This window comes from Mesorhizobium sp. YL-MeA3-2017 (assembly GCF_030814575.1).
Classification (GTDB): Bacteria; Pseudomonadota; Alphaproteobacteria; order Rhizobiales; family Rhizobiaceae; genus Mesorhizobium; species Mesorhizobium terrae.
Genome location: NZ_JAUSVH010000001.1, coordinates 1,195,971 through 1,421,518 on the forward strand (window position 1 = coordinate 1,195,971; position 225,548 = coordinate 1,421,518).

216 protein-coding genes and 1 tRNA gene (2 of these 217 cut by a window edge) are annotated in these 225,548 nt (G+C 63.6%); 96 read left to right on the plus strand and 121 right to left on the minus strand.

Annotated features, from left to right (window positions below):
- The 8 genes from QFZ88_RS05605 to QFZ88_RS05640 form a co-directional block, all read right to left on the minus strand.
- Positions 1-493, minus strand: partial view of an MFS transporter gene (locus QFZ88_RS05605; RefSeq protein ID WP_024923532.1) — the beginning only. It extends 743 nt beyond the left edge of the window; only the first 493 of its 1,236 coding nucleotides appear in the window; the start codon lies at positions 491-493; its stop codon lies beyond the left edge, outside the window.
- A gap of 110 nt (positions 494-603) precedes the next feature.
- Positions 604-2,163, minus strand: coding sequence for an alkaline phosphatase family protein (locus tag QFZ88_RS05610; protein WP_024923533.1), 1,560 nt, complete (start codon positions 2,161-2,163; stop codon positions 604-606).
- A gap of 27 nt (positions 2,164-2,190) precedes the next feature.
- Entirely contained in the window at positions 2,191-2,955 is a 765-nt protein-coding gene (locus QFZ88_RS05615; protein WP_024923534.1) for a FadR/GntR family transcriptional regulator, read from the minus strand.
- Positions 2,956-3,063: 108 nt separating this feature from the next.
- Entirely contained in the window at positions 3,064-4,011 is a 948-nt protein-coding gene (locus tag QFZ88_RS05620; RefSeq protein WP_024923535.1) for a carbohydrate kinase family protein, read from the minus strand.
- Positions 4,001-5,032 carry an SIS domain-containing protein gene (locus QFZ88_RS05625; protein WP_024923536.1) on the minus strand — a complete coding sequence of 344 codons (1,032 nt, stop codon included), beginning with the start codon at positions 5,030-5,032 and terminating at the stop codon, positions 4,001-4,003. Before QFZ88_RS05625 ends, QFZ88_RS05620 begins: the two co-directional genes overlap by 11 nt.
- A 2-nt stretch (positions 5,033-5,034) precedes the next feature.
- Positions 5,035-5,850 carry a carbohydrate ABC transporter permease gene (locus QFZ88_RS05630; protein ID WP_179654224.1) on the minus strand — a complete coding sequence of 272 codons (816 nt, stop codon included), beginning with the start codon at positions 5,848-5,850 and terminating at the stop codon, positions 5,035-5,037.
- A gap of 23 nt (positions 5,851-5,873) precedes the next feature.
- Positions 5,874-6,761 (minus strand): carbohydrate ABC transporter permease, encoded by an 888-nt coding sequence (locus QFZ88_RS05635; RefSeq protein ID WP_024923538.1) that lies wholly within the window; start codon positions 6,759-6,761, stop codon positions 5,874-5,876.
- Between the two features lie 27 nt (positions 6,762-6,788).
- Entirely contained in the window at positions 6,789-8,036 is a 1,248-nt protein-coding gene (locus QFZ88_RS05640) for an extracellular solute-binding protein (protein ID WP_024923539.1), read from the minus strand.
- A gap of 141 nt (positions 8,037-8,177) precedes the next feature.
- Here QFZ88_RS05640 and QFZ88_RS05645 point away from each other — a divergent pair, with 141 nt between their 5' ends.
- Positions 8,178-9,374 (plus strand): ROK family transcriptional regulator, encoded by a 1,197-nt coding sequence (locus QFZ88_RS05645; protein WP_024923540.1) that lies wholly within the window; start codon positions 8,178-8,180, stop codon positions 9,372-9,374.
- A 143-nt stretch (positions 9,375-9,517) separates the two neighbouring features.
- Here QFZ88_RS05645 and QFZ88_RS05650 read toward each other — a convergent pair whose 3' ends face one another.
- The 14 genes from QFZ88_RS05650 to QFZ88_RS05715 form a co-directional block, all read right to left on the minus strand.
- Positions 9,518-11,542 (minus strand): beta-N-acetylhexosaminidase, encoded by a 2,025-nt coding sequence (locus QFZ88_RS05650; protein ID WP_024923541.1) that lies wholly within the window; start codon positions 11,540-11,542, stop codon positions 9,518-9,520.
- Between the two features lie 136 nt (positions 11,543-11,678).
- Positions 11,679-12,164, minus strand: a complete 486-nt coding sequence (locus QFZ88_RS05655) for a GNAT family N-acetyltransferase (protein WP_024923542.1) — start codon at positions 12,162-12,164, stop codon at positions 11,679-11,681.
- Between the two features lie 19 nt (positions 12,165-12,183).
- On the minus strand, positions 12,184-13,125 hold the full coding sequence (locus tag QFZ88_RS05660) for an ABC transporter ATP-binding protein (RefSeq protein ID WP_024923543.1): 942 nt from the start codon (positions 13,123-13,125) through the stop codon (positions 12,184-12,186).
- On the minus strand, positions 13,122-13,925 hold the full coding sequence (locus QFZ88_RS05665; protein WP_024923544.1) for an ABC transporter ATP-binding protein: 804 nt from the start codon (positions 13,923-13,925) through the stop codon (positions 13,122-13,124). The genes QFZ88_RS05660 and QFZ88_RS05665 overlap by 4 nt, the downstream gene beginning before the upstream one ends.
- On the minus strand, positions 13,922-14,824 hold the full coding sequence (locus QFZ88_RS05670) for an ABC transporter permease (RefSeq protein ID WP_024923545.1): 903 nt from the start codon (positions 14,822-14,824) through the stop codon (positions 13,922-13,924). The genes QFZ88_RS05665 and QFZ88_RS05670 overlap by 4 nt, the downstream gene beginning before the upstream one ends.
- The gene (locus QFZ88_RS05675) at positions 14,821-15,804 is read right to left on the minus strand and encodes an ABC transporter permease (RefSeq protein ID WP_024923546.1); all 984 of its coding nucleotides are present in this window, start codon (positions 15,802-15,804) and stop codon (positions 14,821-14,823) included. The genes QFZ88_RS05670 and QFZ88_RS05675 overlap by 4 nt, the downstream gene beginning before the upstream one ends.
- Before the next feature lie 31 nt (positions 15,805-15,835).
- The gene (locus tag QFZ88_RS05680) at positions 15,836-17,542 is read right to left on the minus strand and encodes an ABC transporter substrate-binding protein (RefSeq protein ID WP_024923547.1); all 1,707 of its coding nucleotides are present in this window, start codon (positions 17,540-17,542) and stop codon (positions 15,836-15,838) included.
- Between the two features lie 446 nt (positions 17,543-17,988).
- Positions 17,989-18,798, minus strand: a complete 810-nt coding sequence (locus QFZ88_RS05685; protein WP_024923548.1) for a SapC family protein — start codon at positions 18,796-18,798, stop codon at positions 17,989-17,991.
- A 181-nt stretch (positions 18,799-18,979) separates the two neighbouring features.
- Positions 18,980-20,596, minus strand: a complete 1,617-nt coding sequence (locus QFZ88_RS05690; protein ID WP_024923549.1) for an FGGY-family carbohydrate kinase — start codon at positions 20,594-20,596, stop codon at positions 18,980-18,982.
- Positions 20,597-20,666: 70 nt separating this feature from the next.
- Complete coding sequence (locus tag QFZ88_RS05695) at positions 20,667-21,395, minus strand: SDR family oxidoreductase (protein ID WP_024923550.1); 729 nt, start codon at positions 21,393-21,395, stop codon at positions 20,667-20,669.
- A gap of 37 nt (positions 21,396-21,432) precedes the next feature.
- Positions 21,433-22,692 carry a sugar ABC transporter permease gene (locus QFZ88_RS05700; protein ID WP_024923551.1) on the minus strand — a complete coding sequence of 420 codons (1,260 nt, stop codon included), beginning with the start codon at positions 22,690-22,692 and terminating at the stop codon, positions 21,433-21,435.
- The gene (locus QFZ88_RS05705) at positions 22,689-23,510 is read right to left on the minus strand and encodes an ATP-binding cassette domain-containing protein (protein WP_024923552.1); all 822 of its coding nucleotides are present in this window, start codon (positions 23,508-23,510) and stop codon (positions 22,689-22,691) included. Before QFZ88_RS05705 ends, QFZ88_RS05700 begins: the two co-directional genes overlap by 4 nt.
- Positions 23,511-23,596: 86 nt before the next feature.
- Positions 23,597-24,661 carry a sugar ABC transporter substrate-binding protein gene (locus QFZ88_RS05710; RefSeq protein WP_024923553.1) on the minus strand — a complete coding sequence of 355 codons (1,065 nt, stop codon included), beginning with the start codon at positions 24,659-24,661 and terminating at the stop codon, positions 23,597-23,599.
- Positions 24,662-24,877: 216 nt separating this feature from the next.
- A complete protein-coding gene (locus QFZ88_RS05715) occupies positions 24,878-25,762 on the minus strand; it encodes an AraC family transcriptional regulator (RefSeq protein WP_024923554.1) in 885 nt (294 codons plus the stop codon).
- 607 nt (positions 25,763-26,369) lie between these two features.
- Here QFZ88_RS05715 and pobA point away from each other — a divergent pair.
- Positions 26,370-27,542, plus strand: a complete 1,173-nt coding sequence (pobA, locus tag QFZ88_RS05720) for a 4-hydroxybenzoate 3-monooxygenase (protein ID WP_024923555.1) — start codon at positions 26,370-26,372, stop codon at positions 27,540-27,542.
- A gap of 33 nt (positions 27,543-27,575) precedes the next feature.
- Here pobA and QFZ88_RS05725 read toward each other — a convergent pair whose 3' ends face one another.
- The 3 genes from QFZ88_RS05725 to pcaQ all read right to left on the minus strand — a co-directional run bounded on the left by QFZ88_RS05725 (position 27,576) and on the right by pcaQ (position 30,851).
- Positions 27,576-28,097 carry a GNAT family N-acetyltransferase gene (locus QFZ88_RS05725; protein WP_024927237.1) on the minus strand — a complete coding sequence of 174 codons (522 nt, stop codon included), beginning with the start codon at positions 28,095-28,097 and terminating at the stop codon, positions 27,576-27,578.
- A 62-nt stretch (positions 28,098-28,159) separates the two neighbouring features.
- Positions 28,160-29,755, minus strand: a complete 1,596-nt coding sequence (locus QFZ88_RS05730; protein ID WP_024923557.1) for an ABC-F family ATP-binding cassette domain-containing protein — start codon at positions 29,753-29,755, stop codon at positions 28,160-28,162.
- Positions 29,756-29,930: 175 nt separating this feature from the next.
- A complete protein-coding gene (gene pcaQ, locus QFZ88_RS05735; RefSeq protein ID WP_024923558.1) occupies positions 29,931-30,851 on the minus strand; it encodes a pca operon transcription factor PcaQ in 921 nt (306 codons plus the stop codon).
- A gap of 92 nt (positions 30,852-30,943) precedes the next feature.
- On the opposite strand from pcaQ, the gene pcaD reads away from it, so the two are divergent.
- The 12 genes from pcaD to QFZ88_RS05795 all read left to right on the plus strand — a co-directional run bounded on the left by pcaD (position 30,944) and on the right by QFZ88_RS05795 (position 43,363).
- The gene (pcaD, locus tag QFZ88_RS05740; protein WP_024923559.1) at positions 30,944-31,744 is read left to right on the plus strand and encodes a 3-oxoadipate enol-lactonase; all 801 of its coding nucleotides are present in this window, start codon (positions 30,944-30,946) and stop codon (positions 31,742-31,744) included.
- A 1-nt stretch (position 31,745) separates the two neighbouring features.
- On the plus strand, positions 31,746-32,150 hold the full coding sequence (pcaC, locus tag QFZ88_RS05745; RefSeq protein ID WP_024923560.1) for a 4-carboxymuconolactone decarboxylase: 405 nt from the start codon (positions 31,746-31,748) through the stop codon (positions 32,148-32,150).
- A 2-nt stretch (positions 32,151-32,152) separates the two neighbouring features.
- On the plus strand, positions 32,153-32,902 hold the full coding sequence (pcaH, locus tag QFZ88_RS05750) for a protocatechuate 3,4-dioxygenase subunit beta (RefSeq protein WP_024923561.1): 750 nt from the start codon (positions 32,153-32,155) through the stop codon (positions 32,900-32,902).
- A 61-nt stretch (positions 32,903-32,963) separates the two neighbouring features.
- Positions 32,964-33,581, plus strand: a complete 618-nt coding sequence (pcaG, locus tag QFZ88_RS05755; RefSeq protein ID WP_024923562.1) for a protocatechuate 3,4-dioxygenase subunit alpha — start codon at positions 32,964-32,966, stop codon at positions 33,579-33,581.
- Between the two features lie 10 nt (positions 33,582-33,591).
- A complete protein-coding gene (locus QFZ88_RS05760) occupies positions 33,592-34,650 on the plus strand; it encodes a 3-carboxy-cis,cis-muconate cycloisomerase (RefSeq protein ID WP_024923563.1) in 1,059 nt (352 codons plus the stop codon).
- A 100-nt stretch (positions 34,651-34,750) separates the two neighbouring features.
- Entirely contained in the window at positions 34,751-35,923 is a 1,173-nt protein-coding gene (locus QFZ88_RS05765) for an ABC transporter substrate-binding protein (RefSeq protein ID WP_024923564.1), read from the plus strand.
- Between the two features lie 126 nt (positions 35,924-36,049).
- The gene (locus tag QFZ88_RS05770; protein WP_024923565.1) at positions 36,050-36,913 is read left to right on the plus strand and encodes a branched-chain amino acid ABC transporter permease; all 864 of its coding nucleotides are present in this window, start codon (positions 36,050-36,052) and stop codon (positions 36,911-36,913) included.
- Positions 36,913-37,917 (plus strand): branched-chain amino acid ABC transporter permease, encoded by a 1,005-nt coding sequence (locus QFZ88_RS05775; protein ID WP_024923566.1) that lies wholly within the window; start codon positions 36,913-36,915, stop codon positions 37,915-37,917. Before QFZ88_RS05770 ends, QFZ88_RS05775 begins: the two co-directional genes overlap by 1 nt.
- On the plus strand, positions 37,914-38,678 hold the full coding sequence (locus tag QFZ88_RS05780; RefSeq protein ID WP_024923567.1) for an ABC transporter ATP-binding protein: 765 nt from the start codon (positions 37,914-37,916) through the stop codon (positions 38,676-38,678). Before QFZ88_RS05775 ends, QFZ88_RS05780 begins: the two co-directional genes overlap by 4 nt.
- A complete protein-coding gene (locus tag QFZ88_RS05785) occupies positions 38,659-39,375 on the plus strand; it encodes an ABC transporter ATP-binding protein (RefSeq protein WP_024923568.1) in 717 nt (238 codons plus the stop codon). The genes QFZ88_RS05780 and QFZ88_RS05785 overlap by 20 nt, the downstream gene beginning before the upstream one ends.
- A 60-nt stretch (positions 39,376-39,435) precedes the next feature.
- The gene (locus tag QFZ88_RS05790) at positions 39,436-41,190 is read left to right on the plus strand and encodes an amidohydrolase (protein ID WP_024923569.1); all 1,755 of its coding nucleotides are present in this window, start codon (positions 39,436-39,438) and stop codon (positions 41,188-41,190) included.
- Between the two features lie 262 nt (positions 41,191-41,452).
- Entirely contained in the window at positions 41,453-43,363 is a 1,911-nt protein-coding gene (locus QFZ88_RS05795; RefSeq protein WP_024923570.1) for a GGDEF domain-containing protein, read from the plus strand.
- 160 nt (positions 43,364-43,523) lie between these two features.
- On the opposite strand, the gene QFZ88_RS05800 is transcribed toward QFZ88_RS05795, so the two are convergent.
- The 4 genes from QFZ88_RS05800 to QFZ88_RS05815 all read right to left on the minus strand — a co-directional run bounded on the left by QFZ88_RS05800 (position 43,524) and on the right by QFZ88_RS05815 (position 46,990).
- Positions 43,524-44,789 carry an ABC transporter substrate-binding protein gene (locus tag QFZ88_RS05800; protein ID WP_024923571.1) on the minus strand — a complete coding sequence of 422 codons (1,266 nt, stop codon included), beginning with the start codon at positions 44,787-44,789 and terminating at the stop codon, positions 43,524-43,526.
- Between the two features lie 81 nt (positions 44,790-44,870).
- A complete protein-coding gene (locus QFZ88_RS05805) occupies positions 44,871-45,920 on the minus strand; it encodes an aldo/keto reductase (RefSeq protein ID WP_024923572.1) in 1,050 nt (349 codons plus the stop codon).
- Between the two features lie 10 nt (positions 45,921-45,930).
- The gene (locus QFZ88_RS05810; protein ID WP_024923573.1) at positions 45,931-46,281 is read right to left on the minus strand and encodes a TIGR04076 family protein; all 351 of its coding nucleotides are present in this window, start codon (positions 46,279-46,281) and stop codon (positions 45,931-45,933) included.
- Positions 46,274-46,990, minus strand: a complete 717-nt coding sequence (locus QFZ88_RS05815) for a GntR family transcriptional regulator (protein WP_024923574.1) — start codon at positions 46,988-46,990, stop codon at positions 46,274-46,276. Before QFZ88_RS05815 ends, QFZ88_RS05810 begins: the two co-directional genes overlap by 8 nt.
- 170 nt (positions 46,991-47,160) lie before the next feature.
- On the opposite strand from QFZ88_RS05815, the gene QFZ88_RS05820 reads away from it, so the two are divergent.
- The 5 genes from QFZ88_RS05820 to QFZ88_RS05840 are packed head-to-tail and all read left to right on the plus strand — an operon-like array spanning position 47,161 to position 52,101.
- Positions 47,161-47,976: an ABC transporter ATP-binding protein gene (locus tag QFZ88_RS05820; protein ID WP_024923575.1), complete on the plus strand. Its 816-nt coding sequence runs from the start codon at positions 47,161-47,163 to the stop codon at positions 47,974-47,976.
- A complete protein-coding gene (locus tag QFZ88_RS05825; protein ID WP_024923576.1) occupies positions 47,973-48,728 on the plus strand; it encodes an ABC transporter ATP-binding protein in 756 nt (251 codons plus the stop codon). Before QFZ88_RS05820 ends, QFZ88_RS05825 begins: the two co-directional genes overlap by 4 nt.
- Positions 48,725-49,636: a branched-chain amino acid ABC transporter permease gene (locus tag QFZ88_RS05830; RefSeq protein WP_024923577.1), complete on the plus strand. Its 912-nt coding sequence runs from the start codon at positions 48,725-48,727 to the stop codon at positions 49,634-49,636. The genes QFZ88_RS05825 and QFZ88_RS05830 overlap by 4 nt, the downstream gene beginning before the upstream one ends.
- The gene (locus QFZ88_RS05835) at positions 49,633-50,631 is read left to right on the plus strand and encodes a branched-chain amino acid ABC transporter permease (protein WP_024923578.1); all 999 of its coding nucleotides are present in this window, start codon (positions 49,633-49,635) and stop codon (positions 50,629-50,631) included. Before QFZ88_RS05830 ends, QFZ88_RS05835 begins: the two co-directional genes overlap by 4 nt.
- Positions 50,632-50,643: 12 nt before the next feature.
- Entirely contained in the window at positions 50,644-52,101 is a 1,458-nt protein-coding gene (locus tag QFZ88_RS05840) for an aldo/keto reductase (RefSeq protein ID WP_024923579.1), read from the plus strand.
- Between the two features lie 59 nt (positions 52,102-52,160).
- Here the strand turns inward: QFZ88_RS05840 and QFZ88_RS05845 are convergent, their stop codons facing one another.
- The 15 genes from QFZ88_RS05845 to QFZ88_RS05915 form a co-directional block, all read right to left on the minus strand.
- The gene (locus QFZ88_RS05845) at positions 52,161-52,958 is read right to left on the minus strand and encodes an ABC transporter ATP-binding protein (protein WP_024923580.1); all 798 of its coding nucleotides are present in this window, start codon (positions 52,956-52,958) and stop codon (positions 52,161-52,163) included.
- Positions 52,955-53,908: an ABC transporter ATP-binding protein gene (locus QFZ88_RS05850; RefSeq protein WP_024923581.1), complete on the minus strand. Its 954-nt coding sequence runs from the start codon at positions 53,906-53,908 to the stop codon at positions 52,955-52,957. Before QFZ88_RS05850 ends, QFZ88_RS05845 begins: the two co-directional genes overlap by 4 nt.
- Positions 53,895-54,734 carry an ABC transporter permease gene (locus QFZ88_RS05855; protein WP_024923582.1) on the minus strand — a complete coding sequence of 280 codons (840 nt, stop codon included), beginning with the start codon at positions 54,732-54,734 and terminating at the stop codon, positions 53,895-53,897. The genes QFZ88_RS05850 and QFZ88_RS05855 overlap by 14 nt, the downstream gene beginning before the upstream one ends.
- Positions 54,731-55,753, minus strand: coding sequence for an ABC transporter permease (locus QFZ88_RS05860; protein WP_024923583.1), 1,023 nt, complete (start codon positions 55,751-55,753; stop codon positions 54,731-54,733). Before QFZ88_RS05860 ends, QFZ88_RS05855 begins: the two co-directional genes overlap by 4 nt.
- Positions 55,754-55,769: 16 nt before the next feature.
- Entirely contained in the window at positions 55,770-57,335 is a 1,566-nt protein-coding gene (locus QFZ88_RS05865) for an ABC transporter substrate-binding protein (protein WP_024923584.1), read from the minus strand.
- Between the two features lie 33 nt (positions 57,336-57,368).
- Entirely contained in the window at positions 57,369-58,490 is a 1,122-nt protein-coding gene (locus tag QFZ88_RS05870; protein WP_024923585.1) for a DUF917 domain-containing protein, read from the minus strand.
- A complete protein-coding gene (locus QFZ88_RS05875) occupies positions 58,487-60,031 on the minus strand; it encodes a hydantoinase/oxoprolinase N-terminal domain-containing protein (protein ID WP_206078110.1) in 1,545 nt (514 codons plus the stop codon). The genes QFZ88_RS05870 and QFZ88_RS05875 overlap by 4 nt, the downstream gene beginning before the upstream one ends.
- A gap of 2 nt (positions 60,032-60,033) precedes the next feature.
- Positions 60,034-60,537 (minus strand): Lrp/AsnC family transcriptional regulator, encoded by a 504-nt coding sequence (locus QFZ88_RS05880; RefSeq protein WP_161773045.1) that lies wholly within the window; start codon positions 60,535-60,537, stop codon positions 60,034-60,036.
- A gap of 580 nt (positions 60,538-61,117) precedes the next feature.
- Positions 61,118-62,737 carry a dihydroxyacetone kinase subunit DhaK gene (locus QFZ88_RS05885; protein WP_024923588.1) on the minus strand — a complete coding sequence of 540 codons (1,620 nt, stop codon included), beginning with the start codon at positions 62,735-62,737 and terminating at the stop codon, positions 61,118-61,120.
- A 31-nt stretch (positions 62,738-62,768) separates the two neighbouring features.
- Positions 62,769-63,764: an ABC transporter ATP-binding protein gene (locus QFZ88_RS05890; RefSeq protein WP_024923589.1), complete on the minus strand. Its 996-nt coding sequence runs from the start codon at positions 63,762-63,764 to the stop codon at positions 62,769-62,771.
- A complete protein-coding gene (locus QFZ88_RS05895) occupies positions 63,757-64,854 on the minus strand; it encodes an ABC transporter ATP-binding protein (RefSeq protein ID WP_024923590.1) in 1,098 nt (365 codons plus the stop codon). Before QFZ88_RS05895 ends, QFZ88_RS05890 begins: the two co-directional genes overlap by 8 nt.
- A gap of 4 nt (positions 64,855-64,858) precedes the next feature.
- Positions 64,859-65,047 (minus strand): hypothetical protein, encoded by a 189-nt coding sequence (locus tag QFZ88_RS05900; RefSeq protein WP_024923591.1) that lies wholly within the window; start codon positions 65,045-65,047, stop codon positions 64,859-64,861.
- A complete protein-coding gene (locus QFZ88_RS05905; RefSeq protein ID WP_024923592.1) occupies positions 65,044-65,985 on the minus strand; it encodes a carbohydrate ABC transporter permease in 942 nt (313 codons plus the stop codon). The genes QFZ88_RS05900 and QFZ88_RS05905 overlap by 4 nt, the downstream gene beginning before the upstream one ends.
- The gene (locus tag QFZ88_RS05910; protein WP_024923593.1) at positions 65,982-66,929 is read right to left on the minus strand and encodes a carbohydrate ABC transporter permease; all 948 of its coding nucleotides are present in this window, start codon (positions 66,927-66,929) and stop codon (positions 65,982-65,984) included. Before QFZ88_RS05910 ends, QFZ88_RS05905 begins: the two co-directional genes overlap by 4 nt.
- Before the next feature lie 105 nt (positions 66,930-67,034).
- Positions 67,035-68,369 (minus strand): ABC transporter substrate-binding protein, encoded by a 1,335-nt coding sequence (locus QFZ88_RS05915; protein ID WP_024923594.1) that lies wholly within the window; start codon positions 68,367-68,369, stop codon positions 67,035-67,037.
- Positions 68,370-68,640: 271 nt separating this feature from the next.
- On the opposite strand from QFZ88_RS05915, the gene QFZ88_RS05920 reads away from it, so the two are divergent.
- A complete protein-coding gene (locus QFZ88_RS05920) occupies positions 68,641-69,672 on the plus strand; it encodes a LacI family DNA-binding transcriptional regulator (protein ID WP_024923595.1) in 1,032 nt (343 codons plus the stop codon).
- Positions 69,673-70,951: 1,279 nt separating this feature from the next.
- Here QFZ88_RS05920 and QFZ88_RS05925 read toward each other — a convergent pair.
- From QFZ88_RS05925 to QFZ88_RS05945, 5 genes are all read right to left on the minus strand, one after another.
- Positions 70,952-72,766 carry a DEAD/DEAH box helicase gene (locus QFZ88_RS05925; protein WP_024923596.1) on the minus strand — a complete coding sequence of 605 codons (1,815 nt, stop codon included), beginning with the start codon at positions 72,764-72,766 and terminating at the stop codon, positions 70,952-70,954.
- Positions 72,767-73,279: 513 nt separating this feature from the next.
- Positions 73,280-75,931, minus strand: a complete 2,652-nt coding sequence (locus QFZ88_RS05930) for an FtsX-like permease family protein (RefSeq protein ID WP_024923597.1) — start codon at positions 75,929-75,931, stop codon at positions 73,280-73,282.
- The gene (locus tag QFZ88_RS05935) at positions 75,931-76,611 is read right to left on the minus strand and encodes an ABC transporter ATP-binding protein (RefSeq protein ID WP_024923598.1); all 681 of its coding nucleotides are present in this window, start codon (positions 76,609-76,611) and stop codon (positions 75,931-75,933) included. Before QFZ88_RS05935 ends, QFZ88_RS05930 begins: the two co-directional genes overlap by 1 nt.
- Entirely contained in the window at positions 76,604-77,266 is a 663-nt protein-coding gene (locus QFZ88_RS05940; protein WP_024923599.1) for an ABC transporter ATP-binding protein, read from the minus strand. Before QFZ88_RS05940 ends, QFZ88_RS05935 begins: the two co-directional genes overlap by 8 nt.
- A 1-nt stretch (position 77,267) precedes the next feature.
- The gene (locus QFZ88_RS05945) at positions 77,268-77,798 is read right to left on the minus strand and encodes a hypothetical protein (protein WP_244431121.1); all 531 of its coding nucleotides are present in this window, start codon (positions 77,796-77,798) and stop codon (positions 77,268-77,270) included.
- Between the two features lie 306 nt (positions 77,799-78,104).
- Here QFZ88_RS05945 and QFZ88_RS05950 point away from each other — a divergent pair, with 306 nt between their 5' ends.
- The gene (locus QFZ88_RS05950; protein ID WP_024923601.1) at positions 78,105-79,067 is read left to right on the plus strand and encodes a hypothetical protein; all 963 of its coding nucleotides are present in this window, start codon (positions 78,105-78,107) and stop codon (positions 79,065-79,067) included.
- 27 nt (positions 79,068-79,094) lie between these two features.
- Here the strand turns inward: QFZ88_RS05950 and QFZ88_RS05955 are convergent, their stop codons facing one another.
- The gene (locus tag QFZ88_RS05955; RefSeq protein WP_024923602.1) at positions 79,095-80,219 is read right to left on the minus strand and encodes an aminotransferase class I/II-fold pyridoxal phosphate-dependent enzyme; all 1,125 of its coding nucleotides are present in this window, start codon (positions 80,217-80,219) and stop codon (positions 79,095-79,097) included.
- A 224-nt stretch (positions 80,220-80,443) separates the two neighbouring features.
- Between QFZ88_RS05955 and QFZ88_RS05960 the strand changes: the two genes are divergently transcribed.
- The 6 genes from QFZ88_RS05960 to QFZ88_RS05985 all read left to right on the plus strand — a co-directional run bounded on the left by QFZ88_RS05960 (position 80,444) and on the right by QFZ88_RS05985 (position 87,042).
- Complete coding sequence (locus QFZ88_RS05960) at positions 80,444-81,880, plus strand: aldehyde dehydrogenase family protein (RefSeq protein ID WP_024923603.1); 1,437 nt, start codon at positions 80,444-80,446, stop codon at positions 81,878-81,880.
- Positions 81,881-82,045: 165 nt separating this feature from the next.
- Positions 82,046-82,516, plus strand: coding sequence for a cupin domain-containing protein (locus tag QFZ88_RS05965; RefSeq protein WP_036254283.1), 471 nt, complete (start codon positions 82,046-82,048; stop codon positions 82,514-82,516).
- 10 nt (positions 82,517-82,526) lie between these two features.
- A complete protein-coding gene (gene argH / locus QFZ88_RS05970; RefSeq protein ID WP_024923605.1) occupies positions 82,527-84,047 on the plus strand; it encodes an argininosuccinate lyase in 1,521 nt (506 codons plus the stop codon).
- Between the two features lie 112 nt (positions 84,048-84,159).
- A complete protein-coding gene (locus tag QFZ88_RS05975) occupies positions 84,160-84,459 on the plus strand; it encodes a (2Fe-2S)-binding protein (protein WP_024923606.1) in 300 nt (99 codons plus the stop codon).
- A gap of 2 nt (positions 84,460-84,461) precedes the next feature.
- Complete coding sequence (locus tag QFZ88_RS05980) at positions 84,462-85,895, plus strand: NAD(P)/FAD-dependent oxidoreductase (RefSeq protein ID WP_065997781.1); 1,434 nt, start codon at positions 84,462-84,464, stop codon at positions 85,893-85,895.
- Positions 85,879-87,042: an NAD(P)/FAD-dependent oxidoreductase gene (locus QFZ88_RS05985; RefSeq protein ID WP_024923608.1), complete on the plus strand. Its 1,164-nt coding sequence runs from the start codon at positions 85,879-85,881 to the stop codon at positions 87,040-87,042. The genes QFZ88_RS05980 and QFZ88_RS05985 overlap by 17 nt, the downstream gene beginning before the upstream one ends.
- Before the next feature lie 27 nt (positions 87,043-87,069).
- Here QFZ88_RS05985 and QFZ88_RS05990 read toward each other — a convergent pair whose 3' ends face one another.
- Complete coding sequence (locus QFZ88_RS05990; RefSeq protein WP_024923609.1) at positions 87,070-87,615, minus strand: Lrp/AsnC family transcriptional regulator; 546 nt, start codon at positions 87,613-87,615, stop codon at positions 87,070-87,072.
- Between the two features lie 123 nt (positions 87,616-87,738).
- Between QFZ88_RS05990 and QFZ88_RS05995 the strand changes: the two genes are divergently transcribed.
- The 5 genes from QFZ88_RS05995 to QFZ88_RS06015 all read left to right on the plus strand — a co-directional run bounded on the left by QFZ88_RS05995 (position 87,739) and on the right by QFZ88_RS06015 (position 92,017).
- Complete coding sequence (locus tag QFZ88_RS05995) at positions 87,739-88,641, plus strand: LysR family transcriptional regulator (protein ID WP_024923610.1); 903 nt, start codon at positions 87,739-87,741, stop codon at positions 88,639-88,641.
- A gap of 179 nt (positions 88,642-88,820) precedes the next feature.
- Positions 88,821-89,675, plus strand: a complete 855-nt coding sequence (locus QFZ88_RS06000; RefSeq protein ID WP_051504758.1) for a transporter substrate-binding domain-containing protein — start codon at positions 88,821-88,823, stop codon at positions 89,673-89,675.
- A complete protein-coding gene (locus tag QFZ88_RS06005; RefSeq protein WP_024923612.1) occupies positions 89,672-90,391 on the plus strand; it encodes an ABC transporter permease in 720 nt (239 codons plus the stop codon). Before QFZ88_RS06000 ends, QFZ88_RS06005 begins: the two co-directional genes overlap by 4 nt.
- Positions 90,388-91,083 carry an ABC transporter permease gene (locus QFZ88_RS06010; protein WP_024923613.1) on the plus strand — a complete coding sequence of 232 codons (696 nt, stop codon included), beginning with the start codon at positions 90,388-90,390 and terminating at the stop codon, positions 91,081-91,083. Before QFZ88_RS06005 ends, QFZ88_RS06010 begins: the two co-directional genes overlap by 4 nt.
- A 145-nt stretch (positions 91,084-91,228) precedes the next feature.
- Positions 91,229-92,017: an ABC transporter ATP-binding protein gene (locus QFZ88_RS06015; RefSeq protein ID WP_024923614.1), complete on the plus strand. Its 789-nt coding sequence runs from the start codon at positions 91,229-91,231 to the stop codon at positions 92,015-92,017.
- Between the two features lie 248 nt (positions 92,018-92,265).
- Here QFZ88_RS06015 and QFZ88_RS06020 read toward each other — a convergent pair whose 3' ends face one another.
- From QFZ88_RS06020 to QFZ88_RS06030, 3 genes are all read right to left on the minus strand, one after another.
- Positions 92,266-92,682, minus strand: a complete 417-nt coding sequence (locus QFZ88_RS06020) for a curlin (protein WP_024923615.1) — start codon at positions 92,680-92,682, stop codon at positions 92,266-92,268.
- Positions 92,683-92,889: 207 nt separating this feature from the next.
- Positions 92,890-93,294 carry a curli-like amyloid fiber formation chaperone CsgH gene (gene csgH / locus QFZ88_RS06025; protein WP_024923616.1) on the minus strand — a complete coding sequence of 135 codons (405 nt, stop codon included), beginning with the start codon at positions 93,292-93,294 and terminating at the stop codon, positions 92,890-92,892.
- A 58-nt stretch (positions 93,295-93,352) separates the two neighbouring features.
- On the minus strand, positions 93,353-93,790 hold the full coding sequence (locus QFZ88_RS06030) for a curlin (RefSeq protein ID WP_024923617.1): 438 nt from the start codon (positions 93,788-93,790) through the stop codon (positions 93,353-93,355).
- Between the two features lie 332 nt (positions 93,791-94,122).
- Here QFZ88_RS06030 and QFZ88_RS06035 point away from each other — a divergent pair, with 332 nt between their 5' ends.
- The 5 genes from QFZ88_RS06035 (at position 94,123) to nadC (ending at position 99,344) form a co-directional block, all read left to right on the plus strand.
- Positions 94,123-94,350 (plus strand): hypothetical protein, encoded by a 228-nt coding sequence (locus QFZ88_RS06035; protein ID WP_024923618.1) that lies wholly within the window; start codon positions 94,123-94,125, stop codon positions 94,348-94,350.
- 607 nt (positions 94,351-94,957) lie between these two features.
- Positions 94,958-95,893, plus strand: a complete 936-nt coding sequence (locus QFZ88_RS06040; protein ID WP_024923619.1) for an NUDIX hydrolase — start codon at positions 94,958-94,960, stop codon at positions 95,891-95,893.
- Positions 95,894-95,976: 83 nt separating this feature from the next.
- Positions 95,977-96,951, plus strand: a complete 975-nt coding sequence (nadA, locus tag QFZ88_RS06045; RefSeq protein WP_024923620.1) for a quinolinate synthase NadA — start codon at positions 95,977-95,979, stop codon at positions 96,949-96,951.
- Positions 96,948-98,489: an L-aspartate oxidase gene (locus QFZ88_RS06050; RefSeq protein WP_024923621.1), complete on the plus strand. Its 1,542-nt coding sequence runs from the start codon at positions 96,948-96,950 to the stop codon at positions 98,487-98,489. The genes nadA and QFZ88_RS06050 overlap by 4 nt, the downstream gene beginning before the upstream one ends.
- A gap of 3 nt (positions 98,490-98,492) precedes the next feature.
- Positions 98,493-99,344 carry a carboxylating nicotinate-nucleotide diphosphorylase gene (gene nadC / locus QFZ88_RS06055; protein WP_024923622.1) on the plus strand — a complete coding sequence of 284 codons (852 nt, stop codon included), beginning with the start codon at positions 98,493-98,495 and terminating at the stop codon, positions 99,342-99,344.
- Positions 99,345-99,562: 218 nt separating this feature from the next.
- Here the strand turns inward: nadC and recQ are convergent, their stop codons facing one another.
- Complete coding sequence (recQ, locus tag QFZ88_RS06060) at positions 99,563-101,356, minus strand: DNA helicase RecQ (protein ID WP_024923623.1); 1,794 nt, start codon at positions 101,354-101,356, stop codon at positions 99,563-99,565.
- A gap of 891 nt (positions 101,357-102,247) precedes the next feature.
- The gene (locus QFZ88_RS06065; RefSeq protein WP_024923624.1) at positions 102,248-103,195 is read right to left on the minus strand and encodes a LysR family transcriptional regulator; all 948 of its coding nucleotides are present in this window, start codon (positions 103,193-103,195) and stop codon (positions 102,248-102,250) included.
- 146 nt (positions 103,196-103,341) lie between these two features.
- Between QFZ88_RS06065 and ytfQ the strand changes: the two genes are divergently transcribed.
- The 5 genes from ytfQ (at position 103,342) to araD (ending at position 109,661) form a co-directional block, all read left to right on the plus strand.
- The gene (ytfQ, locus tag QFZ88_RS06070) at positions 103,342-104,295 is read left to right on the plus strand and encodes a galactofuranose ABC transporter, galactofuranose-binding protein YtfQ (RefSeq protein ID WP_024923625.1); all 954 of its coding nucleotides are present in this window, start codon (positions 103,342-103,344) and stop codon (positions 104,293-104,295) included.
- 113 nt (positions 104,296-104,408) lie between these two features.
- Positions 104,409-105,926 (plus strand): sugar ABC transporter ATP-binding protein, encoded by a 1,518-nt coding sequence (locus QFZ88_RS06075; RefSeq protein ID WP_024923626.1) that lies wholly within the window; start codon positions 104,409-104,411, stop codon positions 105,924-105,926.
- Positions 105,923-106,921 (plus strand): ABC transporter permease, encoded by a 999-nt coding sequence (locus QFZ88_RS06080; RefSeq protein ID WP_024923627.1) that lies wholly within the window; start codon positions 105,923-105,925, stop codon positions 106,919-106,921. The genes QFZ88_RS06075 and QFZ88_RS06080 overlap by 4 nt, the downstream gene beginning before the upstream one ends.
- Positions 106,921-107,898, plus strand: coding sequence for a galactofuranose ABC transporter, permease protein YjfF (yjfF, locus tag QFZ88_RS06085; protein WP_024923628.1), 978 nt, complete (start codon positions 106,921-106,923; stop codon positions 107,896-107,898). The genes QFZ88_RS06080 and yjfF overlap by 1 nt, the downstream gene beginning before the upstream one ends.
- Positions 107,895-109,661: an L-arabinonate dehydratase gene (araD, locus tag QFZ88_RS06090; RefSeq protein WP_024923629.1), complete on the plus strand. Its 1,767-nt coding sequence runs from the start codon at positions 107,895-107,897 to the stop codon at positions 109,659-109,661. The genes yjfF and araD overlap by 4 nt, the downstream gene beginning before the upstream one ends.
- Before the next feature lie 125 nt (positions 109,662-109,786).
- On the opposite strand, the gene QFZ88_RS06095 is transcribed toward araD, so the two are convergent.
- The 7 genes from QFZ88_RS06095 to QFZ88_RS06125 all read right to left on the minus strand — a co-directional run bounded on the left by QFZ88_RS06095 (position 109,787) and on the right by QFZ88_RS06125 (position 120,244).
- Positions 109,787-112,447, minus strand: coding sequence for a nitrate reductase (locus QFZ88_RS06095; RefSeq protein ID WP_024923630.1), 2,661 nt, complete (start codon positions 112,445-112,447; stop codon positions 109,787-109,789).
- 8 nt (positions 112,448-112,455) lie between these two features.
- Complete coding sequence (gene nirD / locus QFZ88_RS06100) at positions 112,456-112,785, minus strand: nitrite reductase small subunit NirD (RefSeq protein WP_024923631.1); 330 nt, start codon at positions 112,783-112,785, stop codon at positions 112,456-112,458.
- Positions 112,786-112,790: 5 nt separating this feature from the next.
- Entirely contained in the window at positions 112,791-115,241 is a 2,451-nt protein-coding gene (gene nirB / locus QFZ88_RS06105; RefSeq protein ID WP_024923632.1) for a nitrite reductase large subunit NirB, read from the minus strand.
- A 19-nt stretch (positions 115,242-115,260) separates the two neighbouring features.
- Complete coding sequence (locus QFZ88_RS06110; protein WP_024923633.1) at positions 115,261-116,556, minus strand: MFS transporter; 1,296 nt, start codon at positions 116,554-116,556, stop codon at positions 115,261-115,263.
- 334 nt (positions 116,557-116,890) lie between these two features.
- A complete protein-coding gene (locus QFZ88_RS06115; RefSeq protein ID WP_024923634.1) occupies positions 116,891-118,129 on the minus strand; it encodes a CmpA/NrtA family ABC transporter substrate-binding protein in 1,239 nt (412 codons plus the stop codon).
- Positions 118,126-118,728: an ANTAR domain-containing response regulator gene (locus tag QFZ88_RS06120; RefSeq protein ID WP_024923635.1), complete on the minus strand. Its 603-nt coding sequence runs from the start codon at positions 118,726-118,728 to the stop codon at positions 118,126-118,128. The genes QFZ88_RS06115 and QFZ88_RS06120 overlap by 4 nt, the downstream gene beginning before the upstream one ends.
- Positions 118,729-119,179: 451 nt before the next feature.
- Positions 119,180-120,244: a GlxA family transcriptional regulator gene (locus QFZ88_RS06125; protein WP_024923636.1), complete on the minus strand. Its 1,065-nt coding sequence runs from the start codon at positions 120,242-120,244 to the stop codon at positions 119,180-119,182.
- Between the two features lie 171 nt (positions 120,245-120,415).
- On the opposite strand from QFZ88_RS06125, the gene QFZ88_RS06130 reads away from it, so the two are divergent.
- The 6 genes from QFZ88_RS06130 (at position 120,416) to QFZ88_RS06155 (ending at position 125,954) form a co-directional block, all read left to right on the plus strand.
- Positions 120,416-121,297, plus strand: coding sequence for an ABC transporter substrate-binding protein (locus tag QFZ88_RS06130; protein WP_024923637.1), 882 nt, complete (start codon positions 120,416-120,418; stop codon positions 121,295-121,297).
- A gap of 127 nt (positions 121,298-121,424) precedes the next feature.
- Positions 121,425-122,177: an amino acid ABC transporter ATP-binding protein gene (locus tag QFZ88_RS06135; protein WP_024923638.1), complete on the plus strand. Its 753-nt coding sequence runs from the start codon at positions 121,425-121,427 to the stop codon at positions 122,175-122,177.
- 11 nt (positions 122,178-122,188) lie between these two features.
- Entirely contained in the window at positions 122,189-122,848 is a 660-nt protein-coding gene (locus QFZ88_RS06140; protein ID WP_024923639.1) for an amino acid ABC transporter permease, read from the plus strand.
- Entirely contained in the window at positions 122,845-123,504 is a 660-nt protein-coding gene (locus QFZ88_RS06145) for an amino acid ABC transporter permease (RefSeq protein ID WP_024923640.1), read from the plus strand. The genes QFZ88_RS06140 and QFZ88_RS06145 overlap by 4 nt, the downstream gene beginning before the upstream one ends.
- 22 nt (positions 123,505-123,526) lie before the next feature.
- On the plus strand, positions 123,527-124,741 hold the full coding sequence (locus QFZ88_RS06150; RefSeq protein WP_024923641.1) for an Atu1372/SO_1960 family protein: 1,215 nt from the start codon (positions 123,527-123,529) through the stop codon (positions 124,739-124,741).
- A gap of 4 nt (positions 124,742-124,745) precedes the next feature.
- Positions 124,746-125,954 (plus strand): FAD-dependent oxidoreductase, encoded by a 1,209-nt coding sequence (locus QFZ88_RS06155; protein WP_024923642.1) that lies wholly within the window; start codon positions 124,746-124,748, stop codon positions 125,952-125,954.
- Between the two features lie 391 nt (positions 125,955-126,345).
- Here the strand turns inward: QFZ88_RS06155 and QFZ88_RS06160 are convergent.
- A tRNA-Ile gene (locus tag QFZ88_RS06160) sits at positions 126,346-126,421 on the minus strand.
- A gap of 132 nt (positions 126,422-126,553) precedes the next feature.
- Between QFZ88_RS06160 and QFZ88_RS06165 the strand changes: the two genes are divergently transcribed.
- Positions 126,554-127,270 carry an SIMPL domain-containing protein gene (locus tag QFZ88_RS06165; RefSeq protein ID WP_024923643.1) on the plus strand — a complete coding sequence of 239 codons (717 nt, stop codon included), beginning with the start codon at positions 126,554-126,556 and terminating at the stop codon, positions 127,268-127,270.
- Between the two features lie 122 nt (positions 127,271-127,392).
- Here QFZ88_RS06165 and QFZ88_RS06170 read toward each other — a convergent pair whose 3' ends face one another.
- Positions 127,393-127,782: a hypothetical protein gene (locus QFZ88_RS06170; protein WP_024923644.1), complete on the minus strand. Its 390-nt coding sequence runs from the start codon at positions 127,780-127,782 to the stop codon at positions 127,393-127,395.
- A 206-nt stretch (positions 127,783-127,988) separates the two neighbouring features.
- Positions 127,989-128,438 (minus strand): YcgN family cysteine cluster protein, encoded by a 450-nt coding sequence (locus QFZ88_RS06175; RefSeq protein ID WP_024923645.1) that lies wholly within the window; start codon positions 128,436-128,438, stop codon positions 127,989-127,991.
- Between the two features lie 164 nt (positions 128,439-128,602).
- On the opposite strand from QFZ88_RS06175, the gene QFZ88_RS06180 reads away from it, so the two are divergent.
- Together QFZ88_RS06180 and QFZ88_RS06185 are read left to right on the plus strand one after the other, a co-directional pair.
- A complete protein-coding gene (locus QFZ88_RS06180) occupies positions 128,603-130,924 on the plus strand; it encodes an OmpA family protein (protein ID WP_024923646.1) in 2,322 nt (773 codons plus the stop codon).
- A 269-nt stretch (positions 130,925-131,193) separates the two neighbouring features.
- Positions 131,194-131,718 (plus strand): TIGR00645 family protein, encoded by a 525-nt coding sequence (locus QFZ88_RS06185; protein WP_024923647.1) that lies wholly within the window; start codon positions 131,194-131,196, stop codon positions 131,716-131,718.
- A 27-nt stretch (positions 131,719-131,745) separates the two neighbouring features.
- Here QFZ88_RS06185 and QFZ88_RS06190 read toward each other — a convergent pair whose 3' ends face one another.
- The gene (locus tag QFZ88_RS06190; protein WP_024923648.1) at positions 131,746-132,612 is read right to left on the minus strand and encodes an SDR family oxidoreductase; all 867 of its coding nucleotides are present in this window, start codon (positions 132,610-132,612) and stop codon (positions 131,746-131,748) included.
- A 166-nt stretch (positions 132,613-132,778) separates the two neighbouring features.
- Here QFZ88_RS06190 and QFZ88_RS06195 point away from each other — a divergent pair, with 166 nt between their 5' ends.
- Entirely contained in the window at positions 132,779-133,042 is a 264-nt protein-coding gene (locus QFZ88_RS06195) for a type II toxin-antitoxin system VapB family antitoxin (protein WP_024923649.1), read from the plus strand.
- On the plus strand, positions 133,039-133,428 hold the full coding sequence (locus QFZ88_RS06200; RefSeq protein WP_024923650.1) for a type II toxin-antitoxin system VapC family toxin: 390 nt from the start codon (positions 133,039-133,041) through the stop codon (positions 133,426-133,428). Before QFZ88_RS06195 ends, QFZ88_RS06200 begins: the two co-directional genes overlap by 4 nt.
- Positions 133,429-133,482: 54 nt before the next feature.
- Here the strand turns inward: QFZ88_RS06200 and QFZ88_RS06205 are convergent, their stop codons facing one another.
- Positions 133,483-134,082 (minus strand): response regulator transcription factor, encoded by a 600-nt coding sequence (locus QFZ88_RS06205; RefSeq protein WP_051504759.1) that lies wholly within the window; start codon positions 134,080-134,082, stop codon positions 133,483-133,485.
- A 153-nt stretch (positions 134,083-134,235) separates the two neighbouring features.
- Positions 134,236-135,105: a S1C family serine protease gene (locus QFZ88_RS06210; protein WP_024923651.1), complete on the minus strand. Its 870-nt coding sequence runs from the start codon at positions 135,103-135,105 to the stop codon at positions 134,236-134,238.
- 167 nt (positions 135,106-135,272) lie between these two features.
- On the opposite strand from QFZ88_RS06210, the gene QFZ88_RS06215 reads away from it, so the two are divergent.
- Complete coding sequence (locus QFZ88_RS06215) at positions 135,273-136,226, plus strand: S1C family serine protease (protein ID WP_024923652.1); 954 nt, start codon at positions 135,273-135,275, stop codon at positions 136,224-136,226.
- Between the two features lies 1 nt (position 136,227).
- Here QFZ88_RS06215 and QFZ88_RS06220 read toward each other — a convergent pair whose 3' ends face one another.
- Together QFZ88_RS06220 and QFZ88_RS06225 are read right to left on the minus strand one after the other, a co-directional pair.
- A complete protein-coding gene (locus QFZ88_RS06220) occupies positions 136,228-137,139 on the minus strand; it encodes an arginase family protein (protein WP_024927316.1) in 912 nt (303 codons plus the stop codon).
- A 113-nt stretch (positions 137,140-137,252) separates the two neighbouring features.
- A complete protein-coding gene (locus QFZ88_RS06225) occupies positions 137,253-137,678 on the minus strand; it encodes a VOC family protein (RefSeq protein WP_024923654.1) in 426 nt (141 codons plus the stop codon).
- 68 nt (positions 137,679-137,746) lie between these two features.
- On the opposite strand from QFZ88_RS06225, the gene QFZ88_RS06230 reads away from it, so the two are divergent.
- A complete protein-coding gene (locus QFZ88_RS06230) occupies positions 137,747-138,352 on the plus strand; it encodes a TetR/AcrR family transcriptional regulator (protein ID WP_024923655.1) in 606 nt (201 codons plus the stop codon).
- Here QFZ88_RS06230 and QFZ88_RS06235 read toward each other — a convergent pair.
- The gene (locus tag QFZ88_RS06235; RefSeq protein WP_024923656.1) at positions 138,292-139,299 is read right to left on the minus strand and encodes a LysR family transcriptional regulator; all 1,008 of its coding nucleotides are present in this window, start codon (positions 139,297-139,299) and stop codon (positions 138,292-138,294) included. The two genes, QFZ88_RS06230 and QFZ88_RS06235, sit on opposite strands and share 61 nt — an antisense overlap.
- A gap of 120 nt (positions 139,300-139,419) precedes the next feature.
- Here QFZ88_RS06235 and QFZ88_RS06240 point away from each other — a divergent pair, with 120 nt between their 5' ends.
- A complete protein-coding gene (locus QFZ88_RS06240; protein WP_024923657.1) occupies positions 139,420-140,067 on the plus strand; it encodes an FMN-dependent NADH-azoreductase in 648 nt (215 codons plus the stop codon).
- A 218-nt stretch (positions 140,068-140,285) separates the two neighbouring features.
- Here QFZ88_RS06240 and QFZ88_RS06245 read toward each other — a convergent pair whose 3' ends face one another.
- The 4 genes from QFZ88_RS06245 to QFZ88_RS06260 form a co-directional block, all read right to left on the minus strand.
- A complete protein-coding gene (locus QFZ88_RS06245; protein ID WP_024923658.1) occupies positions 140,286-140,582 on the minus strand; it encodes an HlyU family transcriptional regulator in 297 nt (98 codons plus the stop codon).
- Between the two features lie 149 nt (positions 140,583-140,731).
- Complete coding sequence (locus QFZ88_RS06250) at positions 140,732-141,385, minus strand: PadR family transcriptional regulator (protein WP_024923659.1); 654 nt, start codon at positions 141,383-141,385, stop codon at positions 140,732-140,734.
- Positions 141,386-141,567: 182 nt separating this feature from the next.
- Positions 141,568-142,179 carry a LysE family translocator gene (locus tag QFZ88_RS06255; RefSeq protein WP_024923660.1) on the minus strand — a complete coding sequence of 204 codons (612 nt, stop codon included), beginning with the start codon at positions 142,177-142,179 and terminating at the stop codon, positions 141,568-141,570.
- A gap of 19 nt (positions 142,180-142,198) precedes the next feature.
- Positions 142,199-143,083: a helix-turn-helix transcriptional regulator gene (locus QFZ88_RS06260; protein WP_024923661.1), complete on the minus strand. Its 885-nt coding sequence runs from the start codon at positions 143,081-143,083 to the stop codon at positions 142,199-142,201.
- A gap of 152 nt (positions 143,084-143,235) precedes the next feature.
- On the opposite strand from QFZ88_RS06260, the gene QFZ88_RS06265 reads away from it, so the two are divergent.
- The 3 genes from QFZ88_RS06265 to QFZ88_RS06275 all read left to right on the plus strand — a co-directional run bounded on the left by QFZ88_RS06265 (position 143,236) and on the right by QFZ88_RS06275 (position 147,390).
- On the plus strand, positions 143,236-144,069 hold the full coding sequence (locus QFZ88_RS06265) for an N-acyl homoserine lactonase family protein (protein ID WP_024923662.1): 834 nt from the start codon (positions 143,236-143,238) through the stop codon (positions 144,067-144,069).
- Between the two features lie 227 nt (positions 144,070-144,296).
- Positions 144,297-145,046, plus strand: coding sequence for a DUF930 domain-containing protein (locus QFZ88_RS06270; RefSeq protein ID WP_051504760.1), 750 nt, complete (start codon positions 144,297-144,299; stop codon positions 145,044-145,046).
- Positions 145,047-145,215: 169 nt separating this feature from the next.
- Positions 145,216-147,390 (plus strand): inverse autotransporter beta-barrel domain-containing protein, encoded by a 2,175-nt coding sequence (locus tag QFZ88_RS06275; protein ID WP_024923664.1) that lies wholly within the window; start codon positions 145,216-145,218, stop codon positions 147,388-147,390.
- Between the two features lie 147 nt (positions 147,391-147,537).
- Here the strand turns inward: QFZ88_RS06275 and QFZ88_RS06280 are convergent, their stop codons facing one another.
- From QFZ88_RS06280 to QFZ88_RS06295, 4 genes are all read right to left on the minus strand, one after another.
- Entirely contained in the window at positions 147,538-147,798 is a 261-nt protein-coding gene (locus tag QFZ88_RS06280) for a DUF333 domain-containing protein (RefSeq protein WP_024923665.1), read from the minus strand.
- A gap of 80 nt (positions 147,799-147,878) precedes the next feature.
- Positions 147,879-149,903, minus strand: coding sequence for an RNA polymerase sigma factor RpoD (gene rpoD, locus QFZ88_RS06285; RefSeq protein ID WP_024923666.1), 2,025 nt, complete (start codon positions 149,901-149,903; stop codon positions 147,879-147,881).
- A gap of 307 nt (positions 149,904-150,210) precedes the next feature.
- Positions 150,211-152,154: a DNA primase gene (gene dnaG / locus QFZ88_RS06290; protein ID WP_024923667.1), complete on the minus strand. Its 1,944-nt coding sequence runs from the start codon at positions 152,152-152,154 to the stop codon at positions 150,211-150,213.
- Between the two features lie 154 nt (positions 152,155-152,308).
- The gene (locus QFZ88_RS06295; RefSeq protein WP_024923668.1) at positions 152,309-152,719 is read right to left on the minus strand and encodes an RcnB family protein; all 411 of its coding nucleotides are present in this window, start codon (positions 152,717-152,719) and stop codon (positions 152,309-152,311) included.
- A gap of 393 nt (positions 152,720-153,112) precedes the next feature.
- Between QFZ88_RS06295 and QFZ88_RS06300 the strand changes: the two genes are divergently transcribed.
- The 3 genes from QFZ88_RS06300 to QFZ88_RS06310 all read left to right on the plus strand — a co-directional run bounded on the left by QFZ88_RS06300 (position 153,113) and on the right by QFZ88_RS06310 (position 156,366).
- Complete coding sequence (locus tag QFZ88_RS06300) at positions 153,113-154,777, plus strand: Na/Pi cotransporter family protein (RefSeq protein ID WP_024923669.1); 1,665 nt, start codon at positions 153,113-153,115, stop codon at positions 154,775-154,777.
- Positions 154,778-154,840: 63 nt separating this feature from the next.
- The gene (locus QFZ88_RS06305) at positions 154,841-155,068 is read left to right on the plus strand and encodes a DUF2061 domain-containing protein (protein WP_024923670.1); all 228 of its coding nucleotides are present in this window, start codon (positions 154,841-154,843) and stop codon (positions 155,066-155,068) included.
- A gap of 110 nt (positions 155,069-155,178) precedes the next feature.
- Positions 155,179-156,366, plus strand: coding sequence for an MFS transporter (locus tag QFZ88_RS06310; protein ID WP_024923671.1), 1,188 nt, complete (start codon positions 155,179-155,181; stop codon positions 156,364-156,366).
- A 22-nt stretch (positions 156,367-156,388) separates the two neighbouring features.
- On the opposite strand, the gene QFZ88_RS06315 is transcribed toward QFZ88_RS06310, so the two are convergent.
- On the minus strand, positions 156,389-157,087 hold the full coding sequence (locus tag QFZ88_RS06315) for a methyltransferase family protein (RefSeq protein WP_244431122.1): 699 nt from the start codon (positions 157,085-157,087) through the stop codon (positions 156,389-156,391).
- Between the two features lie 232 nt (positions 157,088-157,319).
- On the opposite strand from QFZ88_RS06315, the gene QFZ88_RS06320 reads away from it, so the two are divergent.
- The 3 genes from QFZ88_RS06320 (at position 157,320) to QFZ88_RS06330 (ending at position 160,339) form a co-directional block, all read left to right on the plus strand.
- Complete coding sequence (locus tag QFZ88_RS06320; RefSeq protein ID WP_036254285.1) at positions 157,320-157,784, plus strand: GbsR/MarR family transcriptional regulator; 465 nt, start codon at positions 157,320-157,322, stop codon at positions 157,782-157,784.
- 348 nt (positions 157,785-158,132) lie between these two features.
- Positions 158,133-159,185 (plus strand): GNAT family N-acetyltransferase, encoded by a 1,053-nt coding sequence (locus QFZ88_RS06325; RefSeq protein ID WP_024923674.1) that lies wholly within the window; start codon positions 158,133-158,135, stop codon positions 159,183-159,185.
- Between the two features lie 149 nt (positions 159,186-159,334).
- Positions 159,335-160,339, plus strand: coding sequence for a polysaccharide deacetylase family protein (locus QFZ88_RS06330; protein ID WP_024923675.1), 1,005 nt, complete (start codon positions 159,335-159,337; stop codon positions 160,337-160,339).
- Positions 160,340-160,346: 7 nt separating this feature from the next.
- Here the strand turns inward: QFZ88_RS06330 and QFZ88_RS06335 are convergent, their stop codons facing one another.
- From QFZ88_RS06335 to QFZ88_RS06345, 3 genes are all read right to left on the minus strand, one after another.
- Positions 160,347-161,585, minus strand: a complete 1,239-nt coding sequence (locus QFZ88_RS06335; protein WP_024923676.1) for an RNA polymerase sigma factor — start codon at positions 161,583-161,585, stop codon at positions 160,347-160,349.
- 7 nt (positions 161,586-161,592) lie between these two features.
- On the minus strand, positions 161,593-161,967 hold the full coding sequence (locus QFZ88_RS06340; protein WP_024923677.1) for a YciI family protein: 375 nt from the start codon (positions 161,965-161,967) through the stop codon (positions 161,593-161,595).
- A 119-nt stretch (positions 161,968-162,086) separates the two neighbouring features.
- The gene (locus QFZ88_RS06345) at positions 162,087-162,536 is read right to left on the minus strand and encodes a GatB/YqeY domain-containing protein (protein WP_024923678.1); all 450 of its coding nucleotides are present in this window, start codon (positions 162,534-162,536) and stop codon (positions 162,087-162,089) included.
- Positions 162,537-162,778: 242 nt separating this feature from the next.
- Here QFZ88_RS06345 and carA point away from each other — a divergent pair, with 242 nt between their 5' ends.
- Positions 162,779-163,978 (plus strand): glutamine-hydrolyzing carbamoyl-phosphate synthase small subunit, encoded by a 1,200-nt coding sequence (carA, locus tag QFZ88_RS06350; protein WP_024923679.1) that lies wholly within the window; start codon positions 162,779-162,781, stop codon positions 163,976-163,978.
- Positions 163,979-164,073: 95 nt separating this feature from the next.
- Here carA and QFZ88_RS06355 read toward each other — a convergent pair whose 3' ends face one another.
- The 7 genes from QFZ88_RS06355 to QFZ88_RS06385 all read right to left on the minus strand — a co-directional run bounded on the left by QFZ88_RS06355 (position 164,074) and on the right by QFZ88_RS06385 (position 170,438).
- On the minus strand, positions 164,074-164,928 hold the full coding sequence (locus QFZ88_RS06355) for an alpha/beta fold hydrolase (protein ID WP_024923680.1): 855 nt from the start codon (positions 164,926-164,928) through the stop codon (positions 164,074-164,076).
- Between the two features lie 138 nt (positions 164,929-165,066).
- A complete protein-coding gene (locus tag QFZ88_RS06360; RefSeq protein WP_024923681.1) occupies positions 165,067-165,552 on the minus strand; it encodes an SRPBCC family protein in 486 nt (161 codons plus the stop codon).
- Between the two features lie 28 nt (positions 165,553-165,580).
- Entirely contained in the window at positions 165,581-165,925 is a 345-nt protein-coding gene (locus QFZ88_RS06365; RefSeq protein WP_024923682.1) for an ArsR/SmtB family transcription factor, read from the minus strand.
- A 173-nt stretch (positions 165,926-166,098) separates the two neighbouring features.
- Complete coding sequence (locus QFZ88_RS06370) at positions 166,099-167,367, minus strand: TCR/Tet family MFS transporter (protein ID WP_024923683.1); 1,269 nt, start codon at positions 167,365-167,367, stop codon at positions 166,099-166,101.
- Between the two features lie 156 nt (positions 167,368-167,523).
- Positions 167,524-168,441 carry an aldo/keto reductase gene (locus tag QFZ88_RS06375; protein WP_024923684.1) on the minus strand — a complete coding sequence of 306 codons (918 nt, stop codon included), beginning with the start codon at positions 168,439-168,441 and terminating at the stop codon, positions 167,524-167,526.
- A 12-nt stretch (positions 168,442-168,453) separates the two neighbouring features.
- The gene (locus tag QFZ88_RS06380; protein WP_024923685.1) at positions 168,454-169,389 is read right to left on the minus strand and encodes a neutral zinc metallopeptidase; all 936 of its coding nucleotides are present in this window, start codon (positions 169,387-169,389) and stop codon (positions 168,454-168,456) included.
- Positions 169,390-169,589: 200 nt separating this feature from the next.
- Complete coding sequence (locus QFZ88_RS06385) at positions 169,590-170,438, minus strand: helix-turn-helix transcriptional regulator (protein WP_024923686.1); 849 nt, start codon at positions 170,436-170,438, stop codon at positions 169,590-169,592.
- A 138-nt stretch (positions 170,439-170,576) separates the two neighbouring features.
- On the opposite strand from QFZ88_RS06385, the gene QFZ88_RS06390 reads away from it, so the two are divergent.
- Positions 170,577-171,467, plus strand: a complete 891-nt coding sequence (locus tag QFZ88_RS06390; RefSeq protein WP_024923687.1) for an SDR family oxidoreductase — start codon at positions 170,577-170,579, stop codon at positions 171,465-171,467.
- Between the two features lie 32 nt (positions 171,468-171,499).
- Here the strand turns inward: QFZ88_RS06390 and mntR are convergent, their stop codons facing one another.
- Entirely contained in the window at positions 171,500-171,955 is a 456-nt protein-coding gene (gene mntR / locus QFZ88_RS06395; protein WP_024923688.1) for a manganese-binding transcriptional regulator MntR, read from the minus strand.
- Positions 171,956-172,282: 327 nt separating this feature from the next.
- Here mntR and QFZ88_RS06400 point away from each other — a divergent pair, with 327 nt between their 5' ends.
- Positions 172,283-173,593, plus strand: a complete 1,311-nt coding sequence (locus QFZ88_RS06400; RefSeq protein WP_244431138.1) for an Nramp family divalent metal transporter — start codon at positions 172,283-172,285, stop codon at positions 173,591-173,593.
- An 86-nt stretch (positions 173,594-173,679) separates the two neighbouring features.
- Positions 173,680-174,528 carry a protein-L-isoaspartate O-methyltransferase family protein gene (locus tag QFZ88_RS06405; RefSeq protein WP_024923690.1) on the plus strand — a complete coding sequence of 283 codons (849 nt, stop codon included), beginning with the start codon at positions 173,680-173,682 and terminating at the stop codon, positions 174,526-174,528.
- A gap of 7 nt (positions 174,529-174,535) precedes the next feature.
- Here the strand turns inward: QFZ88_RS06405 and QFZ88_RS06410 are convergent, their stop codons facing one another.
- Positions 174,536-175,711 carry an MFS transporter gene (locus tag QFZ88_RS06410; protein WP_024923691.1) on the minus strand — a complete coding sequence of 392 codons (1,176 nt, stop codon included), beginning with the start codon at positions 175,709-175,711 and terminating at the stop codon, positions 174,536-174,538.
- Between the two features lie 167 nt (positions 175,712-175,878).
- Here QFZ88_RS06410 and QFZ88_RS06415 point away from each other — a divergent pair, with 167 nt between their 5' ends.
- Positions 175,879-176,226: an ArsR/SmtB family transcription factor gene (locus QFZ88_RS06415; RefSeq protein ID WP_024923692.1), complete on the plus strand. Its 348-nt coding sequence runs from the start codon at positions 175,879-175,881 to the stop codon at positions 176,224-176,226.
- Between the two features lie 421 nt (positions 176,227-176,647).
- Here the strand turns inward: QFZ88_RS06415 and QFZ88_RS06420 are convergent, their stop codons facing one another.
- Positions 176,648-176,911 carry a hypothetical protein gene (locus QFZ88_RS06420; protein ID WP_024923693.1) on the minus strand — a complete coding sequence of 88 codons (264 nt, stop codon included), beginning with the start codon at positions 176,909-176,911 and terminating at the stop codon, positions 176,648-176,650.
- Between the two features lie 1,252 nt (positions 176,912-178,163).
- Positions 178,164-178,592: a hypothetical protein gene (locus QFZ88_RS06425; protein WP_137901925.1), complete on the minus strand. Its 429-nt coding sequence runs from the start codon at positions 178,590-178,592 to the stop codon at positions 178,164-178,166.
- Positions 178,593-179,032: 440 nt separating this feature from the next.
- On the opposite strand from QFZ88_RS06425, the gene QFZ88_RS06430 reads away from it, so the two are divergent.
- Complete coding sequence (locus QFZ88_RS06430) at positions 179,033-179,209, plus strand: hypothetical protein (protein WP_161773048.1); 177 nt, start codon at positions 179,033-179,035, stop codon at positions 179,207-179,209.
- 24 nt (positions 179,210-179,233) lie between these two features.
- Here QFZ88_RS06430 and QFZ88_RS06435 read toward each other — a convergent pair whose 3' ends face one another.
- From QFZ88_RS06435 to QFZ88_RS06450, 4 genes are all read right to left on the minus strand, one after another.
- Positions 179,234-179,719 carry a GlcG/HbpS family heme-binding protein gene (locus tag QFZ88_RS06435; protein ID WP_024923695.1) on the minus strand — a complete coding sequence of 162 codons (486 nt, stop codon included), beginning with the start codon at positions 179,717-179,719 and terminating at the stop codon, positions 179,234-179,236.
- A 343-nt stretch (positions 179,720-180,062) separates the two neighbouring features.
- Positions 180,063-180,194: a hypothetical protein gene (locus QFZ88_RS06440; protein WP_275040842.1), complete on the minus strand. Its 132-nt coding sequence runs from the start codon at positions 180,192-180,194 to the stop codon at positions 180,063-180,065.
- 126 nt (positions 180,195-180,320) lie between these two features.
- Entirely contained in the window at positions 180,321-180,710 is a 390-nt protein-coding gene (locus QFZ88_RS06445) for a hypothetical protein (RefSeq protein ID WP_024923697.1), read from the minus strand.
- Positions 180,711-180,857: 147 nt separating this feature from the next.
- A complete protein-coding gene (locus QFZ88_RS06450) occupies positions 180,858-181,964 on the minus strand; it encodes an OmpA family protein (protein ID WP_024923698.1) in 1,107 nt (368 codons plus the stop codon).
- Between the two features lie 161 nt (positions 181,965-182,125).
- Between QFZ88_RS06450 and QFZ88_RS06455 the strand changes: the two genes are divergently transcribed.
- The 3 genes from QFZ88_RS06455 (at position 182,126) to QFZ88_RS06465 (ending at position 183,982) form a co-directional block, all read left to right on the plus strand.
- Positions 182,126-182,770: a hypothetical protein gene (locus QFZ88_RS06455; protein ID WP_024927821.1), complete on the plus strand. Its 645-nt coding sequence runs from the start codon at positions 182,126-182,128 to the stop codon at positions 182,768-182,770.
- A 59-nt stretch (positions 182,771-182,829) separates the two neighbouring features.
- Positions 182,830-183,468: a hypothetical protein gene (locus tag QFZ88_RS06460; RefSeq protein ID WP_024923700.1), complete on the plus strand. Its 639-nt coding sequence runs from the start codon at positions 182,830-182,832 to the stop codon at positions 183,466-183,468.
- Between the two features lie 181 nt (positions 183,469-183,649).
- A complete protein-coding gene (locus QFZ88_RS06465; protein ID WP_024923701.1) occupies positions 183,650-183,982 on the plus strand; it encodes a hypothetical protein in 333 nt (110 codons plus the stop codon).
- Positions 183,983-184,035: 53 nt separating this feature from the next.
- On the opposite strand, the gene QFZ88_RS06470 is transcribed toward QFZ88_RS06465, so the two are convergent.
- Together QFZ88_RS06470 and QFZ88_RS06475 are read right to left on the minus strand one after the other, a co-directional pair.
- Entirely contained in the window at positions 184,036-185,028 is a 993-nt protein-coding gene (locus QFZ88_RS06470; RefSeq protein ID WP_024923702.1) for a phosphatase PAP2 family protein, read from the minus strand.
- Between the two features lie 142 nt (positions 185,029-185,170).
- Positions 185,171-185,767 (minus strand): TetR/AcrR family transcriptional regulator, encoded by a 597-nt coding sequence (locus tag QFZ88_RS06475; protein ID WP_036254288.1) that lies wholly within the window; start codon positions 185,765-185,767, stop codon positions 185,171-185,173.
- 117 nt (positions 185,768-185,884) lie between these two features.
- On the opposite strand from QFZ88_RS06475, the gene QFZ88_RS06480 reads away from it, so the two are divergent.
- A complete protein-coding gene (locus QFZ88_RS06480) occupies positions 185,885-186,895 on the plus strand; it encodes an NADP-dependent oxidoreductase (protein ID WP_024923704.1) in 1,011 nt (336 codons plus the stop codon).
- Between the two features lie 150 nt (positions 186,896-187,045).
- Positions 187,046-188,374, plus strand: coding sequence for a glucoamylase family protein (locus QFZ88_RS06485; protein WP_024923705.1), 1,329 nt, complete (start codon positions 187,046-187,048; stop codon positions 188,372-188,374).
- Positions 188,375-188,512: 138 nt separating this feature from the next.
- Here the strand turns inward: QFZ88_RS06485 and QFZ88_RS06490 are convergent, their stop codons facing one another.
- A complete protein-coding gene (locus tag QFZ88_RS06490) occupies positions 188,513-189,466 on the minus strand; it encodes a helix-turn-helix transcriptional regulator (protein ID WP_244431124.1) in 954 nt (317 codons plus the stop codon).
- Positions 189,467-189,643: 177 nt separating this feature from the next.
- Between QFZ88_RS06490 and QFZ88_RS06495 the strand changes: the two genes are divergently transcribed.
- The 3 genes from QFZ88_RS06495 to QFZ88_RS06505 are packed head-to-tail and all read left to right on the plus strand — an operon-like array spanning position 189,644 to position 190,679.
- Positions 189,644-189,796 (plus strand): hypothetical protein, encoded by a 153-nt coding sequence (locus QFZ88_RS06495; protein WP_162835300.1) that lies wholly within the window; start codon positions 189,644-189,646, stop codon positions 189,794-189,796.
- Complete coding sequence (locus QFZ88_RS06500) at positions 189,793-190,146, plus strand: hypothetical protein (RefSeq protein WP_024923707.1); 354 nt, start codon at positions 189,793-189,795, stop codon at positions 190,144-190,146. Before QFZ88_RS06495 ends, QFZ88_RS06500 begins: the two co-directional genes overlap by 4 nt.
- Positions 190,140-190,679 carry a hypothetical protein gene (locus QFZ88_RS06505; protein WP_024923708.1) on the plus strand — a complete coding sequence of 180 codons (540 nt, stop codon included), beginning with the start codon at positions 190,140-190,142 and terminating at the stop codon, positions 190,677-190,679. The genes QFZ88_RS06500 and QFZ88_RS06505 overlap by 7 nt, the downstream gene beginning before the upstream one ends.
- Positions 190,680-190,912: 233 nt before the next feature.
- On the opposite strand, the gene QFZ88_RS06510 is transcribed toward QFZ88_RS06505, so the two are convergent.
- Complete coding sequence (locus QFZ88_RS06510) at positions 190,913-191,269, minus strand: cupin domain-containing protein (protein ID WP_024923709.1); 357 nt, start codon at positions 191,267-191,269, stop codon at positions 190,913-190,915.
- A 245-nt stretch (positions 191,270-191,514) separates the two neighbouring features.
- Complete coding sequence (locus tag QFZ88_RS06515) at positions 191,515-191,745, minus strand: hypothetical protein (protein WP_161773049.1); 231 nt, start codon at positions 191,743-191,745, stop codon at positions 191,515-191,517.
- Between the two features lie 448 nt (positions 191,746-192,193).
- On the opposite strand from QFZ88_RS06515, the gene QFZ88_RS06520 reads away from it, so the two are divergent.
- Complete coding sequence (locus QFZ88_RS06520) at positions 192,194-193,213, plus strand: hypothetical protein (protein WP_051504761.1); 1,020 nt, start codon at positions 192,194-192,196, stop codon at positions 193,211-193,213.
- A gap of 704 nt (positions 193,214-193,917) precedes the next feature.
- Here the strand turns inward: QFZ88_RS06520 and QFZ88_RS06525 are convergent.
- Complete coding sequence (locus QFZ88_RS06525) at positions 193,918-194,079, minus strand: hypothetical protein (protein WP_161773050.1); 162 nt, start codon at positions 194,077-194,079, stop codon at positions 193,918-193,920.
- A gap of 237 nt (positions 194,080-194,316) precedes the next feature.
- Between QFZ88_RS06525 and carB the strand changes: the two genes are divergently transcribed.
- Positions 194,317-197,805 carry a carbamoyl-phosphate synthase large subunit gene (gene carB / locus QFZ88_RS06530; RefSeq protein WP_024923713.1) on the plus strand — a complete coding sequence of 1,163 codons (3,489 nt, stop codon included), beginning with the start codon at positions 194,317-194,319 and terminating at the stop codon, positions 197,803-197,805.
- Positions 197,806-198,332: 527 nt separating this feature from the next.
- Positions 198,333-199,898 carry an antiviral reverse transcriptase Drt5 gene (gene drt5, locus QFZ88_RS06535; protein ID WP_161773051.1) on the plus strand — a complete coding sequence of 522 codons (1,566 nt, stop codon included), beginning with the start codon at positions 198,333-198,335 and terminating at the stop codon, positions 199,896-199,898.
- Between the two features lie 176 nt (positions 199,899-200,074).
- Here the strand turns inward: drt5 and QFZ88_RS06540 are convergent, their stop codons facing one another.
- Positions 200,075-200,530, minus strand: a complete 456-nt coding sequence (locus tag QFZ88_RS06540; protein WP_024923715.1) for a GFA family protein — start codon at positions 200,528-200,530, stop codon at positions 200,075-200,077.
- Positions 200,531-201,265: 735 nt separating this feature from the next.
- Between QFZ88_RS06540 and QFZ88_RS06545 the strand changes: the two genes are divergently transcribed.
- A complete protein-coding gene (locus tag QFZ88_RS06545) occupies positions 201,266-201,601 on the plus strand; it encodes a hypothetical protein (protein WP_024927233.1) in 336 nt (111 codons plus the stop codon).
- 354 nt (positions 201,602-201,955) lie between these two features.
- Here QFZ88_RS06545 and QFZ88_RS06550 read toward each other — a convergent pair whose 3' ends face one another.
- Both QFZ88_RS06550 and QFZ88_RS06555 read right to left on the minus strand, forming a co-directional pair.
- Positions 201,956-202,447: a GNAT family N-acetyltransferase gene (locus tag QFZ88_RS06550; protein ID WP_024925347.1), complete on the minus strand. Its 492-nt coding sequence runs from the start codon at positions 202,445-202,447 to the stop codon at positions 201,956-201,958.
- Between the two features lie 34 nt (positions 202,448-202,481).
- Positions 202,482-203,585 (minus strand): lytic transglycosylase domain-containing protein, encoded by a 1,104-nt coding sequence (locus tag QFZ88_RS06555; RefSeq protein ID WP_036255226.1) that lies wholly within the window; start codon positions 203,583-203,585, stop codon positions 202,482-202,484.
- Between the two features lie 185 nt (positions 203,586-203,770).
- Here QFZ88_RS06555 and QFZ88_RS06560 point away from each other — a divergent pair, with 185 nt between their 5' ends.
- On the plus strand, positions 203,771-204,364 hold the full coding sequence (locus QFZ88_RS06560) for a methylated-DNA--[protein]-cysteine S-methyltransferase (RefSeq protein WP_051504783.1): 594 nt from the start codon (positions 203,771-203,773) through the stop codon (positions 204,362-204,364).
- A gap of 47 nt (positions 204,365-204,411) precedes the next feature.
- Here the strand turns inward: QFZ88_RS06560 and QFZ88_RS06565 are convergent, their stop codons facing one another.
- Positions 204,412-204,744: a hypothetical protein gene (locus tag QFZ88_RS06565; RefSeq protein WP_036255237.1), complete on the minus strand. Its 333-nt coding sequence runs from the start codon at positions 204,742-204,744 to the stop codon at positions 204,412-204,414.
- Between the two features lie 271 nt (positions 204,745-205,015).
- Here QFZ88_RS06565 and QFZ88_RS06570 point away from each other — a divergent pair, with 271 nt between their 5' ends.
- The gene (locus QFZ88_RS06570; protein ID WP_024925349.1) at positions 205,016-205,225 is read left to right on the plus strand and encodes a cold-shock protein; all 210 of its coding nucleotides are present in this window, start codon (positions 205,016-205,018) and stop codon (positions 205,223-205,225) included.
- 228 nt (positions 205,226-205,453) lie between these two features.
- On the opposite strand, the gene QFZ88_RS06575 is transcribed toward QFZ88_RS06570, so the two are convergent.
- The 3 genes from QFZ88_RS06575 to QFZ88_RS06585 form a co-directional block, all read right to left on the minus strand.
- Entirely contained in the window at positions 205,454-206,080 is a 627-nt protein-coding gene (locus tag QFZ88_RS06575) for a glutathione S-transferase family protein (RefSeq protein WP_024925350.1), read from the minus strand.
- 46 nt (positions 206,081-206,126) lie between these two features.
- Positions 206,127-206,738, minus strand: a complete 612-nt coding sequence (locus QFZ88_RS06580) for a glutathione S-transferase family protein (RefSeq protein WP_024925351.1) — start codon at positions 206,736-206,738, stop codon at positions 206,127-206,129.
- A 183-nt stretch (positions 206,739-206,921) separates the two neighbouring features.
- Positions 206,922-207,821, minus strand: a complete 900-nt coding sequence (locus QFZ88_RS06585) for an EAL domain-containing protein (protein WP_024925352.1) — start codon at positions 207,819-207,821, stop codon at positions 206,922-206,924.
- 182 nt (positions 207,822-208,003) lie between these two features.
- Between QFZ88_RS06585 and QFZ88_RS06590 the strand changes: the two genes are divergently transcribed.
- Entirely contained in the window at positions 208,004-209,206 is a 1,203-nt protein-coding gene (locus QFZ88_RS06590) for a pyridoxal phosphate-dependent aminotransferase (protein ID WP_024925353.1), read from the plus strand.
- A gap of 82 nt (positions 209,207-209,288) precedes the next feature.
- Here the strand turns inward: QFZ88_RS06590 and QFZ88_RS06595 are convergent, their stop codons facing one another.
- Complete coding sequence (locus QFZ88_RS06595) at positions 209,289-209,684, minus strand: (R)-mandelonitrile lyase (protein WP_024925354.1); 396 nt, start codon at positions 209,682-209,684, stop codon at positions 209,289-209,291.
- Positions 209,685-209,871: 187 nt separating this feature from the next.
- Here QFZ88_RS06595 and QFZ88_RS06600 point away from each other — a divergent pair, with 187 nt between their 5' ends.
- On the plus strand, positions 209,872-211,923 hold the full coding sequence (locus QFZ88_RS06600) for an elongation factor G (RefSeq protein WP_024925355.1): 2,052 nt from the start codon (positions 209,872-209,874) through the stop codon (positions 211,921-211,923).
- Between the two features lie 827 nt (positions 211,924-212,750).
- Positions 212,751-213,254, plus strand: a complete 504-nt coding sequence (locus tag QFZ88_RS06605; RefSeq protein WP_024925356.1) for a methyltransferase family protein — start codon at positions 212,751-212,753, stop codon at positions 213,252-213,254.
- 49 nt (positions 213,255-213,303) lie between these two features.
- On the opposite strand, the gene QFZ88_RS06610 is transcribed toward QFZ88_RS06605, so the two are convergent.
- Positions 213,304-214,200: a LysR family transcriptional regulator gene (locus tag QFZ88_RS06610; RefSeq protein WP_024925357.1), complete on the minus strand. Its 897-nt coding sequence runs from the start codon at positions 214,198-214,200 to the stop codon at positions 213,304-213,306.
- Positions 214,201-214,255: 55 nt separating this feature from the next.
- The gene (gene trxB, locus QFZ88_RS06615; RefSeq protein WP_024925358.1) at positions 214,256-215,230 is read right to left on the minus strand and encodes a thioredoxin-disulfide reductase; all 975 of its coding nucleotides are present in this window, start codon (positions 215,228-215,230) and stop codon (positions 214,256-214,258) included.
- A 258-nt stretch (positions 215,231-215,488) separates the two neighbouring features.
- On the opposite strand from trxB, the gene QFZ88_RS06620 reads away from it, so the two are divergent.
- Together QFZ88_RS06620 and QFZ88_RS06625 are read left to right on the plus strand one after the other, a co-directional pair.
- The gene (locus tag QFZ88_RS06620; RefSeq protein ID WP_024925359.1) at positions 215,489-215,977 is read left to right on the plus strand and encodes an Lrp/AsnC family transcriptional regulator; all 489 of its coding nucleotides are present in this window, start codon (positions 215,489-215,491) and stop codon (positions 215,975-215,977) included.
- Between the two features lie 51 nt (positions 215,978-216,028).
- Positions 216,029-216,844, plus strand: a complete 816-nt coding sequence (locus tag QFZ88_RS06625) for a glycosyltransferase family 2 protein (RefSeq protein WP_024925360.1) — start codon at positions 216,029-216,031, stop codon at positions 216,842-216,844.
- On the opposite strand, the gene QFZ88_RS06630 is transcribed toward QFZ88_RS06625, so the two are convergent.
- Genes QFZ88_RS06630 through rfaE1 form a run of 3 tightly spaced genes read right to left on the minus strand, consistent with a single transcriptional unit; the run spans position 216,828 to position 219,503 of the window.
- Entirely contained in the window at positions 216,828-217,427 is a 600-nt protein-coding gene (locus QFZ88_RS06630; protein WP_024925361.1) for a D-glycero-alpha-D-manno-heptose-1,7-bisphosphate 7-phosphatase, read from the minus strand. The genes QFZ88_RS06625 and QFZ88_RS06630 overlap by 17 nt on opposite strands.
- Positions 217,424-218,008, minus strand: a complete 585-nt coding sequence (locus QFZ88_RS06635; protein ID WP_024925362.1) for a D-sedoheptulose-7-phosphate isomerase — start codon at positions 218,006-218,008, stop codon at positions 217,424-217,426. Before QFZ88_RS06635 ends, QFZ88_RS06630 begins: the two co-directional genes overlap by 4 nt.
- A 7-nt stretch (positions 218,009-218,015) precedes the next feature.
- Positions 218,016-219,503 carry a D-glycero-beta-D-manno-heptose-7-phosphate kinase gene (gene rfaE1 / locus QFZ88_RS06640; protein WP_024925363.1) on the minus strand — a complete coding sequence of 496 codons (1,488 nt, stop codon included), beginning with the start codon at positions 219,501-219,503 and terminating at the stop codon, positions 218,016-218,018.
- On the opposite strand from rfaE1, the gene QFZ88_RS06645 reads away from it, so the two are divergent.
- The 4 genes from QFZ88_RS06645 to waaC are packed head-to-tail and all read left to right on the plus strand — an operon-like array spanning position 219,502 to position 222,534.
- Positions 219,502-219,639, plus strand: coding sequence for a hypothetical protein (locus tag QFZ88_RS06645; RefSeq protein ID WP_161773052.1), 138 nt, complete (start codon positions 219,502-219,504; stop codon positions 219,637-219,639). The genes rfaE1 and QFZ88_RS06645 overlap by 2 nt on opposite strands.
- Complete coding sequence (rfaD, locus tag QFZ88_RS06650) at positions 219,639-220,586, plus strand: ADP-glyceromanno-heptose 6-epimerase (protein WP_024925364.1); 948 nt, start codon at positions 219,639-219,641, stop codon at positions 220,584-220,586. Before QFZ88_RS06645 ends, rfaD begins: the two co-directional genes overlap by 1 nt.
- On the plus strand, positions 220,559-221,566 hold the full coding sequence (gene waaF / locus QFZ88_RS06655; protein WP_024925365.1) for a lipopolysaccharide heptosyltransferase II: 1,008 nt from the start codon (positions 220,559-220,561) through the stop codon (positions 221,564-221,566). The genes rfaD and waaF overlap by 28 nt, the downstream gene beginning before the upstream one ends.
- Positions 221,563-222,534 (plus strand): lipopolysaccharide heptosyltransferase I, encoded by a 972-nt coding sequence (gene waaC / locus QFZ88_RS06660; RefSeq protein ID WP_024925366.1) that lies wholly within the window; start codon positions 221,563-221,565, stop codon positions 222,532-222,534. Before waaF ends, waaC begins: the two co-directional genes overlap by 4 nt.
- Positions 222,535-222,588: 54 nt before the next feature.
- Here the strand turns inward: waaC and greA are convergent, their stop codons facing one another.
- The 3 genes from greA to QFZ88_RS06675 form a co-directional block, all read right to left on the minus strand.
- On the minus strand, positions 222,589-223,062 hold the full coding sequence (gene greA / locus QFZ88_RS06665; RefSeq protein WP_024925367.1) for a transcription elongation factor GreA: 474 nt from the start codon (positions 223,060-223,062) through the stop codon (positions 222,589-222,591).
- A gap of 273 nt (positions 223,063-223,335) precedes the next feature.
- Positions 223,336-223,920: a tetratricopeptide repeat protein gene (locus tag QFZ88_RS06670; protein WP_024925368.1), complete on the minus strand. Its 585-nt coding sequence runs from the start codon at positions 223,918-223,920 to the stop codon at positions 223,336-223,338.
- An 85-nt stretch (positions 223,921-224,005) separates the two neighbouring features.
- A complete protein-coding gene (locus QFZ88_RS06675; RefSeq protein WP_024925369.1) occupies positions 224,006-224,356 on the minus strand; it encodes a DMT family protein in 351 nt (116 codons plus the stop codon).
- A gap of 498 nt (positions 224,357-224,854) precedes the next feature.
- Here QFZ88_RS06675 and QFZ88_RS06680 point away from each other — a divergent pair, with 498 nt between their 5' ends.
- Positions 224,855-225,400: an extensin family protein gene (locus QFZ88_RS06680; protein ID WP_244431126.1), complete on the plus strand. Its 546-nt coding sequence runs from the start codon at positions 224,855-224,857 to the stop codon at positions 225,398-225,400.
- Positions 225,401-225,529: 129 nt separating this feature from the next.
- Positions 225,530-225,548: the 5' portion of an extensin family protein gene (locus tag QFZ88_RS06685; protein ID WP_024925371.1), read on the plus strand. Its footprint extends 794 nt past the window's final position; only the first 19 of its 813 coding nucleotides appear in the window; the start codon lies at positions 225,530-225,532; the stop codon falls past the right edge of the window.

Sequence of the window (225,548 nt, forward strand, 5' to 3'; positions counted from 1 at the left end):
CCACCGGCCACAGGGCGCCCGCCAGATAGTTGCCGCAGGCGGCAAAGGCGACGGCCACGCCACGGCGCCGGTTGAACCAATGCGAGATGTCTGCAACCAGCGGACCGAAGATCGCCGCCGTGCCGAAGCCGACGAGGATGCCCTGCGCCAGCGTGAATTGCAGGATCGAGCCGGCAAAGGATGCCAGCACCATGCCGGCGCCAAGGGTCAGCGCCGACAAGAGCGCCGGCAGCCAGTAACCCATGCGGTCGACGGCCCGGCCGACCAGCACGTTGCCGGCGGCAAAACCGATCATTGTCGCCGTATAGGGCAACGAAGCATCGGCACGGTCGACGCCGAATTCGGCCTGCACCGCTGGCAACACCACCACCACCGCCCACATGCCGACCGCGCCGATCGTGCCAAGCGCCACCGAGATGGCGAGGCGTATCCAAGCCTTGCGGCCATCGATGACGGAGGCCGCGTCCACCGGCCGGACGGGATGCTGGTTCATGTCTGGGCCCGGGCTCCTTGCGGTAGGCTCGGAACTCATGCGCCTTTCCGCACTCGCCCGGCAGCACCAATCTGGCCCAAGAAATGATACCAGATATCGGGCAACGCACTTCAAGGAAGGGAAACGACACCGCCCTCGGTCAGCACCATGTTGGTCAGCGTGCGCTCGGCATGGGTCAGCCGCCAGTCGAGCATCTTCTGTGCATAGCGCAGAACGATCGGCGCCATTTCGGGTCGGTCGGCCAGGTTCGTCATCTCATGCGGGTCTTGAGCCAGATCGAACAGCAGTGGCGGTAGGGCCGCGAAATGCACATACTTGTAGTGCCGGTCGCGCACCACCGCATAGCTGCACTGGTCGGAGGCGATGCCGAGTGCCATTTCCACCTTCTGCGTCGCCACGGTGCGGAAGTCGTGCTCGAAGAACACGGCGTCGCGCCAATCGGTTGGCGTGGCGCCATGCAACAGCGGCATCAGCGAACGGCCGTCGCAGGCCCGCGGCTTTTCGAGCCCCAGCCAATCGAGGATGGTCGGCATGATGTCAACGGCCTCGGTCAGCGCATCTACGGTCGATCCACGGCCCGCATCGGCCTCGGCACGAGGGTCGCGGATCACCAGCGGCAGGTGGAAGGCGCCGTCGAAATAGATCTCCTTGCCCCAGGCATGGTGCTCGCCCAGCATCTCCGCATGGTCGCTGGTGACGATGATCAGCGTGCGGTCATATTCGCCGGTCCGTTTCAGATGCGCGACGATGCGGCCGATATGGTGGTCGACCTCGGCGATGAGCCCGTAATAGGTCGCTCGCATCTGGCGGATTTCCAATTCCTCCGCAGAGACCGGATCAAGCGGGCTGTGCTCGTCATAAAGGCCGGGTTCGCTCAGCCTGTCGAGCTCATAGGCAAGCAGCGGATGCTGGCGCTTTTCCTGCGTTAGGCTTGCCGCCCGCGCAGGCAGCGTCACGTCGGCGGGATCGACAATTCGATTGTAGGGTTCCGGCGCGATCAACGGTGGATGCGGCCGGTAGAAGACCAGATGCGCGAACCACGGTTTTTCGTCGCGCACCGCCAGCCATTCCAGGAAACGGTCAGCAAGATAGGCCGTCTCGCTCTGTTCGGCCGGGAAGATGGTGGGGATGTAACGAAAGCCGCGATCCGCCGGCTTCTCGAAGTCCGGTCGCGGCCGGAAAACATCGCCGCGGCCGTGCGGCAGCCGGTAGCCGCGCGCCACGAGATCAGCCACCCACGGTGCCATGTCGTCGGGCAGATGCAGCGGTGTCACGAAACCCGGCATCACGCCCTTGTCGTAGCCGGTCAGCGCCGGATCGTTGGGGTGGCGCCCGCGCGGATCGAGGCTGGTGTCGGTATAGCCGAACAGGGCCGGCTCGTAGCCCGCCTTGCGCGCCTCCAGCGCGATGTTGCTGTGCCGCGCATCGAGCGGCGTGCCGTTGCGGCCGGAGCGGTGGTTCATCAGATAAAGGCCGGTCAGGAGGCTGGTGCGCGACGGCCCGCACGGCGTGCACTGGCCGAAATGCTGGCGAAACAATACGCCGTCGGCGGCGAGCGCATCGAGGTTCGGCGTGCGCACATTAGGATGGCCTAGCGCCGACAGGCAGTCGCCACGCCACTGGTCGGCGCAAATGAAGAGCACGTTCGGGCGCTGCGGCTTCGTCGTCATTCTAGGTCGAGTCTGTCCGTTGGAAGGTCATTCGGGCTCGCGGCCCACCACCTTGTCGGTGTTGGCGAGCAGCTTGCGCACTGCGGCGCGCGCGGCATCCGGCCGCTGCAGACGGATGTTCTTCTCGACCAGTTCGTGCAGTTTCTGCGCGGTCTCGAGGTCGTCCCCCTCTCGCGTCACATGCACGAACAGGTGGTCGAAGGCCTGTTCGATCAGCACTCCGAGCGGCACCAGCAGATCGTTGCCGGAAGCGCGCAGGATGGCGAGATGGAAGCGCGTGTCGGCGCGCGTGCGCTCTTCCAGCGTTATTGCATCCTTCATATCGCGGCATGCGCGGCTGATCTCCTCCATCTGCGCGTCGGTACGGCGCATGGCGGCAAAGGCGCTCGCCTCCGGTTCGATCAGGTGGCGGAATTCCTGCACCGTACGCAGGAAGGGGCCACGGTTGGGCGAAGTGGCGTACCAGCCAAGCACATCGCGGTCGAGCAGGTTCCAGCGCTCGCGCGGCTCGACCCGGCTGCCGACCTTCGGCCGCGAGGCAAGCAGGCTCTTGGCCATCAGCATCTTGATGGCTTCGCGAACCGCCGAACGACTGACATTGAACGTCTCGGCCCACTTCGCCTCATTGGGTAGGATGGTGCCGGGCGGATAGTCACCGCGCACGATCCTGAGGCCGATTTCGTGCGCGACGGAAGCGTGCACGCTCGAGCCGGCACGGCGCGCGGTGGCGCCGTCGATGGGCTCGATATTTATAGTACCAGTGTCTTCTATTTTCCGCCTAGCCGCTCGCATGCTTCCCCTTGTCGGCGCCGGCCCGAACCATGACCACACGCATCGACCAAGAAGTCCGGGCTTGGCCACCATGTCAAGGCGCCAGCCATGGGAAGCATGGACCGCAGCCTAGCTCAGCGCGACTTCCAGCGAGACGTATCGGCGCGGCGAGGATGCGATCGCCGCCGAGGCCACAGCAACGCCGGCGCGCAACGCGTCTTCCAGCGGCACTCCGTCCAGCAAGGCGCCAAGATAGCCGGCATTGAACGTGTCGCCCGCGCCGGTGGTGTCCACCACCGCAACAGCCGGTGCCGGCACATGCACGAGCGCACCGTCGCGCCAGGCCGATGCGCCCTCGCCGCCACGCTTGATGACGACGATGGCACCGGGCTTGGCATGGTCGGCAAGCCAGCAGGCCGCGGCCTCCACCGTCTTCTCGCCCGACAGCGACAGGCTCTCGATCTCGTTGAGCAGCACATGGTCGCAATGGGCGAGGCAGGCCATGGTGTGCGCCTTGATCGTATCCGTCCAGCCATCCGAAGGCCAGCCAGTGTCGAGTGCCACCTCGAAACCGCGCGCCGAAACGGCTGCCAGCATCGTGTCGAAGGCATCGATCAGGTCGAGATAGAGGAAGGAACCGGTCAGCAGAGCGATGTCACCGGGACGCGCTCTTTCCGGCAGCATCGCCAGCATGCTCTGCGGGGTCTGAACCGCGAGATTGCCGGCCGTTGTCAGGAAGGACCGCTCGCCGCCGGGATGTTCGACGCCGACCGACAAGGCCGTCGGCGTCGCTACCCTGGGCCAGGCGCTGGCGGCATCGCCGAAGGTCTCGACCAGCCATTCGCCGAACATGTCGCTGCCGACATTGCAGACGATATGGTGCGGCACGCCCAGCGCCTTGAGCGCCAGGCCGGTATTGCCGGCCGGGCCGCCGGCGCGCAACTCGGAATGGTCAACGAAGGTTTCCGTGCCGGGACGCGGCCATGGCGTCACCGGCCCCATGATCAGATCGACCATCACGCCGCCAATGACGTGGATGGACGGTCGTTGCGATGGCTGCGGGCGTTCATGCTTCATGGTCTATTCCGGTAATTTTCGTCGAGCGCACCGGCTCGCCGACGCCGGTCACCTTCCGGCCGGCTATGGCAATGATGAGTTTTTGCAGGGCCGGCAGCATGGCGGCCACCGCGCCGAGCCCTTCTCGGGGCGGAAACGAAACAGTCACCGCACCGTCGATCGTAGCCTCGCCGCTGCAATCGAAGATGACCGGCGGGCTGCCTGCGCCGGCTGCCGCCTTTGCCAGCGTCACCGTCCCCGCGCTCAGCGAACCCGGACCGCGCAGCAACAGCACGCCGAGTTCGGGAGCCAATGCTTCCAGCGGACCGTGGCGGAACTGGCCGAACTCGAAACCGAAGGCCGGAATGCGCGCGAGTTCCATCAGGATCAGGCCGCTCGCCTCGGCAAGGCCGCGCAGTTCGCCGCGCCCGGCGATGATGATCGACGTCTTCGACGCCAAGGCCGCGAGCGCGGCATCGACATCGGGCAGTGGTGGTGTCGCAAGCATCGCGGCGAGGTCTTCTTCGCCCACCCCGTGCACAGCGAGCGCCGCGGCATGCAGGGCGAGCGTGACGGTAAGGCTCCGCGTCGCCGCGAAAGCCACTTCCTGCCCGCCGGCGCCAATGAGGCAAGGCAGCGTGCGGCCGAGCGTGCTTTGCGGGGCAAGCGTCATGCCGAACAGGTCACTGTTGTGCGGCAGCCGGTCGAGCAGCTGCAGGATTTCGCCGGATTCGCCCGACTGCGACACCAGCACCAGCGTGCGCGGCCGCACCGGCAAATCCTGCTGTAGAATGTCGCCGGCTGTTTCAGCGCGGCAGTCGACACCCGCCTTGCGCCATGCCGGCTCGACGATGCGATTGACGTAGTGCGAAGCCCCCATGCCGACCAGCACCAGACTGCCGGTACGGGCAATGCTGGCCGCCAGTTCGGCGGCGACAACCGCATTTCCCGTCAGCGAGGCGAGTGCGTCCGCGCCCTGCCTTGCCATCTCGGCCTGCAAACGCGCCAGGCCGATCCCCTCGCCCATTGTCCCCCTCGTCATGGTCAGCCTTTCACGCTGCCGGCGGACAGGCCGGAAAGCAGCGATTTCTGCCGGAAGAAGCCGATCAGCACCGGCGGCAGAGCCGCCAGAAGACCGACCGCCGAGATCAGCCCGTAGTCTGTGGCGCGGCCGGCCGCGAAGTCGGCGATCGCCACCGGCAGGGTCTTGGCGCGGGTGTCGCTGGTATAGAGCAGCGCGTAGAAGAACTCGTCCCAGGCCAGGAGCAGCGCGAAAAGTGCCGCCGCGCCCGTCGAGGCGGCCGCCACCGGCAAGGTGATGTAGCGCAGGATCTGGAACAGGCTGGCGCCATCGATCGAGGCAGCCTGTTCGATCTCCACCGGCACGCCGTCGAAGCCCGACTTCATCAGCCAGGTCACGAAGGGCAGCAGGATCGTGCAATAGACGATGATCAGCGAGGTGACGTTGTTGAGCAGGCCGAGCGTGGAAAACACCTTGTAGAGCGGCAGGATCAGCGCAACCGGCGGCATCATGTAGGTGACGATCACCGCATAAAGCAGCGGCATGCGGCCGGGAAAGCGCGAGAAGGAATAGGCGGCCGGTATGCCGGCAGCGAGCGCGATCACTGTGGCGCTGACCGCCACGACGATGGAATTGCGCAATGCCGACAGGAAGGCCAGGCCGGCCGAGCCCTCTTCCAGCGAGAACAGCCGCGCATAACGCGAGAAGTCCGGCTCGGCGGGTATCCAGCGCAGCGGGATGGTGGTGAGGTCGTTGGCGTTCGAGATGCTCATGATGAACAGCCATGCGACCGGGGCCAATACAGACACCACGAAGGCCGCGACGGCGACATAGATCATGACCGTGGCAAAGAGGCTGCGTCTCACGAGCGTTTCTCCCGCCTGATCAGCATGACGACATAGACTGCAATCATCATCGCGCTCATCGTCGTCACGGTCAGCGCGTAGGCGGCGCCGCTGCCGGCGCGCAGATAGGTGAAGGATTCCTGGTAGACGAAGAACGACACCGTCTTGGTGGAATCGGCCGGCCCGCCGCGCGTCATCACATAGAAGATGTCGAACACCTTGAAGGCCTCGATGGCGCGCAGCACCATCGCCACCGTCAGCGAACCCATGATGCCGGGAATGGTGATCTTCCAGAACCGGATCCAGGCATTGGCGCCATCCATAATGGCGGCCTCGTAGAGATCCTTCGGCACTGTCTGCAAACCGGCCAGCGCGATCAGCGCGATCAGCGGATAGTTCTTCCAGACGTCGGCGAGGATGACCATGTTCATCGCCATCGACGGGTCGCCGAGCCACGACCTGTAGGCATCGAGCAGGCCGACCTGGGTGAGTAGCGCGTTGAGGCTGCCATATTCGGGGTTGTAGATCAGCCGCCACATCACCGCGTTGACGATGGTGGGCAGAGCCCAGGGCAGGATGAGCAGCGCCCGCACATAGGCCCGCCCCCTGAATTCCTGGTTGAGCAGCAGCGCGACCAGCACGCCGAGCACAACTTCGGCCGAGACCGAGAACACGGTGAAATAGGCGGTGTGGCCGACGGCGGCGCGGAAATCGGCATCGTCGAGGATATAGGCGAAGTTCTCGAACCCGACCCACTGCCACACATAGCCCTGGCCGGTGAGGCTGGCGTCGGTGAACGCCAGCCACAATGTATTGAGGAGCGGGAAGGCCGTCACCAGCACCATGATCGCGATCATGGGCGTGAGCAGAAGCCAAGCCGTCCGGTCCTGTTGTGCTTGGGCCATGACGGCTGCGCTCCTTGGGGACGGTGCTTAACGCAGCCGTCCGGCAGCCTTGGTCGCCGCCTTCAAGGCATCGTCCGTCGGAGCCTGGCCGAGCAGCACCTGCTGGATATTCTTCTGCAGGATCGACGACAGCTCGGGATAGGACGGCGTCGTCGGCCGGGCGAACATGACGTCGAGCGACACCTTGGCGGCGTCGATCAGCTTCTCCTGCCCCTTGGTCACGGCCGCATCCTCATAGGACGACTTCCAGATCGGCAAGCTGAGCTTGGCGTATTTGTTCTGCGTCGCCTGCGAGGTCATGAAGGTGATGAACTTCCAGGCTTCGTCGGCGTGCTTGGAACCGGCCGAGATGCCAAGGCCCATCGAGCCGTTGACGGCCGAGGCCGCGGCCTTGCCCTTGAAGCCGGGAGCCGGGACGATGCCGACCTTGCCGGCAACCTTGCTCTCCTTGGGGTCATTGGCCATGTTGTACATGTAGGTCCAGTTGAGCGCGAACGCCGCCTCGCCGGCCGAGAACACCTTGCGCACGTCCTCTTCCAGATATTCGCGCGAGTTCGGATTGGTGATGCCGTCGTCCAGCGTCTTCTTCATGTAGCTGACCGCCTCGACCGAACCACCGGTGTCGAAGTTCAGCTTACCGTCTTTGATGAAGGAACCCTTGGCGCCGCCAACCATCGATGTGTAGTCGCAGATCAGCGCTTCGGCCTGGCTCCAGCTCCACACGACCGGATATTTGGCGATGCCCTTGTCCTTGATGATCTTGGCCTGCTCAGCCAGCTCCTCGAAGGTCTTCGGCGGGGCCGCGATACCGGCCTGCTTCAGCATGTCTTCATTGTAGAAGAGATATTTGGTGTCGAGGATCCAGGGCATGCCCCAGGTCTTGCCGTCATAATTCACCGTGGTCCACGCGCCGTCGAAGATCTTGTCCTTGTCGGCGGCCTGCACGCGGCTGGTGACATCCATCAGGAAGCCCTTGGTGGCGAACTCGGCCGGCCAGATCACGTCGAACAGAACGACATCGTAGCCCGAAGCGCCGGCGCCCTGGGCGGCGACGATCTTGTCGTGCAGCGCCTCGTAAGGCACGAATTCCAGATTGACCTTCGTGCCTGGATTGGCGTCCTCGAAGGCCTTGGCCATCGCCTTGGTGTCGTCTTCGCTGTAGGCCGCCTGCTTCATGAAGATGGCATTCAGCGTCACATCGGCGGCGGACGCCGGCAGCGACTGGTGCACCATGAGCGCCAGCCCGCAGGCCGCGCCCTTGAAAAACCTGTTCATGGTATTCCTCCCGATTTGCTGACTGACCCACGCATTGCGCCCAGGCAGCCCGGCGGGAATACACCATGTCGAATTAATTAAATCAAGTTGATTGGCTTATAATTTTGACCATAATCGGCGGAAGTCGCGTAGAGACTTTTCATGACCCTCAAAAGACCCGTCGCCGGTACCAATCTCGAGCAAGCCAAATCCCACAATCGCCGCGTCGTGATCGAGGCGATCAGGACCAACGGCGCGTTGTCGCGCGCGCAGATCGCGCGGCTTACCGCTTTGAGTTCGCAGACCATTTCCAATATCGTCGACGAGCTCGAACGCGCCGGCCTGCTACGCGCCGAAGCCACGCAGAAAGGTGCACGCGGGCAACCGGCTGTGCCCTATTCCATCGACCCCAATGGCGGCTATTCGATCGGCTTGCAGCTCGACCATCAGCTTGCAGTTGGCGTCGTCACCGACCTGTCCGGCACGGTGCGCGCCAGGCTGGAACGCGGCGTCGACCGGCCGATCCCGACCGAAGCAATGCCGCTGCTGGCATCGATGACCGAAGAACTCGCCCACGCCTTCCGCTCGCGCCTGCTCGGCATCGGCATGGCGATGCCCGGTCCCTTCGACGTCGAGGGCATGACCTCGGTCGGGCCTACCGCCCTGCCCGGCTGGCAGGGTTTCCCGGTGGCCGCCGAACTGGAGCGGCTGACCGGCATGCCGGTGACCTTCGAGAACGACGCCACCGCCGCCGCGATCGGCGAACGCCTCTACGGCGTAGCGAGGAACCTCAACAGCTTCGTCTATCTGTTTATCGGCACCGGGCTCGGCGCCGGACTGTTCCTTGATGGCCATCTCTACAAAGGCAGCCGCCACAATGCCGGTGAGATCGGCCACATGATCGTGCAGCCGGACGGGCTTGGCTGCTTCTGCGGCAAGCGCGGCTGCCTGGAGCGCTATGTGTCGTTGCGTGCGGCCTATGATTGCCTGGAACTGCCGGACCCCGACCACGCATCACCCGACCAGCTGGAACAACTCCTGGCCGCTGGCGACGAACGTCTTCTCGCCTGGGTCGACCAGGCGGCCGGTCCGCTGCGACAGGCGATCGACGTGCTCGAACTGGCCTTCGATCCGGAGACGGTGGTGCTTGGCGGCTTCATGCCGCTGTCGGTCATCGAGCTTCTGGCCAGCCGGCTCGAGCCATTGCACCTGTCGGTCTCGTCCTCGCTCGCGCGCAGCGTGCCGCGCGTGATGGTGGGCGCCACCGGCAAGGACACGCCGGTACTCGGCGCCGCCGCGCTGCCGATCTTTTCGGAGACCAACCCGCAATTCGACGTGCTGCAGAAGCCGTTCGGGTAAGCGGCGATCCACTTGGCGGACGAAAAGCCAGGTACCCGGCTTTTCGGGTTTCGAGCAGTGTAAATCCCAGCCGCCAGTAAGGCCGGAAGTTCACCGCGCTGGGATCGCGCCCCGTTTCCTCAACTGATAGTGGCGCCGCGCCCCTACCCTACCGCGGCAATGCCATAAAGGATGGGCATCAAGCCAGCCAGCGCCTTGAAACGTTCCCAGGATTTGCGCTCCGGCTTGGTCCAGCCGGTTTCGGCCAATGCCGAGATGCGTGGGAACACGAGACGATCGAACACGCCGCGGTCAGACATCGGTTCTGACCAGATACAGCACTGCACGCCGAGGAAGTGTTTCTTCTGCTCGTCCGTCCATCCCTTGACTGGATCGAACTCGTAGAGCGTCTGCGGTTCCGACCAGCCGGCCCAGGCCGCGCCCGGTTCCGACCAAGCCGGGCTGTTGGCCATGTCGAGATAATAGACCTGGCCCGGGCAGACGACGATGTCGTAGCCTCGACCGGCAAGCGCCGCCGACACCTCAACCGAGCGCCAGCCGTTCAGGAAACTTTTCTCTTTCTCGATGACATCGCCATGCGCAGCTTCTTCCCAGCCACCGGTTATGCAGCCTCGCGAAGCCAGGAATCTCTGGATACGGGCGAGAAACTGCGCTTGCAGCACCGCCGCACCCGAGCCGTCGATATCGTCGGCGCCGTGATGATTGGTGATGACGTTGAGACGTCTGGCATGGGCGGCAGCAGCCTCCGGGCCGGCCAGTTCCGTGAGCCTCGCCAGCGCCTCCGGCGAGCCCGACCAGGCGCCAATCGGCACCTCGTCGGCGCCGACATGGATGCGCTTGAACGGAAACAGTTCGATCACCTCGTCCAGGACGGTTTCCAGCACCTGGTAGGTTTCTTCACGCGCCGGGTTGAGGCAATTGTTGGGGAACCCTTGCACGGACTGGTAGAAGCCATGTTCGGCGGGATCGCGCAGTTCGGGGATCGCCTGCAGCATCGCATAGCAATGGCCGGGGACGTCGATTTCCGGGATCACCTCGATGCCGAGACGTCCGGCCTGCGCGACGACGGCGCGGACCGAGGCCTTGTTGTAATAACCGCCGGTGCGCGCCGGACCGGAGCCGAGCAAGGGTGGCAGTGGCAGGCCGTGGCCTCGCCAGGCGCCGATGCGGGTCAGATCCGGATATGCATCAATCTCGATACGCCAGGCCTCGTCGTCGGACAGGTGCCAGTGGAATCGGTTGAGCTTGTTCCAGGCCATGATCTTGAGGAAGCGGCTGATCTCGGCCGTGCCGTAGAAATGCCGGGCCACGTCGAGATGCGTGCCGCGCCAGCCGAGCGCCGGCTCATCCCTGATCTCACCTTCGGCCGGAAACAAGAAGGTTTCGGGATGGTGGCGCGCGCCGCGCAGCATCTGGCCAAGGGTGATCAACCCATAGAGCAGGCCGTTGCGCGCCCTCCCCGACACCACCACGCGGTCAGCGGCAAAGCGGATGGAATAGGCCTCGGGGCCGAAATCGTCGGCAAGCGACAACGACACCGGCAGGCCGCCCTCTGCCTCCGGGCGCACGATGCCTTCGACCGAGAACAAGCCGTCCACCAGTTCGCCGAAGGTTGCCGCGGCGGCTTCGGCCTCGGCACCTTTGGCCTTGAGCGCGAAGCCCATCGGGACTGGCGCCCGGCCGGATATCGAAACGTTGTTCGGCCATGGCACGATGGCAACTGGGACCGGCGCCACCGTCGGCACGGGATAAATCTCGGCGCCGCGCTTCAGCGGCGCGTTGTCGCCCTTGGCCTGAGTCGGAGCCACCGCCACTGGCAGCGTCGTGCCGTCAGCCAGCGCAACATAGGCAGTGTTGGCGCCGTCCGTCCAATGGCGCAGCGGATAGGAAAGCCCGCGAGCCGTCACGGTCCACGATGCATTGGGCTCCAGCACGAAACTCGCCGGCGGCGACAATTCGGAATGGTTGGACAGGCGCGCGGTCAGGCTGCCGCCCTCGACCACCGCGGCGGGATCGATGCGCGCTGGGCCACTGACGCACAGCTTGAAGCCTTGCATCGGCTTGGAAGACAGATTGGTCAGCGTCAGCGAATAGGCGAGGCTTTCACCGTCTGTTGCAGGCGTCCAGTTGGTTTTGAGGCGCAAGGCGGATTTCGGCTGAATGGTCATGGCGCACTTTCAATCGGCAAGCGTTGCGTGGGAGGTTTCGGCGTTGGTGCTTCCCTTGCCGGCCGGACCCTTCCCATGGAGGAAGGTGGAAGCTTCCGGCTTCGCGTCCCGCCCGTCGCTTTGACGAGCTGGCGCATTATTCATCAGATGGCGGCGACTTCAACAGGCCCGCATAGACGCCGGGCTCGGAGTTGGGGATCATCGTGGCACCCACCGTGCGCTCGTAAAATTCCGACGGACCGACATCGCCGATGATGGCATAGCCGTAGCCCATGGTGCGAAGATCGAACAGCGAGGCGAGCAGCAGCGCGTGGCCGATGCCAAGGCCCCGGGCCTCCTCGTCTACACCGGTCGGCCCGAAGAAACCACGCGCAATCGCCTCGTGGCAGGAAAAGCCGACCAGCTTTTCGGCGCGGGTGGCAAGGAAACAGGTCGGCGGCTGCCGCGACATGGCGATCGCCGTTTCGCTCGACCACCACGGATGAAATTTCCGCCGCACCCACCCAGTGACCAGCTCGAGCTCCGGCGCCAGCGCGCGCCGGATCGTCACGCCGGCCTTCTCCAGGCGCTTGTCGAGCGAAGGCTCCGGCTTGAGGGTGCTCAGATTGACGAGATAGTCCATGCTTTGTTGCCGTTTCGGTTCATGAAGCGTCGGGGACGCGGATGAAATGGTTGGGACCGATCTGCTCGATCTTATCCGACGCCGGCCGGCTGATGCGACGCACCTCCTCGGCATGACCAAGGAAACGCGCGCTGTCGCCGGGAACGAAGGGCCGGTCGGGATCGGGCACCGCCGAGAGCAGAAGCTTTGTGTAGGGATGCCGCGCATCGCGGATGACGGTTTCCGTGCCGCCCCATTCCACCATCTGGCCGGCGAACATGACGATCACCTCCTCCGCGACATGCGCCGCGGTGGCAATGTCGTGGGTAATGTAGAGCAGCGCAAGCCGCCGCTCGCGTTTGATGCGGGATAACAGTTCCAGGATACCCAGCCGGATCGACACGTCGAGCATCGAGGTCGGCTCGTCGGCCACCAACACGCCCGGCCGCACTGCGAGCGCGCGGGCGATGTTGACGCGCTGACGCTGGCCGCCGGAAAGCTCGTGCGGAAACTTGCGCGCCGTCAGCATGGGGTCGAGGCCGACCGAGGCAAGCAGCTCGGCGACGCGCAGCACCTCATCCGCCTTGCCTTTCGCGTGCCCGTGCAGTTTCAGCGGCCGGGCCAGATGGTGCTGGATGGAAAAGACCGGGTTCAGCGAAGCGAACGGGTCCTGGAACACCATCTGCACAGCGCGGCGATAGGCAGCCTCGCCAGCCTTGTCGCCGGGATGGGTGACGTCGCGTCCGCGGAAATGCATGGTGCCGGCGGTCGGCTCATCCATGCGGGCGATGATGCGCGCACAAGTGGTCTTGCCGCAGCCGGATTCGCCGACCAGCGCCAAGGCCTTGCCGGCCTTCAGCGACAGCGAGATGCCGCGCAGCGCCTGCACCGCGCCGAAATGGCGTGTGACGCCATCGAGGCGCACCACCGGTTCGGTCAGCGCCTCCGCGCCTTCGACGTCGACTGTCGGTTGCGCGTTCATGCGGCGGCTCCGTGGCCGGGCAATTGCGGGATCGCGCCCCACAGCCTGCGCGTATAGTCGTGCACGGGTGCGCGGCTCACCTGGCGCACGTCGCCGACCTCGACCAGCTCGCCCTTCAGCATGACGCCGATACGGTGGCAGAGCTGTGCCATCAGATGCAGATCGTGGGTGATGAACAGCACCGAAAAGCCGTGGCTGCGCTGCAGGTCGATCACCTGCTCCAGGATCTCGCGCTGCACCACCACGTCGAGCGCCGTCGTCGGCTCGTCCATGATGATGAGTTCAGGCTGCAGTGCCAGGCAGATCGCGATGACGATGCGCTGCCGCATGCCGCCGGAGAACTGATAGGGATAATTGTCGAGCCGGGCCGCTGGAATGCCGACCAGCTTGAACATCTCCTCGGCGCGCGCCCGAGATTGTGCCTTGCTGGCACCGGTGTGGCGCGAAAGCACGTCGTGGAACTGCGCCTCGATCCGCATCAGCGGGTTGAGCGAATTCATCGCGCTCTGAAAGACCATGCCGATGCGCCGCCAGCGCACTTTCTGCAGCGCCGCCTCGGGCAGCCTCAAAAGGTCCTCTCCGTCAAGCAGCACCTCGCCGCCCGCCACCCAGGCCGGCGGCTTCGACAGGCGCGTGATCGCATAGGCAATCGTGCTCTTACCGCAACCGGACTCGCCGGCAAGCCCGAAAAGTTCGCCGCGACCGATATCGAAGGACACGTTCTTGACCGCGCGAAAGGCGCCGTCGTCGGTAAGATAGCCGACCGAAAGGTCGCGTATCTGCAAAAGGGGCGCGTTCACCGGGCGGCCTCCAGTTCGCGCGCCCGCAGCCGAGTGAGCCGCAGCCAGCGGCTGAGCGCGGGGCCGGAGCGAAGCTGCGGGTTGGCGATCTCGTCGAAGGTGAAATTGAGCAGCGCAAGGCCAAGTCCGACCAGCGCGATGCCGACCGCCGGCGCGCCGATATCCCACCAGGCGCCGATGATGATCGCCGAGGAATTCTGCGCGTTGTAGAGCATGGTGCCCCAGGTGACGTTGAGCGGGTCGCCGAAGCCGAGATATTCAAGTGTCGTCTGCGCAACGATGGCGTAGATGATCGAGCCAACGATGTTGATGCCGATCAGCGGCACCAGATTGGGCAATATCTCCACGAAGATGATGCGCCATGGCGGCTCGCCGACCATGTGCGCGGCGACCACGAACTCGCGGTTCTTGAGCGCCAGTGTCTGCGACCTTGTCATGCGCGCGCCCCACGGCCACGAGGTCAGGGCGATGATCGCCATGATCGCCAACGGCCCGACGGTTCCGGCGAAGGAAGCGAGCAGGATGAGCAGCGGTATGTTGGGAATGACCAGCACCGCGTTGGTGATCAGGTCCAGCGTCGCGTCGGTGCGGCCGCCGAAATAGCCGGCGACAAGCCCTATCGCCGTGCCGAGCGCGGTGATCGCGAGACCGGTCACGAAGCCGACAGCCAGTGACGGACGCGCGCCCCAGACGAACTGCGAATAGACGTCCCGGCCCATCTTGGTGGTGCCGAAATAATGCTCCACCGTCGGCGCCTGGTGCGAGCGGCCGACGCGCGCGGCCGGATCGCCGGGCGCGATGAGCGGCGCAAACAGCGCCATCAGGCAGAGCGTCGCGACGATTACAAGACCGGCGACCGCCTTCTTCTGGCGCCAGAACAGCCTGAAGTTCGAGCTCATACCTGCCCCTCTCTCAGTCGCGGATCGATCACGCCGTACAGGATGTCGACCAGGAGATTGGCGCCGAGCGTGGCCATGGTCATCAGGAGCAGCTGCCCTTGGATAACTGGGTAGTCACGTGCCACACTGGCGGTGAACAAGGTGAGCCCGAGGCCCGGATAGTTGAAGACGATTTCCGTGACGATCGAGCCGCCGAACACCGCGCCCAGCATCAGCGCCAGATTGGTCATCACCGGCAGCATGGCGTTGCGCGCCGCATAGCCGAACATTACCGCCGTATCGCTCAAGCCCTTGGCGCGGCCCATGGTGACGTAGTCCTCGCCCAGCACCGAGATCATTGAGGAGCGCATCGTCGTCTGGAATTCGCCGATGAGATAGGGCGAGAGCGTCAGAACGGGCATGATCGCGTGCCAGAACACCGAACCGAAGAAAGTGAAATTGATGCCAGGATCAAGACTGGGGTCGTAGGCGTAACCGACTGGGAACCAGCGCAGCGTCACGCCGAAGATGAACAGTGTGGCCAGCGCGATGATGACCGGGGGCACCGCGATCATCACCACGGAAAAGGGCGAGACGAACGCGTCGAAGCGTCCGCCTCGCCTCCAGGCTGCCCCCGCGCCGAGGGAGACACCGACGCAGAGGGAAAAGGCGATCGCCGTCACCACCAGGAAGGCGGTCCAGCCGGCCGAGCGGCCGAGTACTTCGGTGACGGTCTGCGGATAATATTTGACCGAAACGCCAAGATCGAAGGTCGCCAGACCTTTCAGGTAATCGACGAATTGCAACCACATCGGCTGCTCGACCGCGCCGAAGCGTGCCTTGATCGCTTCGATGGCGGCAGGAGTGGCGCGCGGCCCAAGCTGCGCGATCATCCCGTCGACAGGGCTCCCCGGCATCAGCCGGGGAAGCGTGAAATTGACCACGATGGCGAACAGGAAAGCGGCCAGATAGACCCCAAGCCGTCGAAGAGGTATCCGCATTGCCGCTCTCCCCTCGTCTCGCTCCCTTCGCTTATTGCACCGGCTTCAGGCGCAGCAGATGAATCAGCCGCAACCGGTTGTTGTCATGGTCTTCGGGGTTCATCGCCGGCTCGTCCTTGGTCACCCAGCCGGTGAAACGCTTGGTCGAGTATTGGTACCAGGTCGGGCCATTGAACACCGGCACCACCGGAAAGTCGGTGGCGACGATCGTCTGCACCTCGTTGAACAGCTTCTTGCGCTCTTCGTCGGAGGTCGCCTTGCGATAGGCGTCGAACACCTTGTCCAGTTCTGGGTTGGAGTAACGCGACGGCGCGCTGGTGATGCGGCCGGCGAAAGCCGTCGACAGCGACTGGTAGTAGCCGCGGAACGGTGTCGGGCCGTCGGCGCGCGAATTCATGACCGCATCGAGGGTGCCGTCGATAATCTGCTTCTGCCACTGCTCGTATTCCGGCGTCGCCACGGAGGCGTTCACGCCGATCTTGCGCAGGCCCTCGGTGGCGATCTGCACGGCATCGATCCAGTCGGTCCAGCCGTTTGGCACGGCGATGGAGAAGGCGATCGGCTTGCCGCTCGGCGTGGTGCGGAAACCGTCGGCCCCCTTCTTGTAGCCGGCGTCGTCAAGGAGCTTGTTGGCCTTGTCGACGTCATAGGCCATCCACACATCCTTCTCGCCCTCGGCGGCCTTGTTGCGCCAGGACTCGAAGCGCGGCGGCAGGCCCGACGCATGCAGGTTCACCACCGGATAGCCGAAGCCGGCGATGTCGACCATCGAGGTGCGGTCCATGGCCAGCGAGAACGCATGGCGGAACTTGATGTCCGCGAAGGCCTCGGCGTTGCCGGGATTGGTCGTCTTGAAATTCATCTGAAAGGCGACGGTCTCGGCCGGCGGCTGCCAATAGCCGTTGTTCTTCGGATCGAGCGCCACATAAGTCTTGTCGATCTGGGGCAGGAACGAACCGATCCAGTCCATCGAGCCTTCCGGCAGCAACGCCAGCATCTGGTCGTTGCCGGAAATCTGCGGTAGCTTCAGGCAGTCAACCTTGAGCGACGTGGCGTCCCAGTAATTGGGGTTGCGGCACTGTTCGTAGACCTGCGGCGTGAAGCGGCGGATTTCGGTCATCGGGCCCGAACCGACCGGCTTCTCGTTCTTGAAGGCGAGCAGGTCCTTAACGTCCTTCCAGATGTGCTCGGGCACCACCGGGAAATCGGCGAGCGATTCCGGGAAATGGGTGTCGACGGCCTTGAGGTTGATCTTGACCTTCGTCGGCGATGGCGTCTCCACAGAAGCGACCGTCTCACCGACGCCGACCGTGTCGACGGCCGGGTTCTTCAACATCATGTCGAGGGTGAATTTCATGTCGGCCGAGGTCAGCGGCTTGCCGTCCGACCATTTGACGCCGTCGCGTAGCGTGTAGGTAATCGACTTCAGGTCGTCGGAGAATTTGTAGCCTGTAGCCAGCCGGTAGATCGGCTTACCGCTGTCATAGTCGTTGAAGATGACCAGTGGCTCGTAGATGAAATCCATCGTGCTCTGGCGACGTCCGCCGAGATCGAAGGGATTGAAGTTCTGTACCCAGCTCGTCTGCTCCTCGATGTGCATGGAGAGGACGGCTTCCGCGGAGGCGGGTGCAGGTCCGACGGTCAATCCGGCGGCAATCGAGAGTGCGGCGAAGGCCGCGCTGGCAAACAGACCCCGCCGCGATACAGCGGGGCGCAAAGAAGACGGATTCGTTCTGATGGCACGCATAGTTCGGTTCCCCTGGGTTGGAATTGACCCTTCCGCTCTTGTTGGCGGATAAGATAAATCAATTTGATTTAAGGGTATGAGCGAACCATGGCTGCGTCAACTGGTCACAATCAATAAATGGCGCAAAAATCCTTGACCCACAAGGGGTTGCGGGTTTTTGTGGGCGCGCCCATTCGCGCACTGGTGTGGATTTTTGGCGTCAAAATCCCAGCGTCCAGAATGGCTTGACGCTGCTCTCTGGCAGGTTCCTTCACCTTGGCGAAGCGAGTTTTACGCACGCGTTTTGCCCGCGGTGGCTGTGGATAGCCATGCCGCTGCAGCCATGATTTTCCGGTGGCGCACCCCGCTGGAACAAGTCAGCGGCCGATGCGGCATCGTCATCCAGTCCCGTCTCGACGGGCGCCGACGATGCAAAATTTTGCGTCTTGTTCGGCCTGTCAGCCCTGGCCGTTTGCCTTGTGCAGCCCGGCCTGGTGGATCAGCGAGCTCCAGCTATTGGTCGACGCGAGGTGGCAATAGACCAGCGTCAGCGCACCGGATCGCCTGAGGTCGAGGAATGCTTCGTCGCTCAGCTTGTTGAAGGCATCCTCGTCGATCACCTGGAAATCGGTGAGGTTGAGGATTTCGCCGGTCTCCAGTGTCACGGTACTGCGCCGCTCGACGAACAGCCCATGCGCGGCAATTCCGTCGACCATGGTGCGGGTGGCGTTGAAGTCGATCTGGTACTGATTGCAGAAGGCGAGCGCTTGCTTGGTCGCTTCCGCCGCCTCGGTGCCGGCAAAAAGCGGCGCGACCTTGTCGCCCCGTGCCGTCGCTTCGGCCTGTTCGACCACCCGGTCGCTGGCGCGGTCGACACAAAGTGCGAGGCGGTCACTACCCTGGCCGCCATCGTCGGCGAGGATGAAGGGATAGCGCCGTACATAGGCCGGAATGTAGTGCGGTTTCGCCCACTGGCCGTCCTTGCCGACAAACAGGTTCTCACCTTGCCTCAGGCCGGTGATGACGAGGGGGGCGTGAGCCGGTCCAACAAAGACGATCGGATAGGAGCGCATCGCCGCCGGCAGTTCGGCCGTCACGACGGGCAGCGCATGCGCGGCACGGGTGAAAGAGAAATCGTTTCGCGCGGCAAGGCCGAGGGAACCGTGGCGGCCTGGGTTCATCGCCTCCGGCTGCGCATAGAAGAGCGGCAACCCGCCGGCGCCCTCGGTCGCTGCGTTCTTTGCCGTACCGCCATTGCCTGCAGTCATGTCTCGTTCCCCCTAGCCGACGTCTGTCGAGGACGCGACACGATCATCACGCGCGTTCCAGTCCGGTTGCGTCATACGCCAGAGGTCGGGAAAAAGTCCATCGGTTGCCCGGCACTAGGGCAACCACCCCAAAAATGATCAACGGTCCGGTCCCTGCCTCTTCCTGTGAAGCGGAAGCCCCCTACGCGTCGTCGCGGATCGCTCGCCCAGCCTTCTGGAGAAGTTCAAACGCCTGGAACCGTTTGGCGTGCCAGCCGGCGTGGGCGGCATTCGGCGGGTAGGTTTCCCCAAGTTCCGACATCGCCGCCATCGCCCCAGCCACATCCGCGAATTGGCCGGCGGCGACTGCGCCGAGAATGGCCGAGCCCAACAGCACCGGTTCCGGCGAGGTCGAGGCAGCGACCGTCAACCCGGTCGTGTCGGCCAAAAGCTGCCGCACCAGCGGGCTCTGGCCGGCGCCGCCGCTGACCACGATGGTGTCGGTCGCCACACCCTTGTCGGCAAGCACGCCGACGATCTGGCGTGCGCCGTAGCCGAGGCCGCAGACCCCGGCAAGATAGAGGCCGACCAGCCCTTCCAGGCCGTCGTCCATGCCGATGCCGGCGATCAGGCCAAGCGCCTCGGGATCGGCGAAGGGCGCGCGGTTGCCAAGGAATTCCGGTACGACGTGCAGCTTGCCGACAAGGCCGGGAACCGCTTCCATACCGCCGCGCTTGCCTGCCTCATCCGCCAGCCACTGGCCGAGGCTGGCACCGGCCTCACCAGCCCTGGCCGCGGCCTCCGCCGAGGCGGGATGCATGCGCACCAGATGATCGATGGCCGCGCCGGCAGCCGACTGGCCGCCTTCGTTCAACCACAGGCCCGGCACCATGGCCGAAAAATACGGGCCCCACACACCGTCGACGAAAGCCGGTTCGGTGGTGGTCGACATGGTGCAGGCCGAGGTGCCGAACACATAGGCCATGCGCGACGACACGGTGCCGGCACCGCCGCGCGCGCCGACCGTGCCGATGCCGCCGGCGTGGGCGTCGATCAGGCCGGCAGCCACCGGCGTGCCTTCGACGAGCCCAAGATCGCGCGCCGCCTCGGCAGTCAGTCCCGCGCCGAGCGGTGTACCAGCCGACACCACTTCGGTCCCAATGCGCCGGAATGCTTCGTCGGCCAAAGCGCCAAGCCCGACCGTGCGGAAATAGTGTTCGTCCCAGCGCTGTTCATGCGCCAGATAGGTCCATTTGCAGGTGACGGTACAAACCGAGCGGGCCAGGCTGCCGGTCGACTTCCAGGTCAGGAAATCGGTCAGGTCCAGGAACTGCCAGGCGCGGCCAAAGGTCTCCGGCTTATGCTCGGCCAACCACAAGAGCTTCGGCGTCTCCATCTCCGGTGAGATGGCGCCGCCGACATAGTTCAGCACCGCCTCGCCTGTCCGGTTGATGCGGGCGGCCTGTTCGGTCGCGCGGTGGTCCATCCACACGATGATGTTGCGCTCGGCCTCGTCGGTCGGCCCGACGGGAAGTGGCAGTCCCCCCTCGCCCAGCACCACCAGCGAACAGGTGGCGTCATAACCGATGCCCGTGATCGACGCCGCTTCCACGCCGGCCTTTGCCACCGCCTCGCGCACGCTGGCGGCGACGGCGCGCCAGATGTCGTTGCTGGACTGTTCGACGATATCGCCCGCCTCGCGGTAGAGGGCGATGTCGCGCTTGGCCGAAGCGAGCATCGTTCCCTTGGCGTCGAACACCCCGGCGCGCGCGCTGCCGGTACCGACATCGATGCCGAGAAAATGCTTCGCTAAGGTCATTCGATCACCCTTGAAACGAAAGAATTGGAAAGTGCCGCCGGCACCGTTTGCCGCGCCGGCGGCTATTCTGTCAGAGATCGTTGCTCTGCGGCAGGATCACCAGATCGCGGATGGTGATGTTGCGCGGACGGGTCAACATGAACATCACCGCCTCGGCCACCTCCACCGGCTGCATCAACCCACCGGCGGCCAGTTCCTCGTCGAGCTTTTCCTTCGGCCAATCGCTGATCAGCGCCGTCACCACCGGGCCGGGCGCCACCGCGCCGACCCGCAGCCCATGCTTGGCCACCTGCCGGCGCAGCGTGTGCACGAAGGCCTGGATAGCGTGTTTCGAGGCGGTGTAGATCGGCTCCCACACCACTGGCACCAGCCCGGCGATCGAGCTGGTAACGATGATGTCGCCGCTCTTGCGCTCGACCATATGCGGCAAAACGGCATGGACCGAGCGGAACACGGCATTAATGTTGAGGTTCAGCATGCGATCCCAGGCATCGGGATCGCCGTTCAGCACCTCGCCGCCGACATAAGCACCGGCATTGGCGTGGAAAATGTCGAGCCGGCCGGCTTTCTCCAGGATTTGCGGCATCATGCCTGCAACGCTTTTCGGGTCCATCAGGTCGACCACCACCGGGATCGCCTGAGGCCCGAGTTCCGCGCAGACGTCCTTCAGTGCCGCCTCGGCGCGGTCGACCAGCGCGACACGCGCGCCCGCCGCGATAAGGTGCCTGGCGCATTCGAGGCCGATGCCCGATGCGGCACCGGTGATCGCCGCGACTTTTCCGATAAGGTCCTGAGCCATGTCTGCCTCTTCTTGCTGGTCTTGCTTGGGAGTTGGTTCAGGCGCGGCCGTGCGAAACCCGCGATCTGCGCGCCAGCGAGTCGACGATGACTGCGATCGCCAGCACGGCGCCGGTGATCATGTATCGAAGCGATGACGACAGATCGAGCAGCGTCAGCCCGCTGGCGATCGACTGGATGACGATGATGCCAAGCAGGGCCGAATAGGCGCTGCCGCGGCCGCCGAACAGGCTGGTGCCGCCGATCACCGCCGCCGCGATGGCGTTGAGGTTGACATCGCCGGTGCCGGCCTGCTGGCTGGACGAGGCAAGGCGGGCCGCCGCCAGGATGCCGCCGGTGGCGGCAAGCATCGAGCACAGCATGAAGGCGGTGGTGTAGATATAGCGCACATTGATGCCGGCGCGCCGCGCGGCCTCGCGGTTGCCACCGACGGCATGCATCGAACGGCCCCATTTGGTGCGTTTCAGCGCATAGTTCATCGCCACGACCAGGCCGACGAACAGACCGAACATCCACGGAATGCCGCGGGCGCCGTTGAGATAGAAGACGATCGCCTCCACGGCGACGGTCACCACCACGGCGCGCACCACGAGGCTTGCCGTCGATTGCGCTGAAAGGCCCGCCTCGCGCCGCCGCGCGGCTTCGCGGTAGCCGGTGACGAAAATGGCGATACCGGCGATCGCTGCGAGCGCGTACGAGACCGGGTCGGGCATCACCATCAACTGGCCGAAATTCACCAGCGGCGATTCGTAAGGCAGGTTGATCGAGCCGGTCGAGCCCAGCAGATAAAGCTGCAGCCCGAGCACCGCGAGCAGGCCGGCCAACGTCGAAACGAAGCTCGGCATGCCGAAACGGTTGAAAAGCAGCGCGTAGATCGAGCCGATGACCGCGCCCGCCGCCATGGCCGTGACGATGGCGAAGCCGACCGGCCAGCCCTCATTGACCCACAAGACACCGACCAGCGCCGAGGCGAGGCCGCTGACGGAGCCGACGGAAAGGTCGATCTCGCCGAGCATGAGCACGCACACGATGCCGAGCGAGATGACGCCCACCGTCGAGCAGTCGAACAGAAGGTTGACCAGGTTGTTGGCCGACAGGAACACTGGGTTCAGGCTCTGGAAAACCGTCCAGATGATGGCCAGCCCGACGATGACCGGCAGCGACCCGAGATCGCCCGAACGGACCCGATCGAGAAAGGCACCGACCGAGCCCCCGATGCCTTCGGCGTGTTTGACCCGCACGTCGGCGCGGTCGAGAAGCTGCGCCTGCGGCGCGCTTTGTTGCGAATTGTCGCTCATGACGGGTTCTCCTGCGTCTGCGCAAGCCCTGCCTGACGGCGGCTTGCCCGGCGCGAAACCGAGTTGTTCTCGGCGCCGGTGATCGCGCTGACCAGTTCCTGGTTGGATGCGTCGGGATGGAAGATGCCATTGTTCTTGCCCAGCCTCAGCACCACGATGCGGTCGGCGACGGCGCGGACGTCTTCCATGTTGTGGCTGATCATGATGACGCCCAGCCCCCGGTCGCGGACGCGTTCGATCAGATCGAGCACTTCGGCGGTCTGGGCGACGCCCAGCGCGGCGGTCGGCTCATCCAGCATGATCAGCTTGGGATCGAGCAGCAGCGACCGCGCGATTGCCACCGTCTGGCGCTGGCCGCCTGACAGCGAGGCGATGGGTTCGCGCACGCTGGGGATGCGCGCCGACAATTCGTTGAGCAGTTTCCACGCCTTGATCTCCATTGACACCTCGTCCAGCCGCATCGGGCTGAGTTCCTTGCCGAGAAAGATGTTGGCGACGACGTCCAGGTTTTCGCACAGCGCGAGATCCTGGAAGACGGTGGCGATGCCGAGCCCCAGCGCCGTCGCCGGGTCCGAAAGCGCAACGGGCTCGCCCTTGAAGGTGATCGTTCCGGATGTCGGCTGGTGCACACCCGCCAGAACCTTGACCAGCGTCGACTTGCCGGCGCCGTTGTCGCCGACAAGGGCAACGACTTCGCCGGCATGGACGTCGAGATCGATATCGGTCAGCGCCGAGACGGCGCCGAATTGCTTGGAGATGCCGCGCAGGCTGAGCACAAGCTCACGTGCCGGGGTCGGCCTCTGTGATGTGTCGGTCATGATGCAAGCCTTTCCAAGAGTTCCTTTGCTCGTCGGCAGGCAAATGCCGCCCCGCCGGTCTGACGGGGCGGTTGCCGCGCCTGCGGCTACTTGGTGATGCCGAGCTTCTTGCAGCCCTCGGCATAGCGGTCGACGCAGATCTGTTCGGCGGTGGCGATCTTCTTGTCGATGATCTCCGCCTTTAGGTTCTCGGCGGTGACCACCACCGGCACGAACAGCTGCGAGGGTGTGTCGAACAGCGTCGCCTCGGCCTTCGGCGTCTCGCCCTTGAGGAGCTGAACGGCGATGTTGGCGGCGGCCGCCGCGACGATCTCGCTCGGCTTGTTGATGGTGTTGTACTGGTCGCCGGCGACGATCAGCTGCAGCGCGGCCAGTGTCGCGTCGTTGCCGGTGATCGGCGGAACCGGATTGAAGCCCGCCGCCTTGAACGCGGCGATTGCGCCACCGCCGGTACCGTCATTGGCGGCCACCACACCCAGGATTTTCCTGTCGAAGCGGGTGATCTGGCCGCTGGCCCACTGCTGGGCCTTCGGCGGCGCCCATTCTGGCGTGTCGTATTCGGCCAGGATCGGATAACCGCTCTTGTCGAGGCCGGCGTGGATGCCCTTCTTGATCAGCCCGGCCGCCGCGTCGGTCGGCGAACCGTTGATCTGCAGCACGCCGGTGCCCTCGCCGGCCTTCACGCCCTTGTCCTTCAGGTGCTTGACCAGCGATTCGGCGATCGACTTGCCGATGGCCTCGTTGTCGAAGGACACGTAGAAATCGGCCTTGGCCTTCGGGATCGGACGGTCATAGGCGATGACCTTCACGCCCTGGGCCTGCGCCTGCTTGACCAGCGAGGTGGCGGCGGTGGAATCGACGGGATCGATGACGATCACCTTGGCGCCTTGGGTGATCATCGAGTTGAACTGCTGCTGCTGGCGCGCCGCATCGGCGTCGGCGTTCTGGTAAAGTACCTTGCAGGTGGCGCAGAGCTTTTCCATCTCGGCCTTGAAGCCCGGATAGTCGTGCTCCTCATAGCGGGTCGACGCTTGGTCCGGCATCAGGAAGGCCACGGTAGCGCCGTCGGCGCTTTGCGCGAGTGCCGTTCCGCTGACGAGCGACAGGGCCAGCATGGCCAGGCCGGTCGTTTTCCATGAGTGTTTGGTCATTCCATCTTCTCCCTTAGATGACATCGTTGCAGTGTGTTGATCTGCGCTGTTCGGCAAAGGTCCGGCGGCTCTCACCCAGGTGTTTCCACGGCGTCTCCTGACCGCTCCGCGAACTTCCCCGAGAGGCAATTTCGGACAAAGGCCTCCCCTCGCGAGCCACGATCGAGCCGCTCGCGTCATGCATTTTCTTATGGGTTTCCTCCCTGGCCCTCCCTCCTAGGCGGCCTTCGCCGCGTTGATATGGTCGACGACCAGTCGCCGGAAACGCGACGGCGTCATGCCCTTCTCGGCCAGGAATTGGCGGTTGAAATTCGACAGATTGTTGAAGCCGACCTCGAAGCAGATGTCGGTGATCGGTGCCTGCTCCTCGCTCATCAGGATCTGGCAGGCGAGGTTTATCCGCAGCCGCTTCACATATTGAACCAGCGTCATGCCGGTGTGGCGGCGGAAGGTACGCGAGAACGCACTGGTCGACTGTCCGGCGATCCTCGCCAGATCGGCCTCACCGAAAGGCTGCGTCAGGTTTTCGCGCAGATAGGCGAGCGCCTTGTTGATGCCGGCCGACATATAGCCGGAAGGGTCCGGGATATAGCTTGGGCTGGCCAGCATGCGCGCGCCCTGCGCCCGGCTGAGCAGGCCGGCGATGGCCATGAAGAGTTCGATGCGGCGCACACCCTGCGCCTCCATCAATTCTTCCATCATCGGTGCCGCCTGGCGGCTCGTCTCGGTCGAGAACAATACGCCGCGCCGCGACCATTCCAGCACCGGGCCGAGCGCTGCGAGCTCCGGCAGCACCTTCATGATGTCGCCGATGAAGCCCTCGCTGAATTGCAGGATGCGGCAGCGCAACGGAATGGTCGAACCCTCGGGAACATCGCTGACCCAGTTGTGCGGAAGGTTCGGCCCCGCAAGCACGAGGTTGCCCGGTTCGAATTCACCGATGAAATCGCCGACGAAATAACGGCCGGCCGTCGCCACCACGAGGTGGAGTTCGTATTCGGGATGGAAATGCCAGCGCACCGTGCGGAACGGATAGCCGTGCGACCAGGCCTTGAACGATTCACCCTGTCGAATCTGGACGACTTCCAGGTCCGGTCCCATGCTCGTTTCCTCCGGGGCGCGAGATGGTCCTCCCGTCGCGGCCCTTTTCCCTATCGGCTGAATTCGCTTCAGCTCTGACATCTGGGAAAACGCTAATCCCATCGTCAAAACCGCGCCACCACGTTCGGCCAGCATAACCGATACTTTTTTGACCTCACAGCCGTGGATGAGGTACTGGATGCGAATATGCGAGGCCGCCGGCCTTCTCTGCGCAAGACACATGTGCGTCGCGACCGCATTCCGTTAAGCATTGGTTTACCAATCCGGCCGGCAACTGTGGCTGGCGGATCAAAACGTTTGGCCACCAGAGAGCGAGTCGAATAGCCCCGAGAGTGATCGGGCCCATCGCAAAGGCGGCTCATGGCGGACTCGGGCAACACCGTTGCTCTGGGCCGTGGTGGGTCCGATCACCCTGCCTGATCGCGCCGCCTCGATCGCCCGGCAAGGGAGCGATTTCGTCCCCCCACCGCACAACCGTCCCCGGCTTTCATAACGATCCATATATACGATCGGCCTTAGATATCATTTTACCGAACCGGCAGGTTGGGCAATGGTGCGGCCTCACAGGCGGGCCGCTGATCTGGCCCTCCGCCAATCTGGAGACTGAATGCGAACGCAGGTCGTCATCATTGGTTCGGGGCCGTCGGGCCTGCTGCTTGGCCAGCTTCTCACCAAGGCCGGCATCGACAACATCATTCTCGACCGCGTCGACAAGGAATACATCCTCGGCCGCGTGCGGGCCGGCGTTCTGGAACAAGGCACGGTCGACCTCGTCGAGCAAGCCGGCGCCGCCGCGCGCCTGCGCGAGAAAGCCCTCATCCACGAAGGGTTCTCCATCGCTTTCGACGGCCGCGACCATCGCATTGACCTCGCCAACCTGACCGACGGCAAGCACGTCACCATCTACGGCCAGACGGAGATGACGCGCGACCTGATCCAGGCACGCGAAGCGACCGGCGCGCTGACGCTCTACGATGCCCACGATGTCACGCCGCACGATTTTGCCGGCGACAAGCCACATGTCACCTATGTGAAGGACAGCATCGCCGGACGGATCGACTGCGAGATCATCGCTGGCTGCGACGGTTTTCACGGCGTCAGCCGCAAAAACGTTCCAGTCGAAGCGATCCGCACATTCGAACGGGTCTATCCGTTCGGCTGGCTGGGCCTGCTAGCGGATGTGCCGCCGGTGAGCCACGAACTGGTCTATGCCAACCACGAGCGCGGCTTCGCACTTTGCTCGATGCGCTCGACGACCCGCAGCCGCTATTATGTCCAGGTCTCGGCGGACGAGCAGGTGGAAGCCTGGAGCGACGAGCGCTTCTGGGACGAGTTGCGTCGGCGCCTGCCGCTTCATCACGCGCAAGCAGTCGTCACCGGGCCATCCTTCGAGAAATCCATCGCACCGCTGCGGTCCTTCGTTGCCGAGCCGCTGCGCTTCGGCCGCCTGTTCCTCGTCGGCGATGCCGCCCACATCGTGCCGCCGACCGGCGCCAAGGGTCTCAACCTCGCGGCAAGTGACGTGCACTATTTGTTCGAAGGCCTGCGCGAATTCTTCGCCGAGCACTCCACCGCCGGCGTCGATGCCTACTCGCGGCGCGCGCTGGCCCGGGTCTGGAAGGCCGTGCGCTTTTCCTGGTGGATGACCACCATGCTCCACCGCTTCCCCGACAGCACGGATTTCGAACGCAGGATCCAGGAAGCCGAACTCGACTATCTCACCCATTCGCGCGCGGCGGCGGCGGCGCTCGCCGAAAACTATGTCGGCCTGCCTTACTGAGGCGGGCACCAACGGAACACCTACGAACGACAGCTAGCGGGTACCGGGCACGCCGCGAAGCGCGCGCTGCATCAGCTTCATGGACTTGCCGCGCACGGTAACGGTTCCGGCCAATATGAACCCATGCCTCTCGTAATAGTACACCAATCGCGGGCTCGACGAGAAGCAATCGAGCTTGATGTATTCCCGGCCGAGCGCCCGCCCCTGGTCGACAACATAGTCTATGATCGCCTTTCCTACCCCCGCTCCGGCATATGTCCGGAGCACCGCGAACGTGTGCAGGTAAAGGCTGTCGCCGACTTCGCCGTCGCCCCAGAAGTCGCGGTCTTCGCGAAGCAGTCGAAATGCTCCGGCGGTTTCGCCTTGGACGCGTGCGAGAAACAGTTCGCGCCTCGCGATCCGTGGCAGCATCCATGCATCATCGAAGGGCGAGATCCAACTTTCAGAACCGATCGATCTCTGCCATGCGCTCGCATCCCGCAGAACGGAGGCGAATTCCTCGCGCGTTTCAGGCGCGACGGGTTCGATGAAAACCGTAGGTTCCATGGCTGGCATGGCGCCAGGACGTATCCGGCAAATCTATGACCGATCCTGCGAGGACGATGGGTTACCGCCGTTCAGCCTCCCGATCTCCCGGCAAGGTCGACCCTGCGATCGAGGACAAGCCCCTCCATGAATGCCTCGTCGTGGCTCACCACTAGCAGCGCGCCATCATAGGCTGCGAGCGCTGCTTCCAAGGCTTCGACTGCGTCCAGATCGAGGTGATTGGTCGGCTCGTCCAGCATGAGAAGCTGAGGCGGCTCGGCGCGACCCAGCGTGCAGGCCAAACCTGCGCGCAGCCTTTCGCCGCCGCTCAGGCTGCCGGCCATTCGCAACGCGTCATCAGCGCGGAACCGGAAACGGGCCAGAGCCGACCGGCACTGGTTCTCGCTTGAGCCGGGGTTCAGCCGCCGGAAATTGTCCCGCAATGAGAGGGCGGGATCGAGAATGCCCACATGCTGGTCCAGCAATGCGTGCCTCACATGCAGATCCACCTTGCCGCTACACGGTTCGAGCTGGCCGGCAATCAACGCAAGAAGCGTGGTCTTGCCGCTGCCGTTCGGTCCGGCGATCGCAATGCGCTCCGGCCCGGTGATCGCAAGGGACAGATCGCGGATGGCGGGTTGCACCGGATCGTACCCTCCCGTCAAACCGTCGAGCCGCAGAACCAGTTTGTTCGGCGGCAGGTCAGTCGAGGGTATGTCCATGCGCAGCGGCTGTTGGACCTCGAGCTTTTCGCGCGCTGCGGTAAGAGCCTCCAGCGCAACCTCATGCCGCGCCTCGCGCAAGCGGGCATTGGCGCCGCCGGAGGATTCGGCCCTTCCCTTCGCGGCATCCATCAGGATCTTGGGCTGGTCTCCCTTGGCGCGCGCCTTTTGGCCGGCGCTGTCCTTGCGCGCCTTGCGCTCGGCCACCTGCTGAGCCCGGCGATCGATTTCGACCCGCGTTCGTTCGGCGTGGGCGAGATCGTGACGGGCCGCCTCGAGCTCCTCGGCCTTGCGCGCCCGGTAAGCGCTGTAGTTGCCGCCATATCGCGTCGCGCCAAGCGTGCTCAGCTCGACTATGGCGTCCATTTCCTCGAGGAGTTCGCGGTCATGGCTGACGATCAGGGCTCCGCCGCGCCACCCTCTGATAATTTCCAGAACGGCCCCCCGTCCGGCTCTGTCCAGATTGTTCGTCGGCTCGTCGAGAAGCAGCATATCCGCCCCGGCGAAGATGAGCGCTGCAAGGCCGGCACGGGTGCGTTGACCGCCGGAAAGTGATGCCAGCGGCGTCCGCGGATCAGTATCGAGGCCGCAGCGCGACAGCGCTGCGTCGAGCCGCGCATGCAGCGTCCAGTCTGCGTCGGCCAGCTCGTCGGCGCTCGCCAGGCCGGCCTCGGCGCGATCGAGCAAAGCCAGCGCGCGCCGCGCGTCGAACAGGTCGGCGATGGTTTCACCGTCGCGCGCGCCGATATCCTGGCGCATCAGACCGAGCGTGCCGGAAACCTGAATGGCGCCCGATTGCGGCTGCAACTCGGCTTGGATCAGACGCAGAAGCGTCGTCTTGCCGGTGCCGTTGCGCCCTACGACGCCGGCGCGCTCCGCGCCGAAACTTAAATTGAGATCGGTGAAAAGCGGTGTGCCGTCAGGCGTTGACCAGCACAGATTGGACAGGGTGATGAATGCAGGCATGGGACAGGACTTCTCGCAGCGAAACCGGACGGGTGAAGGCAGCGAGGGTCAAATCCATGTTGGGGAAACTCCGGTCCATCAAAGGTCCGTATTAGCTAGGTGACGGGTTGCGGATATGCAAGGCGCCGATACCAAGCCCCGGAAAGGCTGGCGCCGGAAGATTGCCCGAACCTCCCTACTGGGGTATCGCGCCGGCCGCCTCGCGAAGGGTCTGCATCAAAAGCCCGAGTGCGAGCGTCGGCACCGAATCCGTGCGGATGGTGAGCCCGACCGGCCCCTTGGTCTCGCTGGTGTCGATCGGCAGGGTGACGAGAAACCCCTCGGCGACATCAGCTGCCACCACACCCTCCGAGATCACCCAGACGGCGTCCGTGGAGCGCACGAAGGCACGGCCGAAAGCGTGGGAGACCGTTTCTATCTGGTTCGGCCAGTTCGGCATGCCGTTGGCGATCAAAAGACGTTCCACGAACGGCCTGATGATCGAGGTCCGCGTCGGCATCAGCACCACATAGTCGACCAGGTCGGAGAAGACGAAGGCGCCGCCCGTGAGCAAAGGATGACCGGCACGCACCACGAAACGCACCTCCTCCGAATAAAGATGTTCGAAGGAAAATCCCGCCATCTGCTCCGGCGCCGCCAGCCGGCCTACCACGATGTCGAGGTCACCGACGCGCAATTGATTGAGCAGCACCGCGTTCTCGCCGGTCACGATCTTGACACGGCTGCTAGTGTTTTCGCCAAGGAACAACCGCATCGCGTGCGGCATGATGCGGGTCGAGACCGTGGGCAGCGCACCCACCCGCACCGGCGGCGCGTTGCCGAGGCTGTCGGCGGCGATCGAATCCACCCCTTGCCGCAGCGCCGAGATCGCGGCGCCCGCATGGCGCAGGAAAACCTCCCCCAGCCGCGTCACGCGAATGCCGCGCCCGTCGCGTTCCAGCACCCGCACCCCCAGCGCCTCCTCCAGCTCGCGGATGGTCTTGGTCACCGCAGGCTGGCTCACATTCAGCGTCTCGGCGGCCTTCATCACGCTTTTCTGCCGCGACACCTCGACGAATGTCTGCAGATGGCGGAACTTGATGCGCTGATCGATCATCGCGGCCATAACCCGTCAGTTAATCGTTTGGCGGAATTTATTATTTTACTTAACCAAACGAAAGGACAACAAGGAAGGCAAGGAGAGCTTGCGTGCAACTGGCGACGATCAACGGCATAGTCCTGCACCACCGTTTGACCGGGGCGCCAAGCTCCGGCCCGGTCGTCGTCTTAATCAATTCGCTGGGCACCGACTTCCGCATCTGGGACGATGTCGTCAGCCGCCTCGCCGGTGACTGCGCGACGCTGGTCTATGACAAGCGCGGCCATGGCCTGTCCGGCCTCGGCGACGCGCCGGCGAGCATCGCCACCCACGCCGCCGACCTCGCCGCCCTGCTCGACCACCTCGCCATCAGCCAGGCCGTCATCTGCGGCCTGTCGATCGGCGGCCTGATCGCACTCGATCTGCACGCAACGCGCCCCGACCTCGTCGGCGCGCTGGTTCTCTCGGACACCGCGCACAAAATCGGAACGCCGCAGTCCTGGAACGAGCGTATCGAAATTGCCAAAACCGTTGGCATCGCCGGTTTCGCCTATGGCATCATGGAAAAATGGTTCACGCCGGCCTTCCACGCTGCTCGGCCGGACGAACTAACCGCCTACCGCACCATGCTGGTGCGCCAGCCCGTCGATGGTTACGTCGCGGCCTGCGAGGCACTCCGCAGCGCCGACATGACCGAACAGGCCAGGCGCGTCTCCGTCCCGACAATCTGTGTCGTCGGCGACCAGGACGGCTCGACACCGCCGGCCCTCGTCCGCGCACTGGCCGATCTCGTGCCGGGTGCACGCTGCGAGATTGTCGCCGATGCCGGCCACATCCCTTGCGTCGAACAGCCGGATGCCTTTGCCGCGCTGCTTGGTGCCTTCATTGTGTCTTCATCCAAGAGGGGCTGACATGGCCGCGAACGAAACGGTATCGGAACGCCATCTGCTGGGGATCGAGACCCGCCGCAAGGTCCTGGGCGATGCCCATGTCGACCGGGCGGAGATGGCATCCACCGATTTCGACCGTCCGTTCCAGGACCTGATCACCGAAGCGGCCTGGGGCGCGGTTTGGTCGCGACCCAATTGGACCAAGCGCGAGCGCTCGATCGTGACGATCGCGCTGCTGGCAGCACTCGGCCATGACGAGGAAGTCGCCATGCATGTGCGCGCCACCGTCAACACCGGCGCGACGCGCGAGGACATCACCGAGGCGTTGCTGCATGTCGCCATCTATGCCGGCGTACCGGCCGCCAACCGGGCGATCCGCACCGCCAAGCAGGTGTTCGACGCGCTCGACGCAAAGGAGGTGGCCTGATCATGAGCGACCTGCCCAATCGCAAGCCCGAGACGGGAGCGTTCTTCCCGCGCGACCGCACCTGGCATCCGCCGGCCTACACGCCTGACTACAAGACGTCCGTGCTGCGTTCGCCGCAAAAGGCCTTGCTGGCGCTCGACAACACAATCTCGGAAATCACCGGCCCGGTCTTCGGCCACTCGATCATCGGCGAACTCGACAACGACCTCATCCACAATTTCGCGCGGCCGGGAGAATCCGCGATCGGCGAACGCATCATCGTTCACGGTCAGGTTCTGGACGAACGCGGCCACGGCGTGCCGGGCGCCCTGCTCGAATTCTGGCAGGCCAATGCCGGCGGCCGCTACCGGCACAGACGAGAAATTTACCTCGCGCCGCTCGATCCCAATTTCGGCGGCTGCGGCCGCTGCATCAGCGACGAGAATGGCAATTACCGTTTCCGCACCATCAAGCCCGGCCCCTACCCCTGGCCGAACGGCCCCAACGACTGGCGGCCGGCGCATATCCATTTTTCGGTGTTCGGCCACGGCTTCGTGCAACGGCTGATCACTCAGATGTATTTCGAGGGCGATCCACTCATCTGGCGCTGCCCGATCGTGCGCACCATTCCCGAGCGGCGCGCCGTCGAGCTGCTCGTCGCCCCGCTCGACATGGAAAACACCATCCCCATGGATGCGCGCGCCTACAAGTTTGATATCGTGCTGCGCGGCAGGCGCTCGACCCTGTTCGAGAACCGGCTGGACGGTAACTAGGTCGCGGCCCCGAGAAGATGATCGAAAAGTCACCTGAAATGGCGAAGAGTTCACGACCTTGATGACCCAGGCTCTCGGCTATCTGAAGGAAACGGCATCGCAGACCGCCGGCCCCTATGTGCATATCGGGCTGACGCCCAATGCTTCCGGCATCGGCGGCGTTTATGCCGCCGACCTCGGCGCCGGCATGGTTAGCGACAAGACGCGCGGGACGCGCATTTCCGTTAGTGGCCGTGTCATCGACGGCGCCGGTGCACCGTTGCGCGACGGGCTCGTCGAGATCTGGCAGGCCGACGCGGCAGGGCTCCACAACAGCCCGGCCGAGCTGCGCGGCACCGCCGATCCGAATTTTACCGGCTGGGGGCGCTGCGCCTGCGACGGCGAGACCGGCCGCTTTGCTTTCGACACCATCAAGCCCGGCCGCGTCCCCTATAGGGACCGCAGGCTAATGGCGCCGCATATCACCTTCTGGATTGTCGCCCGTGGCATCAATCTCGGCCTGCACACGCGCATGTATTTTCCAGATGAGGCCGAGGCGAACGCCGAAGACCCGGTACTGGCGCGCATCGAGCACCGCTCCCGCGTGGCGACGCTGATCGCCCGCGAAGAGGCCAGCAACAACTATGTCTTCGACATCCATCTGCAGGGCGAACGGGAAACCGTGTTCCTCGACATCTGACGCGGCGAAGATGAGCGTCAGCCCTTTCGACCATCCCATCCTCGGCGGCCTGCTCGGCGACGCGGAAGTTGCGAACACCTTCTCCGCGGCAACCGGTATCAAGACGATGCTCGACTTCGAAGCGGCCCTTGCCAAGGCCGAGGCGAAGGCGGGCGTTATAACCAAACAAGCCGCCGCCGAGATCGCCCGCGCGATCGCGTCATTCAGCCCCGATATCGATCGGTTGCGCGCCGCCGTCGCGGTTGACGGCGTCGTCGTGCCTGAACTCGTGCGCCAGTTGCGCGATGCCGTCGGCAGCGAGGCGGCGCGTCGCGTTCATTTCGGCGCCACCAGCCAGGATGTCATCGACACCAGCCTGATGCTGCGGCTGAAACCGCTGCTTGCGGCAATCGAAACGCGGCTGCAAGCTTTCATCGATGCCCTCGCCGGCATCGAGAAGCGCGATGAGCATCGTGCCCTGATGGCGCGGACCCGGATGCAGGCGGCGATCCCCATAAATGCGCGCGACCGGCTCGATGCCTGGCGACAACCCGCCAAGCGCAATCTGGAGCGTCTGCGCATTTGGTCGAAGGAAGGGCTGGCGCTGCAATTCGGCGGCGCCGCCGGCACGCTGGACCGGCTCGGCGACAAAGCGGCGGAAGTCCGCGCCGCGCTGGCCGCGGAACTCGGACTGATTGACGCCCCGCAATGGCACGGCCAGCGCGACCGGCTCGCCGAGCTAGCCTCTACCCTGTCGCTGGTCACCGGCGGGCTCGGCAAGTTCGGCCAGGATATCGCGCTGATGGCGCAGGCTGGCGACGAGATCGAACTGGCCGGCGGCGGCGCATCCTCCACCATGCCGCACAAGCAGAACCCGGTTGCGGCCGAGGTTCTCGTGACGCTCGCCCGCTTCAACGCCACCCAGCTTGCTGGCATGCACGGCGCGCTGGTGCACGAACAGGAACGGTCCGGGGCAGCCTGGACCCTGGAATGGATGATCTTCCCGCAGATGGTCGCAGCCACGGCGGCGGCAACGCGGCTTGCCGCCGCGCTTGCCGCCAACATCACCCGGCTTGGCGCTGAACAATAACCTGGGGAATATGAGAAAGGCTGATCATTTCATTTTACATTACCGAATCGTCTGTCAAAGTTTCTGGAAAGACCCGAAGGTCGTCGATGAGGGAGGAATCATGAAACGCTTGCTTTCGGCCGCGCTTTTGGCCGCGGCCATGAGCAGTGCCGCTTATGCCGACACGATCAAGGTCGGCATCGTTGGCCCGTTTTCCGGCCCCTTCGCCCTACAGGGCAAGAACTTCAAGGCAGGCATCGACGCCTATGTGGCCATCAATGGCCACAAGGTCGGCAACCACGAGGTCGAGATCATTTATCGCGACGTACCGCAGGCTGATCCGGCGCAATCGAAGGCGCTGGCGCAGGAGTTGATCGTCAAGGAAGGCGTACAGTATCTGGGCGGTTTCTATTTCACGCCGGACGCGATGGCGGCCACTCCGCTGCTCCAGCAGGCCAATGTGCCGATGGTGGTGATGAACGCCGCCGCCTCGGCGATCGTCACCAAGAGCCCTTATGTGGTGCGCACCTCCTTCACCATCTGGCAGACCGTGTCGCCGATGGCTCAGGTGGCTTTCGACGACGGTGCCAAGAAGGTCGTCACCGTCGTCGCCGACTATGCGCCCGGCCATGACGCGGAAGCGGCCTTCAAGGCCGGCTTCGAGAAGGCCGGCGGCGCTGTGGTCGAACAGTTGCGCATGCCGATGTCGACCGCCGACTTCTCCCCGATCATGCAGCGTATCAAGGATTCCGGTGCCGATGGGCTGTTCGTGTTCCTGCCCTCCGGCCCGCCCACGCTCGGTTTCGTCAAGGCCTACAACGAGAACGGCCTGAAGGCGGCCGGCATCAAGTTCTTCGCGCCAGGCGACCTGACCCAGGAATCCGACCTGCCGGCGCTCGGCGAAAGCGCGCTCGGCCTGCAGACGACGTTCCATTATGCCGTCTCGCATGACTCACCCGAAAACAAGGCCTTCGTGACGGCGGCGAGCAAGGCGATCGGCAACCAGGCCGAACTCTCCTTCCCGGCGGTCGGCGCTTATGACGGCATGCACGTCATCTACAAGATGATTGAGGCAACCGGCGGCAAGCAGGATGCCGAGAAGGCGGTCGGTGCCGTCAAGGGCCTGTCCTGGACGAGCCCGCGCGGCCCGGTCTCCATCGACCCGGAAAGCCGGCACATCGTCGAGAACATCTATCTGCGCGAAGTCACCAAGGCAGCGGACGGAACCTACTACAACAAGGAAATCCGCACTTTCGAAAAGCAGGGCGATCCTGGCCTCGCCGCCAAGAAATAGGCCTGTTCGAGCCCGGCCGTCCCGCCGCTGCCATCCTAACGCGCGGCGGGCTGCCGATCCCTGTGGCTTGACCATCCATCGACGCCGACATGATCCTGGCGCAGGATGCGCGAAGGGAGGTGCGTAATGCAGACTGTCTTCAGCGTCGCCGTCGACGCGCTTGCCTACGGCATGGTGCTGTTCGTCATTTCCATCGGCCTGTCGGTGACGATGGGGCTGATGCGCGTGGTCAACCTCGCCCATGGCGCCTTCGCCATGATCGGCGGCTACATCGCCTCCTATGCGGCGCAGTCGCTCGGTCTCGGCTACGCCGTGGCCATCCTGCTCGCCGTTTTCGGCACCATCGTCATCGCGGCGCCGATCGAGCGACTGCTCTACCGGCGCATCTATAGCGCGCCGGAACTCACCCAGGTGCTGATGACCATCGGCATCACCTTCATGATCATCGGCATCGCCAACTACGTCTTCGGCCCGACGCTAAAGACCATCCCCTTGCCCCATGCGCTGCAAGGTTCGGTCGACCTCGGTTTCCGCTCCATCGCCGCGCACAAGGTCTTCGCCATTGTTGCCGGCTTAACCATTGCAGCGGCACTCTGGTTGGCCATCGAGCGCACCGGTTTCGGCATCAAGCTGCGCGCCTCCGTCGACAATGCATCGATGGCTGCGGCGCTCGGCGTGCGCACCGAGATCGTCTACGCGGTCTCCTTTGCCATCGCCGTCGGCCTCGCCGCGCTCGGCGGCGTCCTCGGCGCGGAACTGCTGCCAGTCGAGCCTTATTACGCGCTGCGCTACATGGTGACGTTCCTGGTCGTGGTCTCGGTCGGCGGCACCGGCTCTATCCCCGGCGCGCTCGCCGCCTGCCTGCTCCTCGGCGGCATCGATACGGCCGGTCGCTACTGGATGCCGGAATTCGGCGAGTTCTTTTTCTATCTGGCCGTCATCGCCATCGTATGCTTGTTCCCGCGCGGCCTGGCTGGGAGGCGCGGCTGATGTCGGTGGTAACCAACACCGACGCCGCGGCCGCGCCGAAAGGCAGACGCGCCATCGCCGGTGACCTCGCCGGCGTCGCCGCCATTCTCCTGATCGCCGCCATCGGCTATCTCGTGTTTCCCAACAACCTCGCCCTCCTGACCCGCGTCGTCGCCATCGCCTTGCTGGTGCTCTCGCTCGACCTCGTCACCGGCTATGGCGGCATCGCCACGCTCGGCCAGGCGGCGCTGTTCGGCGCCGGTGCCTATGCGGCCGGCATCGGCGCAGTCCATTTCGGCATCACTGACCCGTTTGCGATGACGCTGGCCGGCCTCACTGGCGGCATGGTCGCCGGCCTCGTTTGCGGGCTGGTTATCCTGCGCGCCCACGGCCTGCCGCAACTGGTCCTGTCGATCGCGCTCGTCCATCTGTTCCACGAATTCGCCAACAAGACGACGTCGTGGAGCGGCGGCAGCGACGGGTTGTCCGGCATCATGCCGGCTCCATTGTTCGGCCTGTTCGCCTTCGACCTGTGGAGCCGCACGGCCTATGCCTATGGCGTTGCGCTGCTGGTGATCGTCTTCATTGTCCTGCGCATCGTCGTGCGTTCCCCCTTTGGCATGTTGTGCCGCGGAGCCAAGGAAGACCCGGTGCGCATCCGAGCGATGGGCGCATCGCCCAATGCGACCCTGTTGAGGATGTTCGTCCTCTCCGGTGGCGTCGCCGGCGTCGGCGGAGCGCTCAGCGCAATCTCGACGCAGGTGGTCGCGCTGGACAGCCTGTCATTCACGCAGTCGGCCGAGGCCCTCGTCATGCTCGTTCTCGGTGGCACCGGTTCGCTGTTCGGCGCGCTGGCCGGCACGGTGATCTTCATGCTGTTCGAGGATTTCGTCGCGGCGGCCAACCCGTTCCACTGGCTGACCATCGTCGGCGCGCTGCTTGTCGCTGTCGTGCTGTTCGCGCCGAAGGGTCTCTATGGCACGCTCGCCGACCGCTTCTCGCGCCGAGGCGGGGAGCGGCCATGACCCCGGTCTTCGAAGTCCGCAACCTGAAGAAATCCTTCGGCGGCCTCGCCGTCACCGACAATGTCTCGCTGTCGCTCCGTCCCGGCGACCGTGTCGCGCTGATCGGGCCCAATGGCGCCGGCAAGACCACCTTCGTCAATCTGGTGACCGGCAATCTGAAGCCCGACGCCGGCGAGGTGCTGATGGCTGGCGAAACCCTGACCCGCAGCGGACCCGCCGAGCGCGTCAGGCGCGGGCTGGTCCGCTCCTTCCAGGTGACGCGGCTGTTCCAGGACATGAGCCCGGCCGAACATATCGCGCTGGCCATCCTCCAGCGCGACGGTCGCGCCAACAACATGACCGGCAGCTATCTGGATCGTCCGGAAGTGATGGCGGAGACCAATACGCTGCTGGCCGCGCTCGGCCTGGAGACCCAGGCGCACCGCAAAGTGCGCGAGATCGCCTATGGCCAGCAACGGCTCTTGGAGATCGCCATGGCGCTGGCGCTGAAGCCGAAAGTGCTGCTGCTCGACGAACCGGCCGCTGGCGTGCCGCAGAGCGACACTGGCCGCATCGAGGCAGCTCTTGCCGGCCTGCCCGCCGATCTTGCCGTCTTGATGATCGAGCACGACATGGATCTCGTCTTCCGCTTTGCCAGGCGCGTGGTCGTTCTCGCCGCCGGCACCATCATCTTCGACGGATCGCCTTCGGATGTGACACACGACCAGCGCGTGCGCGAAGCCTATCTTGGGAGCTATGCCGATGCCGGCCGCGCCGCTTGAGGTCACCGGCCTGTCGGCCGGCTATGGCCCGACACGGGTGCTGGAAGATGTCTCGCTTTCCGTGCCCGCCGGCGCGCGCCTGGCGGTGCTTGGCCGCAACGGCATGGGCAAGACCACCCTGCTGGCGACACTGGCAGGCCTGACCCGCCATATCGGCGGCTCGATCAGTATCGGCGGCGCCGACATCACCGGCCTCGCCACGGCTCAGCGTGCGCTCAAGGGTGTGGGTTATGTGCCGCAAGCACGCTGGGTCTTTCCAACCCTTACCGTCGAGGAAAATCTGTTCGTCGGCCTCAAGGGAAGGCCCAGGGAGGCAATCGCGGAAGCCTATTGGATGTTCCCGCGCTTGGCGGAACGGCGGCGCAATCTCGGCTCGCAGCTGTCGGGCGGCGAGCAGCAGATGCTGTCGACGGCACGCTCTATCCTCGGACAACCGACGCTGCTGTTACTGGACGAGCCACTCGAGGGCCTCGCTCCGGTGATCTGCGACGAACTGATGGCGGCTTTCGCCACCCTCGCCAAACAGGGAGACATGACGATCGTGCTTGTCGAGCAGCGTATCCAGAGCGCGCTCGACTTCGCCGACCAGGTGATCGTGCTCGAACGGGGACGCATCGCCTGGCGGGGCACGCCGCAGGAACTTGCAGCGGACCACTCGACGGTCGAGCGGCTGCTGGGAGTGGGCGGACTGCACTAGGGCGCACGGCCCTGGTTCGGTCCGTGGAAGGCAACCGAAACGAAAGGGAGTGAACGTGTCTTGACACTAAGCAAAGCCGGCGCCGGCTTCATAGGCGCACTTCTGGCTGGTCTGTCGATGCCCAGCCTGGCCCTCGCGGCCGACATGATCCTGACCAACGGCAAGGTATTCACCGCCAACACCGCGGCGCCGAGCGCCGAAGCGGTGGCAATCCGCGATGGCAACATCCTTGCCGTCGGCAAGCTCGCCGATGTCGAAAAGGCGGCCTCGGCGGACGCGGAAAAGATCGACCTCGGCGGCGGCATGCTGCTGCCCGGCCTGATCGACGCCCACGTCCACGCGTTGTTCGCCGGGTTCAATTCGGTCTCGGCGATCCTGCCCGAGGAAAGCCGCGCCATCGCGGAGCTCGGCAAGTTCGCAACGGAATCGATCGACAACAAACGCGGTTTGGTGGGCGATGTCCTGCGCCTCGGCGTCATCACCGCCGCTTACTGGCAACCGGCGGAACTCGACGGGCTGTTCAACGCGGCCCCTTACGACAAGATGCCGGTCGTGCTGGTCGGCTCAGACGGGCATACCGGCTGGGCCAACAAGGCACTGCTGACCCGCGCCGGAGTCACCAAGGACTTCGTCGACGGTCTCGCCGAGGCCGACCGCAAATTCTACACGCTAGGCGCGGATGGCGCGCCGAACGGTTTTGTCGCCGATGCTGGCTGGGACAAGGTGCTGACGGCGCTGCCACCGGTTCCGCTCGAGGCTCAGAAGGAAGCCCTACGCGCCGCCGTCAAGGAGATGAACGGCGACGGCATCACCGCCTGGCTCGACCCGATCGTCAATGTGGAGCCCACGGGCGCCATCTTCAGCGCCTCGCCGACGAAGGAACAGGAAGGCATCCTGCCGGCCTACAAGGCTTTGGCCGACAATGGCGAGTTGACCGCGCATGTCACCGGCATGGCGCTGCTCAACGCGGCCAGCGGTCCGCAAGCCATGGAGGTCTATGACACGCTGGCCACCAAATACCCCAAGAGCGACCGTTTGATGGTAGGCGGCATCAAGATCTTCGCCGACGGCGTCATCGAATATCCGGCTCAGACCGCGTCGCTGTCCAAGCCTTACAAGAACCTCGGCACGCCAGGACCGGAGGTGATCGGCACCGACAAGTTCAAGGCGCTGGTGACGGAAGCCGACAAGCGCGGCGCCCTCGTCCACATTCACGCGATCGGCGATCGCGCGGTGACCGAGGCACTGGATGGCATCGAGGCGGCACGCAAGACGAATGGCGACAGCGGCATTCCGCACACTATCACCCATCTCGAAATCGTACAGCCGCAGGACGTCCCCCGCTTCAAGCAACTGGGCGTCATCGCCGCCATGCAGTTGATCTGGGCGCTGAAGGACGAGTTCACCACCGACATGCTGGAGCCTTATCTCGACCCGGCCTTCATGCAGTGGATCTATCCGGCCAATTCGCTGCTCAAGGCCGGTGCCACCATCGCCGGCGCTAGCGACTGGCCGGTGTCCTCGCCCAATCCCTTCCTGGCCATCCGCACGGCGATGAACCGCGAGGGGCCTAAGGGGGTGTTGCTCGACAAGGAGGCGGTGAGCGCGGAGGCGATGCTCTACGCCTACACGATCAACGCGGCCAAGGCGTTGCGTCGCGCCGACCGCATCGGGTCGATCGAGCCCGGCAAGGCCGCGGACTTCGCGCTGGTCGATCGCGACGTGCTGTCAGTCTCCGCCAAGGAGATCGGCGACACCAAGGTTGTCTGGACCATGTATGGAGGCAAGAAGGTCTACGAAGCCAGACCGCAATAATCGTTTCGGCCCGCCGTCGACCCGGCGACGGGCCGTTCCTTCGGTTTGGTGAGCGCCATTGAGTGGCGACGCAGCCGAACGTTGGCGCCCGGAGCGAAACACCGCCGCCGCTGACAAGCGGCGCCCGATGCAATATCATACTGTCACTGAAAAGGCGCAGAGACCCGCTAACTCCGATTTAACCAACCGTCTTCACCAAACGAAAGGTGGGGGTCGTTAGAACGTGCAGTAAGACAGCGTACCGTTTCAGGCCGATCCTTCAATGATGCAGACCAACTCCCAGAGCCCAGAGGCAGCGTCCGCCAACGCCGCGGCCACGCCTTTCGGCTCGCGCCGGCGCCGCGCCGAAACCCGGTGGTCGCTCGACGCGCTACGGCTGCGCCTGCGCCGGTTGAACCGCGACCAGAGCCTCTATCCGAAACTGTCGTTCAGCATTGGCCTGGCTGTGCTCTGCGCAACAGTGCTGGCCACCATGATCCTGTCGCGGGCGTGGAATGATTTCGCCGAGGCCAGGCAGAACCTCTACGACATCCAGTATTATCGCCAAATTCTCGATGCCGCGAATTTCCTTTCAGCCGAGCGCGGACCAGCCAACAACGTCATGTCGGAGAGCCCCTCGCCCAGCGATGCCTCCCTGAAGCGCCTGGCGGATTTCCGCGCCCGCAGCGACGCCGCTCTCGCTGGTCTGGCCGCTGCGCCGGAGGTGCCTTTCCTGCTCCATGACCATCCGGTGCCGTCCGCGCTTCTCGCGGCTGTCACGGCGGCGCTGGCCGAGGCAAGGGACAAGGTCGACCAAGTCCAGGCCTCCAAGGGCGACGAGGCCAAGCTTCGGGCGATGCAGCAGGCGATTGAGGCGATGTTCGACGTTTCGGACCGCTTTCGCTCCGTAGTGACGTGGCGCTCAAACGAGTTGATCAGCCACGACAGCGGACTGGCGGCGCCGGCGCTCATCGGCCAGATGCTCGCGGATCTGCGCGAATATGGCGGCCGGGCGGCCTCCGAGGTGATCGCGCCGCTTGCCTCGCACCAGCGTATCCCACTGCCCAACATCATCGACGCGCGCCAGAGCCAGGGTCGCATCTACGAAATCTGGCAGATGCTGCACAGCCAGACCGCGCTCAACGCCGTGCCCGACCTCGCCAAGAACCAGGCCGCCATCGACGCGCTGTTCTTTGGCGTCGGCATGGACCTCATCGACAAGGTCATCAAGGAAGGCAAGGATTCCACCAACTACTCGATCACCGCGACCGATCTGACCACGCGCTTCGTGCCGACCATGAAGCCGATCGAGGACTACCGCATGGCCTTCCTCGACGAAATGGTGTCGCGCTTCTCGATGGAGCGTGACGGCGCTTTGCGCCTCTTCCTTGCCGTGGCATTGGCAACGGCGGTCATTCTCGCGGTCTTGATCGGCGTGCTTTTGGCTGTGCGCCGCGACGTCTTCCGCCCGCTGCTGCAGGCGCATGAGGAGGTGATTGGCCTGGCCGAGGATCGCCCGCCAGCCGCGCGCGCCGATCTCGGCGGTGCCGGCGAGATCGTGCGCCTGTTCAATGCCATCGACGTGTTGCAGGATAGGATGCGCGAGCGCGCCTCGCTGACCAGCGAGCTCAGGGTGCAGGCCGAGACCGACGGCCTGACCGGCGTGTTGAACCGACGCACGCTGGACCATATCGCCCAGAATGGCGGCGGCAGGCTGCCCGCTGACGAAACGCTGTGTCTGGTGATGGTCGACATCGACCATTTCAAGAACATCAACGACAGCCATGGCCATCTCGCCGGCGACCGGGTGCTGGTCGACACCGCGACATTGCTGAAGCGTGAGACGCCAGCCGGCGGCGTCGTCGCCCGCTTCGGTGGCGAGGAGTTCGCGCTCTTGTTTGCCTGTCCCGACATCGACCATGCCGCCCACCTCGCCGAGGGCATCCGCATGACGCTGCAGGGACATCGCTTCACCATTCCCGGCGGTGCTCAGCTCGCCATCACCGCCAGCTTCGGCGTCGCCTGCGGCCAGCGCAGCCCCCGCGACTGGCGCCACCTGGTCGAACGCGCAGACAGGGCGCTGTACCAGGCCAAATCCGACGGTCGTAACCGCGTGTCGGTCGCACCCGACGTTGTGCGACGCCAGGCTAGCGCCGAAGGCGGAAGGCGCATGCCGATCCGCGGCAGCCGTTAGAGGGCAGCTGTGTTGCGATGGGGGAATTGCGACATCGCCGGCTATGCCGGATGTCCAGGGACCAAATGCCTCGCTGCGGCTTCGCACCGCAAGGCAAACCAGCAGGTCACTGAGCCACCCCTGCCGAAAACCTGTTTCAGCAGGGGTGGCCGGCGATCTGCTATTTTTGCATTTCCGCCTTGGTCTTGGCGACCGCGTCGGCGCTCATCTCGCCAACAGTCTCGACCTTGCCGTCCTTTATCTTCCACAGGCGGAACGGGCCGGTGATGTCGCCATACTGGTCGAAGGAGACCGGGCCGATGACCCCCTCATACTTCACCGGCTTGCCCTCCTTGATCAGCGCCAGCGCCTTGGTGAATTCCGCCTTGCCGGCATGGATCGGTGCGCCACCTGCCGCGACAACTTCCGGAATGGCCGCCTTGATCGCGGCGGCATCGCCCCTGCCGGCCTTGGCTATCGCCAGCGCCACGATCGCGCCCGCATCGTAGGAACGGTCGGCGGCAGGGGCGTCCGGCTTGATACCGCCTGAGAAGGCCTCATAAGCGCCGTAGAAATAATCGGTCGACGCCGTCTTGCTGGTGCCGGACGACGTCCCATAGGCCTCTTTCAGATACTGCGCGCCGACCGCGTCGATGAACTCGGCCGAATTCATGCCGTCATTGAGCAGGAATTTCTGGGCTCCGCCGCCGGAAATCCAGGCGCGGGCGATTGTCGCACCATCGACCGGGTAGCTGACCAGATAGAGCGCTTCCGGCTCGCCCGCCATGGCTGCGCTGGCTTCCGCGGAATAGCTCGCCTGCTTCTCGTTGTAGGGTGTCGTCGAGGTGATGGTGCCGCCGAGCTTCTTGTAGGCGTCGGCGAATTCCTTGACCATGTTGACGCCGAAGTCGTTGTTGACATGGATGATGGCGAGCTTCTTCAGGCCCTGGTCGATCGCATATTTCGCTGCGGCGGTGCCCTGCAGGGCATCGGAGGTGATGGTGCGGAAGAACACACCATTGGTCTTGCCGTCCTTTCCAAGCGTCGTCAGCGTTGGGGAGGACGAGGCCGGCGACACCTGCACGACACCGGCCGGCGCGGTTACCGAGGTCAGGATCGGGATCGACACCGACGAGATGATGCCGCCGATGATCACCGGCACTTTCTTGATGTTGACGAGCTGGGTCGCCTGATCGACCGCGACATTACCCTGGCTCTGGCTATCACGCGTATCGGTGATCAATTTGCAGCCGCCAACACCACCGGCTTCGTTGAAATCGCGGAAAGCCATCTCGACCGATTTCGCACCGGCCTGTCCGTATTCGCCAGCAGGACCCGTGAGCTCCATGACGAGGCCGACGGTGATGTCGCAATCGGCGGCAAGCGTTGGAAGGGAAGAAGCGGCAAGTGCAGTCAGCACGGTGGTGGCGAAAAGATAGTTCTTCATGTCATTCCCCTTTGTTGTGGCCCTGCTGCCGACACGGCCTTGTTTTGGTCTGCAAAGACGGATTTAGCTGGCAAGCTGGCGTCAGGCCGCTCCCTTGTTCAGGTTGTATTTCATGATCGATCCGTGGCGGCCTTCACGATCGCGCTCGAGCGCGTAGACATCGCCTTCAAGTTCATGCGCCTCGGCAAGCACGGCAGCTATCTGTTGCTGATCCTCGGCGGTCAGAACGATGTCGGCAATCGCGAGGTTGGAAGCCAGATGCGCGCGGCTACGAGCGCCGACGATGACGCCAGCCACCGCCGGACGCAGGAGCATCGCCGCGCTGGCAATCGTGGCTATATCGACGTCATGGCGATCGGCTATGGTTCGCAAGGTCCGCAACAGGCGCTGGAACAAGTCCCAGCCGCCGAAATCGTCGATGATCAGCTTGTATTTGACGAGTGAACGGTTCTCGTAGGGTTCGACCGGCTCCGGCGCACCGAGCCAACGGTCACCCAGAAAACCGCCGGCGACGGTGCCATAGCAGAGCAGCGAGAAGCCTTTTTCGGCGGCCAGCGCCGCCATTCGTTTGGCCGGTCTGGCGTCGAGCAAGGAATATTGCACCTGCATGGAGGTCAAGGGCACGCCTGAAGCTACGATCTCCTCGACATGGCCGGTGTCGAAATTGGTGCCGCCGATCTTGTCGATCTTGCCGGCGCGCCTCAGCTCTTCCAGCCAGCCCGCCGTCTCCAGCCAGCGCGACGCTTCATAATCCCACCAGTGGAACTGCACGAGGTCGAGCCGATCGAGGTTGAGGCGCTTCAGCGACTGATCGATGACGCCTTCAACGTAGGCTTTGGTGATGCGCGGCAGCACGTCGAGGTCGGGCACGAACTTGGTGTGAACCTTGATGCGGTCGAGCGCGGTCTGCCCGCGCATATCCCGGTAGCGCAACCGGAAGCGACCGATCAGCTCTTCCACCCCAGTGTAGATGTCAGCACAGTCGAAGGTGGTGATGCCGGCATCGACGAATGCGATCATGTCTGCCACGGGATCGTCGCTGCGCGCGGCTCCATGGCCGCTGGCCATCTGCCAGCCGCCGCGGATAACCCGCGAAATCTCGTAGTCCGGCGCCAGTCTTGTTCTCTGCATGCTGTTCGTCTCAGTGGTCCTTCAGCGGCACCGCGGTGGTTTCAGCGTGGCTGAAGCGGCGCAGGCCGGTTCGGGTAATGCGAAACCGCGAGCTGCAATTGGGATCCGGACAGGCGACTTCCGCGTCCGTCGTCATCCAGTCGTTCTTGTGGGTTGGCCTCTGCTTGGCCGGCAGAAGCGGCAGCAACGCCGCCAACGAATAGATCGAGAAGCCTTGCCCAGGCGGAAGATGCAGCATCTCCCCGCGCATCTCGAAATAGTCGCCAACCTTGGCGCCACAATAGATGGGCCCGCCTTCCGGCGCCGTCACCTCGACGCGCAGGTCGTAAAGCTCGAAGGAATCGTCGTGCCGCTCAACCATGCCGCAGCTTCTGCTTGTCCGCATCCTCGGCATCGAGACGCCCTCGGATCAAGTTGAAGGAGCGCGTGATGTCGTCGGTCAGCGCCTTTACCGAGCCCGCAACGTCGCGGCGCTCCAGGGCGTCGATCAGCGCCCAGTGGTGATGGGTGGCCGGGATGTCACGGTTCCCGTCATGGATCTGGGCGGCGGCGCGCACATAGGGGCCGGATTGCAACCAGAGGCTTTCCACGATCGGGATCAGCACCGCCGAACCGGCGGCGCGATAAATGTAGAAATGGAAGGCGTGGTTGAGTTCGGAAGTCTTATGCGCCTTGTCGCGATCGCTGCTGGCGAAGGCGGCCTCGCACGCCGCCGTCAACCGACGCAGCTCTTCGAAATCGGAAGCGGCAAGATTGGACGAAGCCAGCGCGGTGACCTGCCCTTCGATCAGGCAACGCGCGCGGGCCAGATCTTCCAGCCTTTCGCGCGTGATCAGCGGCACCCTAACGGATCGATTGGGCAAGGCTTCCAGTGCCTGTTCCGAGACCAGACGGCCCAGAGCCTCGCGCACGGGCATCGTGCTGGTCTCCAGGGTCTCGGCGAGATCCACGATGCGCATCATTTGGCCCGCGTCGAACATACCGTGGATCAGCGAGCGGCGCATCTCGGCGTAGACGCGATCATGCAGGGTTTCGCGGCCTACGGGCGAAAGAGCACCACGCCTGCTCACGCCGCACCTGCGACCAAGGAGCGGACGGAAATCGGCGCGCGACGGTTCTTGCGATCAGGCATTTTGTCCACCATTCGAAACCGGATGCCAGTTCGATTTTTCTAGTTGCATTTCGCTGCGATGTAAAGTTTGATCAAACATCATCGATCAAAATTCTTCGATTGACCACAATGCAGCCTGTCGCAGACACACCTTCCGCTCTTCCGCACGCCGACAGGCGCGCGGAGCTCGTCAAAGCTCAGGACCTGGTGAAACAGTTCGGCGGCCTGCGCGCGGTTGATCATATGTCGATCGCGCTGCATCGCGGCGAAATGGTTGGGCTGATCGGCCCAAACGGCGCTGGCAAGACCACCCTCTTCAACCTTTTGGCCGGCAGTCTCACGCCGACATCCGGTTCGATCAGGATCGGCGGCGTCGAGGTTGCGCAGGAACGCCCGGAACGGCGCATCGCCCGTGGCATCGGCCGTACCTTCCAGATCCCTCGTCCGTTTGCGGAAATGACCGTGTTGGAAAATGTACTGGTCGGCAGTCAGAACCAGGCTGGCGAGCATATCTGGTCGAATTTCCTGCGGTCCGGTCGTGTCGCCGTCCAAGAACGCCAGGCTGTCGAAAAGGCGCGTTCGCTGCTCGACTTCGTCAATCTATCCAGTCTCGAAGCCGAACCGGCGCGGGTGTTGTCCGGCGGCCAGCGCAAGCTTCTGGAACTGGCGCGTATGCTGATGGCCGATCCCGAGACCATCCTGCTTGACGAACCGGCGGCCGGCGTCAACCCGACGCTGCTCGAACTGATCATCGATCGCGTGCTCGAACTGAACGGTCAGGGCAAGTCGATCCTGCTCATCGAACACAACATGGACATGGTGGCTCGGCTGTGTGGCCGCGTTGTTGTCATGGCGGCGGGAAAGTTCCTGACCGAAGGCTCGCCCGCCAAAGTTTCGCGTGACCGAACCGTGATCGAAGCCTATCTCGGCGAGGTTACAGTATGAGTGGCCAACAGCCTCCAGTTGCTCTATCGACCCGTTCCTTGGTCGCCGGGTACGAGCGCGACCTGCCCATCGTGCGCGGTGTCGATTTTTCGATCCGCGCTGGCGAACTTGTCATCGTGCTCGGCCCCAATGGCGCGGGCAAATCTACCTTCGTCAAGGCGATCGCCGGGCTGGTGCCGATCCATTCCGGGACCGTCCTTCTTGGCGATTTCGACAGCACCGCCGTTCCGACGCACGAGAAAATCCGCCACGGCCTGGCTTTCGTGCCGCAAACCGAAAACATCTTCGCAACGATGTCGATCCACGACAACTTGCTTCTGGCCGCGAACGTGCTGCCGAAGGAAAAGCGCAGCCGCCGTATCGCCGATCTCTATGCAATGTTCCCTGACCTCGCCGGACGCCCCTCCTTGCGCGCCGGCCAGCTTTCGGGCGGCCAGCGCCAGATGCTGGCGGTGGCGCGCGCGCTGATTGTGGAACCCGCCGTGCTGATCCTCGACGAACCGTCGGCCGGTCTTTCGCCGAAGATCGTGCAAGAGGTCTTCGCGCAGCTCAAGGCGATCAACGAAGCGGGTGTCACCATCATCCTGGTCGAACAGAATGTGAAAGCGGCTCTCGCCATTGCCGACCGAGCAGTCATACTGGTGGAGGGACAACTGCGCCACGAAGGTCCTGCCGCAACCCTGGCCAACGACCCGATCGTCGCCGAACTCTATCTTGGCGCGCGGCGCAGCGGCGAGGTACCGACGCCATGAACCCGCAACTCATCATGGACGGACTGATCGCCGGATCGATGATCGGGCTCGGCGCCATCGGCATCACATTGACCTATTCGATCCTGCGCTTCGCCAATTTCGCGCATGGCGAAATGATCAGCTGGGGTGCTTATTTTGCCTTGGCGGCGAGCGGCCTGATCGGCTCCCTGTCTGGCGCGCTGCTTGCTCCGATCGGTCCGTTTTCCTTCGGCTGGTCGCTGCCGCTGGGCATCGTTGCCGCCATGGCCTTGACCGCGGGCCTCGCTTTGCTCGTCGACGCCTTGCTGTTCGGTCCACTGCGGAAAAGGCGCAGCGCCATCATCATCATGGTCATGGCAAGCTTCGGCGCCTCGCTCGCGCTCCGCAGCACGCTGGAATTCATTTTCACCTCGAAGCCCGCTTATTTCTCGAAGGCACTGCAGATCGCGCTTCCGCTTGGCGGTGGGCTCAGGGCAACACCCGACCAACTCTTGTCGCTGGCCGCTGCAGCCACGCTCGTGCTCGCAGTCCATATCATGCTCACGCGCACGGCAATCGGGCGTTCGATGCGCGCCGTCAGCGAAAATCAGCAGCTTGCCGGAGTTGTCGGCGTCGACGTACGCCAAGTCATCCGCACCGTTTGGGTGCTGGGTGCGGCACTTGCCTGTATCGCCGGCGCGATGGCAGGCCTGCTGGTGCAGATTCGCCCCTATATGGGCCTGGATCTGCTGTTGCCGCTGTTCGCCGCCGCGATCCTGGGCGGGATCGGCAGCGTTCCCGGAGCCATGCTGGCCGGTTTGATCGTTGGCATAGCGGAAGCGCTGGGCGTGCAGGTGATCGGCGCCGAATGGCGCGCGGCGGTCGCCTTTGTCATCCTGGTCGCCGTCTTGTTGTTGCGCCCGCAAGGCCTGTTCGGGAGAGCCGAATGAGCGTCGAATTGATCGCCTACGCCGCCTTCTTCCTGACCATGGCTCTGACCTATGCGGTCATGTGCCTCGGCCTCAACGTGCAATGGGGTCAGACCGGCCTGTTCAATGTCGGCGTCGCGGGTTTTGTCGCCATCGGTGCTTATGTCTCGGCGCTGCTGACAACCCCTGATGCACCTGACCGCTTCGGCGGCTTCGGCCTGCCGATCCTTGTCGGCTGGTTGGGCGCGGCCATCGCCACCGGACTTGCCTCCTTCCTGGTCGGTTGGCTGACGATCCGGCTGCGCGCCGACTACCTCGCCATCGCCACCTTCGGTGTCGCGGTGACGGTGCAGCTCATCGCGCTCAACCTGCAAAGCGTTACGGGTGGACCCTTTGGCATCGGCTTCATCCCGCGCCCCTTCGCCGCTTTCGCAAGCGATCCGCTGGCATTCAGCCTGCTCAATCTTGGCGTTCTGGTGGTCGTGGTAATTCTGCTCTACCTCGCACTCGAGCATCTGCTGCGCAGCCCATGGGGACGCGTGCTGCGCGCCATCCGGGAAGACGAAACCGCCGCCCTCGCGCTCGGCAAGAACGCCACCCGGTTCCGTCTGCAGGCCTTTGCCATCGGCGGCGCCATAATGGGATTGGCGGGGGCTACCCAGGCACACTTCGTCGGCTTCATTGCACCCGACAATTATGTGCCGCTGCTCACCTTCCAGGTCTGGGCCATGCTGATCGTCGGTGGCTCCGGCAACAATCGCGGCGCGATCCTCGGCGCCGTCCTGGTGTGGGGGATTTGGGCGGCCTCGGCGGGTGCCATCGCGGGCCTGTTCCCGCCGGACCAGCAAGCCCGTGCCGCTGCATTGCGCATCGTCATCATCGGCGTCGGTCTTTGCGCCATCCTGCTGTTGCGACCCCGAGGCATCCTTGGCGAAGAACGCATTGTTTCGCGCCATCTCGCCCGTCTCTCGGCCAGGCAAGCGGCGTCCACGAACCCCACCAATCCAAATCCCTGAACGAGGCACATGATGCTAACAACTCCCGAGCGCACGACGCTTGCCGGGCTCGACATCAGCCGCCTGCTTTGTGGGCTGTGGCAGGTGGCCGATCTGGAGAAAGGTGGTACGCCGCTCGATCCGGAAAACGGCGCCGACGCTCTGCAGGCTTATGTCAACGCCGGTTTCGACACGTTCGACATGGCCGACCACTACGGAAGTGCCGAGATCATCACCGGCCGCCTGCTGGCGCGTTATCCTTCCGGAAAGCGTTCGCTGGCCTTCACCAAATGGTGCCCTGAACCCGGGCCGATGACGGCGGATGTGGTCCGCAAGGGCGTGCAGGAAAGGCTCGACCGGCTCGGCGTCGACAAGGTCGATCTCCTGCAGTTCCATTGGTGGAGCTTCGAGCATCCCGCCTGGCTCGACGCCCTGCATGAAATGGCGAAGCTCAAGAACGAGGGTTTGATCAGCGCCATCGGCGTCACCAATTTCGACGCCGCCCACTTGGCCCTGGCACTTGCCGACGGTGTCCCCCTCGCCTCGAACCAGGTTTCCTTCTCGCTGGTCGACCGCCGCGCGGCCGGTCCGCTTTCGGAGCTTTGCCAGCGCACCGGCGTAAAATTGTTCGCCTATGGCACGCTTTGTGGCGGCTTCCTCAGCGACAAATGGCTGGGTGCCTCGGAGCCCGCCTCGATCGCCGACTGGAGCCGTTCGAAATACAAGCGTTTCATCGATGCTGCCGGCGGCTGGCAGGCGTTTCAAGACATTCTGGTCGCAAGCGGCGAGATCGCCCGCAAGCACAAGGTCTCGATTTCCAATGTTGCCACGCGCTGGGTTCTCGAACACCAGGCGGTGGCGGCGGCCATCATCGGCGCCCGACTTGGCGAGAACGAGCACCGCGACGACAATTTGAAGGTCTTCGGCTTTGCGCTCGATGCCGAGGACAAGGCACGGTTGGAGGCCGCCTTCGCCGAAACCCTGCCCATTCCTGGCGATTGTGGCGACGAATATCGCCGCCCGCCTTATCTCACCGCCTCGGGCGATCTCAGCCATCATCTCGACGCACTGCCCTCCATCTACGTGGCCGAGGCCATTCCCGGACGACCGGGGCGTTCGCGCGTATCCTCGGGCAGCGTGTGGGAGCCGATTGCCGGCTATAGCCGTGCCGTGCGCATCAAGGACACGATCCATGTGTCCGGCACCACTGCCACCCACGGCTCCGACCGTTGTGTGGCACCCGGCGATGTCGGCGCGCAGACCACCTATATCCTCGACAAGATCGTAGCTTCGATATCCGCGCTCGGCGGACGGGTGGAAGACGTGGTGCGCACCCGCATCTATCTTCGCGATGCAGCGCAATGGGAACCGGCATCCCGCGCCCATGGCCGCGTCTTCGGCGAGATCAAGCCAGCCAACACCATGGTCGCCGCAGGCGATCTGATCGGCGACTACGAGGTTGAGATCGAAGCGGTCGCTGTTGTCGGCTGATTGCGTCCCGGAGGTTTAGGGATCAGGCCACAACATCGACGGCGTGGAAACGCCGTAAGTCATGCCCGGTCCGGGCGGACATTGAGACCGAACGCCAGCAGTTCGCGCGTGTAGTCCTGCGCTGGCGTCCGCACCACCTCTTCTGTCCGGCCGGATTCGACCACGTCACCCCGCCGCATGACCATGAGGCTATCCGCCATATGCGCAACGACCTTCAGATTGTGGGTGACGAAAAGCATCGACAGGCCGCGGCTTTCCTTCAGCTCGGCCAGCAGGTTCAAAATCTGGGCCTGCACCGAGACATCGAGTGCAGAAGTCGGCTCGTCGAGGATCATCAGCTTCGGCGCCAGCGCAAGCGCCCGCGCGATCGCGACACGCTGCGCCTGGCCGCCGGAAAGCTCGCGCGCACGACGCTCGAGGAAGTCCGACGGTAGGCCGCAGTCCGATAAGAGGCTCTTGATCCTGGCGCGCATGGCGAGGTTTGACCGGTCTCCTCGCGCGAGCATCGGCTCGGCGATTATCTCGGCGATCGTCAGGCGCGGGCTGAGCGAGAGAAAGGGGTTTTGCGACACGACCCCGATCTTCTGACGTACGCGCCGCAAAACATCGCCGTTCAGGGCCAGCCAATCCTGCCCCTCAAGCCTCACCGAGCCGCTTTCAACCGGCAGCAATCGCAACAGCGCGCGCAGAAGACTGGTTTTGCCGGACCCGCTCTCCCCGACGATGCCGAGGGTTTCGCCCCTGGCGAGCTCGAAACTCGCGCCGTTGACCGCCGGCTTCGGCGCCGCCGCGAATAGGCCGCGGGCGCGGTAGCGGACGACGAGATCGCGCACCTCGAGGATCTGCGCCGGGCTCATGCCGCATCTCCCGGCAGATGGCAAAGCCAGCGATGCGTCGCCGCGTTCCGCTCGACCGGCGCCTGCGTGGCGCAGATCAGCATGGCCCGCGAGCAGCGCGGCGCAAAGGCGCAACCCTTGATCGGCGCACGCGGCGGCGGGATCGAGCCTTCGATGGCGGCAAGCCGCGCGCCGTGCGGCGCGGCGTCAGGCAAGGCGGCCAGCAAGGCGCGGGCATAAGGATGACCCGGCCGCTGCAGCACATCGGCGACAGGGCCGGTCTCGACCGACAGTCCGGCATAGAGCACCGTCGCGCGGTCGCAGGCTTCAGCAATCACGTCCATGTCGTGGGTGATCATCAGAACGGTCAGCCCGCGCTCGGCCACCAGCTTGCGCAACAGCGCCAGAACCTGCGCGCCGACCGAGACGTCGAGCGCCGTGGTCGGTTCGTCGGCGATCAGGAAATCAGCGCCAGTTGCCAGCGCCTGCGCGATCACCACGCGCTGCTGCATGCCGCCCGACAGCTGATGCGGATAGCTTTTCAGCACCCTTTGCGGATCAGGCAATCCGGTGGCGGCCAGAAGATCGATCGCCTCGGCCAGCCGCGCCTTTCGCGACATGTCGCGATGCGCGCGCAGCACGTCGTCCATCTGCCGCGCGATGCTGAGCACGGGATTGAGCGCGGCAGCCGGGTCTTGCGCGATCATGCCGATGCGGCGGCCGCGCAGGCGGCCGGCATTCTGGCGCAAATCCTCGCCGTCGAAATGCAGCCGCTGCGCCACGATCCGCGCCCCTTTCGGCACCAGCCCCAAAAGGGTCATGCCGGTCATGGTCTTGCCGCAGCCGGATTCGCCGATCACGCCATGGATTTCGCCGCGTTCGATTTCGAGACCGATGGAACGGACGGCGTGCACGTCGCCGTCGGCGGTGGGAATGGAGACGGAGAGGCCGCGGATTTCAAGCAGCGCCATGACGCGCCCCTTCTTTGCGATCCCGCAGCGCATCCCCAAGAACGCTGAAGGCCAGCGCGATGAAGAAGATCGTCAGGCCGGGCATGGCCGAATACCACCAGCGCGCGGGAAAGAACTTGCGCCCGGCATCGACCATCTGCCCCCAGTCGGCCGTCGGCGGCAATATGCCGAGGCCAAGGAAAGACAAGGCCGCAGCCGTCAGCAAAGCCGGCCCCACGTCCAGCGCCGCCTGCACGGTCAGCGGACGCGCGGTGGCGGGCAGGATGTGGCGCGCGATGATGCGAGTGTGCGAAACGCCGGCGAGCCGCGCCGCCTCGACATAGGGCTGCCCGCGCAGCACCAGCACCTCGGCGCGGGCAAGCCTGGCATACCAGGGCCACCAGGTAACGGCGACCGCGATGATGGAGTTGAGGAAACCGGGGCCAAGCGCCGCTGCCATCAGCACCGCCAGCAGCAGCGCCGGAAAGGCCAGGAACACATCGGTGCCGCGCATCAGCGCCTCGTCGATCCAGCCACCGAAATAGCCGGCCGCCAAACCGACAGGTAGGCCGATGAGCAGCGAAAACAGGACAATCAACACCCCGTTCGTCAGCGAGACGCGGGTGCCGTAGATGACGCGGCTGAGCACATCGCGCCCCAGATGGTCCGTCCCCAGCCAGTAGTCGGCCGAAGGCGGCATCAGCTTCGCGGCTATATTAGGCGCGCCTGCCCCCTGCCCCGGATAGGGAGCGATCCATGGCGCAAGCACGGCGACAAGCACGAACAGGACAACAACCCCGAGAGCGACGGTGCCAGGCCAGCCAAGGCGGTGGAAGAGCCGGCTCATGACAGCGCCACCCGCGGGTCAACAAGGGCCTGGGCAATGTCGATGACGAGGTTCATCACGACATAGCAGATCGTCACCACAATGGTGACCGCCGCGATGACCGGAAAATCCTTGGCAAGGACCGCTTCGGAGACATAGCGGCCAAGGCCTGGCCAGGCGAAGATGATCTCGACCAGAACCGCGCCGGTCAGCGCGTAGGCAAACGACAGGCCAATCACGGTCAGCGCCGGTCCCATGGCGTTGGGCAGCGCGTGGCCGAACAGGATGCGCAGCTCCGACAGCCCGAGCGCCCGCGCGGCGGTGACGTGGCGGCGCTCAAGGATTTCGATCATAGCCGAGCGCGTCAGCCGCATCGCCACCCCGGCGGGATAGGAGGCCAGGGTCAGCGCCGGCAGGATCAGGTGTTTCAGCGCATCGCCGAAGGCGTCGAGCCGTCCGGCGAGCAACGCGTCGATCAGGTTGAAGCCGGTGATCATCTGCAAGGGCGCGCTGATCGAAATCTCGCGCGACAGCCGTCCGGACAGCGGCAGGATGCCCAGCCATTGCGCGAAGACGAGCTGCAGGATCATGGCGAGGAAAAAGGTCGGCATCGCCACGGCAGCGATGGCGCCGAGGCTACCCAGCCGGTCGGCCCACTTCCCTTGTCGTGCGGCGGCGACGACACCGAGCGGGATGCCGATCAGAAGCGCCAATCCGGTCGAGAACACGGCCAGTTCAAGGGTCGCCGGAAGATAGGCACGCAAATCCTCGGCGATCAGGCGCCGCGATTTATAGGAAACGCCGAATTCGCCGGACGCCATGGCTCTGGCGAACCCGGCGAAACGCTGGATGAGCGGCGCGTCGAGATTGAGTTCTTGACGCGCCTTTTCGATCTGTTCGGCTGTCGGACGCGGCCCCGCATAAAGCGCCGCGGGATCCGAGGGAACCACCTGCGCCACGACGAAGACCAGAAACGTCACCCCGACCACGACAAAGGTGGAGAGAACCGTCCGACGCAGGATGTAGCGCAAGAGTTCCATCGGACCGCAGGCAGCCCTAACGGCTCATTTCGTTGACGAAGGTGACATGTCCGTAGGCTGGATTGTCGACATAGCCTTTGATGTTGGAGCGAATGATGTGGACATTGGGACGGTCGAGCATGAACACGGCCGCCGCGTCCTCGATCACCTTGCGCTGTGCCTCGATGAACAGTTTTTCGGCACGCGGACGATCAGTGCCGGACAACTTTGCCGCCTCGTCGATCTTGGCGTCAACGTCGGGGTTGGAATAATAGCCGAGGTTGAAGTTCGGCTTCTCCTCGCTGTGGAAGAGATTGAAGAGATAGTCGTAGGGCGTGACGAAAGTCGGCCACCAGACCATCACGAAAATGTCCTGGGCTGCCTTCGGATTCGACTTGCCAAGCTGCCACTGCGCTTCCCAAGCCATCGGCTGCAGCGTCAGCGTGATGCCGAGCGTTTCGAGATTAGCCTTCCACAACTCCCCGGCGACGGCAGACAGGCTCTGGCTGGTGGTATAGGTCATCACCAGTTCCAGCCCCGGTGCGACGCCTTCTTCCGCCAAAAGCGCCGCGGCGGCCTTCAGATCGGTGTGCGGGATCGGCGCTTCGGTGTCGTGGCCCCAGATCCCGGCGGGCACCACGCCCTTGGCGCGCGTGCCGAGCCCCATGGTGCCGGCGGCGATCACATCGTCATACGGAAAGGCCAGCGACAGCGCCTGGCGAACCTTGGGCCGGTCCAGCGGCGCGCGTTTTACATTGTAGAGACCGAACAGCGTTTCGAAGGACGGATTGACCGCCACCCTGAGATCGGGGTTGGCCTGCATCGCCTTCAAGTTTTCGAAGGGGATGTTCTCGGTCCAGTCGGCCTGGCCGCTTTCGATCATGTTCTGGGCCAACGTCGTGTCCTCGACGATCTCGAAGGAAACCGTCTTGAAGGCGCCTTCCGGAACCTTGCCCCAATAACCGTCGACCCTATCCAGCACGGCGCGCTGGCCCGGCTCGTAGCGGGAAATCTTGAACGGTCCCGTGCCGGCATCGTTACCTTTGTTGAACCACGCATTGTCCTTGTCCAGCGAGGCCGGCGCATAGATCCAAGCGGCGAAACCGGCGGAAGCGATCAAGTCCAGCGGCTGGGTATCGGAAAGCACGAAAACCACCGTCAGCGGATCGGGGGTCTGGATGGCGGAAACCGATCCCCAGATGAAGGACGCGCCACCGCCGATCTTCTTGGTGCGCTCGATCGAACCCTTCACCGCCTCCGACGTCAACGCGCTGCCGTCGTGGAACTTCACGCCGTCGCGCAGATGGAAGGTCCAGGTCTTGCCGTCTTCGCTGACATTCCAGGATGTAGCGAGCAGCGGCTCGATCCTGGCCTGGCCCCCTTCCCCCGCCGGGATATAGCGCGTCAGCCCCTCGTAGGCATTGGCGAGCACCGCGCCGTCATTGGAGAAGGAGGTAGCCGGATCGAGATCCGGGAAGCTGGTCGGATAGGCAAGCGTGAAGATGCTGCCCTTGCCTTGCGCCATGCTGACATTCCAACGCGAGCTGGCGGCGGTCGCGAGCGCGGCAAGCGCTGCGGTCTTCAGAAGGTGACGACGGTTCATTTCAATCTCCCATTGATCGATGGCCCGTATGGATCAGGCGTCTTCTTGGTAATGCGGCACCGCCGGGGCATCGGCGGACACCCCCATCGGCACGAAGTCGAAGTCGTAGCCGAAGGCGCGCGGGCCGACGGACTCCAGTGCGATATCGCTGCGCAGCAGCACCGGCGCCGGCATCGACAGCACGTCGATGCGCAGACCGTAACGCAGTTCCTCGGTGCCGATCGCACGCCCGGTTTCGGAATCCACGATGCAGATCAGGTCCGGCACCATGGTGAAGATCTTCTCGCCTTCGCGCGCGATCAGATATTCGTTCTGGATTTCCACGACGAGGCTGCGCCCCGCATCCTCGTCGAGCCCGGCCACGGTGAGCTGGCCGCGGGTAAAGCCCGCCATCACGCGGCGGCTGATATCGGTGACCTTGCCGCGCATCAGGCGCGCGCCGCCCGACTGTTTCAGGATCGCCTCGACCGGATCGGCCTTCGCCGCCCGCGCGGCCAGCACCGCATCGCCCAGGCTCCAGGCCTGGCTGGTGGTGTGCGGCACGCCGAAACGGCGCACGAAATCGCCCGACATCGGCGCCGTCGTCATCAGCGCCGTGCAGCCCATGGCGATAGTGCCGGCGCGCAGCAGCTTTTCCAGCATTTTTGGCGTGGTCGCCTCGGTCACGATCATAACGTTGCCGTCCGCATCAGCGAGCCCGGCGGGCTGCACCGCCTGGCCGTGGATGAAGAAGGTCGTCATCTGCACTTCCGGAAAGGCGCGCCCCATGCCGTCCGCATCGACCACCGGCAGGTCGACCATCGCCGCCGTCAGCATCGGCGCGATGCCGTTGCCGCCGCCCACCTCGTCGCCGAGCAGCGCGTCGACCTTGCGGCCGAGATGCCGTTCCAGTGCATGCAACAGCCGCACGCCTTCGCCGCCCTCGGCGATCTTCTCGATACCAACGGTCGGCGCTCCGATGCCGCCAAGGCCGAGGATCTGCGCATCCGGCGCCATGTCGGCCGGCCGCACCATGCGGATGCGTTTGCCGTCGCGCAGCAACGCCTTGGCGCGTAGCAGGCCGTGATAGGTGCTGCCGCCGCCGCCGGTGCCCAAGATACCGCAGCCGATGGCAATGCGATCGATATCGGCTTCGGTCAGCGTCCAGTATTTCATACCCGCAACTCCCCGATCACTTTCGCCGCGACGCGAATGGCGTTGCCGGGCAGATAGGCCAGCGGTGTTTCCTCGATTTCGGCCAATGTCACCGTATCGGCGTCTGCTCCCGCCTCGACAGCGCGCGACCGCGCTTCGCCGACTATGGTTTCGAGCGCGATCTCTCGGCTGGTGCCTTCGAGCGAGACGACGCTGTCGACTTCGCCCGAAACCTGCGCGATGGCCGCGCCGATGGCATTGGCTGAACCGAAGTGATCCGGCTTCAGCGAGATCGAGGTTCCCTCGAGCAGGCCGTCGACCAGCACCGAACCGCCGCCGACCAGAATGGCGGGGATCGGGTCGGCACTCGGCTTCATGCGATCGAGCACCGTCTCGATGCTGGCCTTCATCTGCGCCAGTATCTGGCGGGCGAAGTCGGGCGTGATGTGGCCAAGACGGCTGCGATCGCCGAGATCGACCAGGCCTGCCGCCACGGCGATGTCGGTGGCGGTCAGCGTGTCGCCACCGAAGCAGAGTGCCTTCTGCGACAGGCGGAAACCGACGGAATCCGGGCCAACCGTCGGCAACGCGCCGGGACGCACGATGCTGCCGCCGCCGAGACCGAAGGAATAGACGTCCGGCACGCGGAAATTGGTCGGCACGCCACCGATCATCGCGCCTTCGCTGCGGGTGCGCGGAAATCCCGCCACCAGCATTCCGATGTCAGTCGTCGTGCCGCCGACATCGATCACGGCGGCATCGCCAAGCCCGGTCAGGAAGGCAGCGCCGCGCATCGAATTGGTCGGGCCGGACGCGATGGTGAAGACGGGATAGCGCTCGGCGAATTCCGCCGCCATCAACGTGCCGTCGTTCTGGGTGAGATAGAGCGGGCAATGGAGGCCAAGGGCCGCGAAGGCCGAGCGAAAGGCGCCGACCGTCTCATGGCCGAGTTTGTTCAGGCCTGCATTGAGGATCGTCGCGTTTTCGCGCGACAACAGGCCGGTGCGGCCGATGCGATGCGAAAGACTGATAGCGGCGCCGGGCAACTCCTCCGCCACGATCTCGGCTGCCTCGTTTTCCATGCGCGGATCGACCAGCGCGAAGACCGAGCAGATCGCGATGGCCGGCACGCGTTTGGCGCGCCATTCGCGACAGGCGGCACGGATCGCCTTCCCATCAAGCGGGGCGATTTCGGAACCGTCATAATTTACGCCACCGCCCACCATCACGGCACCGCCTTCGACGATCGGGCGCAACGTATGCGGCCAGTCGATCATCGGCGGAAGCGAGCGCGTCGCCGCGCCGCACAGTCTCAGCACGCCGACCTTTTCCAGATGGCGTCCTTCGACGACGGCATTGAGGAAATGCGTGGTGCCGATCATGACCGCATTGACCGAGGCAGCGATCACGCCGGCTTCCGCCAGCACCGTGCGGATGGCCGTCGCCACCCCCGAAGTCACGTCCGCCGTGGTCGAGGACTTCACCGTCGCCAGAACCTCGGTGCCGCGCAGCAGCGCCGCATCCGTGTTGGTTCCGCCGACATCCACCCCAATGCGCAGCATGACTATCCCTTCTTCTTGCCGGCAACGTCCGCCACCCGGCTGAGCGGGGTCGTCCTTGTGCCGAAAACCTTGTAGAGCCGCAGCACGACCGAGCTCTCGACCCGCCTGACACCGGGCAGCTTGCCCAGTTCCTGGTCGATGAATTCCAGAAGCGCTGTGTGGTCCTTGACGAAAAGCGAGGCGCTGAGGTTCGACGCGCCGCTGGTCGCGGCGAGGTAACCGATCTCGTCATACTCGGCGAGCAGGATGGCCACCTCATCCACCTGCCCTGGCTCGACCTCGATGATCAGCTCGACCTGGACATCGCGTCCCAGCGCCACGGGATCGGGAATGGCGCCGATCACGATCATCTTGTCCTGCAGCAGCGCGGCGATGCGGTTGCGGACCGTGCGCTCGGACACCGAGCCGATCCGCCCCGCGATCTCGGCGGCGGACAACCGTCCGTCTTCAGTCAGATACCGGATGATCTCGCGATCAAGATCATCGACGGGGTAGCGCTGGCTCATCACCATGTTCCATGTCGGCTTTGTGACAGAAGTTTCATTTCCGAAACGGAAATTTGTCAAGCTAAATTGTGCCGTATCGGATGATAGACGATCAGAACTCGCGACTATCGGCCGGATGCGAGCCTGATCGCAGTGCCGAAGCCGCTCATATCAACGAACCAGGACGCATTTCATGCCGTACGCACGCTCCTGCGGGCGCTACCCTAGGAAACCACCGGGCTCGTCACCGAGCCAGGCATCCTGATCGCTCGACGATGGATGATGATATCAGCCGCCTTCTCGCCTAGCGGCAACGCTCAGCGGTCCGGTAGTTGAAAAACTATCCGGGAGAGCGCGGGGCTCTTTGCGGGCCGTTCTGCCGTCGTTGCTATGGCGCTCAGTCGCCAGGTTCGATCATCAGCCGCATACAGGTTTCGGCGGCCGACGGGGCTCGCCGAATTGAGAACCGCTCGATCTTGTTGCGGCGACGACAGGAGTTGCTGCTGCTTCACAGCCCCAAGGAAGGACCGCACCATCTGGATGCGGCTACCAGTTGTCGTAAGACACACAACGCGGTAGTCGAACCGCTAAGACCGCGCTGTCAGGCCGCCAGATGTTCGAAGAGCCTGGCCACCGCTTCCGCGCCGGGGTCGACATGCCCCTCGAGCTGCTTGGCATTGATGTAGGCGGCGCGGCCGGCTTTGGCACGAACAAGCGTCGCGGTGAAGTCCGCACCCTGCCGGGCAGCACCGGCCGCATCGGCCATGCCTTTGCCGAGCGCTTCGAGGGCGGGGGCGAGCGCATCCACCATCGTACGGTCGCCGACCCGGGCGCCGCCGATTTCCTGCATACGCGCCAGTCCCGCCCGCAACGCTTCCCGCATCGGCAGGCCGCTCGATGCGCCGTCGCCGGCGGCGGCGAAGAAGATGGCGAGCAGGACACCGGACGAGCCACCCATCGTCTGGCTGAGTTCCTGGCCGATGGCGCGCAAAAGCTGCGTGTGATCCGAAAGCGGCAGGCGGTCGAGCGCGTTGATCAGCGCACGCGCCGCGCCAGCCAGCGTCGAGCCCGTATCGCCATCGCCGGATTTCGCGTCGAGCGCGTTGAGATCCTGCTCGGCGGCGATCAGCACGTTGCAGCAGTTGACCAGGAAAACACGTGTCGCCGCATGCTGCGACGGCATTGGCATGATCGGCGTCAAACCGTCGGGCAAGGCGGCGACGGTTATTGGCCGAACCGCCGAGACACCTGGCCAGGCGGGAAGCGGTACGGGGGTTTTCAGAAGGTCCAGCTCAACCGCGTCAGCTGGGAAAACGGTGATGGAAAAACCCTGCATGTCGAGCGAGGTCATCAGTGGTGCCGGCCCAACGGCATGGGTGATTTTTTCACCGACGGGCGAGCCGAGGAAATCATGCGCCAGCACCGACATTTCGACGACCGAGGTGCCGCCGAGATTGTTGATCAGCGCAACATGCGGTCCCTCATCCATCACCGCCGCCAGCCGCTCTGCCATCGTGGCAACCGCAGCACGTGCGCCGGCGAAGTCGATCTGCTCCACCCCTGCCTCGCCGTGGATACCGAGGCCGAGTTCGGCCTTGCCTTGCGGGATACGGTCCTCCTTCGGCGAGCCTGGAACACGGCAGGTGTCCAGCGACATGCCGATGGAGCGCGTGCCGGCGATGACGCGCTTGGCGGCGGCCGTCACCGTATCGAGGTTCGCCCCCTGTTCGGCAAGCGCGCCCGCGATCTTGTGCACGAACAGCGTGCCGGCGACGCCGCGCGCCTGCGGCAGGTCGGGCAGCGCGATGTCGTCGCCGACGATCACCATCGAGACATTGAGACCGAAGGCACGCGCCCGCTCGGCGGCGAGGCCGAAATTCAGCCGGTCGCCGGTATAGTTCTTGACGATGAGCAGACATCCGGCAGAACCGGTCACCGCTAGGATGCCCGCCAACACCGCATCGACGCTCGGCGAGGCGAAGACGTCGCCGCACACGGCTGCGGTCAGCATACCCTTGCCGACAAAACCGACATGGGCTGGTTCGTGGCCGGAGCCGCCGCCCGAGACGATCGCCACCCTGGTCTTGTCCCAATCGCTGCGCAGCACGACGCGGATATGCGGATAGCCGTCGAGACGGGTGAGCGCGCCGCCGGACAGCGCCAGCACACCGTCGATCGCCTCGGTGACGACATCTTCGCGCTTGTTGATGAACTGGGACATGGAAATTCTCCTGAAGCTAAGCGCGAGCGGATCAAGCCAGCCGCATGCCAACCGCGTCGAAATAGAGCGGCCGCGACGGTTGGATGCGGATGGTCTCGCCGCCCCTAAGTGGCGAATGTGTGTCGGTGACGGTGATGAGGTCGTGCTTTTTGAAGGCGAGATGCAGGCGCGTCTGGTCGCCGAGATGCTCGACGCGCTTGACGAGTGCCTCCTCGCCCTCGCCTTGCGCGATGTGCTCGGGCCGCAGACCAATGCTCTTGGCGCTCGCCGGCGCTCCGGCGAAAAGATCGGCCGGCAGCACATTGATGTGTGGTTGGCCGAGCCGGGTCGCGGCATAGACGCTGACCGGCTGTTCATAGACCTCGCGCGGCGAGCCGAACTGCACGAGCTTGCCTTCGTTCAGCACGCCGACATGGGTTGCCATCGTCATCGCCTCGATCTGGTCGTGGGTGACATAAAGCAGGGTGGCGCCCGATTTCGCCTGGATGCGCTTCAGTTCGATGCGCAAATCCGCACGTAGCTTCGCATCGAGCGAACTCAGCGGTTCATCCATCAGGAAGATTTCAGGATTGCGCACCAGCGCCCGGCCGATCGAGACGCGCTGCATCTCGCCACCCGACAGCGCCGTCGCCTTGTTGTCCAATTTGTGGGCGATCTGCAGGACCTCGGCGACCTCCTTCACCTTGCGTTCGATGACGTCTCGCGGCGTCTTCAGCAGCGGTGACTTCAGCGGGAACTCCAAATTCTGGCGAACCGTCAGATGCGGGTAAAGGGAATATTGCTGGAAGACCATGGCGACGTTACGCTCGGCCGGCGACAATCCCTTCATCGACCGACCGCCGAGATAGACTTCTCCGCTGTCGGGCTTGTCGAGACCAGAGACCATGCGCAGCATCGTCGTTTTGCCAGCTCCTGTCGGACCGAGCAGCACGACAAAGGCGCCGTTGGGAATTGTCAGCGACACATTGTCGAGCGCGACTGTGCCGCCAAAGGTCTTCGTCACCTTTTCAAGGACGACCTCAGCCATGTCCCTGCACTCCTTCATTGGCTTCGGAGATGAGCGCCTTGCCGGTCTCCGCATCGAAGAGCGATAGCGTGCGTGTATCGAAGTCCAGCCCAATCAGATCATCCTCGCGCACCGTCCGCGCCGAGGAAATGCGCGCCTTCAGTTCGCCGTGTTGGGTCGCCAGCGTCACGATCTGGGTCGTACCGAGATATTCGACGGCGCTGACACGACCGCGATAGACGGCATCGTCCCGGAAACTGACATGCTCCGGCCGCACGCCGAGCGTCAGGCGACCGGCGCGGCCTTCGCGCGCGGCAGGCACCTTGACCTTGATGCCGCCGAGATCGACGCTGTTGCCGTTGATGCCGATCATGCCCTCGAAATCGAGGAAGTTCATCGACGGGGAGCCGATGAACTGAGCGACGAATTTCGTCGCCGGCCAGTCATAGATCTGCTGCGGCCGGCCGAACTGCTCGACCACGCCATGGTTCATGACGACGATCTTGTCGCCCATCTGCATGGCTTCCAGCTGGTCATGCGTCACATAGACGGTGGTCGCGCCCATGCGATCGTGCAGTGCCCTGAGTTCCTCGGCCATATGTTCGCGGAACTCGGCATCGAGTGCGCCGAGCGGCTCGTCCATGAAGAATGCCTTCGGCCGCCGCACGATGGCCCGGCCGAGCGCCACGCGTTGGCGGTCGCCACCGGAAAGCCCACCGACGGGTTTGTCGAGGATGTGCTCAATCCTGAGGATGCGGGCGACTTCCGTGACACGTGTCCTGACCTCCTCGCGCTTCATCCCCTGGCTGACTAGCGGATAGGAAATGTTCCTGCGCACGTTCATGTGTGGGTAGAGCGCGAACATCTGGAATACGAAAGCGATGTCGCGCTGGCTTGCCCGCTTCATGCCGACTTCCTCGCCGTCGATGAAGATCTCGCCCGACGTCGGCAGTTCGAGACCGGCCATCATCCGCAGCGTCGTCGTCTTGCCGCAGCCGGACGGGCCGAGCAGCATGAAGAACTCGCCGTCCTCGATGGTGAAACTCGAGGACTGAACGGCTGTGAAGGGGCCGAATTCCTTGCACACGTTCTGGATTCTGATCTGCGCCATCGGCCTACTCCGGGAAATGGCTGACGATGATGAACATCACCGTGCCGGCCAAGGTTACGATGAAGGACCAGGAATAGAGCGCGAGCGCGAAAGGCTGCATGAGCATGACAACGCCCGCCGCGATCAGCACCGATGCCAGCATCTCCCAGGCGCCACGCCGAAATTGCAACAATCCGTCGAAGAACCTGGTCATTTGCGAACGGCTCCGAAGGTGATGCCGCGCAGCAAGTGTTTGCGCAGGAGAATGGTGAACACCATGACCGGCACGAGGAAGAGGGTCGCGCCCGCGGCAACGGCCGGCCAATCCTGGCCGCTAACGCCGATGATCGTCGGGATGAAGGGCGGTGCCGTCTGGGCGTTGCCCGAGGTCAGCAGCACGGCAAAGGCATATTCGTTCCAGGCAAAAATCAGGCAGAAGATGGCTGTCGAGGCGATGCCGGTCGCGGCCTGCGGCAGCACCACCTTGTAGAAAGCCTGGAAGCGCGTGTAGCCGTCGATCAGCGCCGCCTCTTCATACTCGACCGGGATCTCGTCGATGAACCCCTTGAGCAGCCAGACCGAGAGCGACAGGTTGACCGCCGTATAGAGCAGGATCATGCCGGCATGGGTGTCGCTGAGGCCGAGCGAGCGGAACATCAGGAAGATGGGAATAGCGACCGCGATCGGCGGCATCATGCGCGTCGAAAGGATGAAGAACAAAAGATCATCCTTCAAAGGCACCTTGAAACGCGAGAAGGCATAGGCTGCGGCCGTGCCCAAAACGATGCAGAGCACGGTCGAGCCAAAACCGATGATCACCGAATTGGTGAAGCGTTCGGCAAAGCGCGATGGGCCAGAAATGACAAGACCGTCCTTGCGCACCAATTTGTCGTACCAGGTCTGTGGTTCGCCAAGCGCCTTAAGCTGATCCTCGGAAAGGCGCGTGCGCGTGGTGAAGACGTTGACGTAGCCTTCGACCGTCGGCGTGAAGAAGGTCTTGGGCGGATAGGCGATGGCGTCAGACGGCGACTTGAAACTCGTGCCGATGATCCAGACCAGCGGCAGTATCGTGATCAGCGCATAGAGAACCACCAGGATTCCAGCGGACCATTTCTGCCGCGGCGACGGCTCGGTGACGGAATAGCTGCTCATCGCTGTTTCACCTTGTTCAGAGCTTTCACGTAGATCGAGGCCAGGCCGAAAACGGTCACGAAGAGGATGACGGCATAGGCCGAGGCATAACCCGTGCGCCACTTCTCGAAAGCTTCACGCTTCAGGTTGATCGAAGTGAGCTCGGTGATGGAGCCCGGCCCGCCTCCGGTAAGCTGCACGACGAGGTCGAACATCTTGAAGTTTTCGATGCCCCGGAAGAGCACGGCGAGCATCAGGAATGGCAGGACCAGCGGGATGGTGATCGTCCAGAACTGCCGCCACTTCGAGGCACGGTCGCATTCGGCCGCCTCGTAGATGCTCGCTGGAATGGAACGCAAGCCCGCGAGGCAGATCAGCATGACGAAGGGCGTCCACATCCAGGTATCGACGATGATGATCGCCCATGGCGCCAGCGATACGTCGCCGATCATCGAGAAGGAGGACGGATCGGCGCCGGTGAGAAAGCCGACCGCGTAATTGAAGAGGCCGATCTGCGGCTGGTAGAGAAAGGTCCAAAAATTGCCGACCACGGCGGGGCTCAGCATCATCGGCAACACGATGATTGTCGTCCAGAGATCGTTGCCGCGGAACTTCTTGTTGATCAGATACGCGAGCGTGAAGCCGATCAGGACCTGAAGCACGATCGTCCAGATCAGGAAATGGGCCGTCGCCTGCATGGACAGCCAGATATCCCGGTCGGACAAGATGCTCAGGTAATTCTTGAGGCCGACGAACTCGACCTCGGCATTGGGGCGATTGACCCGAAAATTGGTGAAGCTCAGCCGGATCGTCCAGATCAGCGGGAAGATATTGACCGCGAGTAGGAGCACGATCGACGGTGCGACGAAGAGCCAGGCAAGCGAGCGATCCGACAGGCCCTTGATGCGCCTGGCAATTGCACGCGGCGTCGCCTCGGCGACCCGATCCACCGGTGAATGCAACATTGATAGTCCCCTGATTATCAACAGTGCGGCGACGGAGCCGGACTGGTCCCGGCTCCGTACCGTACCATGGCCGCTGGGAGGATGCGGGACACGCCATTATGGCGGTCAGTACTTGCCTTCGTCGTCGAAGACCTGCGTCCAGTCCTTGACGAGGCCGTCGAGTGCATCCTGGGCAGAGCCCTGGCCGGCGACGACATAATCATGGAACCGCTTCTGCGCAGCCTGCAGCAGCGAGGCATAGGCGGGCTCGGCCCAGAAATCCTTCACGATCGCCATCGAGTCGAGGAAGGTCTGCGCATAGGGCTGGCTGGTGGCAAAGCTCGGATCTTCCACCACCTTGCGCAGCGCCGAATAGCCGCCCATCTGCCACCATTTCTGCTGGATTTCCGGCTGGGCGAACCACTTGATGTAGGCGAGCGCATCGTCCTTCTTCTCCGATGCGGAAACCACGGAAATGCCCTGGCCGCCAAGCTGGGCGAAGGCGACGCCGTCCGGGCCTGCCGGATTCGGGAAATAGCCCGACTTGCCACCGCCGACATTGGCGTCGGCATTGATACCTGGCCAGGTGAAGGCAAAGTTCATATGCAAGGCAACCTGGCCCGACTTGTAGGCATCGATGTCCTCGGACATGTAGGCGTCGGAATGGCCGGGTGGCGTGCAGCAGTCATAGAGCTGCTTGTAGAACTCAAGGCCCTTCACCGCCTTGGCGGAGTTCACGTAGCCTTGCAGCTCATAGGGCTTGGCGGGATTCTCATACTGGAAACCGAAACTGTAGAGCACATCCATGGCACCCATGGTGATGCCTTCGGAGCCGCGCTCCGTATAGATCGCCGCGCCATAGACCGTCTTGCCGTCGATCTGGCGCTTCTGGAAGAATTCGGCGATGTCCTTCAGCTCGGCAAAGGTTTTCGGCACGGCGAGGTCGCGGCCATATTTCTGCTTGAACTCCGCCTGCAACTCGGGACGCGCGAACCAGTCCTTGCGATAACTCCAACCAACGACGTCGCCGAAGGCCGGCAGCGCCCAGTAGTTCGGCGTATTCTTCGGCCATTCGGCATAACCCACGACGGTCGCCGGAATGAAGTCGTCCATCTTGATTCCTTCCTTGTCGAAGAAATCGTTGAGCTTGACGTACTGGCCGTTCTCGGCGGCGCCGCCGATCCATTGGCTGTCGCCGATCATGAGGTCGCAGAGCTTGCCGCCGGAATTGAGCTCGTTGAGCATGCGGTCGGCAAAATTCGGCCATGGCACGAATTCGAACTTCATCTTGATGCCGCTCTTGGCCTCGAAGTCCTTGCTGAGTTCGACGAGCGCATTTGCCGGGTCCCAGGCGGCCCAGCAGAGTGTCAAGTCCTTTGCCCTGGCTTGCTCAGTGCCGGCAACTCCGGCGGCCAAAAACACGCCGAACGCGGCCAATGATCCGATATGGCGAAAATTCATGACTGGGACCTCCCTGCCCCTCCTTCCGACCTCCATCGGAAGGGTGAAACGCCCGTTATGGGCACCTGACGCGGAATGACGCTCCCGGCGGGCCCATACTCCTCCGCGCCGCCTGTGGCTCGCGCCGATCCTCCTGGGCGACCACGGCGAGAGTCATAATTGAGGTGCGCACCTCAATGCAAGTCATTTTTGAGGTACGCACCTCAATTCTTGCTTTTCGACTGCTTTTGTTGGAGAAATCTGGTTCGAATCTGGAAATGAGATCTGAACGGTGCGGCCAACCACGAAAGACCTGGCGGAAGCCGCAGGCGTCAGCCTCGCCACCATCGACCGCGTGCTCAATGAGCGGCCGAATGTCAGCTCCAAAGCGGCGAGGAAAGTGGCCGAGGCGATCGAACGAATCGGCTTCGTGCGCAACCCTGCCGCCGTGGCACTGGCGCGCAACAAGACCTATCGCTTCCGTTTTGTCCTGCCAACCTCGGGCGACCAGTATCTCGCTGAACTCATCGCCCGGGTCAGCGAGGCGAAGGAAGCGTTGCGCACCGATTCGACCGAGGTCGAGGCCGAACAGATCGCGATGAGCGACCCGCACCAAGTCGCCAAATACCTCACAGGTATCGACCATGATGCAGTGGACGGCGTTGCCGTCATGGCGCCGGAATCGCCGCAGGTACGCGACGCGCTGCTGCGGCTCGTGGAAAGGGGCGTCAAGGTGGTGCAGTTCCTCTCAGGCCAGGAGCGGCTGGAGAGCGCGGACTATGTCGGCGTCGACAATTTTGCAGCCGGCGCAACCGCCGGCAAGATAGCAGGCCGCTTCATCGGAGACAGGCCCGGCAAGATCATGGTCGTGGCCGAAACCATGATGGCGCTGGACAGCATCCAGCGCCGCCTCGGCTTCGACAGCATCATCAACGCCCAGTTCCCACACCTGGTGAGCCTGCCGTCGTTGGAAACCTATGCCGACGAAAGGCGCGCCGATCTGATCATCCGGCGCACCCTCCAACACAATCCCGATACGGTCGCCGTCTATGTACTGAGCTCGGAAGCGCGGGGGCCACTCACCGCGGTCTGGAATACGCAAGGAGGCCGCCCCCTCACCGTCATCGTGCATGAGCGTACCCCATTCAGCGAACAGGCACTGATGGACGAGCGCATCGACGCCGTGATCGCGCAGGACCCAGGCCACGCGGTGCGCAGCGCGCTGCGCATCATGCGGGCCCGCTCCGACCATCGCGAACCTCTGGCCTCGCAAGAGCGGATCCGCATCGAGGTCCTGCTCAAGGAGAACATCCAGTTCGAGTGAGCCAGCGCGATACAAGCCATGATGCCACTCCTGAGATCATTGTGCGCTCTGCCTGAGGACCTCGCACCCATTGAGATCGGCACCAACCTTTGCAGCAATCTCTGCACTCTGGACGGCCCCACGCACCGACCAGATGAGCGTCTGTTCAGCAACCTCGACGGTAAGTTCGATCTCGACCGGCAGGCCTAGAGAGTGTTTCCTATTTCACGAGAGTCGCGGGGACTCCCGGTTGGGCTGGTTTGTGATTCAAGGTGTTGGCTGGGCAGAGGCCATCATCTGACAATGCAGGCCCTTTCGAACGATCTTCGTGAGCTTGTTGTTGAGGCGGCGATCAAGGCCGCTGGCGCCAGATTTTGGTACCTACCGCCCCACTCTCTCGACCTCAGCATAGCTTCATTCGTTCGGAGGTTACAAGGCATTGCTCTTCTGCGACCATCCCATGTGGCCCCCGACTTTGCGCTTTTATGCCGAGCTGACAACGATCAGGATATAGCAGCCCACCGAAATGCGCTGAAGGTGAATTTGTCATGCCGACGACTAGGTAGCGAAACAGTTGGTAAAACCGCCTATGCATCGCGCCAGTAGCCCGAAGCTCCAGCGCCCAAGACGCGCTGTCCCGAAAGCTTAGGGGCGAATTTTGCCCTTTCAGCGCACACGAACGGCAAGCTCGCACCAAGAAAGTGTGCACCCTGTGTGGCGGTAGAAACTGCCGTCCCTACAAGCCGCTTAAGTACATTCCGGACCACGTCGGTGGCAGATGATAAGAACAAGCACATGATGGGCTGCTCTAAGCAGCTAGCTGCCTTGGTAAATCCGGTTTGAAGTCCAAATGTCTATCGGGTTACCAATCTCTGGCTGCAACATTGACCTACGTTGAAATTGGTCGCCTGCGCGTCCGAATTCGATGAGAGTACCGTCTCGCGCGGCCCGGGCGTTAGGACGGGCTATTTCCGGCCCCTGATGGAAGTGCTTGAGCGTGACAGCACGGTGTTGCAGTTCCTGGAAGACTCACTATCGCCAGTTGGCCACGCGTCGCTGCGATAGCTGGCTGCCTCGGCTTCTCTGGAAAACGAGATCGAGAAGAATTGCCGCGTACTACCATGCTACGAGAGCCCGCCGCTCTTCGTCAGCCGCGACCGGCATTTCCTCCCCGAAACATCCAACCGCGCGCTGGAAATCAACCCGGATGAGCTACACACCTATGGCGGTGGCTATACCAAATACGTCGAGCGAACTGGCCAAGAAACGCCAGCCGGCACGGATGACCGCACCCCACGCCTCAGCCTGGACGCTTCGGCTTGCCCTTGTGCTTGCGGTCGCGATCCGCAGGCGCGGCCTGGCCGCGGTGCGCGGGCTTCTTGCCCGGCTTTCCGCCCTTATTGAACTCCGGCTTGGCGCGCTTGCCGAATTTCGGCTTCGCCCGCCACGATGTCTCGCGCGCCTCACCGGCCGGCGCGATGACGATGCCTCGTTCGAGGCTGCCGGGCTGGCTGATCTGCTCTCTGAACCCCGCCGCCTTGTCGGCGGAAATCTCGAAGCGAGTTTCCATGTCGTCGATCCGGATCGAGCCGACATCGCGTTTCGAGACGCCGCCGGCCCTGCAGATCATCGGCAGAAGCCATTTCGGGTCGGCGCGCTGCTTGCGCCCGAGCGACAGCGTGAACCAGACGCCGCCCTCCATGTCCGGGCGTCGCGGTTCGGCGTCGCGCCTTTCGTCGATCCCCCTTTCGCGGTTTTCCTTGTCGCGTTTGGGCTTCCTCGCCTGCATGTCGTGGACCGGCAGCGGCAAGAGGTCCTCCGGCACCGGGCGGACGGAAAGCTGCTGGCGCAGGAAGGCCGTGGCAATGCGCTCCGGACTTGCCTTCGTCAGCAGTTCCGCCACGAACGCCGCTTCCGCCTCGTCCGGCTCGGCGGCGACAAGCGCCGCGTCGAGGATCTGGGTGCGATAGCGGGTCTCGATCTCGGCGATGCTAGGCGCGCCACGCATTGTGGCCGACAGCTTGGCGAGCGCCAGCACACGCTGCGCGGCACCGCGCCTGGTCTCGGGAACGATGAGCACGCAGACGCCTTTTCGGCCTGCACGCCCGGTGCGGCCGGAGCGGTGGAGCAGGGTCGCTGGATTGCTCGGCACATCCGCGTGGATCACGAGGTCGAGGTTCGGTAGGTCGATGCCGCGCGCCGCCACGTCGGTCGCCACGCAGACATGAGCGCGACCGTCGCGCATCGACTGCAGCGCGTTCGAGCGCTCCGACTGCGCCATCTCGCCCGACAGCGAGACGACCGAGAAGCCGCGATTGGCCAGCCGCGCGGTCAGGTGCCGCACCGCCTCGCGCGTATGGCAGAACACCAGCGCACTGGCGCTGCCGGAATCCAGCAGCGTGTTGATGACGGCATGTTCGCGCTCGTCGCGCCGCACCAGCATCACCTGGTACTCGATGTCGGCATGCTGCTCGGTGGAAGCGGTCGCCGCGATGCGCACCGCGTCCTTCTGGAAATTCCTGGCAAGTTCCGCGATGCCACGCGGCACGGTTGCCGAAAACAGCAGTGTCCGGCGCTCATCGGGCGCCGCGCCGAGGATGAATTCGAGGTCGTCGCGGAAACCGAGGTCCAGCATTTCGTCGGCCTCGTCCAGCACCACGGCGCGCAACGCACCAAGGTCCAGCGCGCCCTTGGAGATATGGTCGCGCAGGCGTCCCGGCGTGCCGACGACGAGATGGGCGCCGCTGTCCAGCGCGCGGCGCTCCCTGCGCATGTCCATGCCGCCGACGCAGGTCGCGATCCTGACCTCGGCTGCCGCGTAGAGCCAGTCGAGTTCCCGCTGCACCTGGATGGCGAGTTCGCGTGTCGGCGCGATGATGAGGCCGAGCGGCCGCCCGGCAGCCGGAAAGCGTTCGGCGCGCCCAAGCAGGGTCGAGGCGATCGCGATGCCAAAGGCAACCGTCTTGCCCGAGCCGGTCTGCGCCGAAACCAGGAGGTCGGCCTCGCCATGCCCGCCATTCGCCATCTCCATCTGCACCGGCGTCAACTGGTTGTAACCTTTCGCCTCGAGGGCGGAAGCAAGCGCGGGGTGTATGGGCAATGCGTCGTCGGTCATGATCATGGTCTCTGTGTCGATGCCGCATAGCACGGCATCCGCGAAGTTGTAATGAGCGCTCTTCGTCGCGATTGCCACCGCGATGATCGTTCGGGCGAAGACTGCCTTCGGTTGATGGCGAAACTGGGCTAACAGCTGGGATGAGGGGCGACGCTGTCGTTCACGTTGCAGCAAAAGTAAGTCGGTTTTGGACTGATATAGACGTAGCGGTGCGCCTCATTCCCTGGCTGACGCTTACAGTAGCCGTGTGCAGTTGCGTCCGGCATACGAGCCCGCCCTTGCACGTGCATATCTTCAAACTGACGATAGTAAAAAAGGCCTGACCGGGACATTAGGCCAAGGTGGCGAAGGACGTTAAGCGGGAGTGACGACAAACCCAGGCAAGCGGCCTTGCTTTGGCGAATTCAGCGATCAGATAACCCACGACAAAATTGAAGAGCATGCGCTCGGTGCGGGACAAAATAAGAGGTCCATCGGCGCCTTTCCGTTCCCCTAGGATGACAGCTCGAGACTTCAGAAGTCCCGCAAATATTCGGCGTCATGACCGGCCGACGGTCTTGCGAACAGCACGGCAGCGCCGACCGAAACGGCCACGAGACACAGAACGACGCCAAGATAAAGCCAGGGGATCGACAGCGCCTCGGGCGGCGGATCGAACACGCCGGTCAGAAGCTTCACCAGCATCCACGCTATGACGACACCGGACAGGAGGCCGAAGACAAACCCTCCGACGATCACGACAATAGCCTCGCCCCATAGAAAGGCCGCCAATTGTCCGGGTTTTGCGCCGACGGCGTTGAGGATGGCGAAGTTCCTGCGGCGTTCAATGAAACCCAAAGCCAGCATGAGCCCGGCGGCTGCGGCTGCCATAACAACGGCGAAGGCGAGCTCGATTGTCGTCAGCCCGCCAAGATCCACAGCGGTCAGGCTCGAACCGATGAGGTGGGCTGCCTGACCGATGTTCGTGACTTTCAGGGATGCATCGGCCTTGAGCGCCCCCCTCACCTGTTGCGCCAGCATGGTGGGATCGCCCTTGGCCTTCATCAGCACATATTCGGCGGCGTCCGTGCCGGTCACGCTGGCGATGTAGGCGGCATTGGCGACGAGGAACGAGTCCCTTGGCGCGGTCGGGAATTCGCGCGCGACACCGATGAACTTGAAGGGCACCGGGTGATACTGATGGTCGCGAGAATCGAGGAGCCTAAGGTTGATCGTGTCGTCCTCCTGGAGCTGGAAATCCTTCACGGTTTCTTCCGACACCAGAACGCCGTTGGGCGTGGCGTCAAGTTTTGCCAGAACAGTGGCGGCACTGCCGCCGCTGAAGTAGGCATCGGACAGGCTGGTCGCGCTTCCGATACGCGCGGGGTCGATGCCATAGAGATCCTGAAGGTCGGCACCGACATAGGCGAAGCGATGTTGCATGGGTTGCGCGAACGCCGTTGCCGACAGCGAGGCCAGTATCGCCAGGTGCGAACCGGCCGGCTTGTCGGCCGTGCCGAACACGGTGACATCCGATCCGTTTGTCAATTCGGCATCGACGCGCGCCTGGGCGTTGTATGTGGTGTTGAAGATCGCCGTCGACGTGGCGAAGGAAATCGCCAGCGCGGTCATGGCGATGCCAATGGTCAGGCGTCGCGACTGCCTCGACAGTGCGGCCGAGACGATCGCCGCCAGCGGGCCGGCGGCAGGCCTCACGATCGTGCGCAGCACCGGGCCATTGCGCGCGACGACATTGGCCGAAAGCCGCATGGTCAGCAGCGCAGCACCCAGCCAGAACAGCGCGGGTGCGATGAAGGCCTTGTAGTCCACGGATGTCGCGGCGACGCCTTCGGGCGCAAGGACGACCTGGTATCCGGTACTCGCCGACAGCCAGAAAAGGAGCCCGGCGGCAACGAGCAGCAGCACATCCAGCCATAGCCGCCGCCACAGCGGCGTCTTGTAGCGCTCGACCGAGCGGCGCGCCGTATTGGGATCATTCCGGCGCAGTTCCCACCACACGGGCAGCAGGAAGGCCGCGAAACCCAGGAGCAGGCCGGTCAGAACGGCGAGCGCAAGCGCCGGGTCGGCGATGGCGGCCCTTGCACCCATACCTGGAACGGCAAGGCCGAACAGCAGCGCCGCCACCGTCCCCAACGCCGTGCCGCCAACCGCCGCGACAGCGGCCTCGGCGGCAGTCAGCGAGAGGATTTGTTGCGTCGTGGCGCCGCGGACACGCAGCAGTGCCTGTTCGGCGCGCCTGCGTGCGGCGCCCGAGGCGGTTATGGCAAAGGTCAGCGCCACCGCCAGCGCCACGCCAGGCAGGCCGAGGAACAGAAACAGTACCGAGGCGTAGAGCGCGTCCGAGCGTACCGCGCCGAGGCGCGAGCTGAGGTTGTCGGCGACCAGCGCCTGGCCTGCGACCCTGGCCTCGAAATTCTTCTCCATGCCTGTCACGACAGTGAATGCCGAAACCGGTTCGGCCGGCAGGACGTCACGCGCCAGCCGCACATGCAGTTGCAGGCGCGCGGTGTCCGGGCGCGCCTGGCGCTGCGCGTCGAACAGGCTTTCCCACTGGCCTTGTGGCAGTATCAGCACATTGTCCGGCGGCGCTTGCGGGGCAGCCTGCGACGGCAGGCCAACGACCTGGAACAGCGAGTCGGCATCGGGCAGGTCGACCACGCCAGCGATGATGACGTCGACCGGCGCAAGTCCGATGCGTTTGATCGTCACCGTGTCTCCGGGACCGACGTGAAGATTGGCGGCTGTCTGCTGCGCGATGAGGGCGCCCCTGCTGCTCCCGGACAGGGGGCGGATCTCGGCGGGGAAGTCGCTTGCATAATCGCCGTCGAAGGCGATGACCTGGCCCGGCCCCGTAGTCTGCGTGGTGCCCCCGGTCTGCGCCTGGAAGCCGTCGATATCGGCGAATTGCACGCGGTGAACGGCCTTGACCCGAGAGGTCTCGGCCAGTGCCTTGCCGATCGCATTAGCATCGGCGCCAGGTATCACCTGGACCTGCCAGTCGACGGGCACGGTCGATATCGCGCGCGCGGTCATGGAAGCGCTCGCGTTGAGAAGGAAAAGCACCATCGACACCAACAGCGCCGTCGCCAGGGCAACGCCCGCCGCCGCGCCCGCGACGCGCAGCTGTCGATGGGCTAGAACGCCCCTGATCCACAGGAGCAGCATCAACTTGCCCCGGTTTGAAGGGACTGCAAGGTCAGCCGGCCGTGCTCCATGGTCCAGCGCGTTGCCATCCTGGCGGCGACAGCCTCGTCATGCGTGGCCACCACAAGCGCAATGCCCGTATTTTCCAAGTGGCTGAGCACGGTATCGAAGAAGAGCTGGGCGGTGACGCTGTCGAGTTGCCCGGTCGGTTCATCGGCAAGGATGAGTTTCGGTCCGATGGCGAGCGCTCTTGCCATCGCTATGCGTTGCGCTTGCCCGCCGGATAATTCCTCCGGCAGCTTGTCCGCCAATTCGTCAAGGCCGAAGGTGTCCAGCAGAAGAGCCGCAGTTCGGTCGGCGGAACTCAGCTCTCCGGCCAGTATCATCGGCAAGCTTATATTTTGCGCAGCGGTCAATGCGGGAAACAGGCTGGGCGACTGGAAGACGAAGCCGATCCAGCGTGGCCTTAAGTCCTCGAACGGGCCAAGGCCGGGCCATTCGATCTGCCCGTTGGTCGGCCGGTCCAGGCCGCCAAGGATGTGCAGCAGGGTGGTCTTGCCGCTGCCCGAAGGTCCAACCAGGGCGATGCGGGCGCCTGAGTTGATTGCACAGTCCACATCGCGGAGCACCGTCGTACGTCCGGCGGTTCCGTCTGGGAAGTCACGGCCAATACCGCTTGCAACAACAAGCGTTTCATCCATTTTCGACCCTCCCGTCCTTCAGCCGGACGATGCGGTCGGCTCGTTGCGCCAACGCCTTGCTGTGAGTGGCGAGCAGCGTTGCCAGTCCTGCGGCGCGCCTTGCTTCGAACTGGGCAATCAGCCGCAGCTCCGTGTCGCGATCGACTTCGGCGGTGGGCTCGTCTGCCACGAGGATGGGCGGGTCGCAGGCCAGGGCGACCGCAAGACCGGCGCGCGCGGTCTCCCCGCCGGAAAGCTCGGTTGGAAGCGCCCGAGCCCGGGCCACAAGCCCCACGCTGTCGAGCAGCGGCGCAATCCGCTTTTCGTCCGGCTTGCCGGCCAATTGCATCTGGAGGCGGACATTCTGCTCCACGGTGAGGTGCGGAAACAGATTTCCGGATTGCAGCAGAATGCCAAAATTCGCCCTGCGCAGGCGCGCCCGGTTGGCCTGCGAACGACGGGTAAGCCTTACGCCAGCCACCTCGACATGGCCGCCGTCCGGCTCATCCAGTCCGGTCAGACAGGCCAGCAAAGTGGATTTGCCGCTGCCCGAAGGACCGGTCACCGCGACAATCTCGCCGGCACATACCTGCAGGCTGACGCCGCGCAGCGCCGCTGTCTCGTCGTCACCGATGTGGAAGAAGCGATAGAGCTCGTACGCATCCAGCGCGTGCATGTCACTTCCACCGGAAGGATTGGGACATCAGTTGCCACTGGTCGACATTGTCAGCACCCTTGGGCGCGTAAAACTCCAGCGTGACCAACTTGCCGTCCTTGAAGAACAAATAGCGTTCGTTCTCCAGGCGAACCTGCTTGTTGGTCACCGGATTGAGCTCCGAGTTTGTTGAGTAGACGATACGGATCGCTGCTCCGGCCGGAAGAGCCTCCGCCTTCACCGAGCTCACTGTGACCGCGCGTTCGGCCTTTTCGAGTTCCGGAACATAGGTCGTCTTGGCGGCCGCGACGGTCGGCGCTGCATCGGCCTTCGCCACAGAGACGACGACGCCGTCGAACTTGTCGACGAAACTCGCGCCATCGGCGCGGTCCGAGCGCGCCCAGCCTTCGGGAACCTTCAGCGTGAACCCCTGTGGCGCCGCATAGTCGATGAACACCTGCGTATCAGGAATGTCGCCGGGCGGGTTCTTTTCCATTGGAACTGGCTTTTCGACGGCAAGCGCCGAAGTAGCCTCGACCGCAACAACCAACACGCCCGCCACCCCCAGGCAGATTGTAGCGGCAAGGATGGGGACAATCCGAGCAATCCTGCGAAGCCTGTTTTCCATCGCTGCGACCTTTCGAATGGAACGGACACAAGCTCAGAATGCCGCATCAAGATTACGGCCAGTTCGTCCAGTTTATACGGATTGGTAAGGTTCGGGGTAGCCGAACTGCATCGACGCCGGCTTTGTCAGCGGACCGCTGACGATGACCGTGAAATTCTGTTGTTCCCACATATTCGACAGAAAATAGCGCCGACAGAAGCTATGACGGGCGACCAGGTTCGGGAGGCTGAAATGACCGCTGTCATACATCTGTCTGAGATCAAGCAGGCCCTATCGGGCATCGACGTCATTGCGGAAATGGAGACCGCATTTGGCCTTTATTCGCAAGGTCTGGCCACAGTGCCGCCAGTCGGCGAATTGCTGTTCGACCAGCCGCCGGGCGAGATGCATATCAAATACGGCGCGGTGCGCGGCGACGGCGTCTTTGTCGTCAAGATCGCCACAGGCTTTTATGAAAACCCATCCATCGGCCTCCCCTCTTCCGGCGGCGTGGTCCTGGTGTTCAGCGCCAACGACGGCAGACTCCTGGCCATATTGCAAGACGAGGGCCACCTCACCGACATACGCACTGCCGCAGCCGGTGCGGTGGCCGCCAAATGGTTGATGCCGGCCGAACTCGAATGCATCGGCATTTGCGGCTCGGGCAATCAGGCGCGGCTGCAGGCGCAGTTCCTGCGCGAGGTGACACTGTGTAGAAATGTGCTGATCTGGGCTCGGAATGCCGAGAACGCCAAGAATTGCGCGGCCGACATCGCAGCGCTTGGCTTCGTTGCGAGGACCGCGGCATCGCCGGCAGAACTTGCCGCACACGCACGCCTTATCGTCACAACGACCGCTTCAAGGACACCGTACCTGATGAGCGGCGACGTCCGGCCGGGCACGCACATCGTGGCGATGGGCGCGGACACGCCTGAAAAATCCGAAGTCGATGCCGCCTTGCTGGGCAAGGCGGCAAGCGTCATCGCCGACAGCCACTCGCAATGTTTCGAACGCGGTGAGATCCATCACGCCATCGCCCGCGGTTTGCTTTCGCCGGAGCGCGTGCTGGAACTTGGCGCGGTCATCTCGGGACCGGACCGCCTTTTCCGGCAGGTCGCCGATATTTCCATCGTCGACCTTACCGGCGTCGCCGTTCAGGATATCGTCCTCGCCAAGGCCGTGTGCAGGAAGCTCGGTGTTCTCGCCACCGCTTGAGCCATTTCCGGCCTCACAGCACTGCCGTCACGCGGTCGCGAATTCATCCTGGAGAAAACGGTCGATGCGCTGCAAGGCGTCCCGGAAATGGTCCGGCTCGCCGCCGATGCCAAGGCGCAGATGCCCCTCCATTCCGAACCAGCTGCCCGCGACCGCAAACACGCTTTGCGTTTCGCGCAACCGACGGCAGAAATCATCCGACGAGACCGGAAGGTCGTAGCGCAGGAAGGCCATCGCGCCTGCCTGCGGCGGCACCCAGCTGAAGATCGCCGAGCGCACCGCTACCCACCGCGACAGCTGATCGAGATTGCGGGCGAGAAGGCGCCGGTTGCGCGCCACGATCCGTGCACGCTTTTCCGGCTGCAGGGCAAACAGCGCGATGCGCTGCCCAAGCGCGTTGCTGCCGATCGTCGTATAATCCTGCCGCTGCATCGCCTTCTCGATGATGTCCTTTGACGACACGATCCATCCGATGCGCAGCCCGGCCAGCGCCATCGCCTTCGCCGTGCCGCCGGTAATCACGCCGGCTGGAGCGGCCGCGAAAAGCGTTTCGGTCTCCGGGCCAGCGAGTTCCGCGCCGCGATAGATTTCATCGGCATGAAGAGCGATGCCGTGACGTGTCGCAAGCAACGCCAGTCCTGACCGTTCGTCGGCCGAAAGCACGCCGCCGGTGGGGTTGTTGGGGTTGCAGACCGAGATCAACCTGGTGTTGGGCGTGATCGCCCGCGCCACCTCGTCGAGATCGAGCATCCAGCGGCTGCCGGAAAGCCTGAGTGGCACCTGATGCACCTTTGCGCCGAGCGCCTTCGCCAGTCCCGGCAATTGCATGAAGTTGGGCGTGATGATGATGGCTTCATCACCGTTGTCGAGCAGGCTCATCACCGCCAGCATGTTGGCCTCCGACGACCCCGTCGTGACGAGCACATTGTCGGCGCCGGCACCGGGATAGCGCGCGGCGATCGCTTCACGCAGCGCCGGCTCGCCTTCGGTGTGGCCATAGCCCAGCGGCAGATCGACCAGCGCTTCGATCTCGTGCGGGTCGAGCAGTTCCCGCATCGTGAAGGGATGCAGCCCGCTCTCGGTCAGATTGTATTCGACCGTGTTTTCCCAGATCGACTGGCTGCGTTCGAGTTCGAAAAGGTCAATGCGCATATCGGGTCCCATCGCGAGTGCATTTTCGCCGCAAACCGACGCGGCGTGTCGAGAAGCCAAGCTAATGCCAGTCGGCGCAAGGTTAGCCCGAAGCTTCCGGCGCCATGGCAGAAGATGTCCGAGCCCCGCATGGCAATGACAGCATATTCTTCCACGCCCGCGCCATACAGAGGCGCGCGGCTTTCGCATTTCGAGCGTGCCGCTGTTCACAGCGAGGTTCATGCATGCCACAGGTCAGGAACAACTATATCGACGGGGCCTGGCGTTCAGCCGAGCACTTCAGCGAGGGCCGCAACCCCTCCGACACCACCGAGGTTATCGGTCGCTTCGCAATGGCCACCGCTTCCGACGTTCACGACGCGGTGGCGGCTGCCCGCAAGGCACTGGGCGATTGGAAGGAAACGTCCCCCCAGCAACGCTTCGACATTCTCGACAGGGCGGCCGACGCGATCGCCCGGCGCACGCAGGAACTGGCGACATTGCTGGCGCGGGAAGAAGGCAAGACCTTGCCGGAAGCCGTCGCCGAGGTGACGAAAGCCGCCCATACCTTCAAATATTTCGCCGGTGAGGCGGTGCGGCTTGCAGGTGCCAGTTTGCGTTCGGTGCGCAAAGGCGTCGACGTCGATGTCCGGCGCGAAGCCGTCGGTGTGGTCGGACTGATCACACCCTGGAATTTTCCATTCTCGATCCCGGCCTGGAAAAGCGCGCCAGCGCTGGCCTATGGCAACTGCGTCATCCTCAAGCCGTCGGAACTGACCAATGCGATTGCCTGGGAACTGGCCAGCATCCTGCATGAAGCCGGCGTGCCGCGCGGCGTCTTCCAGATGGTCATGGGTGGCGGTGATGTGGGCTCGGCGCTGGTCGCCGATCCCGGCGTCGACGCCATCAGCTTCACCGGCTCCGGAGCCGTGGGCGGCAAAATAGCTGCGCAAGCGGTGGTGCGCGGCGCCAAGCTGCAGCTCGAATTGGGTGGCAAGAACCCGCTGGTGATCGCCGATGACGCAGACCAGGACAAGGCCGTCGATGCCGCCGTGCGCGGCGCCTTCTATTCGACCGGGCAACGTTGCACGGCATCCAGCCGCATCATCGTCGATGCGGTCGTCCACGATTCCTTTGTCGAGCGGCTGGTGGAGCGCACCGCAAAACTGCGTGTCGGGCACGCGCTCGACGCTACCTCCGACATCGGTCCGCTGGTCAGTGCGGCGCAGTTGCAGCGCGTGTCGCGTTATGCCGAGGCCGCTCCCTACGACGGCGCCCACCACGCCTTCGGCGGCCGCGTGCTCGAGGCGCCGGCCAATGGCCACTATTTCGAACCGGCGATCTTTCTCGACGGCGACATGCGCCAGAGCATCAACCGCGAAGAGGTTTTCGGGCCGATCGTCTCGGTTTTCAAGGCAACCGACCTCGATGATGCAATACGCATTGCCAACGCCACCGAGTTCGGTCTCAGCGCCGGCATCTTCACTGGCTCGCACGCAAAGGCCCGCGCCTTCATGCGTGCCAGCAACAGCGGCATGGTGATGGTCAATTTGCCGACCGTCGGTTCCGATTATCACGTGCCCTTCGGCGGTCGCGGCGCTTCCGCCTATGGGCCGAAGGAAATGGGGCTCGGCGCTGTCGAATTCTTCACCCAGACCAAGACCGCCTACATCGCCGACTGACATCACGGCAGGGGCTGTCCGCCCACGACAGCTTCTGCTGCTCGCCCGGTCAAGGTGACAAAAGCCGCCCTCCCCGGCAGCGGAAACGGGAACTTGTTCTGCGCGCCGTGGCCTATCGTCAAGGCAATCCCGCCCGACGGGCGGATGCATCAAAGAGGAACACGAATGTCCAAACCGCCTCGCGTGATCGATCCGGAAAGCATCGAGCCCGATACACGATCGACATATCCGGAGCATCTACAGGAACCCGTCAAGGGGCGCGGCAAGCGCCGCCTGGGTTCCCTTGCCGGACTGAACAATCTTTCGGCAGTCCATGTCGAATTGCCGAGCGGTTGCGCATCGTCCCTCAGGGTCTGGCACAGCCACGAGGACGAACTCATCCTCGTTCTGGAGGGCGAGATGACGCTGATCTCGGACCAGGGCGAGCAGCTCGTTCGCCCCGGCCAGGCCATTGGCTTTCCCGCCGGCGAAGCCAATGGCCACCAGATCGTCAATCGTAGCGAAGCAAGGGTGGTGTTCGTCGAAGTGGCAAGCTTTGACCAGGCCAATGTATCGACCTATCCGGACGACGATTTGTTGCAGATACCGGACGGACGCGGCCGCCGCTTCGTCCGCAAGGACGGCACCCCCTATTGAGGTCCGTCCCATGCAATCGAAGGTTTCGCCACGCCTCGCCGAGCCGCTCGCTCCCGAAATTCTCGAGCTCATCTTCCGGCCGCGCATAGAACGGGAACTGGCTCTCGGCATCGATGATCTGTGCGCTGTCAACGAGGCGCATCTGGTGATGCTGGCCAGGACCGGATTGGTCGAGCCGGCGGTCGCGAGCGACCTTGCCGAGGCGTTGTCCGGCATTCGCAGGGATGGCGAGGACGTCATTCCCCGCGATCCGGCCCGCGAAGATGGCTACTTCAACTTCGAGGCGCTGCTGATGGCGCGCGCGGGTGCCGAGACCGGCGGGCGGCTGCACCTCGCGCGCAGCCGCAACGACATCAACGCGACGCTCGATCGTCTGGCGATGCGGCGGTTGGTTCTTGACCTTGTCGAGAAAATCATTGCGTTGCGGCGCGCCTTGTTGCGCCGGGCCGAGGAATTTGCCGACACCATCATGCCTGGCTACACGCATATGCAACCGGCGCAGCCGACTACCTTCGGCTTCTATCTGACAGGAATTGCGCAGGCGCTGGCGCGTGACGCCCTGCGCCTCTTCCATGCTTTTCACGCGGCCAACAGTTCTCCCCTCGGCGCCTGTGCATTCGCCGGCACCTCTTTCCCGATCGACCGGCAATTGGTTGCCGAGCTGCTTGGCTTCGACAGGGTCCATCTGCATGCCCAGGATGCGGTGGCATCGCGCGACTATGCGTGGGACGCGGCGGTGGCCGTCCTCGGCTTGGCGGCCAATTGGGGGCGCTTCGCCCAGGACATGTATATCTGGGGCACGCAGGAATTCGGCCTCGTTCGTTTTCCCGACAGCATCGCCGGCACATCGAGCATCATGCCGCAGAAGAAGAACCCCGTGGCGGTCGAATATCTGAAGGCGAGCTCCGGCGAGGTGATCGGCGGGCTGACGGCAACATTCGCCATCCTCAAGGGCGGTCATTTCAGCCACGCCGGCGACACCGGCCGTTCCTCGCTGGCGCCGCTTTGGCCTACACTGCGATTGGCCGGCAACGCGCTGACCATTACCCGCCTCGTCGCCGAAAAAATCGAGCCTTGTGTCGAAACGATGCGGCAACGCGCCGGCGCCGGTTTCTCCACGGCGACCGATCTTGCCGACTGCCTGGTGCGCGAGGGGCGTCTGTCATTTCGCCAGGCACATCACATCGTAGCGGATCTGGTGCGCAATGCGCTGGAGCGTGGTTTGAAACCGGACGAAATCGAATATGGCGACGCTCTTGCGGCCATCGAGCGGGAACTCGGCCATCCGCTCGACATATCCGAAGCGGCCATCATGCAGGCGCTCGACCCCGGTCGCTCGATCACGGCCCGGCGTTCGGCCGGCGCCGCTTCGCCGGACGAAATCCGTCGCATGATCGATACTGCACATGCCGAAATCGATAGCGACCAAGCCAAGCTCGACGCGTTGCATGCGCAACTTGCATCGGCGCGGGAGCGGTTGGACGAGCAACTCGTCCAGTTGCGGCAATCAAATCGTGCCTCATCAAATTGACGCAGCAGGCAGCCGATCTTTGGAAGAATCTGTTCGTGCCGACGCGTCATTTGGAAAAGGTTGCGAGCCGACGGCCGCTAGGTTGTCCTCGTTATTTTCGAGTTGTGATCCGATGACAGGCAGCAGTGCAGGACAGTTTATCCGCTTGGGCGAGACCGGCCGGGCGCCGGTCGAAATCCGCATCGACGGCGAGAGCGTCTCTTGCCTCAACGGCGATACGCTGCTGACTGCGATGCTGCTTCATGGCAGGCATCTGCGGCATTCCGAATTCGGCGATGGGCCGCGCGCCGGTTTCTGCAACATGGGCGCCTGCCAGGATTGCTGGCTGTCGCTTGCCTCGGGCGAGCGGGTTCGCGCCTGCACCACCCAGGTCCAGCACGGCATGGACGTGCTGACGCGCGAGGCAAGGTGATCATGGCAGGCAACGATCGGATCATCGTGGTGGGCACCGGCCCGGCAGGTTCGCGGGCGGTCGAAACACTTCATCGCGCCGGATGCCGAAACCTCACGGTAATCAGCGAAGCACCGGCGAGCGGCGGCCAGATCTACCGGCGCCAGCCCGGCGGATTCCAGCGCCCGCCAGCCAGCCTTTATGGCGACGACGCGCCAAAGGCGGTGCGTCTGCACGACATGTTCGACGCTCTTGCCGGCAAGATCGACTATCGGCCGAACACGCTGGTCTGGAACATCTTCGACGGCGCCGTGCACACAAGCGACCAATCCGGCGCCGGCAGGCAGGAATTCGACCGGCTGCTGTTGAGCACCGGTGCGATGGACCGGATTATCCCGATCCCGGGATGGACCTTGCCCGGTGTGTTCACGCTCGGCGGATCGCAAATCGCGCTAAAGAACCAGGCCTGTTCCATAGGACGCGCCGTGGTCTTCGCCGGCACCGGGCCGCTGCTCTATCTGGTCGCCTACCAGTATGCGAAGGCCGGCGCCAATGTCGTGGCGGTGCTCGATTCCGCCTCCTATCTCGACAAGGTCCGTGGCGCGCCGTGGATGGCCCGCGCACCCAAAATGCTGCTGCGCGGCCTCGCCTATCGCCGCTATCTCTCGCGTAAACGCGTCATGCTGCGCGAAGGCGTGCGGCTGCGCTCGGTTGAGGGCACGGAGAGTGTAAAGGGCATCCGCTTCAGCGCCGGCGGTCGCGATGATTTTATCCCGTGCGATGCCGTCGGGCTCGGTTTCGGGCTTACTCCCGAAATGCAGCTTGCCGAAATTGCCGGATGCCGCACCCGCTTCGATGCGGCCAACCGGCAGTGGGTCGTCGCGCACGATGGCCAGGGCCGCGCCGGCGACGGCATCTATGTCGCGGGCGACGGCAGCGCGATCGGCGGCGCCGATGTCGCCGAACTCGCCGGCGAGCGCGCGGCGCTGGCGTTGCTTGCCGACATCGGGCTGCCATCATCGAAGACACGGATGCGCCAGATCGAGCGCGAGCTTGGTCGCCTTGTCACCTTTCGCAAGGGTGTCGAGACAAGCTTTCCCTTTCCCGCCGACTGGATTGGCGAAGCGCCCGACGAAACCATCCTGTGTCGCTGCGAGAACGTCACCTTCGGCGAGGCCAGGGCCGCAATCGCCAAGTTCGAACCGCGGGAGGTCAATAGGCTGAAGGCGCTCGCCCGGCCCGGCATGGGACGCTGCCAGGGCCGCGTCTGCGGCCCCGTCCTGGCCGAGTTGCTTTCGGCGGCGACCGGAAGGCCGCTCGAACAGGTCGGCAAGCTGCGCGGACAGGGACCCGTCAAACCGATCTCGTATGCAAATGCCGGCGGCCAGGCAGATCCGCAGGTCGACGCCTGGATGCGTGCTGGTGAAAAAAGTGAAGCCGATGACCAGAGTTTCTGAAACGGACGTCATCATCGTCGGCGGCGGTATCGCGGGCGTCTGCTCGGCCTACTATCTTGCCCGGCGCGGCGCGCGCGTCATGCTGTTCGAACGCGGTACGGTCGGCTCCCAGGCCAGCGGCGTGAATTTCGGCGGCCTGCGCACCAATGGCCGCGCCGAACCCGAACTGCCGCTCAGCCTGCGCGCCCGCAGCCAGTGGCAGAAGATCGAAACCCTCGTCGGCGAAAGCTGCGAGACGGAGATCACTGGGCATATCGAGATCTGCGACCGCGCCGAACATATGGCTGCCGTCGAACAATGGGCCACCATGGCTGATGGTCATGGCGTCGGCACGCAATTGATGACGGGCGCGGAAGTTGCACGGCGTTTCCCCTGGATCGGCACGAAGGTGCTCGGCGGATGCTTCGTCGCCAGCGACGGTGCGGCCAATCCACGGCTTGTCACGCCGGTCTTCGCCATCGCCACGCGCAAGCTCGGCGTCGATATCCGCGAGCACGACGCTGTGCGGACCGCGCATCACGATGGCGCGTGCTTTCAGATCGAGAGCGAATCTGGAACCAGGGTTCGGGCACCGACCCTGATCAATGCAGCCGGCGCTTGGGGCGCGCGCCTTGCGGCACAATTTTCGGAGGTCTTTCCGCTCGATGTGATGGCCCCGCAAATGGTGGTCAGCGAGCCATTTCCCCGCATGATCACGTCGACGGTGGACTACCCGGTCAACGGGCGCTTCTTTTACGCCCGCCAGATTGGCCGGGGAAATCTTCTCTTCGGCCGGGGCCCGGGCGGCGCCGATCTCGACACCGGCCGCGCGAAATACGTTCCCCAGAACCTCTTTGATGCGTCGCGCATCGCCGTCGACGTGCTGCCGTTCCTGCGCGGCCGCAATTTCATCCGCACCTGGGCCGGCGTCGAAGGCAAGTCGCCGGATTCGCTGCCATTCCTCGGAAGAAGCCGCATCGTCGGCGGACTGATCCATGCCTTCGGTTTTTCCGGGCATGGTTTCCAGCTCGGCCCCGGCATCGGCGAAGTGGTCGCCGAACTGGTGCTTGACGGCCGCACATCGACACAGATCGAAGGCTTCGACCCCTACCGGTTTGATAAGGGTCCAGATGCCGTCGGCAAGACACCGCTTGTCCAAACCGCCTGAAACGAGACGGCTTGACTACAAGCAAGGTCAGGCAACCCGCCGCAATTCGTCCTGTGGTGTCTGCAATGAGGTAGTTGCCGGAGACGAAGGCTCGTTCTTGATCTCGCGCAGCACCACGAAACTGTCGAAGCGGGAGAACGACACGTCGCCGTCGAGAAGTTCGCGCGAGGTGGCTTCGTAGGCCGCGATATCACGGCAATCGAAGCGCAGCATGTAGTCGTAAGGCCCGCACAATCCGAAACAGTTGGTGATCTCGGGATGGTGCTTGATGCGGCGCTCGAAGGTCTGGAAGTCGACCGAGCCGTGGTTCTTCAACGAAACCGCGGCGAAGACCGTGACGTTGGGATAGAGCCGCGACCAGTAGATCTGGGCGCGATAGCCACTGATCAGCCCCATCTTTTCCAGCCGGCGCACGCGCTTGTGGCACGGGCTGGCCGAGATGCCGACGAGTGAGGATAGTTTGAAATTCGTGATCCGGCCGTTCTTCTGAAGTTCCGTGAGAATACGCAGATCGATGCGGTCGACCTTGCCGGGCAGGCCTGCGAATTCCGACTTCAAGGGCACCATGTTCATTGTGTTTTTCTCCTGACGAGGCTCAACTGCGGCTGCACACGCGCCACCGACCAGTCGGTCTGCTGGGTTCGGCCAGAATGAGAGGACGCCCAAGGCTTGCAATCGAAAAAAGGTAACGCCTGAATGAGCGCCAGACATGCAGTGACCGTCAGGCTACCCTGGCTGAACACGCTCGTCGCATTTGAGGCCGCGTCGCGTCTTGGCAGTTTGACGCTTGCCGCCTCGGAATTGAACCTGACGCCCGGCGCGGTGAGCCGGCAGATCAAGCTGCTCGAACAGTCGCTTGACGTAACGCTGTTCCAGCGAAGCCACAACGCCATCGAACTGACGGAGACGGGCAAAGCCTTCCTCGGTCATGCCAAGAATGCGCTGGCCGAAGTCCGCAAGGGCGTGCGCGAAGTTTCAAGCCAAGCCGCCAAGCTGACCATATGGGCGCCGGTAACACTGACGCAGCGTTGGCTGATCCCGAGGATAGAGCACTATCATCTCGGACACCCGGGGGTAGATCTGCACTTTCGCACCATCGGAGCGGCCGGCAGCGACAGGATCGACATCGAGATCAAGTATGCGCGTGGTTTGCCGCAGGACGCAGACACGGAGGGCGAGATGTTCCTGGCGGACAACACCGCGCCTATTTGCCGGCCGGCACTGCTGGACGGGCAAGTTGCAGTGACCGACCCGGCGCAAGTCCTCGCTCTGCCGATCCTGCAGGACACGGCTGATGCCTGGTCCTGGCGCCAATGGTGCAAGGGGGCTGCCATCCCCTTCGAACCGCTTGGCCGCAGCATCGTCTTCGACACCGATGAATCATCGATCGACGCCTGTCTTTCGGGCCTCGGTGTCGCCCAGGCCAACACAGCTTTCGTCGCCCCTTTGCTGCAATCTGGCAACATCATCCGGCTGTGCCCGCAGGTCGATATCGTGCTCGGGGCCTATTATGCCGTCATCCACACACCAGGACGGGTTCCGCAGGCCTTCGTGGCATGGCTGAAGAGCCAGGGCACCCAGTTGGAGTTGGCAAAATAAACTGCCGGGTGGGCCGTCAAACCAGACATTTTTTGCCGCCCGCCAATGTTGGTTTGACCGAACGTGGCTGTCTTTCGGCCTACTCTCGATGGGGCTCCGCGCAAGACGCCCGTTCTGGGCGCTCCCGGCGCGGCGTAAACAAGAACAGAGGGTGAGCGAAAATGAACATGAAGAGACGAATGCTGCTTGTCTCCGCGGCGATGCTTCTCGCCGGGGCAAGCACGATCCAGGCAGCAGAGCAGCGGGTGGTGAAACTCGCCACCGACGGCACCTACGCGCCGTTCAACTACACCGATCCGGCGGGCAAGCTTATCGGCTTCGAAGCCGATCTGGTCGACGACATCTGCAAGCGCATGAACGTCAAATGCGAGTGGGTCATCCAGAATTTCGACGGCATGATCCCTGCCCTCAACGAAAAGAGGTTTGACGCCATTCTCGCTTCGCTCTCCATCACCGACGAACGCGCAAAGGCGGTCGATTTCTCGATCGCCTATTATGCCGGCCCGACGCGTCTGATCGCTTCCGGTGAAAGCAAGCTCGGCCAGTTCAAGAGCGGCGCAGGCTCGACCATCCTGCTTGGATCGATGAGCGACAAGGACAAGGCCGTCATCGGCGATGTCGCGACCGCGCTCAAGGATGCGACCGTCGGCGTCGAGCGCGCGTCGACGCATGCGAAGTTCTTCGAGGGGATTTTTCCGGGCGTCAAAGTGAAAATCTATGACAAGGGCGAGAACATGCTGCTCGACCTCGTCGCCGGCCGCATCGACGCCGCCGTCGATGGCGCCGGTTCCACACTCAATTTCATCGGCGAACAGGAAAAGGCCGGCAAGAAATTTGTCGCGTTTGGCCCAGCCCTGAAAGGCGGCGCACTCGGCAAGGGTGTCGCGCTGGCGTTCCGCAAGGGTGAGGAAACGGAACTGCGCGAGCAGTTCAACAAGGCGATCCGCGAGGCGACCGCCGACGGCAGCATCTCGAAGATGAGCGTCAAATGGATCGGCGTCGACGGTTCGATCCCTGAAAACGTCGCCAAATGAATTTCCTCGACCTTCTCGCCTTCGGCCCGACCGGGTGGGGCGACGAACTGGCGCGCGGTGCTGCGATGACCCTGGTCATCGCAGCATTGGGCTTTGCCGGCGGGCTCGTCGTGGGCTTGCCCATCGCGGCCGCGCGGCTCTCTTCAAGTCTCCTGCTGCGCTCCATTTCCGGTGTCTATGTCACGGTTGTCCGCGGCGTGCCCGAACTCCTGGTGATCTATCTGCTGTTCTTCGGCGGCGGCCACTTCTACCGCTATGTCGCCGACGCGCTGGGTTATTCCGGTGCAGTCGCTGCGGACGCCTTCAGCGCCGGCGTCCTGGCCGTTATCCTGATCTGCGCGGCCTACAGCGCCGAGGTGTTTCGCGGTGCCTTCCAGGCCATCCCGAAAGGACAGATCGAGGCCGCCAGTGCCTTCGGAATGAGGCGATCCACATTGTTTTGCCACATCAAGCTGCCGCAAATGCTGCGCTATGCCTTGCCGTCGATCTCCAATGTCTGGCAGCTGGTGCTGAAAGATACGGCGCTGGTCTCTGTTACCGGGCTGGTTGAACTGATGCGCACTATAGACGTGGCGGCCGGTTCAACCCGCAGTCCATTTCTGTTCTACATGGTCGCGATCCTCATCTTCCTCGTCTTCACAGCGATCTCGAACAAGGCTTTCGATAGCGCCGAACGTCATTTCAGCCGCTCCGTCGTCGGGGGATATGGCAAATGAGATGGGATGTGCTCTTCGGCTCGTTTCCGGCGCTGCTCTCGGCACTGCCGCTAACGCTCGAACTCGCCGTCACGTCGATCGCGCTCGGTTTCATGCTGGCGGTGCTGCTGGCGGCGGCGAGGCTTTCAGGCATCCGCGCATTTTCGGCGCTCGCCTACACCTATGTCTACATCATCCGCGGAACGCCGCTGCTGGCCCAGGTTTTCTTCGTCTACTACGGGCTCGGCCAGCTCGACGCCATGCGCAATTCCATCCTGTGGCCGATCTTCCGGGAAGCCTATGCCTGCGCGCTCATCGCCCTGTCCTTGAACACGGCGGCTTATGGCAGCGAGATCATTCGCGGTGGGCTGCTTTCGGTGCCGCGCGGGCAGATCGAGGCAGCCAAGGCGTTCGGCCTTACCGCCACGCAGAGGTTCCGGCTGGTGGTGTTCCCCCAGGCCCTGCGCGCCATGCTGCCCGCCTATGGTAACGAGTTGATCCTCATCCTCAAAGGCACGTCACTGGCCAGCACCATCACCATTATCGAGCTGACCGGACAGGCGCGGATCCTGGCTTCGGAGACCTATGCTCCGATCGAGGTCTTCCTGGCGGCGGGCGCGGTGTATCTCGGGCTTAATATGGCGCTCAGTTTCGGGGTGCGGCTGCTCGAGGCCCGGATGATGCGCAATGGGGGCTTCGCAATGGAGGGCTGAGGCGCAAGTCTCGTCCTGCCGCGCCGAGGCGTCGATCGGCCACACCGATCAGCCGGACACCACAGCACATAAAATCGCCTGTTCCAGCAATGGCGCGCCGGCCGAGACTTGCTCTGCCGCCTGGCCAGACCGACCGGAGGAAACGATGAATACAACTGAACTGCCGGCCACCAAACCCACGCCTGCGGTGCCGACAATCGAGTCGCGGAATTTGCGCAAGAGCTTCGGCGTCGTCGAGGTGCTCAAGGGCGTTTCTTTCAAAGCCTACGAGCATCAGGTGGTTTCGATCATCGGCGCAAGCGGTTCAGGCAAAAGCACTTTCCTGCGCTGTCTGAATTTCCTCGAAGCGCCAAGCTCCGGTCAAATAGACTTCAAGGGCCGCAGTCTGGAAATGGGCGCTGGAAAGGTCCCTCCGCAAGCAGGCATCGAATGGCTGCGCCGCCGCACCGGCATGGTGTTCCAGCAGTTCAATCTGTGGTCGCACTGGACGGTGCTTGAAAACATCATCAAGGTTCCGATCCATGTGCACGGCGTTCCACGCCAGCAGGCCGTGCAGCGGGCCATGGAATTGCTTGCCAAGGTCGGCTTGCAGGAGAAGGCCAACGCCTATCCGGCTTCGCTGTCGGGCGGCCAGCAGCAACGCGTCGCCATCGCGCGGGCCCTTGCCGTGGAGCCAGAACTGCTGCTGTTCGACGAACCGACCTCGGCGCTCGACCCCGAACTGGTCGGCGAGGTGCTCGCGGTGATCCGTGCGCTGGCGAAGGAAGGCCGTACCATGCTGGTCGTGACGCACGAAATGAGCTTTGCCCGCGAGGTCTCCGACAAGGTGGTGTTCTTCCATGACGGGCGCATCGAGGAAGAAGGCCCGCCAGCCGAAGTGCTGCGCCAGCCGCGCAGCCCCCGCCTCGGCGCGTTCCTAAAATCCGTTCGCTAGCCACGTTCGACACGGGGACAACAACGCGTTGCCGGCGAATATCTGCGTCGGACCAAGATGAAACTGGCGCTTAGGGGCGATATGGGGCCTGCGTTGTTGCGCTTGGCACCAATTCGTCGTCTTGAATCGCGTCCTTGCTGGTTCTGAAGAAGGGCTGCTCGCGAGACACCCAGGTGCTTGCGCGTCATTTTCATCTTGAGAGAGTTCACCATCAACGCGGAGGGGCTTTTTCGCAAACCGCGGCTTTATCACCAACCAAACAACAGCGCCGCGCCACTCTGGCCTTGACCGTTCTGTACGACTTCCGCGTCGGTGTTCCGACCGAACTGGAAGACACCGTATGAATTGCCGTTGCCGTTCTGCTGCAGGGTAGCGGAATGGCTGTCGCCCTGCTGATCGACGATGCCGAGATTGCCGCCTCCGTTCTGGCCGATCCCGGCATTGTTGCCGTGGCCGTGCTGACGGACGTTCGCGCCGTGGCGCAGGCCGTTATAGAGCGCATAGGCTCTCAGACCGAGGTCCATCATCTGGGCATCATCGCCATTCTGGGGTGAAAGGTAGAAGGCAATCGAGCCACCCGCCACGGCGGGGCTGGAAAGCACCAGTGGTCCCAACATGACGGCAGCGGCAACAGTGCGCAGGACATTGGCAGCTTTGGCGTTCATCTGAACTCTCCTTTTTGGGTATTCGCCAGGGAATGCCGATGAACTCTCCTTTTTGGGTATTCGCCAGGGAATGCCGAACTCTCGCATGACCATACTGAACCGGGCCGGAAGGACGTGTTCAGCCATCGTTCAGCACCAGGCTGGCGAGGGAAAAGAAACGCCCCGGACGATCCGGGGCGCGTATCCGACTATTTTTGAAAATGAAGCTCAGATTTCGCTCGGCACCTGCTTGGTGCAGGTGGCGCTTGTCCCTGCAGCCGCCACCTTGAGCTTCACGTCATAGGAGGCATCGGCGGCGCTAAGGCTGATCTGGCCGAGCGCGGTGGGATGTCCAGGCAGGGCGGTGAACTCACCGCCCTGCCTGATGTTGGAGGAGCCGCCAGCCCCTCCTCCGGATACAGTGATGCTGTAGCTGCCGCTCACGCCTTCATCGGAGCGCACGACGGGTTCGATAAAGATCGTGTTGCCTTGAACCCTGCCCCGGATCTCGCAGCGTAGCGGGCCGGAGGCAGAATTGTCCTTGTCGGCAAAGGCGCCGCTTGCACCCACGGCGACCAATCCTGCGAATGCGATTGCGGCAACGGTCGGAATTCGTCTGTCGGTGTTAGCCATGAATCATCTCCTGTTTGACGGAGAAAAGCCGGGAGCCTGATCCGCCCTGTCTTGTGGATCAAGGACAGGCCTGAACGAAAGCCGCGACATTGCCGCTGCCACCCTGGTTGACATCCGCGCTGCAGCCATGCCCGACCTGGACGCCAGCGGCGACATTGCCGTTGCCATCCTGCGTCAATATCGCGGTGTGGTCCGAGCCAAACTGGCCGATGCCAGCCTGGTTACGATTGCCGTATTGATAGGTGGCACCGTAATTGCCGTCTCCTTCCTGTCCGATCGCGGACAGGTTGCGGTGTCCGTATTGCTGGCCGATGGCGGTGTTGTATTGACCGTCCTGATAGAAGCGGACACGGTTCTTATGGCCATTCTGCACGCCTCCGGCGGAGTTGTGCCAGCCAAATTGTTCGATGCGCACGTCATTGGCGAAGGCTGGGGCGGTAACACCGGCACCAACGACAACGGCAACTACGGCACCTACGATGGATGTGCGGATCATTGTGAACCTCCTTCAGTGCGGACTGGACCGCGGTTGAACGGCTCCTTTGTAGCGAGAGCGTTCGGAACCGATGCTGAAGGCGCCGTTCACCGGAAGTTCACGAGATAGATCGTGCACCAGCGAGAGATTTGCCGGCCGAACCCTTTTTTGCGTCCAACAAACATCGCGAAGAAACAGGCTGAAGAACAGCCGAGAGGCAGTCGCCCCTCTTCAGCCGCGCCATACGGCGACTGCGAAAAGATCCCACGCAGATTGACATCGACACGGCATTCCGCGACCTGATGGAATATCTCAATCGCGTCTACAGCGCACAGCAGCGAGCAAGATGATCCATGACACCTGAGCGTCTCGAAGAATGCCTGACCATCATGCGCTGGTCACCGGAAACTTTGGCGGAAGCGTTAGGCTGCGACGTGTCTTTGGTCGAGGCGTGGCTGACGGAAGAAGCAGAGATCCCGCCAAAGACGGCGGCATGGATCGATACTGTGGCTCAATTTATGGAAACCGCGGACGGCATGAAGCCCAAGGGGCTGAAGGGGAAGCGGTTTAGCGCGCAATAACCGTGGGAGCAGAAGACGGATACGGCCGGAATCCGAGCCCTTCCAACGCCGACAGCCTTGCTTCCCGTTCTACTGGCAGGCTCAACGACTGCCCCGGTGAAGCTTCGGTGATTGCCTGTCCGGATCGATTGGGCCGCGTTAAATTCAATATGACCCCGCGCTTCAAAGCCGACCGGTTCGCGGTTTCGCCTGCCGCTCGGCATCTCACCGAGCGCGATCGAGATGCGCCCGTCCTCGGCCGCACGGAGGTCGTCTTCATCCGCGCCGAGCGCCTGATGAAATGGCCAGCTTCATCCGCTTGCTCTCGATAGCAGCACCCTGATCCGCCCGAAGTCATGATCTTGGTAAGATTGAAAGACATGCCGGGTTGCTCGAGCGGTGTTGGACGGCAAAACTCGGTCTCGATGGTGTTGGCAAGTCAATGCCAGGGCAATCTTCCAACACAAATGTTGAGAGGACGAGTGAAAAGTGTCTGACCGAACGGCTTCGGCCATTTGCAAATTCGCGGGGATGGATGTCGCAGCCGCTTTGTGTTTACTGGCGAGGGTAAGGCACTGCTGGCAACGTTTTGCAAGGCGGATGGAACTCTTTCGAGACCAATGGGCATATGCAGAACAGCAGCTTCGACAAGTCAATCCAGGTGGACAGAAACCATGCGGTGCAGGTTGACCTCACGGCCGTCCTGGTTGCTGCTGGCGGTGGCAATCCGCTCGTCCTGACGATCGGCGATGCGGCCTCCCTCCCCTCCGGTCCCCTCGAATCCAGCCACCGTTCGCTGCAAGCCGGATTGCGCGACTGGGTGGAACAGCAGACCGGCCGGCCGCTGGGCTACATCGAACAGCTCTACACCTTCGCCGACCGTGACCGCGGCACGGACGAGCCCGGTCACCGGGTGATCTCGATCAGCTATCTTGGCCTGACCCACGAGGAGCAGCCCCACGCCACCACATCCGGCAGCTGGCGTAGCTGGTACGAATTCTTTCCTTGGGAAGATCATCGCTACGGTGCGCCACAGCTTATCGCCGACCTCATCGAACCGGCGCTCCAGCGATGGACCGGCATCGGCGAATTTGAGGAAAAGCGCCTTCGGCGCGCGGCGATCGCTTTTGGTCTCCAAGGCCAGCCCTGGAACGAGGAATTGATCCTGCAACGCTATGAGTTGCTCTACGAGGCGGGGCTTGTCGAAGAAGCCGCGCGTCGAAGCAGCCCCAGCCGTGCCCACCTTGTGCCGGGACGAGTCATGCAAGGCGACAACCGCCGCATCCTCGCGACCGGCATTGCCAGGCTGCGCACCAAGATCAAATACCGGCCCGTCGTCTTCGAACTGATGCCACCGGCGTTCACGCTGCTGCAATTGCAGCGGGCGGTCGAGGCATTGGCGGGCGTCACCGTGCACAAGCAGAATTTCCGCCGTCTGATCGAACAACAGGATCTCGTCGAGGAGACCGGCCAGATGTCCTCCGACACCGGCGGTCGTCCGGCCAAGCTGTTCCGCTTCCGCCATGCCGTGCTCGACGAAAGGCCGCTGGCCGGCACTAAATAGCAAAATCCTTCCCTTGACAGCACTTATGCTCATGGTAAGCATATACCCATATTATACTCCACTAGAGCATAATAAGGATCAACATGTCTAGCATCGCTCCCACCACAGCCGAACTCCACAGTCGCGTCGCCAAATTCATCCCGGCGATCGAATGGCCGGCCTTTTCCGATGATATCGACGCGATCTTGGCGCTCAAGCGCGAACGCAACGCCGTCATCCTGGCGCACAACTACCAGGCCCCGGAAATCTACCACTGCGTGGCCGACATCGTCGGCGACAGCCTGGCGCTGGCGCGCAAGGCGATAAACGTCGAGGCCGATGTGATCGTGCTGGCCGGCGTACATTTCATGGCCGAGACGGCCAAGCTGCTCAATCCGCAAAAGACCGTGCTCATTCCGGACATGGGCGCCGGCTGCTCGCTGGCCGATTCCATCACGCCGCAAGACATCAGGCTGATGCGGCAGCGCTATCCGGGCGTTCCCGTCGTCACCTATGTCAACACTTCGGCCGCGGTGAAGGCCGATTCCGACATCTGCTGCACCTCCGGCAATGCCAAGGCCGTCGTGGAATCGCTCGGCGTGCCCCGCGTCATGATGCTGCCCGACGAATATCTGGCGCAGAACATCGCCGCCCAGACCAATGTCGAGATCATCGCCTGGAAGGGCCATTGCGAGGTGCATGAGCGCTTCGCACCGGCCGACATCCGCGAACTGCGCGCCGCACACCCCGGCGTCATCGTGCTCGCCCATCCCGAATGCCCGCCGGAAGTGGTGGCGGAGGCCGATTTCGCCGGCTCGACCGCGGCGATGTCGGACTATGTCGGCAGGGAAAAGCCGGCGCGCGTCGTTTTGATGACCGAGTGTTCGATGAGCGACAATGTCGCCATCGACCATCCCGAGGTCGAATTCATCCGCCCCTGCAATCTTTGCCCGCATATGAAGCGCATCACGCTCGCCAACATTCGCACAGCACTGGAGCAGATGCGTCATCCCGTGACGATCGACCCGGCCGTCGCGTCCCGCGCCCGTCTCGCGGTGGAGCGGATGCTCGAAATATGAGTGCCGATCGCCACGACCTCGCCGGCCGGCCCGTCATTATCGGCGCCGGCATCGCCGGCTTGATGACGGCACTGGAACTTGCACCATTGCCGGTGGTGCTGATGTCCGCCGCCCCGCTCGGCGGCGAGGCATCGAGCCCTCTCGCGCAAGGCGGCATGGCGGCCGCACTCGGCAGCGACGATTCCACCGCGCTACACCTCGCCGATACCTGCAACGCCGGCGACGGCCTGTGCGATGTCCCGGTCGCCCGGCGTATCGTCGAGGCGGCGCCCAAGGCCATTGAGAGGCTGGAACGGCTTGGCGTCGTCTTCGATCGGAATCCCAGCGGCGGCCTGGCCCTCGGCCTGGAAGCGGCGCACAGCCGCCGGCGCATCGTTCATGCCGGCGGCGACGCGACCGGGCGCGAACTCATCCGTGCCTTGGTCGCGGCCGTACGCGCCACGCCGTCCATCACCGTGTTTGAAGATGTCCGGGCGCGCAGGCTCCTCATCGAGGACGGCTCCATCGCCGGCGTCATCGCGACGAGCCAAACCGCCAGCGCGGTATTTGCGACCGATCGCGTCGTGCTTGCCACTGGCGGCATCGGCAGCCTCTATCACGACACTACAAATCCGCTCGGTTGTTTCGGCCAGGGTCTGGCGCTTGCCGCCCGCGCCGGCGCCGAACTGGCTGACCTCGAATTCGTGCAATTCCACCCGACAGCACTCGACACGCCGGCGCGACCGATGCCGCTGGTAAGCGAAGCCGTGCGCGGCGAAGGCGCGGTGCTGATCGACGAAATCGGCCAGCGCTTCCTTGCTGATCTGCCCGGCGCCGAGCTCGCGTCGCGCGACACCGTCGCACGCGCAGTCTTCCGCCATCTTGCAAAGGGCCACAGGGTCTTTCTCGACACGCGCGATTGCCTCGTTACCCGCTTCGCGGAGCGTTTTCCGGCTATCGCCGCCTTCTGCCATGAGGCCGGGATCGATCCGGCATTCGAACCGATCCCGATACGGCCTGCTGCCCATTACCACATGGGTGGCGTGGCGGTGGATGATGAAGGCCGCAGTTCCGTGCCGGGGCTGTGGGCCTGTGGTGAGGTGGCCTCGACCGGCCTGCACGGCGCCAACCGGCTTGCCAGCAATTCGCTCACCGAGGCCGTGGTCTGCGCAGAATGGGTGGCCCGCAGCGTGGCTTCGGCATCGGGGACCCGTATCATCGAGGCAGGTCCGGCAGAGCTGTTGCCGCCACCAGCCCCCGGCCCCGTGCGCGACATCGTTTCGGCGACCCTGGGGGTCGTGCGAAACGGCGATGAACTGCGCGGCGCCGTGGCCCGCCTGGCGCCTCTGGCGACCGGCAAAACCGCCTGCGCAGATCCAGCTGCGGTCGCGCTGATGATGGCCGTCTCGGCGCTTCGTCGCAAAGAAAGCCGCGGCGCACATTTTCGCAGCGATTTCCCCACCCACACTGCGCCAACCCGCCGCGCACGACTGACCCTCGACGCCGCGTTGGCCGCTGATGCCGAACTCGACCCCGCACCACTGGCCCGGAGCGCCTGAACCATGACGCTTTCTCCCCTGCCCCGGCTGATGCTCGAACCGCTTGTTCGCGCCGCCTTGCTGGAAGACCTCGGCTGTGCCGGCGACATCACAACCGAGGCCATTGTTCCTGCCGATGTTTCTGCCAAACTGGTGCTGGCCGCGCGTCAGCCCGGTGTCGTTGCCGGCCTCGATCTGGCGGCGCTCGCCTTCGGCCTGATCGATCCCGCAATCGCCATGAAAATCGAACGCCCGGACGGAAGCCGCATCGAAGCCGGAGACATCCTCGCGACCCTCATAGGGCCAGCGCGCGGGCTTCTGACGGCCGAGCGCGTGGCACTTAACTTCCTCTCCCACCTCAGCGGCATTGCCACCGCCACGGCCGGCATCGTCGATGCGGTGCGCGACCACAAGGCAAGGATCGTCTGCACCCGCAAAACCACGCCGGGTCTGCGCGCACTGGAAAAATACGCCGTTCGGGCCGGTGGCGGCTCGAACCACCGCTTCGGTCTGGACGACGCCGTGCTGATCAAGGACAACCATATCGCCATCGCCGGCGGCGTGCGCGCGGCCATCGAACGGGCCAAGGCCAATGTCGGGCACTTGGTCAAGATCGAGGTCGAGGTCGACACACTCGACCAACTGCAGCAAGCACTCGACCTCGGCGTGGATGCGGTTCTACTCGACAACATGGGACCGGACCTGCTTGCACAGGCCGTGCGCATGGTCAGCGGACGAGCAATCACCGAGGCTTCGGGCCGCGTCACTCCGGCCACCGCACCGGAAATCGCCGCGACCGGCGTCGACCTGATCTCGGTTGGCTGGCTGACCCACAGCGCCCCGATCCTCGACATCGGGCTGGACACCTCCTTGTAGGCTCGGCCGCGGCAGCCAAAGCCGTCTCGAAGCTCAACCGCAAGCAGCGGGAGCATAACCATCGTTCGGTGAACGCCATTCATGGCCGTGACCAAATGGCAGCGTCCGTAAAACCGACACCGCATCGAACGACCACAATGCGACCGGGAATTGCCGGCCCGCTTGCGGACAGGATGTTGACGAAAGCTCACCGTCCGATGTCGGCGGCCGCCACCGCATCATGCGTGCTCGGCGATCACCGCAAGAAAGGCCGGTCCATAGCGGTCGAGCTTGGCTTCGCCGACACCGGGCACGCCGGCCATTTCGGCGCGCGAGGCGGGTCGCACCGCTGCGAGCTCGATCAGGGTCTTGTCGTGGAAAATCACATAGGGCGGCACGTTCTGCAGGCGCGCTATTTCCGTACGCTTCTGCCGCAGCGCCTGGAACAGGTCATTGTCCGCACCGGCAACGGCAGACTGCGCCGCACTCCGCGCCACCTTGCCGCGCCTGGCACGCGCCGGCGCCGGAATGCGCAGCATCAACGGCGGCTTGTCGCGCAGGAAGTCGCGGCCAGCCGGCGCGATCGCCAAGCCACCATGGCCGGTGAGGTCGACATCGATAAGGCGTAGCGCGATCAGCTGGCGCAGGATCGCTCGCCACGTGCGGTTGTCGTGCTCTCGCCCGATGCCGTAGGTGGAGATGCGGTCATGGCCGAACTGAGTAATGCGCTCGTTGTCCACGCCCAGAAGCACGTCGACGACATAGGCTTGCCCGAAACGCTCGCCAGTGCGGTAGATGCATGATAGCGCCTTTTGCGCCGCGATGGCGCCATCGAACAGTTTTGGCGGCTCCGCGCAGGTGTCGCAATTGCCGCACGGTTCGCCATGGTCGCCGAAATAGGACAGCAGCACCTGCCGGCGGCAGCCCCCCGTCTCGGCCAGGCCCAGCAGCGCGTCGAGTTTCTGCCGCTCCATGCGCTTGCGCTGGTCGGGCGCCTCCGACTCCTCGATGAAGCGACTGCGCAGCGCGATGTCCTCGGAGCCGTAGAGCAGCAGTGTATCGGACGGCAGGCCGTCGCGCCCGGCGCGGCCGGTCTCCTGGTAATAGGCCTCGATGCTGCCCGGCAGGTCGATATGGGCGACGAAGCGCACATCCGGCTTGTCGATGCCCATGCCGAAGGCGACGGTGGCGACCATGATGACCGCTTCGCCATGCTGGAAGCGTTTCTGGTTGGTCTCGCGCGCCGCCTTGTCCATGCCGGCGTGATAGGCGAGCGCATCGTAGCCGAGGCCTCGAAGCCAGGCGGCGGTTTCCTCGGTACGGCGCTTCGATAGGCAGTAGACGATACCGCTCTCGCCCTCGTAGCGTTTGAGGAATTCCTTGAGCTGCGCCCGCGGATTATCTTTCTCCTCGATGGCGTAGCGAATGTTGGGCCGGTCGAAACCGGCGATGAAGGCGTCGGCCTCGTCAATGGCGAGATGCGACAGGATTTCGGCGCGCGTAGGCTCGTCGGCGGTCGCCGTCAGCGCCATGCGCGGAACGCCGGCAAAACGCGCCACCACCGCGTCAAGCTGACGGTAGGACGGCCGGAAATCGTGCCCCCATTGCGACAGGCAGTGCGCCTCGTCGATGGCAATCAGCGACAGTTTTACGCCTTCCAACAGCTCCAATACGTCCGGCCTGAGCAGCGTTTCGGGCGCAACATAGAGCAGGTCGAGCTGACCGGTACGGATATCGCGCCACAGCGCGCGGCGGTCATCGAGCGCAAGGTCGGAGTTGAGTGCCGCCGCCCGCACACCTGCCTGCCGCAGTGCCGTCACCTGATCGGCCATCAGCGCCAGCAGCGGCGAAACGACGAGCCCCATGCCGGGACGGACAATGGCCGGGATCTGGTAGCAAAGCGACTTGCCGCCGCCCGTCGGCATCAAAACGAAAGCGTTGTTGCCGGCAATGACATGCTCGACGATGCGCGCCTGCGGCCCCCGGAACGCATCATAGCCATAAACGGTTTTGAGAATTTCGAGGGCGGTCATCGGCGGCACGGAGAATCACGGAAAGACCTTTCATAGCAGCTTCGCCGCGTTAACGATCATCGATGCGTCTTCCCGTGCATCCTCTTGCAACAGTCCCTAGGCGTACTCGCCCTGCTTCAGGGCCGGGTGAATTTATTGGAAATGAACCATCCTGCCCGGGCCTTGTTCAAGGAAGTCGAACTTCAGACCCAATTGCCATTCGGGCTCGATCGACGTTTCCCTGCAGCTCGCCAGAATACGTTTTGGGGCCGCAAGCGGATCGGCTGGTTTCGAGAATCCACTTGGTAAAAGCAGCCATTCAGGTTCACGAACCATTGCGGTCGCGACTTCGCAGGCCTGACGGCCGATTGGAGCTACTTATCGACCAAGGCAGGCTCTTGACCGCATATGACTCGAGACGACCACAGGAGCGTGCGCACTGTTTTAATTGAGAGATACAAATCCCGATCGCTTCTTCCGCGCCGATCAGCGCGTAAATCTCCTAGATCCGCAGTTTGGTCTGCATGTTGGACAAACGAAGCTGCGTGGGTTCGAAGTTGGGCCGATCATCTCGCTGATCTCATTCTTCCCTCGGCCGTTGAAGACCACCGCGAACTCCGGTGTCGTCAACGGTAGGGTACCTTGCCGCTCTCGTGGAGCGGCCGACGGCGATCTTGCTCATCGATGAAGTGCTGGCGATCGGGCTCTTTTGCGGGCCGAACGAGGCTGGTCTTATGAACTATCAATACTTGATCTGGGCATTGCGCTTGCCGAAACTTTGCTAGCCCCGATGCCCGCTCGCGTCGGCAGTATACCGAGCGCCCTGCCCGCATACCCTGGCCAATGACACTCGTGCCTGGGGAAAGCGAAATCTAAGCTCCGACCGGTATAAGCTGGGGGGCCGACGCACCGTCAGGAAGCGGCAAACGCCCCCAGAGTTTTCGCCGCAATCTCGCTTTCGATCAAGTTCAGGAACCGCAAAGCAATGGGCGACAGCACGCTGTCGTGCAGGGTGATGATACTGAGATCCGGCACGAATATCGGATTGGCCATGCCGAGGATGGCGACGCGGGTCGCCAGCGCGGGCGAAGCCAGCAACTGGACGACATCGTCGGCCAGCGGCGCGATGGCATCGGTGCGCGAGATCGTGGCCAGCGTGAGCAGCACCGATGCCGTATAGGTCACGCTCTCGGGAAAGCGCGTCTGCTCATCGACGAAGGCGCGCGATAGGGCTGACCAGATCGGCGTGCCGACCGGCTGGACCACCCAGTCCTGACGCGCCAGATCGGCCAGGCGCAATTTGCTGCGGCCTGCCAGCGGGTGTCCTTCGCGCACCACGAATTTCACGGCCTCCGCCCCGATCTGGCGCACGTCGAATTGCGTGCGGTCCTGGGGCTCGGTCAGCCTTCCGAGTACGAAATCATAGTCGCCGTCCCGCATGCGCTGCATCAGCGTCACGCTCGGCTCGACGTCAATCTGTAATTCCATGCGCGGTGCCAGCCGCCGCAGCGTGATCGCCGCGGGCAAGGCATAGGCGACAGCGGCGGTCGTCACGGCGCCGATGCGCACCTTGCCATGGCTGCCGTCCACCAATTCGGTCAGGTCGCGCCGCAGCTGGTCGATTTCATGGATCACCCGATGCGCGCGCGCCGCCAGCGCCTGGCCCAGTTCGTTGAAGACGACACCATGCGCATTGCGCGAGCAGATCGGCTGGCCGACGAGACCCTCGATCTCCGCCAACATGCGTGACGCCGCGGGCTGGGACATGTGCAGTTCTTCGGCGGCGAGCCCGAGCCGTCCCCGACGGCGCAGGGCATCGACGAAACGCAGCTGATTCAGCTTCAGATATTGGAACTTCATGTCCTCTTCTATCTTGCCAATTCCGGTATATGAAGATGCCCAATGATGATTTGACGGTTATGACATGGCGCGCCTTGATAGCGAAAGGGCTCGCGGGTGGAGCGCGACCCTTCGCATTCACTCGGGAGGAACCAGTGACCAGGACCATCAGGACAATTTTGCTCGCCTCGGCGGCATCTCTTCTCATCGGCGCGTCGGCCCAGGCGGCCGGCATGACCATCGGCTTCTCGCAGATCGGCTCGGAATCGGGCTGGCGCGCGGCGGAAACCAGCGTCACCAAGCAGCAAGCCGAAAAGCGCGGCGTCGACCTCAAATTCGCGGACGCCCAGCAGAAGCAGGAAAACCAGATCAAGGCGATCCGCGGTTTTATCGCGCAGGGCGTTGATGCCATCTTCGTGGCGCCCGTCGTCGCAACCGGCTGGGAGGCCGTGCTGACCGAAGCCAAGGAAGCCAAGATCCCGGTCTTCCTGCTCGATCGCGGTATCGACGGTCCAGACGACCTTTACACCACCATGGTGGCATCCGATCAGGTGCTGGAAGGCAAGGTCGCCGGCCAATGGCTGGTGAAGGACGTGGCCGGCAAGAACTGCAACGTCGTCGAGCTTCAGGGCACGACCGGCTCGTCGCCGGCGATCAATCGCAAGAAGGGCTTCGAGGAAGCGATCGCCGGCGCATCGTCGATCAAGATCATCCGCAGCCAGACGGGCGACTTCACCCGCGCCAAGGGCAAGGAAGTCATGGAAGGCTTCCTGAAGGCGGAGAATGGCGGCAAGAACATCTGCGCGCTCTATGCCCACAATGACGACATGGCGGTGGGCGCGATCCAGGCCATCAAGGAAGCAGGGCTGAAGCCGGGAACCGACATCAAGGTCGTGTCGATCGACGCCGTGCCCGACATCTTCAAGGCCCTTGCGGCCGGCGAGGCCAACGCAACGGTGGAACTGACCCCCAACATGGCCGGTCCTGCCTTCGATGCGCTCGAGAAGCTGAAGAAGGACGGCACTGTCCCGCCAAAGACCATCATCACCGAGTCGAAGCTCTACACGCAGGCCGACGATCCGATGAAGGTCTATGAGGCGAAGAAGGGTCTCGGTTACTGACGCGGTTTGGGGGTGGCAAGGTGGGTGGGGCAGACCAGCGCTCCGCCCACCGCCATACGGAATGTTTGCTCGGCAAGCAGATCCAGTTTCAGCGGCGCTGACGGGAGGACGGTGTGGGCGAAACCGAAGCGCTTCTCAGCGCTCACGATATCTCAAAAAGCTTCTTCGGCTTCAAAGCCCTCGAAAATGTCGACTTTACCGTACGCAAGGGCGAGATCCATGCGCTGCTCGGCGAGAATGGCGCGGGCAAGTCCACCTTGATTAAGGTGCTGACCGGCGTGCATAGGCCGGATGCCGGCACAATCGCGCTCAACGGCGAGCCGGTCGATGTGCGCGACACGCTGCATGCGCAAAGGCTCGGCGTCGGCACGGTCTACCAGGAGGTCAACCTCCTGCCCAATCTGAGCGTCGCCGAAAACCTCTATATCGGCCGGCAGCCGAAACGCTTCGGCCTGACCCATGCCGCCGCCATGAACCGGATGGCAAGGGCACTGCTGGCGCAATATGACATCGACATCAATGTCCGGGCGCCATTGTCGAGCTTCTCGGTCGCCGTGCAGCAGCTTGTCGCCATTGCCCGGGCCGTCGACATGTCAGGCTCGGTACTGATCCTGGACGAACCGACAGCCAGCCTGGACCGGCATGAGGTGCAACTGCTGTTTGGCGTCATGCGCAAGCTGCGCGACCGCGGCCTCGGCATTGTCTTCATCACGCATTTCCTCGACCAGGTCTACGCCGTCGCCGACCGCATCACCGTGCTGCGCAATGGCCGCCTGGTGGGAACGCACGACACAGGGGCGCTGCCCCGGATGGAGCTTGTCTCCATGATGCTGGGTCGTGCCCTGGAAGCCGCGACGGAGCATGGGCATCGGGCGCCACCTACTGGCGGGACTGGACGCACAATCGAGTTTTCAGCCTTCGGCCTGTCGCGTTCGGTCGCGCCCTTCGACCTGGCGATCGCGCCGGGCGAAGTGATAGGTGTCGCCGGCCTCTTGGGATCTGGCCGCACCGAGACGGCGCGGCTGATGTTCGGCGTCGATCACGCCGACAGCGGCAAGGCGACCGTCGACGGCAAGGCCGTGCGCATAAGCTCGCCGCGCGAGGCGGTGCGGCTTGGTTTCGGCCTCTGCCCGGAAGACCGCAAGGTCGACGGCATCATCGGCGATCTCTCGGTGCGCGAGAATATCGCCCTGGCGCTGCAGGCGCGGCGCGGCTGGCTGAAACCCATGTCGAGCAGCGAACAGGCGGAGCTCGCCCACCGGCTCGTGAAGGCGCTGGACATCCGCACCACCGATATCGAGAAGCCGGTCAAGCTTTTGTCGGGCGGCAACCAGCAGAAGGTGATCCTGGCGCGCTGGTTGGCGACGCAGCCGCGCCTGCTCATCCTCGATGAGCCGACGCGCGGCATCGATGTCGGCGCGCATGCCGAGATCATCCAGCTGATCAACCGGCTCTGCGAGGAGGGACTGGCGCTGGTGGTCATCTCGTCCGAGATCGAGGAGATCATGGCATACTCGACACGGGTGCGGGTGCTGCGCGACCGCCAGCATATTTGCGACCTCACCGGCGAAGAGATCAGCGCCGGCAACATCATGCGCACGATCGCGGTCAGCGAAGGGGCGAGCGCATGACGGGCCTGAAGCGTGCAGCCCCGAAGCTCACCTGCCTGGCGCTTATCCTCTTCTTCAACTGGATGGCCTTCGACGGCTTCTTCAGCATACGCCTGCAGGACGGCCGGCTGTTCGGCAGTCTCATCGACGTGCTCAACCGCGGCGCGCCGGTGGCCATCCTGGCGATCGGCATGACGATGGTGATCGCCACCAAGGGCGTCGACCTTTCCGTCGGCGCCGTCATGGCCATGGCCGGCGCCGTGGCGGCGACGATGATCATGGCGGGCCATCCGCTGCCGGTCGTCGTGCTGGCCGCGCTCGGCGTCGGCCTCGGCTGCGGGCTGCTCAACGGTTTCCTGGTCGCGGTTCTGGAGCTCCAGCCGATCGTCGCGACCCTCATCCTCATGGTCGCCGGGCGCGGCATCGCGCAGCTGGTGACCGAGGGCGTGATCGTGACCTTCAACGATCCCGGCCTCGCCGCCTTTAGCGCCGGCTCCTTCCTCGCATTTCCGATGCCGGTCGCCATCGTTGCCGCCTTGACGGTGCTGACCGTCCTGGTCGTGCGGCGCACGGCGCTTGGGCTGCTGATCGAATCCCTCGGCGTCAACCGCAGTGCGTCGACCTATGCCGGCATCAACAGCCGCCTGCTGCTCATGCTGGTCTACGCTTTCTGCGGCTTCTGCGCGGCGATCGCCGGTATCATCGTGACGGCCGACATCCGCGGCGCGGATGCCAACAATGCAGGCCTGTGGCTCGAACTCGACGCCATCCTCGCGGTGGTGATCGGCGGGACGTCCCTGCTCGGCGGCCGCTTCTCGATCCTGATGTCGGTGCTGGGCGCCGTCATCATCCAGGCCATGAACACCGGCATCCTCATCTCGGGCTTCCCGCCTGAGTACAACCTCATCGTCAAGGCCATTGTGATCATCGTCATCCTTTTGGCGCAGTCGGCATCCGTCGGGCGGCTCTTCGTGCGCGACCGCGCCCTCCCCCAGAGCAAGGCACAACGGACATGATGTCGTCGCGCCTGCTTCCCTTCTTCGCAACGCTGGTCATCTTCGTGCTGGCCTATGCGGTCTGCGTGTTCCAGTTTCCGAACATGCTGTCGACGCGCGTGGCCGGCAATCTCTTGACCGACAACGCCTTTCTCGGCATCGCGGCGGTCGGCATGACCTTCGTCATCCTGTCCGGCGGCATCGATCTTTCGGTCGGCGCGGTGATTGCGTTCACCGGCGTACTGATCTCGGTGCTCGTCAGCTGGTACGACATACATCCGTTGCTGGCCTTCGCGATTGCGCTGGCCGTCTCGACCGCCTTCGGCGCCGCCATGGGGGCGGCGATCCACTATCTCGAAGTGCCGGCCTTCATCGTTACGCTGGCGGGCATGTTCCTGGCGCGCGGCATGGCTTTCGTGATCGCGACGGACTCGATCCCGATCAACCACAAATTCTACTCGGCTGTGCAGAAGATGTACGTGCTGATGCCGGGTGGTGGGCGGTTGACACTGGTCGGCGGCCTGATGCTGCTGGTCTTTGCCGCCGGCATCCTGATCGCGCACTACACGCGCTTCGGCTCCTATGTCTACGCGATCGGGGGCAACAGGCAGTCGGCCGAACTGATGGGCGTACCGGTGGCCCGCACCACCATCGGCATCTATGCGCTGTCCGGCTTCCTTTCGGGCCTCGCCGGCGTCGTCTTCTCGCTCTACACCTCGGCTGGCTATTCGCTTGCGACGGTAGGCGTCGAGCTCGACGCGATCGCCGCCGTGGTGATCGGCGGGACCCTGCTGACCGGTGGTGTCGGCCTGGTGGCCGGAACCTTCTTCGGCGTCGTCATCCAGGGCCTGATCCAGACCTACATTGTCTTCGACGGCACCCTTTCGAGCTGGTGGACGAAGATCGTCGTCGGCATCCTGCTGTTCGCCTTCATAGCGCTGCAGCGCCTTTTGGTGCTGGTCGGCGACCGTGGCGCCGCAAACAGGAAAGCAGCATGACTATCCAGCCCAACATCCGCGCCGGGTTCCAGCCGGCGCCGTGGCCGCGCAGGCTGCGTTCGCAGGAATGGTATGGCGGCACCTCCCGCGACAACATCTATCACCGCGGCTGGTTGAAGAACCAGGGCTACCCGCACGATCTGTTCGACGGCCGGCCGGTGATCGGCATCCTGAACACCTGGTCGGACCTCACCCCCTGCAACGGCCATCTGCGCGAGCTGGCGGAAAAGGTGAAGGCAGGCGTGTGGGAGGCCGGCGGTTTTCCGCTTGAGGTGCCGGTGCTTTCGGCCTCGGAGAACACCTATCGTCCGACGGCGATGATGTATCGCAACCTGGCCGCCATGGCGGTGGAGGAGACCATCCGCGCCCAGCCCATCGACGGTGTGGTGCTGATGGTCGGCTGCGACAAGACCACGCCGTCGCTGCTGATGGGGGCAGCCTCGGTCGACCTGCCGGCGATCACCGTGACCGGCGGCCCGATGCTGAACGGCTGGTTCCGCAACGAACGCGTAGGATCGGGCACGGCGCTGTGGCAAATGTCGGAGGCGATCAAGGCCGGCACGATGAGCCAGACGGAGTTCCTGGAAGCCGAACAGGCGATGAGCCGTTCGACGGGAACCTGCAACACGATGGGCACGGCCTCGACCATGGCGTCGATGGCCGAGGCGCTTGGCATGGCATTGTCCGGCAATGCCGCCATTCCAGCCGTCGACAGCCGTCGCCGGGTCATGGCGCAATTGACCGGACGACGCATCGTGCAGATGGTTAAGGACGACCTGAAACCCTCGGACATCCTGACCCGCGAAGCCTTCGAAAACGCCATCCGCACCAACGGCGCCATAGGCGGCTCGACCAATGCCGTGGTCCATCTGCTGGCCTTGGCGGGCCGGGCCGGGATCAACCTGACGCTGGACGACTGGGACCGGCTGGGGCGCGACGTGCCAACTATCGTCAACCTCATGCCGTCGGGCAAATACCTGATGGAAGAGTTCTTCTACGCCGGCGGGCTGCCGGTCGTGCTGAGGCGACTGGGCGAAGCCGATTTGCTTCACAAGGATGCGTTGACGGTGTCCGGACAAAGCCTGTGGGAGGAGGTCAAGGACGTCCGCAATTGGAACGAGGACGTTATCCTGCCGACCGCGAAAGCGTTGACGGCGGCGGGCGGTATCGCGGTCCTCAAGGGAAACCTGGCGCCTAGCGGAGCGGTCCTGAAACCATCCGCGGCATCGCCTGCGTTGATGGTCCATCGAGGCCGCGCAGTCGTCTTCGAGGACATCGACGATTACAAGAAGAAGATCAACGATCCCGACCTCGATATCGACGAGACCTGCGTCATGGTCCTGAAGAACTGTGGCCCGCGCGGTTATCCCGGTATGGCCGAGGTGGGCAATATGGGCCTGCCGCCGAAGGTGCTGAAAAAGGGCATCACCGACATGGTGCGCATTTCCGACGCCCGCATGTCAGGAACGGCCTACGGCACCGTCGTGTTGCACGCCAGCCCGGAGGCCGCCGCCGGCGGTCCGCTGGCGATCGTGCTCGACGGCGATTTCATCGAACTCGATGTGCCGAACCGCCGCCTGCATCTCGACGTGCCCGAGCGGGAAATCACGGCGCGGCTGGCAGCCTGGCAAAACCCTTCCACCCGCCCCGCCGGTGGCTACGAAATGCTCTACCACGACCATGTCACCGGTGCCGACACCGGCGCGGATTTCGACTTCCTGCGCGGCTGCCGCGGCCGGGCCGTGCCCAAGGATTCGCACTGAGTTCGATAAGCGAGAATTAAGCCCAAGCATTTGCCGGACGAGACAAACGAGCCCCTGCCCGGCCCCGATGCCAGCACGATTGGTTTCGGCCTTTCCCGAGCGGCCGGATCCGCGTGGGCAATGGATCACTCGACCGCTTGGACACGACCTGCATCGATGATCGTCCTGATCTCCGAGCGACACGAGCCGCAGTTGGTGCCGGCACCAAGTTCCCTTCCGATAGCCTCCAGGCTGCGACAGCCGGTGGCGACTGCATCGGCCAGTTGGTTCACGCCGACGTTGAAGCAGAAGCAGACGATGCGGCCGATTGACGGCACGGCGGCAGGCGAACGCCCGGAAAGCAGCGCGTGACGATCGACCGAAGTCAGTTGCGCCCGGCTGCCGAGCAGCGAAACCAGCCAATCGCGGGCTGGCAACTGCCCCGGCGGGGCAACCAGCAGCGCCTCGGCCATCGCACAGCTTTCATCCATTGCCGCCGCCCGGTAGGTCAGGCCCTTGCGGTCCCGATACTCGACCACATGGTCGGGATTGACGCTGGCAAGCAGCCCGCGCGCGAGCAGTATGCCCTGGTCTGGCGTTTCGGTACCGCTTAGTTCGTAGACCCAGCCACCCGCAACGGCCTGCCGGCTCCAATGGACGAAGCCGGTTGGTTTGAGGTTGCGGCGGGTCATCAGGATGCCCACCCAGGCGATCTCTTCGCGCGAAATGCGCAACGGCACGTTCTTCAGTTCCGGCTGGCCGGATTGGGGATCGGCGATCGGCGTCGCCAGAGCCCCCGCCCCGGCATTGGCCGCGAAATGAGCGCTCCAGTGCATGGGCACAAAAGCCTGGCCCGGGCGCTGCGCCTCGGTGATGCGGACCTTGGCGCGGGCAAAACCATAACGCGTGGACAGTTGCGCGAGATCGCCATCGGCGAGCCGGTTGGCGGCGGCGTCGAGCGGGTTGAGGTCGACCATCGGTTCCGGCGTATTCGCCATCAGGCGCGGCACGGGCCCGGTTCTTGTCATGGTGTGCCATTGATCGCGCAGCCGACCGGTATTGAGCGCAAGCGGATACTCTGCACTGACGGCGAGCGCCACGCCTTCCTGCCGCACCGCAATGAAACGCGCGCGCCCGTCGGCCGTGGGAAATTTACCGCCGCCCAGCAGCCGGCCGGACGCCTTCTTGGTGACAGGCCAGTGGCGCGGCTCGAACGTGTCATATTCCGCGTCCGAAATATCGGTTAGCGCTCCCAGATCGAACAGCCGCTCGCCTGTGTTTTCGAAAGCGGAAAGCGCGGCATGCTCGCGAAAGATCGCGGCGGGGTTGCCGAAATCGAAGGCCGCGCCGAAGCCCATGCGGGCTGCGGCATCGCAGATGATACGCCAATCGGGCCGCGCCTCTCCCGGCATGGCCAAAAACGGTCTTTGCCGGGAAAGCCTGCGCTCGGAGTTGGTCACCGTGCCGTCCTTCTCGCCCCAAGCGGCGGCGGGCAGCAACACGTCGGCGAAACGGGTGGTGTCGGTGCGCGTGACGTCGGAAACGGCGACGAAATCGCAGGCCTTCAGCGCGGCGCGCACGCGTGTGGCATCCGGCATCGAGACCGCCGGATTGGTGCCCATGATCCACAATGCCTTGATACGTCCAGCGCCAGCAGCGCGGAACATGTCGACGGCCTTCAGGCCGGCTCTGCGCGCGATATCAGGTGAACGCCAGAAGCGCCCGACACGGTCGATATCGCGTGGGTTGTCGAAATTCATATGAGCGGCAAGCTGGTTGGCGAGACCACCGACCTCGCGTCCACCCATGGCGTTGGGCTGGCCGGTCACTGAGAAAGGCCCCGCGCCCAGCTTGCCGATGCGTGCCGTGGCCAGATGGCAATTGATGATGGCGTTGACCTTGTCGGTGCCATGTGCCGACTGATTGACGCCCTGGCTGTAGACCGTGACCGTGCGCTCGGTTGCCGCAAAGAGCTCGTAGAAGAGCCGTATGTCGCCGCTCTTCAATCCGCAACCCTCAGCCACTTGCTCTTCGGAGGGCGCGTCAGCCTGCGCCAGGGCCACCGCAGCATCGAAGCCAGTGGTGTGAGCCACGACGTAGTCATCGTCCACCGCGCCGACGCGCGCCAGATGCGCCAGCAGGCCATTGAACAGGAGCACATCGGTACCGGGATCGAGCGCCAGATGCAGGTCGCATTCGTCGGCTGTCGCGGTGCGGCGCGGATCGATGACGACGATCTTCGTGCCGCGCGCCTGCCGTGCGGCCAGCATGCGCTGGTAAAGGATCGGGTGGCACCACGCGGTGTTCGAGCCGGTCAGCACGATCAGGTCGGCTTCATTGAAATCCTCATAGATCCCCGGCACGATATCCTCGCCGAAGGCGCGGCGATGACCGGCGACGGACGAGGCCATGCAAAGTCTTGAATTGGTGTCGATGTTGGCCGAACCGATGAAACCCTTCATCAGCTTGTTGGCGACGTAGTAGTCCTCGGTCAGCAATTGCCCGGAGATGTAGAAGGCAACCGAATCCGGCCCATGCTCGGCGATGGCGTCCGAGAAACGCCGGGCGACGAGATCGAGCGCCGTATCCCAGTCCGCCTGCTTCCCGCCGATTTCCGGATGGAGCAGCCGGCTGTCGAGGCTGGTCGTTTCGCCGAGCGCCGAGCCCTTCGAGCAGAGCTTGCCGCGATTGGCCGGATGGTCGGGATCGCCACGGACGGAAGCCTCGCCACCGGCGGCAGCCTTCGCCAGCACGCCGCAGCCAACTCCGCAATAAGGACAGGTCGTGCTGATTTCGGCGGAGTTCATGGCGGCAGTCACTCCGCTGCCTGCAGTATCTCACCCAGTGCGATCGAAATCCGCCCATCCTCGACCCGCACGGGGATCGTCTTCACCGATCCCTCGTCCGCGCCGAGCGCCTTGCCTGTTTCCAACGAAATCACCCAATTGTGCAGTGGGCAAGTCACGGCGGCGCCATGCACGATGCCCTGGCTGAGCGGTCCGCCCTTGTGCGGGCAGTGGTCCTCGATGGCGAAGACGCGATCGTCATGCGTGCGAAAGACGCCGATACTGCCTCTCGGGGTCTTCACGCAGCGCGCGCCACGCGGCGGGATGTTGTCGAGCGTGCCGATGTCCAACCAGCTCATCTCCGTCACTCCGCCGCCTGTTGGAAATCGGTCTCCGCCATCGGTCGAAACTCGTGCTTGTCCTTGCCCGAGACACGCTCCGACCACGGATCGACCTGAGCGAATTTCTGGCTGAAGACAAAGCGTTCGAAATAGCCTTGGCGCCTGTCGGGATCGGCCATGATCTGGCGGCGGATCTCCTCGAGGCCGACGCGTTTTGCCCATTTGTAGATACGCTCGAGGTAACGGGCCTGCTCGCGATACATCTGCACGAGCGCTACGATCGCCTCCAGCGCTTCGTCCTCGGTGCGCACCATACCGAGCACTTCCGTGCCCTTGATATCGAGGCCGGCAGCACCTGCGAAATGGATCTCGTAGCCGGAGTCCACGCACACCACGCCGACATCCTTGCAGGTTGCCTCCGCGCAATTGCGCGGACAGCCGGAGACCGCCATCTTCACCTTGGCCGGCGTCCACGAACCCCACATGAACTTTTCGATGCGGATGCCGAGGCCGGTCGAATCCTGCGTGCCGAAGCGGCACCAGTCGGTACCAACACACGTCTTCACCGTGCGCAGCCCCTTGGCATAGGCATGACCCGAGACGAAGCCGGCCTTGCCGAGATCGGCCCAGACTGCAGGCAGGTCTTCCTTTCGGATGCCCAGCATGTCGATGCGCTGGCCGCCGGTGACCTTCACCGCCGGAATGGCGAACTTGTCGACCACATCGGCGATGGCGCGCAGCTCGGCCGCCGAAGTCATCCCGCCCCACATGCGCGGCACCACCGAATAGGTGCCGTCCTTCTGGATGTTGGCGTGAACGCGCTCGTTGATGAAGCGTGATTGGTAATCGTCGGCATATTCATTTGGCCAATCGGCGACGAGATAGTAGTTGAGCGCCGGCCGGCATTTCGCGCAGCCACAGGAGGTGCTCCACTCCAGTTCTTGCATCACAGCCGGGATGGTCTTCAGGCCTTTCGCCTTGATCAGCCGGCGTACCTCGTCATGGCCGAGTTCAGTGCAGCCGCACATCGGCTGCACGGCGGCCGGGTTGTAAGTATCGCCCAGCACCAGCGCCATCACCTTCTCGACCAGGCCGGTGCATGAGCCGCACGAGGCCGACGCCTTGGTGTGCGCGCGGACTTCGTCCAGCGACGTCAGTCCCTTTTCGCCAATGGCGGAAACGATTTCTCCCTTGCAGACGCCGTTGCAGCCGCAGATTTCCGCATCATCCGCCAGAGCCGCAACGGCCGCCAGAGGGTCCGTAGAAGCGCCCCCCTGGAAGGCCTGCCCGAAGATCAGGGTGTCGCGCATCTCGGAGATGTCGACTTCTTTCTTCTTGAGATCGTTGAACCAGGCGCCGTCCGCCGTCTCGCCGAACAGCACCGTGCCGATGATCCTGTTGTCCTGCAGGATCACGCGTTTGTAGACGCCGGCCGAGGCATCGCGCAGGATGATCTCCTCGCGATCCTCGCCATCGGCGAAATCGCCGATCGAATAGAGATCGATGCCGGTGACCTTGAGCTTCGTGGGCGTATCGGAATGGGTGAAGCGCCTGTCGTCGGCATCGGCCAGTTTCGCGGCCACCACCTTTGCCATTTCGTAGAGCGGCGCGACAAGGCCGTAGACATGGCCGCCAACCTCGACGCATTCGCCGAGCGCGAAAATATCCGGGTCGGATGTCCGCATGCAATCGTCGGTGACGATGCCGCGATTGACCTCGAGCCCAGCTTCCCTGGCGAGGCCGACATTCGGTCGGATGCCGACGGCCATCACCACCAGCGTGGCCGGGATGATCTCGCCGGTGTCGAGCTCGACACCCTGCACCTTGCCGGCGCCGACGATCTGCCTGGTGTTCGCCTTCGTCCTGACCGTGATGCCCCTCGCCTCCAGCTGCTTCTGGAGCAGATAGCCGGCGGCCGGATCGAGCTGACGTTCCATCAGTGTTGGCATGACATGCAGCACGGTGACGTCCATACCGCGCTCCTTCAGGCCGGCGGCCGCCTCAAGTCCGAGCAGCCCGCCACCGATCACCACCGCCCTGTCGCGCGACTGCGCGGCGAGAAGCATGGCGCCGACGTCGTCCAGATCGCGATAGGAGAGCACGCCGGGCAGATCCCTGCCGGGCACCGGGATGATGAAGGGCACCGAGCCGGTGGCGACGACAAGCTTGTCATAGGGCTCGGTCACGCCCTTGTCGGAGGTGACGATCCTGGCGCTTCGATCGATGGCGACGATCTTGTGGCCCTTGTAGAGCACGATGCCATGCTTGATGTACCAGCCATCGCCGTGAATGACGATTTCCTCATAGTCCTTCTCGCCCGACAGAACGGGCGACAGCATGATGCGGTCGTAGTTCACGCGCGGTTCGGCGTTGAAGATGGTGATCTGGTAGCGGCCGGGTGCAGCCTCGAGCAGATGCTCCAGCATGCGGCCTGGCGCCATGCCGTTGCCGATGATGACGAGTTTCTCTGACATAGTCTGGGGCTCCACTCGACTATTCCGCTGGGGAGACGGTGGCCCGTTCGGCCAGCGCGCGTGCTTGCTCCATCCGAAGGATGGCGAGATGCATCCAGGCAAGGCATGCGGCCACGACGACGAAAAGCAGCATGAAACAGCTCGACCAGACGTTGGTCAGGTCGTTGAGCGCGCCGAAGGCGATCGGCAGGACGAAGCCGCCGAGCCCGCCGATCATGCCGACGAGGCCACCGACGGCACCGACATTGCCGGGATAGTAGACGGGGATGTGCTTGTAGACCGCGGCCTTGCCGACAGCCATGAAGAAGCCGAGCACGAAGGCTATGGCGACGAAAGCGATCCAGCCGATCTCGAAATGAAAGGAGACCGGACCACTGATGCCGCGCACCGTGAAATCCGCCGCGGGCAAGGCCAGCACGGCGCAACACACCGCCGACACGGCGAAGGTCCAGTAAAGCACCGTGCGTGCGCCGATCCTGTCCGACAACACACCGCCATAGGCGCGGAAGATCGAGGCCGGGACCGAATAGGCGGCACCAACCATGCCTGCGGTGGCAATGTCGAAGCCGTAGACGCCGATCAGGTAGCGCGGCAGCCAGAGTGCCAGGGCGACGAAGCCGCCGAAGACGAAAAAATAGTAGAGCGCGAAACGCCAGACGCGGACATCCTTCAAGGGCTCGAATTCGGCCCGAAAGTTGCGTGGGGGATTGGCGCCGGTGACGCGCCGCTGCCGGATCACCGGATCGTCTTCGGCGCTGAACCAGAAGATGCACGCCATGAAGCCGAGCACGGACGCCCAGATGATCGCCACGTCCTGCCAGCCAACGGCCAGCATCACAAAGGGCGCCAGGAATTTCGTGATTGCCGCGCCGACATTGCCGACGCCGAATATGCCGAGCGCCGTGCCCTGCTTCTCAGCCGGGTAGAAGCGCGAAACATAGGCAACCCCGACAGCGAAGGAACCCCCCGCCAGACCAACGCCGAGTGCTGCGATCAGCATCTGCGGGTAAGTATGTGCGAAGGCCAGCAGAAAGGTGGCGATCGCCGCCGCCAGCATGATTGCCGAATAGACCAGACGGCCGCCAAAACGGTCGGTCCACACGCCAAGCATAATGCGGGCAAGCGAGCCGGAGAGGATCGGCGTGCCGACAAGCAGACCGAATTCGGTTTCGGAAAGCCCGAGCTCCTGTTTGATGCGTATGCCGATGATCGAAAAGATCGTCCACACGGCAAAGCACACCGTGAACGACAGCGTGGATAGGGTTAGCGCATGCGTGGCTGCCGGATCCCGGCTTTGTCGAAAAGATACGCCCATTGCTCGCTCCGTGTTCGGCATCGAAAGCGCCGCTCTGCGATTGAAAACAAAAAGGCTGCCGAACAGGCCGCGCGTCCGTACATCCGGGATCGCGTGGTGACCTGAACGGCAGCCTTGCCTGGTGCGCCCTTCGTTGGACGCAGAATTCGTGGCCCAGCCTTGGGCCTCGCTTGTTACAAAGCAGGATGCGTGCCAGTTTTGATCGGCAGAGTTTTATGCAATGAAATCAACAATCATTGGCATTATCGACGCGCGTGGCATCGTCCGGCGCTGGCAAAACTTCCGGCAAATGGCATATCGCAATGCACAAAAATGATGCAGCGCAAAAGAACGCCTAGGCTTTTGGCTCGGCGAGAAGCTGGCCTTGAATGTAGTCCCCGACGCGGTCGGGATCGAACACCGCCCCATCGAAGAAGCCGTCCGGTCCGAGAATGAGGCTGGCGCCGGCCGAACCGACCGGCGTCTCGGTGACCAGTGCACCTTCGACCTTGGCGTTCGCTCCCGGCAACGCCACGCCAACATCTCGCAAGGCCTGCCGGTAGAGGTCAGGACGATAGGTTTCGCGCGCGATCGCTTCGTTGGCCGGGTTGGCCTCGATCTGTCCCCAGCGGGCCATCTGGCTGTAGAACCAGAGCGCGTGGCTCTTCCAGGGAAAGGTGGCGGCCTTGGCATGGGGCACGAAGAAATCCGGTGTCACAACCTCGCCACCGTCGCCGGTCTGGATCAGTCCGGAGAGCGCCGGCTTCAGCCATTCGACTGGACAATCGACATAAGCAGGCCCGGCCATCAGTTCCGCCAGCTCGCCATGGTTGCCGCTGTCGCCGCTCCAGGCGGCGGCGCGGTAAAGAGCTCGCAAAAGCGCCGACAGCGCCTCGGGCTCTGCCTCCGCCCACTCGGCAGCGACACCCAGCACCTTTTCCGGACTGGAACGCCATATCCTGGCCTTGGTGGTGACGATGCGTCCGACGCCCTTCGCCACCGCCGCCGTGTTCCAGGGTTCACCGACGCAATAGCCGTCGATGCGCCGGGCGCCGAGTGCATCGGCCATGAAGGATGGCGGCACGATGATGATCTCGATATCGCGATCAGGGTCGACGCCGCAGGCAGCAAACCAGTAGCGCAATTCGTAGTTATGGCCCGAATGGGGATGCACGACGCCGAAGCGCAGCGGCGACCCGCCCGCCGCCTTGCGGTGCACCACGACGGCCGCCAGCGCTGCCCCGGTGGATCGGGGGTCGAAATCCGAGGCCGCATCCTGCGCCAACATCTCGTCCCAAAGGTCGCGCGAGACGGTCACCGCATTGCCGCCCAGGCCAAGCGCCATCGGCGCTATGGTGCGCGCGGCGAGCGGTGTCAGGCCCAGATTGCAGGCGATCGGCATCGGTGCCAGCATATGCGCGACGTTGAAATGGCCGACGGCGAGCCGATCGCGGATGCTTGCCCAGGAATTCTCCCTGGTGAGAACGAGGTCGATGCCTTCGTCGGCCGCGAAACCCAGTTCGCGTGCAGCAACCAGCACGGCACTGTCGAGCAGCGGCAGGAAGCCAGCGGATATCTGATGGGCCGGGCTCATTGATCGTCTCCAGCGCCCAGCAGGCCCGCGGTTGTAACCAGGGCCTGCGCCACGTCACTGATCTTGCGGTTCTGGTTCATGGCGGTCTTGCGCAGTAGGGCGTAAGATTCCTGCTCGGAGAGCCCGCGCGATTTCATGAGGATGCCCTTGGCGCGCTCAACCGTCTTGCGGCTTTCCAGTTCGGTGCGCGCTTCCTCGAGTTCGCGTTCCATCCGCGAAAACGCATTAAAGCGGCTGATCGCCATGTCGAGGATCGGCTTCACCCTCTCCTTCTTCAGGCCGTCAACGACATAGGCCGAGACGCCGGCATCCACCGCCGCCTCGATCCAAGCGGTGTCGGAGCGATCGACGAACATGGCAATGGGTCGCTTCACCGCACGCGAGAGCTGGAACATGTTCTCCAACATGTCCCGGTTGGGATTCTCGATGTCGATGACGATCACATCCGGCTCAAGTGCCGCGATGCGGGCGGCGATGCCGGTCACATCGTCGACAAGCACCACCTCGGTGTGACCAGCCTCGCGCAGCCCTGCCTCGATGATCGAGGCTCGGAGCCGATTCTCGTCGATGACCAATACGGTAAGGGCCGCGCCTCGCATGCCTCATCCTGCTCCGCCTGGAGTTTTGTGCAATGCGACAAAAACATCAACAGGTTCGGCGGCCGAAAAGGAGCCGAGAGTGGTCCTTCTGCTTACAGTCGAACGGATCAGTAAGCGGCCGCTTTGTTCAGGACCCAGTATTGGGGCCAGCCTTCTGCCCGAGGACAACAAAGCGCAGGAAGAAGTTAACGCTATCCGATCGAATATCTCCACATAGACATCGCTGAAGTGCCTACCGCGAAAGCTCTATTTCTTCGTCGCTTATCGACCGGCTGTCCGAGTTCACCTTTGACACCTTTGGACAGGTGCCAATGTCCGTACAGCCGCCACGTTCATCAAGGCTCTGATCGCATCAGTGCCTATGACATCCAAACGGTTCTCACCGATGACAGAAGCCAGTTCTGCGACCTGCCGTCCCGAAATCTCTTGCGACCGCGCGACCATGCATGCGCTACCCGTGCCGATATCGGAACGCACTTGGGGAAACTTGGTACTTTTGCCGAAAAGCCGTCGCCAGATGCGCTGAATCCGAGAAGCCGGTTTCGAGGGCAATCGCCGTGATGGGCAGCGTGCTGTTTTCCACGAGAAAGCGTGCGTACCGCAGCCGGGTCTCCAGAATGAAGCGTTTGGGGGTCATTCCAACGTGCTTCTGGAACAGGCGTGCGAACTGGCGTGGCGAAAGGCCTACGGTATCTGCGGCCAGTTCCGGCGACATATCGCGGCCCTTGCGGCTTTCGATCAGCACGATGGCTCGCTGGATGCGGGTGTCGACGGCGTAGCGGTACGAATGGGCGCGCTCGTGATCGAAGACGCTCAGCGTTTTCTGCTCGGTCAATGAAAGCTGGTGAACGGCTTTCGCAGCCCGATCCGGCCCGCAATGGTTGCGGATCAGTTCGGTCATCAGCGAGAGAATGGAAATGCCGCCGGGCACCGTGATCCTGCCATTCTCGATCAGGAAATCGTCGCGAACCGACAAGGCCTGGCGGGGAAAGGCAAGGCGGAAGTCCTCGGCGTGGAAGGGATGGATCGCGGCCTTGCGACCGGCGAGCAATCCTTCCTGCGCCAGAACGAAGGCGCCAGTGCAGACACCGATGACGGGAACACCCGCCGCCGCCGCGACGCGAATATAGTCGCGGTGCGAGGCGGGCGCGGTTCGCAAATGCGGCAGCAGGCCGCCGATAGCAACGATATAATCGAAGTCAGTCGGGTTGATGTAGGGCGCGTCTGCCTGCACGCGAATACCGCAGCTTGCAGCAGTGGCAACGCCCGGCTTGCCCATGATCGACCAGCGGCAGTGGAGCGGGCGGGAATTGTCGGCGAAATCCGCAGCATGGCGCAAGGGCTCTACGACGCCGGTCAGCGACATCATGGGAAAGGTCGGCCAAAGCAGAATGCCGATGGAAATATCAGGCTTGTGCTCGCGCGCCGAAAGCAGCCTTTCCGCCCAGAGGGCATCGAGCCAGCGGACATAGTCCGCCTCGCTCTGCGTGCTTGGAGCACTGTCCTCAACGGTCATGGTTACCCCCCTCCTCGCACGATAGGATGACCGCGCCGATTTTCAAAGAAAAAGTCTTTTTTTTACAATTCAGCCCTCGTCTTCGATGCCAGACTGCCCCTCGTTAAACGCGATATCCGGAGCAACAAGGACTGCCGGATAGGGGAACCAATAATTTCAAGGATCGAACAAATGGCACTTTCTCTTTCGAGAAGGCTGGCGGTGTGTGCGCTGCTGGCAGGCGGGAGCTTCTTGGCATTCTCGCCCTTGGCGCAGGCTTTCGAACTGGTCGAGCAGGGCAAGCTGACCGTCGCCTTCACTGGCGACATGCCGGGTTCCGGTTGGCAGGACGGCAAGATGATCGGCTATGACGGCGAGATCATGCAGAAGATCGCCGACAAGCTGGGACTCAAGCTCCAGCCGGCGCTGATGGAATGGTCCGGCACCATCGCTTCGGTGGAAGCGGGCCGCGTCGACGTCATGCTCGGCACCATGGGCTGGACGGAAAAGCGCACCAAGATCATGACGCTTTCCGAGCCGATCCATTACTTCAAGAACGGCATCATGCAGTCGTCGAAGACGAACTGGGACAAGCTGTCCGACCTCGAAGGCAAGAAGGTCGGAACCATCACCGGCTTTTCCTTCGTGCCGGAGCTCAAGAAGATCAAAGGCCTCGAGCTTTCTCTCTACGACACCTCCGACGCCGCCGTGCGCGACCTGATCGCGGGCCGCATCGACGCCGTGATCGGCGATCCTCCCGTCGTGTCGTATGCGATCAAGAAAAACCCCGAATGGAACATGCAGTTCCTCGCCTTCACCGACAGCAATGCGGATTTCCCCTTGCTCACCGGTCTCGGCCAGGTCGTCTACGGCTTCAACAAGAAGAACGACGATCTGCGCCAGAAGGTGGACGCCATCATCGGCGGCATGTGGAAAGGCTGCGAGATGAAGGAGATAGGCGCCCGCTACGGCCTGGCCGCCGATGTCTGGTACAGGCCCGCCGGCGAGAACTTCCGCGCCGGCGTCGATCGCCCCGCCGACTACAAGCTGCCCTCCTGCAAGGCGGGTGGCTGACGCTTCGATCCGGGGCAGAGGCCGCCGCCTCTGCCCCGATTCAAGCCCGGGCGCGTTGAGATTCAGGCCAGGCCGGCATCACCTGAATCTCAACGCGCCCTGTTCAATGACAAAAATGGGGAACGGCATGAACCCGCTGCTGAGCGTCACGGGCCTGCGCAAGAATTACGGACTGGTCGAGGTTCTGAAGGGAATGGATTTCGAGGTGACCGCCGGCGAGAAGATCGCGCTGATCGGCCCTTCGGGGTCGGGAAAATCCACCTGCCTGCTCTGCCTGAACTTCCTCGAAAAGCCGAATGCCGGCGAAATCCACCTGGATGGCGAGCGGATCGGCGTCAAGCTCGGGCGGGCGATGAGCGATCGTCAGCTCGCGCCGCAGCGGGCCGAAATGGGCATGGTGTTCCAGCTTTTCAATCTCTGGCCGCACCTTTCGGTGACGGAGAACGTGGCGATCGCCGCCCGCAAGGTGCGCGGACTTTCGGCAAGGGAAGCGCATGAGCTGGCGCTGGAAATGCTCGCCAAGGTCCATATGACCCATCGCGCCGATGCGTCGCCGCTGGAGCTCTCCGGTGGTCAGCAGCAGCGTGTGGCGATTGCCCGGGCACTGGCGCAGAAACCCAAGCTGATGCTGTTCGACGAACCGACCTCCGCGCTCGATCCGGAGCTGGTGCATGAAGTGCTGAAGGTGATGGAGGAGCTGGCCGCCGAGGGGCGCACCATGCTGATCGTCACCCACGAGATCGCGTTTGCCCGCGACATCGCCGACCGGGTCATGTTCCTCGACGGTGGCACCATCGTCGAGCAGGGGCCGGCGCGGGAGCTGATACTCTCTCCTCGCGAGGCAAGAACCCAGGCCTTCCTGAAACAGATCCGGCACTGAGGACCCGCGCCATGTCCGGACTGTCGACCTTCATCATGGTGCTGGAAGGGTTGCTCGCCGGGGTCGGCGTCACCGTTCTGGTCACGCTGGCATCGCTCGCGCTCGGTGTCGCTCTCGGTTTCGGCCTCGCCCTTCTGCGCGTTTTCGGCGGCCTGCGGCCGGTTCATTTCCTGATCGACGCCTATTGCGAGATCATGCGCAACATCCCGGCGCTCACCCACCTGTTCATCCTCTATTTCGGATTGGCGAGCATCGGCTTCAGATTGTCCGCGATTGTCGCGGCGATCCTCGGCCTCGGACTGATCGGCGGGGCGGTCACCTGCGACCTGTTCCGCTCCGGCTTCGCAGCGTTGCCGAAAGGCCAGCGTGAAGCAGCGCTTGCGGTCGGCTTCACACCCTTCCAGACGATTTTCGACATCCTGACACCGCAGGCGCTGCGCATCGCGCTTCCGCCGCTCGGCAACTATGCAGTGCAGCTACTCAAGGATACATCGATCGTCTCCGCCATCGCCGCGCCGGAAATCATGTTCTACGCGCGATCCATGGTGACGTCCTCTTTCCAGACCACGCTGATCTACGTGACGGTGGCCGGTCTCTATCTTCTCCTTGGCATGCCGCTGATGCAGGCGATCCGCTTCCTCGAAAGCCGCTACGGGAGGCTGAAGGCATGAGCGGCTTCGTCGAACCTTATTTCGAATACGGCAAGGAGTGGCTTCCGCTTCTGGTCAAGGCCATGGGCACGACCGCCCTGCTTTCAGGTTGCGCCTTCACCTTGTCGCTGGTGTTCGGACTGTTGTTGGCGCTGTGCCGGAATGCGCGGTCGCGGACGCTGCGCCATTTCGCTACGGTCTATGTCTCGGTGGTTCGCGGCGTGCCGCTGCTCGCCATCCTGTTCCTGCTCTATTTCGGCCTGCCCGGCATCGGCATCACTTTCGATGCCTTCACAGGCGCGGTTCTGGGGCTGGCACTTGCCTTCGCGGCGCAGGTCGCGGAATTGTTCCGCGCCGGCCTTGTGGCGATCCCGAAGGGCCAGCGCGAGGCGGCGCTCGCCGTCGGCTTCACGCCCTTTCAGAGCTTTGCCCTGATCATATTGCCGCAAGTGGTGCGCATCGTCATCGCACCGCTCATCGTCACCTTCGTCTCGCTGCTCAAGGATTCCTCGCTCGCCTCGCTCATCACGGTGGATGAGCTGGTGCTGACCGGCCGGGCCATGGCGACGGAATACTTCCTGCCGCTTCAAATCTATCTGGCCGTGGGGCTGTGCTATTTCCTCATAGCCTGGCCGTTCTCGCTTCTTTCGCGGCGGCTCGTACGCCCTGCCGGCTAAATTCCAATCACGAGACAAGACAATGACGACCTCAACGCATGATCGCGGCGCGACGTGCCGGCAGCCCAACCGCCGTCCCGTCATCCTGATGACGCCTGACTTCAGGCTATCCGCCGAAGGCTGGACCGAACGCGAATATGTCGTTCGGGCGAATTACGCCGAAGCGATAGCCGAGGCCGGCGGCACCGCGCTGATCCTGCCCTACGAAGCGCTCGACATTGCCGCCACGCTGGAACTTGCCGACGGCGTGATGATCACGGGCACCGCACCGGGCCAGCAGGCCAGTCCGGAGCGGCGTGAATTCGAACGCGAGCTTGTGCGGCAGACGCTGGAAGCAGGAAAGCCGCTGCTCGGCGTCTGTCACGGCATGCAACTGATCGGCGAATGGCTGGGTGGCACATTCGTCACCAGCCTGCCACGGCCTGCCGGAGAACCGGTTGAACACATGCCAGGCGCAGTTCCCGATCGCCTGGCCCATGGCGTCACAGTCGAGGCCTCCAGCGATCTCGCTCGCCTTCTCGGCGGCGGCTCGGCCGAAGTGAACAGCCTGCATCGGCATGCCCTCACGGAGGGCGAACGGTTTCGTGTCGTGGCGCGGGCGCCGGACGGCGTCGTCGAGGCCTTCGAGGGCAATACGAGCGGCTTCTGTCTGGGGGTGCAATGGCATCCCGAATATCGGCTGACCGACTTCGACAAGGCGATCCTGCGCGATTTCGTGGAACGCAGCACAAGGCGTCCCCGCCGCAAGACCGCATCCGGTGCCCCTTGTGCCGTTCGGAAACGCCTCGATGCCCTCGGCCTTGGCCTGCCGGAAGCAGCCGCGCCCCCCGGCGCATTCGTCGGTGCGATCCGCAACGGCGGTATCGTGACCGTGTCCGGGCAGGTTCCGATCAAGGACAAGGCTGTCCTCAGGGCAGGCCATCTGGGCAAGGACGTCTCCCTAGAAGCAGGGCGCGAATGCGCACGCTGGGCATTGCTCAATGCCCTGGCGCAATTGGAGCGCATCGCCGGCCGGCTCGACCGGGTGAAAGGGTTCGTACGGCTCGCCGGATACGTCGCCGCAGCCCCGGACTTTACCCAGCATGGCGCGGTCGTCGATGGCGCTTCCGAAATGCTGCGCGAGGCGTTTCCCGAATGCTGGCCACATGCGCGGATCGCCGTTGGCGTGGCCTCGCTGCCCCGTGGCGTGCCCGTGGAAATCGAGCTGACGGCCGTCCTCAGCAGCGCAGAGGCCTGAGGCCATGCGAATTGCGGTTGTCGGCGCAGGCGTGGTCGGGGTCGCGTCGGCCTATCTGCTGGCTCGCGCCGATCATGAGGTGATCCTGATCGACGCGGCTGCAGAGCCGGGTTGCGGGGCGAGCGCCGGCAATGCAGCCCAACTTTCCTGGGCCTATGGCGATGCCATGGCCTCGCCCGCGCTTTTGAAGCATCTGCCGGCCATCCTCGCCGGCCGAGATCCGGCGTTCCGGGTTCGCTGGAGGCTTGATGCCGATTTCCTGGTCTGGGGGCTGCGCTTCATGGCGAACATGCCGGCCCGGCGCTGGTGGAACAACACAAGCGAGATCCTGCAACTGGCCGATGAATCGCGCCGGGAAATGGCGAAGCTGCTGGCGGAGACGGAAATTGCTTTCGACTATCGCATCGCTGGCAAGCTGCACCTTTATCCTGACGCAAAGGGCCTTGCTGCGGCCCGGCTGACCATCGAGCGCAAGCGGCGGCTTGGCTTCGATCAACGTCTCCTGTCGCGCTGCGAAGCCGAAGAAGTGGAGCCGGCCCTGAAGACTTATCAGGGAGAAATCGCTGGCGCCGTTTACACGCCCGGCGACGCTCTTGGCGACGCGGTCGCCTTCTGCCGTCAACTGACGGATTTCATGGTGTCCAAAGGTCGGGTTTCGGCATGCTTCGGACGCAAGGTGGCCGGATTCGATCAGCACAAGGGACAGCTCTCGGCGGTACGGCTTACCGATCGCGATCCACTTGTCGTCGATGCCGCGGTCGTCACGGCGGGACCGTTGATCCATACGCTGGTCGCCGACCTGCCCGAAGCCGCTGAAATCCAGCCCGTGCGCGGCTATTCCCTGACCGTGCCTTGGCGGGAAGGAGCGCCGCGTGTCAGCTTGACGGATGTGAAGCGCAAACTAGCCTTCGCAACAATCGGTCAACGGCTGCGCGTTGCAGGGCTTGCCGACATCGAGCGGCCCGGCTCGGGCTTCGACGCGGATCGGTTCGGCATCCTGCGGGAGGTCGCCAGCGCCGTGTTGCCTGCCTGCTTCGACCGCCCGCCGGAAGAAGTCCGCTGGTCCGGCGAACGCCCGATGACGCCATCCTCCCGGCCGATCATCGCTCCCTCCCGCAGGATGCGCGGTCTCTATATCAATGCCGGGCACGGCATGCTTGGATGGACCCTCGCCCTCGGTTCCGCAAGACGGATAGCAAACCTGGTTGCCTGATGGGATCGATGTGCCAGGCCTATTGAATGCGAGCAGCCGAACGCGTCGACGATGCCAATAGGCAAGCCGTGCCATCCACCCGCCAGAGAACCATTTCATACAGTATCCACAAAGCTGACATCCGCATCTCACGCCTCGAGTGCAGGCACGTATCGGGTCCGGTTGTACAACGAACGTTAGCTGCTGTGAGTTGCTAAGGATGTCCGAAAATGGCGCAACCACGGCATCAGCGTGGTTCGTGTTTTCTCTCTGATGGACACAACCAATAGTGACCAGCAAACCGACCAGCAAATAGCTGACATGCATTGGCACCGCGCGGCACTCACGATGCAGCTGATACGTTGATTTCTTTCGATTATTTTTCACATTGGCACGCATGCCAAAAGGTGACTGGTGGGCCCGGAGGGACTCGAACCCCCAACCAAGCGGTTATGAGCCGCCGGCTCTAACCATTGAGCTACAGGCCCCACGCGGGCTGGATTAGTGTTTTTCTTGATCCCGCACAAGGCTTTAGAGGCGGTCTGGCCAAGATCGCCCAAATCAATCCATATTCGCTGCCTATTCGAGCTCTCGCCCTTGGCGAACAACGGAGTTTTTCGATGACCAGAGCCTTTTTGCCCCTCGCTTTTGCCGCCGCCGTCGCCCTTCCTGCAATCGCCGGCGCAGCCGAAGCCCCGCAACAGCCGTCGCCGCGCATCATCGTTTCCGGCGAAGGCGAGGCCACCGTGGCGCCGGACCTTGCACTTTTGTCGCTCAGCGTCATGCGCGAGGCCAAGACCGCGCGCGAAGCGCTCGACGCCAACAACGACGCCATGGCCGCCGTCATCGCGGCGATGAAGTCGGCCGGCGTCGCCGAGCGCGACCTGCAGACGGCGGGCATCCAGATCAACCCGCGCTACAATTATTCGAACAAGCCCGATGGCGGCCAGACCGCCGAATTGGTCGCCTATCAGGTCACCAACACGCTGTCCGTGCGGGTGCGCGACATTTCCAAGACCGGCGAGATCCTCGACAAGGCGGTGTCGCTCGGCGTCAACCAGGGTGGCGGTATTTCCTTCACCAACGAGAACCCGGCCGCCGTCATCGGCGAGGCCCGCAAGAAGGCGGTGGCCGACGCCATCGCCAAGGCCAAGACCTTGGCCGAGGCCGCCGGCGTCAGCGTCGGCAAGGTGCTGGAGATCACCGACCAGAACTTCATGTCGCCGCCCATGCCGATGAACGCCAAGGCTTATGACGCCGCCGGCGCCTCGGTTCCGGTGCAGGCCGGAGAAAATGCCTACCGGGTGATGGTCAACGTCACCTTCGAGCTGAAGTAAAAAGAGGCGCGGCGCGACTGGATGGTCGCGCCGCGCGCTCTCTTTTCCAGGACTGCAAATGAAAAAACCCGGAGGATCGTTCCTCCGGGGTTTTTCGTTCGCGTTGCGCCAGACGCCGTGCCTTAGCGGTAAAGCACCGGGCAGCCGCGCTCGCGGCCGAACACCACCATGGTGCGTTCGCCGTCCTGGCGGCCGGCAACCTTGATGACGCGGCGGTTCACATCGACGATGCGGGCGCGCCAGATGCCCATGCGCTCGGCCTTGTTCAGCGCCCATTCCGGCGAACAGCCGCGGCGCCAGTCGCGATCGCGACCCCAACCGCGCTCGTCGCTCCAGCGGTCGCGGCGCCAGTCACGATTGTCGTCGCGCTCGCCGGCATAGACGCCGAAGCGCGGCTCGCCGCTGCCGAAATTCAGATAGACGCCGTCGGCCTGGGCGGTGGTAGGAACCGCGGCAAGCGCGCTGAAACCGACGAGAGCCGAGAGCGCGGCAGCCTTGATCTTGGTCAACATGGTCTTCTCCTTGTCAGAAGCGTTGGTTGCTTGGTCTTCAAACCCTGTTCGCCGAAGCGATGACGCAACCATAGAAAGGCCCGGCTGAACCGAACGGGAACCGCATGTTCATGCGAGGTTCATTTGGCCGGTGGCCATAGTCGGGCATGGAAAAGGAACCGCGCCTGCGCCGCGCGCATGCTTGTTCGACCGGCAAAACGGGCCCCTCAGGGCTCCTCGTCGAGCACGTAGTCGAAATAGTCTTCCGGCTCGGCGAGCTCGCTCTCGCTGGCGCTGACGCGGCCGCGCATCGAGACGCCGGCTTCGTGCACCGTCTCGGCGCTGCCCGAGACAAGCGGGTGCCACCAGTAGAGGTCATGGCCCTCGGCGACGAGGCGATAGCCGCATGTGGACGGCAGCCAGCTGATGGTGCGCACATTCTGCGGCGTCAGCCCGACGCAGTCGGGAACCCGCGCCAGGCGGTTGGCATAGTCGGCGCAGCGGCAGGTTCCGGCATCGAACAGCCGGCAGGCGACGCTGGTCCAGTAGATCTCGCCGCTGTCCTCGTCCTCGAGTTTCGACAGGCAGCATTTGCCGCAACCGTCGCACAGCGATTCCCACTCGGCCGGAGACATCTCCTCCAGCGCCTTCGTCTTCCAGAACGGTTGCGTTGCCATCGCAGGGATGTGGCGCGCCGGAACCGCCGCGTCAAGCGCGCAGCGCCAATGTCATCAAAGCGCCCATTCGATATCCCTATCCTCGTTGCCACACCCCACGCCGGCCCCGATTGCCACGTTTATGGGCCTCGGCAGCGCCACATACCCCGTCAAGGAGATCAGATATGAAGCGCCAACCACGCATCCTCGCCGGTACGGCCCTTGGCCTGCTGATGGCTTCATCGCCGCTTGCCGCCTTGCCATTGCAGAATGACACCGCTCTCCGTTCGGTGACCGCCCTGCCGCTGATCCTTGCCCAGGCCGAAGGCGGCGGCGAGGCGACCGACGGCGGCCCGGCGCCGGCCGAACAGGCCGCCCCGGAGCCGCAGCCGGCGCCCGAACCTGTTGCGGTGCCCGAGCCCGTCGCCTTGCCCGAACCGGTGGCACAGGCTGCGCCGGCACCGCAGATAGAAGCCCAGACCGAAGCGCCGGCGCCAGCGGAAGAGCCGGCGGAACAGAAACCGCACAAGAAGAAGCCGGTCGAGGAACAGGCTGAGCCCGTCCCTCGGAAGCAGCCGCAAGCCGAAGCTCCGGCCGCCGAACCGGAGCAAAAGCCGCGCAAGAAACAGCCAGTCGAGGAACAAGCCGAGCCAGCGCCTCGGAAGCAACCCCAGGCCGAGGCCCCGGCCGTGGAGCCTGAGCAGAAACCGCACAAGAAAAAACCGGTCGAGGAACAGGCTGAGCCCGCCCCTCAGAAGCAGCCGCAAGCCGAAGCTCCGGCCGCCGAACCGGAGCAGAAGCCGCGCGCCAAGAAGGAAAAGCCGGCCGAGGAACAGCAGGAACCGGTCAAGAAGCCGGCAGCCGAAGAGAAACCCGCGCCCGAAGTGAAGCCGGCGCCGGCGGAAAAACCCGCCGAGCAGCCCAAAGCCAAGCCCGCGCCAGCCGAGGAGCCTGCCGCCAAACCCGCCGAAAAGCCTGCCGAAGGCGAGCAGAAACCGGCGGCCGAAAAACCGAAACCGGCGCCCGAGGGTGAAAAGCCCGCCGCCGAAAAACCGGCGGCGGAAAAGCCTGCCAAGCAGCCGGAGGCATCGCCCGCACCGGCCGAAAAGCCTGCGGAAGGCGCCAAGCCGAAACCCGAGACCAGCGAAGAGCCGGCCAAGGAAGGGCATAAGCCTGTTCCCGCCGAGGGCGAAAAGAAGCCAGGCGAGCAGCCCGAGGCCAAGCCGCAGCCTGGCGAGAAACCAGCAGAAGGTGAGCAGAAACCGGCAGCGGAGCAACCCAAGCCCGCGGCGGAACAGCCCAAGCCCGCGGAAAAGCCGGTCGAGGGCCAGGCGCCGGCCAATCCCAATGCCGCGCCGATCTTCGACAGCCAGAAGCAGCCGGAGCGCCCGGCCGAGGGCCAGAAGGGCGAACCGGCCAAGCCGCAGCCCGGCCAGGCGACAACCCAGCAGCCGGCGCAGCAACCTGTTCAGCCGGCCCAGCAACCCGCGCAGAAACCGGCGGAAAAGCCAGCGCCGCCGCCGGTCGACGACAAGGCCGCCCAGGCGACGATCCAGCCGGAGAAGATCGCGCCCGTCACCCAGGAGAAGGGCACGCGGCTGGAACGCGCGCCCGACTTCGACGTGCGCAAGATGCAGCGCCCGGAAGGAGCCGACATCGTCAAGAATTTCGGCGACCGCACCATCATCCAGTTCAACAACCAGATCATCGTCGAGAGCAACGACCGCCCGCGCCTCACCCGCGACGCGCAGGATGTCTATTACGAAGACCTGCCCGGCGGCCGCACCCGCGAAACCGTGGTGCGCGACAACGGCAACCAGATCATCACCGTTCGCAACCGCTACGGCGATATCGTGCGGCGTTCGCGCATCACCCCGGACGGTCGCGAATATGTGCTGAGCTATGTCGACGAACGCTATTATGAGGAAATGCACGACTGGCGTGACCCAGGCGACGACCTGCCACCGATCTATGTCGATATCCCGCGCGACGAATACATCCTGGAATCCGAGCGCGTACGCAGCCCCGACGACTATTATGTCTTCCTCGAGCGGCCGCCGGTGGAGAAGGTCCGGCGCCTCTATTCGATCGACGAGGTCAAGCGCTCGGCCCGCGTGCGCGACATCGCCCGACGCATCGATCTCGACACGCTGAACTTCGATTTCGGCTCGTCGACCATTGCCGAGAGCGAAGTCGAGAAACTGCAAGGCGTGGCGGACGCCATGCAGAAGCTGCTCGCCAAGAACCCGGCCGAAACCTTCCTGATCGAAGGCCATACCGACGCGGTCGGCTCCGATCTCGCCAATCTGGCGCTGTCGGACCGGCGCGCCGAGGCCGTGGCCAACGCGCTCACCAATGTCTTCGACATCCCGCCGGAGAACCTGACCACGCAGGGTTATGGCGAGCGCTATCTCAAGATCAACACGCAGAAGCCGGAACGCGAGAACCGTCGTGTCGCCATCCGCCGCATCACGCCGTTGGTGGCCCCGGTTGCTAACGCTAAATAGGCGGTGAAGGCGCTAGGGCATTGATTCGCCACAATGGGAGCCCCAAATGTTAATGGGGTTCCCTGCCCTGTCCCGTCTCCAGCGGGACATCAAGAGGCCCGGCCGGCTTACTCCACCGACCGGGCCTTCTTTTGGAAAGGCATGGCCGGCATCTTGCCAAGATCGTGCCTCTCGCCCAAAAACGACAGCGGTTAGCGCCTGTTGAACTGCCGCCTTGCAGGCCGACATCGTTCCGCCCTCAACACGCCCAGAAGCACGGACGCCTTTTTATGAAACGCCTCGAACTTGCCGTCGAATCCATCATCCTGGCCTCGCGCTGGCTGCTGGTGGTTTTCTACCTCGGGCTCGGCCTGGCGCTCGCCATCTACGCGATGTCCTTCGCCAAGAAACTCTACGAATTCATCTCCAAGGTCATGATCCTGGACGACACCGACACGATCCTGAAGATCCTCGGCCTGATCGACGCAGCCCTTGTCGCCTCGCTGGTGGTAATGGTCATCATCTCCGGCTACGAAAACTTCGTCAGCCGCTTCGACGAGCATGAAGGCAAGGTGCACTGGCTGGGTACCATCGACGTCGGCTCGCTGAAGGTGAAGGTCGCCTCGACGATCGTGGCCATTTCCTCGATCCACCTCCTGCAGGTGTTCCTCAACTCCTCGTCCTATTCGACCGAGCAGTTGATGTGGCTGACCCTGATCCACCTCACCTTCGTCCTGTCGGCGCTGATGCTGGCCTATATCGACCGGCTGATGGGCCACGGAAAGGGCGGGAAGAAAGTGTCGGAAGATATCTGACCGGCGCAGCCCGGTTCGCAACCGGGCTCAGAACAGCCCGGTCAGCTTGGTGTCGCTGCGCGCGAAAACCTCGTCCGGCACGAAGAAGTCGCCGGCCAGCGCGCCCTTGGCGCCCGGCGCGTAGTGCGAGAAATCGGTGATGCCCTCGGCGCGCAGTACCTCTTCATCGATATAGAAATTGCCCGTCGCCTCGCCAGACGGCCGGGTCAGGATGGCGTGCGCCGCATCGGCCATGATCTCCGGCGACCGGCTCATCGCGGCGACCGTGTTGCCGCCCAGAAGATTGCGCACCGCAGCCGTATCGATCGTCGTCAGCGGCCACAGGGAATTGACCGCAATGCCGGCGGAAGCGAACTCCGCGCTCATGCCCAGCGTGCACATCGACATGCCGAATTTCGCCATCGTGTAGGCGACATGGCCCTTGAACCACTTGGCTTTCATGTCGAGCGGCGGCGCCAGATTCAAAATGTGAGGATTTTGCGCCAACTTCAGGTGCGGAACGCACATTTTGGAGACCAGGAACGTGCCGCGCGTGTTGATCTGGTGCATCAGATCGTAGCGCTTCATGTCGGTTTCCAGCGTGCCGGTCAGCTGGATGGCGCTGGCATTGTTGATGCAGATGTCGATGCCGCCGAAGCGCTCGACTGTCTTCGCCACTGCCTCCGCCACCTGCGCTTCCTCGCGGATGTCGCACAGCACCGGCAGCGCCTCGCCGCCGGCCTGCTCGATCTCCTGCGCCGCCGTGTGGATCGTGCCCGGCAGCTTCGGATGCGGGGTGTCGGTCTTGGCGGCGATGGTGACGTTGGCGCCATCGCGTGCGGCGCGCAGCGCGATCGCCAGGCCGATGCCTCGCGAGCCGCCCGAAATGAACAGCGTTTTTCCCTTGAGCGACATGATGCGGCCTCCCTGCAGCGATGGCCGATCCTTGCCCGGCTGCCACCATCGCGCAAGGGCGAACCGGCCAACGCCGTGGTGACGCTGCGGAGGCCCACCTTTCCTGGGCGCGATTGCAGCGTCGCGATGGCGAGTATATATTCTATATAAAAAGGTAGAACATATAATGGCGTTGTCGATCAAGAATGCACAGGTCGAGAAACTGGCGCGCGAACTGGCGCGGCGTCGACGCGTGTCGGTGACCGAAGCGATCCGGCAAAGCCTTGAGCGCGAGGTGGCGCGCGAAAGGCTGGTGCCACGCGAAGCGCCGAATGACATGTACAACAAGCTGATGGCGATCGTTGAGCGTTCCGCCCTAATCCCAACGGACACCGATCTGACCGAGGACGAGATCCTCGGCTATGACGAATTCGGGATCCCCTCGAAGTGATCGTCGACACTTCGGTGCTGATCGCAATTCTGCTGGCTGAAGAAGGCTTCGAGAATTATCTGCGCGTTCTGCAGCAGGCGCCGTTGAAGCGCATCGCTGCTCCGACCTTGCTGGAAGCCACGATGGTCATCCTCGGCAGGAAAGGCGAACAAGGGCCCGAACTTCTCGATGATCTGCTGCGGACGGCACAAATCGAAACCACAACCTTCACTCCAGACCATGCCGCCGTCGCCCGTCAGGCCTTCCTGCGTTACGGCAAGGGGCGCCACGCCGCTGGCCTGAATTTCGGCGATTGCATTTCCTACGCCACGGCCAAGCTGGAAGCGATGCCGCTGCTGTTCAAGGGCGACGACTTCCGCCAGACCGACATCGAGGCAGCAGCCTGACAGGACATGCAAAAGATCTCGACGGGGCCGGCCGCGCTGCAATCCCAACGCGCCCTAGACCAGCACCAGCCCTTGCCGCATGGCGATGGCAATCGCGTCAGTGCGGTTGGCTGCGCCAAGCTTGGTCAGGATCGCCGCGACGTGGAACTTGGCGGTGTGCACGGAAATGTCGAGCCGGCGGGCGATCACCTTGTTGGGCGCGCCTTCGGCGAGCAGTGCCAGCACCTCGGCTTCGCGCGGCGACAGCGCCGGCCGCACCGCCCCATCATGGTCCGCCGAGCCGTTTGCATGGTCGTCCGGCTCCGCCGCGAAGCCGGTCGGTTCGAAAGCATCCTCGTCGCGCACCGCATGGTATCCGGCCGTCGCCAGGCGGGCGGCAGCGGCGATCAGCCCGTCCTCGGCATTGGGCGGCAAAACAGCGAAGACGCGACCGGCGCCACCATTGACCGCCGGAACCGGACGGGCCGACAACAGCACCAGCGGCACGTCCAAAGGAAAGGCTGCGTTGTCGACAATTGCCACATCGATGCCGGCCGCGCTGCCCACAGTTACGGGCGTGAAGTCCTCGCCGGCAGCCAGCGACGCCGACAGCCGCTCGGCCCGCCCGGCATCGCCGAGCGCGATCAGCACTGTCAGTCGTCTGCTCTCTGCCATCGGTACTCCCTAGGATTGCCTGGAACTTGAACAGGCCGTGGCGAAAATGGCGAGAAGCGAGCACCGAAGCGGAGCGTACTTAAAGTACGTGAGCATCGGAGCGCAGATCCTCGCAATTTGCAGCCCGGCCTGATCAAGTTCCAGGCGATCCTCTCAGTTCAGCGGCTTTTCGCCGATCGTCACGACAACCTCGCTACGGCTGCCGCCACGCAGGATGTCGAGTTTCACCTGGGTGCCTGCGCTGTCCGGCCCCAGCCTGCGCATCAGCCCGCGCGGTCCTTCGACGGGCTCGCCGTTCCAGGCCACGATGATGTCGCCGACATGCAGGCCGGCGGCCTTCGCCGGACCGCTGTCGTCAAGGCTCATCACCATGGCGCCGACCGCGTCGCCGTCGCGCGCCGGATGCAGCGCCGCGCCCAGATAACCGCGCACGACATGGCCTTTTTCCTTCAGCACCGCCACAGTGCGCTCGATGGTCTCGAACGGGATGACCAGCGCGCGCCGGCGCGGACCGAACAAAAGCATACCGATCAGGTCGCCTTTAGCATCCAGCACCGGGCCGCCTTCGAAGCGCCCGCCGGTGCCGACGGCCAGGTTGATACGCCGGTCGATGGTGCCGCTGCGCATCGAGCGCCAGGCAGGCCCGACCTCGGCGACCGTTCCAAGCACGCTGAGTGCCGCACCTTCGCCGTTGCCGATGGCGATGGCGACATGGCCGGGCCGCACGGCCCCTGCTTTCGCCAGCGCCGGCAGGCCGGACCGGTCCGATTTCAAAAGGGCGATGCCGGTCGAAGGGTCGCGCCCGGCGAGCGTCGCCTTCACGGTCTCGCCCGAGCCGAGCGTCAGTTCGATGTCCTCGTCCGCGTCGAGGATTTCCTCGGCGGCGACGAAAAAGCCGTCGCCCCAATGGAAGGCTGTGGCGGTGCGCCCGTGATGGACGCGCAGGCTGGCGGCGGCGGGTGCCGCCTTTGCCGCGATGTCGGCGACGGCATCCGAAAAGGCGCCGAGATTGAAGTCGCTCATTGTGACCTCCAGAGTTCTTGTCTGCTCCAGATATCGCTGTCCTTGGCGGGCAATGATACTCGCCTGACGGCTAGTCCGGCTTGCTTCTGGCCATCTGGTCAGGTCGCGGCAAAGCGGCGCGCTCCGCACATATAGGCATCGATCCGCAAAATCACACGGAGCCTGCCATGGCGCTGCCCGCTTTCGACCCCTCCCCCCGCGACGACGCCCTGCTCGATGCCTATTCTATGACGGTCGCCGATGCCGTCGACCGTATCGGCCCGGCCGTGTGCCGCATCGAACGCATCGGCGGCCGTGGCGGCCATGGCTCGGGTTTCGTCATTTCGCCGGACGGGCTGATCGTCACCAATTTCCACGTGGTCGGCGATGCCCGCGCCGTGCGTGTCGCCATGCCTGATGGCAGCGTCGACGAGGGCCGCGTGCTCGGCTCAGATCCCGACACCGACATCGCACTGGTGCGCGCCGGCGGCTCGTTTGCCAATGTCGCGCCGCTCGGCGATTCCAAACGGCTCAGGCGCGGCCAGATCGCCATCGCCATCGGCAATCCGCTCGGCTTCGAATGGACCGTCACCGCCGGCGTCGTCTCGGCGCTCGGCCGTTCGATGCGCGCCACCACCGGCCGGCTGATCGACGACGTCATCCAGACCGATGCGGCGCTCAATCCCGGCAATTCCGGCGGGCCGCTGGTCTCGTCCGCCGGCGAGGTGATCGGCGTCAACACCGCCATGATCCCGGGCGCACAGGGCATCGCCTTCGCCGTCGCCTCCAACACCGCCAATTTCGTCATCTCCGAGATCATCCGCTTCGGCCGGGTGCGCCGCGCCTTCATCGGCGTCTCCGCCGATACGACCAACCTGCCGCGCCGCGCCGCTTTGCTCTCGCAGGTTACCAGCAGCACGGCGGTGCGGCTGCGCACAGTCGACCCCTCCGGGCCGGCAGCAAAATCGGGCCTGAAGGAAGGCGACATCATCGCCGCCATCGACGGAAGGCCCGTCACCGGTGTCGACGATCTGGTCAGGATGCTCGATGCCGAGCGCATCGGCCGCGAGACGGTCTGCACGGTGTTACGCCGCAGCGGCGTCAGCCGCATCGCGGTCACACCGACTGCAAGACCTTCCTGAGCTAGGTGGCGGTCAACACCCGCCGCAAAAGAGCCACCAGCCACGCCGCCAGTTCGCCGGTCGGATCGAGGTCGGGATCGAAGATCGTCACATCCATGCCGATGCAGCCCGGCCTTGCCGCCAGCGTTCCCAGGATAGCGACGAGTTCGTCCGGATCGATACCCGGGCTGCCCGGCGAATCCACCGCCGGCATGAAAGTCTGGTCCAGCGCGTCGACGTCGAAATGCAGCCAGAAACGGCCGCCGCCGCGCGCCAGCACCGGCTCGACCCGTGCGAGCACGCCTGCCGCGCCGAGTTCGCGTGCGGCAAACACGTCGACCAGCGTCATCTCGGTCGCCGCGATGTCGTGCCAGGCAAAATCGGCATCGCGGCTTTCCCGCTCGCCGATCTGGGCCACCTGATCGTCGCGCAGCAACGGCCCCTCTATGCCCGGCCATTCGGTGAGCAAGGCCTCGCCACGGCCGGTCGCCGCCGCCAGGTCCATCCCGGCGGCCGAGCCCAGCGGCAGATTGTCGTCATCATTGCCTGGATGGCGGAAGTCGCTGTGACCGTCGACATGCACCAGCGACAGCAGCCCTGACCGTCGCGCGCCGGCCAACCCGCCGAGCAGGACGGTGCAATCGCCGCCGACGATCAGCGGAAATTGCCCTCGCCCGACGGTCTCGGCGACGATATCGGCCAGTTGCAGGCTGAAGGTCCGGATCGCCGGGCCGTTGCGCAGCCTGGTGCCCGGCTGCGGCTCGGTGCTGTAGGCAGGTCGATCGAGGTCGACAATCCGCGCCGGCGCCAGCGCCTCGAGCAGCCCGGCGTCGGTCAATGCCTGCGGCGCCCGCCAGGTGCCCGGTTCATGACCGGGCCTCAGTGGCCTGAGGCCAAGATTGAACGGTGCCCGGATAAGGCAGAGATCGCGCATGGAAAGGGCCCGGTTGTTCGCCGGGCCCACCATAGGTCGTTCGTCGGGACGATGTCATCTTGGCCGGATCGGCAACCCGTAGACTGCCGACAACTGCTGTCAAACTGGTCCGCTCAGACGCCGACTGCCTCCGGCGCGAACTGCGGCAGAAACTCCTCGCTCGGCGGGATCGGCCTGATCACGTCGATCAGCACGCCATTGGGGTCGCGGGTGATGAAGTGGCGCTGACCGAACGCCTCGTCGCGCAGCGAGCGCAGGATCGGCAGGCCGGCCGCGACAAGGCGCTCATGCACGGCGTCGACATCCTTTACCTCGAAATTGATCAGCAGACCGGAGGCACGGCCGCGCCCTTCCGCCGGGATCGTCTCGTGGTCGCCCTGCACGATGCCGAGATTGACACGTTTGTCCTCGGACGATTGCAGATGCACGTACCAGTCGCTTTCGAACAGCGGCCTGAAGCGGAAATGCTCGACATAGAACGCCGTGGTGCCGGCCACGTCGCCGGTCATCAATACGGGATAATAGCTGGTGGTTTTCATGGCTTTTCTTCCTCTTGAAATAAACATACAGTCTGCATGTAGATCGAAATAACATACAGGCTGCATGTATGCAAGTGGCCAATCCGCGCCGTTCCAACCGCGACCGCACCGAGGCCACGCGCAGCGACCTGATCGCCGCCGCGCGCCGGCTTTTCACGGAAAAATCCTATGCCGAGACCGGCACGCCGGAGATCGTGGCGGCCGCCGGCCTCACGCGCGGCGCGCTCTACCACCACTTCGTCGACAAGCAGGCGCTGTTCCGCGCCGTGGTCGATGCCGAGGCGGCCGCGGTCGCCGCCGAGATCGAGCGGACCGCGCCCACCACGCTATCGGCGCGCGATGCGCTGCTTGCCGGCGGCGAAGCCTATATCGGCGCCATGGGCGTGCCCGGTCGCACCCGTCTGCTCCTGGTCGACGGCCCTGCCGTACTCGGCCGTGCCGAGATGGACGCCATCGACGCCCGTCATGGCAACCGCACCCTGCGCGAAGGTCTGGCGGCGACGATGCGCGCCGGCGACCTGCCGAGATTGCCCCTGGATGCGCTGACATCGCTGCTGGGCGCGGCCTTCGACCGCGCCGCCCTTGCCGTCGACGCCGGTGGTTCCCCCGACGACTACCGGGCGGTGCTTGCCGCCGTCATCGACGGGCTGATGCGCAGTCCGTCAGGCTCTTGAGCCGCCCTCAGCCGCTCCTCGCGTTCGCTCATATGCTGCAATGTCGAACAGACCTTCGGCAATTCCTCTTTGAACCGCTCGATCAGCCAGCTTCCCGCTGGTCCCGGCGGCGTGTCGGCCCGGTAGAAGGCGTGCAGCGGATAAGGCCGCTCCGGATAGGGTTCGAGGTCGAGGATCTTGAGCCGGCCAGCCGACACATCCTCAAGGATCATCCAGGTTGGCAGGCCGCCCCAGCCGAGACCGGACAGGATTAGGTCGCGCTTGGTCGACATGTCGGTCATGCGCCAGGTGCGGTAGGCGAAGACGCTGAACTCCTTGCCCTCGGTGATCTTGCTGACATCGGAAACGACGAGCTGGATATGCTCGCGCACTTCCGACAGCGGCACCCTGCCCTGGTAGGTGGCAAGCGGGTGGCCGGGTGCCGCGACCGGCGTCATCGAGGCATCGCCGACGCGCACCGACACCAATTCGTCGCCGAGCGTTTGCGGTTGGCCGCCGAAACTGAGATCGCTGAGCCGCTGCGCCAGCTGGTCCCAGATCACGCCGAGCGCTCCGACATTGAGTTTCAGCGACACCGACGGAAACTCCACCTCAAAGGCGGCGAGTGTCCTGACCAGCGCCGGTGAAGGCACCGTCACGTCGACGGCGATCGCCAGTTCGGCTTCCAGGCCGCGCTTCAGCCCGTCCGCGCGGGCGCGGATGTCCTGCAGCACGCCGATCATGCGCCGTGCATCGGCCAGCATCGCCTTGCCCTCGGCCGTCAGCGTCGGTTCACGCGTGCCTTCGCGCGTGAACAATTTGAGTTCCAGCTGTCCCTCCAGATTGGCGATCGTATAGCTGATCACTGATTGGGCGCGGTTGAGGTGGCGGGCAGCGCGGGAGAAGCTGCCGGTCTCAGCTACCGCCAGGAACACCTGCAACTGGTCAAGGGTCGGGTTCGCCTGCATGGCTTATCCATTTTCTGGATACATTCGATACATATTTTCCCAATTTTTTGGATGAGTGTCGAGGATTATCTCTGTCTCCGAAATCAGGCGGTTGTCCGCCATCACCAACGGAGAGCAAAAATGTCCAACATCCTTCTCGTCACTTCGAGCCCGCGCGGCGCTGCCTCGCATTCCACCCGCGTCGCCACCGAACTTGCCACCAAGCTGCAGGCCGCCCTGCCGGGCTCCACCGTCACCACCCGCGACCTCGTCGCCAACCCGCTGCCGCATATCGAGCCTGACTACGCCACCGGCATCTACACGCCGGCTGAAGCCCGCACGCCGCGCCAGACCGACCTGGTCAGCGTCTCCGATGTCGCCGTCGACGAACTGTTCGCCGCCGACCACATCGTGCTTGCCACCGGCTTCATCAACTTCTCGATTTCCTCGACGCTGAAGTCGTGGGTCGACCACATCTCGCGTTCGGGCAAGACCTTTTCCTACACCGCCAACGGTCCGAAGGGCCTGGTCACCGGCAAGAAGGTCTATGTCGTGCTGGCTTCCGGCGGCATCTATTCCGAAGGCCCGGCCGCGGTGATGGACTTCGCAGTGCCCTATCTGAAGAGCGTGCTCGCCTTCAACGGCATGACCGACGTCGAGGTCATCCGCGTCGAGGGCGTTGGCATGGGCGAGGATGCCGTGAAGGCTGCCCTTGCCAATGCCGGGAAACAGGTCGACGCCATCGCTGCCTCGGCTACCGAAATTGCTCTCTCGGCTGCCGCGGCCTGATCAAGGTCGACCAACGCAACAGCCGCCGTGGCGACACGGCGGCTGTTGTCGTTTTTGGAGATCTGAGTGAGGCTTGGGGTGCGTTGAGATTCAAGGCAGGCCGAGCCGAAAATGGCGGATTTCGAGAACCGGAGCGCAGCATACATTGAAGTACGTGAGCACCGGAAGCGCAGAAGGCCGCCATTTGCAGGCCGGCCTCGCTTGAATATCAGCGCACCCTAACCGAAAATGCGCTCGCCCTGCTCGTCGACCAGCTGAATGCCTTTCTTCAGCGAGATGTCGACGGCGTCGTCGAGCCCGGCGAAACGGTCGGCGCGAATGAAGCGGTGTTCCTTGACCACGCCGTCGATCTCCTTGGAGATGACGCCGCAGGTCTGGTACTGGCCGCCATCGGACTTGTAGGGCGTCGCGGCAATGACAAAGCCCTTGTGCTCGATCTCCTTCGCCACCTTGCCCTTGCCCGATGCCTCCGGCTCGCTGGCGCCGCCACCGAAAAGACGTTTCAGAAAGGACATGGGCGACCTCCACCGGTTTTGCTGGGCATGGCGGGCTGGAACTCGCCCTCGACTTGCCAACTCAACCGTTCAGTAGCCGCCCAGACGGCAACGGGCAAGCACGGCACTTTTCGCCGGCCTGCCCGTTTTCAACAATGCCGCTGGATCGTTTAGCGCTTCACCAGCGCCTCCAGTGCCTCGGCGGCATCCTTCAGGATACTGGCGGCCTCGGCCTGCTTGTCGGCCGGCGCCTCGATGACTTCAGCCAGGGCCGCGCGCAGGCGGCGACGCAGCAGGCGCAGTTCGGGATTGCGGCGGTCGTCGCGGCCATGCCGCTCGCGGTCGTCGTCCCAGCCGAACCATTCGCGGGCCTTGGCCATCTTGGCGCCGACCCGCTCGAGATGATCGAGCGCGCGCTCCACCATGTCGCGGTTTTCGCCGAGATGCGCCGCGCCGGCCTCGGTGATGGAAAACACCTTCTTGGCGCCGTCGGCGGACGAGACGGCATAGCTGGCCTCTTCCAGGAAAGTCAGCGTCGGGTAGATCACGCCCGGGCTCGGGCTGTAGATGCCGCTGGAACGCTCTTCCAGCGCCCGGATGATGTCGTAGCCGTGGCGCGGCGCGTCGGCGAGCAGCGAAAGCACGATCAACTTGAGATCGCCGTCGCCGAACATGCGGCCGGCGCGCAGCACGTCGCCCGGTCCGCCATGGCCGCGCCGGCCGTGGCCGAATGGACCATGGCCGCCACGCCCGCCGCCGAAACGACCGGCCATATGCCAGAATGCCTGCTCGGCACGTTCGCTGAATGAATGATGTCTGTGCATTGGAAATTCCTTAAGTTATGTCTTACGATATATCTTAAGTAGGAGCATGCACGATCAGAGTCAAGATATATCTTAAGATGCATCTTACACGTCGTGAAGTGGCACTTGATCCGGATATCCGGCGTCCCAATGCAAAAAGGGCGGCTCGCGCCGCCCTTTTCTCCAAGCTTCGATGGACGCCCTCAGCGCTCGGTCAGCGCCAGTTTCGCGCCCAGCGCCACGAAGGCGGCGGCGAAGCTGCGCCTCAGCCAGGTCATCACCCGCGGGCTGCCGACGATCCGGTCGCGCACCGAAGCCGCGCACAGGCCGTAGATGGCGAAGATGATGAAGGTGGCCGCCATGAACACACCCGACAGTTCCAGCATGCGCAACAGCACATTCGGTTCCGTCGGCGCGATGAACTGCGGCAGGAAGGCGACGAAGAAGATCGACAGTTTTGGGTTGAGCAGGTTGATCAGGATGCCGTCGACCAACACCTGGCGCGCGCTGCGCGCATCGGGCTTGGCCTCGATCTTCAGCGTGCCATGTTCGCGCAGGCTCTGCCAGGCCATGTAGAGCAGATAGGCGACGCCCGCATATTTGACGATCTCGAAAGCAACCGCGCTGGCATGCAGCAGCGCCGCCAGGCCGGTCAGCGCGGCGATCAGATGCGGCACGATGCCCAGCGTACAGGCAAAGGCGGCCAGCACGCTGGCGCGCCCGCCGCGCGACAGCCCGGCGGCAAGCGTATAGACGACGCCGGTGCCCGGCGACGCGACGATGATCAAGGTGGTGATCAGGAATTCCGGCGACACTGAAATCTCCTCACATCTGCTATTCGGTTGAACCTTGCTGGCGCACCGCGCTCGGCGAAGCGCCATAGCGGCCGCGGAACTGACGGCCGAAATGCGAGCGCGAGGCATAGCCCGCAGCGCCGATGGCGGCGGTGACGTTGCCCTCGCCTTTGGCCAGGATGTCGTGGGCAAGCTGCATGCGCGTGTCGGCCAGCACCGCCCTCAGCGACGTGCCATCCTCGACAAGCCGACGCCGCAGCGTCGAGGCACCTATGCCAAGCGCGCGGCCGATCGCTTCCGCCGTCCAGCGGCGTGCCGGTTCGGAGGCGATCAGCCAGGCGACATGCTCGGCCAGCGAGACCTCGAACAGCCATGCCGCCGCCGGCACCTCGCGCAGCAGAAGCAGCACTTCGGCCAGTCTGTGTTCGGCCAGGGCGCCAGCGTGGCCGGACGCGGCCAGGACCACCGCCGCATGGGGCAGTGCGTCGGCCAATTCCTCCGTCAGCGGCACGCGTAGGTCGAGCCCGGCGGCGGGCGCCCGCAGCGGCTGGCCGAGGCGGCGCACGGATTCGGGTATGCGCGCGATCTCGACGATCAGCGATTCATAGATGCCGGTCGTTTCCGACGGCACATTGACCACGTCGAAGGCGCGTCCGTGCGGAAACACGAATACATCGCCGGCCTCGAAGCGCTGCCCGGCATCGCCCAGCCAGATTTCCTTGGAACCGCTGAGCACGATGCCGATGATCGGCTTTTCATTGATGACGCGGGCCAGCCGCTCCGACGTGAAGCAGCAATAGCTGAACAATTGCCGGCCATGCGGGTGCATGCCGGGCTGCTTGCGTGGCCGCGCCGGATCGAGCGCAAGCGGCCGCAATGCCTTCAGCAGGCGCTCGGCAAGGTTTCGACGCGGCGTGTCGTTCATAGCGAGAGCCTAGTCGACCACGCGCCGCGGCACAACGCAATTGAGCGTTTCGGGCACAGAAACCGAGCGCCTTGGGCACGAGCAGCGCGACCAAGCCTGTAAAACCCCGCAGCGATGGCGTTGCCATCGTCACCAACGCAGGACCGAAGACAATGATTTTCAAAACCTTCATGCTCGCCGCCGCATTTTCAGGCACGGCAGCGATCGCCGATGCCGCCCCGCAAATCGAACTGTGGCGCCTGGACTGCGGCCGCATCGCGGTCAACGACCTCAGCATCTTCTCAGACACCTTCGCTTATGCCGGCCAGAAGAAGACACTGACCGACAGCTGCTATCTCATTCGCCACGACGGCGATTACATGCTGTGGGACACCGGCCTGCCGGCTGCCCTGCTCGGCAAGCCGATGGCGGCCGACCAAGCGCTGGCGCCGACGCTCGATCGCACCCTGCCGGACCAGCTGAGGCAAATCGGCGTCCAGCCGGAGGCCATCGCCCGGGTCGGCATCAGCCACTATCATTTCGATCATCTTGGCCAGGCCGCCGATTTCCCGAAGGCACGCCTGATGATCGGCAAGGCCGACTTCGAAGCGCTGAAGACCAACCCGCCGCCCTTCGGCGCCATGCCGGACCTTGCGGCGCCGTGGCTGAGCGGCGGCGCCCCGGTGGACGCGGTCGAAGGCGACAAGGATGTCTTCGGCGATGGCTCCATCGTCATGCTGTCCGCTCCCGGCCACACGCCCGGCAGCCACGCATTGCTGGTGCGGCTGGCCAAGAATGGGCCGGTGCTGCTCACCGGCGACGTCGCTCATTTCGAGAAGCAGTTCGAAACCGGTGGCGTGCCGCCCTTCAACACCGACCGCGCCGACAGCCTCGCCTCGATGGCGCGGCTGCAGTCGATGGCCAAAACCCTCGGCGCCACCCTCGTCGTCCAGCACGACGCGGACGACATCGCCAAACTGGCGGCCTTCCCGGCCAGCGCGAAATAGGCAAGGCGAAAAGCGAAACCCGGCCAATGAGTTGGCCGGGTTTCCAGAATCAAACGCGCAGCGTGTTGAATCAGTTTGTCAGCCGGGATGCCGGCTGCCGCGCTGCCACCCGGCGCGGATGGCCCGCCATACGGTGCACGACACCGCTTCCCATCATCGCCAAACTGCCGCACAGTTGTCCTTGGGTCCGGGCTGTCACTGTCCACGCGTTTTGACGAAACCCTTCCTTGCGCGCTCCGCCCATCGCCATCGAACCGGTAGCCCTTGCCGCGAGCGCTGGCCGCGGCTTCGGCCGTGCGCCGGCAATTGCGGTGCCACCGGATCGCGCCGACCTGCCGCTCGGTGTCGGCGCGTCCTTCCTCCTGCATCTCCTGTTGCTGACGGTACTCGCCTTGTTGCCGACGCCGCCTGCGCTCAAGCCATTGCCGATCGAAAGTATCAAAGTCGATTTCGTGCCGCCGCCGCCTGGACCCGCGCCAGCGAGCGAGCCTGTTCCGGCCGCAAAATCCGAGACGGCACCCAACGCGCCAGCGCAGCAACCGGCTATCCCCACCCCGCCGCCGGCGCCCGCCCCGCAACCGATGATCTGGGTCGAAAAATTCTATTCCGCCCGTGTGCTTGCCGATCCCCGCAGCCGCGGCGCGCGCCGCGCCTTGCCGCTTCTGGCGCCACAGGAACGCATCATCCAGCTCTGTGACATCGAGGCACTCGCGCAGGTGCGCCAGCAGCGGGCCGATTTCCAACCCGATCTCGTCGTCCCCTATGCCATGGCCGAGGTGAAACTTGCCGGCGGGGCGATGGAAGCCAAGGGCGGCGCGGTGCGCAGCAAGCGCCATTGGTACGAACTGAAATTCAATTGCACCGTCGCGCCGGATCTCAAGACCGTCGTCGCCTTCGAATTCCTGCTCGGCAAGGAGATCCCGCGCGACCAGTGGGCAAGCCACGACCTGACACTCGACGACGGGCCGGCCGATTGAACCAACGGGACGGATTGCCTCACGTACGTCGAGACCAGGCATCAAGCTCTTGAAACGCTGGACTAAATTCCATCCACAGCTGGCCGCGGGAATTTCCGGAATAAACTAGACTCTTTTAATCAAGTATCCTATCCGAACAATCGTTCAATCGGAATCCCAAACGTTCATCATGACATTTCCAAAGCTTTTCGCAGCGGCGCTGATCACCGGCACCGCCCTCTCCAGTCATGCCCTCGCGCAGGTGCAGCAGCCGATCCTCCAGTTCGACGGCAATCTCGCCTATGGCCGGGGCAGCGGCGGCATCGGTCTTTTCGTGCCCTTCCTGTTCGACGGCGGCGCCAACGGCGCTTTCTTCGATGCCAGCGGCTCCTTCGTCGAAGGCTCCGCCCGCCAGGGCTCGTTCGGTCTCGGCTTCCGCCATCGCGCGGCCAACGACTGGGTCTATGGCGCCTATGGTTATTTCGACACCTTCAACAGCGACCATGGCCACAGCTTCAACCAGCTCTCCTTTGGCGCCGAGGCGCTCGGCCCGCTCTATGAGGCGCGCGCCAATGTCTATCTGCCGCTGACCGACGAAAAGGCTATCGCAAGTCTCAGCCGCGCCTTCATCGCCGGCGACGAGCTGAAATTCCGCGCCGGCGGCGAAATCGCCCGCGGCGGCTTCGATGCCGAGGCCGGCCTGCGCCTGCCGGTGTTTCCGCAAGACATTGCGGCGCAGATAAAGGTGTTCGGCGGCACCTACTGGTATGACGGCAAGGGCGCCATCGACGATACGCTCGGCGTCAGGGCGCGCGCGGAATTGAGCTTTGCCGGCCTGCCCGGCGTTTCCGGTTCCACTCTGGCGCTCGGCGCCTCCGTCTCCTACGATAAGGAAGACCGCACGGAGTTTGCCCTCACCGCCCGCCTGCGCGTGCCGCTCGGCGGTTCGAGCCGCACCGGCCAGGCGGCCTTCGACCCGATGTTCCAGCAGGTCGAGCGCGCTGATTTCCTCCGCACCTATGCCGGCGCCACCGGAGCGGTCGAGACGGCCGAATTCGTCGCCAACGGCCGCACGATCGGCAAGGTGGTCGCCGTCTCCGCCGCCACCGGCGATGCCAGGGCCATCAATGCAGCGCTCGCCGCCGCCGGCGGCAATGCGCTGGTTCTGGCCAGCGGCGACATCGCGCTCGGCCAGACGATGCAGCTCGGCACCGGGCAATATATGCTCGGCGGTGGCGGCGTCATCGGCGTGCGCGGCACGACCAGCCGCTTCGAGGCCGCCTTCCGCAATGACGGCGCGGCAACGCGCCTGGCCGGCAGCAACCCGCTCGCCAATGTCGTCGCCATGGCCTCCGGCGCCACCATCGAGCATCTGGCGATCAGCGGCGGCCTTGCCGGCATCGCCAGCAACGGCGCCACCGGCATCACCGTTCGCGACGTCGAGATCAGCCGCACGGCCGGCGACGGCATCCGCCTCGACAATGTCAGCGGCGCGCTGATCGAAAAGACCAAAATCCGCGATCTCACCATCTGCAACAGCAACACCGATTGCGAATTCGCCGTCGGCGATCCCAACCGCGCGCCCTATGCCGCCATCAGCGCGCTCGGCACCAGCGGGCTCACCATACGCGACACCGTCATCGACAGCGTCACCTACGGCATCTTCGCCGGCAGCCGCATCGACGACAGCGGTTGGCCGCCCGTCATCACCCATGCCGCCACCGGCATCAAGCTCGACAACGTCGCCATCTCCAAGTCGCGGCGCGAGGGCGTGTTGCTGGTCGCCGCCAACGACGTCGCCATGAACAAGGTCACCGTCGACAATTCCGCGCAGGGGCTCGACATGGATCTGGTCGTTTTGCAGGGCACCTCCAACGTCGCCATCACCGATATGACGCTGAAGGGCGGCATCAACGGCCTGATGCTGGTCACCGCCTCGACCTTGCCGGAGGAGGCAAGGACCACCAATGTCCGCGTCAACGGGCTGACGGTCGACGACACCCGCAATGCCGGCATCTTCCTCAACCCGGTCTCCGACATCCATTTCAGGGATGTGACGATCACCAATGCCGGCACCTACGGCGCCTTCATCTATGGCAGCGACTGGGATTTCCTCGGCGGTCCGGTCAAGAACGTCACCTTCGACAAGCTGCGCGTCGAAAACGCCGCCAAGGCCGGCCTCTATTTCATGGGTCCGGCGGTCGATATCGGCGGCGACGTGACGGTCAAGGGCACGCCGCGCAACTGCCTGGTGTCGAGCTTCGGTTCCTACGTCAACGGCTCGCTCACCCAGCCACCCGGAACCGCGCTCACGCTCAACGGACGCGAACTCAACGGCGGCAACTTCAAGGCCAATTGCCTCTGACCCATCGGCCCTCGCACCATCCCTGCGGCGAGGGCCGCAAGGCACGATCCCGGCGCCGGCTAGAGCGCCGCGCCTCCATTCGGACACGCAAAGGACGCTCTAACATTTTAAATTCGCGCGTCGGGATCGCGCTTTTCTCCGTTGCGGTCAGCGTTTCGGCGGCACGCACTTCTTGTCGCGGAACAGTGCCCATTCCTCGCACACGCTGCCATTGGGCAGGTAGCAATAGCCGGTCTGGTTGCCGGCGGCGTCTTTCTTGATCTTCAAGCGCCCGCCAAGCTTGCCACAGTGGACGGAAGCCGGATTGGCCAGGGTGGTCGTCTTTGGCATTGTGCCCGCTGCAACCGGCCCCGTCATGCCGGGCACCAGAACAGCCAGACAGGCAAGCGTCCTCGCAATGTAGTTCATGTCCGCCTCTCTTTCCGATCGGCGGCCACTATAGCACCGGCGCAGAAAAAAGCCCGGGACGATGCCCGGGCTTGATCTTCTTAGCTGTCGAGGAAGCTTCTGAGCTTGCGCGACCGGCTCGGGTGCTTGAGCTTGCGCAGCGCCTTGGCCTCGATCTGGCGGATACGTTCGCGTGTCACCGAGAACTGCTGGCCGACTTCTTCCAGCGTGTGGTCGGTGTTCATGCCGATGCCGAAGCGCATCCGCAGCACGCGCTCCTCGCGTGGCGTCAGCGAAGCCAGCACGCGCGTCGTCGTCTCGCGCAGGTTCGCCTGGATCGCGGCGTCGATCGGCAGGATCGCGCCCTTGTCCTCGATGAAATCGCCGAGGTGCGAATCCTCCTCGTCGCCGACCGGCGTTTCGAGCGAGATCGGCTCCTTGGCGATCTTCAGCACCTTGCGCACCTTTTCCAGCGGCATGGCGAGCTTTTCGGCCAGTTCTTCCGGCGTCGGCTCGCGGCCGATCTCGTGCAGCATCTGGCGCGAGGTGCGCACGATCTTGTTGATCGTCTCGATCATGTGCACCGGAATACGGATCGTGCGGGCCTGGTCGGCGATCGAACGGGTGATCGCCTGCCTGATCCACCACGTGGCGTAGGTGGAGAACTTGTAGCCACGGCGGTATTCGAATTTGTCGACCGCCTTCATCAGGCCGATATTGCCTTCCTGGATCAGATCCAGGAACTGCAGGCCGCGATTGGTGTATTTCTTGGCGATGGAGATGACGAGGCGCAGATTGGCCTCGACCATTTCCTTCTTGGCGATCGCCGCTTCGCGCTCGCCCTTCTGCACCTGGTTGACGATCTTGCGGAATTCCAGGATCGAGATCGCCGTCTCGGTGGCGAGGTTCTGGATTTCGGCGCGCAGGTCGCCGATGGCGTCCTTCTCGTTCTTGGTGAATTCCTTCCAGCCGCGCGTCGTCAGATTGGCGATCGAACGGGTCCAGTTCGGGTCGAGTTCCGAACCCTGGTATTCGCGCAGGAACTCCTCGCGGCGCACGCCATAGCTTTCGGCCAGGCGCAACAGCTTGCCTTCATTCTGCACCAGGCGCTTGTTGATGTCGTAGAGCTGCTCGACCAGCGCCTCGATGCGGGCGGTGTTGAGCGACAGCGACTTCACCGCCGTGATCAGCTGGTCCTTCAGCTCCTTCAGCCGGCGGTCCTGGCTCGGCGAAAGCGTGCCGGCGGCGGCGAGACGGTTCTCGACCTGCTGGTCCTGCAGCTTGCGCAGCTTCTTGTAGGTGTCGGCGATGACGTCGAGCGTCTCCATCACCTGCGGACGCAGCTCGGCTTCCATCGCCGCCAGCGACAGGCTCGCCTCGTCCTCGTCTTCCTCGTCCTCTTCGAGGCCGCGGGTATCGCCGCCGACATTGGTGATGTCGTCTTCGTCGTCGCCGCGGCGGCGCCCTGCCTTGGGCTCGTCCTTCGGCTTGTTGTCTTCCTCGATGCGCTCCACCACCGGTGCCTGCTTGCCCTCGGGGCCGGCATAGGTGGCTTCGAGATCGATGATCTCGCGCAGCAGGATCTTGGCTTCGTTGAGTTCGTCGCGCCAGATGATGATGGCCTGGAAGGTCAGCGGGCTTTCGCAAAGGCCCGCGATCATCGTCTCGCGGCCGGCCTCGATGCGCTTGGCGATGGCGATTTCGCCCTCGCGCGACAATAGCTCCACCGAACCCATCTCGCGCAGATACATGCGCACCGGATCGTCGGTACGGTCGGTCGGCTCTTTCTTGGTCGGGGTGGCGGCAACGGCCGTGCCGGTCTGTTCGGCAAGCTCGTTGGCATCTTCCTCGGCATCGCCTTCGGCGGCCTCGGCTTCTTCGCCCTGCTCGTCGTCCTCGACCACGTTGATGCCCATGTCGGAAAGCATGGCCATCGTGTCTTCGATCTGCTCGGAGGTCACTTCCTCCGAAGGCAGCACCGAATTCAGTTCGTCCATGGTGACGTAGCCGCGCTTCTTGGCGGCCTTGATCATCTTCTTGACAGCATCATCGGAGAGGTCGAGCAGCGGGCCATCGGTCGTGCCCTCGCGTTCGGTTTCGACCTCTTCCTTTTCCTTAGTCGCCATTCTAAGTCTTCTCCAGGCGGCCTCTCTAGGGACCGCATCGCTGCTGAACCGGGCAAATCAGTTGCGTTCGCTTAACTCACGCGCCTGCCAAGCCAGTACCTGCATCTCACTTAAGTCCAGATTAACCCTGATATCTGTGGCGGGATCCCCTTCCCGTCCAGTGCATAGGTCGTTATTTCCCGCCAATGCCGGGCATGGGTTAACGTTTCGAATCGTTCTGATTCCGTCATTCTGCCAGAAGGTCAAGCGCCTCTCGCATGATTCGCCTTAAAAAAGCGAATCAAATAGCCCCTTCTGCGTCTTTGGTTCACGCTCGACCGGCCCTGCCGGAGGAAACGCCGAACCCTTCGATCAAAGCTTCCGTGGCCTGCACGTCGCGAAACTGCGCCTGGATTTCGACCAGGTGCCGGTAATTCTCTTCCGTTGGATCGCTGGCAAGTGCGGCCTCGGCCTGCTTCAGCTCCCTATGTAAGGTGCGTTGGCTGCGGTGCAAGTGCAGCACCTGGTTGAAAGCGTCGCGGGCATCCTCGATCGCGGCGTTCTCCAGCGCCGGCCACTGCCGCGTGCGACGAATCAGCGCCACCGCGCGCTCCCACACATCCGCGCAGCCTGTACGCTCGATCATGGCGATGATGGCCACGCGATCGTTGGCCTGTTCGTGAGCCAGCGCATCGAGCAGCGCGGCGTGCAGCCGGCGCAGATCGCTGTTGGCGAGGTCGAGGAATTCGACATGCTCGAAATTCTCGTCGATCAGCGCCGGATGGTTGACGAGCGCCACCACCACCGTTGCCTCGCGCACCGACATCAGCTCGCCAGTGCGCTTGACGATCGCCGAACGGCCGAGGCTTTCGGTGATCGGACTGCGCCCTTGAGCCTGGCCGCCGCGTGACCATTGGCCACCCTGCTTGTCGCCGCCCTGCCTGCCTCCACCTTTTCCGCGTTCGCCCTGGCGCTGTGGCCTGGCGCGCTGGCCGAAGAAGGTCAGGACGCGCTCGCGCATGTCTTGCTGGTAGTGATAGCGCACGCTTTCGTCGCGGATGCGGCTGGTGATCTCGCGCAGCGTCTTTTCCAGTTCCGCCCGCCGCTCGGGCGTCTCGAACACCCCGCCCGCTGTCTCGCGCATCCAGATCAGCTCGGCCAGCGGCCGCGCTTCGGCCAGCACCGCGCGGAAGGCGTCCGGACCGTCGGCCTTGACCAGATCGTCGGGGTCCTTGCCCTCGGGCAGCAGCGCAAAGCGCGCCGTGCGGCCAGCCTGGATCGAAGGCAGGATGAGATCGGCCGCCCGCCACGCCGCCTTCAGGCCGGCGGCGTCGCCGTCGAAGCACAGCATCGGTTCGCCCGACAGGCGCCACAGAAGTTCCATCTGATTTTCGGTCAGCGCGGTGCCCAGCGGCGCCACGGCGTTCTCGAAGCCGGCCTGCGCCAGCGCGATGACGTCCATATAGCCTTCGACGGCGATGACCGTGCCGCCGCGCGCCACCGCCTTGCGGGCACGGGCGAAATTGTAGAGCACATTGCCCTTGTGGAAGAGTTCGGTCTCGGGCGAGTTCAGATATTTGGCCGAGACATCGGCCGACATGGCGCGCCCGCCGAAAGCGATGATCTTGCCGCGCGAATCCGGGATCGGGAACATGATGCGGTCGCGGAACCGGTCATAGGAGACCGGGATATCGTCGCCGAACACCACCAGGCCGCAGGCTTCGATCTGCGCCTTGTCGACCCCTTTGGAGGCCAGGAATTCCTTCAGCGCGTTGCGGCTGTCGGGCGCATAGCCCAGCCGGAAGCTCTGCTGCGTCGCCGGCGTCAGCCCGCGGTCGCGCAAATAGGCGCGCGCCTTGGCCCCTTCCGAGCCTTGCAGCCGCTCCTGGAAAAAGGCAGTCGCCATTTCCATGACGTCGGTCAGGCTGGCGCGCTGCCTGTCGCGTCGCTCCGCCTGCTCGTCGCGCGCCGGCATCGGCACGCCGGCCATGTCGGCGACGCGTTCGACCGCCTCTGGAAAGCTCAGGCCGTCGAGTTCGGTCAGGAAACGGAAATGATCGCCCGAAACGCCGCAGCCGAAGCAATGGTAGCGGCCCTTCTTGTCCTCGCAGTGGAACGACGGCGATTTTTCACCATGAAACGGGCAGCACGCCCAAAAATCGCCGCGCGGCGCGTTGGTCTTCTTCCTGTCCCACGACACGCGCATGCCGATCAGCGAGGAGATCGGAACGCGGTCTCGTATCTCGTCGAGAAAGGTTGGCGGGAAGCGCATGGGCGGAAGCTCGTTTGTCTTTGATATAGTCGCTGGCGCTGCGCCAGACGACCCCCAATGCGCGGCATACCCGGTTTTCACAGGCCGTTCCCGTCTCGACGAGGAAAAGGCGCCCCCCCCGGGCCGCCTTTTTGCTCTCTAAGACGATGGCGCCTTAGCGCCCGGCGATGGCGCCTGCGATCAGGCCGGTGGCAATGCCGACCAGCAGATAGTCGCTGCCGACGCGGATCCACTGCTGGCCGGGGCCGGGGCGGCGCAGGCCGTAGCGGTGATATTCCTTGATGCCCTGGTAGCGGCGCCAGTCGCCGTAACGCTGACCGGCCTTCCAGCGCGGCTCGCGCACCACTTCCTTGCGGATGATCACGCGCTTTTCGACGGTGCGCCGGTCGTAGCGCCGGTCATAACGATCGTCATAACGGCGATCCTTGCGAATCGGCTCCTGCCACTGGACCTGGGTGACGTCGGAGCGTGGCGCGGCTGGCACCGCCACCGGCGCGGCGAAACCCTGCAATGTCGACACCGCCAGCATCGAAACCGCCATCGCGGAAAGAATAAGACGTTTCATGATTGTGTTTCCTCGTTTGTTCACACGAGAGAATTAGGGTTCGCAACATGAACTCAAACTGAATGTCGAAATTACAATTATGTAATGAAACCAAGGCATTGATCCAGGCGTCCGAAATCGGACGGAATCCCGCGGGATTTCACGGCAGGCGTGCACCCGCCCCGCTTTCATGTCCAAATCCGACACAAGCCGCCGTTTGTCGAAGCGCGCCGAAGTCAACAGGAAATTATTATCCGGCTAATGTAAAACCCGACAGTTGGGCCTATATGTAAGCCTTATGATCCGCGCCTTTTCACATCGAGCCGACACCGCTTCGGCCCCATCGATCAAATGGCCGCCTGCAAATGCCCGCGGGCCGTTCCGTGGCGCGCGCGCCATGCTGGGAAGCCACCGTTGAGCGGCTCGGTCGTGCTCCTGCATCTGGCCGGCGCGGTGGCGCTGATGCTGTTTGCCACCCGCATGGTCAAGACCGGCGTCGAGCGCGCCTATGGCGACGTGCTGCGGCTGAAACTGCGCGGCACCATGCAGAACCCGATCCTGGCGGTGCTTGCGGGAACCGCGCTCGCCATCGCCTTGCAGAGCTCCACCGCCGTCACGCTCCTGGTCGGCTCCTTCGCCGGCGCCGGCATCGTCTCGGGCATGGCCGGCCAACTCGCCGTGCGCGGCGCCGAGATCGGCTCGGCGCTGGTCGTCAAGCTGCTCACCTTCGATCTGTCGCTGATCGTGCCGATCTGCCTGATCACCGGCACCGTCATGTTCATGGCCACCGAGCGGCGCGACTGGCGCCAGGTCGGCCGCATCCTGATCGGCGTCGGCCTGCTGCTTCTGTCGCTGGGGATGATCGGCCAAGCCTCCGAACCGCTGCGCGAAAGCCAGCTGCTGCCGGTCATCATCGACTATTTCAAGGGCGACCCCGTCACCGCCTATCTTCTGGCGGCACTCGCCACCTGGCTGTTCCAGTCCTCGATCGCCGCCGTGCTGTTGATGACGACGCTGGCCGGACGCGGTTTCATCCCGCCGGAACTCGGCATCGTCCTGGTGCTGGGCGTCAATCTCGGCTCCTCCATCATCGCGCCGCTGCTCACCCGCAATGCCGAGCCAGGCGTGCGTGTCGTGCCGGTTGGCAATCTTTTGATGCGCGGCCTCGGTTCGCTGGTCATGCTGACGCTGTTCCTCGGCTTCAAGCCGCCGATCGCCTTCCTCGGCTCGACCGTGCCGGACCAGATCGTCAACGCGCATATCCTGTTCAACATCATTATCCTGCTGGCCGGCCTGCCGCTGGCCGGCCTCGTCTACCGCGCCTCGGAAAAGATCGTTGCACTGGGCGCCAAGCCGCAGCCGGCCGAAGCCTTCCAGGTGACGGAGCTTTCGGCGCTGAACGAGGCGGCGCTCAACGTGCCGTCCCAGGCGCTGGCCAACGCCACGCGCGAAGTGGTACGGGTGTGCGAGACCGTCGAGATCATGCTGAAGCGTGTCATCGACCTCTATGAACAGGCCGACGAGGACAAGATCCGGGCGCTCGCCGCGCTCGACGACCGCGTCGACCAGAAACACGCCGCCATCAAGCTCTACCTCGCCAAGGTCACCAAGAATTCGCTGACCGAGGACGAGGCGCTGCGCTGCCAGGAATTGATCGGCGCCTGCGTCAAGCTGGAGCAGGTCGGCGACATCATCGTGCGCAACATGTTGCCGCTGGTGCGCAAAAAGATGGAGCGCGGCCTGGAGTTCACGCCGGAAGGCTGGCGCGAATTGACTGCCTTCCACGCCTCGGTGCTTGCCAATGCGCGGCTTGCCTTCAACGTGCTGATCTCCAGCGACGCCGAGACCGCCCGTCAGATCGTCGAAGAGAAGGACCGGCTGCGCGACCGCGAGAAAGAAACCAGCCGCGCCCATTTCGAGCGCCTGCGCGACGGTTCGCCCAATTCCATCGAGACCAGCTCCATCCATCTCGACACCATCCGCGACCTGAAGCAGATCAACTCGCTGCTCGCCTCCATGACCTATCCGGTGCTGGAGAAGCGCGGCCTGCTCAGCGATTCCCGCCTCAAGGCGATGTAACGCAAGGTTGCGGCGCCGCCCTTCGTCACGCTAGCTTGGCTCGATCCTCGGGAGGAGACGGGATTGGACACGCATTCACGCAGTTTCGCCAAGGCCATCTCTTGGCGCGTTACCGGCACCATCGACACGATCGTGCTGTCCTTGATCATCACCCGCAGCATCAAGCTCGCCGCAACCATCGGGCTCACCGAAGTGGTGACGAAATCGATCCTTTATTACCTGCACGAGCGGGCCTGGCTACGCATTCCTTATGGCCGCAAACCTGGCACGGCGCCCGAAGCGGTGCCGTAAGGGCGATCGCCGCCATCAAGAAAATCTAAAGTCCGATCCATAATTTATCGATTGCCCGGCGGCACGTGCCGTGATCTGTGGCCAATCCCATAGCGCTTCCGGTCCGCCTTATGCCTCTTCCCCTGATCGCCCTTTTCCTGGCCGCTTTTGCCTTCGGCACGACGGAATTCGTCATTGCCGGCGTGCTGCCGCAGGTGGCCGAGGGGCTCGGCGTCTCGGTGCCGAGCGCCGGCTATCTGGTTTCCGGCTACGCTTTGGGCATCGCCATCGGCGGCCCGCTGTTGACGCTGGCGACATCGAAAGTATCGCGCAAGGCGCTGCTCATCGCGCTGGCCATCGCCTTCACCGTCGGCCAGGTCGCCTGCGCCGTCGCCCCCGATTTCCTGTCCATGCTGGCGCTGCGCGTCGCGGTCGCCGTGGCGCACGGCGCCTATTTCGGCGTCGCCATGGTGGTTGCGGTCAGCCTCGTGCGCCCCGAACAGCGCGGCATGGCGATCGCGCTGGTCCTGTCCGGCCTCACCGTCTCCAACATCATCGGCGTGCCGGTCGGCACGGCAATCGGCAATCTGTGGGGCTGGCGCGCCACCTTCTGGGTGATGAGCATTCTGGGCGTCGTCTCGCTTTTGGCGATAGCCGCCCTTTTGCCGCGCACCACCGGCGCCTCGACCAAGTCGGCCGGCCTGGCGCGCGAGGTGCGCGCATTGGGACGCCAGCAGGTGTGGACCTCGCTCATCCTGATGCTGATGCTGATGATGGGCCAGATGACGCTCTACACCTACATCACGCCCTTCCTTGAGGAGGTCACCGGTCTCAGCAAGGCGCAAGTGCCATGGGTGTTGCTGCTCAACGGCGTCGGCGCCACGATAGGCGTCTTCGTCGGCGGACGGCTGGCCGACTGGAAGCTGATGCCCTCGATCATCACCCTGTTCGCCCTGCAGGCGGTGATGCTTGCCGTCATCTACGCGGTCAGCCCGAACCCACTGCCGATGGTGGTCGCGATCACGCTGTGGGGCGCGCTCAACTTCGCCATCGGCGCACCGATCCAGGCCCGCATCCTGTCGTGGACGGCGGATGCCTCCAACCTTGCCTCGTCCTTGATCCCCTCGGGCTTCAATGTCGGCATCGCCCTCGCCTCCTCCGTCGGTGCCGTGATGCTGAGTGCCGGTTACGGCTACCGCGCGCTGCCGGTGCTGGGCGCCGCCGCCATGGTGGTCGGCGTTGCCGTGGCCTTGATCTCCTACACCGCCGAGCGCCGCAGCGGCATCAGGCCGCCTTTGCCTGCAGGCGCCGCGGAATAAGGCCGGACAGGCCCCGCCTGCATTACCAGACGAGCGGAACCAGCCGGTAGCGCACGCGGCGGCTGTAGTCGTCATAGTTCGCGAATTGGCGCCGCAGCACCGTTTCCTCGCGCACGCTGCGCCAGGCCAGCGCGATGCCGAGCACCGCCGTGCCCCACAGGCCGCTCCACGAGCCGAACAGCAGCGGCATGCCGAGGAACAGCAGCAACGCGCTCGCATACATGGGATGGCGCACCAGCGCATAGGGGCCGGTGTCGATCACCGTCTGCCCTTCCTGGATCTTCACCACCGGCGCGGCAAAGGTGTTGGCATTGAAGGTCCAGAAGGTGCCGGCATAATTGGCCACGATCAGCAGCCCGCCCACCGCCTGCAGCCAAAGCGGCACGGCGGTAAAATCCCGGCGCGCGGCGTCCCACGGCATGAAGGCGAACCAGACGAGAAACGCCAGGATGAACAGCGAAAGCCAGATCCTGTCCCACCTTTCCTGATGTTTCTGGATGGGCGGGCTCATGCGCTCGCGCAGCAATTGCGGGCTGCGGCGCGACAGCCACGCGACCATGACGACACCGCCGCCGCCGAACAGCACGATCATCGCCCAGCCGCCCGGATAGGCAAGCGTTCCGGCGGCGAGGAAAGTGACCACCGCGAGGAACAGGGTCCAGAGCGTCAACTGCAGATAATAGCCGAGCATGGTCCGCCCGCTTTTTTCGTCCAGCGTCATCTCACCACCTCATTGCCTCGAGCCGTCGCCGCGTGGCGCGGCAATACGAAAGGGCCGATGACACGGGCAAACGCCCGCGTACGCGCTTCAGCTACGGGTGGGCCGGACATGGGATGCCTCCAGGGATACCGTACCGTCGCGGGGAAAGGCTGCGCCGCGGGCCGGATTGCCGTGAACCGGCCGAACCGGTATAAATTTTCAGCAAATCAAGTATATTCGGAAAATATCGAATATGTCAATTATGGACGCGGATCAGCAACGCTTCATCGACGACATCGCCCGGCTTTTCGTGCCCTGGGGCGTGCCGCTGACGGCTGCGCGTCTCTACGGCTATCTGCTCCTGATGCCGGACGCCGTCGATCTCGACCGCATTTCGGCCGATCTCGAAATCAGCAAGAGCAGCGCCAGCGTCGCCGCGCGCCTCCTGGAACAATACACCCTCGCCCGCCGCCGCAGCATTCGCGGCACCAAGCGCATCCTCTACGAGGTTTCTGAAAACTACGAGGAGATGCTCGGCCAGCAGAACCGGCTCCTCGAAGCGCTGGCCAATCAGCTGCTGAAGGGCGCAGAGGCCAGTCCTTCCGACAAGATCAAGGCGCGGCTGAAGGATATGGCGAGGGTCAACCTCGCCGCGCGCGACGCCATGGACGAGATGTTGCGCGCCATGAGCGCCAAGCGTCGGAACGGCAACGCCTAATTCAATTCGAACAGCGGCAACCGCGACAGTCGGCGAGGCGATGGCCAACGCCTCCAATCGCCTCTCCATGAGCTTTGCGAAACAGGACTGGGCCGCCTCCGATCCGCCATATTCGAAAAACAAATCGGCGGCCGACGCACCGCGTTCCGCTGCTTCGCCGATCGCGGAGCGGCCCTTTGCAATCCCTTGGCCGTTCCGGCCACCTGAACAGAGAGGTAGCAGCATGACAGCACCACGCGCCAGGCGCCGGCGGGCTGATGCCGGCTTCTTCGGGAACGGCGCTGCCGTTTCTTCTCTGTTTGATATGGGCGACCTCGCCACGAGGCGCCCTGATTGGATTGCACATTCATGCAAAAACTCGAGCGAAAGGCCTTTGCGGCCGCTCAACCCCTTCTGAAAGACCTTGCCGCCATCCATGTCGCGGTCGTCGCGGCACTGGAGGGCGTTACCGACGCCGAATTGTGGGTGGACGACAGGACAGCGCCGACCATCGCGCTGCTGAGCGCCGGCGACGGCTATTTCCTGGCCGGCACGCCCGACCGGCGCCGCTTCAGCGCCTTGAAGCGACGCATTCCGGCCTGGGCCTATCTGTTCGCGGAAGAGCCGTGGACGGACCTCCTCGGCGAAGTCTGGGCCAACCCCTTCGCGCGGCCGCATCCCAGGGTGCGCATGGGCCTTGCGTCCGGCTCATCCCCGCTCCCCGCCACGCCGCCGCTGCCCGACGGCTTCAGTCTCAGGCGGATCAGCCGTTCGCTGCTCGACACCGTGCCCGGCGCCGCAGATGCGCTGGACGGCATCGGCCAGTGGCGCTCCAAAAAGCGCTTCCTGGACGAGGGTGTCGGCTTCTGCGTGCTGCATGACGGCAAGGTGGTCAGCCATTGCCTGTCCGACAGCGTCGCCGCCAGCCGCTGCGAACTCGGCGTCGGCACTGAGCCCGATTACCGCCGTCTCGGCCTCGGCCGGGCGGCGGCGGCAGCCGCGGTCGCGGAATGCCTACGCCGCGGCATCGCTGACATCGAATGGCATTCGCACGCCTCCAACCGGGGCTCGCTTGCCGTCGCGCGCCAGATCGGACTGGTCGAGCTCGACCGTCACGTTGCCTATAGCGGCAGCTTGCCGGCCGAGAATGTCGGCGACCTCGATCGTGACACCTGCCTCGACTGGGCCCGTCATGTGGAAGCGGCCGCCGAAACGATCGGCTGGTACAACTTCCATGCCGCCGGCGCCTGGGCTCTCCTCGGCGACCGGACGCGCGCCCTTGCCAGCCTTGAACGGCTTGTCGACGGCGGCTGGGATGGCGAGGCCGAATGGCTGGAGGACTATTGGGCGCTGCAGGGTCTGACCGGCGATGCCGCCTTCAAGGCCATCGTCGAGAGACAGCGCGCGGCCGAGACCGACTGACCGCTCATGACAAGGGATACCGCGCCTGAACGGGCGCGGTATCCCGACCGCTCCGCCATCGAACATGCCCCTTCGCATTGCAATGCAGGCGCAATGAAGCTGTCCCAATACGCGGCCGACAACCGACGAACGGGACACTGAGAAGAGCGATGACCGAGACGGAAAAGACAATTACCCAGGGCAGGCTTGGCGCCGCCGCCGCGATCCTCTTCGGCTTCGCCCTGGTATCCCTGTGCGGCCCCGGCGGCTCCGAGGCTGCCGAACAGCCCGCCGCCCGCACCGTCGCCATCACCTTCGATGACCTGCCGCATGCCAATGCAGCCGATCCCGAGGCACCGGTGCCGCCGACGCTCGACGCCGTCCGGCAGGCAAACCGCGACATTCTCGGCGCGCTGAAGGCGCACAATACCCCGGCCACCGGCTTCGTCGTTGAAAAACGCGTCGAGGAGATCGGCCCGCTTGGCCAGGAAATCCTGAAGGAATGGGTCGACGCCAATCTCGACCTTGGCAACCACACTTTTTCCCATGCCGACAGCAACGCGCTCGACCTGGCCGCGATCGAGAAGGAAATCGTCGATGGCGAACGCAGCATCGGCCCCTTCCTGTTCCGGTCGGCCGCTCGGAAGCCGCGTTTCCTGCGCTTCCCCTACAACCACCTCGGCAACACGCCCGAGAAGCAGGAGGCGATTGCCGCACTCGCTGCCAAACACGGCTACACCCTTGCCGCCTCGACCATCGACACGTCGGACTATCTGTTCGACCGCGCCTATGAAAAGGCGCTCGCCGCCAAGGACAAGGCGACGACCGAACGTATCGTCGCCGCCTATCTCGACCACACTCGGGAACAGATCGTCTATTATGCTAACCTCAACCGCCAGGTGCTGGGCTACGAGCCGCCGGCGATCATGCTCCTGCATGTCAATCGCCTGAATGCCGTCACCCTCGACCGCATCCTCACCCTCTTCGAAGAGGCCGGATACGGCTTCACCACGCTGGAGGCGGCGCAGGCCGACCCCGCCTACCAAAAGCCGCTGACAGCCGCGACCAAATTCGGCCCGATGTGGGGTTACCGCTGGGCCAGGGACAACACCATCAAGATCGACGGCAGCACCGAGAAGGAACCGCCGGAGTGGATCGTCAAACAGGGCGGATAGGTGGGCCTCAGCTTCCGCCGAGTTCCGCCAGCCGTGCCTCGAGGAACCGTCGCTCGGCCGGTTGCCGCGCCAGTTCCAGCGCGCGCCGATAGGAGGCGCGCGCTGCCTCCGTTTGTCCGAGCCGGCGTTGCATGTCGGCCCGCGCCGCATGCGCCAGATGATAGCTGTCGAGACCGCCCTGGCGAAGCGCTGCCTCCACCGCCGCCAGGCCTGCCGCCGGCCCGTCGCGTTTGCCGATAGCGGTGGCTCGGTTTAGCGCGGCCACCGGCGAAGGGTCGACGCGCAGCAGCGTGTCATAGAGCCCGACGATCAGCGCCCAGTCGGTCTCATCGACGCTCGGCGCGCCGGCGTGGACCGACGCGATCGCCGCCTGCAGCAGATAAGGCCCTGCCCTGCGCATGGCGAAGGCGCGCTCGATCAGGCCGAAGGCTTCGGCGATCAGGCTTTTGTCCCACAACAAACGATCCTGATTTTCCAGCAGCACCAGGTCGCCGGTGGCGTCGACACGCGCGGCGCGCCGGGATTCGTGCAGCAGCATCAGCGCCAGCAGCCCGAGCGGCTCCGGCTCGTCGAGCAGGCCCACCACCAGCCGGCCGAGCCGGATCGCCTCGGCCGAAAGATCGGTCCTGGTCAGCTCCGGCCCCTCGGTCGCGGCATACCCTTCGTTGAAGACGAGGTAGACCACCTTGAGCACGCTTTCGGTGCGCGCCGGCAGTTCGGCGCGGCCGGGCACTTCATAGGGGATCGCCTCGTCGCGGATCTTCGCCTTCGCCCGCACGATGCGTTGCGCGATCGTCGGTGCCGGCGCCAGATAGGCGCGCGCGATCTCTTCCGTCGTCAGCCCGCCCACCTCGCGCAGCGTCAGCGCGATGCGCGCGTCCGGCGCCAGCGCCTGGTGGCAGCAGGTGAAGATCAGCCGCAACTCGTCGTCGTGGATTTCCTCCGGCAACACGGTCTCGACCGTGGCGTCGGCCAGCGCGGTCAGGTCCGGCATGGCAGCGGCGAGCCTTGCCTGCCGGCGCCAGCGGTCGATGGTCCTGAAGCGCCCGGTCGAAACCAGCCAGGAATAGGGATTGGCCGGCACGCCCTCGACCGGCCAGCGTTGCGCAGCAGTGGCGAAGGCCTCGTGCAAGGCCTCCTCCGCCGCTTCGAACCCGCCAAGCAGGCGGATCAGCGTCGCCAGCACGCGCCGCTTCTCGCCGCGATAGGCCGCCTCCACGGCGGCGCGTGCGTTGGCGTCGGTCACCGCAGGCTCAAAGGTCGGCTAGCGTGGGAATTGGCGACGAGAAATCGACCGTCGGCCGCACTTCGATGGCGCCGATGCGCGCCAGCGGATGGGTGCTGGCCACCCTGGCCGCCTCGTCGAGGTCGCGGGCGTCGATGACGATGATGCCGCCCAGCATCTCGCGGGTTTCCATGAACGGCCCGTCGGTGGACGACATCTTGCCGTCGCGCACCTGCACGGTCATCGCGCTCGACGGCAGTTCCAGCGCCTCGCCGGTGACGAAATGGCCGCTTTCCTTGAGCTTCTCGTCATGGTTGGCGCATTCGCCAAGGGCCGCATTGGATTCGGCGCTACCGTCGAACAGCTTCCTGGCATCGTAATAGATCAGGCAGATATAGCGCACGGGTCATCTCCTTCAGGTGCGTTGTTGACGCCCATTGTCGAACCCCGTCGCCTGGATTCGACATCGCCCGAAAAATTTTCTCGGAAAAAATTCCGGCCGGCCCGCGCAGTCGAAGAAGCCTAGCCCAACAGCCCCTTCACCAACCCGCTGGCCTTGCCGAAATCCATCTGCCCGGCGAATTTTTCGCGCAAGCCGGCCATCACCTTGCCCATGTCCTTGACCCCGGCGGCACCGGTCTCGGCGATCACGGCGCGGATCGCCGCCTCGGTCGCCGCCGCATCCATCTGCGTCGGCATGAAATCGCGGATGATGACGATCTCGGCGCGCTCATTGGCTGCGAGTTCCGGTCGGTTGCCATCCTCGAAGGCCTTGGCCGATTCCTCGCGCTGCTTCACCATCTTGGCCAGCAGCTGCAGGATTTCGTCGTCGCTGGCCGCGTCCTTGCCAGTGCCGCGATTGGCGATGTCGCGGTCCTTGATCGCGGCCTGGATCAGCCTCAGCGTGGTCAGCCGCGACTTGTCGCCGGCCTTCATGGCTGCCTTGACCTCTTCGGTGACCTTCTCGCGCATCGTCCTGCTCCTTGGTTTTGACCTGATAAATGGCATTTCGGCCGAAATCACAAGCTTGCGGCACAAATCCCGCCTTCGCCCGGCCCGCAACGATTGACCCTGCCCGCCCCTTCACTTATGGGAGGGCCTTGCAACCAAACTGGTTACATGGATTGGCGCGGGCAGGATTGCCCGGCGCTTTTTGGCGCGCAATCTATTGCCGGCTTGGTTACATCTTGTCCGCCTCTTGATGGAGAGCCGCCATGGCCACGACTGCCCCCTGGACCACCGAAAAGCCGACCGCCCTTCTGGTGCTGGCAGATGGCACGGTCATCGAAGGGCGCGGCCTCGGCGCCACCGGCTCGGCCGTCGCCGAAGTCTGCTTCAACACCGCGCTCACCGGCTACGAGGAAATCCTCACCGACCCGTCCTATGCCGGCCAGATCGTCACCTTCACCTTCCCGCATATCGGCAATATCGGCACCAATGACGAGGACATCGAGGACCTCAACCCGGCCGCGCGCGCAGGCGCCGTCGGCGCCATCTTCAAGGCCGATGTCACCGACCCTTCCAGCTACCGCGCCGCCGGTCATCTCGACCAGTGGCTGAAGCGGCGCGGCATCGTCGCGCTGTCGGGCATCGACACCCGCGCACTCACTGCGCTGATCCGCGAGAAGGGCATGCCCAATGCCGTCATCGCCCATGCGCCGGACGGTGAGTTCGACGTCGCCGACCTGAAGCGTCGCGCCGCCGAATGGACCGGCCTGCTCGGCCTCGACCTCGCCAAGGAAGTCACCTCCGGCCAGTCGTCGGTGTGGAAGGAAACACCGTGGGCCTGGGGCGCGGGCTATGGCGAACAGGCCGAGCCCACCATGCATGTGGTCGCCGTCGACTATGGCGTGAAGCGCAACATCCTGCGCCTGCTCGCCGGCCTCGGCGCCAAGGTCACCGTGGTGCCGGCCAAGACCGGTGCCGACGAGATCCTGGCGATGAAGCCGGACGGCATCTTCCTCTCCAACGGTCCCGGCGATCCTGCCGCCACCGGCGAATACGCCGTGCCGGTCATCAAGGACCTGCTCAAGACCGACATCCCGGTGTTCGGCATCTGCCTCGGCCATCAGATGCTGGCGCTGGCGCTCGGCGGCAAGACCGAGAAGATGCATCAGGGCCACCACGGCGCCAACCACCCGGTCAAGGACCACACCACCGGCAAGGTCGAGATCGTGTCGATGAACCACGGCTTCGCGGTCGACTCCAAGTCGCTGCCGGAAGGCGTTGAAGAGACTCACATTTCGCTGTTCGACGGCTCGAACTGCGGCATCACGCTGAAGGGCCGCCCGGTGTTCTCCGTGCAGCACCATCCGGAAGCCTCGCCCGGCCCGCAGGATTCGCACTACCTGTTCCGCCGCTTCGCCAACCTCATTCGCGCCAACAAGGGCGAGCCGGCACTGGCCGAGCGCTGAACAGCCCGCGCTAACTGATGACGCAATGAAAAAAGGCCCCGTATCGCGGGGCCTTTTGTTTGCCGGGTGCACCGGTTCTCAATGTCGCGTCGCGGTCACTTCGGCGCCGGCGCGCTGAGGAAGGCGTTGGCGGCAGCGGCCACCTGCTGCGCCTTCGCCGGATAAGCGAACACGCCCATATGGGTGGTGCCGGGCAGCACCAGCATCTGCGCCCTGGACGGTCCGTTGACGTCGCCATTGGCATGGCCGCCAAGCGCCGCGTGCATCTCGGCCAGATGACCGAGCGTGACGATATCGGCATCGCCGGCGATCAGCAATGTCGGCGCCTTCACCGCCTTGAGTTCGGCCGTCAGATCGAACGGCTTCAGCTCGAGCTGCTTGATCTTGGCGACCAGTCCGGGGAAGTCCGGCTTCGGCGACAGCTTCTGGTATTCGCCGACGATCGGCGTACCGGCAAACATATCGGCCGAAAGATGCTGCACCATCTCCTTGTGGCCGGCGGCGAGGCCCTTGTCGCTGGCGGCGGCAGACACCACCACCAGCCGTTCGACACGATCGGGATGACGCAGCGCCATCTGCAGAGCGACATTGCCGCCCATCGAATAGCCCAGCACCGAGGCCTTCTCGACACCAAGCTTGTCGAGCAGGCGGGTGACGTCGTCGGCCATCGCCTCGTGGCTGAGCGCACCGTCGCGATCGGCGGTGCGCCCATGGCCCTGCAACTCCACCGCGATCACCTTGTTGGTTTTGGCAAGCTCGGCAAGGCTGCCCGCCCAGTTGGTCTCGATGGTCATGAAGGCGCCATGCAGCAGCACCAGCGGCGGCCCCTCGCCCCGGATCTGGTGATGCAGTTCGATCGGCTGCGGTGCCGGTGCCTCCTGCGCGGAGGCAGGTGCGAGGGTGGAAAAAAGCGCGAGCAAGGCCGCGCCCGCGATGGATAGCGGTTTCATGGGATGTTCCTGTGTTTTTGGGGGATCAGCGGTCCCCAACCGGACCGTATGCGGCCGGTTGGGTACGCTAGAGGTTCGGAAAGTGCCGGCCCGAAGGCCGACCAGAGGTCCGGCAGCCTGAAATCAGGCGGCCAGTAATCAGGCGGCTACCAGTTCGCCGAGCAGTTCTTCGAGCTGGTCCATGGTGGCCTGCGCGCCGGCTTCCATGCCCGAGGCGACCATGCCGTCGCGGTCCTCGATGCTCTCGAAGCGCGAAATGCCGGTGTAGTGGGTCTTGCCGTCGACCTCCTCGAGGCGATGGGTTTCAATCACCGGCCTGTCCTCGAACATGCCTTCCAGCGCGAAGGTGTTGACCAGCTTGCCCGGCTCGTCGACTTCCAGATATTTGCCGAAGAAGATGAAGATCGAGCCGTCATGCATGGTGTGCTCGAAGCGCCATTCGCCACCGGTACGGGGATCGAGCTTGATCACCTTGGTGGTGCCCATGGCGCGTGAACCCCACCAGCGGGCGACATGTTCGGGCTGGGTCCAGGCCCGCCACACCAGCGCGCGCGGCGCGTCGAAGGTGCGGGTCATGCGGACGATTGGCTCACCCTCGGGGGCCTCGACGTGCATCTTGTTCATTTCGGTTTCCCTATGCTTTTCTGGAATGTCACTGCTTGTTGGTGTCGTCGCCGCGCTGCATCTCGGCGAGATAGGCGTCGAGCTGGTCGAGATTGTCCCGCCACAGGTCCCGGTAGGCTGCCACCCAGCCGTCCAGATCCTTGAGCGGTCCGGCCTGGAGCTTGCAGTAGCGGTATTGGGCGTCCTTCTCGCGGCTGATCAGTCCGGCCGTCTCCAACACCTTGATATGCTTGGAAACCGCCGCCAGGCTCATCTGGTGCGGCGCCGCGAGCTCGCCGACGCTTGTCTGCCCCTGGGCGAGACGCGCCAGGATGGCGCGCCGCGTCGGATCGGCCAGGGCGGCGAAGGTGAGCGAGAGAGGGTCCGTTGCCATTCATTCAACCTTTCAGTTGTTAACCTATTAGTTGAATATATGGAGCGGCATTTTATTGTCAACCAATTGGTTGAATAAAAATTCGCCGCATCCCGAACCGCCCGCAAATGCCGCCAGAAAAACAAAAAAGGCGGCCGAAGCCGCCTTTCCTTCCATGCCCGTTCGCCGTGGGGTCAATGCCCGCCGGCAGCACTTTCCTGCGGATGCATCTGTTCCACTTCCTTCGGCGTCGGTCTCGCCACCTTGGTGACGAAAACGATCACCGCCAGCGCCAGGAAGAACGCCGCCAGCACATAGGGCGCGCCGCCAAACGTCACTGGCGCGTCAGGCCCGGTGAACCATGAGAAGATCCCCGTATAGAGCAAGGGCGTGATGATCGAGGTGATCGAGAAGATCGAGGTCATCGCCCCCTGCAATTCGCCCTGCGCCGAAGGCGGCACCTTGCCGGCGGCCAGGCTCCTCAGCGGCGGGTCGGCCAGCGCCTCCAGGCAGCCCGCCACGATGACGGCGTAGATCATCCAGCCCTGCATGGCGAAGGCGTAGCCGATGGCGCTGGCGGCGGTGAAGCTCAGGCCGATCGCCGCTGTGCGCCACTCGCCGAGCGCCGGAATGACGCGCGGCAGCACCGTTGCCATGATGATGGCACCGCACAGGCCGAAGGCGCCGAGCGACAGGCCGATCTGCGTTTCGCTCCAGCCATAGCGGTAGCTGGAAACGAACGACCACACCGCCGGATAGACCATGTGGCCGAGCGTCATCAGGAAGAACACCAGCCCGATCCAGCCGATGCCCGGATAATTGCGCATCTGCAGCAGAGTGCCGACCGGGTTCGCCCGTTTCCACTCGAAGCGGCGGCGGTGTTTCTCATCCAGCGTTTCCGGCAGCAAAAACAGCGCGATGAGGAAGTTGAGGAAGGCCAGGCCCGCCGCGAAATAGAACGGCACGCGCGGCCCGAACGTGCCAAGCAGGCCGCCCAGCACCGGGCCGATGACGAAGCCGACGCCGAAGGCGATGCCGAGCAGGCCGAAATTCTTGGCCCGGTTCTCGTCGTTCGAAATGTCGGCGATATAGGCCGAGGTGGTCGAATAGCTGGCGCCGGAAATGCCGGCCAGCACACGGCCGATGAACAGCATCGGATAGGACCAGGCGATGGCGCAGATCAGATTGTCGATGGAAAAGGTCAGTACCGAGGCGAGCAGCACCGGCCGGCGCCCGAAACGGTCGCTGAGGCCGCCGATCACCGGCGCGAACACGAATTGCATGGCGGCATAGGCGAAGAACAGCCAGCCGCCCTCGATCGCCGCCTCGCTGACACCGACGCCGGTCAGTTCCTGCAGATAGGCAGGCAGCACCGGCATGATGATGCCGAAGCCGATGATATCGAGCAAAAGCGTGGTGAAGACGAGGATCAAACCCCGCCTTGCGGTCTTGGCTTCAAGCATGATCGCGCATCCCTCATCCGCCGGGCCGCGGCGGGACGGTCCTTATAGGCGAAGCTTGTCACAGGAACAATGGAAGAACGTTCTCATGCCATTTCTCCTGACAGCAGCCGCCAGGACGAGGCCGTTTTCGCGATGCAATCCGCCAGGCGGTCAGCCTTACGGCACCGGGTGGCCTTCGCTGGCTTCCAGAATGGCGAACCAGTGCTGGCGGTCGAGATCGATGTCGAGCGCCTTGACCAGCTGGCCGAGCCGTTCCGGCTTCATCGTGCCCAGCACCGGAACCAGCCTGGCCGGATGCCGCAGCAGCCAGGCGATCGCCATCGCCGAGATGTCGTTGACGCCATGCGCCTCCGCCGCCCGCGCCAGCGCCTTGCGCACCCGCTCCTCGCGTTCGCCCTTGCCGGTGAACAGCGAACCGCCGCCGAGCGGCGACCAGATCATCGGCGCGTAGCGCAGCCGCTGCGCGTGGTCGAGCCGGCCGTCATAGAGCGCCGAGGTCTCCAGCACCGAATGTTCGATCTGGTTGGTGACGATCGGGAACGGCAGCCGCGAGGCAAGCAGGTCGAACTGCGACGGCGTGAAGTTGGAAACACCGATGGCGCGCACTTTGCCGGAACGCACCACATCCTCAAGCGTCCGCGCCGTCTCGTCGGCCTGCGTCAGCGGGTCGGGCCGATGCAAAAGCAGAAGGTCGAGATAGTCGGTGCGAAGATTGACGAGCGAACGCTCCACCGAGGCCGCGATATGCGCCGCATCGGTGTTGTAGTGCTCGATCCAGTTGTCCGGCCGGTTGGCCGAGATCAGCATGATGTCGCATTTGGTGACGAGCTGGATCGCCTCGCGCCTGCCCTTCCAGCGCGCCAGCCCGGCGCCGAAGGCAGCTTCCACTTCGTAATCGCCATAGATGTCGGCATGGTCGAAACTGGTCAGGCCGAGATCGACGGCAGTTCCGATCAGCCGCGCCACCGCCTCGGCGTCCGGCCGCTCCGGCCCATCCAGCAGCCGCCAGGCACCGAACACCAGACGCGACAGGGAAAGCTCCGCGCCAAGCGCGATGCGTCGTTCAATCGCCATTTATGCCTGCCGTCAGATCGGGTTGTTGAAGGTGTCGCAGCTCGAAAGCTTGCCGGAATCGAAACCCGCCTTGAACCACTTCTGCCGCTGCGCGGAGGTGCCGTGGTTGAAGCTTTCGGGCACGACGTAACCCTGCATCTTCTTCTGCAGCGTATCGTCGCCGATCTGCTTGGCCGCGTTCAGCGCGCTCTCCAGGTCGCCCTTCTCCAGAAGGCCCTTCTGCGCGGTGTAGTGGCCCCAGACGCCGGCGAAGCAGTCGGCCTGCAGTTCGACCTGCATCGACATGTGGTTGGCGTCCACCTCGCTCATGCGCTGCCGCATCTGGTTGAACTTGGGCAGGATGCCGGTGAGGTTCTGCACATGGTGGCCGACCTCGTGCGCCACGACATAGGCATTGGCGAAATCGCCTGATGCGCCGAACTGGTTGGCGAGCTGATCGAAAAAGGCCATGTCGAGATAGACCTTGTGGTCGCTCGGGCAATAGAACGGCCCGGAAGCGGCCGAGGCGAAGCCGCAGGCCGAACGGATCTGGCCGCTGAACAGCACCAGCTTCGGCTCCTCGTAGGTCAGCCCATTGGCCTTGAAGATGCCGTTCCAGACGTCCTCCGTCTCGGCCAGCACCGTTCCCACGAACTGCTTCATCTCGTCATTGGCCGGCGCGCCCTGCCCGGGCTGGCCGGACTGCGTGTACTGGCCGTTGCCGCTGCCGCTGTCCAGCAGCCCGCCACCGCCGCCCAGCACCTGCATCGGATCGATGCCGAGGAACTTCAGCCCGAAATAGAGCACCACCAGGATGATGATGCCCGAGAGACCGCCGCCGCCGGCGCGGCCGCCGATCGGGATGCGAAACTGGCCGGGGCCGCCACCCAGGCCGCCGGGCGTGCCACCGCCGCTGTCGCTGCGATCGTCCTCGATATTGTCACTCTGACGGCGACCTCTCCAGAGCATGGCAAGTCCTCGTATTGAATAGCGCTTCGGCCGCTTGGCCGAATGCGATCAGTGTTATCGCAACGGTTGTGGCAAGTCACAGGATTTTTGGTTTGGCGGGCATGCGCGAAAGCCCGAAAAATCCCATCCCAACTCTGGCACAGACGGCCGCGCCGGGACGCCAATCTTCACTTTTGGCTTCGACGCTGTAACGGGTGCGCTCAGGCGGGTTCGGCCGGAGCCTTCCTTGCCGCTTCGCTTGCCTTGATCAGGGCCCGCACCTTTTCCTCGTCCTGCGGCGTCGCCGGATTGTAGACCACCATGCCGAGGTCCGGCCTGCCGTCGACGGCGAAGGCCGAAAACTCCAGGGCGATCATGCCGCCGGAGGGATGCTGCAGATATTTGGCGCCTTCAAAATGAGCGCGGATGTCGGTCTCGCGCCACATCTCGGCGAATTCCGGGCTCAGCAGGCTGAGTTCCTGCACCAGCGCCCGGACGTTTTCGCCGGCGCCTGCACGCGCGGCATCGACTCTGAAACCCGCCACGACGAACCGGGCGACGCCTTCCCAGTCCGTCTGTTTTGCGCGGACGCGTGGATTGAGGAAGACGAGGCGCAGAATATTGCGCTGTTCGGGCGCGAGCATGCCGTAGTCGGTCAGCACCGCGGCCGCGGCCGCGTTCCACGCCACCACGTCCCAGGTCGCGGTCTTGATGTAGGCCGGGCTGATCTCGAACGCGTCCAGCACGCGCTGCAGGCGCGGCGAAACGCCTTCCGATGGCCGGTAGCGGACCTCCGGCGGCCGGCCGAGCCCGAGCAGGAACAGGTGTTCGCGCTCGACATCGGTCAGCATCAGCGCGCGCGAAATGCGGTTGAGCACGTCGGCCGAAGGCGCACCGCCCCGCCCCTGCTCCAGCCAGGTGTACCAGGTGGCGCTGATGTTGGCGCGCTGCGCCACCTCCTCGCGCCGCAGGCCCGGCGTGCGCCGCCGCGCGCCTGAAAGACCGAAGGCTGCCGGATCGAGCTTCGCCCGCAGCCCCTTCAGATAGTTGCCGAGCGCATTCTCCGCCATGCAGACCACGCTCGTCTGATTTTCGCCAACGACCGGCATGTTCGTCCTGTTAGTTATTATACCTGTATAACATCACTACTTTACCAGGATATCACACTGATCCACATCGGTCTCCATTCCAGTCAGGAGACCATCTTCATGCGTATATTCGTTACTGGTGCCACCGGCTTTGTCGGTTCCGCCGTGGTTCAGGACCTCCTCGCGGCCGGACACGAGGTCATCGGCCTCGCCCGCTCCGAGGGTGCGGCTGCATCCCTCACGGCGGCTGGAGCCACCGCGCATCGCGGCTCGCTCGATGACCTCGACAGCCTGCGCCGTGGCGCGGCGGCCGCCGACGGCGTGATCCACACCGGCTTCATCCACGACTTCTCGAAATTCAAGGAGAGCTGCGAGACCGACCGGCGTGTCATCGACGCGCTCGGCTCGGCGCTTTCCGGTTCCGGTCGCCCCTTGGTCGTCACCTCGGCGACCGGCCTGCTTGAGGGACGCCCGCTCGCCACCGAAAACGATGCGGCCATTTCCGGCCCGAATCCGCGTGTCGCGTCGGAAGAAGCCGCTGCAGCGCTTGCAAGCCGGGGCATCAATGTTTCGGTTCTGCGCCTCGCGCCCTCGGTGCATGGCGAGGGGGATCACGGCTTCGTGCCGATGCTGATCGATCTTGCACGCCGCAAAGGCGCGTCGGCCTATGTGGGTGACGGACAGAACCGCTGGCCGGGCGTACACCGCATCGATGCCGCACGACTTTTCCGGCTGGCGGTTGAGAAGGGTTCGGCCGGCGCCCGCTACCACGCGGTTGCCGAGGAAGGCATTCCGTTCCGCGAGATTGCCGAGGTCGTCGGTCGCCGCTTGCAGCTCCCTATCGTCAGCCTGTCGCACGAGGAAGCGAACGCCCATTTCGGCTGGCTTGCGCATTTCGCGGCGATGGACAATCCGACGTCGAGCGCACAGACCCGGGAATGGCTTGGTTGGCACCCGAACCAGCCGGGGCTGATCGCCGATGTCGACGGGCCGGGCTACTTTAAAAACTAAGCGGGGCTCCCGGGGCCTGTAGCCCGCGGCCCTTACAACCCCTTCGCCATCGCCTTGCGAAAGGCTCCCAGCGTCTCGGCGCTGACATGGTGCTCTATGCCTTCGGCGTCGATGCGCGCCGTCTCCGCGCTCACGCCCAGCGCGCGCAGGAAAGCCTCCACCGTCTGGTGGCGGTCGCGGCTTTCCTCGGCCACCTTGCGGCCGGCGTCGGTCAGGAACACGCCGCGATAGGGCTTGCGCGACACCAGCCCGTCGGCGCACAGCCGGGTCAGCATCTTGGCCACCGTCGGCTGCGCCACGCCCAGCCGCGCCGCGATATCAACCTGGCGCGCCTCGTTGCCGTCCTCGATCAGGTCGGCGATCAGCTCGACATAATCCTCCACCAGCGCGCTGCGGCGCGCTTCGCGGGTCTGGCGAAAACCTTCCGAATGCACTTCGGCATCCGGCAGCGGCTCGTCGCGCGGAACGGATTTCGGTCTCGACGCCAATCGTTTCTCCCAGGACTGATCCGGCCTTCCGCTTTTATAGCATGGGCTTTGATTTTTCAGGGACATTTATGCCGCCACGCCGAACGTACCGGAAACCCGCCCTTTTTCGTGCTGCACCACCCGAAGCGGAACAGCGCTCTAGTCGCCCCTTAAGCGAAAAAGCTGGCACAATCAAAAAGCCAAGACAATGAAATATAGCATATTGCATAATGTTGAGCATGGGCATAAGTTCACCCTGCCAGTTCATACATTCCCCGCAGGATCATAAGCATGCAAGACGCCGAGACCGCCGACACGCTATCCGCCGGCAGGCAATTCTTCCGGCCGATGGGCGATGCCAGGCCGAGCCTGCCGGAGGTCAATTCCACCATCGCCGTGCCAACCACCGGCGTCTGGTTCCGCCGGCTGTTCGCCTTCATGGGCCCTGGCTACATGGTCTCCGTCGGCTATATGGATCCCGGCAACTGGGCCACCGACCTCGCTGGCGGCGCCCAGTTCGGCTACACGCTGCTTTTCGTCATCATGCTGTCCAACCTGATGGCGATCCTCCTGCAGGCGCTGGCCGCCCGCCTCGGCATCGCCACCGGCCGCGACCTCGCCCAGGCCTGCCGCGCCTATTATCCCAAGCCCGTCGCCTACGCCTTGTGGGTGGCCTGCGAACTCGCCATCATCGCCTGCGACCTCGCCGAGGTCATCGGCACCGCCATCGCGCTCAACCTTCTGTTCGGCATCCCGCTGATCGGCGGCGCGCTGATCACCGCGCTCGACGCCTTCCTGGTGCTGCTGCTGATGAACAAGGGCTTCCGCTATCTCGAAGCCTTCGTCATCGCCCTGCTCATCGTCATCTTCGGCTGTTTCGCCGTGCAGATCTTCGCCGCAGCGCCGCCGGCCGGCTCGATCCTGCATGGCCTGTTCGTGCCTTCGTCCGAGATCGTCACCAACCCGGCCATGCTTTATGTCGCCATCGGCATCATCGGCGCCACGGTCATGCCGCACAATCTCTACCTGCACTCCTCCATCGTGCAGACCCGCGCCTATCCGCGCACCGAACCCGGCAAGCGCGACGCCATCAAATGGGCGACGCTCGATTCCACCATCGCGCTGATGCTGGCGCTGTTCGTCAACGCCGCCATCCTCATCGTCTCGGCCGTCGCCTTCCACGGCAGCGGCAACCAGGACGTCGCCGAGATCGGCCAGGCCTTCCAGCTCCTGTCGCCGCTGCTGGGCTTGAGCATCGCCTCGACCTTGTTCGCCGTCGCCCTGCTCGCCTCGGGCCTCAATTCGACGGTGACTGCGACGCTCGCCGGCCAGATCGTCATGGAGGGCTTTCTCCATCTGCGCATCCCGCAATGGGCGCGCCGGCTGCTCACCCGCGGCCTCGCCATCATCCCGGTGGTCGTCGTCACCGCGCTCTATGGCGAAAAGGGCACGGCCGAGCTTCTGGTGTTCAGCCAGGTCGTCCTGTCCATGCAGCTTCCCTTCGCGGTCATCCCGCTGGTCCATTTCGTCTCGGACCGCGAGAAGATGGGTTCCTTCGCCATCTCGCGCGGCGTCGCGGTGCTGGCCTGGGTGGTGGCAGCACTCATCCTCGGCCTCAACTTCAAGCTGCTCTACGACACCATCATCGGGCTCGGCTAAGCCCGGTTGCAATTCGCGAAAATGCGCTAGGATGAACGGCGGCGCGGAAGCAATTCCGCGCCGCCGCAAATTTTTGACCGAGCGCCATGACCAAGATCGCCGAAGTCCGCCGCTTCTATGCCCGCCTGCTCGCCTTGCAGGCAGGCGCCCAGGACCCGCGCCTGGAAAAGGCCTTCGCCACCGTACCGCGCGAAGCCTTCCTTGGCCCCGGCCCGTGGACCATCGTCGCCGGTTTCAAGCATCCCGTCGAAACGCCGAGCGCCGATCCCGTCTACATCTACCAGAACAACCTCGTTGCGCTGGACCATGCCAAGGGCATCAACAATGGCGAGCCGCTGCTGCACGCCATGTGGATGGCCAGGGCGGCGCCCAGGCCCGGCGAACATGTCGTCCATGTCGGCGCCGGCACCGGCTACTACAGCGCCATCCTGTCGAAGCTGGTCGCGCCCGGCGGCAGCGTTTCGGCCTATGAGCTCGAAGCCGATCTCGCCAAGCGGGCGCGCGAAAACCTCGCCGGCTTTGACAACGTCACCGTGATCCACGCCGACGCCGTGCAAGCGGAGCTGCCCGCCGCCGACATCGTCTATGTCTGCGCCGGTGTCGTGGCACCGCCGGCATCATGGCTGCAGGCGCTCAAGCCCGGTGGCCGGCTGGTCTTCCCCTGGCGGCCGTCCGAGGCGATCGGGCTCGCCGTCATGGTCACGCGCCTCGACAAGGGCTTTGCCTGCGATCCGTTCATGCGCTCCTGGTTCATCCCCTGCGTCGGCGCCTCGCACAGCGATGCCGCCACCAAGGCTCCCACTCGCGCAGAAGCCGAGCACAGCCGCTCGCTGGTGCTGACCGCGAAAAAGGCCCCGGACAAGACCGCCACCGCCATCTTCGGCGATGTCTGGTTCTCGTCGCGGAGCCTTACGGCAAACGGCAGGCCGAACTAAACGCGACCTACTCCGCCGGCACCGCCGCCGGCTCGGCGCCACGGCGGCTGGCCAGCAGCACGCCGAGCGCCGCCAGCGGGAACAGCGCGGCGACGACACCGAGGTCGACCGGCCCGCCGAAGCGCAGCACCGCGCCGCCCACCACGGCGCCCAGCGCCACGCCGAAATACAGTGCCGAGGCGTTGAGCGAGAGCACGATGGGTGCAGCGTCCGGCGCCAGCTTGACGATGCGGCTGGCCTGCGCCGGCGGTAGCGCCCAGCCGATCAGGCCCCACAGCACCATCAGCGCGAACAAGAGCGGCACCGCCAGCGCGGGCGGCAACGCCGGCACCGCCGACAACAGCGCCATGATGCCGGTCAAAAGCGCCAGCGACCCGCCGACCGTGCGCGTTGCGCCGATGCGGTCGGCCAGCTGGCCGCCGGCGATGTTGCCGGCGACCGCACCGACGCCGAAGGCGAGCAGCAGCGCCGGCAGCGCGATCTCGCCGAGGCCGGCGCCCTGCATGGCCAAAGGCGCGATGTAGGAGAACACGGTGAAGGCGCCGGTCAGCGCCAAGAGCGTCGTCGCCAGCACCGGCAGCACGCCGGGGCGCAGCGCGGCGCCCAGCCGCGCCTGCAGCGACAGCCGCGTGCCGGTCATGCCGCGTGGAAGCCGCCATGCCAGCACCAGCCCGGCCAGCGCGCCGAAGGCGGCAATGGCGAAGAAGGTGCCGCGCCAGCCGGCGAAGGTCGCCAGCAATGCGCCCAGCGGTGCGCCGATCGCCACCGCCACCGTTGTGCCGCCAACGACGACGGCGATGGCGCGAGCGCGGTGATGGCTGTCGACCATCGCCACCGCTGTCGCTTGCGCGGTCGCGGCGAACAGGCCGGACGCCAGCGCCATCACGATGCGGGCGGCCAGAAGCACGGCGAAGGAGGAGGACAGCCCGGCCACGACATTGCCGAGCACGAAGAAGGCCAGCGTCCACAGGATGACGCGGCGGCGGTCCCAGTCGCCGGTCAGCGTCGCCAGCACCGGCGCGCCGACCGCATAGGCCAGCGCGAAGGCGGTGATGAGGGTGCCGGCCAGCGGCACCGAGATGCCGGCGTCGGTGGCGATCTCCGGCAACAGGCTGGAGACGACGAACCCCTCGGTCGAGATGGTGAAGGAACCGAGCGCGAGCCAGAAGATGCGCTTGTCCATGGCATGATCCTTTGTTCAAAAATCATTGAACAATTGAACCTGACTTGGCGATTTGTCAATTCCATGCCACAAGGCTCCTGTCAGCCTCATGTCAGTGGACCGCGCAACCGGCGGTTTGCCGGCGCATTGAACCGGGCCGAAACAGGCCTTACCTTGGGCGCATGTCGATGACCCTGCCGCACCCCACCACCGACCAGATCAGCCTGCCGCTGGTGCTCTCCGTGCTCGGCGATCCGACCAGGCTCGCCATCGTCGCCCACCTCGCCCGCCGCGAGGGCGTGCCGATGAACTGCAGCCGCTTCCTGGCGCTCGGCTCGAAGACCAATCTCAGCTACCACCTGGCCAAGCTGCGCGAAGCCGGCATCACCCGCACCGAAGTGGTCGGCACCAGCCGCCTCATCACGCTGCGCCGCGCCGATCTCGACAGCCGCTTCCCCGGCCTGCTCGACAGCATCATCGCCGGCGCCGGCCTGGAAGCCATCCCCCGCATCGAGGAAGCGTTCGAAGCGGGTTGAGGGGCGGCAGGGCAGACAGACGCCGCAATCGGGCGGCTGATAGCGCTACCCCGCGAAAGGTCAGGAACTCGGTTCGGGATCGCAGATAATGCGATAGCAATCCGCATATTCGAAATAGTCGACAGTACCCCGCTCGGGCGGCTGTCCCTCATTGGCGTATCTTTGAAGGATACGAGAGCATTGCGCTTCCCTGGGAGACGCAACGCTACCACCCGTGTACAGGCTGTACCCGGCCAGGATCAGGCATCCCAGACTGGCAGCAAAGAACAAGGGCCAAAATTTCTTCATCGGGAAGCAGTATTCCGTCTTCCGTTGCTCGGCAATCGAAACGATGCGAAATTATTAATAGTTGTCGTCGCCCTCAAGATCGCGGGCGGCGGTGGTGGGTTGGGCGTGGCGCGGAGACTTTGCGAGATCGTGGCTAACGCCTGCGCTCCTGTCCGCCCGCATATCTCGGCAGGTCCGCAATCGCCGTCTCGAAAGCTTCCCGTATATCTGTTTGGCTGAACCGCTGATCCCACAATTCGGTCATCAGGTGATTGATGGCCAAAGGCAGGAAGGGTTGGTCAGGCCAGGGGTTGCTGTCGTGCAGCTCACGCAATGCGACACCGAAACTCTGCGTAACGCTCGTAGCCCGCAACTGCCATGCGTCTTCCGGGTTGCCCAGATCCATTGGTTTGGTCATGCCCATTCTCCTCAATGCCCGTCATGAAAGCTTTGCCCAGGTGCTGGCAAAGGGCAAGACGGCAACCTTTTCGGGGAAATCGTCACTTAGCCCATATTTATTGCGTTAAATAAAACTAGTTTTTTGCCGAGAGCCCCGCAGCGGAAAACTTTGACAGCTATTCACCTATGCGGGAACGTAAGTTCCGGAGATAATTTTGGGGGACTAATGAAATTTGGGCTCGCTGTCGCTGCATTCTGTGCAGGAATTTGCTTCGCTGCGTCGTCTGCTTCAGCCGGACAAGGGGAGCGAAACAACATCAATTTCTTGGCTGGGAAGAGTGACGCCTATTTGAGCAAGGCTGCGACAATGGCCGGCGATATGGTCGCCGTGACGCAGAGATGCCGGTTTGAGCCGACTGAAGGTGGTAGAGCCATGCTTGCTCTCCCCGTCATTTTGTACGACGGGATGGATAAGCATCTGACGCCAGATCGGTCTAAGTTCCAGAAAGCCATCCACGTCTACGAGAGGGCTTTTGCGATCGCCGTCCAGCGAGCGGGGGATTGCAGAACTGAAAAGGCCAGAGATCCAACGCTGTATCGATAGATTCGGCCTTCGGATCGCAACTAAACCCTTACGCGGCGTTAGATCGAAAGCAGATTGAAGCGCCAGAAGCAGGCGGCTTAGAGCTAGCAGGGTAAGCTGCTGCGCCTCGACACTTGGAGATCATGGCTTCGGGCCATGGCCAGCAGCCAGTCGGGAGGGTAGCCCGGCGCGAGATTTTAGGAGCCATCTGATATCTTGGCCAAAGCCGTGGCATCCGCCCTGGCTGGATTCTCAGAGAGGCGTTGCGGATGGGGGCCATTTGCCAGGATTGCGGGCTAGATACGACGCCGCGCCCGGTAACCAAGGGAACTTGGGAGTGGTACATGGTGCTACCTGAGATATGGGCCCAAGCGGGCATGCCGCCTATGGTTCCCAACGAGCACGGCCTGACCGACGAAGAGTTCCTTTGCATAGGCTGCATAGAGGCGCGTCTTGGGCGGCTTTTGAACGCATCGGATTTCACTTCGCAGCGTGTTAACGAACCTTCGGAGTTTGACACGCCGCGACTAGTCTCCCGCAAAGGCACATAGTCCTCTACGCGCGCTGGTAGGCAACGGCCGCCGAAGATTGCCGTCTCGGTTAAGTGTGCGCAAAGGCCTCGTGAGAGACTGGTCGCTGAAAGATGACAGGCTAAGCTCGGCGCCAGAAGCACGCGGCTTGGTATCTCTCATTTTCCTGGTCTGCTGTGCCAGATCGCGCAGACCGAGGGTAGGTTGGTTCGCTCATCGATCGTACGAGATTTGGACGCTATTCTAAGGCCGTTAGCGGCGGCGGCGGCATTTGCGTTCGCAAAATCACGATCATTGCCCACAGCCCACGTCCACCGGATGGCCTTGTCGGTCGAAGACCATTTGACTTTGACAGCGCGAACAGGATCGGAAGATGTTCCACCGACGACCCTGCACTGGATGGAAACTGGCAACTTGTTGCGGGCGCGCATTTTGTCGGCCTGACGCATGGCGGCGTCATATTGGAGCCAACCGCCCGCGCTTTTCGCGGGTCCATGAGAAACCTCACTAGATGACTGACACCCGGCAATTGCTAGAGCCGAGAGTAACGCCAGTATCGACAGGTTGAGCGAAAACGTTTTCCCCATGCTTTTTCCCCCGATTCTTTGGGAGAGCAAATCACGCGGTCCTATTGCTGTCGAGCACTACAAACTATCACGCAAAGACTTCGGAGGATTCAGACATGAAAGAGCGGCACTTGGGGTGCCTAGAGACAGCTTACCTGCCCGGCAGCAGCAGTCGCAGCCAGCCCGCAAACAACTATTCCGAGGACTGCAATTATGCCGTGTCCGGCGATTTGGAAGTAGCTGGTCTGCCGCAGCGTGGGGATTGCCGCCGACAACAGAAGTGTCCCGGCACAATAAGCGGCGAACGCAAAATACATCCAGACGAGTGGTCGTATGTATATCGGGATTACCACCCAGCAGCTCGCGAACGAATACGGCCCAGCAGTGTAAAACGCCGCAACCGACAGCGCCGCCCACAGCAAACTATGCACGAGTAGCGAAACATCCCGGGCATTTCTGCCATGCTCACGTTGAAGGCCCGCCACGTCCACTCCCCCAATGCCTCTTGTGAAATCTTTGTCCAAGCGCCGGCAAAGGGCAAGACGGCGGGTGAGCCGAGCGGGCCGCAGGCGGTGTTCTCCTGGGCGAAGAAGCGAAAAACGAACTCCGCCGCCGGCGCGAAGGCGGGCGGCGGATGAAAATGCAAACAGCCCAGGCAGAATCTACTTCAACTTGTCCTTGACCTTGTCCAAGGCAGCCACGGCGCATTCTTCATCCAGGTTCCCGCCAGGGGCGCCGCCGATGCCAATCGCACCGATGGTTTCATCGCCGATCTTGATGGGAACGCCACCGGCGAGGACCAGATATCCGGGAATGTCGGCCACGCCGGCGGCCCCGGGATTTTCCTGCACCGTTTTTGCTATCGCGCTCGTCGGCGAACGAGAAGAAGCCGAGGTGAACGCCTTTGCCTGCGCGGCACCGACGGTGTGAGGACCAGCGGCATCGGCCCGCAAAAGCGCCCGGAGCAAGCCGGCGCGGTCGACCACCGCGACCGAGACATTGTAGCCCTTGGCACTGCACGCCGCGACGCCTTCTTGAGCCAGTTCGGTTGCCGTTGCCAAAGAGATATTTCTTTCGTGCAACTCTTCGGCAGATGCCGCCGATCCGATCGCAAACAGAGCAAAAGACGCGCAAACAAGTTTCTTCATCTTAGCCTCCCAAACGTTTGTCGAGCTCCTGGCATGAACATGCCGGGATGATTGAAAGTTGTCGGAATCGATCGAGATATTTGACGGAATAGCGCCCTCCTCTTGTTCCATTCCAGCGGAGGCCCCACGCCCGGGAAACTTGTCAAATTCAAGAAACCACATGCGATCCGGGCCGACAAGCAAAAGCTCGCCAAAGTGGCAACGCCGGCGAGGCGCCCGAACTTCCCATGCCTCTGCGAGGCAGGCCGAGGTATCCGGGCCGCCGAAGGCAACGCGTCGAAGCGGCGGCGGAAGGCCTGGTTGAACGACGAGATGTCGGAGAAGCCGGCTTCGTAGGCGATGTCTATGATGGCGCTTGCGACCCGCGCGGGTTCAAATCAAGACGGCCGATGAAATCATGCACGAAAGCCAGCCGTTCGCCGCGCGGTATGTCCTCGGTCGTCAGCGGCTGCATGTGCGATTGAACAGCGCTCACCAGCCCCCTCGCTCAGCGCATTATTCGTCCCCACGATACACGATTAGCTTCACGTCCCGCCCTCCCCCGCTCTTCGAAGCCCTCTCCGAATGCGGACAGAAGACACGCGACAGCCATCCCCACGGGCTAGAACTGGGCGATGTTCTTGATCATCGGCACCAGGAATATCGCCACCGCCACCAGCCCGAATGCCCACAGCGCGATGGGGCCGAAAAAGGCCACCGGCAGCAGGATGGCCCAGGGCGCGTGGCGCACGATCTTCTTGCGCAGGGCATAGGCGGCCAGCACCAGGCTGTAGGCACCGCCGATCGTGGTTGTCAGCGCGACGAAAGAAACCACCACCGCCAGCCCCTTGGCAAGGAGACCGTACTCCATCAGCGCCGGGCTCCAGGCGAAGACGGTCACCGCCGTGCACAGCGCCGTCCAGGTGAAGACCGTCAGCGCTGTCCTGAGGAAGTCCACATAATCCCTGGCAACCTCGTGCCTGGCCATTTTCGGCTGGATGCTTTCGGACATTTCCGCCCTCCCCGGCTGCGCCTGATGCGGCAATCGCTCTTATTGCCTGCCATGGAACCGCATGGCCCGGAAGGCCGCCAAAGGCAATCGGATGCCGGCGACAATCGTGATCGGGATGGGTTTGGAGCAGTCGGCCGCCTGCGTCCCCTAATTGGCTTTGACCAGCACCACGCGCCGGTTCTTGGCGCGGCCGTCATCGGTGTCGTTTGAAGCAACGGGCGCCATCATGCCGGCCCCGGCCGCGGTCAGCCTGTTGGTGTCGATGCCATATTGGGTTGCCAGCGCGGACTTGACCGCATTCGCCCGGCGCGACGACAGATCGACATTGTGATCGAAGCTGCCCTGGTTGTCGGTATGGCCAACCACCAGAACCGCCATCTTCGGCTCGTTCGAGAGCAGCGTCGCGATCTCCTTGAGCGTCGGATCGGACTGCGGTTTGATGTCGGCCTTGTCGGTATCGAAATAGATGCCATAGAGCGAGATCGAGCCGTTGGCGGTCAGGCTCTCCTGCATTTTCGCGGCCTCGACGACAACCATCTTCTTGTCGCGCGCCTTGGGTTCCAGCACATGGACGATGGCAATGGTTCGACCGTTGAGTTCCTTGCAATAGAGCGTGTCCATCAGCGTGTAGGTCTGGACGGCCACATAGGCGTCACCGCCGTCCTGGGGCATCCTGGCTGTGAAATAGCGCTGGTCGGCAATCGAGGACGCCAACGCGCATTTGCCGTTGCTAAAATCGGCGTCCTTAAGGTCCGATGCCGAAAAGGAATACATGGTCAGGCTCATATCGCCACCGCCGCCATCGGACGAGCGATCCGAGGCGCCGCCGCATTCCTCCTTCTTGCATTGGAACAGCACTTCGCCGCCGCCTTGCGCGATCACGTCCTCATAGTTGCGAAGCACCTCCAGCGGCGAACGCTGGGCCGGCAGCACATAGGCGATGCGGGTAAGGGCGCCTTCCGCGTCGATCTTCTTGTCGGGAGCAAAAACGCGGTTGTTGTTCTTGTCGCGCGCGTCGGGATCCTGGCTCACCTTGAGCGGCGACAGCGGCAGGCTGAAGTCGGTATAGGCCAGCTTCTCATACGAGACGATGAAGGACCCTTCATAGCGCTTGACGAGGGCATTGTCGGAAGCGCCGTCAATGTCTGCCGTCGGGACGGTTGCGTCGGCGAAACTGAAATTGGTGGCGCCGACAAGCAATGAAAACGTTGCGGCCAGCAGTTTCGCGGCCAAAGCGAAGAAGCGCGTTCTCATGGTTCCCCCTCCCAGATGAGACGAGGCCAAGAAAATCACACATGGCGCTGACCGACAAGCAACAGCGCTTCGGGGCCTGCATCACAGCCCCAGCGCCTGAGAGAATGGACAGTTAACGTTCCCGCTATACTCTGGAATGGGAAAGTACGGAGGGGGTAATCATGGTTTTGGTGAATACGGTTTCCACCACGGCCACTGCGGCGCTAAAGCTGATGAGTGTCACGACGGCAGGCAGCCCAGCCCCTGTTGGGCGGATTGCTTCTGGTCTCAACCCGGTTTCCACGCGCTCGCTGTCTCCCACTGTGTCCGACGCGTTGTTGAAAATTCAGCAGCTTGTTTCAGGCAGCGCGCAAGAGAGCGGCAATCTCGCCAAAGCGATCGTCTCGGCGGAAAAAGCGAAATGGCTGCAGTCGCTCGGGGCCGACAGCTGGGTCGTGAAGGACCAGCCTCAACTCGGCGATGCCGAATTGCGCGAGCAGGTTATGGCCAATGCCGCTCAAAACGGCACCGCCAGGCTGGCCGGTTTCTCCGAGGCGCTCGCCAATGGCACGCTGAAAATCCAGCGAGCTTCGGAAATCCCGGAACTGGGCTACCGTACCGTTCAGGTCGATCTCTACAGCGGCGGAAACAAGATCGGCGGCGCCGGTTATTCGGAATTCAACAAGGATTACTGGCTTGCCCAACGCCAGGCCGGGACGTTTCTTGGCCTCGGCTCCATCAATGGCACCGACTATGTGATGAGCTGGGCAATGCCGTGGGAAGCGGACAACGCCTCGCTCGGCACCGGCATCTATGCCAAGAGTTAGCTTCCGACGCAGGCGGCAGGCGGGATAAGCGCCAGTTCGAACAGGAAGGTAGCGAAACCATGCCCATCAAAGCCGTTCGCCGGACCGTATTCGCCATCAGCGCCGGCGTGGCTTTCGCCTTCGCGCTTCTACCATCGACGACCCCCGCCAGCGCCGCCGACGGCACCGAGACCATCGTGCTGATCCGCCACGGCGAAAAACCGCCGCAGGGGTTGGGACAGCTCAATTGCCAGGGCCTGAACCGGTCGCTGCGCCTGCCGGCGGTCGTCAAGGCGCGGTTCGGGGTGCCGGCCGCCATCTTCGCGCCAAATCCGGCCGATCAGAAGACCGACCAGGGCGAGGCCTATGACTATGTCAGGCCGCTTGCCACCGTCGAACCGACGGCGATCGCCTTCGGCCTGCCGGTCAATGCCGGCATCGGCGTCGAGGACATTTCGAAGCTGCAGGCGAGGCTCGAGGACAAGGCCTACGCCAATGCGCTTGTTCTCGTCGCCTGGGAGCACAAGCAGCTCGTCAAGCTGGCGCGCAAATTGATGAAGGATCACGACGGCGATCCCGACAGCGTGCCCAAATGGCAGGGCGACGATTTCGACGGCATCTATGTGGTCAAGCTCAGCCGCAAGGGCGGCGACACCGCCGCCACCTTCGCCAGGCAAGCGCAAGGCCTCAACGGCCAGCCCGCCACCTGCCCCAACTAGCCCGAAGAAGCCCCGCGCGAGGTTTGCACCCACGTGGCAGGCAAACCCGCCAGCCGGCCGCCGCGCAGCGCCGCCGGGGGATCAAAATTGTTCGCCTTGGCCCATTCGAGACGGGCTGGCGGCGCGCGCGGCGCCTGCCTATAACAACAATGGCTCAATTTCGGGCTGGGGAATACTTGAAATGAAGAACTGGACAATCGCCGCCTCAGCGGCGGCGCTGACGCTTGCCGTCATGGGATCGGCTAAGGCCGACGATCTGGTGTTTACACTGAAGAACGGCACCAACTCCGTCCTCAATGCCTTCTACACCTCGCCGGTCGGCGAGGATAACTGGGAGGAGGACGTGTTCGGGCAAAACGCGCTGGCGCCCGGCGGCAGCGTCACCATCACCATCAAGGACGGTCGCCGCGCCTGCAAATACGATATGCGCTTCGAGTTCCAGGGCGATGATCTCGACGATCTCGAGGACACCCAGGATCTTTGCCAGATGAGCGACTACACCATCACCGAATAACGAAGGACAGCCCGGTCACCACGCGGTGACCGGGCGCCGTCGCAGCGCAGCACTCAGGCCGGGGGCGTTGGCTGCAGCCAGCGGCCGGTCGCATACCAGATCGCCGAAACGATCAGGATCGACGCATAGCCGTCCAGCGAATAATGCCAGCCGGTATAGACGGATCCAAACATGATCACCGCGGCAAACAGCCAGCCGGCGAGCCCCGCCCATCTGTTGATGGAGGCAAGCAGGCAGGCGTTCAGGCAGGCGACGGCGACATGCATGCTGGGCATGGCCGAAATGCCGCTGCCGAGATCGGCGTGGCCGGACAGATAGAGGCTGTAGAGATAGTCCGAGAACGAGGCCGCGCCGCCGATATTCGCCAGGCCGATCAGCTTGGCGTCGAGTTCGGCGAAACGCGTCGAGCCCAGGATGCGATCGTAGAAGATCGGCCCGCCGGACGAGAAAATCGCCGCGACGATCAGGCCGCCGATCACGAAGGTCAGCGCCAGCGCCCAGTAATAACGAAGCTGGGTCCGGACGCTGGCGCAGAAGGCGAGCGCGATCGGCACGCAGAGCCACTCCAGCGTCCACAGATATTCATAGGCGTTAAACAGCCATCCCGCCCAGAACCGGCCTACCGCGGCATGGGCAAAGCGCCATGGCGAGTGCCCGTAGAGCGACTTGTCGGCGTTCGCCAGCCACTTGTCGGCCCAGAACGGCACCACCTCGGGGAACGTCGTCTTCAGCGTCGAAAACGCCGCCAGGCACAACGCGAAACCGACGGCCACGAAAAGCGCGTTCGCCCAGCGAGAGTTCACCTTGTCGTGGACATAACGAACCGGGCTGTCCCAACCGGCAATGAGGGACGGTACCCCAAGGGCGATGACCACGATGACCGGCGACGCCAGCGTCATCATCGCCAGGTGCCAGGCGGTCAGGTCGAGATAGGCCCTCGGCGATACGGTAAAGCTGACCAGGCACCAAACCGCGACGAACAGGACGAGCTGATGAACAGCCGTAACGCCCGTGAGCCGTCCTCGCTCAACCGTCTCGATCGTCATGCGGCTGCCCCAGTACACGCCTGGAGAAGAGACTATGCGGCCGTTCTTACTGAGACGTTACCAATCAAGCGATCGAACAGGAACACCAATGGCTTAGCCGTCGCGACCAACGGCCTGCCTTGCGCCTGAAACCCTACCCGCCTCACCTGCGCTCATAGGGTTTCAGCGTCATCGCGAAGATGCGGGTCAGCGCCCTCACCGCCTCCTCGCGCGAAACGCGGCCGGCAACGGCATCCTGCGCCAGCGCCTCGGCGGCGCCCAGCAGCCCCTTGTAAAGGACGTCGGCATCGGCCGGCGCCATGTCGATCAGCCCGACAAAGGCCTTGCGGTAGCGCTCGACATAGCCGTCGCGCAGCACCTGGCGGAATGCCGCCGTCTCCTCCGTCGCGGCAAGGGCGGCAAATGTGGCGCCCATTTCGGGGCCCATGTCCAGCACGCACCCGACATAGGACGAGGCAAAGATCTGCGAAACAGCTTCCACCGTGTCGCCGCCGGCTTCCAGAACCCTCGCCTGCGCCGCCAGCTGGCGGTCGTTGTATTGGTCGCACAATGCAACCAAAAGGCCGGCGCGCGTGCCGAAATGTTCGTAGGCGATCGGCTTGGACACGCCGGCGCGTTCGGCCACATGGCCGAGCGTCAGCCCGTCGGTGCCCTCGTCGGCGATGATGGCGCGCGCCGTCTCCAGCAATTGCAGGCGACGGTCCGCTTTCGCCAGTCTTTTCGTCACGCCTTCGTTCATGCCCGTCACCGTCGCGAATTATTTTGGCCAGCCGCTTGATCGGCGTTGGTGGCCACTTATGTTACCATCAGTAACTTACCAAGGGTAATTTACGATCAGTAATATAGGAGAGAACCCATGTCTGTTGTAGCCCGTGAAATCCTCTTGAACAGCCGCCCCGCCGGCACCCCCACTCTCGACACATTCCGCAAGGCCGAACGCAGGCTGCCGGCGCCCGGTGAAGGGCAGCTTCTGGTCAGGACGCTGTGGATGTCGGTCGATCCTTATATGCGTGGCCGCATGCGCGACCAGCCGAGCTATATCGCCCCCTTCCAGGTCGGCGAGCCGCTTGAAGGTTCGGCCGTCGGCGTCGTCGAGGAGAGCCGCGCCGAAGGCTTCGCCAAGGGCGATGTCGTCAGCCACTTCGCCGGCTGGCGCGACCATGCCGTGATCGACGCCGCCGGCGTCACCAAGGTCGATCTTGACGCCGCGCCGGCCGAAGCCTGGCTCGGGCCGCTCGGCGTGCCGGGCTTCACCGCCTATATCGGCCTCGAACGCATCGGCGGCCTCAAGGCAGGCGAGACCGTCTTCGTCTCGGCGGCGGCCGGCGCGGTCGGCTCGATGGCCGTGCAGATCGCCAAGGCCAAGGGCGCGCGCGTCATCGCCTCGGTCGGCAGCGCGGAAAAGGCCGCCTGGCTGCGTGAACTCGGCGCCGACGCCGTCGTCAACTACAAGACCGCCACCGACCTGACGGCGGCACTGCGCGAGGCAGCCCCCGAAGGCATCGACGTCTATTTCGACAATGTCGGCGGCAATCATCTCGATGCGGCGCTGGCCGTCGCCAAGAATTCGGCGCGCGTCGTCATCAGCGGCATGATCGCCGGCTACAATGAAGAGCAGCCGGCGGAAGTCATGCACAACCTCGCCTCGATCATCGTCAAGCGGCTGTCGCTGCGCGGCTTCATCGTGCTCGACCACTACGACCTCTACCCGCAGTTCTCGGCCGCCATGATCGGCTGGCTGAAGGACGGCAAGGTGACGTCGCGCGACACCGTCCATGAAGGCCTCGACAACGCGCCGAAAGCCTTCCTCGGCCTGTTCTCCGGCGACAACACCGGCAAGATGCTGGTCAGGCTGGCCGACCGCTGACGCCATCGCAGCCGGCCAGTCAGCCTCCCCTCCTTTTGACTGGCCGGCCGCGACAGCGCCTGATATCCCTTGCCGCATGGCCGACACCACGCCGAAGCAACCCGCTTGCATCGTGCATCGCCACGATCAAGCCGGGCCCGCCGGCTGACCATGGCGGCCGCCAAGCACCCATCGAGGACCGCCGTCGACGGCACCGCCGCGCCGTCTTCCGACGACGAGCTGCTGGCCTTCTTCCAGCGTGCCGCCTTCGATTATTTCCTGATCGAGGCCAATCCCGAAAACGGCCTGGTCGCCGACCGCACGAGGCAAGGTTCGCCCGCCTCGATCGCAGCCGTCGGCATGGCGCTCACCGCCTATCCCGTCGGTGTCGAGCGCGGTTTCATGACCAGGCAGGAGGCGCGCGAGCGCACGCTGGCGACGCTGCGCTTCTTCTGGAACAGCCGGCAAGGGCCCGAGCCCGACGCCACCGGCTACAAGGGGTTCTACTACCACTTCCTCGACATGAAGACCGGCCGCAGGGTCTGGAACTGCGAACTCTCCACCATCGACACCGCCTTGCTGTTCGGCGGCGTCATCGCCGCCGGCGCCTATTTCCGGGAAGATGAGCCACAGGAAGCCGAGATCCGCACTTTGGCCGAAGCCCTCTACCGGCGCGTCGACTGGGCGTGGGCGCTGAATGGCGGCGCCGCCGTCTCGCTCGGCTGGAAGCCGGAAACCGGCTTCATCTCCTATCGCTGGCTGGGCTACAGCGAGGCCCTGCTGCTTTACATCCTCGGCCTCGGTTCGCCCACCTTCCCGCTGCCGGCCGAAAGCTACGCGGCCTGGCTGGCCACCTATCGCTGGAAGACGATCTACGGCCAGCACTTCGTCTATGCCGGCCCGCTCTTCATCCATCAGATGTCGCATGTCTGGATCGACTTCCGCGATCTGCGCGACGCTTTCATGCGCGAAAAGGGCCTCGATTATTTCGAGAACAGCCGCCGCGCCACCTATGTCCAGCGCGAATACGCCATCCGCAACCCGCACGGCTTCGCCGGCTACAAGGCCCATTGCTGGGGCATCACCGCGTCCGACGGTCCCGGCTACAGCAAACGCGTCATCAAGGGCGTCAAGCGGCGTTTCTATGACTACCGGGCGCGCGGCGCCCCCTATGGACCGGACGACGGCACCGTCTCGCCCTGGGCGGCGATCGCCTCGCTGCCCTTCGCGCCCGAAATCGTGCTGCCGGTGCTGCGCTATTATCACGAGATCGACCTGAAGGACGACAATCCTTACGGCTTCGTCGCCAGCTACAATCCGACGCTGACCGGGCGCCACCACACCGGCTGGGTTTCGCCCGACCATGTCGGCATCAACCAGGGCCCCATCCCCGTGATGATCGAAAACCACTGGACCGGCCTCATCTGGAACCTGATGCGCCAATCGCCCTATATCGTCACCGGCCTGCGCCGCGCCGGTTTCACCGGCGGCTGGCTGTAGGGGCGCAGGCGCACCGGTCAGGAGAACACCCAGGCGGCTCATCCAAACCGGCCCGAAAAATGGAATCCGGTTCCCGGAAACGTTTTGCTCAAACAGTAGATGGAACCCTGTTCCGGGCTTGCCGGGAAAGGGTACGCCCTATGCCCGCGAGGCTGTGTCGCGCACGTCGGACGGCGTGGTCCCGAAGCGCCGTCGGAACGCCCGGTTGAAATGGGACAGATCGTTGAAGCCGGCCTCGAAGGCGATGGCCGTGATGTTGCGGCCACAGCAGCGCGGATCGCAGAGCATGCGATGCGCGCGCAGCAGTCGCTGGCCAAGCATGAAATCCGACAGTGACATGCCATCGCTCTCGAACAATTTGCGTATGTAGCGTGCCGAAAGCCGGTGACGTTTGGCGACATCGTCGACCGACAGATCGCCGCCATGCGCGACAATGTCGGCCTTGATGGCGCGCAGCCGCGCCACGCGCACGCCACGGCCGCGCGCGATCTCCACCGCATCCCTGGTCCCGCCGATCGCAAGTGCGGCAAGATCGAAAATATGCGTCGTCGCCAGATGCGACGCTTCGCGCGTCAGCCCGTCGCCCGCATCCTGGACCGCCTGGACATAGTCGAGCAGAAGCCGCATCGCCCAGCCGCCGGTCGCCAGCGGCTGCATCAGCACCGCTGCGGGATCGCCGATCAACGGTGAAAGCTGCTTCAGCGAAAAGCTCATATTGACGAAGCGAAGACCGCCGGGCTGGATCACATTGAGGCCAACCTCGTCCCCACTCATCATCAGCGCCTGGCCGTTGCCGACCGGCTCCTCGCGGCCGCGATGCTTCATGACGCTCACCCCGTCGAGCGCCGCCAGCAGGACGAAGTCGTCATTGTCGATCAACGGCGTCGAACGATGCACCCTGAATTCCGAACAGCTGCCGGTGGCGATGCCGAGGCCTGGTAGAGCGCGCACCCGCATGTCGACCTGTGTCGGCGCAAGCGGATCGAGGTCAACTTTCAAGACCGTGCGGCCGTAGACCTCGCGCATGATCTCGACACGATCCCGCGCCGGAATTGCGTCCGTCACCAGCCGAAACGAGGCGGATGGGCCCACTGTCGCATCCCCTGCCAAGAAGCGCGCTGATATGCGCCCAGCCCCTCAAAACGTCAATACAGGGCCGTTCTGGCCGCTTTTAGGGCCGTTCCGTCCAAGCCGCCTCCTCCCACTCAACCTAGTTTGCGGCGCGTTTCCAAACCCGGAGCGCATTGGCAACGATCACAAGGGAGTCCGATGTTTTATCTGCAAATAGTCAAGACGCTGTCAGCCCTCGCCTCGGCGGGCTTCAATGCGCGTGTCTACCTGCTTCCCATCGCGTTGGGCAAAACCGTCGCCGACCATCGCGACCTCAAGCTGCCGCCGCGCGTCGGGGAGCGTCAGCCATGAGCCTGAGAGGTACAGTCCTGGCGGCTCCAATTGTCTGTTTCAGCCTTGCCGGTTGCGTCGGCGTCAATCCTGTCTCGGCCGTCGTCGGCATGGCCGGCATGGCCGCCGCCAACTCGATCGGCATGGCGCAGTCGGCCGTCATCAGCCCGCAGGAGCAGGCGAAATATGCCAACATGTCCTGTGCGGATTTGCGGCAACTGACGTCAAACTACGAGATGGCCCAAGGTGCTGGCCCGGCGCCGAAGAAATATGGCGGCATGGCGCCGGCCGGCAAGATGGCGATCGTCAATCAGGTCATCGGCACCCGGCTTGCCTATCTGAAACAGCTGATCGGGAGCAAGGGATGCTGAGGGGCCTGTCGCACCATGCATACGGCGCGGCGCTCATCGTCCTGGCCGGGTGGCTGACCTTCGGCGCGACCGAGGCCGCCGGCCTGGGCAAGGGACCGGCGATACGCGCCCGCCATGGGGCGGTGCCCGTGGCACTTGTCGGCAAATGGGGTTTTGCCGCCACCTCCGGCGAATATTGCGACCCTCTCGGCGCCTGCGCGCCCGGCAGCGGCGGCAGCATCTCCTTCACCTTCCGCCAGGACGGCCGCGCCGAATATTCGCTGTTTCAATCGTCGCTGATCGACGGTTGCGGCCAGGTCCAGACACTGACGCTGAAGACCGGCACGGTGACGGTGAACGGCTCGACCCTGCTCTTCATGCCCAAGGCGGGAAGCTACAAATCCGTCAATGGCTGCCGGCCGGACCTCACCGGCAGCTGGAAATTCGGCACCGGCGACCTGAAGCCTGTCTCGTTCGACTGGCAATTGGAAGACGGGCAATTGTCGCTGGTCGACCCCGGAGGCGAGGCCAGCGGCATCTACAGCCGAAGATGACTGCCGGCGCTCCTGGGTCGGAAGCACCAGAACGCAGGAGCGCCTGGTCGTTCAGCTTGTGTCGCAGGCAAGGCGTGGCTGACGGAAGAAGCGGAGATCCCGCCAAAGACGGCGGCGTGGATCGACACCGTGGCTCAATTCGTGGAAACCGCGGACGGCATGAAGCCCAGGGGGCTGAAAGGGAAGCGGTTTAAGGTGTAGCGCCAACGGCGCCACCAGAAAGCGGAGCGCTTTTACGATCCAACCGTGACGACGAAATGTTTCGTCACCGGCTCGACGATCTTCCATGTGCCTTTGAAATCCGCTTCCACGACAAAGGCGTCGCCGGGCCCGACCTCAACCGGTTCGCCGCCATCGGGAGTGATGACGATACGGCCGGCGATCATGTGGACGAATTCATAGTCCGTGTAGGTCGCGTGATAGGTCCCCGGGGTCGCCTGCCAGGTTCCCGACAGAACCTTGCCGTCCTTGGTGGTGTGCTGGACGGCGGTCTTCATCGTGGGCTTTCCCTCGACCACAACCCAGCCCGGCAGGTCGCTGGTATCGGCGTTTTCCACCTTGCCGAACTTGAGAACCGTCGTGCGTGTCATGGTGGGCCTCTCCCATTCCCGTTGGCGGGCCAGAGCGCCCGACATCCCGAATATCGGATGCGTCATGGACCGGCAACTTGGTTTCCCGCTGGCCCGCTATTCAGTCCTTCTTGGCTCCGTCCGGAATGCGCCCGTCACAGGTTCGTGTGCCCTATCGTCCCGATACGTTCAGGAACCATTCAGCAGGCCCCGGGTTGAGTGGTATGTTGGGGGTGCAGTTGACGGAGGAGAAAATGGATCGACGGCTATTTCTGACCGGAATACTCGGCCTTGCCGGCGCCGCTGCGGTTGCGGTGACACTTCGCCCAGGCGAGGCCCTTGCCGGCGTGCCTTCCGCTCGTGGCGGCATCCTGGATGAACTCGATAAAGCAGAACCCGCCGTATTCGATGGCGAAGACAGCGCCGAAGTCGAGTTGGTCGATCATGGCCGAGGCCACCGACGACACTGGGATCGCCGCCATTGGGGTCGACGGCACGGGCATCACCGGCCGAGGCGCCCAGGCTGGCGGCGTGTATGCCGCCGATACTGGCGCCACGGCCGAACGCACGTTCGGTGCTGGCGCGAACGGGGCTGGGGTCCACGCTGGTAGCCGCAAGCTTGGGAACCCCGGTCGAAAGGTCGGGGCTCCTCCTCCGCGATCAGGCGGCCATTCGAACGGCTCTCCAACCACTCTTCCCTGCCTTAGCTGCACAACGATTCATTTTTACACCGCCAGATTGCCGCGAAGTCGAGACGCAGATTGCAAGCGCCTAACCGTAGATTATTCTGGTTGCATTATGGGGCGTTAGTCGGGGTACTGAGGGGGGGGGGCTTTTTTGCATCGTTGGCTATTGTGGTCACTGCGGCATGTCTGGCTTCTGGCGCCGCTGGTAACGGGAAATGCTGCATCCGCGGAAGATTTGCCTGACTTTATAGGCTCAACAATGCAATTCGGCATTGTCCGGAGCAATGCGCCGGGTTGTGAGCCGACCTGTCCTGAATGGATATCGGCCGAAGGCGCAATTCAGGCAAGCACACCGGCTCTGTTCAAGCGCGTTCTCAAGATACTCGATGGAAGAAAGCTGCCGATCATCATCGATTCTCCCGGCGGCGATGTTAATGCCGCGATGGCGCTAGGCCGACTGATCCGCAAGAACAAGCTCGATATCGCCGTTGGCAAAACCCATTGCGACGGTAGCTCGTCCTACAGCTCAAGCTGCATCGCAACCGGCGAAGGTGTGATTACTCAGTATGTTGGCAACCTTTTTGACCACGGTGCCATATGCAATTCCGCCTGTCCGCTGATGTTTGCCGGCGGCAACAGGCGTCTGGTCGGCAACCAAGCCTTTCTCGGCGTCCACCAAGTTACGACGACCCACACCCGCATCATAAGACATTACCGAACCACCTATCGTACCGTGCGGGGCAAAAGGTACAAAATCACCACGGAAACGAGCACCCAAGACAATGCCGGCAGCTACAAAACCTACAAGATGAGCAAGTCGCTGGAGAAAAAGCTTGGTGCCTACCTAAAAGAGATGGGCGTCGAACAGGATGTGCTCGTTACGATGAAAAACACCCCGGCCAGCGCCATTCATCAGTTGGTGCCGCAGAACATGCTGAAGATGAAGCTGGTTACCAGTCTGGATTCACTTGATCTGCTGACCGGGAAGCAAGTCTGCAGCAACAATCCATTGCCGGCAAATTGCAGGACGATAATGCCTCCTGCGGACAAGCCCAAGCTATCGAATGACGCAACTGAAGCGGCGATCTTGCCAAGCGATGTCAAATCTCGATCGCTCCCCTGCGCGAACAAAAAAGACGGATCGCAACTAATTGGGCTCAGCCCCAATGTCGGAGAGGCTTGTCGTGAAAATCACGCAGCCGAACCATCAGATCAGCCGCTGCCGGGGTGGCCGGCTAAAGACTGGACCCAGCCGACCGGCCCGTACTCCAATCCATGACCGTCGTTGGCACACGTCGGACCAGAAACCCGATCCACAAACGAAAAACATCTATCCAGCCGAAGCTGAGCTGGTCCGCATAGATGACTGTGACCTGTCTACGAACAAGCGGCGACCATGGCGGCCATGGACGACAATCCCAGAGCAAACAATGTCAACGATGTACTTAGGGCAATTGGCCGCACGCGAGGGAGCGTCATGAACCACTCATACAATCTGGGAAACACAAACCTCCAGAACGAAGGATAGCTTCTGCCGCCCCGATAGACTGCAAACATTGCGACAGCCAAAAGCAGGAACAGAAAGGCGCGAGGTAGAGCTACCGCATCTGGGCTATTGTTAAACCGGGACCAAACGGGCTCAGGAGGCTGACAAAGACCGGGATGAAGCGCGGAAAAATACCTGATATCAAAATAGTAGAAATTACAGAGGGCCACGAAAGCTGCGGCAAGCAGCAGGGCCTTGCGTTCGTAGAGCCAAACTAACACTCCGCGAAAACTGTCACGGACACCGTTCGACAACATTGCCTCCCACTGCATTTATGGTGAAGTGTTAGCTGAGTGGTGCTGCTCCTTCAACGTTGCTAGATTGAGCGGGATCAACTCGCCGCTTCTGACCTCACTCACTTGGCAGTCGCCTCGAACAAGAGATCGCCGATCCACATCTCAACGATCCCGATCGGAAGCGCCATTGCACGGACGCCATCACGTCTGGCTCGATGACGACCGGCGGCCGGCCACCGCAGCGAACGATGTGAACTGCCCATGGCACAAGATACCCGGCAGCCAGCCTGCCGCGATGCCACCGTTGAAAGGCACCTGCCCGCCGCCGATGCGCCGCACGCCGGCATGCGTCAACAACACCATCGCGCCCTTGTCATTTTCGGGGTTACATCGGCCGAAACTCTCGCCTATAAGGCCCGCCTAGCCTGATACAAGAATCCTTTCCTGCGCAACCCGGCCGGGTCTCTGCGCGCGCCAGCGCGCGAAATGGAGAAGCCCCCGTCCCGGTTCTTGGCGCAGGCTGGAGCATGATCCCGAAAAGTTGTAGACTTTTCGGACAAGATCATGTGACAAAACAAAGAGTTAGAACGGACCGAGACAATGCCAAAACGCACCGACATCAAGTCCATCCTGATCATCGGCGCCGGTCCCATTGTCATCGGCCAGGCTTGCGAGTTCGACTACTCCGGCACCCAGGCCTGCAAGGCGCTGCGGCAGGAGGGTTACCGCGTCATCCTGGTCAACTCCAATCCGGCCACCATCATGACCGACCCGGAGCTGGCCGACGCCACCTATATCGAGCCGATCACGCCCGAGGTCGTCGCCAAGATCATCGCCAAGGAGCGCCCCGACGCGCTTCTGCCCACAATGGGCGGCCAGACCGCGCTCAACACGGCGCTGTCGCTGCGCCGCATGGGTGTGCTCGACCGCTACAATGTCGAGATGATCGGCGCCGATGCGCACGCCATCGACAAGGCCGAGGACCGCTCGCTGTTTCGCGAGGCGATGGCCAAGATCGGCCTGGAGACGCCGCGCTCGATGCTGGCCAATGCGTCCGCCGTCAAGGACGAGGACCGCAAGAAGCACGAGGCCGAGCGCGCCGCGCTGAAGGCTTCGGGCGCCGCCAATCTCGATGCGGCGCTCGATGCGCTGGAAACCCAGTGGAACCTCGGCGAAGGCGACCGCAAGCAGCGCTACATCAACCACGCCATGGCGATCGCCGCCCAGGCGCTCGACCATGTCGGCCTGCCGGCCATCATCCGCCCCTCCTTCACCATGGGCGGCACCGGCGGCGGCATCGCCTACAACCGCACCGAATTCTTCGAGATCGTCGGCTCCGGCCTCGACGCCTCGCCCACCACCGAAGTGCTGATCGAGGAATCGGTGCTCGGCTGGAAGGAATACGAGATGGAAGTCGTGCGCGACCGCGCCGACAACTGCATCATCGTCTGCTCGATCGAAAACATCGACCCGATGGGCGTGCACACGGGGGATTCCATCACGGTCGCGCCAGCGCTGACGCTGACGGATAAAGAATACCAGATCATGCGCAACGCCTCGATCGCGGTGCTGCGCGAGATCGGCGTCGAAACCGGCGGCTCCAACGTGCAGTTCGCCGTCAACCCGGCGGATGGCCGCCTTGTCGTCATTGAAATGAACCCGCGCGTGTCGCGCTCTTCGGCGCTGGCCTCCAAGGCGACCGGCTTCCCGATCGCCAAGATCGCCGCCAAGCTCGCGGTCGGCTACACGCTGGACGAGCTGGAGAACGACATCACCGGAGGTGCTACGCCCGCCTCGTTCGAGCCCTCCATCGACTACGTCGTCACGAAAATCCCGCGCTTTGCGTTTGAAAAATTCCCCGGCGCCTCGCCGGTGCTGACCACCGCCATGAAGTCGGTCGGCGAAGTGATGGCGATTGGCCGCACCTTCCAGGAATCGCTGCAGAAGGCCCTGCGCGGACTGGAAACCGGCCTCACCGGCCTCGACGAGATCGAGATCCCCGGCCTCGGCGGCAATGGCGGCGCCGACGACCGCAACGCTATTCGCGCAGCCCTCGGCACGCCGACGCCGGACCGGCTGCGCATGGTGGCGCAGGCGATCCGCATGGGCACCTCGCTGGAAGAGGTGCACGACATCTCGAAAATCGACCCGTGGTTCCTCGAGCAGATCGCCGGCATCATTGCCATGGAAGCGCGCATCCGCGAACACGGCCTGCCGGAAGACGCCGCCAATCTGCGCATGCTGAAGGCCATGGGTTTCGCCGACGCCCGCCTCGCCTCGCTGACCCGCACCGACGCCGACGCGGTCGCCAAGCGCCGTACCGCCTTAGGCGTGCACCCGGTCTATAAGCGCATCGACACCTGCGCGGCCGAATTCGCCTCGCCGACGGCTTACATGTATTCGACCTACGAGACGCCTTTCGCCGGCGCGCTGGCCGACGAGGCCAAGGTCTCGGACCGGAAAAAGGTCGTCATCCTCGGCGGCGGGCCGAACCGCATCGGCCAGGGCATCGAGTTCGACTATTGCTGCGTGCACGCCGCCTACGCGCTGCGCGAGGCGGGTTACGAATCGATCATGGTCAACTGCAACCCGGAGACCGTGTCGACCGACTACGACACCTCCGACCGCCTCTATTTCGAGCCGCTGACGGCGGAAGACGTGCTGGAGATCCTGCGCGCCGAAAAGGCCGCCGGCACGCTGCACGGCGTCATCGTGCAGTTCGGCGGCCAGACCCCGCTGAAGCTGGCCGATGCGCTGGAAAAGGCCGGCATCCCGATCCTCGGCACCTCGCCCGACATGATCGATCTCGCCGAAGACCGCGACCGCTTCCAGAAGCTGCTGCACAAGCTCGATTTGAAGCAGCCGAAGAACGGCATCGCCTATTCGGTCGAGCAGGCCCGCACCGTGGCCGGCGAGCTCGGCTTCCCGTTGGTCGTGCGCCCCTCCTATGTGCTCGGCGGCCGCGCCATGCAGATCATCCACGACGAGGGCATGCTGCAGACCTATCTGCTCGACACCGTGCCCGGCCTGGTGCCCGAGGACATCAAGCAGAAATACCCCAACGACAAGACCGGCCAGATCAACACACTGCTCGGCAAAAACCCGCTTCTGTTCGACACTTATCTGTCGGGCGCCATCGAGGTCGACGTCGACTGCCTGTGCGACCGCAACGCCACCTTCGTCTCCGGCATCATGGAGCATATCGAGGAGGCCGGCATCCATTCGGGCGATAGCGCCTGCTCGCTGCCGGTCTATTCGCTGTCGACCGAACTGGTCGACGAACTGGAGCGGCAGACGTCGGCGCTCGCCCGCGCCCTCAATGTCGGCGGCCTGATGAACGTGCAATATGCCATCAAGGATGGCGTGATCTACGTGCTGGAGGTCAATCCCCGCGCCTCGCGCACCGTGCCGTTCGTGGCCAAAACCGTCGGCAAGCCGATCGCCAAGATCGCCGCGCGCATCATGTCGGGCGAGACCCTGGACGCCGCCTTCGCCCATTACGGCGAAAAGCCCGACCCCAGGCGGCCCGGCCATGTCGCGGTCAAGGAAGCCGTGTTCCCCTTCGCCCGCTTCCCCGGCGTCGACATCCTGCTCGGGCCGGAGATGAAGTCGACCGGCGAGGTGATGGGCCTCGACCGCGATTTCGCCATGGCCTTCGCCAAGAGCCAGCTCGGCGCCGGCGTCGACCTGCCGCGTTCGGGCACGCTGTTCGTGTCGGTGCGCGACGAGGACAAGGCAGGCATGCTGCCGGCGGTCAAGCGCCTGGCCGGCCAGGGGTTCCGGGTGCTCGCCACCTCGGGCACCGCGCGCTACCTGAAGGAAAACGGCGTCGAGGCCGAGAAGATCAACAAGGTGCTGGAAGGCCGCCCGCATATCGAGGACGCCATCCGCAACCGCCAGGTGCAGATCGTCTTCAACACCACCGACGGCCAGAAGGCGGTGTCGGACTCAAAATCGCTGCGCCGCGCCACGCTGATGCAGAAAGTGCCTTATTACACGACGCTCGCCGGCATGGGCGCCGTCGCCGAAGCCATCGCCGCGCTGCGCGCCGGCTCGCTGGAAGTGCGGCCGCTGCAGGAATATTTTTGAGCCCTTTCCCTTCTCCCCTTGCGGGAGAAGGTGACCGAGCCCGGCGGCAAAGCCGCCGCTGGCGAAGTCGGATGAGGGGTGCTGGAAGAAACGGGACGTTTCGCAACGGCACCTCACATCGCCTCGATCTTTCGAGCAAGCGCTCCGTCCAACACCCCTCATCCGTCTCGACGCTAACGCGTCGAGCCACCTTCTCCCACAAGGGGAGGAGGAAGAGCGCCGTGAGCGCCTCATTTCACGAGGTGAAGAGCGGTCTGCGCAGCGAACGAAAAGCCAGTTGCTTGGCTTTTCGAGCGATGAACGTCCCGAATCTACAAGGCTGGAAAGTAGCGTTCGTATAGAATGTACGTAGGGTGCTCATTCATCCAACGGATACTCGTGCCGCGAACGATCAAGCCCGTGACAGGTACCTGGAACGCAAAGAGGGGGGGGGCACCCATCATCACCAAGTAAAACATCAGTATTTATAAAACTTGATAGGAAAAAATAGGTCGGATACATTGGGCTTAATGTTCGTGGAGTTCCGTATGATTGCCAAGTCAAATACAGCAGCAAAATCGAAACCCGCTAAACCAGCGAAAACCCTCTCGTCGAAATCGCCTACTATACCGATGGGAAGCACGCTGGAGTTCTACAACGAAGATTTCGGCAGAACACTGTTTCCATTGAACACGAACAAGTTTCTTATCAACAATGGAGAGAGCTTAGTTAAAGATTATATCAACAAATGCCTAGATAAGGACAATAATCATTACTCTTTTATATCACAAATAAGAGTTTACGGTGCGAAACCGGAAAATCACCTGAGAAGAACTGTAAAATTGGATGCTATATCTGAATATTATATATATGACATAATATTTCGGAATAAGAATTTATTTCGCAAACCTCACATAATAAGCAGGTCTCACTACGGATACCGTTTTCAGGAAGGGGCGCCGATATCGCCGACGTCCGCTTACAAAGCCTTCAAGGGCGCTATATCTGAGTATACGAGTGAATACGAATACTCTATGAGCTTCGATGTTGCGTCATATTTTAACAACATCTACCATCACGACCTCGTAAGTTGGTTTTCCGAACTTGGCGCATCCGATGCGGACGCCGAAGGCCTAGGCCAGATGCTCAGACAGATAAAATCTGGGATATCTGTCGACTGCCTCCCGCAGGGCTTATACCCAACCAAAATGATTGGAAACGACTTCATTCGATTTGTTGATAATTATCACGGGCTTAGATCCAAGAAAATTGTTCGCTTTATGGATGACTTCTATCTGTTTTCCGATAGAGCTGAAGACCTTGACGACGATTTCCAAGCCATTCAACGCCTCCTCGGCGATAAGAACTTATCAGTAAACCCGCTTAAGACCCACAAGGGCAACGCCACTCTCCTAAAAATGGAGAACGAAATCGATGAGGTAAAACAGAAACTCCTAGAGAGACGAAGGATACTTATAACGCAAGGATACGACGAGTCCGGCAACGAGATACTGAAGGAACATCTTTTCAAATCCCCCTTAAGCGAAAAGGAAATGGACTACATAAATACAATACTCGAAAATCAAACCATAGAAGAAGAAGATGCAGAATTAATACTAACAATTATGAGAGAAAATTCCGGTAAAGTCGAGAAAAGACTTCCGTATATATTGGAAAGATTTCCACACCTCACAAAGAGCGTTTATAATTTTTGCGCATCGGTCAAAGATAAAGAGCTTCTTTCTGAAACAATACTTTCCGTATTAAAGCCAAAAAGGAGACTAATGGAATTTCAACTATTTTGGATATCTTCAATACTTGAAGATTTCTTAATGCAAACGAAAAACACGGCAGAATTAATAGACAAATTGTTCAATCACACCTCCGCAACTTCTATATCCAAGGCAAAGATTCTAGAGATACCGGATACACGATTTGGATTGCCGGAGTTACGAAATGATTATCTCGTCAGCGGGCAATCTGATTGGTTGGCATGGTCATCTGCAGTGGGATCGAGAGGGCTGAAGAAAATCTCTCGAAATCATAGACTTAAGTATTTTGGCAATTCATCCAGCATGAATCATTTAGTAGCCGAAATAGTTCTCAATGCATGAGCTTTTTTTGTAGGTACTTGAAAATTAATACAGCTATCTCGTCGGTTAATTTTCACCAATAATACTATATAAGCTACAATCAATTGGGTGCGCAGAGATGTAGTATAGTTTATTTACCTGGATTATACCGAGATTGATTGATTTCTATGTAGGGATTTAGTACGCTTTCTATCTACTCACCCCCACTCCCTAAACTCCTTCATCAACCCCTCATAATCCTCCATCGGCGGTAGCGCCTCGTAGCTTTTCACCGCGCCCGTCTCGGCGAAGGGCAGTTTTTCACCCACCCAGGTCTCGATATAGGGCGCGAAGTCGCCCGCGCCTTCGAGCAGCGTCGGGCGCACATTGACGAACCAGTCCATGCCCTCGGCTTTCGTGAACATCCAGCTCATGCAGTGGCTGCAGAAATAATGGTGCGCGTCGGCGCCGTGCAGGCCGCCGATCACCGGCTCGCCCTCGGTGACGGCAAAACCCTCGGCCGGAATGGCGGCCGACAGCGAATAGGCCGAAGAGCTCATCTTCTGGCAGCCGGTGCAGTGGCAGGCCATGGTCACCAAGGGTGCCGCACTCACCGTAATCTTGACGCGCCCGCAGCGGCAGGCGCCTTGTCTCGGCAGTTTCCAGTCCATCATCGTCTCCCCTGTTTCGCGGCAGGATAGACGGGCGGCAGCGGCAGACAAGCGCGGCGGCGCGTCGCGGGCTTTGCCGACGTGGGCGACGGCCCGCGCAGGCAGTCGCCGCGGACCGACGCGGCGGACGCGACTCCCCCCCGCACAAGCGTGGCGCCACGTGGCGCACCCCGCAAAACTCCGTCATTCCCGACCGCGTGAGCGAGGAACGAGCGGAGCGTGTCGGGAATCCATGCCGGAGCGCTGATGCGTCGGCGCGGTGCAGGATGTGGATTGGATGCGTGGAGGAAGACGCAAGCTCAAAGAAAGAACGTTGTCCGTTCAGTCCCTTGCCGAAAACCGCACGAAAACCACGCCCGGATTTGTCCACACGTTCGGGGCACACGCCACAATCGGCCCATCGCCCTCACGGGAACCTGGTGCGCACCGGGTATCAGGGAGGGCGCCGGTGCCGGACTGGCAGCGCTAACGGTGGCGCTGTCTGGTGACGAGCCCTAAGTCCGGGCCCTGGAAAAACCCGGCTGCCGCGAATGGCGGCTTTGAGGTCCGAAGTCTGCCGTCGCGAATGACGGCGAGGTCGGTCCGGGGCAAGAACACTGGCGGGGCGCCCGGAAGGCGCCACGTACTGTTTGCTAAGAGGCACCGACCCGGCGCCCCGCTTCCCACCCCTTTTTCAACGGCCAGACGCGAAAGCGGGCGTGGCGGCGACGGGCCGCGCGCTTACCCGGGAGTTCGACAATGCCGAGAGACGATTATTACGACGATCTGTGGAAGAACCTGGAGACGCCGGGCTACATGCACGAGTTTCTGTCCAACAATAACCCCTTCGTGCTGGCGCTGTTCACCCGCGCGGCGCGCATGACCTTCACGCGCGACGGCGCGCCGAAATCCTGCCCCAACAAAACCTGCCGCAAGAGCGGCCAATGCCACATCATTTTGCGCCACAAGGCCACCAACTGCACCAGCAGCGTCGGCATCAGCCAGCGCGCGGCGGACGAATTCAAGGCGATCCTGCTCTACCTGATCGACATCGGCTCCAACCCGCCGGAGATCGACTATGGCAGGCGGGAGTGAGAAATGGTCCGCGTTAGCGGACGAAAAGCCAATTGCTTGGCTTTCGAGTTTCGAACGCCCGAAGCGACAGCGAAGGGCCGGAGTGATGCCGCCCCCGGCCCTCGGCTATGGCCTTAGGCGTTCGAGCCCTTGGGAAGGTCCACCGGACCGCCCCCTGCCCCTCGTAAACTCGGGGCGTTAGCGGACCGCCCCCAGCCCTCGGCTACTGCCTCGGGCGTTCGAGCCCTTTGGAAGGTCCACCGGACCTTCCAATTCGCCTGCGGCGAACCGCTTCCCGGCCCCTCGTAAACTCGGGGCGTTCGAAGCTCGAAAAGCCAAGCAGTTGGCTTTTCGTCCGCTGAAGCGGACCGCTTCTCACCCCGCCCAGTCCACCTCGACCATGCCGTGGCGGCGGTAGAGGCGGATGGCGTTGGCGTTTTCGACCACCATCGTCTTCAGGTCGACGCGGGCGGCGCCCCGCGCCTTGAAGGTGGCGAAGACGTGCAGCAGCAGCGCTTCGGCCAGTCCGTTGCGCCGCGCGTCGGGGTGCACGGCCAGATATTTGAGATAGTCGCTGGTCCAGCACAGCGCCACCGCCGCCAGCCGCCCGTCGGGGCCGTCCACCACGAACCACAGCGCCGGGTCGTATTCGGCGTCGCTGGAATGCAGCGCCCACCAGAGGTCGAAATTCTCTTCTTCCTTCGCCAGCGTCTGGGTGAGCAGCGCATGCACGGCGCGCGCGTCGGCTGCCTGGAAGGGGCGCAGCGTAAAACCGTCGGGCCAGGCCGGCGCCGCGACCTCCTCCGCCAGCGAACGCCGCAGGCGGATGCCGACGTCGTCGGTCTTGTCGATATGGTGCTGGGTCATCGGCCGCTCATCCCTGCCGCTGGCCGTGTCCGGCTCAGGCGTCCGGTTCGGGCTTGCGCTTGCGGTCGCGGCCAAGGCCGGTCTCTTCGAGCAGGCCCTTGCGCTTGGCGTCGTAATAATAGCCGGTCTGGTAAAGCCGGTCGGCGCGCTTGTAGTCGCCATTGGCAACCAGGAAGGCACCGCGCAGATATTTCACCGCGTATTTCAGATTGGTCTCTGCGTCGAACAGGCCCTTGGGCGCGCCGCCGTAACCCATGCCGCGCGCGGTGGCATGCTTGATCTGCATCAGCCCCCAATGGCCATTGTTGTAGGCGCGCGGGTTGAAGGTCGATTCGCGCTTCACCACCGAGCGTACCAGTTCGATCGGCACCTCGTAGAGCGCAGCGTATTTGGCGATCAGCCGATCGACCTCGCCACGGCCCGCACCGGCCGGCGCCGGCGTTTCGGCCTCGGGTTCCGGCAGCGTGAGGTAGATCGGCACCGGGCCGGAATAGGCGATCGGCTGCACACCGGGCAGCGCCTTGGCGGCTTTCGGCGTGGCGGGTGCGGCCGGGAAGACCAGGCTGGTGGCGGCGGAGGCAACGATAACCGGCGCCGGCTTCAGCACCGGCTTGGGTGCCGGCAGATTGCCGCCCATGCGGGCCGAAAGCGTGCTGACGCGGCCGGACGTTGCGGTGGAAGTCGCGGGCTGGGCTGCGGCCTGGGCCGCCGTCGGCTGGGCAGCGCTTGCCGGATTGGCGTGAATGGCGGTCGCGGAGGCCGGTGTAGCGGCTGCGGTCGCAGCAGCCGGGACGGCTGCCGCTGCTACGGCCGTGGAATTGGCGAGACGGGCGCTGGTGCCGGGCGTGGTCGCCAGCGTTGCTGTGGCCTTGGCGGCTTCCTGCGGCGTCGGGCCGGCAAAGGCAGCACCCGCAGCTTCAGCCGGAAGCGCCGCGAACTGCACCGGAGCGAGCCCCGAGGATTCGGGCAGCACCGACACCTGCTCGGGCAGTGCCAGCGCAAAGCCGGCATCGCTCTCGGCGGTCGACGTCGTGGCTGGAGCCAGGGCCGGCTTCACCGCGGTGGTGGATGTGCAACCGGAAACGCCGGCCGCTGCCAGCAGAATACCGATCGACAGGGTGTGGGCTGTTGTTCGCAAGCCGCGCTCTGTTCATGCAAATCGTTAAATGCTCATTACACCACCGATTTTGGTCGGGCAACCTCGAGGGGAAATGGTTTTCGGGTGGCGAAAAGCCGCGAAACATGCCAGATTGTTCATGATTTGTACTGTTTTGCGTCGGTTTCTTCCCTGGAAGCCACGCTGGAAATGGAAGGAACCGCATCATGCAGACCGCCATTGAAAAGACCGTTGCTACAATACCCGGCCATGCCATCTTCGAGACGGCGATGGGTTTCATGGGCATCGCCTGGAACGAACGCGGATTGATCCGCCTGTGCCTGCCGCAGTCCAGTCGCGAAAGCCTGGAACGCCGGCTGCTCAGGCTGGAAGCCGTGCCGGGCAAGCATTTCGATGAGAACACAGCGCCGGGCTGGGTGGCCGAACTGATCGCCTCGATCAAGGCCTACGCGGCCGGCGAAACGGTCGATTTCTCGAAAGTGCCGGTCGATCTCGACGGCGTCGACGATTTTCGTCTTGCCATCTACGACGCCGCCCGCAAGCTGGCCTTCGGCGAAACCACCACCTATGGCGAACTGGCGAAACGCGCCGGCCATACCGGCCTGGCGCGCGAGACGGGGGCGGCGCTCGGCGCCAATCCGGTGCCGCTGGTTATCCCCTGCCATCGCATCACCGCGGCCGGCGGCAAGATCGGTGGCTTCTCGGCTCCGGGCGGCTCCAACACCAAGGAAAAGATGCTGGCGATGGAAGGCGTCCACGTCGGGCCGCCGCCATCAAAGCAGGCTTCGTTCGGGTTCTGAGCAGGCATATGGCCACTGACGCTCGAAAAAGCGCGCCGGGCGAACCGTTAGTCGAACGGCGTGATCATGCGGCGGAAGCGGCGGTCGTTGTCGGGCCGCTTGCATTTGAACACCGGACAGGAACTGGTGTCCGCGCTCGGCACATAGGCGCGGCTGCGCACCTCGCCCATGTCGCAGAAGCGAGCGCTGGCTACGTAGCGGTCATAGAGCGGCAGGTTGGGATTGTGCTTGGAACGATAACGCAGGATGACGGCGCCCTCGCGGGTAACCAGCGCCTGCACCCGGTCGCAGCTCATGCGGGTCGGATCGTAGCGCGAGATCGCCCCGGCTTCGGCGGCCACCAGGGACAGACAGGCGGCAAGCAGGATCGTCTTTTTCATGGCCTCCTCCGGCGTGAAGCGCGCAAGCCGCCAGATTACGCCGCCGTCCTGCATCTCGCCAGTCTGGCGGTGCACTGCATTGACGATTGAACAACACCACCTTGTTTTTGGAGAAAAAGTCGCTTATATGCGTGGCGTTGATATTTGGGCCGATTGACCCCATGCCTCGCGATACCCGCGTTTGCTCCCGTCTTTCTCCAAAATCTCGATACCAACGGCCGGATAGGGTCCGGTCTGAAGAAAACGCAAGTGAATGTGAAGGAACATCGATATGGCAACTGGAACGGTCAAGTGGTTCAACGCCACCAAGGGCTTCGGTTTCATTCAGCCTGATGCCGGCGGCGCGGACGTTTTCGTCCACATCTCCGCTGTGCAGCGTGCTGGTCTGACCACCCTGGCTGATGGCCAGAAGATCAGCTACGAGATCGAGCAGGACCGCCGCACCGGCAAGTCCTCGGCTGGATCTCTGTCGGCAGCCTGATTTGGCGCAAGGCGCGCGCCGGGCAATAGCCCGGGGCGCGCGGCAAGTCACGGATGTACTGGCAGTCGCGCGAGAAGCGCGCCGGAGCATGAAAGGCAAGACAGGCTGAAGCGGCAGATTGCCGCCAGCGTCACCCAGAATGCTCCGGGTCAGGCTAGCAGACATTGGAAAGGCGGGATTTATCCCGCCTTTTTGTTTTTTCCCATCGACCTTCGAAGCGATCGCCGCTCAGGCCGGCGCCACGAACTCCTGGGCGATCGCCTTGAAGACCGGCATCGCCTCGAGCTTTGCCGCATGCGCCGCCAGCTTCGGAAATCCGGACATCGACACCAGCCCCGGATGCGCGTCGTTAACGAAACGCAGCGCCGCTCCCACCGCGATATCGGCATGGCCAATGCGGTCGCCGAACCAGAATTCATGTCCGCGATCCGCCAGATCGCTTTCCAGCGCGGCGAGTACGCCAGCGATCTGCGTCCGGCACCGCTCCGCCCACAGGCCGGAAACATCGGCATGCAGGCGCTTTTCGTAGAACAGGCTCACCGCCTTGTCGGCCATGCCGGTCGCAAGTGCCGCCACCTTGAGCGCCTTGCGCCGCAACGGCTGCGCGCGCGGAAACATCGCCTCCTCGGCCGGCACCAGGCTGTCGAGGTAATCGAGGATGAGATGGCTTTCGATCAGCACTTCGCCATCGTCCAGCACCAGCGTCGGCACGCGGGTCAGCGGATTGTAGGGCCGGATCTTGTCGGCGTCGCCAAAGGTCGCCCAGGGTCTGTGCTCGAAGGGAATGCCGTAGAGCGTCAGCGCGATGCCGACCCGCCGCACGAACGGTGAATCATATTGCCCGATCAGGATCATGAAGTCGCCTTCCCGCAATCAATGGCGCGGCCCATGTTGAATTGTCTCACGGCAGCCATTCGATCGGGACGTGGCCGGGATCGGCCTCAACGCGCTTGAGCCATGCGCCGACGGCCGGATAGACCTTGAGATCGAAGCCGCCGAACTCGGCCGTATGCGTGTAGGCATAAAGCGCGATATCGGCGACGCTGTAGCTGTTTCCTGCAAAGAACGGGCTCTGCCGCAGTCGCTGCTCCATCACGCCAAGCGCCTTGTTGCCGCGCTCCAGCGTCGTTGCGAGCCGTTCCGGCGTTGCATCCTTGGCCCGCTCGGGAAAAGTCAGCAACGCCTTGCGCACGGCGATATAGGGTTCATGGCTGTATTGCTCGAAGAACAGCCATTGATAGGCAAGCGCCCGCTCGTAGCGATCGGCGGGCAGGAACCGCGTGCCTTCGGCAAGATAAAGCAGGATCGCATTGGATTCGGCGATGCGCCTGCCATCGTCCAGTTCGAGCAGAGGCACCATCGCATTCGGGTTCTTGGCGACAAAGTCCGGTTTTCTCGTCGCACCGTTGTGCGAGGAGACTTCGACATTGGTGAAGGGCAGACCAAGCTTGGCCATCAGAAGGCGCGGCTTGTAGCAGTTGCCGCTGTCGATCATGCCGTAGAATATTGTCATCGCGCTTCCCCGGAAAGCACCCCTTTGCCGCAGCCAGGGTACATCATCCAGCGATTTCTTTTGCTGTATTTCGATCAGCGACAGTGATGCATTCGCTTAACGGCGCCGCTCTCGATTCCCGCGCAATTCGTGCAAAGAGCGCGTGAGGGTCGGCCAACAGGCGCTTGCGGCACATGTCGTCGATTATTGGATGATGCGCTTGCCGAAGGTTTTGCCTGGGCGCGCCGGCGGGGACGGCCCGTTGCCGTCAGGTTCCGGAGACGGCTGGTGGTGCGCTTCCAGGGCCTGCATGGTCCTGGTCAGTGCACGGAAACTGGTCGGCGCGATCTCCGGTTTGGCCAGCACGTAGCCTTGCACCATGGAGGCGCCCGATTTCTCGGCGAGATCGAGCTGCCAGCTTTCCTCGATGCCTTCGAAAACCGTTCGGATGCCTCGCCCTTCGAACGCTTCGACCATCGTCATCAGCAGGGCAAAACCCGCGCCGGATTCCATCAACTGGGTGATCCAATGAGCGTCGAACTTGACGATGTCGGGCCGCAGTTCCTTGATACGGTTGATGTCGGAATCGTCGGCGCCGTAGTCGTCCACTGCGATACGAAAGCCGTTCGTCCTCAGCGCTTCGACGAAATTGGAGAGCGCCTCCTTCGAGGCCGAGCGTTGCTCGGTCACCTCGCAGACGACACGCTGTGGGTCGATGCCGGCTTCGTGCAGCACAAGCCGCATTTCGCGCAACGCGCTTTCGGACACGGCCCTGTCGATGAAAACCGAAGGGTCGAAATTGATGAAGATGGAGCTTTCCTCCGGCAGGCTGACGCCGACATTGAGCAAATGCAAGGTGCGGGTGAGCGCTTCGATATGCAGCCGATCCGCCGGCGGGCAATTGGCGAAGAACGCGCTGGGCGACTGCAATTCGCCGTCGCGGAAAGGCCGGATCAACCCCTCGAAGGCGACGACGACAAGCTTGCCTTCCTGGAACGCGAAGATGGGCTGGAAGGCGCTTTTTAAAGTATACGGGCCCCAGACACCGGTCGAGGTACCATCATCGTGACGGATGACATGGGCTAACCCGATGCTGCGCGACACAGTCCCTCGCTTCACGACCTGCAAGAACCCGGCAAATCTACTCACCAAGGTTTTACCGCGCGTTAATATATTCGAATGCGCTTACGGGTCTCTGGCTTATCAAACGAAGCTTGCGCTTGTTTTGCCGATACGACAATACAAGCGCCGCTGCCGTCTTGGCTGCTGCCCAATGGAGATATGTCATGGCCTTCCTCGCCGATGCCCTTTCCCGCGTTAAGCCTTCCGCGACCATCGCGGTCACGCAGAAAGCGCGCGAGCTGAAAAATGCTGGCCGCGACATCATCGGCCTGGGCGCGGGCGAGCCGGACTTCGATACGCCCGACAACGTCAAGAACGCGGCCATCGAAGCGATCCGCCGCGGCGAGACCAAATACCCGCCGGTTTCGGGCATCGCGCCTCTGCGCGACGCCATCGCCAAGAAGTTCAAGCGCGAAAACAATCTCGACTACAAGCCGGAGCAGACGATCGTCGGCACTGGCGGCAAGCAAATATTGTTCAACGCCTTCATGGCCACGCTCAACCCGGGCGACGAGGTCGTCATCCCCCGCCCTTACTGGGTCAGCTATCCCGAAATGGTGGCGATCTGCGGCGGCACCCCGGCCTTTGCCGAGACCAGCATCGACAACGGCTTCAAGCTGACCGCCGCTGCGCTCGAAAAGGCGATCACGCCGAAAACGAAATGGCTGGTGATGAACTCGCCGTCCAATCCGTCCGGCGCCGCCTATAGCGAGGCCGAACTCAAGGCCCTGGCCGAGGTGCTGCTGAAGCACCCGCAGGTCTGGATTTTGACCGACGACATGTATGAGCATCTGACCTATGGCGATTTCGTCTTCAAGACCATCGCCGAGGTGGAGCCGCGTCTCTACGAGCGCACGCTGACCATGAACGGCGTCTCGAAAGCCTATGCCATGACCGGCTGGCGTATCGGCTATGCCGCCGGCCCGCTGCCGCTCATCAAGGCGATGGACATGATCCAGGGCCAGCAGACATCCGGCGCCTGCACCATCGCGCAGTGGGCGTCGGTGGAAGCGCTGAACGGCCCGCAGGATTTCGTGAAGAAAAACAAGGCGATCTTCCAGGCACGTCGCGATCTGGTCGTGTCGATGCTGAACCAGGCACGCGGCATCACCTGCCCGTCGCCGGAAGGCGCCTTCTATGTCTATCCGTCCTGCGCGCAGCTGATCGGCAAGAAGACCGCCGCCGGCAAGGTGATCGATACCGATGAGACGTTCTGCTCCGAGCTGCTCGAGGCGGAAGGTGTGGCGGTGGTGTTCGGCTCGGCTTTCGGCCTCGGCCCGAACTTCCGCATCTCCTACGCAACCTCCGAAACGCTTCTGGAAGAGGCCTGCACGCGCATCCAGCGCTTCACCGCAAGCCTGACCTGAAAACGGCTACCATGATGCAATGATTGAAAAAGCCCGGTCCTGGACCGGGCTTTTTGTTTGGGCAGCGGTCGGGCCGTCGGCCTTAGCCGCCATACTGCTCGTCGCTCACCGGTTCCAGCCAATCGACCGGCGAGCCGTTGAGCGCTTCCTGCATGGCGATATGGGTCATCGCCGTCTTCGGACCGGCGCCGTGCCAGTGTTTCTCGCCAGGCTCGAACCAGACAGTGTCGCCGGCCCTGATCTCGCGGATCGGCCCGCCCGAACTCTGAACAAGTCCCGCTCCGGAGACGACGTAAAGCGTCTGGCCGAGCGGATGCGTGTGCCAATGCGTGCGAGCACCCGGCTCGAAACTGACCGAGGTTGCGCGCAGCCGCGCCGGCGCCTCGGTCTCGATGATCGGATTTTGCGTCACCCGCCCGGTGAAATAGGCATTGGAGGCGATGATTGTCGGCACGCTGCCGCAAGCGATGATTTTCACCGGCGTTCTCCTTCTGAAACCAGCCCGAGCGCCTTTGTCGGTCATCCGCGCCCGATCGTCACCTATTTTCCTTGCCCTGCCTCCTAACCCATGTTTCGATGATCTCCGGCAGGTGGCTAACCGACCTGCCTGCGACGGCCGACAGGCCGGCCGCCGCTCTCAGCGAAATGCCTGAGTGGAGGTCAGCATGGGTAATCGCGCCGGAGGACGACGCTCGGGACCGAAATGCATCGCCATAGTCGGTCCCTTCGCCAGCGGTAAGACGACACTTCTCGAAGCCATTCTCGCCCGCACGGGCGCCATTCCCAGGCAGAACCCGGTCTCGTCCGGCAACACCGTGTCGGATCATTCGCCGGAAGCCCGCTCGCACGCCATGAGCGTCGAAGCCACTTTCGCATCCACCGAATTCATGGGCGACCAGCTCACCTTCGTCGATTGCCCCGGCTCCATCGAATTTGCGTTCGAGGCCGAACCCGTGCTCGCTGCATGCGACATCGCGGTGGTCGTGGCCGAGGCAGACGAGAAGAAGATTCCGGCTCTCCAGCTCATCATGCGCAAGCTCGACGAACTCGGCGTGCCGCGCATCCTGTTCCTCAACAAGGTCGACAAGGCGATAGCCGGCGTGCGCGAAACGCTGAAGATGCTGCAGCCGACCAGCTCCGTGCCGCTATTGTTGCGCCAGATTCCGTTGCGCAAGGACGGGGTCGTCATCGGCTCGATCGACCTCGCTTTGGAGCGCGCCTACATTTATCGCGAATATGCCGAAAGCGAGGTCGCTGAAATCCCCAGCGACGACAAGGCGCGCGAGATCGAGGCCCGCTTCTCGATGCTGGAAACGCTGGCCGACCACGACGATCAGCTGATGGAGCAACTGCTTGAGGAGATCGAACCGCCCCGCGACGCTGTCTTCGACGACCTGGCCGCGGATTTGCGAACCGGCGCGGTGACGCCGGTGCTGATCGGCACCGCCGAAAAGGGCAATGGCGTTCTGCGCCTCCTCAAGACCATCCGCCATGACGCTCCCGACATCGACGCGACCCGCAAGCGCCTCGGTGTGCTCGATGGACCGGCAGCGATCGTGCAGGTGATGAAGACCATCCACACCGCCCATGGCGGCAAGCTGTCAGTCTCCCGCATCCTGTCGGGGCAAGTGGCCGACAGCGCCGAGCTCTTCCTGCCCAATGGAAACACGGCGAAGATTTCCGGCATCTACCGCATGTTGGGCAAGGACCAATCGAAACAGCCGTCGGCCAGGACCGGCGACACGGTCGCGCTGGGCAAGCTCGACGAAGTCCGCACCGGCGAGACCCTGACCTCCGCCAAGGGTGGCGCCAAACCGCTCGCGGCGCTCGCCGCGCCACGGCCGGTCTTTGCCTTTGCCCTGCGGCCCAAGGAACGCAAGGACGATGTCAAAATGTCGGCCGCCATCCAGCGGCTTGCCGAGGAGGATCCCTCGCTCAGCGTCAGCCACAACCAGGATTCGGCCGAGACAGTGCTGTCGGGACATGGCGAGATGCATCTGCGGGTGGTGCGCGAACGTCTGGAAGGCAAGAACCAGATCCAGATCGAGGGCCACGCCCCCGCAGTGCCGTATCGGGAGACAATCCGCAAATCCGTACAGCAGCGTGGCCGCCACAAGAAACAGTCGGGCGGCCACGGCCAGTTCGGCGACGTGGTGCTGGAGATCAAGCCGTTGCCACGCGGCACGGGTTTCCAGTTCACCGACACGATCACAGGCGGTGTGGTGCCGAAGACCTACATCCAGTCGGTGGAGACGGGCGTACGCGACTATCTCAAGGGCGGGCCGCTCGGCTTCCCCGTGGTCGACGTCACCGTGAACCTGTCGGATGGTTCCTACCACGCGGTCGACTCGTCCGACATGGCCTTCCAGATGGCGGCCAAACTCGCCATGAAGGAGGGCATGGCGGCCTGCTCGCCCGTACTGTTGGAGCCGGTCATGAAGGTCGAGATCGTCACGCCATCGGATGCGACGGCCAAGATCATTGCCCTCATTCCGCAACGTCGTGGCCAAATCCTGGGATACGACGCCCGCTCCGACTGGCCGGGATGGGATGTGGTGGAGGCGACAATGCCGCAGGCTGAGATCGGTGACCTCATCATCGAGCTGCGCTCGGCGACCGCCGGCGTGGCCAGCTATACGGCAACCTTCGATCATATGGCCGAATTGACCGGGCGCCTGGCCGACGAGGTCATGAACTCTAACGGCAAGGCAGCCTGAGGAATACCGGCTGCCTTCGGGAAAAGCCGTTTGGCTGGGCCACAAGGCTTGCAGCGTTGAACAAAAAACGGCGCTCCGATTGCGGGGCGCCGTTTTTCTGGGACCGCTTCGTCTCCGGGAGGAAACCTCAAGTCCGCCGCCTGGCCCCGGCGGCCGCCACACCGGGAAAAATAGGACTGGACGCGGCCGTTGCCAGAGCCCGACTGTTCGGAAGATGCCCCCATCCCCGAACAATCCACACCGCGTCCTGGGTATGTGCATAGTCGCTAATTCGCGTCGACTGCATGTTACCTGATGTTACATGTCACCGTTACACGGCGGATGAATAGCGCTTGGGCAGCCGATTTCCGAAACCGCCGCGCGCTGGACCAGCTGGCGACGGTGGATGGTGCGGCACTATTGGTCGGGAATGGGGCTCGATGCTGAAAGATCGCCGCGAGGGCGTATCCTGCTTCAGAAAACAAAAAAGCCGGATCGCGAAGACCCGGCTAAGTTGAATGGAAGTGCCCGTTAGGGCTAAACCTCCAGAGGGGAACACTCGAGGGCGCTAATGGGAGGAGAACGCGCCCAGGAGATGACTGATATATGGGCGTATCCTGCCCAAGAAACAAGCACTCATTTTGCAACGCACACATGCAAAAAGGCACAGGCTGTGGTCCAACGCGCATTTCTTGGCCATAGGGCCAGAAAAGCAAGCATATTGCACAATGATTGTCGTGCTGCGCTGCAAACAACGTCGATCAGGCATGCCAACAGCGCGGACCGCTGCCATCGAAACAGGCATCATATGGGCTAGCCCTTTCGCGGCCCAATGCACGGGGATTGTCATGAAGACCAGAGCTTCGGCGGTGGCGGGCAGTGCCGTCTTCTTCCTGCTGGCACCGTGCATCGTAGCTGGTGTGTTGCCTTGGCTGGTCCTCGACCGTTACAGGATGCCCTTCTCAGGCTTCCTGCCTCAAACCCTGCTCGGCGCGCTGCTGATCATCACGGCGATTGCCGTGCTGGTTCATTGCTTTGCCCGTTTTGCCCTCGAAGGCTCCGGCACCCCTGCCCCGATCGCGCCGACCGAAAAGCTGGTCGTTGGCGGTGTCTACCGCTTCGTCCGCAACCCGATGTATGTCGCGGTGCTGTCGATCATTGTCGGCCAAGCGATGCTCTTCGCCAGTTGGGCCGTCCTTCTCTACGCGATCGTCGTGGCGGTGGCGGTAGGGTCTTTTGTTCGCCTTTACGAAGAACCGACCCTGGCAAGGCGTTACGGCGCCCAGTACGAAGCCTATCGGCGCGCCGTTCCCGGCTGGCTGCCACGGCTGACGCCATGGCAAGGCGGCTGAGCGCCGCCGGCACCCAATCTGCCGAAACGGGAGCTGAACCAGCTTGCCTTCAATATGACCAGTTGCGAGCCTTCGCGATGATGAAGTCGCGGAACACATGCAGCTTGGCCTGATTCTTCATCGCATCGGGATACGCGAAGTAGGTGTCGAAGGACGGTACTTCGGTTTCCGGAAGAAGCTGCACCAGACCGGCATCCTTGCCGATGACATAGTCGGGCAGCATGGCGATGCCTGCGCCGCCCTGGACGGCGCGCTTGATCGACAGGATGTCGTTGATCTGCAGCGTCGGAACGCGCTGGCCGCTTTCGAAATCGCCGACCGTCTCCAGCCAGTTGAGCTCCGAAAGATGTGTCGGCACCGGCACGCCGAACGTGACGATGCGGTGGTTTTTCAACTCGGCCACGGAGGCCGGCTTGCCATATTTGTTCACATAGGCCGGCGAGGCGTAGAGGTGGAAGTGGACCGTGAACAGGCGCCGCTGGATCAGATCCGGCTGCTGGGGCTGCCTGAGCCGGATGGCGCAGTCCGCCTGCCGCATGGTCAGGTCCAGCTCTTCATTGGCGAGGATGAGCTGGAGGTGGATTTCCGGGTAGAGGTCGATGAATTCCTGCACCCGATCGGTCAACCAGCCGGCCCCAAGACCGACCGTGGTCGTCACGCGCAGAATGCCGGATGGCCGATCCTTGGACTCCGCCAGCCTTGTCTTGATCGATTCCAACTTCATCAGCACGTCGTGCGCCGTGCGAAACAGCATCTCGCCCTGTTCGGTCAGCACCAGCCCGCGGGCATGGCGATGGAACAGGGGCACGCCGACATCGTGTTCCAGCGCGCTGACCTGCCGCGAAATGGCCGATTGTGAAAGATGCAGTGTCTCGGCCGCATGCGTGAAGGAGCCAGCCTCCGCTGCGGCGTGAAACACGCGAAGTTTGTCCCAATCCAGCGCCATGATTCCCCTCGTTTTCGTTTTGGCGTCTGAAGAAAGATTTCGGAGATTTTGCGGCTTACTCCGCCGCTTCCCGATGTACCTCTATGCCCGCGAGATATTTCTCGGCTTCGAGCGCCGCCATGCATCCCATACCCGCCGCGGTCACCGCCTGCCGATAGATATCGTCGGTGACATCGCCGGCCGCGAAGACGCCCGGAATATCGGTGCGCGTCGAATCCGGCGCGGTCCACAGATAACCATTCGACTTCTGCTTGAGCTTGCCGGCGAACAGTTCGACCGCCGGCGCGTGACCGATCGCCACGAACACGCCATCGACCTTGAGTAGGCTTTCCTGACCGGTGACGGCGTTGCGCAGCTTCAGTCCTTCGACCGAAGGCGGCAGCGGTGTCTTCCCGGGGCGGCCGGTGATCTCGTCCACCACCGTGTCCCAGATGACGCGGACATTATCCTTCTTCATCAGGCGTTCGCGCAGAATGCGTTCCGCCCTGAACTCGCTGCGACGGTGAATGACCGTAACCGACTTGGCCAGATTGGCCAGATAGAGCGCCTCTTCAACAGCGGAATTACCGCCGCCGACCACGGCGACGTCCTTGCCGCGATAGAAAAAGCCGTCGCAGGTGGCGCAAGCCGACACGCCAAAGCCCATGAAAGTCTGCTCGGAAGGGATGCCCAGCCACTTGGCCTGCGCACCGGTGGCGATGATCAGCGTATCCGCCGTGTAGGTCGTGCCGGAATCGCCCTTGGCCACGAAGGGGCGAACATCCAGGTTCACCTCGGTGATAATGTCATTGACGATGTCGGTACCGACGTGTTCGGCCTGCTTCAGCATCTCGCTCATCAGCCACGGCCCCTGCACCGGCTCGGCAAAACCCGGATAGTTCTCGACATCCGTGGTGATCATGAGCTGGCCGCCCTGCTGCAGGCCCGCGACCAGCATCGGCTTCAGCATCGCCCGCGCCGCGTAGATGGCAGCAGTGTAGCCGGCCGGGCCGGAGCCGATGATGAGAACGGGCGCGTGCTTGACGGTCATGAAACGGCCTTTTGCGAAGGACGGCCGCATGGCGCGGCCGAAACGAGCGGCAATTGTTGCCGCAATGTAAGTGCTGGCCCCTTCCCCAGCAAGGACGTGCGACAAGTGTCCCCATAATGCTGAATACACGATGCGGAACCGGATGCTTGTGGTTAACCCCCGGTGAATATCGAAATTTCCTTTTCGCAGGGATGGCGCGACCCGCAAACTCGTTTAATGACGATGTCGCGAAACATTCTTGCGCAGCGGACAGCGACCATGCCGATCAAGGCCGATCTCGACGCCATCGACTGGAAGATATTGCGCGAGCTGCAAAAAGACGGCCGTATGACCAATGTCGAGCTTTCGCGCAGGGTCGGCATTTCCGCCCCTCCCTGTCTTCGACGCGTCAAGCGACTGGAGGAAAGCGGCATCATCCGCGGCTATCGCGCCTTGCTGAATGCGCCCGTGCTCGGCATGGATGTCGTGGCATTCTGCCTCATCGGTCTGCATCATCAGGCCGATGCGGAACTCAAGGCCTTCGCCGAACGTACCCGCAGCTGGCCCATCGTTCGCGACGCCTGGATGGTATCGGGGGAATCCGACTTTCTGCTACATTGCGTTACCAGCGACCTCGCCACCTTCCAAAGTTTCGTGATCGAGGAACTAACCTCCACGCCGAATGTTGACACGGTGCGGACCGCATTGACCATCCGCCAGGTCAAGGACGAAGGACTGGTTGAAATCGGCGCGGCGCACCAAACATAGGGAAAGTGCCGGCCGCAAGGCATTATCCGACCTTCTCTCAGATTGTTTCAGATGTCCCGATTTCAAGCTCCCGTTTCCGCGCTCATCATTTGCAAGAACGAAGTCGGCATGATCGCCGACTGCCTGGAAAGCGTCGACTTCTGCGCGGAGATCGTCGTCGTGGATTCGGGATCGACCGACGGCACGCTCGAATGCATCGAAAGCTTTGCGGCGAAAGGCTTTCCGATCCGTCTGATCCGCAATGAGTGGCCTGGTTTTCCGCAGCAGCGGCTCTTCGCACTCACGCACGCTACCCAGCCCTGGTGCCTGAGCATCGATGCCGATGAGCGCGTCGATACCGAGTTGAAGCAGTCGATCATGGAAGCGACACAGAAGGGCGATGACGCCGTCAACGGCTGGTACGTCCGCCGCCGCGATTGGATCAACGGTTACGGCTATGCCCATCGGTGGGTTGCCCATAACCGCATCTTTCGGCTCTTCCGGCGCGACAAGGCATCGGTCGACCTCTCCCGCCGCGTGCATGAAACCTACAAGGTCCCTGGCGAGACAGCCCTGATTCAGAAAGGCACATTGCTCCACCGCCGCCCGACGTCGGTTGCGAACGAGTTGAGCCGCACGAACGCCTATTCGTCGCTCAAGGTCGAAGCCCAGATGGAGCAGGGAGACGAGCCGAGCATGTCGCGCCTCGTGTTCTCACCCTGGGTCAATTTCCTCAAATTTTACGTCGGCAAGCGCTATTTTCTCTGCGGCCGCCACGGCTACGTCCATTCTGCGATGGTGTTTCTCTATTCTTATGTGACCGAGGCGAAGCTGTTCGAAGCGCGCGACTCCAGCTCCAATGGCAGCTCGGTCAAAGCCGGCGAATAGTTTCCATTTCGGCGATCGCGGCCTGTTCCGCGCTGACCGCGCCGCCCACCAGGAATATTTTCGACAGCCCCGCCCGACGCCCGGCTTCAGCATCGGCTTGCTTGTCGCCGACCACAAGCGAATGTGCCAGATCGACCTTCAAAATCTCGGCCGCCCGCAGCAACATGCCCGGATTGGGCTTGCGCATCGGGTGATCGGCCACGCCGAGCAGTCCGTTGCCTGCTTCGTGATAGGCGCACGCCAACACCAGGTCGACCGAGCAATGCCTTGCGTGCAAAAGCTCCAGCACGCGACCATTGACCGCCGCGAATTCAGCCCAGCCGAAATAGCCGCGCGCGATGCCGGACTGATTGGTTACCACGACGACCGGAAGCCCGACGCTGTTGGCGGTCTGGATGACCGGCACGATTTCTTCGCGCAGAACGACCTGTCCGGCATTGCTCGGATAGCCGGTATCGACATTGATGGTGCCGTCGCGATCGAGAAAGAGGGCCGGCTCGCCCGACGGAAAGACGGTGTCGCCGACACGCTCCACCCACAGCCCCGGCTCGGCGAGCGGGAACCGGACAGCGTCTTCCGTCATCGGTTGTCCGGGCTGGCGCTGAGGCGGATTTCCACCTCCTCGCACAGATAATGGTAGAGGCAGATGTGGCCTTGCTGGATGATCGGCGTCGAGGTCGAAGGCACGTTGAGCAGCACATCGCAGAGCGGCTTCAGCTTGCCGCCGGTATCGCCGGTCATGCCAATCACGGTCATGCCCATCGTTCGCGCCTGTTCGGCCGCTGCCAGGATGGATGGCGAATTGCCACTGGTCGAAATCGCCAGCAGCACCGCACCTTGCGCACCATGCGCTTCGACCTGGCGCGAAAAGACAGTGTCGAAACCGTAGTCGTTGCCCCAGGCGGTCAACACCGCGGCATTGGCAGGCAGCGCAATGACGTTATAGGCCTTGCGCTCTTTCAGGAACCGCCCGACCAGTTCGCCGGCGATGTGGATCGCATCGCTGGCCGAACCGCCATTGCCACAGATCAGAAACGCCTTGCCCGATGACAAAGCGGTTACGACCGCATCGGTCGCCCGTTGCATTTCGGCCGAAAGATCGCGTTCGACCATGGCGGTGATCGCGGCGGCCGAACGGTCGAGGTAGTCATTCAGATTGGACATGAAGCTCTCAGTTTCCTGTGCCGGCGCGCAGTTTGCCGATTGTGCCGGTGGTACTCTTTCCCGCGACGAGATCGACCAGGACAACGCGCCCGCCCGCTTTCTGCACCACCTCTGCACCGACCACCTGGTCGATCGTATAGTCCGCGCCCTTGACCAGGATGTCGGGTAGCAGCGTTTCGATAAGCTTCAGCGGCGTATCCTCGTCGAAGACCACGACGGCATCGACGGAAGCGAGCGCCGCCAACACGCAAGCGCGGTCGTGCTGATCGTTGACGGGCCGGTTCGGTCCTTTCAGGCGCCGCACCGAGGCGTCGCTGTTCAGGCCGAGCACCAGCCGATCGCACTGGCTGCGCGCGGCATGCAGCAGGCTGACGTGCCCGGCGTGCAAAATGTCGAAGCAGCCGTTGGTGAAACCCACCGTCAGCCCCTCTTCCTTCCAGGTCGCCACCAGCCGCTGCGCGGCGGCGGCGTCGAGGATGGCGTCCTTGTGAATGGCGCCGTGCGAGCGGAACAGCGCGCCGGTCAATTCGTCGGCGGTCAGCCGCGCCGTGCCGCGTTTGCCGACGACGACACCGCCGGCGGCATTGGCAATGGCCGCCGCTGCGGCGCGGTCGGCCCCGGCGGCCAGCGCCAGCGCGAAGGAGGCGATCACGGTGTCGCCGGCGCCGGAGACGTCGAACACTTCCCGTGCCTGCGTGGCGATATGGCGAGCCGATCCGGCATCGACCACGCTCATGCCCTTTTCGCTGCGCGTGGCGACGACAAAGTCAAAGCCGTTCGCGGCGATCAACTCGCGCGCCGCAGCCACGATCTCATCGTCGGCGAACACGGCGCGTCCCGCCGCCTCGCCCAGTTCCTTGCGGTTCGGCGTGACAGCGGTCGCACCGCGATAGGGTGAATAGTCCCGCCCCTTCGGATCGACGAGCACCGGCTTGCCGGCCTCGCGGCAAATCGCGATCAATTCCGCGGCCACGCCGTCGAGCAGAACACCCTTGCCGTAGTCGGAGAGGATGACGATGTCCGCGCGCTCGAGCGCTGCGCGAAAATGCGCGACGAGCTCCTTGCGCTCCGCCGCATTGGGTGCGCGGACCTCTTCCTCGTCGAAGCGCAGAACCTGCTGGTTAAGCGCGCTGAACCGGCTTTTCGAGGAGGTCATGCGTTCGCGCGTCTGCCCGATCCCTGTGGCATCGACGCCGAGTTCCTCGAACATGCGCATGACGTTGCGGCCCGCCGCGTCATCGCCGAGCACCGAGACAGGAACCGCCCGGCCACCCAGCGAAACGATGTTGGAGACGACATTGCCGGCGCCGCCAACGGCCAGCATCTCGCCGCGCCCGTGCAGAACCGGGATCGGCGCTTCCGGTGAGATGCGCTCGATGACGCCATTGACGAAGCGGTCGAGAATGAGGTCGCCGACGACCAGGACGGTGACATCGGCGAACCGTGCAATCGCGCGGTGGAGGATTTCGGGAGAAGACAGGTGCAACTCGCTCATGGCGAAGCGGATATACCGCAAACCCTGTCTGCGCAACTGCGGCGCCGCCAGCACGACCGGCAAGGCAAGCCGTGTCGACAGCTTCGCCGGCCTCTCTTATAAGAGCCTCGATCCGCTCACCAATTCGAGGCCCTGATGATCATCGTAACCGGTGGAGCCGGCATGATCGGCTCCAACATCGTCGCCGCGCTCAACGCGGAAGGCCATGACGACATCCTCGTCGTCGACGACCTGACCGACGGCCACAAGATCGTCAATCTGGCCGACCTCAGGATCGCCGATTACCTCGACAAGGACGAATTCCTGCCGCTCATTGAGGCCGGGAAACTCGGCTTCGTCGAAGCCGTCTTCCATCAGGGTGCCTGCTCGACGACCACCGAGTGGAACGGCAAGTTCATGATGGACGTGAACTTCACCTACTCGAAACGACTGCTGCACGCCTGTCTGGGCTCACGCGTGCCGTTCCTCTACGCCTCCTCCGCATCCGTCTACGGCGGCGGCTCTGAGTTCCGCGAGGAAGCCGAGTTCGAGCGCCCGCTCAACGTTTATGCATGGTCGAAGAAACTTTTCGACGACTATGTGCGCCGCAACGTCGGTCCCAGCCATTCGCAGGTTGCGGGCCTGCGCTATTTCAACGTTTACGGCCCGCGCGAGCGGCACAAGGGCACGATGGCTTCGGTCGCCTTCCACCTGTTCAACCAGGTCGGGCGTGGCGAAAACCCGAAGCTGTTCGGCGCCTATGACGGGTTTGGTCCCGGCGAGCAGAGCCGTGATTTCATCCACGTCGGCGATGTCGCCGACGTCAATCTCTGGCTCTGGAAACGCGGCGTCAGCGGCATCTTCAACTGCGGTACCGGCCGCGCCCAGCCTTTCCGCGCCATAGCTGAGACGGTCATCACCTCGCTCGGCAAGGGGAGCATCGAATATATCGACTTCCCCGATCATCTGAAGGGCAGCTACCAGAGCTTCACGCAAGCTGATATGTCCCGCCTGCGCGCAGCCGGCTACAATGGCCAGTTCCGCGATGTCGAAACCGGCGTGAAAGACTATGTCGAATGGCTGAAAGCCCGACGATCCTCGTGATCGGCCCCCGCTGGGTGGGCGACATGGTCATGGCGCAGTGCCTGTTCTCGGCACTGAAGCAGCTTTATCCAAACGCCGGCATCGACGTGATGGCGCCTGCCTGGGCCGCTCCGCTGGTAGGGCGCATGCCGGAAGTTCGCCAGCAGATCGAAATGCCGGTACCGTCCGGCAAGCTGGAGCTTGGCGTGCGCCGCCGCTTCGGCCGCATGCTCAAGGGCCGCTACGACATGGCCTATGTTCTGCCCGGCAGCCTGAAGTCGGCGCTTATCCCGTTCTTTGCAGGCATCCCCAAGCGCGTCGGCCATCTGCGCGAGATGCGCTACGGCCTGCTCACCGACATCGTGCCGCTGCCCGAGAAGCAGAAACGCCGCACGGCGCATGGGTTCTTTTCGCTGGCGCGTGGTGGTTCCTTCCAGGCTCCGAAGCTGACCGTGGATGGCGCGAACCAGGCGGAACTCCTCGCTCGCTACGGGCTTGTTGAGGGGGCGTTCGTGGCAATGATGCCGGGCGCCGAGTTCGGGCCGGCGAAGCGTTGGCCGAGCGCTTCCTATGCCGGCCTTGCCCGCGCCATGATGGCGAAAGGGTTGCGGGTGGCGCTGTTCGGCTCCAGGAACGATAGCGCCGTAACGGCAGAAATCGCCGAGTTGGCTCCCGGATGTGTCGATCTGGCCGGCAAGACGCAGCTGGTGGACGCCATCGACCTGATCGCGGCGGCAAGGCTCGCTGTATCCAACGACAGTGGGCTCATGCACGTCGCGGCCGCCGTCGGGACGCCGGTCGTTGCAGTCTATGGCTCGACTTCGCCCGAAAACACGCCTCCGCTGGCCGAGCGGCGCGAGCTGGTATGGCTGCAGCTTTCCTGCTCGCCGTGTCACAAGAAAGTCTGCCCGCTCGGCCATATGAATTGCCTGAACACCCTCGATGTCGAACGTGTGTTGCAGGCCGCCGACCATCTGATCGATGCGCCGGCCGCCGCATGAAAGTGCTGATCGTCAAGACGTCCTCGATGGGCGATGTGATCCACACCTTTCCCGCCGTTCAGGACGCGTTGAACGCACGACCCGACATGTCCTTCGATTGGTGCGTGGAAGAAGCCTTCGCCAACATCGTTGCACTCCACCCCGCGATCGGTACCATTCACAAGGTTGCCCTGCGGCGCTGGCGGAAGCAGGTCGTCTCCTCCAACACCTGGCGCGAGGGCGCCGCGCTGCGCCACGCATTGCGCGCCGGCCACTACGATCTCGTTCTCGATGCTCAAGGCTTGCTGAAATCTGCCTTCGTGGCGAAGCTCGCCGGAGCACCGATCGCCGGCTTCGACAAGGCGAGCGCGCGCGAACCCTCGGCAACCGTCTTTTACGACCAGCGCTATGGCGTGCCCCGCGACATGCATGCCATCGAGCGCACCAGGCGCCTGTTCGGCCTGGCACTTGGTTACGAGCCGGACCTGTCGACGCTCGATTCCGGCATCGTGGTGCCGCCCGGCGCGCCCTTGGCGCAGGCAGAGCGAACCGCGATCCTGCTGCACGGAACCAGCCGCGAGGACAAGAAATGGCCGATGCAAGACTGGATCGAAACGGCCCAACTTATGGTCGCCAGCAGGTTCTCTCCGGTTACCACTTGGTCAAATGACAAGGAAAGAACCGTGGCGGAGGCGATCGGCAATGCCGTGCCGGAAACGCTGGTGGTGCCGAAATCGCCTCTGTCGGATGTCGCGCGCCTGATCGGCGGCGCGACGCTGGTTGTCGGCGCGGACACGGGTTTGACGCATCTTGCCGCAGCCTTTGGATTGCCGACGGTTGCCATCTTCCTGACCACGGAGCCGGGGCTGACCGGACCGCGTGGCCCCTTTGCCTCGACATTGATCGCAGGCGAAAACGGACGCGTCACGCCTCGGGCCGCTTTCGAGGAAGCGGCCAGGCTGCTGGCTTTGAAAGACGGGCGAGCCTGACCGTTCAGGCGCCCCGGCGAGCGGGATCGCTACACCGGGGGAAATCCGAAAAACTCAGACGAAACGGACCTCTACGATCTCGTAGCCGCGGGCGCCGCCTGGCGCGTTGACCTCGATGGCATCGCCAACGGCCTTGCCGATCAGCGCGCGGGCAATCGGTGAGGAGATCGAAATGCGGCCCGACTTCACGTCGGCTTCCTGGTCGCCGACAATCTGGTAGGTCTTCTCTTCCTCGGTATCCTCGTCGACAAGCACGACGGTGGCGCCGAATTTGACCTTGTCGCCGGTCAGCTTGGAAACGTCGATGATTTCGGCGCGGGCAACCAGATCCTCGAGTTCGCTGACGCGACCCTCATTGAGGCTCTGCTGCTCTTTTGCGGCGTGGTATTCGGCGTTTTCCGAAAGATCGCCATGCGAGCGCGCCTCTGAAATCGCCTCGATGATGCGCGGCCGCTCTTCTTGTTGGCGCCAGCGCAACTCTTCCCTGAGCGTCGCAAAACCTCCGCCTGTCATCGGCACTTTGTTCATCGTTTCACCTTTCATGCCGCCAGCCCCTCAACGGGGCAGACCGTGTCGCTGGGTGCAAAAAGAAAACGGTCCGGCAGCCTCGGACTGACGGAACCGTGTCACCTCAGATTCCCGGAATATAGCAAGCTTGCGGCGATTTTCACGTCAAAAAAACAACGCCGACGATTTGGGGATACCGCGGCGCCCATGGCACCGCAGCCAAGAACTCGCCTGTTTCAGAGATAGGTAAATGCCGGCCGCTCGCTGACAGCCGGCATTCAAAACCGGTGGGCTTCAGCTGCGTTCGTAGTGCTCGATCTGCTCCGAAAGCATGCCGTATTCGCGAGACGTCTTGCCTGTGCGCTTTTCGATCTCGCCAAGCTGCGCGCGCGCTCCGATGATATCGCCCATCTGCAGCCGTGCCTCGCCGAGATATTCGCGCACCAGCGTGTAGTCGGGGTTCTGGCGCAATGCTTCCTCGTAATAACCGAGGCCGACAACGACGCGGCCGGACTTGCGGTGCGAATAGCCGAGATAATTGAGGATGCGCGGGTCTTTCTTGTTCTCGGCGAGCGTCAGCACGGCGATCGCCTCGTCATAGCGACCTGCCATGGCGAGATCGTGCCCCGCCTGGTAGATGTTATTGTCATCCAGCATGCCCTGCTTGGGCAGCACGCATTTCTTGGACTTGGTGTCGTAGACCTCGCCCTTCTTCTTGCATTTGGCGGTTGTCTCGGCGCTACCGCCTCCGCCGCTGCTCGCGCCACCGCTGGTGCCGCCTCCGCTCCCGCCACTCTCGCCAGCGGCGTAGACTTGGGCGACAAGGAACGGCAGCGAGACCAGTGCAGCCGCCGCATGGATCAGAAGTCGCTTTTGCATGGGAATTCCTCCTGGCGTTTCGATCAGAACGATAACGCCGGGGCAGCTCGAATTCATCCCATCCGTTCGTTGGGCATCCAGATTGTCATCCCTTGAAGATGAAGGCGGCACCGCCGGCGATCAGCGCAAAGCCGATCGCATGGTTCCAGGTCAGCGATTCCTTCAGATAAAACACCGAGAACACCGCGAAGACCGTAAGCGTGACGACCTCCTGTATCGTCTTCAGTTCAGCCGCTGAATAGATCTGGCTGCCGATGCGGTTGGCCGGCACCGCAAACCAATATTCGAAGAAGGCGATCATCCAACTCGCGATCACCGCGATCCAGATCGGCGAGGTCTTGAACTTGAGATGGCCGTACCAGGCGAAGGTCATGAAGACGTTCGAGGCGACAAGCATCAGGATCGGCAGGAAGCGAGGCGACAGAATCTGGGACATTTTGGGAAAACCGGCAAAAAGGAGGGAACCGCATTTCAAGCTGTTGGCGTTGGCAGTCAACATCTCTCGAAGACACTGACGGCCAATCTTCCGCGACAGAGCGGTAACCCATTGTGATCGCCAACTTCCCTTCGCTCCGCAACCGATGCGGATGGCATTCGTTTGCAACCGGCCATGCTGTCGAAACGGACATTGTCGCCAATCGCAATAGCGTTGCTTGCCGCAGCTGCGGCATCGCAAGGCGATCTGCTTTGGGCCAAGCCCACACAGCTGCCGTCCCGGGCTCCGGTGCCGGAGATCAATCGCGACGCCTCGGAACCAACACCTCCCGCGGCGCCCGACATACCGCTGCCGCAGCCCAAGCCGAGGGAAGCCGACACATCGCCCACCCTGCCCCCAAAACCGTTCCAGGGCCCAAGCCCGCCGCCGGGATGGACGAAACAGCCCAATCCTCCGGCCACCCCGGACCCGCGTTCCGCGAACATAGCCGAGGACAAGATGCCCGCGGACGAATTGGCCTGCCGCGAGCGGTTGAAGGCGCTGGGCGCCGAATTCTCAGACCGGCCGCCGGAGCGCGACACCGCGCTAGGCTGCTCGGTGCCCTACCCGCTCACCCTTCGCAAGGCAGGAGGGTCGATCGAAATCACACCGGCGGCCGAACTCAATTGCGCGATGGCGGAAACGCTGTCCCGCTTCCTCATCGATGTCGTCTCGCCGGCAGCGCAGGCCGAACTCGGCGCGGCGCCGATATCGGTCGCACAGGCTTCCGGCTATGTCTGCCGGCCACGCAACGGCAGCACGAAACTCTCCGAACACGGCTTCGGCAACGCCCTGGACATCGCCAGCCTCACACTTGCCGACAACACGGTGGTTGAAGTCGACGGCGCACGACCCGAAAAGCAGGCAAGATTGCTTGATCGCGTGCGCCAGGCGGCCTGCGGGCCTTTCAAGACCGTGCTCGGCCCCGGCAGCGATGCCGACCACGCCAAACACCTGCATCTGGACCTGGCGCCTCGCCGCAACGGCGGCACTTTCTGCCAATGAGCGCAGGCCGCGACGGAGCCGCCGCCGCATTTCCACCACAGCCGTAAACCGCGCCGCTGAGCTTTCCTTTACCCTTGCAGCGTAAAACACGCTGGCTGGGAGGGGATTGCCCAACGGACGGGAACGACGATGGCTGGAAAACTGCATG

Excerpts from the sequence above, each read along its gene's own strand:
- QFZ88_RS05610 (WP_024923533.1), bottom strand. The coding sequence starts at position 2,163 with ATGACGACGAAGCCGCAGCGCCCGAACGTGCTCTTCATTTGCGCCGAC.
- QFZ88_RS05615 (WP_024923534.1), bottom strand. The coding sequence starts at position 2,955 with ATGCGAGCGGCTAGGCGGAAAATAGAAGACACTGGTACTATAAATATC.
- QFZ88_RS05620 (WP_024923535.1), bottom strand. The coding sequence starts at position 4,011 with ATGAAGCATGAACGCCCGCAGCCATCGCAACGACCGTCCATCCACGTC.
- QFZ88_RS05625 (WP_024923536.1), bottom strand. The coding sequence starts at position 5,032 with ATGACGAGGGGGACAATGGGCGAGGGGATCGGCCTGGCGCGTTTGCAG.
- QFZ88_RS05630 (WP_179654224.1), bottom strand. The coding sequence starts at position 5,850 with ATGATCTATGTCGCCGTCGCGGCCTTCGTGGTGTCTGTATTGGCCCCG.
- QFZ88_RS05635 (WP_024923538.1), bottom strand. The coding sequence starts at position 6,761 with ATGGCCCAAGCACAACAGGACCGGACGGCTTGGCTTCTGCTCACGCCC.
- QFZ88_RS05640 (WP_024923539.1), bottom strand. The coding sequence starts at position 8,036 with ATGAACAGGTTTTTCAAGGGCGCGGCCTGCGGGCTGGCGCTCATGGTG.
- QFZ88_RS05645 (WP_024923540.1), top strand. The coding sequence starts at position 8,178 with ATGACCCTCAAAAGACCCGTCGCCGGTACCAATCTCGAGCAAGCCAAA.
- QFZ88_RS05650 (WP_024923541.1), bottom strand. The coding sequence starts at position 11,542 with ATGACCATTCAGCCGAAATCCGCCTTGCGCCTCAAAACCAACTGGACG.
- QFZ88_RS05655 (WP_024923542.1), bottom strand. The coding sequence starts at position 12,164 with ATGGACTATCTCGTCAATCTGAGCACCCTCAAGCCGGAGCCTTCGCTC.
- QFZ88_RS05660 (WP_024923543.1), bottom strand. The coding sequence starts at position 13,125 with ATGAACGCGCAACCGACAGTCGACGTCGAAGGCGCGGAGGCGCTGACC.
- QFZ88_RS05670 (WP_024923545.1), bottom strand. The coding sequence starts at position 14,824 with ATGAGCTCGAACTTCAGGCTGTTCTGGCGCCAGAAGAAGGCGGTCGCC.
- QFZ88_RS05675 (WP_024923546.1), bottom strand. The coding sequence starts at position 15,804 with ATGCGGATACCTCTTCGACGGCTTGGGGTCTATCTGGCCGCTTTCCTG.
- QFZ88_RS05685 (WP_024923548.1), bottom strand. The coding sequence starts at position 18,798 with ATGACTGCAGGCAATGGCGGTACGGCAAAGAACGCAGCGACCGAGGGC.
- QFZ88_RS05690 (WP_024923549.1), bottom strand. The coding sequence starts at position 20,596 with ATGACCTTAGCGAAGCATTTTCTCGGCATCGATGTCGGTACCGGCAGC.
- QFZ88_RS05695 (WP_024923550.1), bottom strand. The coding sequence starts at position 21,395 with ATGGCTCAGGACCTTATCGGAAAAGTCGCGGCGATCACCGGTGCCGCA.
- QFZ88_RS05700 (WP_024923551.1), bottom strand. The coding sequence starts at position 22,692 with ATGAGCGACAATTCGCAACAAAGCGCGCCGCAGGCGCAGCTTCTCGAC.
- QFZ88_RS05705 (WP_024923552.1), bottom strand. The coding sequence starts at position 23,510 with ATGACCGACACATCACAGAGGCCGACCCCGGCACGTGAGCTTGTGCTC.
- QFZ88_RS05710 (WP_024923553.1), bottom strand. The coding sequence starts at position 24,661 with ATGACCAAACACTCATGGAAAACGACCGGCCTGGCCATGCTGGCCCTG.
- QFZ88_RS05715 (WP_024923554.1), bottom strand. The coding sequence starts at position 25,762 with ATGGGACCGGACCTGGAAGTCGTCCAGATTCGACAGGGTGAATCGTTC.
- pobA (WP_024923555.1), top strand. The coding sequence starts at position 26,370 with ATGCGAACGCAGGTCGTCATCATTGGTTCGGGGCCGTCGGGCCTGCTG.
- QFZ88_RS05725 (WP_024927237.1), bottom strand. The coding sequence starts at position 28,097 with ATGCCAGCCATGGAACCTACGGTTTTCATCGAACCCGTCGCGCCTGAA.
- QFZ88_RS05730 (WP_024923557.1), bottom strand. The coding sequence starts at position 29,755 with ATGCCTGCATTCATCACCCTGTCCAATCTGTGCTGGTCAACGCCTGAC.
- pcaQ (WP_024923558.1), bottom strand. The coding sequence starts at position 30,851 with ATGATCGATCAGCGCATCAAGTTCCGCCATCTGCAGACATTCGTCGAG.
- pcaC (WP_024923560.1), top strand. The coding sequence starts at position 31,746 with ATGGCCGCGAACGAAACGGTATCGGAACGCCATCTGCTGGGGATCGAG.
- pcaH (WP_024923561.1), top strand. The coding sequence starts at position 32,153 with ATGAGCGACCTGCCCAATCGCAAGCCCGAGACGGGAGCGTTCTTCCCG.
- pcaG (WP_024923562.1), top strand. The coding sequence starts at position 32,964 with ATGACCCAGGCTCTCGGCTATCTGAAGGAAACGGCATCGCAGACCGCC.
- QFZ88_RS05760 (WP_024923563.1), top strand. The coding sequence starts at position 33,592 with ATGAGCGTCAGCCCTTTCGACCATCCCATCCTCGGCGGCCTGCTCGGC.
- QFZ88_RS05765 (WP_024923564.1), top strand. The coding sequence starts at position 34,751 with ATGAAACGCTTGCTTTCGGCCGCGCTTTTGGCCGCGGCCATGAGCAGT.
- QFZ88_RS05770 (WP_024923565.1), top strand. The coding sequence starts at position 36,050 with ATGCAGACTGTCTTCAGCGTCGCCGTCGACGCGCTTGCCTACGGCATG.
- QFZ88_RS05775 (WP_024923566.1), top strand. The coding sequence starts at position 36,913 with ATGTCGGTGGTAACCAACACCGACGCCGCGGCCGCGCCGAAAGGCAGA.
- QFZ88_RS05780 (WP_024923567.1), top strand. The coding sequence starts at position 37,914 with ATGACCCCGGTCTTCGAAGTCCGCAACCTGAAGAAATCCTTCGGCGGC.
- QFZ88_RS05785 (WP_024923568.1), top strand. The coding sequence starts at position 38,659 with ATGCCGGCCGCGCCGCTTGAGGTCACCGGCCTGTCGGCCGGCTATGGC.
- QFZ88_RS05795 (WP_024923570.1), top strand. The coding sequence starts at position 41,453 with ATGATGCAGACCAACTCCCAGAGCCCAGAGGCAGCGTCCGCCAACGCC.
- QFZ88_RS05800 (WP_024923571.1), bottom strand. The coding sequence starts at position 44,789 with ATGAAGAACTATCTTTTCGCCACCACCGTGCTGACTGCACTTGCCGCT.
- QFZ88_RS05805 (WP_024923572.1), bottom strand. The coding sequence starts at position 45,920 with ATGCAGAGAACAAGACTGGCGCCGGACTACGAGATTTCGCGGGTTATC.
- QFZ88_RS05810 (WP_024923573.1), bottom strand. The coding sequence starts at position 46,281 with ATGGTTGAGCGGCACGACGATTCCTTCGAGCTTTACGACCTGCGCGTC.
- QFZ88_RS05820 (WP_024923575.1), top strand. The coding sequence starts at position 47,161 with ATGCAGCCTGTCGCAGACACACCTTCCGCTCTTCCGCACGCCGACAGG.
- QFZ88_RS05825 (WP_024923576.1), top strand. The coding sequence starts at position 47,973 with ATGAGTGGCCAACAGCCTCCAGTTGCTCTATCGACCCGTTCCTTGGTC.
- QFZ88_RS05830 (WP_024923577.1), top strand. The coding sequence starts at position 48,725 with ATGAACCCGCAACTCATCATGGACGGACTGATCGCCGGATCGATGATC.
- QFZ88_RS05835 (WP_024923578.1), top strand. The coding sequence starts at position 49,633 with ATGAGCGTCGAATTGATCGCCTACGCCGCCTTCTTCCTGACCATGGCT.
- QFZ88_RS05840 (WP_024923579.1), top strand. The coding sequence starts at position 50,644 with ATGCTAACAACTCCCGAGCGCACGACGCTTGCCGGGCTCGACATCAGC.
- QFZ88_RS05845 (WP_024923580.1), bottom strand. The coding sequence starts at position 52,958 with ATGAGCCCGGCGCAGATCCTCGAGGTGCGCGATCTCGTCGTCCGCTAC.
- QFZ88_RS05850 (WP_024923581.1), bottom strand. The coding sequence starts at position 53,908 with ATGGCGCTGCTTGAAATCCGCGGCCTCTCCGTCTCCATTCCCACCGCC.
- QFZ88_RS05855 (WP_024923582.1), bottom strand. The coding sequence starts at position 54,734 with ATGAGCCGGCTCTTCCACCGCCTTGGCTGGCCTGGCACCGTCGCTCTC.
- QFZ88_RS05860 (WP_024923583.1), bottom strand. The coding sequence starts at position 55,753 with ATGGAACTCTTGCGCTACATCCTGCGTCGGACGGTTCTCTCCACCTTT.
- QFZ88_RS05865 (WP_024923584.1), bottom strand. The coding sequence starts at position 57,335 with ATGAACCGTCGTCACCTTCTGAAGACCGCAGCGCTTGCCGCGCTCGCG.
- QFZ88_RS05870 (WP_024923585.1), bottom strand. The coding sequence starts at position 58,490 with ATGAAATACTGGACGCTGACCGAAGCCGATATCGATCGCATTGCCATC.
- QFZ88_RS05875 (WP_206078110.1), bottom strand. The coding sequence starts at position 60,031 with ATGCTGCGCATTGGGGTGGATGTCGGCGGAACCAACACGGATGCGGCG.
- QFZ88_RS05880 (WP_161773045.1), bottom strand. The coding sequence starts at position 60,537 with ATGAGCCAGCGCTACCCCGTCGATGATCTTGATCGCGAGATCATCCGG.
- QFZ88_RS05885 (WP_024923588.1), bottom strand. The coding sequence starts at position 62,737 with ATGTCCCAGTTCATCAACAAGCGCGAAGATGTCGTCACCGAGGCGATC.
- QFZ88_RS05890 (WP_024923589.1), bottom strand. The coding sequence starts at position 63,764 with ATGGCTGAGGTCGTCCTTGAAAAGGTGACGAAGACCTTTGGCGGCACA.
- QFZ88_RS05895 (WP_024923590.1), bottom strand. The coding sequence starts at position 64,854 with ATGGCGCAGATCAGAATCCAGAACGTGTGCAAGGAATTCGGCCCCTTC.
- QFZ88_RS05900 (WP_024923591.1), bottom strand. The coding sequence starts at position 65,047 with ATGACCAGGTTCTTCGACGGATTGTTGCAATTTCGGCGTGGCGCCTGG.
- QFZ88_RS05905 (WP_024923592.1), bottom strand. The coding sequence starts at position 65,985 with ATGAGCAGCTATTCCGTCACCGAGCCGTCGCCGCGGCAGAAATGGTCC.
- QFZ88_RS05910 (WP_024923593.1), bottom strand. The coding sequence starts at position 66,929 with ATGTTGCATTCACCGGTGGATCGGGTCGCCGAGGCGACGCCGCGTGCA.
- QFZ88_RS05915 (WP_024923594.1), bottom strand. The coding sequence starts at position 68,369 with ATGAATTTTCGCCATATCGGATCATTGGCCGCGTTCGGCGTGTTTTTG.
- QFZ88_RS05925 (WP_024923596.1), bottom strand. The coding sequence starts at position 72,766 with ATGACCGACGACGCATTGCCCATACACCCCGCGCTTGCTTCCGCCCTC.
- QFZ88_RS05930 (WP_024923597.1), bottom strand. The coding sequence starts at position 75,931 with ATGCTGCTCCTGTGGATCAGGGGCGTTCTAGCCCATCGACAGCTGCGC.
- QFZ88_RS05935 (WP_024923598.1), bottom strand. The coding sequence starts at position 76,611 with ATGGATGAAACGCTTGTTGTTGCAAGCGGTATTGGCCGTGACTTCCCA.
- QFZ88_RS05940 (WP_024923599.1), bottom strand. The coding sequence starts at position 77,266 with ATGCACGCGCTGGATGCGTACGAGCTCTATCGCTTCTTCCACATCGGT.
- QFZ88_RS05950 (WP_024923601.1), top strand. The coding sequence starts at position 78,105 with ATGACCGCTGTCATACATCTGTCTGAGATCAAGCAGGCCCTATCGGGC.
- QFZ88_RS05955 (WP_024923602.1), bottom strand. The coding sequence starts at position 80,219 with ATGCGCATTGACCTTTTCGAACTCGAACGCAGCCAGTCGATCTGGGAA.
- QFZ88_RS05960 (WP_024923603.1), top strand. The coding sequence starts at position 80,444 with ATGCCACAGGTCAGGAACAACTATATCGACGGGGCCTGGCGTTCAGCC.
- QFZ88_RS05965 (WP_036254283.1), top strand. The coding sequence starts at position 82,046 with ATGTCCAAACCGCCTCGCGTGATCGATCCGGAAAGCATCGAGCCCGAT.
- argH (WP_024923605.1), top strand. The coding sequence starts at position 82,527 with ATGCAATCGAAGGTTTCGCCACGCCTCGCCGAGCCGCTCGCTCCCGAA.
- QFZ88_RS05975 (WP_024923606.1), top strand. The coding sequence starts at position 84,160 with ATGACAGGCAGCAGTGCAGGACAGTTTATCCGCTTGGGCGAGACCGGC.
- QFZ88_RS05980 (WP_065997781.1), top strand. The coding sequence starts at position 84,462 with ATGGCAGGCAACGATCGGATCATCGTGGTGGGCACCGGCCCGGCAGGT.
- QFZ88_RS05985 (WP_024923608.1), top strand. The coding sequence starts at position 85,879 with ATGACCAGAGTTTCTGAAACGGACGTCATCATCGTCGGCGGCGGTATC.
- QFZ88_RS05990 (WP_024923609.1), bottom strand. The coding sequence starts at position 87,615 with ATGAACATGGTGCCCTTGAAGTCGGAATTCGCAGGCCTGCCCGGCAAG.
- QFZ88_RS05995 (WP_024923610.1), top strand. The coding sequence starts at position 87,739 with ATGAGCGCCAGACATGCAGTGACCGTCAGGCTACCCTGGCTGAACACG.
- QFZ88_RS06000 (WP_051504758.1), top strand. The coding sequence starts at position 88,821 with ATGCTGCTTGTCTCCGCGGCGATGCTTCTCGCCGGGGCAAGCACGATC.
- QFZ88_RS06005 (WP_024923612.1), top strand. The coding sequence starts at position 89,672 with ATGAATTTCCTCGACCTTCTCGCCTTCGGCCCGACCGGGTGGGGCGAC.
- QFZ88_RS06010 (WP_024923613.1), top strand. The coding sequence starts at position 90,388 with ATGAGATGGGATGTGCTCTTCGGCTCGTTTCCGGCGCTGCTCTCGGCA.
- QFZ88_RS06015 (WP_024923614.1), top strand. The coding sequence starts at position 91,229 with ATGAATACAACTGAACTGCCGGCCACCAAACCCACGCCTGCGGTGCCG.
- QFZ88_RS06020 (WP_024923615.1), bottom strand. The coding sequence starts at position 92,682 with ATGAACGCCAAAGCTGCCAATGTCCTGCGCACTGTTGCCGCTGCCGTC.
- csgH (WP_024923616.1), bottom strand. The coding sequence starts at position 93,294 with ATGGCTAACACCGACAGACGAATTCCGACCGTTGCCGCAATCGCATTC.
- QFZ88_RS06030 (WP_024923617.1), bottom strand. The coding sequence starts at position 93,790 with ATGATCCGCACATCCATCGTAGGTGCCGTAGTTGCCGTTGTCGTTGGT.
- QFZ88_RS06035 (WP_024923618.1), top strand. The coding sequence starts at position 94,123 with ATGACACCTGAGCGTCTCGAAGAATGCCTGACCATCATGCGCTGGTCA.
- QFZ88_RS06040 (WP_024923619.1), top strand. The coding sequence starts at position 94,958 with ATGCAGAACAGCAGCTTCGACAAGTCAATCCAGGTGGACAGAAACCAT.
- nadA (WP_024923620.1), top strand. The coding sequence starts at position 95,977 with ATGTCTAGCATCGCTCCCACCACAGCCGAACTCCACAGTCGCGTCGCC.
- QFZ88_RS06050 (WP_024923621.1), top strand. The coding sequence starts at position 96,948 with ATGAGTGCCGATCGCCACGACCTCGCCGGCCGGCCCGTCATTATCGGC.
- nadC (WP_024923622.1), top strand. The coding sequence starts at position 98,493 with ATGACGCTTTCTCCCCTGCCCCGGCTGATGCTCGAACCGCTTGTTCGC.
- recQ (WP_024923623.1), bottom strand. The coding sequence starts at position 101,356 with ATGACCGCCCTCGAAATTCTCAAAACCGTTTATGGCTATGATGCGTTC.
- QFZ88_RS06065 (WP_024923624.1), bottom strand. The coding sequence starts at position 103,195 with ATGAAGTTCCAATATCTGAAGCTGAATCAGCTGCGTTTCGTCGATGCC.
- QFZ88_RS06080 (WP_024923627.1), top strand. The coding sequence starts at position 105,923 with ATGACGGGCCTGAAGCGTGCAGCCCCGAAGCTCACCTGCCTGGCGCTT.
- yjfF (WP_024923628.1), top strand. The coding sequence starts at position 106,921 with ATGTCGTCGCGCCTGCTTCCCTTCTTCGCAACGCTGGTCATCTTCGTG.
- araD (WP_024923629.1), top strand. The coding sequence starts at position 107,895 with ATGACTATCCAGCCCAACATCCGCGCCGGGTTCCAGCCGGCGCCGTGG.
- QFZ88_RS06095 (WP_024923630.1), bottom strand. The coding sequence starts at position 112,447 with ATGAACTCCGCCGAAATCAGCACGACCTGTCCTTATTGCGGAGTTGGC.
- nirD (WP_024923631.1), bottom strand. The coding sequence starts at position 112,785 with ATGAGCTGGTTGGACATCGGCACGCTCGACAACATCCCGCCGCGTGGC.
- nirB (WP_024923632.1), bottom strand. The coding sequence starts at position 115,241 with ATGTCAGAGAAACTCGTCATCATCGGCAACGGCATGGCGCCAGGCCGC.
- QFZ88_RS06110 (WP_024923633.1), bottom strand. The coding sequence starts at position 116,556 with ATGGGCGTATCTTTTCGACAAAGCCGGGATCCGGCAGCCACGCATGCG.
- QFZ88_RS06115 (WP_024923634.1), bottom strand. The coding sequence starts at position 118,129 with ATGAGCCCGGCCCATCAGATATCCGCTGGCTTCCTGCCGCTGCTCGAC.
- QFZ88_RS06120 (WP_024923635.1), bottom strand. The coding sequence starts at position 118,728 with ATGCGAGGCGCGGCCCTTACCGTATTGGTCATCGACGAGAATCGGCTC.
- QFZ88_RS06125 (WP_024923636.1), bottom strand. The coding sequence starts at position 120,244 with ATGACCGTTGAGGACAGTGCTCCAAGCACGCAGAGCGAGGCGGACTAT.
- QFZ88_RS06130 (WP_024923637.1), top strand. The coding sequence starts at position 120,416 with ATGGCACTTTCTCTTTCGAGAAGGCTGGCGGTGTGTGCGCTGCTGGCA.
- QFZ88_RS06135 (WP_024923638.1), top strand. The coding sequence starts at position 121,425 with ATGAACCCGCTGCTGAGCGTCACGGGCCTGCGCAAGAATTACGGACTG.
- QFZ88_RS06140 (WP_024923639.1), top strand. The coding sequence starts at position 122,189 with ATGTCCGGACTGTCGACCTTCATCATGGTGCTGGAAGGGTTGCTCGCC.
- QFZ88_RS06145 (WP_024923640.1), top strand. The coding sequence starts at position 122,845 with ATGAGCGGCTTCGTCGAACCTTATTTCGAATACGGCAAGGAGTGGCTT.
- QFZ88_RS06150 (WP_024923641.1), top strand. The coding sequence starts at position 123,527 with ATGACGACCTCAACGCATGATCGCGGCGCGACGTGCCGGCAGCCCAAC.
- QFZ88_RS06155 (WP_024923642.1), top strand. The coding sequence starts at position 124,746 with ATGCGAATTGCGGTTGTCGGCGCAGGCGTGGTCGGGGTCGCGTCGGCC.
- QFZ88_RS06165 (WP_024923643.1), top strand. The coding sequence starts at position 126,554 with ATGACCAGAGCCTTTTTGCCCCTCGCTTTTGCCGCCGCCGTCGCCCTT.
- QFZ88_RS06170 (WP_024923644.1), bottom strand. The coding sequence starts at position 127,782 with ATGTTGACCAAGATCAAGGCTGCCGCGCTCTCGGCTCTCGTCGGTTTC.
- QFZ88_RS06175 (WP_024923645.1), bottom strand. The coding sequence starts at position 128,438 with ATGGCAACGCAACCGTTCTGGAAGACGAAGGCGCTGGAGGAGATGTCT.
- QFZ88_RS06180 (WP_024923646.1), top strand. The coding sequence starts at position 128,603 with ATGAAGCGCCAACCACGCATCCTCGCCGGTACGGCCCTTGGCCTGCTG.
- QFZ88_RS06185 (WP_024923647.1), top strand. The coding sequence starts at position 131,194 with ATGAAACGCCTCGAACTTGCCGTCGAATCCATCATCCTGGCCTCGCGC.
- QFZ88_RS06190 (WP_024923648.1), bottom strand. The coding sequence starts at position 132,612 with ATGTCGCTCAAGGGAAAAACGCTGTTCATTTCGGGCGGCTCGCGAGGC.
- QFZ88_RS06195 (WP_024923649.1), top strand. The coding sequence starts at position 132,779 with ATGGCGTTGTCGATCAAGAATGCACAGGTCGAGAAACTGGCGCGCGAA.
- QFZ88_RS06205 (WP_051504759.1), bottom strand. The coding sequence starts at position 134,082 with ATGGCAGAGAGCAGACGACTGACAGTGCTGATCGCGCTCGGCGATGCC.
- QFZ88_RS06210 (WP_024923651.1), bottom strand. The coding sequence starts at position 135,105 with ATGAGCGACTTCAATCTCGGCGCCTTTTCGGATGCCGTCGCCGACATC.
- QFZ88_RS06215 (WP_024923652.1), top strand. The coding sequence starts at position 135,273 with ATGGCGCTGCCCGCTTTCGACCCCTCCCCCCGCGACGACGCCCTGCTC.
- QFZ88_RS06220 (WP_024927316.1), bottom strand. The coding sequence starts at position 137,139 with ATGCGCGATCTCTGCCTTATCCGGGCACCGTTCAATCTTGGCCTCAGG.
- QFZ88_RS06225 (WP_024923654.1), bottom strand. The coding sequence starts at position 137,678 with ATGAAAACCACCAGCTATTATCCCGTATTGATGACCGGCGACGTGGCC.
- QFZ88_RS06230 (WP_024923655.1), top strand. The coding sequence starts at position 137,747 with ATGCAAGTGGCCAATCCGCGCCGTTCCAACCGCGACCGCACCGAGGCC.
- QFZ88_RS06235 (WP_024923656.1), bottom strand. The coding sequence starts at position 139,299 with ATGCAGGCGAACCCGACCCTTGACCAGTTGCAGGTGTTCCTGGCGGTA.
- QFZ88_RS06240 (WP_024923657.1), top strand. The coding sequence starts at position 139,420 with ATGTCCAACATCCTTCTCGTCACTTCGAGCCCGCGCGGCGCTGCCTCG.
- QFZ88_RS06245 (WP_024923658.1), bottom strand. The coding sequence starts at position 140,582 with ATGTCCTTTCTGAAACGTCTTTTCGGTGGCGGCGCCAGCGAGCCGGAG.
- QFZ88_RS06250 (WP_024923659.1), bottom strand. The coding sequence starts at position 141,385 with ATGCACAGACATCATTCATTCAGCGAACGTGCCGAGCAGGCATTCTGG.
- QFZ88_RS06260 (WP_024923661.1), bottom strand. The coding sequence starts at position 143,083 with ATGAACGACACGCCGCGTCGAAACCTTGCCGAGCGCCTGCTGAAGGCA.
- QFZ88_RS06265 (WP_024923662.1), top strand. The coding sequence starts at position 143,236 with ATGATTTTCAAAACCTTCATGCTCGCCGCCGCATTTTCAGGCACGGCA.
- QFZ88_RS06275 (WP_024923664.1), top strand. The coding sequence starts at position 145,216 with ATGACATTTCCAAAGCTTTTCGCAGCGGCGCTGATCACCGGCACCGCC.
- QFZ88_RS06280 (WP_024923665.1), bottom strand. The coding sequence starts at position 147,798 with ATGAACTACATTGCGAGGACGCTTGCCTGTCTGGCTGTTCTGGTGCCC.
- rpoD (WP_024923666.1), bottom strand. The coding sequence starts at position 149,903 with ATGGCGACTAAGGAAAAGGAAGAGGTCGAAACCGAACGCGAGGGCACG.
- dnaG (WP_024923667.1), bottom strand. The coding sequence starts at position 152,154 with ATGCGCTTCCCGCCAACCTTTCTCGACGAGATACGAGACCGCGTTCCG.
- QFZ88_RS06295 (WP_024923668.1), bottom strand. The coding sequence starts at position 152,719 with ATGAAACGTCTTATTCTTTCCGCGATGGCGGTTTCGATGCTGGCGGTG.
- QFZ88_RS06310 (WP_024923671.1), top strand. The coding sequence starts at position 155,179 with ATGCCTCTTCCCCTGATCGCCCTTTTCCTGGCCGCTTTTGCCTTCGGC.
- QFZ88_RS06315 (WP_244431122.1), bottom strand. The coding sequence starts at position 157,087 with ATGACGCTGGACGAAAAAAGCGGGCGGACCATGCTCGGCTATTATCTG.
- QFZ88_RS06320 (WP_036254285.1), top strand. The coding sequence starts at position 157,320 with ATGTCAATTATGGACGCGGATCAGCAACGCTTCATCGACGACATCGCC.
- QFZ88_RS06325 (WP_024923674.1), top strand. The coding sequence starts at position 158,133 with ATGCAAAAACTCGAGCGAAAGGCCTTTGCGGCCGCTCAACCCCTTCTG.
- QFZ88_RS06330 (WP_024923675.1), top strand. The coding sequence starts at position 159,335 with ATGACCGAGACGGAAAAGACAATTACCCAGGGCAGGCTTGGCGCCGCC.
- QFZ88_RS06345 (WP_024923678.1), bottom strand. The coding sequence starts at position 162,536 with ATGCGCGAGAAGGTCACCGAAGAGGTCAAGGCAGCCATGAAGGCCGGC.
- carA (WP_024923679.1), top strand. The coding sequence starts at position 162,779 with ATGGCCACGACTGCCCCCTGGACCACCGAAAAGCCGACCGCCCTTCTG.
- QFZ88_RS06355 (WP_024923680.1), bottom strand. The coding sequence starts at position 164,928 with ATGAAACCGCTATCCATCGCGGGCGCGGCCTTGCTCGCGCTTTTTTCC.
- QFZ88_RS06360 (WP_024923681.1), bottom strand. The coding sequence starts at position 165,552 with ATGAACAAGATGCACGTCGAGGCCCCCGAGGGTGAGCCAATCGTCCGC.
- QFZ88_RS06365 (WP_024923682.1), bottom strand. The coding sequence starts at position 165,925 with ATGGCAACGGACCCTCTCTCGCTCACCTTCGCCGCCCTGGCCGATCCG.
- QFZ88_RS06370 (WP_024923683.1), bottom strand. The coding sequence starts at position 167,367 with ATGCTTGAAGCCAAGACCGCAAGGCGGGGTTTGATCCTCGTCTTCACC.
- QFZ88_RS06375 (WP_024923684.1), bottom strand. The coding sequence starts at position 168,441 with ATGGCGATTGAACGACGCATCGCGCTTGGCGCGGAGCTTTCCCTGTCG.
- QFZ88_RS06380 (WP_024923685.1), bottom strand. The coding sequence starts at position 169,389 with ATGCTCTGGAGAGGTCGCCGTCAGAGTGACAATATCGAGGACGATCGC.
- QFZ88_RS06385 (WP_024923686.1), bottom strand. The coding sequence starts at position 170,438 with ATGGCGGAGAATGCGCTCGGCAACTATCTGAAGGGGCTGCGGGCGAAG.
- QFZ88_RS06390 (WP_024923687.1), top strand. The coding sequence starts at position 170,577 with ATGCGTATATTCGTTACTGGTGCCACCGGCTTTGTCGGTTCCGCCGTG.
- QFZ88_RS06400 (WP_244431138.1), top strand. The coding sequence starts at position 172,283 with ATGGGCGATGCCAGGCCGAGCCTGCCGGAGGTCAATTCCACCATCGCC.
- QFZ88_RS06405 (WP_024923690.1), top strand. The coding sequence starts at position 173,680 with ATGACCAAGATCGCCGAAGTCCGCCGCTTCTATGCCCGCCTGCTCGCC.
- QFZ88_RS06410 (WP_024923691.1), bottom strand. The coding sequence starts at position 175,711 with ATGGACAAGCGCATCTTCTGGCTCGCGCTCGGTTCCTTCACCATCTCG.
- QFZ88_RS06415 (WP_024923692.1), top strand. The coding sequence starts at position 175,879 with ATGACCCTGCCGCACCCCACCACCGACCAGATCAGCCTGCCGCTGGTG.
- QFZ88_RS06420 (WP_024923693.1), bottom strand. The coding sequence starts at position 176,911 with ATGACCAAACCAATGGATCTGGGCAACCCGGAAGACGCATGGCAGTTG.
- QFZ88_RS06425 (WP_137901925.1), bottom strand. The coding sequence starts at position 178,592 with ATGGGGAAAACGTTTTCGCTCAACCTGTCGATACTGGCGTTACTCTCG.
- QFZ88_RS06430 (WP_161773048.1), top strand. The coding sequence starts at position 179,033 with ATGCTCACGTTGAAGGCCCGCCACGTCCACTCCCCCAATGCCTCTTGT.
- QFZ88_RS06435 (WP_024923695.1), bottom strand. The coding sequence starts at position 179,719 with ATGAAGAAACTTGTTTGCGCGTCTTTTGCTCTGTTTGCGATCGGATCG.
- QFZ88_RS06445 (WP_024923697.1), bottom strand. The coding sequence starts at position 180,710 with ATGTCCGAAAGCATCCAGCCGAAAATGGCCAGGCACGAGGTTGCCAGG.
- QFZ88_RS06450 (WP_024923698.1), bottom strand. The coding sequence starts at position 181,964 with ATGAGAACGCGCTTCTTCGCTTTGGCCGCGAAACTGCTGGCCGCAACG.
- QFZ88_RS06455 (WP_024927821.1), top strand. The coding sequence starts at position 182,126 with ATGGTTTTGGTGAATACGGTTTCCACCACGGCCACTGCGGCGCTAAAG.
- QFZ88_RS06460 (WP_024923700.1), top strand. The coding sequence starts at position 182,830 with ATGCCCATCAAAGCCGTTCGCCGGACCGTATTCGCCATCAGCGCCGGC.
- QFZ88_RS06465 (WP_024923701.1), top strand. The coding sequence starts at position 183,650 with ATGAAGAACTGGACAATCGCCGCCTCAGCGGCGGCGCTGACGCTTGCC.
- QFZ88_RS06470 (WP_024923702.1), bottom strand. The coding sequence starts at position 185,028 with ATGACGATCGAGACGGTTGAGCGAGGACGGCTCACGGGCGTTACGGCT.
- QFZ88_RS06475 (WP_036254288.1), bottom strand. The coding sequence starts at position 185,767 with ATGAACGAAGGCGTGACGAAAAGACTGGCGAAAGCGGACCGTCGCCTG.
- QFZ88_RS06480 (WP_024923704.1), top strand. The coding sequence starts at position 185,885 with ATGTCTGTTGTAGCCCGTGAAATCCTCTTGAACAGCCGCCCCGCCGGC.
- QFZ88_RS06485 (WP_024923705.1), top strand. The coding sequence starts at position 187,046 with ATGGCGGCCGCCAAGCACCCATCGAGGACCGCCGTCGACGGCACCGCC.
- QFZ88_RS06495 (WP_162835300.1), top strand. The coding sequence starts at position 189,644 with ATGTTTTATCTGCAAATAGTCAAGACGCTGTCAGCCCTCGCCTCGGCG.
- QFZ88_RS06500 (WP_024923707.1), top strand. The coding sequence starts at position 189,793 with ATGAGCCTGAGAGGTACAGTCCTGGCGGCTCCAATTGTCTGTTTCAGC.
- QFZ88_RS06505 (WP_024923708.1), top strand. The coding sequence starts at position 190,140 with ATGCTGAGGGGCCTGTCGCACCATGCATACGGCGCGGCGCTCATCGTC.
- QFZ88_RS06510 (WP_024923709.1), bottom strand. The coding sequence starts at position 191,269 with ATGACACGCACGACGGTTCTCAAGTTCGGCAAGGTGGAAAACGCCGAT.
- QFZ88_RS06520 (WP_051504761.1), top strand. The coding sequence starts at position 192,194 with ATGCAATTCGGCATTGTCCGGAGCAATGCGCCGGGTTGTGAGCCGACC.
- QFZ88_RS06525 (WP_161773050.1), bottom strand. The coding sequence starts at position 194,079 with ATGGTGTTGTTGACGCATGCCGGCGTGCGGCGCATCGGCGGCGGGCAG.
- carB (WP_024923713.1), top strand. The coding sequence starts at position 194,317 with ATGCCAAAACGCACCGACATCAAGTCCATCCTGATCATCGGCGCCGGT.
- drt5 (WP_161773051.1), top strand. The coding sequence starts at position 198,333 with ATGATTGCCAAGTCAAATACAGCAGCAAAATCGAAACCCGCTAAACCA.
- QFZ88_RS06540 (WP_024923715.1), bottom strand. The coding sequence starts at position 200,530 with ATGATGGACTGGAAACTGCCGAGACAAGGCGCCTGCCGCTGCGGGCGC.
- QFZ88_RS06545 (WP_024927233.1), top strand. The coding sequence starts at position 201,266 with ATGCCGAGAGACGATTATTACGACGATCTGTGGAAGAACCTGGAGACG.
- QFZ88_RS06550 (WP_024925347.1), bottom strand. The coding sequence starts at position 202,447 with ATGACCCAGCACCATATCGACAAGACCGACGACGTCGGCATCCGCCTG.
- QFZ88_RS06560 (WP_051504783.1), top strand. The coding sequence starts at position 203,771 with ATGCAGACCGCCATTGAAAAGACCGTTGCTACAATACCCGGCCATGCC.
- QFZ88_RS06565 (WP_036255237.1), bottom strand. The coding sequence starts at position 204,744 with ATGAAAAAGACGATCCTGCTTGCCGCCTGTCTGTCCCTGGTGGCCGCC.
- QFZ88_RS06570 (WP_024925349.1), top strand. The coding sequence starts at position 205,016 with ATGGCAACTGGAACGGTCAAGTGGTTCAACGCCACCAAGGGCTTCGGT.
- QFZ88_RS06575 (WP_024925350.1), bottom strand. The coding sequence starts at position 206,080 with ATGATCCTGATCGGGCAATATGATTCACCGTTCGTGCGGCGGGTCGGC.
- QFZ88_RS06580 (WP_024925351.1), bottom strand. The coding sequence starts at position 206,738 with ATGACAATATTCTACGGCATGATCGACAGCGGCAACTGCTACAAGCCG.
- QFZ88_RS06590 (WP_024925353.1), top strand. The coding sequence starts at position 208,004 with ATGGCCTTCCTCGCCGATGCCCTTTCCCGCGTTAAGCCTTCCGCGACC.
- QFZ88_RS06600 (WP_024925355.1), top strand. The coding sequence starts at position 209,872 with ATGGGTAATCGCGCCGGAGGACGACGCTCGGGACCGAAATGCATCGCC.
- QFZ88_RS06605 (WP_024925356.1), top strand. The coding sequence starts at position 212,751 with ATGAAGACCAGAGCTTCGGCGGTGGCGGGCAGTGCCGTCTTCTTCCTG.
- QFZ88_RS06610 (WP_024925357.1), bottom strand. The coding sequence starts at position 214,200 with ATGGCGCTGGATTGGGACAAACTTCGCGTGTTTCACGCCGCAGCGGAG.
- trxB (WP_024925358.1), bottom strand. The coding sequence starts at position 215,230 with ATGACCGTCAAGCACGCGCCCGTTCTCATCATCGGCTCCGGCCCGGCC.
- QFZ88_RS06620 (WP_024925359.1), top strand. The coding sequence starts at position 215,489 with ATGCCGATCAAGGCCGATCTCGACGCCATCGACTGGAAGATATTGCGC.
- QFZ88_RS06625 (WP_024925360.1), top strand. The coding sequence starts at position 216,029 with ATGTCCCGATTTCAAGCTCCCGTTTCCGCGCTCATCATTTGCAAGAAC.
- QFZ88_RS06630 (WP_024925361.1), bottom strand. The coding sequence starts at position 217,427 with ATGACGGAAGACGCTGTCCGGTTCCCGCTCGCCGAGCCGGGGCTGTGG.
- QFZ88_RS06635 (WP_024925362.1), bottom strand. The coding sequence starts at position 218,008 with ATGTCCAATCTGAATGACTACCTCGACCGTTCGGCCGCCGCGATCACC.
- QFZ88_RS06645 (WP_161773052.1), top strand. The coding sequence starts at position 219,502 with ATGGCGAAGCGGATATACCGCAAACCCTGTCTGCGCAACTGCGGCGCC.
- rfaE1 (WP_024925363.1), bottom strand. The coding sequence starts at position 219,503 with ATGAGCGAGTTGCACCTGTCTTCTCCCGAAATCCTCCACCGCGCGATT.
- rfaD (WP_024925364.1), top strand. The coding sequence starts at position 219,639 with ATGATCATCGTAACCGGTGGAGCCGGCATGATCGGCTCCAACATCGTC.
- waaF (WP_024925365.1), top strand. The coding sequence starts at position 220,559 with ATGGCTGAAAGCCCGACGATCCTCGTGATCGGCCCCCGCTGGGTGGGC.
- waaC (WP_024925366.1), top strand. The coding sequence starts at position 221,563 with ATGAAAGTGCTGATCGTCAAGACGTCCTCGATGGGCGATGTGATCCAC.
- greA (WP_024925367.1), bottom strand. The coding sequence starts at position 223,062 with ATGAACAAAGTGCCGATGACAGGCGGAGGTTTTGCGACGCTCAGGGAA.
- QFZ88_RS06670 (WP_024925368.1), bottom strand. The coding sequence starts at position 223,920 with ATGCAAAAGCGACTTCTGATCCATGCGGCGGCTGCACTGGTCTCGCTG.
- QFZ88_RS06675 (WP_024925369.1), bottom strand. The coding sequence starts at position 224,356 with ATGTCCCAGATTCTGTCGCCTCGCTTCCTGCCGATCCTGATGCTTGTC.
- QFZ88_RS06680 (WP_244431126.1), top strand. The coding sequence starts at position 224,855 with ATGCCCGCGGACGAATTGGCCTGCCGCGAGCGGTTGAAGGCGCTGGGC.